At 38.4% G+C, this 230,686-nt stretch carries 219 protein-coding genes, 1 tRNA gene and 1 other RNA gene (2 of these 221 cut by a window edge); 140 read left to right on the top strand and 81 right to left on the bottom strand.

Translation table 11 applies throughout. The features are described 5' to 3' along the window. The 9 genes from MWU56_RS07300 to MWU56_RS07260 all read left to right on the top strand — a co-directional run. Positions 1-705 carry the 3' portion of a C10 family peptidase gene (locus tag MWU56_RS07300; protein WP_247043341.1) on the top strand. It extends 2,148 nt beyond the left edge of the window, so only the last 705 of its 2,853 coding nucleotides appear in the window; its start codon lies beyond the left edge, outside the window; its stop codon occupies positions 703-705. A 5-nt stretch (positions 706-710) separates the two neighbouring features. After that, on the top strand, positions 711-1,421 hold the full coding sequence (locus MWU56_RS07295; RefSeq protein ID WP_247043339.1) for a hypothetical protein: 711 nt from the start codon (positions 711-713) through the stop codon (positions 1,419-1,421). Positions 1,422-1,483: 62 nt separating this feature from the next. Then, the gene (locus MWU56_RS07290) at positions 1,484-3,943 is read left to right on the top strand and encodes a C10 family peptidase (protein ID WP_247043337.1); all 2,460 of its coding nucleotides are present in this window, start codon (positions 1,484-1,486) and stop codon (positions 3,941-3,943) included. Positions 3,944-5,553: 1,610 nt separating this feature from the next. Continuing rightward, complete coding sequence (locus tag MWU56_RS07285) at positions 5,554-5,691, top strand: hypothetical protein (RefSeq protein WP_247043335.1); 138 nt, start codon at positions 5,554-5,556, stop codon at positions 5,689-5,691. A gap of 11 nt (positions 5,692-5,702) precedes the next feature. Further along, positions 5,703-6,113, top strand: coding sequence for a single-stranded DNA-binding protein (locus MWU56_RS07280; RefSeq protein ID WP_247043333.1), 411 nt, complete (start codon positions 5,703-5,705; stop codon positions 6,111-6,113). A gap of 87 nt (positions 6,114-6,200) precedes the next feature. Further along, positions 6,201-6,650, top strand: a complete 450-nt coding sequence (locus tag MWU56_RS07275) for a JAB domain-containing protein (RefSeq protein WP_247043332.1) — start codon at positions 6,201-6,203, stop codon at positions 6,648-6,650. Between the two features lie 379 nt (positions 6,651-7,029). Next, entirely contained in the window at positions 7,030-7,425 is a 396-nt protein-coding gene (locus MWU56_RS07270; protein ID WP_247043331.1) for a BfmA/BtgA family mobilization protein, read from the top strand. Positions 7,426-7,431: 6 nt separating this feature from the next. After that, complete coding sequence (gene mobB / locus MWU56_RS07265; protein ID WP_247043330.1) at positions 7,432-8,460, top strand: MobB family relaxase; 1,029 nt, start codon at positions 7,432-7,434, stop codon at positions 8,458-8,460. After that, positions 8,457-9,905: a type IV secretory system conjugative DNA transfer family protein gene (locus MWU56_RS07260; RefSeq protein ID WP_247043329.1), complete on the top strand. Its 1,449-nt coding sequence runs from the start codon at positions 8,457-8,459 to the stop codon at positions 9,903-9,905. Before mobB ends, MWU56_RS07260 begins: the two co-directional genes overlap by 4 nt. Before the next feature lie 219 nt (positions 9,906-10,124). On the opposite strand, the gene rsgA is transcribed toward MWU56_RS07260, so the two are convergent. Further along, positions 10,125-11,192 (bottom strand): ribosome small subunit-dependent GTPase A, encoded by a 1,068-nt coding sequence (gene rsgA / locus MWU56_RS07255; protein ID WP_247043328.1) that lies wholly within the window; start codon positions 11,190-11,192, stop codon positions 10,125-10,127. A gap of 414 nt (positions 11,193-11,606) precedes the next feature. Here rsgA and MWU56_RS07250 point away from each other — a divergent pair, with 414 nt between their 5' ends. The 32 genes from MWU56_RS07250 (at position 11,607) to MWU56_RS07095 (ending at position 44,580) form a co-directional block, all read left to right on the top strand. Next, the gene (locus MWU56_RS07250; protein WP_247043327.1) at positions 11,607-12,026 is read left to right on the top strand and encodes an HYC_CC_PP family protein; all 420 of its coding nucleotides are present in this window, start codon (positions 11,607-11,609) and stop codon (positions 12,024-12,026) included. A 119-nt stretch (positions 12,027-12,145) separates the two neighbouring features. Then, positions 12,146-15,895, top strand: coding sequence for an efflux RND transporter permease subunit (locus tag MWU56_RS07245; RefSeq protein ID WP_247043326.1), 3,750 nt, complete (start codon positions 12,146-12,148; stop codon positions 15,893-15,895). After that, on the top strand, positions 15,892-17,109 hold the full coding sequence (locus tag MWU56_RS07240) for a TolC family protein (protein ID WP_247043324.1): 1,218 nt from the start codon (positions 15,892-15,894) through the stop codon (positions 17,107-17,109). The genes MWU56_RS07245 and MWU56_RS07240 overlap by 4 nt, the downstream gene beginning before the upstream one ends. Before the next feature lie 28 nt (positions 17,110-17,137). Then, positions 17,138-17,728 (top strand): DUF3347 domain-containing protein, encoded by a 591-nt coding sequence (locus MWU56_RS07235; RefSeq protein WP_247043323.1) that lies wholly within the window; start codon positions 17,138-17,140, stop codon positions 17,726-17,728. Continuing rightward, positions 17,729-18,184 (top strand): heme-binding domain-containing protein, encoded by a 456-nt coding sequence (locus MWU56_RS07230; protein WP_247043322.1) that lies wholly within the window; start codon positions 17,729-17,731, stop codon positions 18,182-18,184. It begins immediately after the preceding gene. A 70-nt stretch (positions 18,185-18,254) separates the two neighbouring features. Beyond that, the gene (locus tag MWU56_RS07225) at positions 18,255-18,812 is read left to right on the top strand and encodes a helix-turn-helix domain-containing protein (RefSeq protein WP_247043321.1); all 558 of its coding nucleotides are present in this window, start codon (positions 18,255-18,257) and stop codon (positions 18,810-18,812) included. Between the two features lie 76 nt (positions 18,813-18,888). Further along, positions 18,889-19,623, top strand: coding sequence for a heavy-metal-associated domain-containing protein (locus tag MWU56_RS07220; RefSeq protein ID WP_247043320.1), 735 nt, complete (start codon positions 18,889-18,891; stop codon positions 19,621-19,623). Between the two features lie 3 nt (positions 19,624-19,626). Beyond that, positions 19,627-19,815 (top strand): hypothetical protein, encoded by a 189-nt coding sequence (locus MWU56_RS07215; protein WP_247043319.1) that lies wholly within the window; start codon positions 19,627-19,629, stop codon positions 19,813-19,815. Between the two features lie 2 nt (positions 19,816-19,817). Beyond that, complete coding sequence (locus MWU56_RS07210) at positions 19,818-20,090, top strand: DUF5676 family membrane protein (protein WP_247043318.1); 273 nt, start codon at positions 19,818-19,820, stop codon at positions 20,088-20,090. A 1-nt stretch (position 20,091) separates the two neighbouring features. Further along, the gene (locus MWU56_RS07205) at positions 20,092-20,925 is read left to right on the top strand and encodes a universal stress protein (RefSeq protein WP_247043317.1); all 834 of its coding nucleotides are present in this window, start codon (positions 20,092-20,094) and stop codon (positions 20,923-20,925) included. A gap of 1 nt (position 20,926) precedes the next feature. Beyond that, positions 20,927-21,766 carry an ATP cone domain-containing protein gene (locus MWU56_RS07200; RefSeq protein ID WP_247043316.1) on the top strand — a complete coding sequence of 280 codons (840 nt, stop codon included), beginning with the start codon at positions 20,927-20,929 and terminating at the stop codon, positions 21,764-21,766. Between the two features lie 4 nt (positions 21,767-21,770). After that, complete coding sequence (locus MWU56_RS07195) at positions 21,771-22,313, top strand: AAA family ATPase (RefSeq protein ID WP_224834823.1); 543 nt, start codon at positions 21,771-21,773, stop codon at positions 22,311-22,313. A 10-nt stretch (positions 22,314-22,323) separates the two neighbouring features. Then, complete coding sequence (locus tag MWU56_RS07190) at positions 22,324-24,390, top strand: copper-translocating P-type ATPase (RefSeq protein ID WP_247043313.1); 2,067 nt, start codon at positions 22,324-22,326, stop codon at positions 24,388-24,390. Between the two features lies 1 nt (position 24,391). Beyond that, positions 24,392-25,108, top strand: coding sequence for a PepSY domain-containing protein (locus MWU56_RS07185; RefSeq protein ID WP_247043312.1), 717 nt, complete (start codon positions 24,392-24,394; stop codon positions 25,106-25,108). Next, the gene (locus MWU56_RS07180; protein ID WP_224834826.1) at positions 25,105-26,877 is read left to right on the top strand and encodes an efflux RND transporter periplasmic adaptor subunit; all 1,773 of its coding nucleotides are present in this window, start codon (positions 25,105-25,107) and stop codon (positions 26,875-26,877) included. The genes MWU56_RS07185 and MWU56_RS07180 overlap by 4 nt, the downstream gene beginning before the upstream one ends. 54 nt (positions 26,878-26,931) lie before the next feature. Further along, positions 26,932-27,246: a DUF6660 family protein gene (locus MWU56_RS07175; protein WP_317236517.1), complete on the top strand. Its 315-nt coding sequence runs from the start codon at positions 26,932-26,934 to the stop codon at positions 27,244-27,246. A 123-nt stretch (positions 27,247-27,369) separates the two neighbouring features. Continuing rightward, positions 27,370-31,809 carry a CusA/CzcA family heavy metal efflux RND transporter gene (locus MWU56_RS07170; RefSeq protein WP_247043310.1) on the top strand — a complete coding sequence of 1,480 codons (4,440 nt, stop codon included), beginning with the start codon at positions 27,370-27,372 and terminating at the stop codon, positions 31,807-31,809. A 13-nt stretch (positions 31,810-31,822) separates the two neighbouring features. Further along, positions 31,823-33,064 (top strand): efflux RND transporter periplasmic adaptor subunit, encoded by a 1,242-nt coding sequence (locus tag MWU56_RS07165; RefSeq protein ID WP_247043309.1) that lies wholly within the window; start codon positions 31,823-31,825, stop codon positions 33,062-33,064. Between the two features lie 190 nt (positions 33,065-33,254). Further along, the gene (locus MWU56_RS07160) at positions 33,255-33,671 is read left to right on the top strand and encodes a Fur family transcriptional regulator (protein ID WP_159612761.1); all 417 of its coding nucleotides are present in this window, start codon (positions 33,255-33,257) and stop codon (positions 33,669-33,671) included. Positions 33,672-33,685: 14 nt separating this feature from the next. Continuing rightward, a complete protein-coding gene (locus MWU56_RS07155) occupies positions 33,686-35,677 on the top strand; it encodes a heavy metal translocating P-type ATPase (RefSeq protein WP_247043719.1) in 1,992 nt (663 codons plus the stop codon). Positions 35,678-35,837: 160 nt separating this feature from the next. After that, the gene (locus tag MWU56_RS07150) at positions 35,838-36,680 is read left to right on the top strand and encodes an RteC domain-containing protein (RefSeq protein WP_247043308.1); all 843 of its coding nucleotides are present in this window, start codon (positions 35,838-35,840) and stop codon (positions 36,678-36,680) included. A gap of 275 nt (positions 36,681-36,955) precedes the next feature. Continuing rightward, positions 36,956-37,234 carry a helix-turn-helix domain-containing protein gene (locus MWU56_RS07145; protein WP_224834830.1) on the top strand — a complete coding sequence of 93 codons (279 nt, stop codon included), beginning with the start codon at positions 36,956-36,958 and terminating at the stop codon, positions 37,232-37,234. Between the two features lie 8 nt (positions 37,235-37,242). Continuing rightward, positions 37,243-37,773: a hypothetical protein gene (locus MWU56_RS07140; RefSeq protein ID WP_247043307.1), complete on the top strand. Its 531-nt coding sequence runs from the start codon at positions 37,243-37,245 to the stop codon at positions 37,771-37,773. Continuing rightward, positions 37,770-38,432 carry an ATPase gene (locus MWU56_RS07135; RefSeq protein ID WP_247043305.1) on the top strand — a complete coding sequence of 221 codons (663 nt, stop codon included), beginning with the start codon at positions 37,770-37,772 and terminating at the stop codon, positions 38,430-38,432. The genes MWU56_RS07140 and MWU56_RS07135 overlap by 4 nt, the downstream gene beginning before the upstream one ends. Before the next feature lie 136 nt (positions 38,433-38,568). After that, a complete protein-coding gene (locus tag MWU56_RS07130; protein ID WP_247043303.1) occupies positions 38,569-39,657 on the top strand; it encodes an AAA family ATPase in 1,089 nt (362 codons plus the stop codon). A 1-nt stretch (position 39,658) separates the two neighbouring features. Further along, the gene (locus MWU56_RS07125; protein WP_247043301.1) at positions 39,659-40,348 is read left to right on the top strand and encodes a hypothetical protein; all 690 of its coding nucleotides are present in this window, start codon (positions 39,659-39,661) and stop codon (positions 40,346-40,348) included. 42 nt (positions 40,349-40,390) lie between these two features. After that, positions 40,391-42,010 carry a S8 family peptidase gene (locus tag MWU56_RS07120; protein ID WP_317236528.1) on the top strand — a complete coding sequence of 540 codons (1,620 nt, stop codon included), beginning with the start codon at positions 40,391-40,393 and terminating at the stop codon, positions 42,008-42,010. Positions 42,011-42,025: 15 nt separating this feature from the next. Further along, the gene (locus tag MWU56_RS07115; protein WP_247043299.1) at positions 42,026-42,286 is read left to right on the top strand and encodes a hypothetical protein; all 261 of its coding nucleotides are present in this window, start codon (positions 42,026-42,028) and stop codon (positions 42,284-42,286) included. Then, positions 42,283-42,537 carry a hypothetical protein gene (locus MWU56_RS07110; protein ID WP_247043298.1) on the top strand — a complete coding sequence of 85 codons (255 nt, stop codon included), beginning with the start codon at positions 42,283-42,285 and terminating at the stop codon, positions 42,535-42,537. The genes MWU56_RS07115 and MWU56_RS07110 overlap by 4 nt, the downstream gene beginning before the upstream one ends. A 51-nt stretch (positions 42,538-42,588) precedes the next feature. Continuing rightward, positions 42,589-42,993: a hypothetical protein gene (locus tag MWU56_RS07105; protein ID WP_247043297.1), complete on the top strand. Its 405-nt coding sequence runs from the start codon at positions 42,589-42,591 to the stop codon at positions 42,991-42,993. A 16-nt stretch (positions 42,994-43,009) separates the two neighbouring features. Next, on the top strand, positions 43,010-43,693 hold the full coding sequence (locus MWU56_RS07100) for a DUF4138 domain-containing protein (protein WP_247043296.1): 684 nt from the start codon (positions 43,010-43,012) through the stop codon (positions 43,691-43,693). 92 nt (positions 43,694-43,785) lie between these two features. Further along, a complete protein-coding gene (locus MWU56_RS07095) occupies positions 43,786-44,580 on the top strand; it encodes a cation transporter (RefSeq protein ID WP_247043295.1) in 795 nt (264 codons plus the stop codon). Positions 44,581-44,659: 79 nt separating this feature from the next. On the opposite strand, the gene MWU56_RS07090 is transcribed toward MWU56_RS07095, so the two are convergent. The 3 genes from MWU56_RS07090 to ssrA all read right to left on the bottom strand — a co-directional run bounded on the left by MWU56_RS07090 (position 44,660) and on the right by ssrA (position 48,085). Further along, on the bottom strand, positions 44,660-45,880 hold the full coding sequence (locus MWU56_RS07090; protein ID WP_247043294.1) for a site-specific integrase: 1,221 nt from the start codon (positions 45,878-45,880) through the stop codon (positions 44,660-44,662). Positions 45,881-46,198: 318 nt separating this feature from the next. Next, complete coding sequence (locus MWU56_RS07085) at positions 46,199-47,449, bottom strand: site-specific integrase (RefSeq protein WP_247043293.1); 1,251 nt, start codon at positions 47,447-47,449, stop codon at positions 46,199-46,201. Positions 47,450-47,684: 235 nt separating this feature from the next. Then, positions 47,685-48,085: a transfer-messenger RNA gene (gene ssrA, locus MWU56_RS07080) on the bottom strand. A gap of 242 nt (positions 48,086-48,327) precedes the next feature. Here ssrA and MWU56_RS07075 point away from each other — a divergent pair. The 4 genes from MWU56_RS07075 (at position 48,328) to MWU56_RS07060 (ending at position 51,735) form a co-directional block, all read left to right on the top strand. Then, positions 48,328-49,533, top strand: coding sequence for an NAD(P)-dependent oxidoreductase (locus MWU56_RS07075; protein ID WP_247043292.1), 1,206 nt, complete (start codon positions 48,328-48,330; stop codon positions 49,531-49,533). Between the two features lie 392 nt (positions 49,534-49,925). Further along, positions 49,926-50,381 carry a COG2426 family protein gene (locus MWU56_RS07070; protein WP_247043291.1) on the top strand — a complete coding sequence of 152 codons (456 nt, stop codon included), beginning with the start codon at positions 49,926-49,928 and terminating at the stop codon, positions 50,379-50,381. A gap of 102 nt (positions 50,382-50,483) precedes the next feature. Continuing rightward, positions 50,484-51,347, top strand: coding sequence for a DUF808 domain-containing protein (locus MWU56_RS07065; protein ID WP_247043289.1), 864 nt, complete (start codon positions 50,484-50,486; stop codon positions 51,345-51,347). 19 nt (positions 51,348-51,366) lie between these two features. After that, positions 51,367-51,735, top strand: a complete 369-nt coding sequence (locus MWU56_RS07060) for a DUF1801 domain-containing protein (RefSeq protein ID WP_247043287.1) — start codon at positions 51,367-51,369, stop codon at positions 51,733-51,735. 49 nt (positions 51,736-51,784) lie between these two features. Here MWU56_RS07060 and kdsA read toward each other — a convergent pair whose 3' ends face one another. Beyond that, a complete protein-coding gene (gene kdsA, locus MWU56_RS07055) occupies positions 51,785-52,603 on the bottom strand; it encodes a 3-deoxy-8-phosphooctulonate synthase (RefSeq protein ID WP_247043285.1) in 819 nt (272 codons plus the stop codon). A 73-nt stretch (positions 52,604-52,676) separates the two neighbouring features. Between kdsA and MWU56_RS07050 the strand changes: the two genes are divergently transcribed. The 4 genes from MWU56_RS07050 to MWU56_RS07035 all read left to right on the top strand — a co-directional run bounded on the left by MWU56_RS07050 (position 52,677) and on the right by MWU56_RS07035 (position 56,762). Further along, entirely contained in the window at positions 52,677-53,270 is a 594-nt protein-coding gene (locus MWU56_RS07050; RefSeq protein WP_247043283.1) for a hypothetical protein, read from the top strand. A 51-nt stretch (positions 53,271-53,321) separates the two neighbouring features. Further along, positions 53,322-53,879, top strand: coding sequence for a hypothetical protein (locus MWU56_RS07045; protein ID WP_247043281.1), 558 nt, complete (start codon positions 53,322-53,324; stop codon positions 53,877-53,879). 97 nt (positions 53,880-53,976) lie between these two features. Then, on the top strand, positions 53,977-55,776 hold the full coding sequence (gene typA, locus MWU56_RS07040; RefSeq protein ID WP_247043279.1) for a translational GTPase TypA: 1,800 nt from the start codon (positions 53,977-53,979) through the stop codon (positions 55,774-55,776). A gap of 89 nt (positions 55,777-55,865) precedes the next feature. Further along, on the top strand, positions 55,866-56,762 hold the full coding sequence (locus MWU56_RS07035; protein WP_247043278.1) for a hypothetical protein: 897 nt from the start codon (positions 55,866-55,868) through the stop codon (positions 56,760-56,762). A 29-nt stretch (positions 56,763-56,791) separates the two neighbouring features. On the opposite strand, the gene ppgK is transcribed toward MWU56_RS07035, so the two are convergent. From ppgK to MWU56_RS07015, 4 genes are all read right to left on the bottom strand, one after another. Next, complete coding sequence (ppgK, locus tag MWU56_RS07030) at positions 56,792-57,550, bottom strand: polyphosphate--glucose phosphotransferase (protein WP_247043277.1); 759 nt, start codon at positions 57,548-57,550, stop codon at positions 56,792-56,794. A gap of 86 nt (positions 57,551-57,636) precedes the next feature. Continuing rightward, positions 57,637-58,320: a cell division ATP-binding protein FtsE gene (locus MWU56_RS07025; RefSeq protein ID WP_247043276.1), complete on the bottom strand. Its 684-nt coding sequence runs from the start codon at positions 58,318-58,320 to the stop codon at positions 57,637-57,639. Between the two features lie 77 nt (positions 58,321-58,397). After that, positions 58,398-59,525, bottom strand: a complete 1,128-nt coding sequence (locus MWU56_RS07020) for a DUF3137 domain-containing protein (protein ID WP_247043275.1) — start codon at positions 59,523-59,525, stop codon at positions 58,398-58,400. Positions 59,526-59,534: 9 nt separating this feature from the next. Then, complete coding sequence (locus MWU56_RS07015; RefSeq protein WP_247043274.1) at positions 59,535-60,083, bottom strand: LemA family protein; 549 nt, start codon at positions 60,081-60,083, stop codon at positions 59,535-59,537. Positions 60,084-60,397: 314 nt separating this feature from the next. On the opposite strand from MWU56_RS07015, the gene MWU56_RS07010 reads away from it, so the two are divergent. From MWU56_RS07010 to MWU56_RS06995, 4 genes are all read left to right on the top strand, one after another. Next, positions 60,398-63,421 (top strand): tetratricopeptide repeat protein, encoded by a 3,024-nt coding sequence (locus tag MWU56_RS07010; protein WP_247043273.1) that lies wholly within the window; start codon positions 60,398-60,400, stop codon positions 63,419-63,421. Positions 63,422-63,433: 12 nt separating this feature from the next. Then, positions 63,434-65,188 carry a TonB-dependent receptor gene (locus tag MWU56_RS07005; protein ID WP_247043271.1) on the top strand — a complete coding sequence of 585 codons (1,755 nt, stop codon included), beginning with the start codon at positions 63,434-63,436 and terminating at the stop codon, positions 65,186-65,188. 101 nt (positions 65,189-65,289) lie between these two features. Further along, a complete protein-coding gene (locus MWU56_RS07000; RefSeq protein ID WP_247043269.1) occupies positions 65,290-66,369 on the top strand; it encodes an OmpA family protein in 1,080 nt (359 codons plus the stop codon). A 42-nt stretch (positions 66,370-66,411) separates the two neighbouring features. After that, on the top strand, positions 66,412-68,031 hold the full coding sequence (locus MWU56_RS06995) for an amidohydrolase (RefSeq protein ID WP_247043268.1): 1,620 nt from the start codon (positions 66,412-66,414) through the stop codon (positions 68,029-68,031). A gap of 86 nt (positions 68,032-68,117) precedes the next feature. Here MWU56_RS06995 and MWU56_RS06990 read toward each other — a convergent pair whose 3' ends face one another. Next, a complete protein-coding gene (locus tag MWU56_RS06990; protein ID WP_247043266.1) occupies positions 68,118-68,651 on the bottom strand; it encodes a DUF2911 domain-containing protein in 534 nt (177 codons plus the stop codon). A gap of 238 nt (positions 68,652-68,889) precedes the next feature. On the opposite strand from MWU56_RS06990, the gene asnB reads away from it, so the two are divergent. The 3 genes from asnB (at position 68,890) to MWU56_RS06975 (ending at position 73,841) form a co-directional block, all read left to right on the top strand. Continuing rightward, the gene (gene asnB, locus MWU56_RS06985; RefSeq protein WP_247043265.1) at positions 68,890-70,560 is read left to right on the top strand and encodes an asparagine synthase B; all 1,671 of its coding nucleotides are present in this window, start codon (positions 68,890-68,892) and stop codon (positions 70,558-70,560) included. A 256-nt stretch (positions 70,561-70,816) separates the two neighbouring features. Further along, a complete protein-coding gene (gene gyrB / locus MWU56_RS06980; RefSeq protein WP_247043264.1) occupies positions 70,817-72,757 on the top strand; it encodes a DNA topoisomerase (ATP-hydrolyzing) subunit B in 1,941 nt (646 codons plus the stop codon). Between the two features lie 73 nt (positions 72,758-72,830). Continuing rightward, positions 72,831-73,841, top strand: coding sequence for a DUF6588 family protein (locus tag MWU56_RS06975; protein ID WP_247043262.1), 1,011 nt, complete (start codon positions 72,831-72,833; stop codon positions 73,839-73,841). 81 nt (positions 73,842-73,922) lie between these two features. Here the strand turns inward: MWU56_RS06975 and MWU56_RS06970 are convergent, their stop codons facing one another. Further along, positions 73,923-74,294: a hypothetical protein gene (locus tag MWU56_RS06970; RefSeq protein ID WP_247043260.1), complete on the bottom strand. Its 372-nt coding sequence runs from the start codon at positions 74,292-74,294 to the stop codon at positions 73,923-73,925. 243 nt (positions 74,295-74,537) lie between these two features. Between MWU56_RS06970 and MWU56_RS06965 the strand changes: the two genes are divergently transcribed. Beyond that, entirely contained in the window at positions 74,538-75,464 is a 927-nt protein-coding gene (locus tag MWU56_RS06965; protein ID WP_247043258.1) for a malate dehydrogenase, read from the top strand. A gap of 225 nt (positions 75,465-75,689) precedes the next feature. Next, positions 75,690-78,656, top strand: coding sequence for a protein translocase subunit SecDF (secDF, locus tag MWU56_RS06960; protein WP_247043256.1), 2,967 nt, complete (start codon positions 75,690-75,692; stop codon positions 78,654-78,656). A gap of 59 nt (positions 78,657-78,715) precedes the next feature. Here secDF and MWU56_RS06955 read toward each other — a convergent pair whose 3' ends face one another. Beyond that, positions 78,716-80,179: a glycosyltransferase gene (locus tag MWU56_RS06955; protein ID WP_247043254.1), complete on the bottom strand. Its 1,464-nt coding sequence runs from the start codon at positions 80,177-80,179 to the stop codon at positions 78,716-78,718. 173 nt (positions 80,180-80,352) lie between these two features. Then, the gene (gene rho / locus MWU56_RS06950) at positions 80,353-81,975 is read right to left on the bottom strand and encodes a transcription termination factor Rho (RefSeq protein ID WP_247043252.1); all 1,623 of its coding nucleotides are present in this window, start codon (positions 81,973-81,975) and stop codon (positions 80,353-80,355) included. Positions 81,976-82,164: 189 nt separating this feature from the next. Here rho and MWU56_RS06945 point away from each other — a divergent pair, with 189 nt between their 5' ends. Further along, positions 82,165-82,575, top strand: coding sequence for a DUF4293 domain-containing protein (locus MWU56_RS06945; RefSeq protein WP_247043251.1), 411 nt, complete (start codon positions 82,165-82,167; stop codon positions 82,573-82,575). Positions 82,576-82,641: 66 nt separating this feature from the next. On the opposite strand, the gene MWU56_RS06940 is transcribed toward MWU56_RS06945, so the two are convergent. After that, positions 82,642-83,592 (bottom strand): MBL fold metallo-hydrolase, encoded by a 951-nt coding sequence (locus MWU56_RS06940; protein WP_247043250.1) that lies wholly within the window; start codon positions 83,590-83,592, stop codon positions 82,642-82,644. Between the two features lie 2 nt (positions 83,593-83,594). Then, complete coding sequence (locus tag MWU56_RS06935; protein ID WP_247043249.1) at positions 83,595-84,089, bottom strand: metallophosphoesterase family protein; 495 nt, start codon at positions 84,087-84,089, stop codon at positions 83,595-83,597. Positions 84,090-84,177: 88 nt separating this feature from the next. Here MWU56_RS06935 and truA point away from each other — a divergent pair, with 88 nt between their 5' ends. Together truA and MWU56_RS06925 are read left to right on the top strand one after the other, a co-directional pair. Continuing rightward, positions 84,178-84,933 carry a tRNA pseudouridine(38-40) synthase TruA gene (gene truA / locus MWU56_RS06930; protein WP_247043248.1) on the top strand — a complete coding sequence of 252 codons (756 nt, stop codon included), beginning with the start codon at positions 84,178-84,180 and terminating at the stop codon, positions 84,931-84,933. Further along, the gene (locus MWU56_RS06925; protein ID WP_247043247.1) at positions 84,917-86,689 is read left to right on the top strand and encodes an ABC transporter ATP-binding protein; all 1,773 of its coding nucleotides are present in this window, start codon (positions 84,917-84,919) and stop codon (positions 86,687-86,689) included. Before truA ends, MWU56_RS06925 begins: the two co-directional genes overlap by 17 nt. On the opposite strand, the gene MWU56_RS06920 is transcribed toward MWU56_RS06925, so the two are convergent. Genes MWU56_RS06920 through folP form a run of 3 tightly spaced genes read right to left on the bottom strand, consistent with a single transcriptional unit; the run spans position 86,690 to position 89,135 of the window. Next, positions 86,690-87,472: a DUF3667 domain-containing protein gene (locus tag MWU56_RS06920; RefSeq protein WP_247043246.1), complete on the bottom strand. Its 783-nt coding sequence runs from the start codon at positions 87,470-87,472 to the stop codon at positions 86,690-86,692. Further along, positions 87,469-88,257: a diadenylate cyclase CdaA gene (gene cdaA, locus MWU56_RS06915; protein WP_247043244.1), complete on the bottom strand. Its 789-nt coding sequence runs from the start codon at positions 88,255-88,257 to the stop codon at positions 87,469-87,471. The genes MWU56_RS06920 and cdaA overlap by 4 nt, the downstream gene beginning before the upstream one ends. Positions 88,258-88,301: 44 nt before the next feature. After that, positions 88,302-89,135: a dihydropteroate synthase gene (gene folP / locus MWU56_RS06910; RefSeq protein ID WP_247043242.1), complete on the bottom strand. Its 834-nt coding sequence runs from the start codon at positions 89,133-89,135 to the stop codon at positions 88,302-88,304. 94 nt (positions 89,136-89,229) lie between these two features. Here folP and MWU56_RS06905 point away from each other — a divergent pair, with 94 nt between their 5' ends. The 6 genes from MWU56_RS06905 (at position 89,230) to MWU56_RS06880 (ending at position 93,551) form a co-directional block, all read left to right on the top strand. Next, positions 89,230-89,772, top strand: a complete 543-nt coding sequence (locus tag MWU56_RS06905) for a DUF1599 domain-containing protein (protein WP_247043240.1) — start codon at positions 89,230-89,232, stop codon at positions 89,770-89,772. Next, positions 89,769-90,863 carry a BT_3928 family protein gene (locus MWU56_RS06900; RefSeq protein ID WP_247043238.1) on the top strand — a complete coding sequence of 365 codons (1,095 nt, stop codon included), beginning with the start codon at positions 89,769-89,771 and terminating at the stop codon, positions 90,861-90,863. Before MWU56_RS06905 ends, MWU56_RS06900 begins: the two co-directional genes overlap by 4 nt. 26 nt (positions 90,864-90,889) lie before the next feature. Beyond that, positions 90,890-91,639: a triose-phosphate isomerase gene (tpiA, locus tag MWU56_RS06895; RefSeq protein ID WP_247043236.1), complete on the top strand. Its 750-nt coding sequence runs from the start codon at positions 90,890-90,892 to the stop codon at positions 91,637-91,639. 12 nt (positions 91,640-91,651) lie between these two features. After that, positions 91,652-92,479 carry a 50S ribosomal protein L11 methyltransferase gene (prmA, locus tag MWU56_RS06890; RefSeq protein ID WP_247043234.1) on the top strand — a complete coding sequence of 276 codons (828 nt, stop codon included), beginning with the start codon at positions 91,652-91,654 and terminating at the stop codon, positions 92,477-92,479. Between the two features lie 22 nt (positions 92,480-92,501). Then, positions 92,502-92,777 (top strand): ATP-dependent Clp protease adaptor ClpS, encoded by a 276-nt coding sequence (locus MWU56_RS06885; RefSeq protein WP_247043233.1) that lies wholly within the window; start codon positions 92,502-92,504, stop codon positions 92,775-92,777. 171 nt (positions 92,778-92,948) lie between these two features. Then, positions 92,949-93,551: a hypothetical protein gene (locus MWU56_RS06880; RefSeq protein ID WP_247043232.1), complete on the top strand. Its 603-nt coding sequence runs from the start codon at positions 92,949-92,951 to the stop codon at positions 93,549-93,551. A gap of 39 nt (positions 93,552-93,590) precedes the next feature. Here MWU56_RS06880 and MWU56_RS06875 read toward each other — a convergent pair whose 3' ends face one another. Continuing rightward, complete coding sequence (locus MWU56_RS06875; protein ID WP_247043231.1) at positions 93,591-95,069, bottom strand: PLP-dependent aminotransferase family protein; 1,479 nt, start codon at positions 95,067-95,069, stop codon at positions 93,591-93,593. A gap of 312 nt (positions 95,070-95,381) precedes the next feature. On the opposite strand from MWU56_RS06875, the gene MWU56_RS06870 reads away from it, so the two are divergent. From MWU56_RS06870 to MWU56_RS06820, 11 genes are all read left to right on the top strand, one after another. Continuing rightward, a complete protein-coding gene (locus tag MWU56_RS06870) occupies positions 95,382-98,462 on the top strand; it encodes a SusC/RagA family TonB-linked outer membrane protein (RefSeq protein WP_247043230.1) in 3,081 nt (1,026 codons plus the stop codon). Between the two features lie 29 nt (positions 98,463-98,491). Further along, positions 98,492-100,087: a SusD/RagB family nutrient-binding outer membrane lipoprotein gene (locus MWU56_RS06865; RefSeq protein WP_247043229.1), complete on the top strand. Its 1,596-nt coding sequence runs from the start codon at positions 98,492-98,494 to the stop codon at positions 100,085-100,087. Between the two features lie 17 nt (positions 100,088-100,104). Next, complete coding sequence (locus tag MWU56_RS06860; protein ID WP_247043228.1) at positions 100,105-101,265, top strand: hypothetical protein; 1,161 nt, start codon at positions 100,105-100,107, stop codon at positions 101,263-101,265. Between the two features lie 129 nt (positions 101,266-101,394). Beyond that, positions 101,395-102,657 carry a fibronectin type III domain-containing protein gene (locus tag MWU56_RS06855; protein ID WP_247043227.1) on the top strand — a complete coding sequence of 421 codons (1,263 nt, stop codon included), beginning with the start codon at positions 101,395-101,397 and terminating at the stop codon, positions 102,655-102,657. A gap of 84 nt (positions 102,658-102,741) precedes the next feature. Beyond that, positions 102,742-104,298 carry an N-acyl-D-amino-acid deacylase family protein gene (locus tag MWU56_RS06850; RefSeq protein WP_247043225.1) on the top strand — a complete coding sequence of 519 codons (1,557 nt, stop codon included), beginning with the start codon at positions 102,742-102,744 and terminating at the stop codon, positions 104,296-104,298. A 467-nt stretch (positions 104,299-104,765) separates the two neighbouring features. Further along, positions 104,766-107,459 carry a TonB-dependent receptor domain-containing protein gene (locus tag MWU56_RS06845; RefSeq protein WP_247043223.1) on the top strand — a complete coding sequence of 898 codons (2,694 nt, stop codon included), beginning with the start codon at positions 104,766-104,768 and terminating at the stop codon, positions 107,457-107,459. Next, positions 107,459-108,787 (top strand): DUF4249 domain-containing protein, encoded by a 1,329-nt coding sequence (locus tag MWU56_RS06840; protein WP_247043221.1) that lies wholly within the window; start codon positions 107,459-107,461, stop codon positions 108,785-108,787. The genes MWU56_RS06845 and MWU56_RS06840 overlap by 1 nt, the downstream gene beginning before the upstream one ends. A gap of 11 nt (positions 108,788-108,798) precedes the next feature. Further along, on the top strand, positions 108,799-110,571 hold the full coding sequence (locus MWU56_RS06835) for a hypothetical protein (RefSeq protein ID WP_247043219.1): 1,773 nt from the start codon (positions 108,799-108,801) through the stop codon (positions 110,569-110,571). 47 nt (positions 110,572-110,618) lie between these two features. Beyond that, positions 110,619-111,062: a DsrE family protein gene (locus MWU56_RS06830; RefSeq protein ID WP_247043217.1), complete on the top strand. Its 444-nt coding sequence runs from the start codon at positions 110,619-110,621 to the stop codon at positions 111,060-111,062. 108 nt (positions 111,063-111,170) lie between these two features. Then, positions 111,171-111,539, top strand: a complete 369-nt coding sequence (locus MWU56_RS06825; RefSeq protein ID WP_247043215.1) for a hypothetical protein — start codon at positions 111,171-111,173, stop codon at positions 111,537-111,539. Between the two features lie 101 nt (positions 111,540-111,640). Beyond that, positions 111,641-112,132, top strand: a complete 492-nt coding sequence (locus tag MWU56_RS06820) for a hypothetical protein (protein WP_247043212.1) — start codon at positions 111,641-111,643, stop codon at positions 112,130-112,132. 195 nt (positions 112,133-112,327) lie between these two features. On the opposite strand, the gene MWU56_RS16540 is transcribed toward MWU56_RS06820, so the two are convergent. Both MWU56_RS16540 and MWU56_RS06815 read right to left on the bottom strand, forming a co-directional pair. After that, positions 112,328-112,450, bottom strand: a complete 123-nt coding sequence (locus tag MWU56_RS16540; protein ID WP_262917780.1) for a hypothetical protein — start codon at positions 112,448-112,450, stop codon at positions 112,328-112,330. A 70-nt stretch (positions 112,451-112,520) separates the two neighbouring features. After that, positions 112,521-113,240 (bottom strand): NUDIX hydrolase, encoded by a 720-nt coding sequence (locus tag MWU56_RS06815; protein WP_247043211.1) that lies wholly within the window; start codon positions 113,238-113,240, stop codon positions 112,521-112,523. Positions 113,241-113,426: 186 nt separating this feature from the next. Between MWU56_RS06815 and xylE the strand changes: the two genes are divergently transcribed. From xylE to xylA, 3 genes are read left to right on the top strand one after another with little or no spacing between them, the layout of a single operon-like run. Next, positions 113,427-115,004, top strand: coding sequence for a D-xylose transporter XylE (gene xylE, locus MWU56_RS06810; RefSeq protein ID WP_247043717.1), 1,578 nt, complete (start codon positions 113,427-113,429; stop codon positions 115,002-115,004). 16 nt (positions 115,005-115,020) lie between these two features. After that, positions 115,021-116,517: a xylulokinase gene (locus tag MWU56_RS06805; protein WP_247043210.1), complete on the top strand. Its 1,497-nt coding sequence runs from the start codon at positions 115,021-115,023 to the stop codon at positions 116,515-116,517. A 2-nt stretch (positions 116,518-116,519) separates the two neighbouring features. Then, entirely contained in the window at positions 116,520-117,839 is a 1,320-nt protein-coding gene (gene xylA / locus MWU56_RS06800; RefSeq protein ID WP_247043209.1) for a xylose isomerase, read from the top strand. A 246-nt stretch (positions 117,840-118,085) separates the two neighbouring features. Here xylA and MWU56_RS16615 read toward each other — a convergent pair whose 3' ends face one another. Both MWU56_RS16615 and MWU56_RS06790 read right to left on the bottom strand, forming a co-directional pair. Continuing rightward, positions 118,086-118,877: an aspartate dehydrogenase domain-containing protein gene (locus MWU56_RS16615; protein WP_247043208.1), complete on the bottom strand. Its 792-nt coding sequence runs from the start codon at positions 118,875-118,877 to the stop codon at positions 118,086-118,088. A 280-nt stretch (positions 118,878-119,157) separates the two neighbouring features. Continuing rightward, positions 119,158-119,231: transfer RNA gene (locus tag MWU56_RS06790), tRNA-Arg, on the bottom strand. A 63-nt stretch (positions 119,232-119,294) separates the two neighbouring features. Here MWU56_RS06790 and MWU56_RS06785 point away from each other — a divergent pair. Beyond that, positions 119,295-119,807, top strand: a complete 513-nt coding sequence (locus tag MWU56_RS06785; RefSeq protein ID WP_247043207.1) for an adenine phosphoribosyltransferase — start codon at positions 119,295-119,297, stop codon at positions 119,805-119,807. Here MWU56_RS06785 and MWU56_RS06780 read toward each other — a convergent pair. Together MWU56_RS06780 and MWU56_RS06775 are read right to left on the bottom strand one after the other, a co-directional pair. Then, positions 119,804-119,947 carry an SsrA-binding protein gene (locus tag MWU56_RS06780; RefSeq protein WP_247043205.1) on the bottom strand — a complete coding sequence of 48 codons (144 nt, stop codon included), beginning with the start codon at positions 119,945-119,947 and terminating at the stop codon, positions 119,804-119,806. The genes MWU56_RS06785 and MWU56_RS06780 overlap by 4 nt on opposite strands. Before the next feature lie 529 nt (positions 119,948-120,476). Then, positions 120,477-120,836, bottom strand: a complete 360-nt coding sequence (locus MWU56_RS06775; RefSeq protein ID WP_247043203.1) for a BlaI/MecI/CopY family transcriptional regulator — start codon at positions 120,834-120,836, stop codon at positions 120,477-120,479. A gap of 150 nt (positions 120,837-120,986) precedes the next feature. Here MWU56_RS06775 and MWU56_RS06770 point away from each other — a divergent pair, with 150 nt between their 5' ends. Then, positions 120,987-121,925, top strand: coding sequence for a calcium/sodium antiporter (locus MWU56_RS06770; RefSeq protein WP_247043716.1), 939 nt, complete (start codon positions 120,987-120,989; stop codon positions 121,923-121,925). Between the two features lie 61 nt (positions 121,926-121,986). On the opposite strand, the gene MWU56_RS06765 is transcribed toward MWU56_RS06770, so the two are convergent. After that, the gene (locus MWU56_RS06765) at positions 121,987-122,997 is read right to left on the bottom strand and encodes a glutamine synthetase beta-grasp domain-containing protein (protein ID WP_247043201.1); all 1,011 of its coding nucleotides are present in this window, start codon (positions 122,995-122,997) and stop codon (positions 121,987-121,989) included. Between the two features lie 211 nt (positions 122,998-123,208). Here MWU56_RS06765 and MWU56_RS06760 point away from each other — a divergent pair, with 211 nt between their 5' ends. The 9 genes from MWU56_RS06760 (at position 123,209) to pyrF (ending at position 132,330) form a co-directional block, all read left to right on the top strand. Beyond that, positions 123,209-125,395 (top strand): glutamine synthetase III, encoded by a 2,187-nt coding sequence (locus MWU56_RS06760; protein ID WP_247043199.1) that lies wholly within the window; start codon positions 123,209-123,211, stop codon positions 125,393-125,395. A gap of 79 nt (positions 125,396-125,474) precedes the next feature. Beyond that, positions 125,475-126,653 carry an AIR synthase related protein gene (locus tag MWU56_RS06755; protein WP_247043198.1) on the top strand — a complete coding sequence of 393 codons (1,179 nt, stop codon included), beginning with the start codon at positions 125,475-125,477 and terminating at the stop codon, positions 126,651-126,653. 47 nt (positions 126,654-126,700) lie between these two features. Next, positions 126,701-127,156, top strand: a complete 456-nt coding sequence (locus MWU56_RS06750; protein WP_247043197.1) for a ubiquinol-cytochrome c reductase iron-sulfur subunit — start codon at positions 126,701-126,703, stop codon at positions 127,154-127,156. A 19-nt stretch (positions 127,157-127,175) separates the two neighbouring features. Then, positions 127,176-127,613 carry a thioredoxin family protein gene (locus tag MWU56_RS06745; RefSeq protein WP_247043196.1) on the top strand — a complete coding sequence of 146 codons (438 nt, stop codon included), beginning with the start codon at positions 127,176-127,178 and terminating at the stop codon, positions 127,611-127,613. Next, a complete protein-coding gene (locus MWU56_RS06740; RefSeq protein WP_247043195.1) occupies positions 127,610-128,605 on the top strand; it encodes an FAD:protein FMN transferase in 996 nt (331 codons plus the stop codon). Before MWU56_RS06745 ends, MWU56_RS06740 begins: the two co-directional genes overlap by 4 nt. A 12-nt stretch (positions 128,606-128,617) precedes the next feature. Then, complete coding sequence (locus MWU56_RS06735; RefSeq protein ID WP_247043194.1) at positions 128,618-128,827, top strand: DUF4266 domain-containing protein; 210 nt, start codon at positions 128,618-128,620, stop codon at positions 128,825-128,827. 198 nt (positions 128,828-129,025) lie between these two features. Continuing rightward, the gene (locus MWU56_RS06730) at positions 129,026-130,321 is read left to right on the top strand and encodes a DUF3570 domain-containing protein (protein WP_410548929.1); all 1,296 of its coding nucleotides are present in this window, start codon (positions 129,026-129,028) and stop codon (positions 130,319-130,321) included. Positions 130,322-130,390: 69 nt separating this feature from the next. Beyond that, on the top strand, positions 130,391-131,467 hold the full coding sequence (gene prfA, locus MWU56_RS06725; protein WP_247043193.1) for a peptide chain release factor 1: 1,077 nt from the start codon (positions 130,391-130,393) through the stop codon (positions 131,465-131,467). 41 nt (positions 131,468-131,508) lie between these two features. Next, a complete protein-coding gene (gene pyrF, locus MWU56_RS06720; RefSeq protein ID WP_247043192.1) occupies positions 131,509-132,330 on the top strand; it encodes an orotidine-5'-phosphate decarboxylase in 822 nt (273 codons plus the stop codon). Between the two features lie 3 nt (positions 132,331-132,333). Here pyrF and MWU56_RS06715 read toward each other — a convergent pair whose 3' ends face one another. From MWU56_RS06715 to purU, 4 genes are all read right to left on the bottom strand, one after another. After that, entirely contained in the window at positions 132,334-132,600 is a 267-nt protein-coding gene (locus MWU56_RS06715) for a hypothetical protein (protein WP_247043190.1), read from the bottom strand. Between the two features lie 478 nt (positions 132,601-133,078). After that, positions 133,079-133,783 (bottom strand): DUF4197 domain-containing protein, encoded by a 705-nt coding sequence (locus MWU56_RS06710; protein ID WP_247043188.1) that lies wholly within the window; start codon positions 133,781-133,783, stop codon positions 133,079-133,081. 143 nt (positions 133,784-133,926) lie between these two features. Continuing rightward, positions 133,927-136,215 (bottom strand): glycoside hydrolase family 65 protein, encoded by a 2,289-nt coding sequence (locus MWU56_RS06705; RefSeq protein WP_247043187.1) that lies wholly within the window; start codon positions 136,213-136,215, stop codon positions 133,927-133,929. Positions 136,216-136,277: 62 nt separating this feature from the next. Then, positions 136,278-137,126: a formyltetrahydrofolate deformylase gene (purU, locus tag MWU56_RS06700; RefSeq protein WP_247043186.1), complete on the bottom strand. Its 849-nt coding sequence runs from the start codon at positions 137,124-137,126 to the stop codon at positions 136,278-136,280. Positions 137,127-137,268: 142 nt separating this feature from the next. Here purU and MWU56_RS06695 point away from each other — a divergent pair, with 142 nt between their 5' ends. Then, positions 137,269-140,727, top strand: coding sequence for a methylmalonyl-CoA mutase family protein (locus MWU56_RS06695; protein WP_247043185.1), 3,459 nt, complete (start codon positions 137,269-137,271; stop codon positions 140,725-140,727). A gap of 5 nt (positions 140,728-140,732) precedes the next feature. Here the strand turns inward: MWU56_RS06695 and MWU56_RS06690 are convergent, their stop codons facing one another. After that, positions 140,733-141,134, bottom strand: a complete 402-nt coding sequence (locus MWU56_RS06690; protein ID WP_247043183.1) for a hypothetical protein — start codon at positions 141,132-141,134, stop codon at positions 140,733-140,735. Positions 141,135-141,255: 121 nt separating this feature from the next. Between MWU56_RS06690 and MWU56_RS06685 the strand changes: the two genes are divergently transcribed. From MWU56_RS06685 to MWU56_RS06675, 3 genes are all read left to right on the top strand, one after another. Further along, positions 141,256-141,720: an Lrp/AsnC family transcriptional regulator gene (locus MWU56_RS06685; protein WP_247043180.1), complete on the top strand. Its 465-nt coding sequence runs from the start codon at positions 141,256-141,258 to the stop codon at positions 141,718-141,720. A gap of 137 nt (positions 141,721-141,857) precedes the next feature. Further along, the gene (locus tag MWU56_RS06680) at positions 141,858-143,192 is read left to right on the top strand and encodes an alpha/beta hydrolase (protein WP_247043179.1); all 1,335 of its coding nucleotides are present in this window, start codon (positions 141,858-141,860) and stop codon (positions 143,190-143,192) included. A gap of 62 nt (positions 143,193-143,254) precedes the next feature. Further along, positions 143,255-143,893, top strand: a complete 639-nt coding sequence (locus MWU56_RS06675; RefSeq protein ID WP_247043178.1) for a DUF1684 domain-containing protein — start codon at positions 143,255-143,257, stop codon at positions 143,891-143,893. Positions 143,894-143,948: 55 nt separating this feature from the next. On the opposite strand, the gene MWU56_RS06670 is transcribed toward MWU56_RS06675, so the two are convergent. The 5 genes from MWU56_RS06670 to MWU56_RS06650 form a co-directional block, all read right to left on the bottom strand. Beyond that, complete coding sequence (locus MWU56_RS06670; protein ID WP_247043177.1) at positions 143,949-145,007, bottom strand: outer membrane beta-barrel protein; 1,059 nt, start codon at positions 145,005-145,007, stop codon at positions 143,949-143,951. Positions 145,008-145,144: 137 nt separating this feature from the next. Continuing rightward, positions 145,145-146,425 (bottom strand): ammonium transporter, encoded by a 1,281-nt coding sequence (locus MWU56_RS06665; protein ID WP_247043176.1) that lies wholly within the window; start codon positions 146,423-146,425, stop codon positions 145,145-145,147. Positions 146,426-146,450: 25 nt separating this feature from the next. Then, a complete protein-coding gene (locus MWU56_RS06660) occupies positions 146,451-146,789 on the bottom strand; it encodes a P-II family nitrogen regulator (RefSeq protein WP_247043175.1) in 339 nt (112 codons plus the stop codon). Positions 146,790-147,056: 267 nt separating this feature from the next. Then, entirely contained in the window at positions 147,057-147,431 is a 375-nt protein-coding gene (crcB, locus tag MWU56_RS06655; RefSeq protein WP_247043174.1) for a fluoride efflux transporter CrcB, read from the bottom strand. A gap of 16 nt (positions 147,432-147,447) precedes the next feature. After that, a complete protein-coding gene (locus MWU56_RS06650) occupies positions 147,448-147,627 on the bottom strand; it encodes a hypothetical protein (RefSeq protein WP_247043172.1) in 180 nt (59 codons plus the stop codon). 345 nt (positions 147,628-147,972) lie between these two features. Between MWU56_RS06650 and MWU56_RS06640 the strand changes: the two genes are divergently transcribed. Next, entirely contained in the window at positions 147,973-148,359 is a 387-nt protein-coding gene (locus MWU56_RS06640; protein WP_247043169.1) for a nucleoside triphosphate pyrophosphohydrolase family protein, read from the top strand. A 27-nt stretch (positions 148,360-148,386) separates the two neighbouring features. Here MWU56_RS06640 and MWU56_RS06635 read toward each other — a convergent pair whose 3' ends face one another. Then, the gene (locus MWU56_RS06635) at positions 148,387-149,457 is read right to left on the bottom strand and encodes a branched-chain amino acid aminotransferase (protein WP_247043167.1); all 1,071 of its coding nucleotides are present in this window, start codon (positions 149,455-149,457) and stop codon (positions 148,387-148,389) included. 106 nt (positions 149,458-149,563) lie between these two features. Here MWU56_RS06635 and MWU56_RS06630 point away from each other — a divergent pair, with 106 nt between their 5' ends. From MWU56_RS06630 to MWU56_RS06585, 10 genes are all read left to right on the top strand, one after another. Next, positions 149,564-150,040, top strand: coding sequence for a DUF4920 domain-containing protein (locus tag MWU56_RS06630; RefSeq protein WP_247043165.1), 477 nt, complete (start codon positions 149,564-149,566; stop codon positions 150,038-150,040). Further along, the gene (gene mnmD, locus MWU56_RS06625; RefSeq protein WP_247043163.1) at positions 150,037-150,708 is read left to right on the top strand and encodes a tRNA (5-methylaminomethyl-2-thiouridine)(34)-methyltransferase MnmD; all 672 of its coding nucleotides are present in this window, start codon (positions 150,037-150,039) and stop codon (positions 150,706-150,708) included. Before MWU56_RS06630 ends, mnmD begins: the two co-directional genes overlap by 4 nt. Positions 150,709-150,831: 123 nt before the next feature. After that, complete coding sequence (locus MWU56_RS06620; RefSeq protein WP_247043160.1) at positions 150,832-151,779, top strand: TIGR01777 family oxidoreductase; 948 nt, start codon at positions 150,832-150,834, stop codon at positions 151,777-151,779. A 130-nt stretch (positions 151,780-151,909) separates the two neighbouring features. Next, on the top strand, positions 151,910-152,485 hold the full coding sequence (locus tag MWU56_RS06615; protein WP_247043158.1) for a nucleotide exchange factor GrpE: 576 nt from the start codon (positions 151,910-151,912) through the stop codon (positions 152,483-152,485). 6 nt (positions 152,486-152,491) lie between these two features. Next, complete coding sequence (dnaJ, locus tag MWU56_RS06610) at positions 152,492-153,613, top strand: molecular chaperone DnaJ (RefSeq protein ID WP_247043157.1); 1,122 nt, start codon at positions 152,492-152,494, stop codon at positions 153,611-153,613. A 180-nt stretch (positions 153,614-153,793) separates the two neighbouring features. Continuing rightward, the gene (locus MWU56_RS06605; RefSeq protein WP_247043155.1) at positions 153,794-154,732 is read left to right on the top strand and encodes an ABC transporter ATP-binding protein; all 939 of its coding nucleotides are present in this window, start codon (positions 153,794-153,796) and stop codon (positions 154,730-154,732) included. Next, positions 154,722-156,062, top strand: a complete 1,341-nt coding sequence (locus MWU56_RS06600; RefSeq protein ID WP_247043153.1) for an ABC transporter permease — start codon at positions 154,722-154,724, stop codon at positions 156,060-156,062. The genes MWU56_RS06605 and MWU56_RS06600 overlap by 11 nt, the downstream gene beginning before the upstream one ends. Before the next feature lie 6 nt (positions 156,063-156,068). Then, positions 156,069-156,956, top strand: coding sequence for a mechanosensitive ion channel family protein (locus MWU56_RS06595; protein ID WP_247043151.1), 888 nt, complete (start codon positions 156,069-156,071; stop codon positions 156,954-156,956). 6 nt (positions 156,957-156,962) lie between these two features. Then, positions 156,963-157,859, top strand: coding sequence for a DUF6268 family outer membrane beta-barrel protein (locus tag MWU56_RS06590; RefSeq protein WP_317236527.1), 897 nt, complete (start codon positions 156,963-156,965; stop codon positions 157,857-157,859). Between the two features lie 10 nt (positions 157,860-157,869). After that, entirely contained in the window at positions 157,870-159,033 is a 1,164-nt protein-coding gene (locus tag MWU56_RS06585; RefSeq protein WP_247043148.1) for a sigma-54-dependent transcriptional regulator, read from the top strand. A gap of 1 nt (position 159,034) precedes the next feature. Here MWU56_RS06585 and MWU56_RS06580 read toward each other — a convergent pair whose 3' ends face one another. Next, positions 159,035-159,745, bottom strand: coding sequence for a hypothetical protein (locus MWU56_RS06580; protein WP_247043147.1), 711 nt, complete (start codon positions 159,743-159,745; stop codon positions 159,035-159,037). A gap of 180 nt (positions 159,746-159,925) precedes the next feature. Here MWU56_RS06580 and MWU56_RS06575 point away from each other — a divergent pair, with 180 nt between their 5' ends. Beyond that, positions 159,926-160,810, top strand: coding sequence for a PPK2 family polyphosphate kinase (locus MWU56_RS06575; RefSeq protein WP_247043146.1), 885 nt, complete (start codon positions 159,926-159,928; stop codon positions 160,808-160,810). Further along, complete coding sequence (locus MWU56_RS06570) at positions 160,807-162,204, top strand: M20/M25/M40 family metallo-hydrolase (protein ID WP_247043145.1); 1,398 nt, start codon at positions 160,807-160,809, stop codon at positions 162,202-162,204. The genes MWU56_RS06575 and MWU56_RS06570 overlap by 4 nt, the downstream gene beginning before the upstream one ends. Before the next feature lie 84 nt (positions 162,205-162,288). Here MWU56_RS06570 and MWU56_RS16610 read toward each other — a convergent pair whose 3' ends face one another. The 4 genes from MWU56_RS16610 to nusB form a co-directional block, all read right to left on the bottom strand. Then, a complete protein-coding gene (locus MWU56_RS16610; protein WP_317236515.1) occupies positions 162,289-162,570 on the bottom strand; it encodes a hypothetical protein in 282 nt (93 codons plus the stop codon). Positions 162,571-163,001: 431 nt separating this feature from the next. Further along, entirely contained in the window at positions 163,002-163,292 is a 291-nt protein-coding gene (yajC, locus tag MWU56_RS06560; protein ID WP_247043144.1) for a preprotein translocase subunit YajC, read from the bottom strand. 13 nt (positions 163,293-163,305) lie between these two features. Beyond that, a complete protein-coding gene (locus MWU56_RS06555; RefSeq protein WP_247043143.1) occupies positions 163,306-163,782 on the bottom strand; it encodes a DUF1573 domain-containing protein in 477 nt (158 codons plus the stop codon). A 37-nt stretch (positions 163,783-163,819) separates the two neighbouring features. After that, on the bottom strand, positions 163,820-164,767 hold the full coding sequence (gene nusB / locus MWU56_RS06550; protein WP_247043141.1) for a transcription antitermination factor NusB: 948 nt from the start codon (positions 164,765-164,767) through the stop codon (positions 163,820-163,822). Positions 164,768-164,945: 178 nt separating this feature from the next. On the opposite strand from nusB, the gene MWU56_RS06545 reads away from it, so the two are divergent. The 4 genes from MWU56_RS06545 (at position 164,946) to MWU56_RS06530 (ending at position 168,355) form a co-directional block, all read left to right on the top strand. Beyond that, positions 164,946-166,700: an ABC transporter ATP-binding protein gene (locus tag MWU56_RS06545; RefSeq protein WP_247043139.1), complete on the top strand. Its 1,755-nt coding sequence runs from the start codon at positions 164,946-164,948 to the stop codon at positions 166,698-166,700. Positions 166,701-166,775: 75 nt separating this feature from the next. Next, positions 166,776-167,150, top strand: a complete 375-nt coding sequence (locus tag MWU56_RS06540) for a PUR family DNA/RNA-binding protein (RefSeq protein ID WP_247043137.1) — start codon at positions 166,776-166,778, stop codon at positions 167,148-167,150. A 92-nt stretch (positions 167,151-167,242) separates the two neighbouring features. Continuing rightward, entirely contained in the window at positions 167,243-167,803 is a 561-nt protein-coding gene (locus MWU56_RS06535; protein WP_247043136.1) for a thioredoxin family protein, read from the top strand. A 9-nt stretch (positions 167,804-167,812) separates the two neighbouring features. After that, the gene (locus MWU56_RS06530) at positions 167,813-168,355 is read left to right on the top strand and encodes a GNAT family N-acetyltransferase (RefSeq protein ID WP_247043135.1); all 543 of its coding nucleotides are present in this window, start codon (positions 167,813-167,815) and stop codon (positions 168,353-168,355) included. A gap of 1 nt (position 168,356) precedes the next feature. Here the strand turns inward: MWU56_RS06530 and MWU56_RS06525 are convergent, their stop codons facing one another. After that, a complete protein-coding gene (locus tag MWU56_RS06525) occupies positions 168,357-168,899 on the bottom strand; it encodes a YfiT family bacillithiol transferase (RefSeq protein WP_247043134.1) in 543 nt (180 codons plus the stop codon). A 147-nt stretch (positions 168,900-169,046) separates the two neighbouring features. Between MWU56_RS06525 and MWU56_RS06520 the strand changes: the two genes are divergently transcribed. Next, positions 169,047-169,685, top strand: coding sequence for a peroxiredoxin (locus MWU56_RS06520; protein ID WP_247043133.1), 639 nt, complete (start codon positions 169,047-169,049; stop codon positions 169,683-169,685). Between the two features lie 80 nt (positions 169,686-169,765). Continuing rightward, positions 169,766-169,960, top strand: a complete 195-nt coding sequence (locus tag MWU56_RS06515; protein WP_014034358.1) for a cold-shock protein — start codon at positions 169,766-169,768, stop codon at positions 169,958-169,960. 435 nt (positions 169,961-170,395) lie between these two features. Here the strand turns inward: MWU56_RS06515 and MWU56_RS06510 are convergent, their stop codons facing one another. The 6 genes from MWU56_RS06510 to pepT all read right to left on the bottom strand — a co-directional run bounded on the left by MWU56_RS06510 (position 170,396) and on the right by pepT (position 176,042). Then, a complete protein-coding gene (locus MWU56_RS06510; protein WP_247043132.1) occupies positions 170,396-171,328 on the bottom strand; it encodes a peptidylprolyl isomerase in 933 nt (310 codons plus the stop codon). Positions 171,329-171,687: 359 nt separating this feature from the next. Further along, entirely contained in the window at positions 171,688-172,284 is a 597-nt protein-coding gene (locus tag MWU56_RS06505; RefSeq protein WP_247043131.1) for a mobile mystery protein B, read from the bottom strand. Beyond that, positions 172,275-172,736, bottom strand: coding sequence for a mobile mystery protein A (locus MWU56_RS06500; protein WP_247043130.1), 462 nt, complete (start codon positions 172,734-172,736; stop codon positions 172,275-172,277). Before MWU56_RS06500 ends, MWU56_RS06505 begins: the two co-directional genes overlap by 10 nt. A gap of 387 nt (positions 172,737-173,123) precedes the next feature. After that, positions 173,124-174,065 carry a tetratricopeptide repeat protein gene (locus MWU56_RS06495; protein ID WP_247043129.1) on the bottom strand — a complete coding sequence of 314 codons (942 nt, stop codon included), beginning with the start codon at positions 174,063-174,065 and terminating at the stop codon, positions 173,124-173,126. A 154-nt stretch (positions 174,066-174,219) separates the two neighbouring features. After that, complete coding sequence (locus MWU56_RS06490; RefSeq protein WP_247043128.1) at positions 174,220-174,810, bottom strand: YdeI/OmpD-associated family protein; 591 nt, start codon at positions 174,808-174,810, stop codon at positions 174,220-174,222. 2 nt (positions 174,811-174,812) lie between these two features. Continuing rightward, positions 174,813-176,042: a peptidase T gene (gene pepT, locus MWU56_RS06485; RefSeq protein ID WP_247043127.1), complete on the bottom strand. Its 1,230-nt coding sequence runs from the start codon at positions 176,040-176,042 to the stop codon at positions 174,813-174,815. Between the two features lie 103 nt (positions 176,043-176,145). Here pepT and MWU56_RS06480 point away from each other — a divergent pair, with 103 nt between their 5' ends. Genes MWU56_RS06480 through MWU56_RS06465 form a run of 4 tightly spaced genes read left to right on the top strand, consistent with a single transcriptional unit; the run spans position 176,146 to position 179,211 of the window. Beyond that, positions 176,146-176,565 (top strand): hypothetical protein, encoded by a 420-nt coding sequence (locus MWU56_RS06480; RefSeq protein WP_247043126.1) that lies wholly within the window; start codon positions 176,146-176,148, stop codon positions 176,563-176,565. Between the two features lie 57 nt (positions 176,566-176,622). Beyond that, entirely contained in the window at positions 176,623-177,663 is a 1,041-nt protein-coding gene (locus MWU56_RS06475) for a quinone-dependent dihydroorotate dehydrogenase (protein WP_247043125.1), read from the top strand. A 6-nt stretch (positions 177,664-177,669) separates the two neighbouring features. Then, on the top strand, positions 177,670-178,326 hold the full coding sequence (locus tag MWU56_RS06470) for a LysE family translocator (protein WP_247043124.1): 657 nt from the start codon (positions 177,670-177,672) through the stop codon (positions 178,324-178,326). A gap of 21 nt (positions 178,327-178,347) precedes the next feature. After that, entirely contained in the window at positions 178,348-179,211 is an 864-nt protein-coding gene (locus MWU56_RS06465) for a hydroxymethylglutaryl-CoA lyase (RefSeq protein ID WP_247043123.1), read from the top strand. Positions 179,212-179,218: 7 nt separating this feature from the next. Here MWU56_RS06465 and MWU56_RS06460 read toward each other — a convergent pair whose 3' ends face one another. Then, positions 179,219-179,569: a DUF6686 family protein gene (locus tag MWU56_RS06460; RefSeq protein ID WP_247043121.1), complete on the bottom strand. Its 351-nt coding sequence runs from the start codon at positions 179,567-179,569 to the stop codon at positions 179,219-179,221. A 153-nt stretch (positions 179,570-179,722) separates the two neighbouring features. Here MWU56_RS06460 and guaB point away from each other — a divergent pair, with 153 nt between their 5' ends. Further along, positions 179,723-181,195 (top strand): IMP dehydrogenase, encoded by a 1,473-nt coding sequence (gene guaB, locus MWU56_RS06455; RefSeq protein ID WP_247043120.1) that lies wholly within the window; start codon positions 179,723-179,725, stop codon positions 181,193-181,195. A gap of 21 nt (positions 181,196-181,216) precedes the next feature. Here the strand turns inward: guaB and MWU56_RS06450 are convergent, their stop codons facing one another. Together MWU56_RS06450 and lysA are read right to left on the bottom strand one after the other, a co-directional pair. Continuing rightward, a complete protein-coding gene (locus tag MWU56_RS06450; RefSeq protein WP_247043118.1) occupies positions 181,217-181,738 on the bottom strand; it encodes a thioredoxin family protein in 522 nt (173 codons plus the stop codon). A 98-nt stretch (positions 181,739-181,836) separates the two neighbouring features. Further along, positions 181,837-183,075, bottom strand: a complete 1,239-nt coding sequence (gene lysA / locus MWU56_RS06445; protein ID WP_247043116.1) for a diaminopimelate decarboxylase — start codon at positions 183,073-183,075, stop codon at positions 181,837-181,839. A 161-nt stretch (positions 183,076-183,236) separates the two neighbouring features. Between lysA and MWU56_RS06440 the strand changes: the two genes are divergently transcribed. From MWU56_RS06440 to MWU56_RS06425, 4 genes are all read left to right on the top strand, one after another. Further along, the gene (locus tag MWU56_RS06440) at positions 183,237-183,875 is read left to right on the top strand and encodes an LON peptidase substrate-binding domain-containing protein (protein ID WP_247043114.1); all 639 of its coding nucleotides are present in this window, start codon (positions 183,237-183,239) and stop codon (positions 183,873-183,875) included. 120 nt (positions 183,876-183,995) lie between these two features. Then, positions 183,996-185,189, top strand: coding sequence for an ADP-forming succinate--CoA ligase subunit beta (gene sucC, locus MWU56_RS06435; RefSeq protein ID WP_247043113.1), 1,194 nt, complete (start codon positions 183,996-183,998; stop codon positions 185,187-185,189). Between the two features lie 465 nt (positions 185,190-185,654). Then, entirely contained in the window at positions 185,655-186,056 is a 402-nt protein-coding gene (locus tag MWU56_RS06430) for a TerB family tellurite resistance protein (protein WP_247043112.1), read from the top strand. A 115-nt stretch (positions 186,057-186,171) separates the two neighbouring features. Further along, positions 186,172-186,597, top strand: coding sequence for an Hsp20/alpha crystallin family protein (locus MWU56_RS06425; RefSeq protein ID WP_247043111.1), 426 nt, complete (start codon positions 186,172-186,174; stop codon positions 186,595-186,597). A 93-nt stretch (positions 186,598-186,690) separates the two neighbouring features. Here MWU56_RS06425 and uvrB read toward each other — a convergent pair whose 3' ends face one another. The 3 genes from uvrB to MWU56_RS06410 all read right to left on the bottom strand — a co-directional run bounded on the left by uvrB (position 186,691) and on the right by MWU56_RS06410 (position 190,487). Next, on the bottom strand, positions 186,691-188,679 hold the full coding sequence (gene uvrB / locus MWU56_RS06420) for an excinuclease ABC subunit UvrB (protein WP_247043110.1): 1,989 nt from the start codon (positions 188,677-188,679) through the stop codon (positions 186,691-186,693). Positions 188,680-188,745: 66 nt separating this feature from the next. Further along, a complete protein-coding gene (locus MWU56_RS06415; protein WP_247043109.1) occupies positions 188,746-189,579 on the bottom strand; it encodes an ABC transporter permease in 834 nt (277 codons plus the stop codon). 11 nt (positions 189,580-189,590) lie between these two features. Beyond that, complete coding sequence (locus MWU56_RS06410) at positions 189,591-190,487, bottom strand: ABC transporter ATP-binding protein (RefSeq protein WP_247043108.1); 897 nt, start codon at positions 190,485-190,487, stop codon at positions 189,591-189,593. Between the two features lie 78 nt (positions 190,488-190,565). Between MWU56_RS06410 and MWU56_RS06405 the strand changes: the two genes are divergently transcribed. Continuing rightward, complete coding sequence (locus MWU56_RS06405; RefSeq protein WP_247043106.1) at positions 190,566-191,642, top strand: hypothetical protein; 1,077 nt, start codon at positions 190,566-190,568, stop codon at positions 191,640-191,642. Here the strand turns inward: MWU56_RS06405 and MWU56_RS06400 are convergent. From MWU56_RS06400 to MWU56_RS06375, 6 genes are all read right to left on the bottom strand, one after another. Continuing rightward, complete coding sequence (locus tag MWU56_RS06400) at positions 191,639-192,697, bottom strand: nucleoid-associated protein (RefSeq protein ID WP_247043105.1); 1,059 nt, start codon at positions 192,695-192,697, stop codon at positions 191,639-191,641. The genes MWU56_RS06405 and MWU56_RS06400 overlap by 4 nt on opposite strands. Before the next feature lie 49 nt (positions 192,698-192,746). Next, positions 192,747-193,250 carry a plasmid pRiA4b ORF-3 family protein gene (locus MWU56_RS06395; RefSeq protein WP_247043104.1) on the bottom strand — a complete coding sequence of 168 codons (504 nt, stop codon included), beginning with the start codon at positions 193,248-193,250 and terminating at the stop codon, positions 192,747-192,749. 43 nt (positions 193,251-193,293) lie between these two features. Continuing rightward, positions 193,294-194,307: a COX15/CtaA family protein gene (locus MWU56_RS06390; protein ID WP_247043103.1), complete on the bottom strand. Its 1,014-nt coding sequence runs from the start codon at positions 194,305-194,307 to the stop codon at positions 193,294-193,296. After that, positions 194,304-195,734: a CCA tRNA nucleotidyltransferase gene (locus tag MWU56_RS06385; RefSeq protein ID WP_247043102.1), complete on the bottom strand. Its 1,431-nt coding sequence runs from the start codon at positions 195,732-195,734 to the stop codon at positions 194,304-194,306. The genes MWU56_RS06390 and MWU56_RS06385 overlap by 4 nt, the downstream gene beginning before the upstream one ends. 2 nt (positions 195,735-195,736) lie before the next feature. Then, positions 195,737-196,297 (bottom strand): L-threonylcarbamoyladenylate synthase, encoded by a 561-nt coding sequence (locus MWU56_RS06380; protein WP_247043101.1) that lies wholly within the window; start codon positions 196,295-196,297, stop codon positions 195,737-195,739. A gap of 265 nt (positions 196,298-196,562) precedes the next feature. Next, the gene (locus MWU56_RS06375; RefSeq protein ID WP_247043099.1) at positions 196,563-197,465 is read right to left on the bottom strand and encodes an ATP-grasp fold amidoligase family protein; all 903 of its coding nucleotides are present in this window, start codon (positions 197,463-197,465) and stop codon (positions 196,563-196,565) included. A gap of 59 nt (positions 197,466-197,524) precedes the next feature. On the opposite strand from MWU56_RS06375, the gene MWU56_RS06370 reads away from it, so the two are divergent. Then, the gene (locus MWU56_RS06370; protein WP_247043097.1) at positions 197,525-198,358 is read left to right on the top strand and encodes a glycosyltransferase family 2 protein; all 834 of its coding nucleotides are present in this window, start codon (positions 197,525-197,527) and stop codon (positions 198,356-198,358) included. Here MWU56_RS06370 and MWU56_RS06365 read toward each other — a convergent pair. After that, positions 198,340-199,143 carry a glycosyltransferase family 2 protein gene (locus MWU56_RS06365; RefSeq protein WP_247043095.1) on the bottom strand — a complete coding sequence of 268 codons (804 nt, stop codon included), beginning with the start codon at positions 199,141-199,143 and terminating at the stop codon, positions 198,340-198,342. The two genes, MWU56_RS06370 and MWU56_RS06365, sit on opposite strands and share 19 nt — an antisense overlap. Positions 199,144-199,409: 266 nt before the next feature. Continuing rightward, positions 199,410-200,225, bottom strand: a complete 816-nt coding sequence (locus MWU56_RS06360) for a 2,3,4,5-tetrahydropyridine-2,6-dicarboxylate N-succinyltransferase (protein ID WP_247043094.1) — start codon at positions 200,223-200,225, stop codon at positions 199,410-199,412. 99 nt (positions 200,226-200,324) lie between these two features. Between MWU56_RS06360 and ruvX the strand changes: the two genes are divergently transcribed. The 3 genes from ruvX to MWU56_RS06345 are packed head-to-tail and all read left to right on the top strand — an operon-like array spanning position 200,325 to position 201,832. Further along, positions 200,325-200,735 (top strand): Holliday junction resolvase RuvX, encoded by a 411-nt coding sequence (ruvX, locus tag MWU56_RS06355; RefSeq protein ID WP_247043093.1) that lies wholly within the window; start codon positions 200,325-200,327, stop codon positions 200,733-200,735. Between the two features lie 4 nt (positions 200,736-200,739). Beyond that, complete coding sequence (def, locus tag MWU56_RS06350; RefSeq protein ID WP_247043092.1) at positions 200,740-201,330, top strand: peptide deformylase; 591 nt, start codon at positions 200,740-200,742, stop codon at positions 201,328-201,330. A 55-nt stretch (positions 201,331-201,385) separates the two neighbouring features. Beyond that, complete coding sequence (locus MWU56_RS06345; protein ID WP_247043091.1) at positions 201,386-201,832, top strand: DUF5606 domain-containing protein; 447 nt, start codon at positions 201,386-201,388, stop codon at positions 201,830-201,832. Positions 201,833-201,835: 3 nt separating this feature from the next. Here MWU56_RS06345 and MWU56_RS06340 read toward each other — a convergent pair whose 3' ends face one another. Genes MWU56_RS06340 through bglX form a run of 3 tightly spaced genes read right to left on the bottom strand, consistent with a single transcriptional unit; the run spans position 201,836 to position 206,326 of the window. Next, on the bottom strand, positions 201,836-203,410 hold the full coding sequence (locus MWU56_RS06340) for a family 20 glycosylhydrolase (protein ID WP_247043090.1): 1,575 nt from the start codon (positions 203,408-203,410) through the stop codon (positions 201,836-201,838). Positions 203,411-203,422: 12 nt separating this feature from the next. Next, positions 203,423-204,061 (bottom strand): GDSL-type esterase/lipase family protein, encoded by a 639-nt coding sequence (locus MWU56_RS06335; protein ID WP_247043089.1) that lies wholly within the window; start codon positions 204,059-204,061, stop codon positions 203,423-203,425. 9 nt (positions 204,062-204,070) lie between these two features. Further along, positions 204,071-206,326 carry a beta-glucosidase BglX gene (bglX, locus tag MWU56_RS06330; RefSeq protein WP_410548922.1) on the bottom strand — a complete coding sequence of 752 codons (2,256 nt, stop codon included), beginning with the start codon at positions 206,324-206,326 and terminating at the stop codon, positions 204,071-204,073. 106 nt (positions 206,327-206,432) lie between these two features. Between bglX and mazG the strand changes: the two genes are divergently transcribed. The 5 genes from mazG to MWU56_RS06305 all read left to right on the top strand — a co-directional run bounded on the left by mazG (position 206,433) and on the right by MWU56_RS06305 (position 211,239). Further along, positions 206,433-207,206, top strand: a complete 774-nt coding sequence (gene mazG / locus MWU56_RS06325) for a nucleoside triphosphate pyrophosphohydrolase (RefSeq protein ID WP_247043086.1) — start codon at positions 206,433-206,435, stop codon at positions 207,204-207,206. Positions 207,207-207,287: 81 nt separating this feature from the next. Beyond that, positions 207,288-208,655: an MATE family efflux transporter gene (locus MWU56_RS06320; protein WP_247043084.1), complete on the top strand. Its 1,368-nt coding sequence runs from the start codon at positions 207,288-207,290 to the stop codon at positions 208,653-208,655. A gap of 132 nt (positions 208,656-208,787) precedes the next feature. Continuing rightward, positions 208,788-209,015, top strand: a complete 228-nt coding sequence (locus MWU56_RS06315; RefSeq protein ID WP_247043083.1) for a hypothetical protein — start codon at positions 208,788-208,790, stop codon at positions 209,013-209,015. Continuing rightward, on the top strand, positions 209,015-209,584 hold the full coding sequence (locus MWU56_RS06310) for a phosphatase PAP2 family protein (protein ID WP_247043080.1): 570 nt from the start codon (positions 209,015-209,017) through the stop codon (positions 209,582-209,584). Before MWU56_RS06315 ends, MWU56_RS06310 begins: the two co-directional genes overlap by 1 nt. Next, the gene (locus MWU56_RS06305; RefSeq protein WP_247043078.1) at positions 209,581-211,239 is read left to right on the top strand and encodes an ArnT family glycosyltransferase; all 1,659 of its coding nucleotides are present in this window, start codon (positions 209,581-209,583) and stop codon (positions 211,237-211,239) included. The genes MWU56_RS06310 and MWU56_RS06305 overlap by 4 nt, the downstream gene beginning before the upstream one ends. Here MWU56_RS06305 and MWU56_RS06300 read toward each other — a convergent pair. From MWU56_RS06300 to meaB, 3 genes are read right to left on the bottom strand one after another with little or no spacing between them, the layout of a single operon-like run. Continuing rightward, positions 211,236-212,108 carry a lysylphosphatidylglycerol synthase transmembrane domain-containing protein gene (locus MWU56_RS06300; RefSeq protein ID WP_247043076.1) on the bottom strand — a complete coding sequence of 291 codons (873 nt, stop codon included), beginning with the start codon at positions 212,106-212,108 and terminating at the stop codon, positions 211,236-211,238. The two genes, MWU56_RS06305 and MWU56_RS06300, sit on opposite strands and share 4 nt — an antisense overlap. Then, positions 212,089-213,051 (bottom strand): glycosyltransferase family 2 protein, encoded by a 963-nt coding sequence (locus MWU56_RS06295; RefSeq protein WP_247043074.1) that lies wholly within the window; start codon positions 213,049-213,051, stop codon positions 212,089-212,091. The genes MWU56_RS06300 and MWU56_RS06295 overlap by 20 nt, the downstream gene beginning before the upstream one ends. Before the next feature lie 35 nt (positions 213,052-213,086). Beyond that, positions 213,087-214,142: a methylmalonyl Co-A mutase-associated GTPase MeaB gene (gene meaB / locus MWU56_RS06290; RefSeq protein ID WP_247043073.1), complete on the bottom strand. Its 1,056-nt coding sequence runs from the start codon at positions 214,140-214,142 to the stop codon at positions 213,087-213,089. A gap of 197 nt (positions 214,143-214,339) precedes the next feature. On the opposite strand from meaB, the gene MWU56_RS06285 reads away from it, so the two are divergent. From MWU56_RS06285 to MWU56_RS06270, 4 genes are all read left to right on the top strand, one after another. After that, positions 214,340-214,765 (top strand): Ohr family peroxiredoxin, encoded by a 426-nt coding sequence (locus tag MWU56_RS06285; RefSeq protein ID WP_247043072.1) that lies wholly within the window; start codon positions 214,340-214,342, stop codon positions 214,763-214,765. A 205-nt stretch (positions 214,766-214,970) separates the two neighbouring features. Then, entirely contained in the window at positions 214,971-215,453 is a 483-nt protein-coding gene (locus MWU56_RS06280; protein ID WP_262917804.1) for an RNA polymerase sigma factor, read from the top strand. Further along, positions 215,443-216,045 (top strand): hypothetical protein, encoded by a 603-nt coding sequence (locus tag MWU56_RS06275; protein ID WP_247043071.1) that lies wholly within the window; start codon positions 215,443-215,445, stop codon positions 216,043-216,045. Before MWU56_RS06280 ends, MWU56_RS06275 begins: the two co-directional genes overlap by 11 nt. Then, a complete protein-coding gene (locus MWU56_RS06270; protein ID WP_247043070.1) occupies positions 216,017-217,477 on the top strand; it encodes a hypothetical protein in 1,461 nt (486 codons plus the stop codon). Before MWU56_RS06275 ends, MWU56_RS06270 begins: the two co-directional genes overlap by 29 nt. A gap of 92 nt (positions 217,478-217,569) precedes the next feature. Here MWU56_RS06270 and msrA read toward each other — a convergent pair whose 3' ends face one another. After that, a complete protein-coding gene (gene msrA / locus MWU56_RS06265; RefSeq protein WP_247043069.1) occupies positions 217,570-218,268 on the bottom strand; it encodes a peptide-methionine (S)-S-oxide reductase MsrA in 699 nt (232 codons plus the stop codon). 400 nt (positions 218,269-218,668) lie between these two features. On the opposite strand from msrA, the gene MWU56_RS06260 reads away from it, so the two are divergent. After that, entirely contained in the window at positions 218,669-218,905 is a 237-nt protein-coding gene (locus MWU56_RS06260) for a hypothetical protein (RefSeq protein WP_247043067.1), read from the top strand. Between the two features lie 167 nt (positions 218,906-219,072). Here MWU56_RS06260 and MWU56_RS06255 read toward each other — a convergent pair whose 3' ends face one another. The 8 genes from MWU56_RS06255 to MWU56_RS06220 form a co-directional block, all read right to left on the bottom strand. Next, on the bottom strand, positions 219,073-220,293 hold the full coding sequence (locus MWU56_RS06255) for a sensor histidine kinase (RefSeq protein WP_247043065.1): 1,221 nt from the start codon (positions 220,291-220,293) through the stop codon (positions 219,073-219,075). Between the two features lie 156 nt (positions 220,294-220,449). After that, entirely contained in the window at positions 220,450-223,812 is a 3,363-nt protein-coding gene (gene secA / locus MWU56_RS06250) for a preprotein translocase subunit SecA (RefSeq protein ID WP_247043063.1), read from the bottom strand. Between the two features lie 135 nt (positions 223,813-223,947). Continuing rightward, positions 223,948-224,172 (bottom strand): DUF2795 domain-containing protein, encoded by a 225-nt coding sequence (locus MWU56_RS06245; protein ID WP_013551418.1) that lies wholly within the window; start codon positions 224,170-224,172, stop codon positions 223,948-223,950. A gap of 125 nt (positions 224,173-224,297) precedes the next feature. Further along, positions 224,298-224,855: a cob(I)yrinic acid a,c-diamide adenosyltransferase gene (locus tag MWU56_RS06240; RefSeq protein WP_247043061.1), complete on the bottom strand. Its 558-nt coding sequence runs from the start codon at positions 224,853-224,855 to the stop codon at positions 224,298-224,300. 67 nt (positions 224,856-224,922) lie between these two features. Next, complete coding sequence (locus tag MWU56_RS06235; RefSeq protein WP_247043059.1) at positions 224,923-225,084, bottom strand: hypothetical protein; 162 nt, start codon at positions 225,082-225,084, stop codon at positions 224,923-224,925. A 17-nt stretch (positions 225,085-225,101) separates the two neighbouring features. Further along, positions 225,102-225,566: a hypothetical protein gene (locus MWU56_RS06230; RefSeq protein WP_247043057.1), complete on the bottom strand. Its 465-nt coding sequence runs from the start codon at positions 225,564-225,566 to the stop codon at positions 225,102-225,104. Positions 225,567-225,600: 34 nt separating this feature from the next. Continuing rightward, positions 225,601-227,472, bottom strand: coding sequence for a ribosomal protection-like ABC-F family protein (gene abc-f / locus MWU56_RS06225; protein ID WP_247043056.1), 1,872 nt, complete (start codon positions 227,470-227,472; stop codon positions 225,601-225,603). 21 nt (positions 227,473-227,493) lie between these two features. Then, on the bottom strand, positions 227,494-228,663 hold the full coding sequence (locus MWU56_RS06220) for a DUF4105 domain-containing protein (protein ID WP_247043054.1): 1,170 nt from the start codon (positions 228,661-228,663) through the stop codon (positions 227,494-227,496). Between the two features lie 101 nt (positions 228,664-228,764). Between MWU56_RS06220 and MWU56_RS06215 the strand changes: the two genes are divergently transcribed. Then, positions 228,765-229,490: a CDP-alcohol phosphatidyltransferase family protein gene (locus tag MWU56_RS06215; protein WP_247043052.1), complete on the top strand. Its 726-nt coding sequence runs from the start codon at positions 228,765-228,767 to the stop codon at positions 229,488-229,490. Between the two features lie 3 nt (positions 229,491-229,493). Here the strand turns inward: MWU56_RS06215 and lptB are convergent, their stop codons facing one another. The 3 genes in view from lptB to tatC are tightly spaced (at most 57 nt apart) and all read right to left on the bottom strand, a layout consistent with a single transcriptional unit that may run on beyond the window. Continuing rightward, the gene (lptB, locus tag MWU56_RS06210; protein ID WP_247043050.1) at positions 229,494-230,234 is read right to left on the bottom strand and encodes an LPS export ABC transporter ATP-binding protein; all 741 of its coding nucleotides are present in this window, start codon (positions 230,232-230,234) and stop codon (positions 229,494-229,496) included. Between the two features lie 57 nt (positions 230,235-230,291). Beyond that, positions 230,292-230,642: a carboxymuconolactone decarboxylase family protein gene (locus MWU56_RS06205; protein WP_247043048.1), complete on the bottom strand. Its 351-nt coding sequence runs from the start codon at positions 230,640-230,642 to the stop codon at positions 230,292-230,294. Continuing rightward, positions 230,632-230,686, bottom strand: partial view of a twin-arginine translocase subunit TatC gene (tatC, locus tag MWU56_RS06200; RefSeq protein ID WP_247043047.1) — the end only. It continues 788 nt past the right edge of the window; only the last 55 of its 843 coding nucleotides appear in the window; the start codon falls outside the window, past its right edge; it ends in the stop codon at positions 230,632-230,634. The genes MWU56_RS06205 and tatC overlap by 11 nt, the downstream gene beginning before the upstream one ends.

Genomic DNA, 230,686 nt, shown 5'->3' with positions numbered 1-230,686 from the left:
AACTTTTCTATTAGGACAACAGGAACATCCTGCGAAGGCTCAGCCAACGGCTCCGTCAGCATTACGGCATTGGAAACTCTTGATTACGAAGTTTCCTTCACAGGAGACGGAATGAACGAAACAGATGTTTTTTCCAATGAAATTTCTTTTAAGGGTTTGACTTCGGGAAACTATCAAATTTGTATAAATCCAACAGAATTTCCTTCCTACAGCCAATGTTTTGATATAACAGTTTCCGAACCTGAGTCACTAAATGTACAGGCAAAAACCGGATTGCAGCAAAAGGAAGTGAATTTGGCCCTGTCCGGTGGAAATATATATTACATCCAATTGAACGGTACTTTGTACACAACAACCCAGAGTTCCATTGATTTACCTTTGACAAAAGGGATAAACACATTAAAAGTTTCTACTGATAAAAATTGCCAAGGGGAATATTCCGAAGTTATCAATATCGGGGGCGATATTCTTGTCTATCCCAATCCGGTTTCGAACGGTATGATTCATTTGGTAATGGATAATCTTTTGGATAAACAAGTAGAGGTAAGTCTGCTCTCGTACTCTGGAAGCCAAGTAATGTATCTAAGTGCCAAGCCAATAAATGGCCAAGTAGATATTAATGTAAACGCATTGGCCAAGGGAACCTATATCCTTTACGTCAAAGCGAAGAATAAGTCTTATAGCCATAAGTTCATTAAAAACTGATTTCAATGCTCAAATACCTAACATTACTAATTGGCCTTTTTATCTTATTGGTTTCCTGTAGCGGTGGGGACGGAGAAAGTGAAGTTCCCGATCCGGTCATAGAAAATCCAGAAGCCGCTACCTTGGTATTTCCCTACGAGAATGAGGTCTGCCTTGAGGGCAACATCCTTTCTGAATTGGAAAGTGAGGTCACATTTGAATGGAATTCTTCTGACCATACAGACAGCTATACTCTTCACATTAAAAATTTGATAATTGGACAGACACAAACATTGAACACCAATGGTGTTTCCATTACTGCAAAACTCCAAAGGAATACCCCCTATTCCTGGCAGATAGAATCAAAAGCCGACGGGGTATCCGAGACAGCATGGAGTCCCCTTTGGAAATTTTACAATGCAGGGGAGGGGACAGAAACGTATGCTCCTTTTCCGGCCGAGGCCATCAATCCCAAAACCGGGGCCAATATAGACACTTCATCCGATTTGTTGACACTGTCCTGGAATGGAAATGACCTAGATGGCGATTTGATGGAATTTGATGTTTATTTTGATACCGTGACCCCTCCTGTCCATTTTGAAAATACTGTTGCCGAGAGTTCACTAAATGTTTCCATTTCTTCTGGCAATGGCACGATTTACTATTGGAAAATTGTAAGCCGTGATACTGAAAACAATACTTCGCATTCCGAAATCTTCCAATTTAAAGTGAACTAAAACCTAAAGAATGTGCCATGGTACACCAGAATACGAGTTAAATAACCAATCCTTTACCTATTATGAAAGCTAAACTATTTTTTCTTGCCCTCATTTTTATTGTTCCCTTCTGTGCACAGTCACAGATTAACAAAAATGAACTGTTTGAATACACCAATGGCTTCATTGAGATTCAGCAACTGAACAAAACAACGAATCTAGAACCTGCAGGGATACAGGAACTGCGTAACACCAATAACACACTTCTTGCCTATGTGGTGAGCTTGAAACCCAAAGGATTTGTTGTTTTTGCCCCTTCCAAAGACTTCTATCCTGTCATTTCTTTTTCAGATGAGTCCAATTTTCACTTTCAAGATTCACCGGATAATACACTGCTTGGTTTAATAAAAGGGGACATGGAAAATAGCATGGCATCCATGAACCGAAAATCAAATAAGGAACTTAGTAAAGAAAAGCTCAAAAACCGACTGGCCTGGGAACGATTAACGACTAAGAAGACCGTGGGCAAATCTCCGGACACTTATAGTGTTAGCACGTCAAGCCTTGTTCAGCACGGAAAGATACTGTCGAGTGTATGGGGAGGTGTCAATTGTTACGATCAGAACAGTTTGCCTGTTTATGTTGGTAATTATTATACGCCCAACCACTATTCCCCCGGTTGTGTGGCCACTTCCCTCAGCATGATTCTCCACTATTACGAGTGGCCAGAAACAGGAGTGGGTTCCCATACTAACTATGATAATCAGGGGAGTTCCCAAACCAGTTGGACCGCAAATTTTGGCAATGCCCAGTATGACTATGCAAACATGTTGGACGAATACATGTACCAACCCTCTTCCTTGGCCCAACAAAAAGCAATGGGATATATTTCATTCCATACCGCCACCGCATTGGACATGGATTATGAAGCGAGTGGATCCACAAGTCATATCAACCGGATTCCGGATGCAGCCGATTCCTATTTTAGATTTTCTGGTCATTATCAAACTCCCAGTTGGGCTAGTTTTTGGGACAGATTGAGGGAAAACATCGAAAACGAACATCCCGTACCTTTGGCCATATATGCCACAAACGGATCAGGGCATGCACCGGTATGTGATGGTTACCGTTATAATGAAGGAGACCCCGAAAGTGAGTATTATTATCACTTGAACATGGGCTGGTGGGGTACCAATAATGCTTGGTACAGGCTACAGAATTCCTTCAATGCAGGAGGTTATACCAGCGTTACGGGAGCTGTCTTTGATCTTCTTCCGGATCCAGTATTCACAGAGACTACATCATCAGGTCAAAAAACCTTTACACTGAACTGGAAAACCAGTAATCAATTAAATTGGGATGCTTTTGAGCTTCAAGAAAGTGTAAATGGAGGAAGCTTTACCACATTGGACAACAATATCACTTCCACCTCATATACTAGGACCGTAAGTTCTGGTGGGACATACACATACAGGGTAAGGGCGAAAACTGATGGAAATTATTATTTGAACAGTTATTCCGTAACCAAGGATGTTGAGGTCCCTTATGATATTACTTTTCTTGATTTTGATGGAAATGATTCCTTTTTTGTCTATGATAATTCCAACAATGACTTTGATGTTTCCAGCACATATACAATTGAAACTTGGGTGAAAGTAGATAGTAAGACGAGTAATACTTATCCGGTAATTATGGATAGAAAAACGGTTTTTTCCCTCTTTTTAATAGACGATACTAATGGGGATTATGCCATTAAATTTGCGGCAAGGGATGCTTCGGGCAATATTATTGCCAGTGTACAGTCCGATGCCTCTTCTGTGAACCTCACTTTTGATGAATGGGTCCATGTGGCGGTTACTAGAAGCGGCAATACGACCAAGCTATATTTGAACGGACAATTGACCGATACCTCTAACGATTCGGGCTTTGCCCTGACCGCATCAACAAATGCCTTGAACATTGGAGCTAGGTATTGGAATGGATACGAACGATATATTGATGGGAAAATAGACAAAATTAGGATTTCTGATATTGAACGGTTCAACACTAATTTTACACCAGATATTTTAGAAACCTATGTGGCCGACGCAAATACGAGAATATTGCTCGCCATGGATGAGGGAGCAGGGACAGATTTAACAGATGATGCAGGGAATTTCAATACCGTAACATTACGAAGCTCACCTAACCAACCCAATTGGATGTTCGAGGATTTTAACCAAATTGCTAGCAAACAGGCACTAACCATTAATGATGCCTCTCCATTGAAATTGCCTGAAAATGAAGATGTTTCAATGTCGATGGTGCAATACCCGAATCCTACTCAAAACCAAATCACATATATGATAGAGTCAGCTGTTGAACAAGAAAGTGAAATCGTAATTTATAATACTTCCGGAAGTATCGTTAAGCGTCAAAAGTCCAGTCTTATTTCTGGTAATAATTCATTGACCGTTGATATTTCATCATTGAGAGTAGGAATTTATTATACTAGAATACAGACTGCCGATACAACTTACAAATCGACTTTTATCAAAAAATAACAAGTTCTTCATATTATGAAATATGGGTGTTTTTAAAAAAAAGGATCAATAGTCAAGCTTTACTGTTTATAGTTAAATTTGACATCTACGAAGTTGGATTGCCTAAAGTGGTCTGTAATTCGGTTAATGAAAAAAGCATAGACAAAGAAATCTTAATGAAATCAAGGGTTGTGAGTAGAGGTTGGAATCCCTCGGCATCTCAGGATGGTCCTGTTGATATCGCCCACACTATGGAAGGTGTTGTCGCGTAAAGGGGGAGAACCTTGGTGTAGACAATGCGCACCGCGTTCTCCTCGATGGACTTGTCCTTCGGCTCGTAGCTGTTGCTCTTGGTAACGACGGACTTCAGGTTGTCGGTCACTAGGGTTCGGGGGACCCCGCCATAGAACCACAGTGCGTTCTCGATACATTGAATAAAGTCCTCTAGTTTTTGGCTTTTACAGGCCTCCTTGTAAGTATAATGGCTGATGCCCAGTAAGCGTAGGTATCCTTTGAGTTTATGAACCCTCGCATATTCATCCGTTATATGGAGCTTTTTGATCGTAAAACTGGTAAAGAACTTGTCTCTAGCCTGATAGCACAGTGCTTCACAGGGGAAGTCTCCTTGGTCCAACCACGGCACCAATACCTAAACTGGGAGAGCTTGAACCCGTTCGTACGCTTTGCATAATACTCTTCCTAGAGCAACCGGTGCGACCCCCCCCCATTATGTGGAGTTCCTTGTCCAATTAGGGAATGAACTGCTATTAGGTGCGTGGGCTTATGGTCCGTCTTGAAGAGCATCTGAACCTCCTCTAGGCTCATCACCTAGACCTGGCCATGTGCCGACCTGTAACATTTCAAGCACTCGATGTACTTGGCCACAGTTTTTCGGGAGATGCTAAGTTCATTGCTGATTTGTCGCTTACTGGCCCCCCTCGCCGTACAATTTGTAAATCCTTTTGCCCTTCGCATACCTATCCATTTGTTCGCCATGGTCTTTTTTACAAAAGAAGCCATCGCAACGCTCAAATAGAATCGATTTTGTTCGTGGCTCACTTTGATCCGCCAAAGGTGGTATACTATGCCCGTTTTTTTGCATACAGGATAAGAAATGAATCATTTTCAAGAGTGGAATGGGACACCTTAATTTACATTAAGCCCACAAATCTATTCAAGTAACATGTCGTTATCTGGACTTAGTTTTTAATTAATTGTTATGAATAACTTCCCTTTCTTTTAAAAAATTCTATGGAAGCCGACCAAGTCATTGACCTAAGTTGAGACTGAATTACTGGTTTACCTCTTGATCGAGGTGATGGATGGAAACTCCTGACATTGTATAATAACTTGGCTGGGTAAAATGAAGTTGTTACCCGGCCCGCCCAACATGTTATGCCTATGTTTTTGACCTGACTCCCATTTCTTTCGAATTTTCCGTTCTTGATTCCCTTGCCCAAGCCGTCCGTGCTTCCTTTTGATGGCAAAACAACAACCTCCAGCCTTGTGGGCGGCATAAAGCCGCTACGCTTTTTATACGCCCTTGTACAAGCCTGGAGGTTGTACCTCGATCAGCAACAAAAAGGATACGTGACGGCACTATGGGAAGTAAATCATTTAAAACAATAACGATGAAATCATACGAAAACAATAAAACGGGAGCACTTCAAAAGTTAAAAAGAAACAAAAAGGAAAACGCTCTGGATATAATAAGTAAATCAGTTTTCAACGCCCTGACGGATAGGGCTTCATATAATTCTAATCTTTAAATTTTTTAATCATGAGTACATTGAGAAACAAAGTCCAATTGATCGGGAATATCGGTAACGATCCCAAAATCTCCATTTTAGAGAGCGGTAGCAAAACGGTACGTTTTGCCTTGGCCACCAATGAGTATTACAAAAACGCCAAAGGGGAAAAGGTACAGTCCACCCAATGGCACAACGTGGTCGCCTGGGACAAAAGGGCGGAGGTCATCGAACAGTATGCCCACAAGGGCAAGGAAATCGCCATCGAGGGCAAACTGGTATCCCGAAGCTATACCAATGACATGGACGTCAAGGTCTATGTGACCGAAATCGTGGCCACCGAAATCTTGCTGCTGGGAGGCAAGGAAAGCGATGGAGATAAGCAAACGCCAAAGGGCAAAGATCCCAAAGCCAAGAAGCCCAAAACGGAAAAAACAGCCTAATGGCGTCAAACCTTAAAATGGAAGAGGGCGTACACCGTGGAAAGTCTCGCCCTCTTTTTTCATCATAACCCTTTAAAAGAAATTACAATGGGAACACAAGTTAATGAAATCAGCATACGCTACAAAGAACGCATACCAGCCCCCTTTTGGAAACAGATAAAATGCTCCAAGGATGCCACGGAACTGCTCTTCCAAACATGGAACAAAGATACCATCGCCGTACATGAATCCTTTAAGATCGTCCTGCTCAATAACAGTAACAAGGTCAAAGGCATCTATCAAATATCGCAGGGCGGAATCACAGGAACCTTGGTGGATCTGCGAATCCTCTTTGCCGTAGTGCTCAAGACCCTTTCCGTTGGGATTCTGCTCGCGCACAACCATCCCAGTGGAAAACTGCAGGCCAGCCAACCAGACAAGGATATCACCCAAAAAATCCAACGGGCCGCACAGCTCTTCGATGTCAAGGTCCTTGACCATATCATCCTAGCCCCCGACGGGAAATACTACAGTTTTGCCGATCAAGGCGTTTTGTAACCGAAGGGAGGTACACCTCAATTTCAGTAAAGGGAACTATATAGGTTCCCTTTTTATTTGAAGATATACAGCCCATCGGCGATTTTCTTGCATTTTTTCCAAAACCAAACTTTTCAACGTCTTAAAATTCCCATTTAGTGGTATTGTGGATGTCAAGGCCTATACCTTGGGATAGGTATGGCGCTTTCCCCGTGTGCGTGGGAAAACGGAATAGCAAGAGGGTAACACGCTGCGCGATGTTTCAACAAGCCTCTTGTTTTTAAAATACTGTAATACAGTGGTTTAAAAAATTATTTTAACTGAGATAATATTTGAAGTAGTGGTTTTTAGAGTAAAAAGGCGTTCAGCCCAATAAAACCAATGAATTTTTAAAGTAAAAATGGACAACGGATACGAAAAAGAACAATTTACCACTATCAGTTTTAAGGTATCGGTTGCGGATAAATTTCGAGTGTTCAGCAAGAAAATGGGTGCGTCCAATTCCATGACCTTACTTATGATGCTGGACTTTTTTGAGACAAATAACCTGTCCCCAAAAGAGTCAATTGGTCCAACTGTCCATACGCTTGAAAACCTCATTAAAAAACGGGTAAGTGCGGTCATTGCCATTCTAAGGGATATGGAAAAAAGTCAGACACGTCCCACCGTGGCCATGATGCAATCGTTGTTTCAGGAAGCAGAACCCAAAAACAAACCGCTGTTGGTCGAAAAGAACCGTGTTGAGGAAAAGAAAGTGAGATTTCAGGAAAAGAGAGACAATGACAATCAAATATAGGACAGCATGTACATAACCATTACACCGCAAAAGTTAGGCGGCTCATATTCACAGAGTGTCGCTGATTACGTAGACTATCTAGAAAAAGAAAATCAGGGTTTGGAACAACAGAACATGGAACATTTTTTCAATCAATATGGAGATGAGATATCAACCAAAGAAGTGGTCAAGGAAATTGATGGCAACACGGCAAAACTGAAAAAGACCGAACCCAAATATTATTCCGTAACCATAAGCCCGAGCAAATATGAACTCAAACAATTACAAAACAGCAGCAGCGATTTAAAAGCCTATACCCGCGAGGTGATGAAGGATTATGTGGCATCGTTCCATAGAGAAATCAATGGCAGACCCATTACCATTGATGATATAAAATACTATGCGAAGATTGAACACCAACGAAAGTTCAAGGGAACAGATTTTCAGGTAAAAGAGAACCAACCTTATGCCACCAAAATACTTCAGTTGAAGCAAGACATCCGAAGAATTGAAACAAGCAAAATGGATGGCGACATTTTAAAATTGAAATACAAAATCAGTCAACTGGAAAAAGAAGCTCCCCACAGGCAAAACGGAAAGCGGATAGTACAAGGCATGAAAAAAGAGGGTAACCAAAGCCATATCCATATCATTGTAAGCCGAAAGGATGCTTCCAATTCCGTGAGCTTGTCCCCTGGGAGCAAATACAAAGCTTCGGAAGTGGTCATGAACGGGAAAAATGTCAAAAGAGGTTTTGATAGGGATACGTTTTTTGCCAAGGCTGAAAAGACCTTTGACAAGCAATTCGGGTACAAACGGAACTATGCGGAAACCTATCAGGCTAAAAAGGATTTTATCAAAAATCCAAAACGCTATTTTTCGGTATTAATGGGATTACCTGCCAACGAAAAGGTAGCAGCTTTTAAAATCTTGGGCAAATCGGGAGTGCCCATGATGAACATTCCGACCAATAAGGCACAATTGGCCATTAGAGCTTTTAAAAGACTGAAAAGAGGGGTTGACGTTGCCCTAAAATCAAGCTCCATTGGTGTATGAACTGGTCATTGGCACATATCATTCTATATCTAGTAGTTCCGGTGGTATCCATATCCACTGTACTGTATGTGTTCCTGTACGGTGACCAAAATGATAGGGCAGATAAAAAATACCGGGTTCGCTTCAAGGTCAAATCGGGCAAGCTCAGGATTGACAATATCAAGCGTGGCGTATCCATAATAGGTTCGGCAGGGAGTGGAAAAACGGAAAGTGTGGTCTATAACTTTCTAAGACATTTCAGCAATCATGGATTCTGCGGTGTGATTCACGATTATAAACATTTTGAACTGACAGAGATTGCCTGTCCCTTGTTCAAAATTGCCAATATCCCATTTTACATTGTTTCGTTTGATACCATTTTTCATAGGGTAAATCCCATTGCTCCCCGTTATATGGAAAATGAGGAAAATGTCAATGAAGTGTCGAGGGTATTGATTGAAAACTTATTGGAGCAAAAAGAATCGGGCAATACAGGGACCACCAAGTTTTTTACCGATGCCGCAGAGGGTTTGGTCAGTGGATTGATTTGGAAACTTAAAACATCGTACCCTCAATACTGTACCTTGCCCCATTTAATTGCCATTTATCAACTTTTGGATACCGATAGCCTGATTGTTTTTTTGGAAAGTAACGTAACGGCAAGGGCCATGGCAGATGCCTTTATCAGCGGTAAGGATTCCGATAGACAGACCGCAGGGGTGAAAAGCACTCTGGCCAATGCCTTTAAAAAGATAAGTACACAACGTATTTTTATGGCATTATCGGCAGATGAAGTGCCTTTGGGTATCAATAGCCAGGAAAAACCAGGTGTTATCTCTGTAGTGAACAATCCCAAATACGAATCGGCTTATTCTCCCATTATAGCTACTATAGTCCATACGATAACCAAACAAATGAGTGTGCGAAATGCAAAGCCTTCATTTTTGATGATGGAAGAAGCACCTACCATTCGGTTATTGAACATGCACCGAATCCCGGCCACTTTACGAAGCTATGACATCGCTACGGTCTATGTCATGCAGGACAAAATCCAAAATGATATGATGTATGGAGATAAGGCCAGTAAGGCGATATTAAGCAATCTATCCTATCAGTTCTTTGGTAAGGTGAACGACCCCGACACCGCTAAATACTATGAACGTTTTTTTGAGCTCATAAAGCAGCCTACCAAAAGTATCAGTAAAAGTAGTGGGCTCAGTTTTGAAAGGCGAATCACCAAAGGGGAAAAAGAAGTTTCCAAACGTAGGGCAGATATTTTCTTCAGATTGAAACAGGGAGAGTTCATTGCATTCGCTGATGGTAAGGACAAAAAGATTCGGTTTAGGCTGCCGAATATTGAAAAAGCACTTCCGGAACAAAAGAAACTGTATTCAAATGAAGAGCTGCAGGAGAATTTTGAAAGGGTTTACAGGGAAGTACGCCAGATTTTTAAAAATTCAAATTGATAATTTGCTCGATAATCGAGATTTAAATGCTCCAAGGCTTGCCTTGAAATCAAAATTGGTTTTCAACGAATGCCTCTTTGACTTCCTCCGAGGTGTTTATTTTTATTAAATGATTGAATCAGAAGGCTTTATTTGTATAGGTAAGACTTGATCCGACACATCTATTTAGGGTTAAACTAACGTATCAATATTGCCAGATTAAGCCTTACCTATTAAAGCTTAGTATTTATTTGATTTTCTTAAATTTTTAAATTGCTTGACCATTTTTCCGAAATTTTTGTCCTTTTTGCGTTTTTCAGCAACAGTCGATTCAAAATGTTCTTTTTCCCGTTTCATTTTCAGATAGTTTTCATAGGACATTTCATCCACTTCTCCACTTTCAACAGCTGCCATAACAGCACAACCAATTTCCATGGTATGGGTGCAATCGTTGAATTTACAGTTTTTAGATAGCCCAACTATTTTGTCAAAGGTCTTTTCCAGTCCTTCGGCTGAATCTGCAATGCCCACTTCCCGTATTCCAGGATTGTCTATAATGATTCCACCGTTCTCAAGAACTATCAGTTCCCGGTGACTTGTAACATGCCGCCCTTTGTTCGTACTTGAACTAATGGTATTTGTTTTCATCAGTTGTTTGCCTAAAAGGTTGTTTAGAAGACTTGATTTTCCTACTCCCGATGAGCCCAATAAACAGTAAGTTTTACCTTTTAGTATATACTCTTTTAGTCTTTCAATCCCCTTTTTGGACGCATTGCTTATGGCAATTACCGGTACTTCCTTCAGCCTTTCTTGAACTTGGGACATCAAATCACTTAAAACGGAATCGTCTATCAAGTCAATTTTATTGAGAACGATAATCGGTTGTACATTGGATGTATTGCAGATTGTCAGATATCTTTCTATTCGATTGATATTAAAATCCCTATCAACAGCCTGAACGATAAAAGCAAAGTCAATATTGGTCGCTATGATTTGTTTTTCCCCTTGTTTGCCAACTGCTTGTCTTTCAATGATGGTCTTTCGATGGAAAATGGAATGGATAAGGACTTTACCATCATCATACTCGGAAACTGCGACCCAATCTCCCACAGCAGGAAAATCTTCACGGGTATTTGCGGTATATCTTAAATTTCCTGTGATTTCTGCATCGAACTCCCCTTTTTCTGTTTTAATAATATATCTTTCCTTATGCTCTGAAATAACCCTTCCGATTTCAAAGCCTTCTAGATTATGTTGGATTCTCATTTTTTCTATTCTGTCGTTATATCCGAAATGTTCTAATTTCATGTTCTGTGTATTTTAAATATTGTAAGCACTTACGGTATTCATGATTATTGAATACTAAAGCGTTCACAATTGATGTGTCTATTTGTAAAATGTAAGTAAGCGGAAATGCTTCAGGGGATTACCTGAAGTAAAGGATGGTGATAGTCAAAGAAGTTGACTATCTATTTTACAATCTCAGAATAAGATATTACAGATGTAATAGACATAAAACTTAATTGGAATACAAAATTAAAAAAATTCTCTTATAAAGTTCTAATTCATGCATAGTATTGGTTTGCCAATATCTGTATTCGAATAAAGAGCTAAGGAAGGATTTTGAAAAGGTTTATAAAGAAGCAAATTTGTAATATCTGAGATACAGTTAGTTATATTGCACAACCTGTGCATTATTAATTTTGTATCTTTGCATTAGAAATGAAGCAGATTTTCCATAAAATATTATCAGTTTTAATGGCTTTTGTAGTGTTGTTTACTACAATGTCTTTTACAATTGATATGCATTATTGTGGGGATTCTTTAGTAGATTTTTCGGTATTTACCAAAGCGGAAAGTTGTGGTATGGAAAAAGAACAACTAATAAAAAGTTGTGAAAATCCTGAAATGACCGAAAAAGATTGTTGCACCGACCAAAAGATAGTCAAGGAAGGAAAGGAAGACCTTAAGACCTCTTTCAACAAACTTACATTTGAGCAACAGACATTTGTTGCTTCATTCTTTTACACTTATATCAATCTTTTTGAGGGACTTGACGAAAACATCGTTCCTTTCAAAGACTACTCGCCCCCTTTCGTCGAACGGGACATCCAAATACTCTACGAGACGTATTTAATTTGATTTTTAGACAGTAAACTTTTCGCCCTGCTGTATTTCCGTTTTGGGCACGTTTTGTTGTGTTCGTTTTTCGGAATAACGTCAAAACCAACTTTTGTATAACTGTCTAATTATCATTCTATATGCTAAACAAAAGCATAAAATTTCTTATAGAGAACAAACTTGTTGCGGTATTAATACTTGTCCTTTTTATAGGTTGGGGAACTGTAAATGCACCTTTTAATTGGGATATTGGTTTTTTGCCAGCTAATCCTGTAGCTGTGGATGCCATTCCGGATATTGGCGAAAATCAGCAAATAGTTTTTACTAAATGGGATGGTCGTTCTCCACAAGACATAGAGGACCAAATCACTTACCCATTAACAACATCACTCTTAGGTATTCCAGGAGTAAAAACCATACGTAGTTCCTCTATGTTCGGCTTTTCCAGTATCTATATCATTTTTGAAGAAGATATAGAATTCTATTGGAGTAGAAGCCGTATTCTCGAAAAACTAAACTCATTACCAAGTGGATTATTGCCAGAAGGTGTTAACCCAGCTTTGGGGCCTGATGCTACTGGCTTGGGTCAAATATTTTGGTACACGCTTGAAGGTCGGGACGAAAATGGGAAGGTTACTGGCGGATGGGATTTACACGAATTACGAAGCATTCAAGACTACTACGTAAAATATGCTTTGTCGTCCGCAAGTGGAGTATCAGAAGTAGCATCTATAGGTGGTTATGTTCAGGAATACCAAGTGGACGTTAATCCAGAGTTAATGCGCCAATATAATATCGGATTACATCACGTTGTAAAAGCGGTAAAGGAAAGTAATAAGGATATTGGAGCCCAAACATTAGAAATAAACAAAGCTGAATACCTTGTTCGTGGCTTGGGTTATATTAAGTCTATTGGTGACATAGAAAACGCAGTCGTTGCATCCCAAGATTATACGGCAATCAAAATCAAAGACATAGGTAAAGTGTCTTTGGGTCCAGCAACTCGCAGGGGAATGTTAGACAAAGAAGGCGCGGAAGTAGTAGGCGCAGTTGTTGTAGCTCGGTATGGCGCAAACCCGATGGAAGTCATCAATAACGTAAAAGAAAAAATAAATGAGTTAAGTCCGGGGTTACCTTCAAAAGTATTGAGTGACGGAAGGACTTCGCAAGTAACTATTGTGCCTTTTTATGATAGAACTGAACTCATACAGGAAACACTAGGTACACTTAATGAAGCACTGACTTTAGAAATACTAATTACCATTTTGGTTATCATTATTATGGTATTTAATCTTCGAGCCTCTGTACTTATATCCGGACTCTTACCTGTCGCAGTTTTAATGGTATTTATTGCTATGAAACTCTTTGGAGTAGATGCCAATATTGTGGCTTTATCCGGTATAGCCATTGCTATAGGTACAATGGTAGATGTGGGTGTCATTCTTTCCGAAAACATAATAAGGCACTTAGATGAAAATGGTGAAAAACTGCCCATAAATTCAGTCGTATATAATGCCACTGCGGAAGTTTCTGGTGCAATCGTTACCGCAGTAATGACAACAATTATAAGTTTCATTCCTGTCTTTACAATGATTGGAGCTGAAGGTAAATTATTCAGACCTCTGGCATTTACTAAAACATTTGCACTAACAGCGTCAATTATCGTGGCACTGTTCTTAATTCCACCTTTTGCAGCATTCTTATTTAGAAAGAAAAGCCTAAAGAAACCATCAGGTTATATAATCAATGGTCTGTTAGTTGTCCTTGGAATCGTAGCCATAATTTTTGGTTCTTGGCTGGGATTAATACTTATTGCGTTTGGCGTTACTGCTTTTTTAAAATCACAGGACAGAATCACGGAACAACGTTCCAATCTATTAAACATCGGGATTTCTGCATTTGCTATAGTATTTCTGTTAGCAGAATATTGGCGACCACTAGGTGTTGATAGAAGCATCCTTTGGAACTTAATTTTTGTCGGATTGATTTGCTTCGGACTATTGGGTGCATTTACCTTATTCAGAAAACAATACACACGTATCTTAAAGTGGGCACTAGCCAATAAATTATTATTTCTATCAATACCAACACTTATTGTCATTGCTGGTTTTTTCATTATGAAAAATACAGGTAAGGAATTTATGCCATCATTAAATGAAGGTTCGTTCTTACTGATGCCAACCTCTATGCCCCATGCTGGAGTCGAAGAAAACAAACGTATCATGCAGCAATTGGATATGGCCGTTGCCAGTATTCCAGAAATCGAAACCGTAGTTGGTAAGTCAGGTAGAACAGAATCCGCACTAGACCCCGCACCTTTATCAATGTATGAAAATGTCATTCAGTATAAACCGGAATACATATTGAATGAAATGGGTAAGCGCCAGCGTTACAAAGTCAATGATGAAGGATTTTTTATTAGAACAGATGGCAATCTGGTTGAAAATCCAAATGTGGCCGTAGGTCCAGAAGAAGTCGAGAAAGCTCGAAAAGCTGGTAAAAAAGTTTTCATTACTGCTGATGAATCTTCAAGCAATTTAATTCCTGACGATGACGGTGAATTTTTTAGAAACTGGCGACCAGAAATAGAATCGCCTGATGATATTTGGAAGGAAATCGTAAGAGTAACCAAGCTACCCGGAGTTACTTCAGCACCTAAATTACAACCTATAGAAACTCGATTGGTAATGCTTCAAACAGGAATGCGTGCTCCAATGGGAATTAAAGTAAAAGGACAAGATTTAAAGCAAATCGAAGCCTTTGGAATTCAGTTGGAAACTGTTTTAAAGCAAGCTGAAGGTGTAAAAACAGAAGCTGTTTTTGCAGATAGGATAGTTGGAAAACCCTATCTGTTAATTGACATAGACAGAGAAAAACTGGCACGTTACGGTGTATCAATTGATGACGTTCAAAACGTGCTAAAAGTAGCAGTTGGCGGAATGGTATTAACTCAAACCGTTGAAGGTCGTGAACGCTATGGTGTTCGTGTACGCTATCCAAGAGAGCTTCGGGACAAACCAGATGATTTAAAGCAGATTTATGTTCCAGTTGAAAAAGGAAGCCCAGTTCCATTAAGTGAATTAGCAAACATACGTTATGAACAAGGCCCACAGGTTATTAAAAGTGAGGATACTTTTTTAGTGGGTTATGTACTGTTTGACAAATTAGATGGATTTGCAGAAGTAGATGTGGTAGAAAATGCCCAAGCTCTGATTCAAAAGAAAATTGATTCAGGGGAATTGGTAGTACCTAAAGGTATTAACTATCAATTTACTGGAACGTATGAAAACCAATTACGAGCAGAGGCCACCTTATCTGTGGTAGTACCATTGGCGCTGTTAATCATCTTCTTGATTTTGTATTTCCAATTCCGTTCGGTAGCCACATCATTAATGGTATTTACAGGTATTGCCGTAGCATTTGCAGGTGGTTTTGTAATGATTTGGTTATATGGTCAGGATTGGTTCTTAAACTTTAGCTTTTTTGGAGAAAACTTAAGAGACCTATTTCAAATGCATACCATTAATCTGAGTGTTGCCGTTTGGGTCGGTTTCATTGCCTTGTTTGGTATTGCTACCGATGATGGTGTAGTAATGGCAACTTATCTAACCCAAACATTTGATAGAAATACACCGGAAACTAAACAGGAAATAAGAGCATCCGTTGTGGAAGCCGGAGAAAAACGTATTCGTCCTTGTTTGATGACCACGGCGACCACCATTTTAGCATTACTACCAGTTTTAACATCTACAGGACGTGGAAGTGATATAATGATTCCTATGGCAATACCAAGTTTTGGCGGAATGGTTATCGCCTTAATCACCTTGTTCGTTGTTCCTGTTTTATACAGTTGGAAACACGAGGCTCAACTTAAAAAAGTAGCGAAATGAAGAAAATAATTTTAATAGGGATTGGGCTTTTGACATTTGGTTTTTCAAATGCACAACAATTGGGAACTCTAGTTGATGAAGCTCTGAAAAACAGTCCTGAAATTCAAAAGTTTGAATTGCAATATAACATTGTCTCCGAAAAAGTGAACGAAGTAAACACGATTCCAAATACTGAATTTGGAGTTGGTTATTTTGTCAGTGAACCCGAAACGAGAACAGGGGCTCAACGCTTTAAAGTATCGGCTAAACAAATGATGCCCTGGTTTGGTTCAATAACTGCCAGGGAAAACTATGTAAGCTCGTTGGCTGATGCCAAATACGAGGACATTGTTATTGCCAAAAGAAAATTAATCGCATCTGTATCGCAATCCTACTACAATTTGTACGCCAATAAAGCCAAACAAAAAGTTCTGGTTCAAAACATTGAATTGCTTGAAACTTATGAAACTATGGCGTTAACCTCTGTAGAAGTCGGTAAGGCTTCAGCAGTCGATGTATTGCGATTGCAAATGCGTCAAAACGAATTGGAACAGCTAAAAGAAGTATTGGTTCAACAATATTTGGCTGAACAAACAATGCTTAACAAGCTTTTAAATCGCGACAAAGATGTTGTTGTAAATGTAGTTGACGAATTAACAATTCCTCCCGAGACTACCTTAATTGATATTGAAAAATTATCCCTTCATCCAGAATTGATAAAATATGATAAACTCTACCAATCTGTTGAGCAATCAGAGCTATTGAATCAAAAGGAAAGCCTCCCTATGATTGGTTTCGGATTGGATTATGTCAATGTAGACAAACGGCCCAACATGGAGTTTAGTGATAACGGAAAGGATATTGTAATGCCAATGGTTTCAATATCGATTCCAATTTTCAACAAAAAATATAAATCTCAAACTAAACAGAACGAGTTTCAACAGCAGGAAATAATGGCTGAGAAACAACAGCGATTGAACAAATTGGAAACTGCTTTGGATAAAGCTGTGAAAGATAGAATCTCTTCAAGAATAAGCTACGAGACCCAATCAAAAAATTTGGAACAAGCCAATGATGCAGAGGAAATTTTAATTAAAAACTATGAAACAGGAACAATCGATTTTAATGACGTTCTGGACATTCAGGAACTGCAATTAAAATTTCAAATGAGCCAAATAGAGTCGGTGAAAACCTTCTATATACAGACAACAATCATCAACTATTTAAGTAACTAAAAACAAGTATAATTTAAAATTAATAACAATGAAAAAAGTAAGATTAACAACAATTATGATAATGGCATTTTTAAGCCTATCAGCAATGTCTTGTAAAGACACTAAAAAAGAAAACACCCACGATGATTCTTCGCATTCAGAGATGAATCATGATAAAATGAACACATCCAACAATATGATGGATTCTGATACACAAAATTCAGGTGCACAAAAAGTCTTGACAGATTATATGGCTCTTAAGAATGCTTTAGTAAATGACGATAATGCAAAGGCAAAAGAATTGGGCAATGCATTGGCTCAATCTTTAAAATCATTTGATGCATCTAGCTTTTCAAGTAAAGAAAAATCTGAATTAGAGGATATTGTGGAAGATGCCATAGAGCACGCAGAACACATAAGCGAAAGCGATATTAAACACCAACGCGAGCACTTTAAAGTTTTGAGCAAGGATGTAACCGATATGGTAGTTATCACCGGAACGCAAGTGAAACTGTACGAGCAATTTTGTCCGATGTATGATGGTGGTACAGCTTGGTTGAGTACAAAGGAAGAAGTACGCAATCCGTATTATGGAAGCCAGATGTTGAAATGCGGAAAGGTACAGCGAGAAATTAACTAAATGAAAATCGCAAAAATCATAGTGTTGATTTTATTGGTTGGATTTGTGGGCATACAAATTGTGCCCACAGACTTCAATCAAAGTGATACCGTGCCAAAAACTGACTTCTTGTTGGTAAACAACACTTCAGAGAATATAAGCACATTATTACAAGAGTCCTGCTATGATTGTCATAGTAATAACACACGATACCCTTGGTATAACAAAGTACAACCTGTTGCTTGGTTTCTAGAAAACCATATAAAGGACGGAAAGGAAGAATTGAATTTTAATGAATGGGACACATATACCAACCGAAGAAAAAACAGCAAACTAAAATCAATAATTAGTCAGATTAAAGATGATGAAATGCCACTAGCATCTTACACCTTAATTCACAAGGATGCTGAACTGTCTAAACCTGAAAAGACTTTAATTATTGACTATATAAATAACCTGAAAGAAAAATTAAAATAAAGCCCTGATATGGGAAGGAAATACTGGTTGGTTAATAGCCCTTCCCGTTTCAGGCACTATTAAAAGAAGTATGAAACAAACCCTCAACATAAAGAATATGGTATGCGACAGGTGTAAATCAACCGTATTACGCGAGTTGGAAGGATTGGGTTGCGACATAAAATCGGTTGAGCTTGGGCAAATTATTCTAAACGAAAAGACAGGCATTCAAACATTAGAATTGGAAAAGGTGCTGAACAAACATGGTTTTGAAATTATAAAGGATGAAACAGAAATTTTGATAGAGGAAATAAAGATTGCACTCATAAAAAAAATCGAAAATCAAGACAATACAAACCTATCTTCTTTTCTGACCAAAAGGTTTAATAAATCCTATTCGGCTTTAAGCAAACTGTTCAGTAAAACCGAAGGTATAACCATAGAAAAATATGAAATCAATTTAAAGATTGAAAAAGTAAAAGAACTGATACAATTGAGGCAGTTGAATTTTTCAGAAATAGCATATAGCCTGAACTATAATAACAGTAGTCATTTGGCAAGACAATTCAAAAATGTAACAGGAATGTCAATGACAGTATTTAAGAACCTGCAGAAATGGAACAGAAAACCCATAGATCAAATTGTGTAAGGAATTTCCAGAATTGTACAAATGAAGGTGGGTTGCTGAAATTAATTTTGTGTAATAATCATTAAAAAAATGAACAATGACACATACATATAACATAACAGGAATGACCTGCGGAGGCTGTAAAGCATCGGTAGAAAAATATTTAGGTAATGTGGATAATGTTACTAACGTTTCCGTTAATCTTGAAAAAGCCGAAGCTGAAGTAACAATGAGTAGCCACGTTGCTACGGAAGTCCTTAAAAAAACGTTACCGGAAAAATATACTCTTTCGGAAAAGGAAAATCAAAATGTTTCCCAGATAACATCCGAATCTATGGATGAAATAGGTCAAAAATCAAAACTGCAACAATTACAACCGTTATTGCTCATCCTTTTTTACATAGCAACTGCGAGTATTTTGTTGCATTATAAGAGTTGGGATGGTAATGCCGTAATGCTAGATTTTATGGGCCTGTTTTTTATTGTGTTCAGTTTCTTCAAGATGCTGGATTTGAAAAATTTCCCAGAATCCTTCAGAATGTATGACCCATTAGCAAAACGAGTTTCAATATATGGTTGGATATACCCATTCATTGAAACTGCTCTGGGGCTGATGTTCTTAATGCGATTTGAAATTGAAATTGCCCTTATAGCCACGCTTATAGTATTAAGTATCACAACGGTTGGTGTTACCAAAACGCTTTTGGATAAAAAATCCATTCGCTGTGCTTGTCTCGGAACGGCTTTAAAACTACCAATGACCGAAGCCACATTTATTGAAAATGCCATTATGATTGTGATGGCGATTATAATGTTGACCCAAATTATATAAAAGATGAAATCACATACACTTTGGATGATATTAGGTTGTGTACTTCCGTTGCTACTCATTTTTATCGCACCAAGTATAGGAATGGGCGAAAACATATCCTTGTTCATTTTTATAATTCTAATGTTCGGATGCCATCTGTTAATGCCGCATCACAAGCATAATCATGATAAAGAAAACAACAATAAACCATAATTATGAAAACAATCAACATCAAAAAAATTGGAATGGCCGCAGGCCTTACTGGAGCATTGCTTTATTTGGGTTGTATGGTGGTAATGTTTACGGTTGGCCGTGAAGGGTCTATAAAATTCTTCAATAGCCTACTGCACGGACTGGATGTATCGACCATAATTAGGATGGATATTCCATTATGGGAAGCTTGCCTGGGCATTGTTCAAATGTTCATTTTGGGTTGGTTAATTGGTGCCTGTATCGCATCACTTTATAATTGGCAAATTAAAAAATAGGATGAAAAATATATTAGTACCCACGGATTTTTCAGATAACTGCAATAAAGCAGCAAAACTAGCAATAGAGATGGCAGTACTTTTTAATGCAGAAATCCATTTTTTGCACCAAATAAGTACCGTAGTTAACTGGACAAAATTGACTAAAACCCAAGAGCAAAACTACCCTGATACCCTAGCAAAAATTGGCATAGCCAAGAGCAAGCTGAGAGCTTTGGACAAAGAAGCTGAAAGTAAAGGTTTGAAATCAAGAACGTTTTTGGAGTTTGTTTCAGATGAAGATGCAATTGTGGCACATTCCCACAATTTTAATCACGATTTTATTATTACCGGAAGTAAAGGTATACAAAGTGGGTTTTTAAAGAAATTGTTAGGAAGCAATGCACAAAAAATCATTCGGAAAGCACGAGTTCCAATTTTGGTTGTAAAGGAAGATACAGTAGCCTTTCCTTTTAAGGACATCGTATTTGTGTCTGATTTTAAGGAGGACATATCCAACGCCTTTATTGAGTTAAAAAGCATAGCCAAAAAGTGTAATGCCAAAATCCATTTGTTGAACATCAACACCACATCAGATTTTAATAGTGTTGAGAATGGATTACAACCAATCGAAGAGTTTTTAAAACACTTTCCAAAATTGGAAAACTATGCAATGCACGTCTATAACGAATCTACCATATTAGGCGGTATTGAGAAATTTGAAGGTTCAAATAATGTGGATTTAATAGCTATGTACACCCATAGCAGAAAAGGGCTTGCAAATATCTTTTCAAAGAGTATTGCTGAAAGTGTTACTAACCATTCAAAAAAACCTGTGATGACAGTTCATATTTAAAATGGAAAAGGCGATCAATATCATAAAGTATTCGGGCGAGGTTGAAGCATTCAATATAGAAAAGCTAAAACGTTCTTTGAGGCATTCCAAAGCGAGTGAACAACTTGTATTGGAAATCGCCGAAGAAGTACAGAAGCAACTAACGGAAGGAATGACTACCAAACGAATTTATGAAATTGCTTATGCGATTTTGAAACAGAAATCAAAATCAGGTTCTGCTCGATACAAACTCAAAAAAGCCATTATGGAATTTGGTCCAACTGGCTATCCTTTCGAGAAATATATTGGTAAAATCCTCGAATATGAGGGCTTCAATACAGATGTAGGTGTCGTTATGCAAGGGCATTGTGTAACCCACGAGGTAGATGTAACTGCTGTGAAAGCTAACGAACATTATTTAGTGGAATGTAAGTTCCATAGCGACCAAGGCAGGAACTGCAATGTGAAAATACCTCTTTACATACAGTCTAGGTTTAAGGATTTAGAAACCCAATGGTTAAAACAAAAAGACCATTCACTAAAATTTCATAAAGGCTGGGTTTATACTAATACTAGGTTCTCAGCCGATGCTATACAATTTGGTGAATGTGTTGGGCTTGGATTAGTCAGTTGGGACTATCCAGAACAAAACAGCCTTAGAAGTAAAATTGACCGTTCAAGATTGTACCCAGTAACGGCATTGCCCTCATTAAGTAAACAGGACAAACAAAATATTCTAAACAAGGGCATTGTACTGTGCAGGGAGATTTGCGATAATCCAGAACTAATAAATGATTTAGGAATAGCTACATCGAAAAAGAAAAGGATTTTAAAAGAAGCAAATGAACTATGTAATCACTAAAAGAATGAAGAATAACCAAATCATAGAAACCAACTGGTGTGTCATAACAGGAGGTCCAAGTACTGGCAAAACTACCACTATCAATATGCTTGCTGAACGAGGTTATGAAACCACTATTGAACACGCAAGGCATTACATAGACACAATGCGAGTAAAGGGACAAACGGTTGAAGAGCTTCGAAGCAATAAACGAGAGTTTCAGCTAGGTGTTTTAGATATGCAAATCGAGCAGGAAGCAGCGATAAACCCTAAAGATTTAGTTTTCCTAGACAGGGCAATCCCTGATGCCTTAGCATATTATAAATTTTTAGAGCTTGAAGTTGACGATATTCTTAAAGAGGCAATGCGCAAGGTGAATTACAAAAAAATTTTCATTTTGGATAAACTGCCTTTGGTTAATGATTACGCGAGATTGGAAAGTGAAAACGACCAAAACCAAATACACAACCTAATTACCGAAGTATATGAATCATTACCGTTTCCAGTAGCACACGTACCTGTATTACCACCGTCAGAACGAGTGGATTTTATATTGAACAGCATTTAAGACAATTAAAATGGAACATCACGAACACCACCAACATCACAACCACGAAAACCATTCAGGGCAAAAGGCAGAAATGGACCATAGTAAAAAGGGGCATTCTGGTCATAACTCCGCTCACGGTGAACACGGACACGACCATCATAAAATGATGATAGAAGATTTTAAACGGAGATTTTGGGTATCCACAATTTTAACCATACCTATTCTGCTATTATCACCAATGATACAGAAATGGTTGGGCGTAGATTGGAATTTCACGGGCAGTAATTATGTACTGTTTGCTTTGTCGAGCATTGTTTACTTCTACGGTGGATGGCCATTTTTAAAAGGTTTGGTAAGTGAGTTAAAGAAGAAGTCGGCAGGAATGATGACCCTTATTGCCGTAGCAATTTCAGCAGCATATTTTTATAGTGTAGCGGTTATTTTTGGATTCGAGGGCAAAACTTTTTTTTGGGAATTAGCAACACTTATCGATGTAATGCTGATTGGCCATTGGCTAGAAATGCGTTCCATTTTAGGAGCAAGTAAAGCCTTGGAAGCACTTGCGGCTTTAATGCCTAACGAAGCCAATTTGGTAGATGGAAACCAGACTCGTAAAGTAAAAATAAGTGAGTTAAACGAAGGTGATATCATTCTCATTAAACCAGGTGAGAAAGTTCCAGCAGACGGCGTAATAGTAGAAGGCAAAAGTGACCTTAATGAAAGTATGCTTACTGGTGAAAGTAAGCCTGTTAGTAAAAGTGTTGATGAAGAAGTAATTGGTGGTGCAATTAATGGCAACGGGGTCATTAAAGTAAAAGTAAAGGGGATTGGAGAGGAAACATATTTATCAAAAGTGATAAATATGGTTCAGACGGCTCAAAAGCAGAAGTCCAAAACACAACGTTTAGCAGATGTAGCAGCAAAATGGCTTACTGTAATTGCATTAGTATTAGGCTTTGGTACATTCTTTACGTGGTTGGCTTTGGGAGAAACAGTATCATTTGCCTTAGAACGTATGGTAACTGTTATGGTTATCTGTTGTCCACATGCTTTAGGGTTGGCAGTCCCTTTAGTAGCTGCAATATCCACTAGTATATCAGCAAAAAATGGACTACTGATTCGTAACAGAACAGCATTTGAGGCTTCTCGAAAAATATCAACCATTGTGTTCGACAAAACTGGAACACTTACAAAGGGTTCACACGAAGTAGTTCGCATTGTTCCATTGTCATCAGACTACGATAAAATAGAACTCTTAAAGTATGCGACTGCTGTTGAAAGCCCTTCCGAGCACCATATCTCCAAAGGATTAAGACGAAAAGCAAAAGAGGAAAATATTGAAATTCCATCAGTAACCGACTTCAAGTACAACGCGGGCGTTGGTGTTAGTGGAACGGTTAATGGAAAGAAAGTACAGGCTGGAGGTTATGTGCTAATGGAACAATTGAACAAGAATGTTGCGGAGGATAAAGACGAGGGTATTGAAACCAAAATATTTACCATAGTTGATGATGAAGTGATTGGCTTTGTAACCTTCGCAGATGAAATTAGGGAGAGCTCTTATGAGGCGATTAAAGTCCTTCAGAAAAATAATATCAAAGTCTCTTTGCTTACCGGAGACAATGAAAAAGTGGCTAAAGATGTCGCTGATAAATTAGGACTAGATGATTATATGGCAGAAGTACTGCCAGACCAGAAACAAGACAAAATAATACAATTGCAAGCAATGGATGAATTTGTGGCAATGACAGGCGACGGTGTAAACGATGCACCTGCTTTGGCACAAGCAGATGTTGGTATTGCCATTGGTTCTGGAACTGATGTAGCCGCCGAGACCGCTGATATTGTTTTAGTGGACAGCAATCCAAAAGACATTGCCAACTTGATATTATTTGGTAAAGCTACCTATCGTAAAATGGTTCAAAATCTGGTTTGGGCAACGGGCTACAATATTGTGGCTTTGCCCTTGGCAACGGGTTTCGTTCCTGGGCTAATGATAAGCCCAGCATTTGGTGCGGCTTTGATGAGTATCAGCACCATAATTTGTGCAATTAATGCACAAACATTAAAAGGAATTCTACAATCAAAAACATAATATGGTTAATAGAAAAACAGCTTTAAAAATTAGAAATGCGCATAGGTATTTGGGGCTCTTTTTAGGGGTTCAATTCCTGTTTTGGACTATTAGCGGCATGTATTTCAGTTGGACAAATATCGATGACATACACGGCGACCATTTTAAGAATCTGGACTATCAACCCCAAGCTTTCAATGATATGATAAGCCCGACACAACTTAATGTTTCCAACGGTATTAATACTATTGAGTTGAGAGATATTGACAATACACCTTACTATTGGGTAAATAAAGAACAATTATACAATGCCATAGATGGAAACCCAAAGAATAGCATAACAAAAGACGAAGCTCTTTATATCGCCAAAAACTATATGAAAAGTGATTTGGTAGTTGAAAATGTAGAGCAAATTAATGAGACCGGAAATCACCACGAGTATAGAGAAAAGTTATTGCCAGCTTATGTCATTTCATATAAAACAGACGAAGCTTTAAAAGCTTATGTATCTATTAAAGATGGGAAGTTTCAAACGGTAAGGCATCGCAGTTGGCGTTGGTTTGACTTTTTATGGATGACGCACACAATGGATTATGATGGTAGAGATAATTTCAACACTACCGTATTAAGGGCTTTCTCTCTTTTGGGATTGATCACGGTACTAAGCGGCTTCCTATTATGGTACACATCATCACCATCGGTTAGAAAATTATTAAAACGAAAAAAAACAAAGAAATGAAGAAATACACAATTTACATTGGATTAGTGGTTTTAGGATTACTGCTTGGGTGGTTACTATTTGGTAACTCGTCAAACAAGGAAGAAGAGCATAATCATAACGAAGTAGCAGAAACCAATCAAATGTGGACATGCTCGATGCATCCACAGATTATGCAACCTGAACCCGGTGATTGCCCTATCTGTGGGATGGATTTAATTCCTGCAGAAAGTGGCGCAGATGGATTATTGGCCGACCAATTCAAACTAACTGAAAACGCTCTGGCCTTGGCTGATGTACAAACTTCTATTATAGGTAATAGCGAAATAGACAATAATGTTATAAAACTATCAGGAAAAATAGTCGAAAACGAGGAATCCAATGCTGTACAAGTAAGTTATTTTTCGGGAAGGATTGAACGCCTATATGTGAGTTTTACAGGAGAAGAAATTCGTAAAGGACAATTATTGGCGAGCATTTATTCACCAGAATTGTATGCAGCGCAACAAGAGTTGATTACCGCAGCTTCACTTAAAGAATCGCAACCTAAATTATATGAGGCAGTTAGGAATAAATTAAAGTTATGGAAGTTATCAGAAAAACAAATCAATCAGATTGAAACTTCTGGTAAAGTAATAGAAAACTTTCCTGTATACGCTACAGTTTCTGGTACAGTTTCGGAAAAAATGGTGCAGCAAGGCGACTATATAAAACAAGGTCAACCACTATTAAAAATTGCGAAACTGAATACGGTTTGGGCAAATTTTGATGTCTATGAAAATCAGATTGATTTATTCAAAAAAGGACAGGAAGTGATAATTACTACCAATGCATATCCTAATAAAGAATTTAAAGGTAAGGTTTCATTTATAGACCCTGTATTAGATACACGTACAAGAACAGTAAAACTAAGGGTTGTGTTAAACAACACAAAGGATGAGCTTAAACCAGGAATGTTTGTTGAAGGTAACATTGAAGGTGTTTCTTCAATTAAAGAGGAATTACTTAGCATTCCATCAACAGCGGTCTTATGGACTGGAGAACGTTCGGTGGTATACATAAAGAGCAGCCTTAATGAACCTGTTTTTGAGATGCGCGAGGTAAAATTAGGGAACACGATAGGTGAAAATTATGAGGTGCTAAGTGGTTTGCAGAATGGTGACGAGATAGTAACTAATGGAACATTTACCATTGATGCAGCGGCTCAATTGCAGGGGAAAAAATCAATGATGAACAAGGAAGGAGGAAAAGTAGTGACTGGACATGAAGGACATCTGGGTATGCAAGAATCAACTTCAAGTGAAGACAGCAATCACTCTAAAATGAATGAGAGAATAAAGGTTTCAGAGGTTTTTCAAAATCAATTAAAAACTACTTTTGATAATTACTTAGTTGTAAAAGATGCATTGGTAAAAGACGATTCAAAAAAAGTAGTTGAAGGCGCGCAGCAACTACTCAATTCATTGAATCTGATTGATATGAAATTATTAAAAGACAACAATGCTCATAATCATTGGATGAAGCTGGAGAAAGAACTGAAATCTTCAACTAAATCCATTACAGAAGTTTCAAATATAGAGGAACAGAGGAGTCATTTTAAACATTTATCATCACACTTAGGTAGCGCGATTCAGTTATTTGGAGTCAACGAAAAGGTTTACAATCAATTTTGCCCAATGGCAGATAACAATAAAGGTGCTTATTGGCTGAGCAAAGAAGAAAAAGTATTAAACCCATACTTTGGTGATGCCATGTTGACCTGTGGTGAGGTGAAACAAGTAATAGAATGAAGTAACAATAATCTTTGCACAAGCTGTGCATTGTTAATTTTGTATTTTTGTATTGTGAAAATAGTGACACTCATATTATCATTTTATATTCTAGCACTTAACGTATTACCTTGTAGTGACACGAGTTTTCCTACCAATGACAGTCAAATGGAAATTGTTTTGGATGGCCATACTGACCATCCCGAAGATGGTACTTCGGACCTATGCAGTCCATTTTGCACATGCCACTGCTGTCATGCGCATACCATAGATTTTGGGATTCCAAATTTCAAACCATTAACACCTGAGATTTCTTTGGAACCCTGTATCCATTTTGATAATATTACCAAAGAATATACCCACTCTTTACTACAACCACCGCAAGTTTAATTCAGTTTTTAGGATAACTATATCCTTTTCAGACCTATACTGATAGGTCAATATTTTCATTTCGTTGATTTTGTCTCATGCAAACTTCGGCGAAAAGTTTAACTGAATTAATCTTTTTATTACATGATAAATAAAATCATTGTATTCTCCATCAATAATAAATTTATTGTTGGACTACTGACATTGGCTCTTATCATAACCGGTATTTGGTCCATGTCTACCGTAAATCTGGGGTCGGTGCCAGATATCACAAACAACCAGGTACAGGTCATCACCGTATCTGAAAACCTCGCTACCGAAGATATTGAACAATTCGTGACCTATCCCGTGGAACTGGCCATGGGCAACTTGCCCAATGTAACCGAAATCCGTTCCATTTCCCGTTTTGGACTTTCCGTAGTGACCATCGTATTCGATGATGACATGGGCATTTACAAACCCAGACAATTGGTACAGGAGAAGCTGAACGAGGTTAGGGAAAGCATCCCAGAAAAATTCGGGAACCCTTCCATGGGACCGATTACCACTGGATTAGGAGAAATATACCAATATACCATAAAACCAAAAAAGGGCTTTGAAAGCAAATACTCCCCTACCGACCTACGTACCATCCAGGATTGGATCGTAAAACGCCAAATGACACTCTTGGATGGTGTTGTGGAAGTCAACTCTTTTGGTGGCAACATAAAACAATACGAAATAGCCATAAACCCCGAAAAGCTAAATGCTATAGGTGTTTCCATATCCGAGGTATTTACCGCTTTGGAAAGGAACAATGTCAATACAGGAGGTGCCTATATTGAAAAAGGTAAAATGGCAAACTTCATCCGAGGGGAAGGACTCATAAGGTCTTTGGAGGATATCAAGGCCATCGCCATAAAAAATGAAAATGGACTCCCGATTACCATAGGAGATGCTACGGAAAAAGTACAATTTGGAAACCAAGTACGTTACGGAGCCTTTACCCAAGATGGTCGCGAAGCCGTTGGCGGAATGGTGTTGATGATGAAAGGAGCTAATCCAAATAAAGTGATTGCCAATGTCCAGGAAAGAATGCAAAACGTTGAAAAGTCTTTACCTGAAGGGTTGGAAATCAAACCCTTTTTGGATAGAAGCAATCTCATAGAACGAACCACCAGTACCGTAACACAAAACCTTTTGGAAGGTGCACTTATCGTCATTTTTGCCCTGGTCTTTTTATTGGGAAGTTTAAGGGGCGGATTGATAACCGCCACAACCATACCCCTATCGTTGCTCTTTGCTTTTATCTTGATGAAACAATTTGGTGTTTGGGCCAACTTAATGAGTTTGGGAGCTATCGATTTTGGAATCATTATAGACGGAGCTGTAATTATCATAGAAGGGACGGTTTATGAAATCCAAAAACGAATACGTTCCGGTAAGCTCAAATTCAATCAAGGTATTATGGATGAAGTCGCCTATGATGCGGGAAGCACCATGATGGGCTCTGCTTTTTTCGGCCAAATTATCATTCTAATCGTATTTGCGCCTATTCTTTTTTTAACAGGAGTTGAAGGAAAGATGTTCCGCCCTATGGCCTTTACTTTTGGATTTGCCATGATTGGGGCTATTTTCCTCTGCCTGACCTATGTTCCAATGATGTCCGCTTTATTTATGAAACCCGTTAAAAACAAAAACAATTGGTTCGGGAAATTTGAAAGTTGGCTGGAAAAAATCAGTGATAACATTATAGGAAGCATCCAAAAAGTCTATCTACCCCTTTTAAAAGGAGCATTAAAAGCAAAATCCTTAGTTGTAGGAGCAGCTATAGTTTTACTTCTTGTTTCAGGATTTGTGTTCTCAAGAATGGGAGGCGAATTTGTACCTCAATTGGACGAAGGAGACCTTGCCATGCAAGCACTGTTAAGATCGGGAACAGGATTAACAGAAGCTATCGATGTATCAAACAAAATAGAAAGTGTCCTTATCGAGAACTTTCCAGAAGTAAAGACAGCAGTTGCCAGAATTGGTGTTGCCGATATCCCTACCGACCCGATGCCGATGGATATTGCCGATATGTTCATCATCCTGGAAAAAGATATGAGTAAATGGACTTCGGCAAAATCAAAAGAAGAACTCATCGATAAAATCAAGGATAAACTAGATAGTGAACTTACAGGGGTAAACCTAGTATTTAGCCAACCTGTAGAACTGCGTTTTAACGAACTGCTAACAGGAGTACGGGAAGACGTTGCCGTTAAATTGTATGGCGAAGATTTAGAAGTCCTTTCCAAAAAGGCAGAAGAAATGGCGGCTATTATCCAAACCGTTCCAGGCGTGGGTGATGTCAATCCAGAGCGGACATCAGGCTTGCCACAGATGACCGTAAGGTACAATCGAAAAAAGATGGCACAGTACGGACTGGATATCGAGAAAGTAAACAATTATATAAGTGCCGCATTCGCTGGTGGTAATGCGGGGGTCATTTTTGAAGGGGAAAAACGCTTTGATATGGTTATCCGATTTGATGAGGAGCACCGCAAAAGCATCGAAAATTTACGCGCTTTATATGTCGATTTGCCCGATGACACCCAAGTTCCCATCAAGGAAGTAGCAGACATAAGCTATGTGCCAGGGCCCATGCAGATATCCCGCGACAATACTTTTCGTAGAACCTACGTAGGTATAAATACAAGAGGACGTGATGTGGAATCCGTTGTAACCGATATTCAACAGAAATTGGATGCTGAGTTGGACCTACCTCCAGGCTATTATATTACCTACGGAGGAGAGTTTGAAAACCTAGTACGTGCCAAAGAACGGTTGACCATCGTAGTACCCATAGCACTGTTTTTAATCTTTGTGCTCCTGTATTTTGCCCTAAAATCGTTTTCACAATCCATAATGATATACATCGCTATTCCATTGGCGGCCATCGGCGGCATATTTGCCCTGTGGTTACGGGACATGCCATTCAGTATTTCTGCAGGGGTAGGTTTTATAGTGCTATTTGGAGTTGCCGTTCTGAACGGATTGGTGCTTATAAATCGATTTAACTCCCTAAAGGAAGAAGGTGTAACAAGCATACGGGAAAGAATAGTAACAGGAACCAAAGAAAGAATACGACCAATTATGTTAACAGCAACTACAGATATTTTAGGTTTTATGCCGATGGCATTTTCATCATCGGCTGGTGCCGAAGTACAACGACCATTGGCAACCGTAGTTATTGGAGGGATGTTGACGGCGACTTTACTAACACTGATTGTACTTCCAATTTTATATACATTCATTGAAAAACGGGGAGAAAACAAAAGCAAAAAGAAGCTTTCTTCATTAAAACCAAGTGCTATAGCTACCGTTTTAATCATGGGATGCATATTGGGTTTTGCGATTCCAGCTTCTGCTCAAGAAGGTACATTGGAAAACAAAGTAATCCTACAGGATAGTTTGCCAACGATAAGCCTGGAAAAAGCCAAGAAAATGGCCATTGCCAATTACCCGAGTTTAAAAGCCGTAAAACTTGGAATTGAAGGAGAGAAAGCGATGCGAAAAACTGCCTTTGATTTTGGAAATACCCAAATATTTACTGGAAAGGAAGAAGAAGGCAATGGAGAAAATGGTGTGTCCAATACCATCGGGGTGCAACAGCAGGACATCAATGTGTTTGGGATCGTTCCCAAATTAAAGTTGCAAAAGGAACGTATCCATTTGGCGGAAAACCTAGTCAACCTAACTGCCCTAGAAGTGGAACGAGAGGTAAGCAGGGCTTGGGCAAATGTGTACACAAAACGGAAGACATATCTGGTCTATAATCGAATGGACTCCGTTTTTCAGGATATTGAGAGAGCAGCCAGAATCAGGTATGAAACCGAAGCTACTTCCAATTTAGAATATTTGGCAACATCTAATCAAGCCAATGAGGTCAAAATTCAAAAAGAACAGGCTTTTAGGGAATACAACAAAGCATTGCAACAGTTAAACCAATGGTTTGCCAGCGATACGTTGTACAGTGTACCAAATGTTTCATTGGAATCTTTAGAAGCTCCATTTGATTATAGATCGACATCCTTGGAAAACCATCCATTACTTCAAGCCTCAAAGCAGCAAATACAGGTAGCTAAGGCATTTACCAAGGTACAAAAATCCGAGTTCCTGCCAAAGTTTCAAGCACAATACGGCAGGCAGCAAATCAATGGACAATCAGGATTTTATCAATATCAAGTGGGTATACAAATTCCATTGTTTTTTGGTGCCAATTTAGGAAGAGCGCAAAAGGCAAAAATTGACAAAAAAATAGCAGAAGAGAATTTTTATACCGAAAAGCTAAAGGTAAAAACGGCCTATGAAAATATGTGTGAAGATTTTATAAAATGGCAGACTTCGTGGAGTTATTATAAAAACAAAGCACTTCCATTGGCCAAAGAACAGCAAAAAGGTACCATATTGGCCTTTAAGGAAGGAGCCATCGACTATGTAACTTTCTTACAGAATATAAGGGACGTCATTCGTATTGAAGTAAACGCTTGGGAAGCCTTCAACAGCTACTTGGACAGCCGTTACCAACTCGAATATTACCTGAAGAATCCAAATAAAAATTAAGACAAATAATAAGATGAAAACGCAAATAATAATGATTTTAATGCTGTCTCTAGTGCTTGCCCTTTTTATGGGCTGCAAAGAAGAAACAGAACAAGCGGTAGGGGAGGAAGCCTCAAAAACAGAAGAAACCCATGACCATAAAGAAGGAGAGGAATACGAAGAAAACGAAGAGAGTTCCGAAGAAGGCGAAGCAGTGCATTTATCCGAGCTAAAATTCAATAGCTTGGGCATTAAAGTAGGTGCTTTACCAACAAAATCGCTTTCAGGTGTGGTTAAAGCCAACGGACAATTGGAGGTGCCACCACAGTATGAAGCTACGGTAACTGCTATTTTGGGTGGTAACGTAAGCAGCATCAAAGTTATAGAAGGCGATAAAGTGCGTAAAGGACAGACCTTGGCATACCTTTCCCACCCCGACCTGTCCCAAATCCAGACCAATTATATAAAAACCTATAACAGGATGCAGTTTTTGGAAAAAGAATACGAACGCCAAAAACGATTATATGAAGAAAAGGTAGGTTCGGGAAAAACGTTTCAACAAACGGAGTCTGAATACCAATCGATTAAAGCAGAGGTAAAAGGCTATGAATCTCAGTTACGACAATTGAACATAAGTGCTTCAAAAATAAGGAACGGTGAAATTTACGAATATATTCCGGTAACAAGCCCTATTGCTGGTTATATAGAGAAAGTAAAAGTTCAAATGGGACAGTATGTAGCATCGCAAACCCCTATGTTTGAAATTGTGGATAATGAGCATATTCATGCGGATCTAATGGTTTTTGAAAAGGACATCCATAAGGTTAAAAAGGGACAGAAAATCTCTTTTACGTTAGAATCGGTTCCCAATAGCAACCTTACCGGTGAAATTTATTCCGTAGGAAAGCAATTTGAACAGAACCCCAAGGCCGTACACATACACGCAGAAATAGATAAAAAAGAAGATTTCCTTATCCCTGGAATGTATATCAATGGAAAAATAAGGACTGGTGAGGCACCGGTGACGGCCTTACCAGAAGATGCCATTATAGAAGAAGGTGGAAAACCGTTCATTTTTACAGCACAAAAACATTTGGAAGATGGTAAGGTTGAATGGGAGTTAAAACCTCTTGAAATCCGTACAGGAATAACTGAAGATGGCTGGGTGGAAATAAAACTATTGGAACCGCTTGTTGAGGATGTTCAAGTGGTATTCAACAATGCCTACTACTTAATATCGGAAATGCAAAAAAGCGAAACGTCGCATAGTCATTAATAAAATATAAAAATTGATTTTGATTGATTGGTTGGTAAGGGTCTGTTCGATTTCGTCCATAAGGAAGATAAAACGGCAGGCCCATTCAAAAAGCAATTCATGAAATAAGGAAAATGATAAAAATGAATTCACTAGCAAAATGAAATAAAATGCTAAGGATTATCAATCATTACTGGCAACACTTAATAAAATGGAACAAATTGTAAAAATACTAGAAGATAAAGGGGTTCGCCCTACTGCAATGCGATTATTGGTATATAAATTATTGGTGAATAGAGAAAATGCCATAAGCTTAGGCGAACTGGAAAAAGACTTTAAAACCTCTGAGCGAAGTACGCTCTATCGGACTATAAAAACATTTGAAGAAATTGGATTGGTACATTCGATAGAAGATGGCACTGGTATCATAAAATATGCTATTTGTGAAAATCATTCTACTTCTAAGGAAAATAATGACCTGCACCTACATTTTAGATGCAACACATGCCAAGAAACGGTATGCTTGACAGATTATAAAATCCCACAAATCAACCTTCCCAAAGGTTATATATCAGAAGATATGAACCTTACGGTAAAAGGCATTTGTGAAAAATGTAATATGGATTAAAACATTGAGATATGATGAATAAAAGCGAAAAACACCACAAAGAAGATGGTCACAACCATGACCACGGAGGTATTTTTGGAAAAAACACGGAGCTCTATTTTGCAATTTTAAGTGGTATTTGTTTAATCACAGGATATTTACTGGAAAAATATGGAAGTATTTCAAGTAATATTCCTTTTGGATTATATATTTCAGCTTACTTTTTTGGAGGGTATTTTACCTTAAAAGAAGCCATTACAAAAATCTCAAAAGGTGAGTTTGAAATTGATTTTTTAATGCTTGTGGCTGCGGCAGGCGCAGCTTATTTAGGAGAATGGGCAGAAGGTGCCTTATTGTTGTTCCTTTTTAGTTTGGGCCATGCCTTGGAAAATTATGCTATGGGAAAAGCAAAAAAATCCATTGCGGCCCTTACTGATTTAGCCCCTAAAACGGCATTGTTGAAAAAAGGAAAGAAAACTGAAGAAGTAGCCATCGAGACCTTAAAAATTGGAGATGTCATTGTTATTCGTCCTAACAGTAAAATTTCAGCAGATGGTATTATTGTTAGTGGATCAAGTAGCATAAATCAGGCACCTATTACGGGAGAGAGCGTTCCTGTAGATAAAAAGGCCATAGAAAATCCAGATATAAATTATGAGAACCATAACAATATCCCCGAAGAAAGCCTGGTGTTTTCAGGAACCATAAATGGAAACAATGTTTTAGAAGTAAAAGTCATTAAAGAAGCACAGGATTCTACTCTGAGCAGATTGGTAACCATGGTTCAAAATGCACAAGAGCAAAAGTCACCTACGCAATTGTTGACCGATAAATTCGAAAAAATCTTCGTGCCCTCGGTAATCCTGCTGGTCATCCTACTTAATTTTGCTTTTCTAATCATTGATGAAACTTGGAACGAAAGCTTATATCGTTCCTTAGCAGTTTTAGTCGCTGCAAGCCCTTGTGCATTGGCTATTTCAACACCATCGGCAGTACTAAGTGGTGTAGCTAGGGCAGCCCGTGGAGGGGTTTTGATAAAAGGGGGGCGACCGTTGGAAGATTTAGGCTCCTTAACTGCCTTGGCATTTGATAAAACGGGGACTCTTACCGAAGGGAAACCAAAACTGACCGATACCATTGGTTTTGGCGGCATCAAAAAAGAAGACTTACTAAAAGTAGCTATTGCCGTTGAGGAGCTGAGCGACCATCCATTAGCCAAAGCAGTAGTTAGAGATGGGAAAACGAAATTATCTCCAGATATGAATATCCCCAATGCGAGTAATACAGAAGCTATACAAGGGAAAGGCATCAAAGCAGAATATCAAGGCAAACACGTTTACATTGGCAATCTAGAGCTGTTTGATGATACAGACAATGGTGTTCCAAAAGAAGTGGCTGAAAAAGTACATTCATTGGAAGGAGAAGGAAAGACAACGATGTTGATAAAACTTGGAAATGAATTCATAGGCATATTGGGGCTAATGGATACGCCTAGAGAAAAAGCAAAAGAAACCTTAGTACAACTAAAGAAAATAGGCATCAAAAAAATGATTATGCTTACAGGCGACAACCAAAAAGTAGCAGATGCCGTAGCTCAAGAAATAGGATTGACTGAAGCTAGGGGAAGTTTACTCCCAGAAGAAAAAGTTGAGGCTATAAAGCAACTGGCTTTACAAGAAAAGAGGATAGCGATGATTGGTGACGGAGTAAACGACGCTCCTGCCATGGCGAACAGTACGGTAGGCATTGCCATGGGAGCTGCCGGTAGTGATGTGGCATTGGAAACTGCTGATATCGCATTAATGGCAGATAAATTGGAGGTTCTGCCTTTTGCCATTGGCTTAAGTAAAAGCTCCAAATCCATAATAAGGCAAAATTTATGGATAAGCCTTGGAATTGTAGCCCTACTTATACCATCTACGATTATGGGATGGGCAAGTATAGGAATTGCCGTAGCTATCCACGAAGGTTCAACCTTAATTGTAGTTATTAATGCGCTACGATTATTGACGTTTAAAAAAAGATAAAAGTAAACTACAGAAACCCATTGAATATTTGAGCCGTATTGGAGGTGACACAGAAAAGTCTTTAGCACATCAAAAGAAGGGTTTACTAAATGGTTTGCAACGGAGAAAAGGATCTTAATAAATCCATTTGTATCATTGAAATTCTAAAAAGTTTAAGAAATTGAAGTTTTATGAAGAAACAATTAAGAGGTTAAACACAGAACTCGATACTATTGAGTCTGGAATTGAAAATCCCCTTTTTATTGCTGAAAAAGGTATAAAACTAGTTAAAACTATATTATCGGAAGTTAGAACCGAGGTTTTGAGCCAGGGGTTCCAATCTCAGGTTGACGAAATCAACTTTTTCAAAAACATAAAACCATATATTTATAGCAAACTGATTTACTATGCAAAACTTTTCAACCTGGAAAGTAAACGTCCAAGAAGTAGTAGAAAAACACAAGTAAAATATTTTAATTCCCATATAGACAAACTACAGACTTTTTTCAATGAGAACTTAGATTTTTATCACTATTACAGAAGAGGGGCAACTTCATTCGACAAACATTATTTTTTAAGAAGTGAAGCAGATATTCGTCTTTTTCCTGAGAATTTCCACTTTTTTGAAGATGAACAGTTTTCAACAAGTCATGATGGTACCGTCGCAACAATTTTAGCCTACGACCTCCTTATTATCCATTTAAAGAGGGAAATTGACAAATTGGAAAATAATAGAAATCATTTCGGTGAAGGTATGTTGCACAAAAAAACGAGGCTTACCTGGACTGCCCATAAAATTTATTTGATAGAGTTGATATATGCCTTACATAGTACAGATGCTATTAATAACGGAACAGCTGACATCAAGGATATTGCATATTTTGTAGAACGAATTTTCAGAATTGATTTGGGTGACTATTATAGGGTATTTTTGGAAATAAGAATGCGAAAAAATGGTAGAACCAAGTTTTTGAACATCCTGAAGGAAGAATTGATGAAACGCATGGATGAAACCGATAATTAAACACCCAAGATAGTCTATCTTGGGTGTTTTGCTTTTCACAGAGCATCTCATTCTATTTATATGTTTTTGTAGTTATCATGGGCTCAACGAAAACCTAAATCCATCTAATATAACCTATTGAAAATGAGTAAAAAATAATACCCAAGACGCCATATCTTGTGAATAAAAATCACCAAACCCTATCAATTTTGTAAAACGAAAGTCAAATCAGTAGAGAGGCCATCAAATTAGGTGATAGTAAGGCGGTGGCCTCTTTTATTAAAATCGTTTTACAAATGGGAGCAACTATCATCACTACAGAAGACTTGATGGAATTCAAATTGGAATTACTCGAAGACATCAAGCAACTTTTACAAAACCAAAACGGGCAGCCTGCTAAAAAGTGGCTCAAATCTCCAGAGGTTAGAGAGCTTTTAGGCATCTCTCCAGGAACTTTGCAAAACCTGCGTATAAATGGCACATTGCCTTTTACCAAAATTGGTGGGGTTTTATACTACGACTATCAGGAAATTATGCAGGTTTTAGAACAAAACAGAATTCATAATAAATTCTGAACCTTGTTTTGAAAGACATCAATTATATCAAGCACCTCAATGGGGTGTTTGAGCAATTTTCCAAGGACAGTAGATTAAATCCAACCCATATCAGCTTGTATGTAGCCTTGTTCCAAATTTGGAACAACAATTTCTTTAAAGATGAATTCTACATCAACCGAGAAGAAGTCATGGGCTTTTCCAAAATAGGTTCTAAATCTACTTACCACCGTTGCATCAAAGAATTGAGCCATTGGAACTATTTGCTCTACACGCCATCTCACAATCCATTTAAAGGCAGCAGAATCAAGATGTACAATTTTGGGACAAGTACCGAACAAGCTCTGTACCCAAGCCGTACCAAAATGGAGACAAGTACTGGACAAGCATTGGTACCTATAAACAAACATATACAAACTATAGAAAACAGTAAAAACTTAAACAAACGGCAAATTTTAGAAAATTCAAATTCAGAAAATGAAGAAAACCATTTGGCAAGTATCCTATATCAGGACAACCTAAAGACCAGTTCGGATAAAAACTACAATGACCCTTTATGAGCAATCCAAAACCACATATCATTGTTGAAGGAGCTGTACAGTATTCTTTGGGTACCATGAGAGGCAATCAAATTTTGTATGATTTTGATAAAATGTTAATCTATCTGGATGCTAAAGGAAAGTTGCTTTTCGGGCAGAAATTTAAAATCTATAAAGAAGACCGTGATATTCTATACAGACTATGCCTATACTTTATCCAGGATAGAATTGCATGCAAAGAATTCGGGATTGATATCGACAAGGGGATTTTACTTTCTGGTCCTGTAGGCTGTGGTAAAACTTCTTTGATTCGATTATTAAAACACCTAGTACCGCATCGAAAGCCCTACGAAGTTGTACCCACCCGAAACATTGTCTTTGGATTTAATCATATCGGTTACAAGGCCATTGAAGATTATGGCAATACCCAATTTTTTTGCTTTGATGATTTAGGGGTCGAACCTATGGGTAGGCACTATGGCAAAGATTGTAATGTGATGGGAGAAATCCTATTATCTCGCCATGACTTATTTCTTAACAGGAACATTAAAACCCATGCCACTACCAACTTAAATGCTGCAGAATTGGAAGAGCTCTATGGGATTCGTGTTCGTAGCCGAATGCGACAGCTTTTTAATTTAGTTGCTTTTGATAAGGAGAGTAGGGATAAAAGGAAATAATCACGACAACTCCTTTATTATTAACGAATTTGCGTGTTATTATTACGTTTTGTTTTAAAAATATTACGTTTTTAGTATTTTTTATTACGATAATTAGTATATTTGTTACGAACATTGAAAATAATATTACATATATATGTATACAGAACTAATTAAAATAATTGAAGGAGGACTTAATAATGATGCTAAAAAAGTCGTGAGCTATTCTAGGCACTTAGCTAAAAAACTAAGAGAGGATGGTGCAGACAAACTCGCTGATAAAATTCTAAAAACTATAGATGGGTCTAGAGGCATTCCTGTATTTAAAGACCAGCTTTTTGACGCACCAGTAGATAATGATACCAGACTAAATATTGCTGACGTTTTATTACCTCAGGATATTAAGCTTGATTTCTCTATATCTGACACAATAAAAAACCCAATAGATAATTTCATATCATTGGTAAATTCTAAAAATGATATCAAAAGCAAGGGGTTACAAATCAATCTCTCAATGTTGTTATATGGCCCACCAGGTTGTGGTAAAACTACTTTAGCTAAACATATTGCAAAAGAATTAGACATTCCAATCGTTATTGCAAGATTTGATTCTTTAATATCGTCATTACTTGGTAGTACGGCTAAAAATATTAGAAAACTATTTGATTATGCAAAGAGTAAGCCTTGCATATTGTTTTTAGATGAATTTGACGCTATAGCCAAAGCCAGAGATGATAATCACGAAACTGGAGAATTAAAAAGAGTTATTAATAGTTTATTACAGAACATTGATGATTTCTTAGAAACAGGTATACTTATAGCTGCCACTAATCACGAACAGTTACTTGATAGTGCAGTATGGAGAAGGTTTGAAAAGATTGTTAACGTAAACAAACCTAATTCAGATGAAATCAGAAATCTTATAAGTAATTATTTCAGTAAAGTAAATTCTAAGATTGATATCGAAGACAAAAAATTTGATACACTTTCAGGGTACTTAAATGACCTTTCACATTCAGAGATAATTAAGATTGTTAACAGTGCTTACTATAATTCTATAATAAGTAAAAAGGAGTTTCAGTATGATGAAATATTCTCTGAATTTTTTAAATATAAAACCAATAATAGGTATACATCAGAAGAAATGATAACATTTTTAAATGAGAGTCATATACCTCAAAAACAAATAGCTACTTACTTAGACATTTCAATAAGACAAGTTCGTAACGCATTAATAGCAGAATAAGATGGCAAAGAAAAATTTACCTATAAAATTGTTTCAAAAGAGACGTATTGACGAGCGTCAAACTGAAGGTAGTGGTAGTTCTACACCACCAAAATGGGTATTGACTGGCGATGAACTTGAAGAAAGAGCAGAAATACTTCTTGAACCATTTTCAGGTATCGAAGGAGAATTTACTGCTAGACCATCATACAGGGATTTTATTCCAGTCACCCTTAAAGTTGACATTGATGATAATGCAATTGCAAAATCGCATCGAAAGGATGTTCAAAAACTGTTCAATGGTAGATTATCGAAAAATAATATAATCGGTTTTGTAGATTCTAATAGTGCCATAGTCAAGGTTGACAGTTTAGAAGAAAGTAATCAGATACAGCGAAACATCAGGAATTTTAATAGGAATGCAAAATCCGTTTCTGCAATTGAGTCTATTGAAATATTTAGACCTTATTTGGTAGCACCTAAAGAAGATGAAGCCTTAAAAATATCACTAATCGATTTTCTAAATTATGAGCTCAATAATTCCGTAAAGATGGCATTTAAAAAGTTCTGTCAAGAGTTGAATATTGAGGTTAAGGAAGCTTTTTATTCCTCTGGACTTATAATTTACAGAGCACAAAAAATAGATGAGGCCATTCTCGATAAGCTTAGTGAGTTCGAAGCATTAGAATCAATAACTTTTATGCCGAAGTAAAAGGTTGGTTTAGACACTCTTGATACGCAGTCAACTCTTGAAATCAAAAGACCAGATTCTAGAAGAGATTATCCAGTTGTAGGGGTTCTAGATACGGGAATAGCTAAAAACAGTTACCTAAATGCGTGGTTAGAAGATGACAACTTCTCTTCATATCCAGAAGAACTTATTGACCCTATGCATGGCACCTGTGTCTCAAGTATAATTTTATATGGTGACCAGTTAGAAAATGAAGGTGCTACTGGTAATACAGGTGTCAAATTATTTGATGCAACGGTTTTTCCTGATAAAAACAAGGAAATGATTTATGAAGATGAATTGGTTGAAAATATTAGAGAAGCAATAAAAACCAATAATCGTATAAAAATTTGGAATTTATCCCTCGGTACAGAAATCGATTCAGATATAAATCAATTTTCAGATTTCGGGATTGCATTAGATAACATCCAAGAATCTTATGATGTTATGATTTGCAAATCTGCAGGTAACTGTAAAAACTTCAAGGATGGTAGACCTAAAGGTAGAATTGCAAAATCTGCCGACTCAATTCGTTCTTTAGTTGTTGGGTCAGTTGCACAAAGTAAAAACGGGCACGATATTTCAGAGTTTTTACATCCTTCACCATTTACCCGTGTAGGCCCAGGGCCAGCAAATAGCATAAAGCCTGAACTAGTTACTATCGGTGGAAATGCAGGTGTTAATGGTAGCGGAATTGTTACTAATGGTGTTCAGGCAATCGACCCTGCTGGTAATATTGTAAAAATACCAGGTACAAGTTTTGCAACACCAAGGGTTACAGCACTTCTGTCCGAGTTAAATTTCAAAATCAACGAAGATTTTAATCCAACGTTGCTGAAAGCTTTGACCATCCACTCAGCAAAGTACCCCTCAGAACTTTCAATTCCTATCAATGAGAGAATCAACCAAATGGGGTTTGGGATTCCTACTTCAGCAGATGATATAATTTTTAATGACCCTCACGAAATTACCTTAATACTTCAAGAGAATATCGTTAAAGGTGAATTCATTGAAATACTTGAATTTCCCTTTCCTGAGAGCCTTGTCGATGAAGAAGGCTTTTTCTATGGTGATGTAAAAGTAACATTGGTAGCTCAGCCTGTACTTAGAGAAAAGCAAGGTGCAGAATATTGTCAATCAAACTTAGATGTAAAATTTGGCACCTATGAGAATATCAAAGATAGAGATATAACCAAAACGAACATTCTAAATGAGTTCGGTCCAGACGATGCTCAAAACGTTCTACGCGATTCAAATTATCGTGCTGCGTACAAAAGGGATACATCAAGTGAATATGCCAGAGAAAGAATGTTGCTTAACTATGGAAATAAATATCAGCCAGTAAAAAAGTATTCAGTAAACCTTAATGAAATGACATCATCCAACAAGGAGCACAATCTTAGGTCAGAAAGAAAATGGTATGCTAAAATTATTGGTACTTATCGTGATTTTGCAGAAACCTTAGCACAACAAGATGGGGAAATACTAAATCAAGATTTTACACTAATTGTTACTATCAGGGATAATAAAAGACAACATAACATTTATAATGAAGTTACACAGCTATTGGAAAATAGGAACTTTTTGCATTCCAACATCAAACTTAGGGAAGAAGTTCGTGTAGACATAAACAAGAAATCTTAAAAAATAAATTGAAGTATGACATTAATCGAATCCATACTTAGTATTTGTGGATTAATTGCCGTAGTTGCAGGCTTTATTTTCTGGCATAATAGTACTTTAAAAAAGGTTGAAGAAAAATTTGAGTCTAAAATTGATTTGCTAACATCCAAGTACCAGAATTTAAAAGACGAAATGAAGGATTTGAAGCATCGCGACGATTTGCAGCAAATGGCAATTAATGGAATTAAAGAACTGTGGCCTTTCATAAATGATAAAATCAAAAAATTAGACCAATGATGACAATGCACGAATACAGACGTTTGTCCGAGTTGGGCGACCGTATAAAAGCAAATTTAGCTAGTAAAAAAGAAAAGGATGAGTATATGAAACTTTTACATAAAAGCGGAAGTATATCTCAATCTCAATACGATGAATATCTAAATCAACAAGGAACAAAGCAAGGGGACGATTTAGTAGGGGCAGCTTTAGCTGTTGGAGCAATCTTTTTAATAGGTTATTTAATTAAGCAATTAGGAAGAAACGATTAATAAATGAGTACAGAAAGCAACATTTCATTAATAAGTGAAAAAGTAATTTAGATGGCTGGCGAGGCAAGTGTATTTCAAACAGGTGGAGGAGGTTTTAATTATGAAAATTATGTACAAGCATCATTTTTATTACAAATGATGATTAATGGAATAATACCATCATTCACCAATGGAAGTATTAATGAAATTGGATTTCAAAATAAAAATAAAGGGTATCAAACTGATGATTTATTCTTAAAGGTAGAAGAAGATAATATTACTAAAAGGATAGTTTCTCAAATAAAATATAATATTCCAATTTCATCAAAAAATGAAGTTTTTAATGAGGTAATTAAGGCCTTTTGGGAAGATTTTAATGACTCTAATCTTTTTGATAAACAGCACGATAAAATGTTTCTCATAAAATCTAGCCTAACCAATAATGATAAAAACAATATAGCTTATTTATGCCAATGATAAAAAGAATGTTGCCTTGTTTTTCCCGGAACCCATTCGCCAGGGTATTACTGGTGCATCCAATTTTGTTTTTACCTACAACAGAGAAAAAGAACAGTATTTTGGTTTGCTGCAAGCCACTCCGGGAACCGAAAGTAATCTTTTGACCGTTACCAAAAATGGTCAGGTCTATTCCTATATTTTAAAGTACAAAGAACAGCTGTCGAAACTGAACTACTTCATTTCATTAAAAGAAAGTATCGGTAGTGAACGACCTATAGTTTTAAAACAAGAACCAATTGTTCAGTCATCAGATAGGATAGACCATTTTAAAAAGTTCAGTAACTATTTGTTGAAATCAAATTCTGGTTCTATCGCAACCAAACGGAAAAAAGGTGTCAAATTACAGTTGCAAAAGATGGTTTATAACACTTCTGAAGTTTATCTGATTTTAGAAATCAAGAATAAATCTGAAATCGATTTTGAGGTGGATTATTTAAACATCTATCGGGTAAACGGAAACAAGAAACGTAAGGCCTCATATCAAAAACTATTGATACAAGCCGATTATATGCATGAAATGCCGAGTACTGTCAAAGTTAGGAAATCACACAGATTTATATATGTGCTACCCAAGTTTGTGTTAGGGGATAATGAAAAGTTGATGTTGGAATTGCATGAATTGAGAGGGAGTAGAAAAGTGATTATGAATACTAGATAATATAATTGTCTAACAACCCTTTTGTGCTAATTCAAGTATCTTTGTTATAAATATAACAATCTATGTTTGGTTTTTAAAGGCCAAGAAATCATATGCAAAAAACAATATTTGAAATTACCAAAATGGACTGTCCTTCTGAGGAAAATCTAATCCGAATGAAACTGGATGGAATTTCAAGTATTGCGAATCTGAACTTTGATATACCTAACCGCAAATTGACTGTATTCCATAATGGAGAAATCCAACAAATTGAACAATCGATTTACGAACTGAATCTAGGTGGTAAAAAAGTATCTACCGAAGATACTGACCAAACAGACTTTAAAGATAATACAGACCAAAAGAAACTACTATGGACTGTGCTTGGAATCAATTTTGCATTTTTCGTAATTGAAATGACAACAGGAGTGCTTTCAAAATCTATGGGACTCGTTGCCGATAGTTTGGATATGTTAGCTGATAGCTTTGTGTATGGCATTAGTTTGTTTGCAGTAGGTGGAACCCTGGTCAGAAAAAAAAGGATTGCAAAAATTGCTGGATATTTTCAAATAACACTGGCTATTATTGGTTTTATTGAAGTCTTAAGAAGGTTTTTTGGAACAGAGAGATTACCTGACTTCTCAACAATGATTATCGTTTCAATTTTTGCACTCATAGCAAATGGTATTTGTCTATACATTTTGCAGAAGTCAAAGAGTAAAGAAGAAGCGCACATGAAAGCAAGCATGATTTTTACCTCAAATGATGTCATTATTAATTTGGGTGTTATAACTGCTGGACTTCTGGTTAATTGGTTAAGTTCCAATAAACCTGATTTGATTATTGGAACCATAGTCTTTATTCTTGTAATTCAAGGCGCATTCAGGATATTGAAGCTAAGTAAATGATAAGCTAACTTCATAGAAATAGGCCATAATTAACCCCTCAATTAAAAACAGACTTAAAATATTTTTTGTGCTTTTCTTACTATGAAATTTGTTTTCTCAATACGTTCATATCCTCACTAATTTTTTGCTCAATTACTCTGGAATAAATCAGGGTTGTGACAATTTTGGTATGCCCTAATAACTTTGACACGGTTTCTATAGGAACACCATTGCTCAATGTTATGGTTGTAGCAAATGTGTGTCGTGCCATATGAAAAGTAAGGTTCTTTGATATTTTGCATTTATCAGCCACTTCCTTTAAATAGCTATTTAGCTTTTGATTCGAGATATGGGGCATCAACCCATTTCTGAATTCGGTTCTTGGGTGGTTTTTATATTTGTTTATCAAAGTTTCAACAACCGGTAATATTGGAATTTTAATTGGAATTCCAGTCTTTTTTCGCTCTGTCATTATCCAATGATTTCCATCAACACCACAAGAGATATTATCTGGAGTGAGTTTCATGATGTCTATATAAGACATCCCCGTATAACAACTAAAAACGAACAAGTCCTTGACCATCATGAGCCTTTCTATAGAAGATTGAAAACTTTCAATTTCTAGAAGTTCCGACTTGGTAAGAAATTCTCGTTCTTTCTTTTCCAATTTGGGTTTAAATTTCACAAAAGGGTCTCTCCCTATCCACTCCATATTATAAGCCAGAGTAATCATTTTTCTCAATCTTTGAATATGTTTCATAGCAGCATTATTGCCAATGGTTCCTTGTGAAGCTCTCGACCTATACGACCTTAAAAAGCTTTCAAAACCTAGTATAAAAGCATAATCTAAATTTTGAAGCTGGATATTGGAAGCTTTGTACTTTGCTTCTAAATAAGTGAAGACATACTTCTGGGTGGTTTTGTAATGTCCAATGGTACATTTTGCTAGTTTATACGCCATATTCTGATTGTGATAATCAAAAATATCACTGATATAAAAGTGTTTTTTATCCTCGCCTAAATATCTGGCCTTAATAAGTTCAGCAGTCAACATTTTGCCTTCCGATTTTAGGTCTCGGTAGCTTTGAATGATTTCTGCTTTTATTTCGTCAAGATGCAGATTTAATTCCCTGGCCTCTTTTCCGTTGCCTCTTACTTTTTGAGACTTGGCGTCCCAGGAATTCAAATTTACTTTTCGCTTAAGACTGATATTTACCTTTTTGCCATTGACAGTAATTCTTACGTAGATGTTTGATTGATTGTTTTGCGCTCTTTTGGCATAGACCCAAAAAAGGATTGAGAATGTTTGTGTAGTACGCATAGTTGTCGTCTTTACAATGTTGAACATTAATTGAGACGAAAGTCAAATCAACTATACAAGATGTTGTTGTAGTTCAAGGGGTGGACAATGTGTTGACGATTAAAAAAACACGTTGACGCTTTGTGAACATATAAATTTAAAAAAATCGTTTTTAAACTTACCTCTTAAAAACAACAAACCTCACTAAATCATATATTTAGCGAGGTTTTATTATAATTTGCTTTTTTTAAAAGCGGTCTGGACGGGACTCGAACCTGCGACCCCCTGCGTGACAGGCATAAATAATTCGTTAAAAAACTTGTCTTGGAAAATAACATGCTAAGTATTTGTCTTTTTTCCAAGTCTTTGTACTTGTTCATTTGCCAAGATACCTTTAAGGGTGGCCATATCTTCACTAACCTTTCTATCAATGATCTTGGCATAATGCTGGGTGGTCCTTAGATTTTTGTGACCTAACATTTGCCCTACTGTTTCTATCGGAACTCCATTGGAAAGAGTTACAGTGGTAGCGAAAGTATGTCTGGCTAAATGAGTGGTGAGATTCTTTTTGATGCCACAGAGGTCAGCAATTTCCTTAAGATAGGCGTTTGATTTCTGGTTGCTCAACACTGGCAATACACAATCCCCATTAACAATTTTGGGATGGTTTTGATATTTTTCGATAATGCCAAGGGCAGTTGGGAGTAGGGGAATGCCCAACCTGGATTTGGTTTTGGTACGCTTGGATTTGATCCAAAGGCTTCCGTCAATATGTTTTACGATATTATCAGGATGTAGTTTTTGAACATCGATATACGAAAGCCCTGTGTAACAACAGAAAACAAACATATCCCGGACCACATTCAAACGTTCCCCATCAATTTCTTTGTCCACCAAAGTCTGTAGTTCCTCTTTGGATAGGAATTCTCGTTCCACCGTTTTGAATTGTACTTTGTAGTTGTAAAAAGGGTCTTTGCTAATCCACTCATGGGCCACCGCCATTCGGATGATCTTCTTGAAATTGTTGATGTATTTCAAAGCAGAGTTGTGATTACATTCTTTGGCTGTTTTTAGAAAGTATTCAAATCCTTTAATGAATTTTAAATTCACATCTCGGACCGGGATGTCTGATTTTTGGAATTCAGACTTAACAAACTCAGCTATGTGGTTTCTTGTAGTATAATATCTTTTGTATGTGCCCAGGGCGAATTCAATATCAATCAGTTTTTTCATTTGCTGGTTATGTTCATCGAAAAGTTCTAACAACATCTTGACCCTTTTATCATTGCCTAAAAATTTATCCTTTACATCATGTACTGTGAAAAATTCTCCTTCCTCTACTAATTCATGGTGAATTTTATTCACTTTATGGCGAACAGTGGCCATAAATCGACTTAATTCTTCTGCTTCAACTCCCTTTCCTTTCAATCTGTTCATTCTTGAGTCCCATTTTTCAGGGTCGATTTTTCTATGAAGGCTTATTACAGATCGTATGCCATTTACCGTTAATCTTAGGTATAGTCCAGCTTTTCCGTTCTTGTCGAGGCGTTTGTCTTTAAGGTAAAATAAGACCGCAAAGGAATTTGACATGTTTTGGGTATCGATTTATGTCAATAAAGGTATAAAAAATAACTCATTGAAGTTTTGTAAAATATTAAAAAAGAATAAATTACAGAGAAATCGATACCTTTTTTAATTTTTTAAAATGGGTATCGATTAGGTGTCTTTTGAATTGAATATATTTGAGTTTAAATAAAACTAAATAAAATAAAAAAACCTGTAAATCAGTAATTTACAGGTTTGTTGTTGTGTTTTAATGGTAATTTAGTGGAGCCGGAGGGATTCGAACCCTCGTCCAAACAAGCAATAACCATGCCTTCTACATGCTTAGTATCTGCTTAGTTTTCGATGTATACCTGACCAGATACGGCCTAATATACACTTATCTTCTTTAGGTTTTAGAGGTGACGCCAAAGCGAACGAACACCCTTGTGTTGACTTTTTTGGTGCTCCAAAACGAATCGCCGTCAACAAGGGCTATTCTGGAACATCTCGCTTCCCTACCTAGTAGGGACGAGGCAAATCTTACTATAATTCAGATTATGCGGCAAGAGCGTAATTGTTTTCGCCAATTAAAAAGTGTGAAACATGAGATTAACGAGCTATATCCCAGCGCTCGACATGCTTACATCGCCATTGGTCTTGCTGTCAAAACCAGTCGGCCCCTTTATGAAATGTCATTCCTGTGTTGGCAGGAACCTCTCATATTTTTATCAAAGAACTCCTTTAGGACGTTTCCCAAATCTTGTTGAACAAGCTTTAGGTCGGGTTATTGGCTCTACAACTGGGTAGTAGCCTTTATCCCTAACGAAGGTCGGCAAAGATAAACCATATCCATCAAACAATAAAAAGTTTGCTTACCCTACCTAATACCCTTATTTTGGTCAATAATTATACCAAGATTGTTTATGAAGTTCGGAATCATTAGGGAGCGTAAAAATCCACCCGATCGTAGGGTAGTATTGTCACCAAAGGAATGCCAAAATGTCCTTTTAAAATTCCCCAAAGCCCAAATTTTTGTGGAATCATCACCTATTCGGGTATTTTCGGATTGTGAGTATGCGGAAAAAGGACTGGAAATTGTGCAGGATGTAAATTCTTGCGAAGTGCTCCTTGGTGTAAAAGAGGTTCCTATAGACGCATTGGTTCCAAATAAAAAATACTTCTTTTTTTCCCATACCATAAAAAAACAACCTTATAATAGAGAACTCCTCAAGGCAATTTTGGATAAAAACATCGAACTGTATGATCATGAGGTTATTACCAATCCTAAAGGGGTTAGGCTAGTGGCTTTTGGTCGCTTTGCAGGTATTGTTGGTGCATATAATGGTTTTAGGGCCTACGGGTTAAAATACGGTTTGTTTCAACTGCCCAAAGCAGAGGACTTACTGGATCAAGAGGCTTTGATTTCAGAATTACACAAAATAAAACTTCCGAACATAAAAATATTGTTAACAGGGAAGGGCAGAGTGGGCAACGGCGCAAAGGAAATGCTCGACGCAATGGGATTGACAGAGGTCGATGTGGTTAAGTATTTATCGGATACATGTAACGAACCGGTATATTGTCAAATCGATGTATCTCAATACGTTAAGCGTAAAGATGAAGTTAAAGGAAGTAAAGCGGATTTTTTCCAAAACCCTGAAATGTACGAATCCAACTTTTTCCGCTTTGCCAAAGTAACCGATTTTTTTATAGCAGGTCACTTTTATGGTGATGGAGCCCCTTATTTGTACACTCGTAAAGATGCCAAACAACCCGATTTTAAAATAAAAACAGTAGCGGATATCAGCTGCGATATTGATGGTCCGGTTGCATCCACTATACGTTCATCTACTATTGCAGACCCCATTTATGGGTACGACCCTGTTTCCGAAACAGAAACTGATTTTAAAGATGAAAATGCCATTGCAGTAATGGCTGTGGATAATCTTCCGTGCGAACTTCCAAGAGATGCCAGTGTTGGTTTTGGAGAAGCATTTTCAAAATATGTGATTCCTTCTTTTTTTAATAATGATGCTGATGGATTATTGGATAGGGCCAGGATGACCCAAAACGGGAAACTAACACCATCGTATGCTTATCTTCAGGATTTTGTGGATGGTAATGAATAGGGACATTAACATATCTAATTTAGAATAGATGATATCGTTTTATATTTGATAGTAGCTAAATAGTAATGATAATCAATTGGAAGTTGGCTACAACTGATGCCTTAGTTTTAAATACCCTTTATTATACCTGAATACTGATTTGAACTGAGAATCAAATGGTTCTGGGTATCCAAATATTAGTGTGACATCTATTTTCTCGCTTTTCACTTTAGTATGGATTTGATTTGATTGTGCTTTTCATCTCAAGACAAACAATTTAAATTGTTTATTCGTTCCAATATTTTCAATGGCATCTACGTTCCTAAAATCACAATTAATATTTATTTAATTGTTAAAAAGGGTAAAGTACATAAAAATCCTCACTAATTTTGTGGGCTTAAAACCACGATGCATTGCACATTGATTTAATTATAGCGGCACTTTGGAGCCTTTCTCCTTTTGGAGAGGCTAAGGTGGGTATTCCCTATGGAATGTACCAAGGTGTGAACGAGTACTTGGTATTTATTGTATGTTTTGGGGCAAACGTATTGGTGTTCCCAATGATGATGTTCTTTTTGGAGTATATCAACCGTCATTTGACCAAATGGAGGTTCTATAAAAAATATGCCGTGTCTATTGGGCAGAGAGCCAAAAAAGGTTCGGGTAAAAAGATTCAGCGCTTTGGATTTTTGGGTATTGTACTGTTTGTTATGATTCCGTTGCCCGGCACCGGGGTTTATGCAGGTAGTATTGCCGCTTATCTTTTTAAAATGAAAAAAAGGAAGGCATTTGCCGCCAATACCCTTGGAATCTTCCTTTCCTCCGTAATAGTTTGGGTCGCTACTTTTATATCCATGGAAGGGGCATAGGTACATTTCTTGTTTTTTTAAATTTTTTCTTAAGGTTGTACAGTTGTATTTATTTATTTTGCTTGCAATTATTTATGTACTACTAACCTAAAAAAGAGTTATATGGCATCTGGTTTTTTTGCAATTTTAGACGATATTTCTGTACTGATGGATGACGTGGCGACCATGAGTAAGGTCGCTACCAAAAAAACAGCAGGGATATTAGGAGACGATTTAGCAGTTAATGCAGAAAAAGCCACTGGCTTCTTGGCCAGTAGGGAGATTCCCGTACTTTGGGCCATAACCAAAGGCTCATTCTTGAACAAATTGATTATTCTCCCCATCGCATTCTTGCTGAGCTCCTATTTACCTATGGCAATTACCATTATTTTGATTGCAGGAGGAGTCTATTTGGCCTACGAAGGTGCAGAGAAGGTGTATGAATATATTTTTCATCGCAATAAAGAAGAACCTAAAGTTGTCGTTGAAGTTGCTGAAGAAGAATTGCCTGAATTGGAAAAGAATAAGATAAAACAAGCCGTAGTCACCGATTTTATCCTTTCCATTGAGATTGTTATCATTGCGTTGAGTACGGTAGTAAACGAACCTTTAGCCACGAGGATTTTAGTGGTTACCGTGGTGTCTCTATTGGCAACAGTAGGTGTTTATGGTATCGTGGCACTTATTGTTAGGATGGATGATTATGGGTATCGACTGATCAATCTAAATGATAGAACAGATAGTTTTTCCGATAAGGTCGGTTTGGTATTGGTAAATGCGCTTCCTAAAATCATCAGAGGACTATCTATTGTTGGAACCATGGCATTGTTATTGGTTTCGGGAGGAATATTTAACCATAATATTGATTTTTTCCATCATTTGTTCCCAGGTCTTCCAAATATGTTGAAAGAATTCCTGCTAGGATTGACGATTGGTTTAGTTGCCGTTCTTTTATTGCATATGGTAAAAAAACTATTCAAACGTTAATGAGGAACAAGTTGATCGTATGAAACCAGCTGAAGATTACATTCTAAACCAAAAAGAACCTTTTAAAAGTATATTGATACAACTTCAGGTATTGGTAGAAACTACTGTTCCCGAGCTTAGGTTGGACTTCAAATATAGGTTGCCATTTTACTACCTAAACGATAAGCCATTTTGTTATTTCAACGCCTCTCATAAAAAAGGGTATGTGGATATGTGCCTGTGGAATTCGGCGCATTTGACAGTCCATTTGGATAAATTGATCACAGATGGGAGGAAAGTAATGAAATCCCTACGCTATTATAGTGTGGAGGATATTAATGGGAAGGTAGTTGTGGAGTTATTACAAGAAGCCGAATCTGTCAACCACAAAGGCTTTTATAAAAATTAGCTTTTAGTAGGAACATGTAGACTTTTTTAATGTTCGAGTTGTAATAATCTTAGAGTGAATTAACCGTCCTTCGGATGGCAGTTAAATCTGTCAATAATTTTTCCAATAAACTGATATCTAACATATTAGCCCCATCGCTTTTTGCGTTTGATGGATCAAAATGGGTTTCCATAAAAAGTCCATCAACACCTGCTGCAATGCCTGCTCGTGCCATGGTACCGATCAGTGCTGGTCTTCCGCCCGTAACCCCAGACGATTGATTGGGTTGTTGTAAGGAGTGGGTAACATCCAACACCACAGGGGCATATTGCTTCATGGTTGGGATACCACGGAAATCCACGATCATATCCTGGTAGCCGAACATGGTACCACGATCGGTGACCCAAACCTGCTCATTTCCAGAATCAGTTACCTTTTTCACGGCATGCTGCATACTTTCAGGACTCATAAACTGTCCTTTTTTCAAGTTCACAACCTTTCCGGTTTTAGCTGCAGCTACGACCAAGTCGGTTTGTCTAACTAAAAAAGCGGGAATTTGTAGTACATCCACATACTCGGCTGCCATGGAGGCGTCAGATATTTCGTGAATATCTGTTACTGTTGGAACGTTGAAGGTCTCCGATACTTTTTTCAAAATTTTCAATGCCTTTTCATCACCAATTCCAGTAAAAGAATCTATACGGCTACGATTTGCCTTTTTAAAACTTCCTTTAAAAACATAAGGGATTTGGAGCTTGTCCGTAATTGCGACCACCTTTTCTGCAATTTTCATGGCCATGTCCTCACCTTCAATGGCACAAGGGCCTGCCAACAAGAAAAAATTGTCGCTATCGGTATGTTTTATCTGAGGAATTTTGGTAATGTCCATTTCTTAAAATTTGCACAAATATAGTATTAAACGTCGGTATCCTTTTTAGATTTATCAAGATAAACCTTTAACCATGAAGTATAGGATTGTTTTGATAGTTCTTTGTTCGCTTCCAATAATCGCTAAAGCCCAATGGCAAGAAAAGGGAGGAACTTTTGATTTAGTCCATCTGGAACGACATCAATTTAAATTAAACTTATTTAGCCCTGGGTTTACGTATGAAATAGGACTTTTTAAGAACCAAAGTGTATCCACCAATCTGGGGTTGGCAACGGCAACCTACGAGGAGGGTTACGTATTTGGTTTAGCATCCAATAATCGATACCGATATTACCATAATTTTGATAGGAGGGAAGATTTGGGAAAGAACACCTCTGGTAATTCGGGCAATTACATTGCAGCTGCACAGGCCATTTTCTTTTCCCAATTGCGAATCTCCACGAATGTTGAGGGGCCAGATGATTTTAACCTTGGTTTTTTTGGGATGGTCTACGGTATTCAGCGTACCTACGAGAAAGGTTTCAATTTTAATCTTGAACTCGGTGCCGGTTATTATAAAGGCGATGGTATTCCCAATGGATATGGTCCATTGCTCAATTTTACTTTTGGGTGGGTGGCCACTAAAAGAAAGAAGAAAGATCCATATCTAGATAAATTAAGACCCTAAACATACTATTTTTGCGAAGTTGAGGTTATAATACTACCAAATTAACCTACAATGCGTCGCTTACTTCTTTTGACATTTTTGTTTACAGGATTTTTTATGAATGCTCAATATGGTAAAAATTGCGAAATCCGCCAGTTTAAACTCAACGCCTTCAATCCGGGAATCGAATATGAAATGGCTTTGGGCGTAAACAGCACTCTGGATATTCGTGTGGCTTATCAAGCAGCTTTGGAGCCTGCCAGTTCACAACCTTTGGAAGATTTTGATTTCTTCCCAGCCATAACGGTACAAAACCGATATTACCACAACTTAAATTCTAGAGAAAGACGAAGAAGATCCATTTATGGAAACTCTGGGAATTATATAGCTCCGACCGCAGCCATTTTTTCGCCTGGCGACAGGGTTGTCGAGGGACGCTTGGTCGATGGTATCCATGGTTACGGTGGATTGGTATACGGGATTCAACGTAGTTATGATTCCGGCTTTAGCTTTTCAATAGATGCAGGTGCCGGATATTATGTTGGTCCTTTTAAAGGCAATATTCAACCAGTGGTAAACCTAAGTATTGGTTGGATAATCAGTGAAAAGCGTTGGTGTGTTGGTCTGTAGATATGGAACTTGCAGTAAATCAATAAGATAAAAATAACATTTAGGTGCACCAACAAGAAAAAAATAGCAGTATCTTTGCGGCCTTAAAATTTAGGTTATGTCCAAAATTAAAAATATCGCAATCATTGCGCACGTAGACCACGGTAAGACTACTTTGGTTGATAAAATTATGTACCATTGCCAGTTGTTCCGTGAGAATGAGAACAAAGGCGACCTTATATTGGACAACAATGACCTGGAACGGGAACGGGGGATTACAATTGTTTCCAAAAACGTTTCTGTTGTTTACAAAGACACTAAAATCAATATTATAGATACTCCTGGTCACGCCGATTTTGGCGGAGAAGTGGAGCGTGTTCTAAACATGGCCGATGGGGTTTTATTATTGGTCGATGCTTTTGAAGGGCCAATGCCACAAACTCGTTTTGTACTGCAAAAGGCCATTGATCTTGGTTTAAAACCTTGTGTGGTAATAAATAAAGTAGATAAAGAGAACTGTACGCCAGAAGAGGTTCACGAAAAAGTTTTCGATTTAATGTTTGAATTGGGTGCAGAAGAATGGCAACTCGATTTCCCAACGGTTTATGGTTCCGCCAAGAATAACTGGATGGGAGAGGATTGGAAAGAGCCTACAGAAAATATTGAGCCATTACTGGATATGGTTATTGAGCATGTACCGGAATTTAAACCACAAGAAGGCACCACTCAAATGTTGATTACTTCATTGGACTTTTCTTCCTTTACAGGTAGAATCGCTATTGGACGATTGCAAAGAGGAAAGCTTCGTGAAGGACAGCAAGTTTCTTTGGTGAAAAGAGATGGTTCCATCGTTAAAACTAGAATCAAAGAGCTTTATACTTTTGAGGGTCTTGGACGTTTAAGAGTGGAAGAAGTTGTTGCAGGAGACATTTGTGCTATAGTTGGTATGGAAGGTTTTGAGATCGGTGATACCGTTGCCGATATTGAAAACCCAGAAAAATTAAAGACGATTGCCATTGATGAACCAACTATGAGCATGCTCTTCACCATTAACGATAGTCCGTTTTTTGGTAAAGATGGAAAATATGTTACTTCCAGGCATATAAAGGAACGTTTGGAAAAGGAATTGGAAAAAAACTTGGCTCTTCGTGTACAGGAAACCGATAGTGCTGATAAGTTTTTAGTTTACGGTCGTGGTGTTTTGCACCTTTCTGTACTGATTGAAACCATGAGAAGGGAAGGTTATGAACTTCAAATAGGTCAGCCACAAGTAATCATTAGAGAGATTGACGGTGTTAAATGCGAACCTGTTGAACAATTGACCATTGATTTGCCTGAAGAAGTATCCGGTAAAGCCGTGGAAATGGTATCCATTAGAAAAGGTGAGATGACCAGCATGGAAGCCAGAGGTTCCCGAATGGTGTGTGAATTCATAATCCCGTCAAGAGGAATTATAGGACTTAGAAATCAATTACTGACCGCTACAGCGGGTGAGGCCATTATGGCACATAGATTTCTAGAGTACCAACCTTTGAAAGGAGATATCGCCCAAAGATTGAATGGTTCATTGGTTTCCATGGAGAATGGAACGGCGATTCCATATTCCATTGATAAACTTCAGGATAGAGGTAAGTTTTTTATAGATCCGGGAGAGGATATTTATGAAGGGCAGGTAATTGGTGAGAATTCCCGTAGTGATGATATGACGGTGAATGTAACCAAAACAAAAAAATTGTCCAATGTTCGTTCTTCAGGAGCTGATGAGAAAGCTAAAATTGTACCGGCAATTAAGTTTTCATTAGAAGAAGCTTTAGAATACATTCAAAAAGATGAGTATGTGGAAGTTACTCCTAATCATCTTAGAATAAGGAAAATATATCTAAAAGAAGTAGATAGAAAAAGAAATAAAATAACTTAAAAGAAGCCCCATTGTAAAATGGGGCTTCTTTTTTGAAAGGTATTTTCACTTTCTCGACTATATTTAATTAAACCCTAATCCATCAAGCCATGAACAAGTCTTTTTTGATATTAGTTACGGCAATATTGATAATCTCATGTAAAGAACAGAAAAAGGAAAATGCCGAAGTGGAAGCCACGCAAGCAACTTCCGAAGAAGTTGAAAATACAATTTCAATTCCTGATGCATGGGTTGATAATCGGGTAAAAAAAGCTGAGGAACGCTTGACCCAAACAGAAGCAGGCAAAGTTGTGTGGGCATCCATGGAAGCACATGGAGGCTTGGATACTTGGTACAAAAATGGGTCTTTGGGCATGCGTTTCAACTATTCACCATTGGATGGTAAAGGGTCAAGGGATAGTTATGAAGTAGTAGATCCATGGAATAACAGGGTTGTACATACAAGTATGGAAGATTCAGAGGCCAAGTTTGGCTTTACTGGTGAAGAAACTTGGTTAAAGGCAAAGGATTCCACTGCATTTAATTATGATGTAAAATTTTGGGCCTTGACACCATTGTACCTTATGGGACATCCATTTGTAGAAGATGGAGAAGGAGTAAATCTTGAATTGCTTCCAGAAACGACCTATAAGGGAAAAAAGAACAAATTAGTGAAAGTTACATATGACCCGGGGACAGGTGATGCTCCAGATGATTATTACATCCTGCATTTTGACGCCGACACCTATTTACTAACAGCAACCCGGTACATAGTTTCTTATCCCGAATATTTTAAAGAAGGTGGGCACAACCCAGAAAAGTTTATGGAAGTGGGGGAATTGGTAAATGTGGATGGTATATTGTTGCCTAGTGAATTAAAAACACATTGGACGGTTGATGGAAAGCCAGGTGAGTACGTAACCAAAATTGAAATCACCGATTTAGAGTTTAAATCTGATTTGCCAACAGATTTCTTCGATATACCAGAGGGGGCAAAGAAATTATAATATCAAACAGCAAGTTTCGATAGAAATAATTAATGCAATTGACCGTGGTGCTGTTCTCGCAAGCATGCTACGGCTGCTCCAATAATACCGGCATGGTTCATGAGTTCGGCTTTAACGACCTTAGTTTCAATATCGATGTTGTGACTGAATTCACCCCATTTTTTTGAAGTTCCACCACCTACAATAATAAGGTCTGGGGAAACAATGAGCTCAACGTATTTTAAAAATTTATTAAAACGTTTGCTCCATTTTTCAAAGCTCAGCTCTTCTCTTTCTTTTGCAGAAGCAGCGGCCCATGTTTCTATTTTCTTATATTTTTTATATGGGATTTGGCCCAATTCAAAATTCGGGATCAACACGCCATTAAAAAATGCTCCGCTTCCAAGGCCGGTTCCAATGGTTACCATAATTACAAGTCCGTTTTCTCCTTTTCCAATGCCATAGTTCATTGAAGCATATCCGGCGGCGTCAGCATCGTTGAGTACTGTAAATTCATGTCCTGTATGTTTGGTGAACAGTTCATCAATATTTACCCCCACCCAACTTTTGTGTAAATTCCCGGGAGACATGCATACTCCATTTTTTACTATGGATGGAAATCCACAACCAACAGGGCCTTTATAATCAAAGTGTTCGACAATCTTGGCCACTACCTTGGCCATGTCTTTTGGTTTTTTTGATTTTGGGGTGGGAATTCGGAAACGTTCTGTTTGCATTTCCCCTGTTTCGGCGTTTACGAGAGCACCTTTAATGCCCGATCCGCCTATATCAATACCAAGAATATCCATAAATTGGAAGCGAAATTAGTTTGAACAAAGTAACAAAAACTTTTAGTGATCAAAGAATATATTGGAAATCAATATGCTATATGTGCTTATATCGCTTTTTGAATTACTTCAAAAACTTTACTGCCATCACATTTAAGTGTTTTGTGTGGATATTTCAAGATCAGTGCGTAATCGTGGGTGGCCATAATTATCGTCCGTCCATTTTGGTTAATATCTTGTAACACCTTCATAACTTCTACACTTGTCTGTGGGTCCAGGTTTCCAGTAGGTTCGTCGGCAAGGATGAGTTCAGGGTCATTGAGCAGCGCACGTGCAATGGCAATACGTTGTTGTTCTCCTCCAGATAGTTCGTGTGGAAATTTAAAACCTTTGGTCTTCATGCCCACTTTATCCAAGACCTCTTCGATTTTGTCGTCCATTTTTTTTAGATCGGTCCAGCCGGTTGCTTTAAGAACGAATCTAAGATTATTATTGATGTTTCTATCAGACAGAAGTTTGAAATCCTGAAAAACAATGCCCAGTTTTCTACGTAAAAACGGGATGTCCTTCTCTTTCAAAGTTTTTAGATCAAAACCCACGACCTCTCCAGTACCTTGTTTTAAGGGAAGGTCGGCATACAAGGTCTTCATATAACTACTTTTTCCACTACCGGTCTTTCCAATCACATAAACAAATTCACCTTTGTTAACTTCTAGATTTATATCGTTCAAAACGAGGTTTTCGTTCTGAAATATAGCTACGTCTTGCAACTTTACAATGGTCTCGGGCATAATATCACTATAATGGTTACACAAAAGTATTTGAAAATATGGTACACTGTATTAAAATGCACGCTTATTCCTAAAATTTAGCCCTTTTTGGTAATGGATTCCGATTTCCAAATTCTTGTGTTGAGGTTTAAATCCTCCACAATGTCAATGGCTGCACAAATATCCTCGTAGACTTTTTTGAACACGTTGGATGTCAATAAGTTTTCTTTCTTGTTTAAACATAAAAAGCCATGAGGCTGTCGAATCCCTAAATACATTTTTTTATTATTAAAGGATAACATAATGGGTTTGTTCATTGTTCTTTTTAAAAGAGTAATTCTTTTCATTAAGGAAGTAGATAATATATACCGAGCCTCCACTTGGTCTGTACTGTACACTACAAAATCACTTTCAAATTCAGTGTCTTCAAGGTGCACCAATTGACCTCTGGTGAAGTTTAAAGATTGAAAGTTTTTGGCCAAATAACCAACCCTTTTTTCCATTAAATCTGGTAATATTACGGTATGTCCGTTAAAATTTTTATTAAAATCCACCACGGCAAACATACCTACAAAATTACTCCCCAAATTTGCGATGGAATGATGTTTGGAGAACCAAGGCCTTATATAGTTGTAGGCCATATATAAATGGGGAAATAATGGAATATACATTAAAAAAGAACTTTGAATCCCTTGGTTGACAATGCTTACATCCCCTAAAGATATTGAGGTGTCGCCCACTTTACCTTTAAGAGTACCGTAATGAAGGTTGTAGGCACTCTGTTTATTCTGCTTTTTTCCGACTTGGAAATAGCTTGGAAGCAATTTGCTGTCCTCAATCTGCTGAGAGGAAATTTGTTTGAATGGCTGAAATTTGAATTCGGGTATCATTTTGTCCAAGGCAACTTTCATTATTTTTCTTTCCTGGACCTTGAACTTGTTTTTATAAGAATAGAAACCGATATAAAAAATGAAAAAAGGCAGCCAATAAAAAACAAGTGCGAATTGAATGAAACCATAATACCCTCCTTGCATCGTTTTTGCAGTCCACCTACTGAAAACAGAATTACTTACATAGGTGATTAACGGCAAAAATAAGACCCCCAAAATCAAAGCCATAACCATTATAGAAAAGGTTTTTTGAAAGAAAATCTGTTTTTTTCTAAGGTGTTCCGCTTTTACTAAAAGTGGATAGAGTTCATCTTGTATTTTTTGGAAATTGATCATTGAATTTCATTATTTAAAGGAGATTTTTGGCACGCTCTTTTCTTCCTCTTTTATTGTAAACAGTGCTCTTTGTGAATATCCCATTATACTGCCCATTATGTTGGAAGGGAACATTTCGATGGCATTATTGAAGGAATTCACCGCAGCGTTGTATGCCCTTCTTGCCGCAGATAGTTGTTCCTCGACTTCATTAAGGCTTGATTGGAGCAAAAGAAAGTTTTGGTTGGCCTTTAAGTCCGGGTATGCCTCGGCTCGTACCTGTAATTTTCCCAACATCATTCCCAATTGGGTTTCCAATTGGAAGCGTTCTTCGGGTTTGGTATTCTTTTCTAATAATTTCTCCCTGAGTTGGGTGAGTTCGGTCAAGGTTTCCCGCTCATGTTGGATCGAACCTGTTACGGTGTTAACAAGTTGGGGAACTAGATCAGTTCTTTTTTTTAGCATTACATCGATACTGCTGTATGCTTCTTCGGCCTTGTTTTTTTTACTGATCAAGTTGTTGTACAGGAATACGCAGAACAGTAGGGTAAGGGCAATAACAATGATAAAATATATCATCTCAACATTAATTAAATTAGACAATGGGACAAACCAGGGGATGTCCTTTTTTAAATTCTAAAGCCTAAAAAAGGCCTTTGTATGTTGAGGTTTAAAAGTGATTCTAAAGCGTCTAGGGAATAAAATTTCTTTTCTTTCGCTAATTTAGAATCTTGATTGCCGATGAGGTTTTTCGGCAGTTGGGTTAAAATTACCATTTCCTGCCAATAAATCAAGTGCAGGGTCGTAAATTTAGGCAAATGACAATTTTTAATATACTTTGGCCTTAATTTTGACGTTATGACTAAAGTCAATCGAGAACAGCGTAGAACACTATGAATCGAAAAAGCCTCCTTTCTATTCCCATTTTAATGGGAACTTTTTTTGTGCTTTCCGCACAAGAAACTAAAATATACACCCACGAAAACAAAGATTATCAAGACGCATTGGCGCTCTATAACAATGAGCAATATCAGGCGGCACAGAACATCTTTGAGGCTGTAAAGTCGACTACCAAAGATGGTGAAACCGAAGCCAATAGTGTGTATTATGCTGCCAATGCAGCCATTAGGTTGAATCAACGAGGAGCGGACAAGTTGATGGAAGACTTTGTGGAAAGGTATCCAACATCCACGAAGAGAAATTCAGCTTTTTTGGATGTGGCCGATTATTATTTTGAAACAGGAAAATACCCCTACGCTTTAAAATGGTACAAAAAGGTAGATGAAAATTCGATGCCCTATTCTGAGCGCGATCGTTTTAATTTTAATAACGGATACGCTCTGTATGCATCCAACCGTCCGCAGGAAGCCGAACGTTATTTGAATAAAGTCACCACTTCTCAAAAATATGGTTCGCAAGCCAAATATTATTTGGGTTACATAGCTTACGAGCAAGACGATTATAATTCTGCAAGTGCCCGTTTTGACCAGATTCAAGATCCTGAATTACTGGATGAAAAATTGACCTATTATCAGGCAGACCTCAATTTTAAATTGGGAAAGTTTGAAGAAGCCATTGCATTGGCAAAAAAACAGTTGCCAAAAAGCAGTCGTCAAGAAGTTTCGGAACTCAACAAGATCATTGGAGAGAGTTATTTCAACTTGGAACAATATGCAGAGGCGATTCCTTATTTAGAGGAATACAAGGGCAAGCGCGGTAAATGGAACAATACCGATTACTATTTATTGGGGTACAGCCATTATAAGTTGGGTGACTACGACAAAGCCATTCAGCAATTCAATAAAATTATTGGTGGAAGCAATGCGGTTTCCCAGAATGCCTACTATCACTTAGCCGAATGCTATTTAAAGTTGGATAAAAAACCGGAGGCATTGAATGCCTTTCGCAATGCTTCGCAGATGGAATTTAGTCCAGAGATTCAAAAAGATGCTTGGTTGAACTATGCCCGTTTGAGCTACGAGATCGGGAATGCCTATGAGCCCGTACCTCAGGTTTTGACCACCTATTTGGAAACTTATCCAAAAGATGAACATCAAAAGGAAATCCAAGAACTATTGGTAGACTCTTATATTACTTCAAGAAATTTTGAAGGTGCGATGCAGCTTTTGGAGGAGAACAAAAACTATGCAAGCAAGGAAACCTATCAAAAAGTAGCCTACTATCGAGGTATTGAACTTTTTATAGATGGCGATTATGAAGGTGCTTGGGAAAGATTGGATAAATCCCTGAAAAGTGCGGAAAATTCAAATTTTGAAGCTAGGGCATTATATTGGAAAGCAGAATCATCTTATAGATTGAACCGTTTTGAGGAAGCGTTAGTGGATTTTGTTCGTTTTCAAAATTCAACAGTGGCAAATACATTAGCTGAATATGGTCAATTGGACTACAATTTGGGATATACCTATTTTAAGCTGAAGGATTATAACAATGCCATTGCGTATTTTCAAAATGTGGTGAATTCCAATACTATTGATGAGCAACAAAAAAATGACGGTTACTTAAGGTTGGGCGATAGCTACTTTGTGAACAGTAGGTATCAATTGGCAAGAAATGCCTATGATGCCTCATCAAAGATGAATGGGCCAGAACGTGATTATGCTGCTTTCCAGAAAACACTGTCTGATGGATTTTTAGGCAATAATTCTGCAAAGATTGATGGTTTGAACGAATTTTTGACCCGATATCCAACTTCATCATTACGTGATGATGCTTTGTTTGAATTAGGGAACTCCTATATCAATAATAACCAAGAGAGTTTGGGTTTAAGGACTTACGATAGAATTGTTGATGAATACTCCAGTAGTAAGTTTGCCCCGCGCGGACTACTTCGGTCTGGTCTGGTGTATTATAATTCCAGCCGTAACGAGCAAGCCTTGAGCAAACTAAAAGAAGTAGTTCAAAAATATCCGAACACCCAAGAGGCCAAGCAAGCGGTCGCCACTGCTAAGTTGGTTTATGTGGACGAAGGCCGTGTGAGCGAATATGCAGCTTGGGCCAGAAATTTGGATTTTGTTGAAGTGACCGATACTGAACTGGACAATGCTAGTTTCGAATCTGCCGAAAGAAAGCAAATTGAAGGTAAAACAGCAATTGCCATGCGGGGGTACGAAGATTATCTGAAAGAATTTCCGAATGGACTGCATGCGGAAAGTGCCAATTTTGCCCTGGCGCAACTCTATTTTGCCAATGGAGAAAAAGATAAGGCCTTACCTAAATACAGGGCGGTTGCCGATGTCGGAAACGGGGAATATACCGAACAGGCCCTGACCCGTGTCTGTGAAATTTATGTGGAGAATCAAGATTTCGATAGTGCCATACCTTATTTAAAAAGGTTGGAGGACACCGCGGATATTTCGGAGAACCAAACCTTTGCACAATCCAATTTGATGAAAGGCTACTATGAAAGAAAAGAGTATTCACAGACCATAGCTTATGCGGAAAAAGTATTGAAAGCTCCTAAAATTGATGACCGGATTAAAAGTGATGCACAAATTATGATTGCTCGGTCCGCCATAGCCACTAACAATGAGGTTTTGGCAAAAACAGCCTATCAAGATGTGAGAAAGATTGCCTCTGGGGAGCTTGCGGCCGAAGCTTGGTATTACGATGCTTTTTATAAAAATAAAGAAGAGGCTTTTGAAGCATCCAACGAATCCGTTCAAAAATTGGCCAAGGATTATGCGGCCTATAAAGAATGGGCAGGGAAAGGCTTGGTCATCATGGCCAAGAATTTTTACAATTTGGGGGATGCTTTTCAGGCTACCTATATTTTGGAAAGTGTTATCTCCAATTTCTCGGAATTTGAGGAAATCGTTTCGAATGCAGAAAGTGAGCTGGCCACCATAAAAGCCAAAGAAGCTGAGAGCAATTCATCCGTAGACCCCAACGAAAACTAAACGAGACACAGCATGCAGAAGAGAACTTATTATATATTTTCATTACTTTTTTTGAGCCTTTGTGGTATGGTTATCGCCCAAGAAGAAGATAACATTGGTACAGAAACGGTGACGGTGGTAAAACCGTATTCCCCTACCGTTTCGGATGCCTTTAAAATTAAATCCTCACCGAGCTTAAACGATTCCATTGTACTTCAAAAAAAGAAAATCAATTACAGTATATTTTCTGTTCCCGTAGCTTCAACATTTACCCCGGCAAAGGGCAAGGCTTCGGGAGTTGAAAAAACACCGCCACCCACCTTGTACAATTCATATGCATCGGTTGGGTTGGGGAATTATAACAATGCTTTGGTTGATTTTTATACGAGCAGGGAATTTAATAGAGGAGAAGATTTGCTGGATTTCGGCCTAACACATAATTCTTCCCGTGGCGATTTGGATTCCACACCGTTGGAAACAGACTTTTATAATACCAAGTTAAAAGCATCCTATGCCAAAAAAGACCGCTATATGGATTGGGGCGCAGACATTGGTTTACAGCATCAACTATACAATTGGTATGGGATACAGAGCGATATGTTTACTGAAGAACAAATCAATGCCATGGATGAGCAGCAAAATTATTTCAATGCGGAGGCCAAAGCACATTTCAATATGGAGGATTCCTATTTTAAGAGTAGTAGTGTTTTGTTGAGACGCTTTTGGGATGCAACAAAATCTGCTGAGAACCGGGCGGTGATCAACCCAACTTTTGAACTGCCTGTTACCGAAGAATTGATAACGATATCCGCTAAGGTTGATTATGTCGGCGGTAATTTTAAAAATGGAACAATTACAGCATTGGAAAACGATGGAGATAAAAATTATAGCAACCTGCAAGCTGGAGTAACACCCAGTCTTTTGATTTTACGGGACGACCTAACCTTGAACTTGGGCGCCAATATTGTTTATGGACTTGATATGGAAAACAGCGAGAACAACTTTTATATTTATCCAGCTGTAACCGCATCGTACCGTGTTATGGATGAAAATGTGATTGCCTATGGAGGAATAGAAGGTGATTTGAAACAAAATTCCTATCATGATTTTGTAGGTGAGAACCCATACGTTTCGCCAACATTGGATATTGTTCCGACGGACCAGCAATATGAAGGGTATTTAGGTTTAAAAGGACAGTTGACGTCCAATGTGGGTTATAATTTTAAAGGGTCCTATATGGCGGAAAACCGTAAGCCCTTGTTCTACCAAAACATTTCCAATACTACAAGAACTGATGAAAAGAGTTATTATTACGGCAATTCCTTTCAGGTTTTTTATGATGATGTAAAGACATTGGGTGTGTTTGGTGAAATCAATGTGGATGTCAACCGTAACTTTTCGTTGGGTGTGAACGCGGAATTTTATGATTACGATACCGAAACGGATAATCCGGCATGGAACCTGCCATCCATTAAAGGGTCTTTGTTTATGGATTACCAAATAACGGATCAATGGTATATGGGAGCAAACCTATTTTATGTTGGTGAAAGAGATGCGTTGACATCTGTTGCTGTGACAAGCAGTGTGCCACCGACAATTTCATATGCCCCTATAACTCTAGATGCTTTTTTTGACGCCAACGCACATGTGGGGTACAGGTTTAATGAACAACTCTCTATTTTTGTGAAAGCTTCCAATATAGCCAACAACAACTACCAACGTTGGGCTAATTTTAGAGTGCAAGGTTTCCAAGCGTTAGCAGGTGTTTCCTATAAATTTGACTTCTAGTTTGTAGGATAATACGCAATAAAATAGCAAATATACCGTTCATTACTTTCTGTCAATCTGCTGATTTCACGTAGGTTGACCTTCCAAATTAATTGGAAATCATGAGAGTAAGATTTCAATACATATTGCTTTTGCTAGCTGTTTCATCTTCTTTCGGCCAGAACTTGGTAAAGAATGGGGGATTTGAAGATTTTGTTACATGTCCGGTTAAAATGAGTAATTTAAACAAAGATGCTGAGCATTGGAGCGCTCCAACATTGGGTACAACCGATTATTTTAACGAGTGCAGCCGAACTAAATTAGGAGTCCCCATGAATTTTAAAGGCAAGCAAGAACCTTATGAAGGTGCAGCCTATGCAGGACTTTACCTATATGCGCCTCAAAACTATCGTGAATATATTCAGGTGCCATTAAAAGAAACATTGGAAAAAGGAAGTCGATATCGATTGACCTTATTTTTAAGTCTTTCCGAAAAATCGGACGGTGCAGTAATGGATATGGGAACTGTCTTTTCGGAAAAACCACTTTCTGTACATACCAAAAGAACATTGTCCCAGCGAGAGTTAATGGCGGTTTCAACTCGAACCACACCTATTAAACAGTTTCCGGTTTCAGGATATTACCAGGATAAACAAAATTGGATGGAACTGAGTTTTGATATGGTGGCCAAAGGTTTTGAACAACACCTTATTTTAGGTAATTTTAAAAGTAATGTGGGTACTAACTATTTGAGTGTTAAAACGACCAAAAAGGGGGAAGGGTATGCTTATTATTATTTGGACGATATTTCATTGACCTATCTGGGGCCAGAATATAAAACCAATGAAATTTATGTGTTGGACCATGTGAATTTTAATTTTGATCGGTTCGATTTACAACCCAAAGCGGAGCAAAGTCTTCGCGATGTGTATGAATATTTAAAACAAAATCCAGATTTGAAAGTTGCTATTAGTGGGCATACAGATGATTTGGGTTCCAATGAGTACAACGATCTGCTTTCTCGTGAAAGAGCTGGTGTCGTAACACAATATTTGATTGATTTGGGGTTGGATAAACAAAGAATTACTTCCAAAGGTCTTGGGGACAGTAGACCGTTGGATACCACTCTAACGGATGAAGCCCGAAGAAAGAATCGTAGGGTTGAATTTGTAATGACGAAGTTTGAGGATGAAAATCCATAAACATGTCAATGCTTTTTCTATTTTTGATGTAAACCATTAAAAATGAAAACCTTTCTTTTAATTGCTACCGCCCTTCTAGTTTGTTCTTGCCAAACTAAAGAAGAGGTGGATTTTATTGTCACCAATGCCAACATCTATACCGTGGACGATGATTTTTCAAAAGCGTCCAGCCTAGCCATCAAAGATGGAAAATTTGTTGCTGTTGGTGATTCCGAGGAAATTTCCAAAAAATATAGTGCCGAAGAACAATTGGATGCTGGGGGCAAGACCATTGTGCCGGGCCTTATAGATGCCCATTGTCATTTTTATGGGTTGGGACAAAATCAACAAGTTGTGGATTTGGTCGGCACGGAAAGTTTTGAAGAAATATTGGAAAGAGTGGCCACCTTTCAAAAGGAACGCCCATCAGAGTTTATTTTGGGCCGTGGATGGGATCAGAATGATTGGGAAGTCAAGGAATTCCCTACCAAGGACAAATTGGATGAACTTTTTCCAGATACTCCCGTTGCCTTGGTGCGTATTGATGGCCATGCGTTACTTGTCAACCAAAAAGCATTGGATTTGGCAGACATTACTATCGATACGGAAACAGAAGGAGGTGAAATCGTAAAGGAAAATGGTGAGCTTACCGGTGTTCTGGTGGACAATCCTATGGATTTGGTTTACCGGGTAATGCCACCAGGTAGTTTGGAACAGGCAATACAGGCGCTTAAAGATGCGGAGAAGATTTCTTTGGATTACGGATTGACCACCGTAAACGATGCCGGTTTGTCCAGGGAAGTAATCGAATTGATTGATAGCCTGCAACAAGTTGGGGAGTTATCCATTAGGGTGTATGCCATGGTGTCCAGTTATCCCGAGAACTTGGATTACTTTTTGAACAAGGGAATCATTAAAACGGAAGGATTGAACGTTCGTTCCGTAAAAGTATATGGAGACGGGGCTTTGGGTTCAAGAGGAGCGGCTTTGAGGGCCCCCTACTCAGATAAGCCAGACCATTTTGGGGCGATGGTGACCCCGGTGGACCAGATTGAGGCCCTAGCGGAACGAATTGCAGCGTCAGACTATCAAATGAACACTCATGCCATAGGGGATTCTGCCAATATTGTAGTGCTCCGTGCCTACGAAAAAGTCTTGGAAGGTAAAACAGACCCTAGATGGAAGGTAGAACATGCGCAGATAATTTCACAATCCGATTTTGATTATTTTGAAAATGGTATTATCCCATCCATTCAGCCTACCCACGCCACAAGCGATATGTACTGGGCAGAGGATAGATTGGGTGAAGAACGTGTTAAAGGCGCTTATGCATATAAAGATTTGTTGGACAAAGCTGGAATGGTGGCTTTGGGTACAGACTTCCCAGTAGAACAAGTGAATCCATTTTTGACGTTCTATGCTGCTGTGGCCCGTCAAGATGTGGAACAATATCCCGAAGGAGGTTTTCAAATGGAAAATGCCCTGAGCAGGGAGGAAACCTTGAAGGGGATGACGATATGGGCGGCCTATTCCAATTTTGAAGAAGATGAAAAAGGAAGTATTGAGCCTGGTAAATTTGCGGATTTTGTGATTTTGAGCGATGATATTATGACCATGCCCGTTGAAGATATCCCCAATCTATCGGCAGAGCATGTTTTCTTGGGGGGTGTACAGAAAAAATAATGAAGATTTGCAGCTCTGCATTTTGGTAAAACAAAAAATAAAAAAAGCCCCAATTAGGGGCTTTCATTCTATAAAAAGTGATTTTTTTAATAGCTGATAGGTAAGGTTACTCTTGTAGTTCCCCAACCCAAAACCATGTTTCCATCGTCATCAAACGCAATGGAAAATGCTTCCAATGCTTCACTATCCGTAGAAACAGTGGCAGTAGCGCGTACCATATCTCCGTTGCTATCGTAGGAGTAAGCTCCCCATTGGTGTAAGTTACTATTCATAATTACTGTCCATTCGTTTTCACTAGGAATCGTGAAAAGCGAGTAGGAGCCAGCTTTGATGGTTTTGCCACCAATCTTTGCATCCTTGTAAAATGTAATTTCTGTAGTCTCGTTAGCTCCAGTTCTCCATACTTTGCCAGCTGGGGCAAGTTCAGCCAAGCTACGTCCCTTAAGCTGCGGACGGCTATAGATTACACGTGCCGCCTTGTCGGTTTCTTTTGAGCTTGCAGGGTAGTAAGCGATGTCCGCAGGACTCTTATCTAGTCCATTAAACTTTTGCGCCGTTGCTTCTGTGCTAAAAACCAAGCTGGTGGCAAACACTAAAAGTAATAATGTTAATTTTTTCATGATTGTGATTTAAGTTCTTTAAAGATAATTTAATAAAATGTTGTTCAAATATACAGACGAGAAAATTAAGCAACCTTACAATGCATTCGAATTAAAGATTAAAACAGATAAAATACTTACATATATTGGTTATATGTAAAATAATTGTTTGTAAATGTTATTAAAAACACATTTATACTTTTGTATTATAATCTTTATACGGACTTTTGTTTTGAAATTGTTATTAAATCTGTTTTTTATGTGTGGTATTGTTTGCGCATTTGATGTGAAAGAAAGTACAGAGGTACTTAGGCCCCAATTGTTGGAGATGTCGAAAAAAGTAAGACATCGCGGGCCAGATTGGAGTGGAATTTACTCTGACGATAAAGCCATTTTAGCTCACGAGAGATTGGCCATTGTTGATCCAGCTTCTGGAAAGCAGCCCTTGTTAAGCGCTGATGGTAAATTGGTTTTAGCTGCCAATGGTGAAATCTACAATCATCAGGAGTTAAGAAAACAATTTAATGGCACATATGATTTCCAAACACAATCCGACTGCGAGGTTATTTTGGCTCTATATCAAGAGAAAGGACCTGATTTTGTTGACGAAATGAATGGAATTTTCGGTTTTGCCATTTACGATTCGGAGAAAGATGAATATTTCATCGCCCGAGACCATATGGGAATTATTCCATTGTACATAGGCTGGGATAAAAATGGAACTTTTTACGTAGCTTCTGAATTGAAAGCACTTGAGGGTACCTGTTCCAAAATTCAACTTTTTCCTCCAGGACACTATATGCACAGTTCTGATGGTGAGTTCGTACAATGGTACAAACGTGATTGGATGGAATACGATGCGGTAAAGGATAATGAAACAAGTATAGAAAAAATTAAAGATGCATTGGAAGCTGCAGTACATCGTCAGCTAATGTCAGATGTGCCCTATGGCGTTCTACTTTCTGGCGGGTTGGATTCTTCAGTGACATCTGCAATAGCTAAAAAATATTCTCAAAAACGAATTGAGTCCGGAGATACCACGGATGCTTGGTGGCCACAATTGCACTCTTTTTCTGTTGGGCTGGAAGGCTCTCCCGATTTGATCGCTGCGCAAAAGGTTGCAGACCACATCGGTACAGTGCATCATGAGATACAATTTACCATCCAAGAAGGTTTGGATGCCATCAAAGATGTTATCTATAACTTGGAAACCTACGATATTACCACTATCAGGGCCTCTACGCCTATGTATCTTATGGCGAGAGTTATAAAATCCATGGGAATCAAGATGGTACTTTCCGGTGAAGGGGCAGATGAGCTTTTTGGTGGCTACCTATATTTTCATAAAGCGCCAAGTCCAAAAGAATTTCATGAGGAGACCGTAAGGAAACTGGATAAACTTCATATGTACGATTGCCTAAGAGCCAATAAGTCTTTGGCTGCATGGGGTATTGAAGGTAGGGTTCCTTTCTTGGATAAGGAGTTTATGGATGTGGCAATGAGCATTAACCCAAAAGATAAGATGATCAATGGGGAGCGTATGGAAAAATGGGTGGTGCGTAAAGCCTTTGAAGATTATTTGCCAGAAAGTGTGGTTTGGAGACAGAAAGAACAATTTTCCGATGGAGTGGGCTATAGCTGGATAGATACCTTGAAATCTATGGTGGAAGAAGAAGTTAGTGATGAGCAATTGGAAAATGCCCACTTTAAGTTTCCGATTCAGACACCAACATCGAAAGAAGAATATTATTACCGTTCAATTTTTGAAAGCCATTTCCCGTCAGATGCAGCGGCATTGTGTGTTCCTCAGGAGCCATCGGTAGCTTGTAGTACCAAGATTGCCTTGGAATGGGATGAAGCGTTTAAGAATATGAACGACCCATCTGGTAGGGCTGTGGCTAAGGTTCATACCGATGCATATATGAAATAACCCCCGATTTAACCAACCAAACGATATGAAGCAGTAAATTTTTAATGTTTCATTTTTTAATTAGTCCGAAAAGCCCCTTATCCAAGGGGCTTTTTAATTCTTTAATACCGTGTTAAGGGGGACTTTAAATAACATGCTGTTTTCCACAGGATTTGTTGATAACTTAAGCTCTTGGATAGGCTCTTTGGGGCTGTTTCCATGGGGTATTGATTATATTTGTAGGATTTGAATATTTGAGACAAACACTTAAAAATATATGAGCGAAGAAGCTAACAAGAAACAATACTCCGCGGATAGTATCCAGGCCCTCGAAGGGATGGAGCACGTGCGTATGAGACCTTCCATGTATATTGGAGATGTAGGGGTCAGAGGATTGCACCATTTGGTGTACGAAGTAGTGGACAACTCCATTGATGAGGCCATGGCCGGCCATTGTGATCGTATAGATGTGGTCATCAATGAAGATAACTCAATTACCACCCAGGACAACGGTAGGGGTATTCCTGTGGACCTTCATAAGAAAGAAGGAGTTTCTGCTTTGGAGGTTGTTATGACCAAGATTGGGGCAGGAGGTAAGTTCGATAAGGATTCCTATAAGGTTTCAGGTGGACTGCACGGAGTAGGTGTATCTTGTGTGAATGCTTTGTCATCCCATTTAAAAGCTACCGTTTATAGAGATGGGAAAATTTGGGAGCAGGAATATGAAAGAGGTAAAAGCCTTTACCCAGTTAAAAGCGTAGGTGAAAGTGATGAAAGGGGAACCATAGTAACCTTTGTTCCGGATACTACCATTTTTACCCAAACAATCGAATATAGTTACGAAACCCTTTCCAATAGAATGCGTGAGCTTTCCTATTTGAACAAGGGGATTACCATAACTCTTACGGATAAGCGAAACAAGGACGAAAAAGGAGAATTTATTTCCGAAACATTTCATTCAAAAGAAGGTCTAAAGGAATTTATCAAATTCTTGGACGGTACCCGTGAACCTTTGATTCAGAATGTAATATCCATGGAGGGGGAAAAGAACGGTATACCTGTTGAGGTGGCGATGGTCTACAATACAGGGTATACTGAAAACCTTCATTCTTATGTGAACAATATTAACACGCATGAGGGAGGTACTCATCTTTCTGGCTTTAGAAGAGGATTAACTTCTACCTTGAAGAAATATGCCGATAATTCGGGCATGTTGGACAAGTTGAAATTCGAAATATCAGGAGATGATTTTCGTGAGGGATTAACAGCCATAGTTTCCGTAAAAGTTGCAGAACCTCAATTTGAGGGTCAGACCAAGACCAAATTAGGAAACAGAGAGGTGACTAGTGCAGTGAGCCAGTCCGTATCTGAAATGCTTACCAATTATTTGGAGGAAAATCCGGATGATGCTAAGCAAATTGTGGAAAAAGTAAAACTTGCCGCACAGGCAAGGCATGCTGCTGCAAAGGCCCGTGAAATGGTTCAGCGTAAAAACCCAATGAGCGTAGGTGGGCTGCCCGGCAAACTTTCCGATTGTTCCGAACAAGATCCTACAAAATGTGAGGTTTTCTTGGTAGAGGGAGATTCTGCAGGGGGAACGGCCAAACAGGGAAGGGATAGGAACTTCCAAGCCATTCTTCCGTTGAGAGGTAAAATTCTTAATGTTGAGAAGGCCATGCAGCATAAGGTTTTTGAAAACGAAGAAATCAAGAATATTTACACCGCTTTAGGTGTTACCATAGGTACCGAGGAAGATAGCAAGGCCTTGAACCTCGATAAATTGCGTTACCATAAAGTAGTCATCATGTGTGATGCGGATGTTGATGGTAGCCATATCGAAACATTGATCCTGACTTTTTTCTTCCGTTATATGAGAGAATTGATAGAAGGAGGACACGTTTATATTGCAACGCCACCATTGTATTTAGTGAAAAAAGGTGCTAAAAAGCGATATGCATGGAACGATAAGGAACGGGATGCTATTATGAGTGAGATGAATGGAGGGGTAAGCATACAGCGTTATAAAGGTCTTGGGGAGATGAATGCAGAGCAACTTTGGGATACCACTATGAATCCTGAGTTTAGAACATTGCGACAAGTTACCATAGACAATGCAACCGAATCAGACCGTATATTCTCTATGTTAATGGGGGACGAGGTACCTCCAAGACGTGAATTTATAGAGAAAAATGCCGTCTATGCGAATATAGATGTATAGATATAGCGCATTTCACAACAAAAACTCGTCCCACAAGGGCGAGTTTTTTAGTTTTGGGCAAAACTTCAATATTATGAAAAAAGTAATTTTAGGTTTCGCTCTGGTTTTTGTGACCGTGGGAAAAGCCCAAGACCTGAACGATATCTTGGTGTCGGGTGTAGAAGATGCCGAACAATTTGCAAATTCTTACTTGTCGCCTGTTTCCGAGGGTATAATCTATAGTATGTCCAATGGATGGTACAATACGGCAGACGCCAAACCCTTGGGTGGATTTGAAATTTCCATTATCGGAAATATGACCGGGTTTAAAAACAAAGAGGATAAAAAAGCATTCTTACTTGATCCTGCAGATTATAAAAACTTGGATTTTGTGAACAATCCAGGTCAGGCAAGAAATGTAGCCACAGCCTTAGGTGATATTGAAGGAGTGAATGTATTTGTTGAGGATGAAAGTGGTTTGTTTCGTGAAGAATTTGAACTCCCAACCGGTTTATCTGCCGAAAACCTGAACTTTATACCATCTGGTTACATTCAGGCGAGTGTAGGATTGATCAAGGGATTGGAAGTAAAAGCTCGATTTTTACCTAAGATTAAATTTGATGACGACGCTAAAATCCAACTTTTTGGAGCAGGACTACAATATGATTTCACAAAGATGTTGCCTGCCGATAAGTTATTGCCAGTTGCGATTTCGGCGGTAATTGGGTATACCAATTTGAACGGTGATTATGATTTCACGGAATCATCTACTATTGATGGTAGTGATCAACGTATAGAAGCATCTTTCAAAACATGGAACTTTAGTGCGGTGGTATCCACAAAAAATATTCCTATTATTAACTTTTATGGAGGTGTTGGGTACATCACAGGTAAATCCAATATAGATATGCTCGGTACCTACGAAGCCAACGGACCATTCTTTTCGGAGACAGTGGTAGATCCGTTCTCCGTTTCAAAAAATGCAAGTGGGGTTTCCGCTAATTTGGGTACAAAATTGAAATTGGGCTTCTTTAGGCTTAATGCAGAATATAATATTTCAGAATTCAGTACTTTCACTTTTGGTGTTAACTTTGGATTTAGGTAGAAAAAGAATCAAGCTATCCAACCAATAATAAAGAAGGCCCCGTTTCCGGGGCCTCCTATTTTCATATATGTAGTCTTCTGGTCATTCCCTGGTGGCGAAGACCGAGCCATTCTCCAAGGTTAATACTTCAGGTTCTTTGGCGCTTTCCAAGCTAACGGTGATGTCGTTTACTTGTGGGTCACCATATATAATAGAATAGGTTCCGTTTTCTTCGGACCATTTAAAATCGGTATAAAAAATTAATTTGGAATTGGAATAGCGCTGGTACCTGCCAAGGTAAACATCGTTGAATACCCATTCCTCACGAGTGGGATTTGTTCCTTTGTCTAGAATACCGGAGGATTCGGTTTTAGCCCAGATGCCCAATACAGGGTCATGATTATCGGGTACACGCGTACAGTTGCTTATGGCTATAATGCCAACAATAGACAACAATGAAAAGAGCTTTTTCATAGGTCAAGTAGGTTAAAATGATTTTGGGATTATTAGAACGTAAGTTTGTAGGAATCTATTGCATAAAAAACTTAAAATCTTTGCTTTTTATTTTTAATTCCGATGAAAATACATTTTGGCATTATTGGTAATTGAATATTAACTGTGCCATTTTGATAGATTAGGCCACTAAAACTGCCAAAAGTCAGCATTTTTTTGAGTCAAATACCGTATTTTTGACAACTAAAATTTAAATTTAATCAGATGAAAGTTACCGTAGTTGGAGCAGGCGCAGTTGGAGCAAGCTGTGCTGAATACATAGCAATGAAAAATTTTGCGTCAGAAGTTGTTTTATTGGATATCAAAGAAGGTTATGCCGAAGGTAAAGCCATGGATTTAATGCAAACAGCCTCCTTGAACGGTTTTGACACCAAAATATCAGGAAGCACTAGCGATTATAGTAAAACCGCCAATAGTGATATCGCTGTGATAACATCTGGTATACCGCGTAAACCAGGTATGACACGCGAAGAATTGATAGGAATCAATGCAGGTATTGTAAAAACTGTAGCAACCAGCCTTTTAGAACATTCACCGAACGTTACCATTATTGTGGTGAGCAATCCTATGGATACCATGACCTATTTGGTGCACAAGGCTACAGGATTGCCAAAGAACAAAATCATTGGTATGGGTGGAGCGTTGGACAGTGCTCGCTTTAAGTATAGATTAGCACAAGCTTTGGAGGCCCCAATATCTGACGTTGATGGTATGGTGATTGGTGGGCACAGCGATAAAGGTATGGTTCCGTTAATAGGACATGCAACCAGGAATAGTATTAAGGTATCCGAATTTTTGTCAGATGACAAAATGCAATGGGTAGTGGAAGAAACCAAAGTAGGTGGAGCTACCTTAACAGGTTTGTTGGGAACCAGTGCTTGGTATGCTCCCGGAGCGGCCGTTTCTGGTTTAGTTCAGGCTATTGCTTGCGACCAAAAGAAAATGTTCCCATGTTCAGCCCTTTTGGAAGGAGAGTATGATTTGGACGATATATGTATCGGAGTGCCGGTAATCTTAGGTAAGAACGGAATCGAGAAAATTGTTGACATAGAATTGTCAGATGCTGAAAAAGCCAAAATGCAGGAAAGTGCAGCTGGTGTTAAAAAAACCAACGGATTGTTAGAGATTTAAGCTCTAATAAACAGTAACCAACTAAAATGTCATTTCGGATGTAACTAACAAGGAATTGTCCATTCGTTTGAATGGGGATTTTTAAGTTTATTCGGAATGACATTTTCATTTTAACAGCGTAACGGTCAAGTGGAATTGCAATTACATCAATTTCTATTGTCAAATCTTATGGGAAATGATATATTTGCACGCTGTTTAAGAAAACTTCTATAAAATTAACAATCAATGCAGAATAAAGGACTTATAAGGCTTTTCGCAATCCTTTTTGGCTTGGTGAGCATCTATCAATTATCCTTTACTTTTATTACAAGTAAATTGGAGAAAGATGCTAAAGCGTACGCAGTTAGCCAAATTTCAGAAGCTGAAGAAGATTATGTTGCAAAGCGTGAAGCTTTAGAAGCATCGTATTTGGACTCCATTAGTGATAACACTGTTTTGGGTTTCACAAGTTATGACGATGCCAAGACAAAAGAGTTGAATAAAGGATTGGACCTTAAAGGAGGTATCAATGTTACCTTGCAGATTTCCGTAAAGGACATCTTGAAAGGATTGGCCGATAATACCAAAAATCCCATTTTCAACAAGGCTTTGGCCGATGCCGATGTAGCATCAACAAATAGTGATGACACTTATTTGGAGTTGTTCTTTGATGCATTTGACAATATTAAGGGAGATACCCAACTGGCATCACCAGATATTTTTGCCAATAAAGGTCTTAGTGACGATATCAATTTTCAAATGACGGATGATGAGGTAAAACCTATTATCAGAAGAAAAATTGATGAATCTATAGTTTCTGCATTTGAAGTTCTCAGAGAACGTATCGATGGTTTTGGTGTAACTCAGCCCAATATACAAAGAGAAGGAAATTCTGGTAGGATATTAGTGGAACTTCCAGGAGCCAGGGATATTGCACGTGCCCAAGAACTTTTGTCCAGTACGGCACAATTGGAATTTTGGGAAACATATCCTCAGAGCAACCAAAGCATTGGAACCTTTTTGGTAAACGCCAACGAGCGTTTAAAAGTGATATTGGAACCGGAAGTGTCCGAAGAAGAAGTGTCTAAACCAGAATCAGAAATTGACTCCTTGCTTTCCGATGTTGCCCAAGACTCATTGGATATGACACTTGAAACCAATCCGATTTTAGGCAAATTGATTCCAGCCGATCCCGGTAGCCATGCTATTGCGCGGGCCATGGTTTCTGATACTGCCGAAATTGGCAGTTATTTGAGAATGCCGGAAATCAAACGATTATTGCCAAACGACATTCAGTTTACCAAATTTCTTTGGGAAAGACCGTCCCAAGATATGGAGATAGTTGATTTATATGCATTAAAATCAAATAGAGAAGGTACTCCAAGAATTAGTGGTGACGTGGTCTCCGATGCACAGGATACCTTCGATCAATTTAACAAACCGGCCGTTAGCATGACGATGAACACTCGTGGTGCAAAAGAATGGGAAGAATTGACAGGAGATGCCTATAGTAACCAAACGGGAATAGCCATTGTTCTGGATAATAAAGTATATACAGCACCTGGAGTTTCCTCAGGTCCTATTTCTGGAGGACGTTCCGAGATTACTGGTACGTTTACCGTAAATGAAACCAAGGATATTGCCAATGTGTTGCGTGCAGGTAAATTACCCGCATCGGCAGATATAATTCAATCGGAAGTGGTTGGCCCATCATTGGGGCAAGAGGCTATCGATAGTGGATTTATGTCCTTTATGATCGCTATGTCTTTTGTACTTGTTTGGATGATCTTCTATTATGGGAGAGCAGGGGTTTTTGCAGACATTGCACTGGTATTCAATATTCTTTTGATTTTTGGAGTTTTGACCAGCTTGGGAGCTGTATTAACACTGCCCGGTATTGCAGGTATTGTATTGACAATTGGTATGTCGGTAGATGCCAATGTACTTATTTTTGAAAGGGTTAAAGAAGAGTTGGCTCGTGGAAAAGGAAAAGCACAGGCCATTGCAGATGGTTTTGGAAACGCTTTGTCCTCGATTTTGGATGCCAACATTACCACAGGATTAACGGCAATCATTTTATTTGTATTTGGCTCAGGGCCAATCAAAGGTTTTGCCACTACGTTGATGATTGGTATTGTAACATCTCTGTTTACTGCAATTTTTGTGGCCAGGCTTATGATTGAAGCCTATACCAGTAAAAAAGGACGTCGATTGGATTTCAGTACAGCAATTACAAAGAACTTGTTTACTAATTTGAATATCGATTTCTTATCCAAGCGTAAAATAGCATACATTGTCTCTATAATCTTGGTATCAATCAGTATGTTCTCGTTGTTTACCAATGGGCTGCAACAAGGAGTTGATTTTATTGGAGGACGTTCCTTCCAGATACGCTTTGAGAAAGCTGTTAGTCCATCGGAAATTGCTTCTGAATTAAATACTGTTTTTGGTAGTGGAACTAATGTAAAAACTTTTGGAGACGCTAATCAAATTAAGGTGACGACTCCTTATAAGGTTGACGAGGAAAGTGTGGAAGTAGATACTGAAATACAAAATAAACTGTATACTACGTTGCAAAATTATCTGCCGGATGGAACAACTTTTGAAGAGTTTACTGTTGGTGCCTCGGATAAAACAATAGGTATATTACAATCTGTAAAAGTAGGGCCTACCATTGCAGATGATATTAAGAAAAACGCTTTCTTGGCGATTATAGGTTCATTGGCCGTGGTATTCTTATACATTTTATTGCGTTTTAGAAAATGGCAGTTCTCATTGGGTGCAGTAGTTGCGGTTTTCCACGATGTTATGATCGTGTTGGGTATTTTCTCTTTAACAGGAAGTGTAATGCCTTTCAATATGGAAATAGACCAAGCTTTTATAGCAGCTATTCTTACGGTAATAGGTTATTCCCTGAACGATACTGTGGTAGTATTCGACCGTATTCGTGAAGTTACTGGACTAAAAGGTTGGAAAGGTGGAGAGCATATCAATTTGGCATTGAACAGTACTTTGAGCCGAACATTGAACACCTCGCTTACTACATTGATTGTGTTGCTGTCAATCTTCATATTTGGAGGTGAAAGTTTAAGAGGATTTATGTTTGCAATGATCGTTGGGGTTGTTGTTGGTACGTATTCATCCGTATTTATTGCAACGCCAGTCATGTTTGATTCATTAAAGAATAAAATTGCTTCTGCTACAGAAGAATAATATATTATAAAATACTTTTTGTAATAAAGGCCCTATTTATAGGGCCTTTATTTATAACGTTAAATTTTATTCTTTGATAGGACTTCGAGCCAAGAGATCAATTGGCTAAAAAGTGTAAAGTTCTGTATAACCCTTAACTGACCGTTAAACCCCCATTTGTCCCTTTCCTTGGGATGGTTGAGCATATATACCAAGGTTTTGGATAAACTTTCTATATCTGTTGGGTCTGGGTTTATTTGTCCAGTTTTATTATGGATAGCCTGAAATTTAAGCCCGGCAGCATTGGAGACTAATACAGGCTTTCTTTTCCACATGGCCTCTGTGGCCGTTAGCCCAAACCCTTCTTGGATGGAATTTTGCACAATAATGCTCGATGTTCGTTGAAGCGCATTTACAATCAGGGCATTCTCTTTCGGATTATCTAGCGGCAGTAATAAAATAGCAATGTCATTTTGGAGGTGCCGGTCAATTTCCATATATGTTTTTACCAGTTCTTTTAAAACTTCCTTACCTTCTGGGTCATCAGATACAAAGGCGGGGTCTGGCCCCCCTAAAACGAGAAGTGTCATTTCTATTCTTTTGTACTCAAGACTTTCTGGATCACCATTTTTCCGGTTGTCCAATTTCATTTTTATAAAGGCCTCCATCAGTTCCTTAAAACCTTTAAGTCTGTCCCATCGAGAGATTTCCGTCACTATAGGACGGTAGATTAAATCTAGATTTTCTCCAGCATCCAATACATCAAAAGAACCATCGGGCATAACTTTTCTGACCAAATGGTTATAGCGATTGTAAAGAATGGCCTTATGGTCGTCCAAAATACCGGATTGATATAGGATTCCAATGCATTTATGTAGTTGGAGCTCACGATTTTTGTGGCTTAGAGGGTCAATGGCCGGTGGAATAATGGATGTCCTTTTTTGTAATGATTTTGGGACATAGGCGGGTAAGCTAAACACAAAATGGTCGTAATCCTTTGTGTATGGCTCCAAAAATTCCCAAACGGCATTGGTAACGTCGGTATCATCCTCCAAACCAATATGGCATCTCCAAATAATGGAAACCTTTTTTTCTTTTTTGATCATGGCGGCCAAAGGCATTGGCTGTGGGTCGTGGACCACTACGATATCACCATCATTTATGAGTTCCAGTGCTTTTGGAAGGTTATTTCGATTGACTTCTTCATAAATTTTACGATCATCCTCAGTAAAAATCCCATTGCCACTTCCATGTATGGCATTGTGGATACGTTTGGTTAAATTAAAAAAGGCTTCTTTTTTTGCTTCGATGACCAACCATTCTATGGAGATGTCTAGTTCTCGTAAAATACGCATTTGGCTTGGAAGCATTTCTGCTACACCTCCACCTATAGCTGTAGAGTTGATCATCCAGATAGTTCGTCCTTTTAGGTTTTCAACCGGCTCTTGGGCTTGTTCCAAAAAATCCAGAACAGAAGAATAAAGGGATCCATACGCTTTGTAGTCCACAAGTTTGGCACCTGGCTTTACATTAATTTTTTGCATGTGCGGGAATAGTTAAGAATTGAATTCCTTTTAAGATAGCAAAAAAATGACTGGGTTATATAACTTTATACACAACAAAAAACCAGAGAAGCTAGCTCCTCTGGTTTAATTTTAATTATTTAAGAACTGTCAACCTATTTTAGGACGACTCATAGTATAAGAAAACAGCTAACTTACTGACTCATGGTAAGTAAAAACTCTTCGTTGTTCTTTGACTGCTTTATCCGTTGATCCATAAACTCCATAGCTTCGACTGGATTCATATCAGCAAGATATTTGCGCATGATCCACATACGTTGAATGGTGTTTTCGTCCAGCAAAAGATCATCTCTTCGCGTAGAGCTGGAAATAAGGTCGATGGCAGGGAAAATCCTTCTATTGGATATTCTTCTGTCCAACTGTAGTTCCATGTTACCGGTACCCTTGAATTCTTCAAAGATAACTTCGTCCATTTTTGAACCAGTTTCTGTTAAGGCAGTAGCGATAATGGAAAGAGATCCACCATTTTCAATATTACGTGCGGCACCAAAAAAACGTTTTGGCTTGTGCAGTGCGTTGGCATCTACACCACCACTCAGTACTTTACCGGATGCAGGCTGAACCGTATTGTAGGCACGGGCCAATCGGGTAATGGAATCCAAAAGGATTACAACATCATGACCACATTCCACCAAACGTTTTGCCTTTTCCAGAACTATATTGGCTACTCTTACATGCTCGGTGGCCTCTTTATCAAAAGTTGAAGCTACAACCTCGCCACGCACATTGCGTTGCATGTCGGTAACTTCTTCAGGTCTTTCGTCGATCAACAAAATTATTTGATAAACCTCCGGATGGTTTGCTGCAATAGCGTTGGCAATATCCTTCAACAACATGGTCTTTCCCGTTTTGGGCTGAGAAACAATCATTCCTCTTTGTCCTTTCCCGATGGGGCAGAACAGGTCCATGATTCTTGTGGAAATAGTGCTTTGCTTTTCTGCTAATTTGAATTTTTCCTTTGGAAATAATGGCGTAAGGTGTTCAAAAGCTACCCTATCTCGAACCACTTGTGGGTCCAATCCATTAATCTTGTTCACTTTAATTAAAGGAAAATATTTTTCACCTTCTTTAGGAGGTCTAATATTACCCAAAATAGTGTCACCGGATTTAAGCCCGAACAGTCTTATTTGCGATTGGGAAACGTAAATATCGTCGGGAGATGAAAGATAGTTGTAATCGGAAGATCTTAAGAAACCGTAACCATCTTGCATAATATCCAACACGCCTTCACTTGCAATAATGCTATCGAACTCATATTCAGGTTCTTTGTACCTGTTTCTTAGGTCCTTGTCAAAATTGTTGTTCTTTTTATCGTGGGTTGGTTTGTTGTGCTGAGGGTTTCTCCTGTTATTTTGGTTCTTTTGAGGGGTGTTGCTGTGGGGCCTATTATCTTGAGACTTGTTGTCTTGTGGCTTGCTCTCCCTTTTTTGAGGTTTTCCTTGCGGTTTGTTGTCCTCTTTTTTGCTTCTGGGCTCCCTTTTTTGAGGTGCTTTTTTAGGAGTATCAGTGTCGGCACTTTTTGTCTCCGTAGCTTTTGGACGTGGGGTTCTAGCTTTTCTGGGTTTTGGCGCAGGCTTTTCGTCTGTGGTTTCCGCAACCGTTTCTGCAACGGCTTTTGGATTGGAAGCCTGAAGATCCAAAATTTGGTATACTAGGTCTAATTTTTTTAATGATTTGAATTTGGGAACATTAAGACCCTTTGCAATTTCTTGCAACTCAGGAAGCTTTTTAGCTTTTAGATCTGAAATCTCGAACATTAAGTATTGAAATAAGTTAAACTTGTGTGATTCTAAATATGAAGTAAAGTTATTTGGATGCTACTGGATTAAAGGATTCCAAGGTAGGTACTTTATAATAACTGGACAATATTACGAATTATTTTTCAAGAATAAGGCTTAATTTCTCAAAAAGACACCTATTTTTGCTTTTCGAAATTGATTTGCACAATGATTCAGCGAATACAGACGTTTTTTTTATTGTTGGTGGGCCTTATTTCGGGTGTGCTTCCATTTTTTCTGAATTTATGGGTAGAGGTAGGTGGCAAGGAGGTATTTGCTCAAGACCAAGTTGTATTGAGCCTTGCATTTTATGTGGTAACTGTACTCGCCGTAATTTCAATAGTTATGTACAAAAAAAGACAAAATCAATTTGTGGTAAACAGATTGAATATGATATTGAACCTTTTTTTACTAGGATTTTTCGTTTATCGATCACTAAGCTTATCCGGAGGAACTGGAGTTTCTGAGAAGGGTATTGGGATGCTGATTCCTGTATTTTCTATCGTTTTTCTGGTCCTGGCCAACAGGGCTATCAAAAAGGATGAAGATCTTGTAAAATCTGTTGATCGCTTACGTTGAACCTAACATCTTAGTAGTATTAGTGCGAAAAAACCCCGGCTTTGGCCGGGGTTTTTACTTTTAAATTTATAAGCTAAACCGCTCGTTAAATTCTGCGATGTTAAATCCTTTTGACAGAACTTCTTGATACTTACTGCTTTTTTTGTTCAAAAGCGCATTTGTATGATTAAAGTGTATAAAATGAATCTTGGATTTGTCAACTTTTGAAAGATTTTCAAAAAGTTCCATGCTTTCTACTACAAAAGGATGAGGGATTTCACCAATATCTCTGGTATTGATTTCAGGCCCATCAAAAAATGTGGCATCCAAGAATGCGAAATCAACCGTTTGGATTTCTTTTACAATATCTTTTTCCCATTTGGACCATTTGTCGATATCGGGTATAAATAGTGCTGATTTGTTCGGTCCAATGATTTTATAGCCAACAGTTTCTGAATACTCATCCCTATGCGGTACCTTAAATGGAACTACGGTGAGGTTTGGGGTAAGCGTTGTTTTTACTTCATTTTGCAGTGGCTGGATTGCAATATTGTTTAAACGAACAAGTTGTTCCCATGGTCCATTAGTTTCCAAGAACAATTTCATTCCGGGCATAGCATAAATAGGAATGTTTTTCCCTCCAAAGGCCTCTCTTCCAAAATACATCAAACCTGTATAATGACCAATATGGGCGTGTGTGAGGAAAATACCATTAGGTGTTTCATTCGTGTTTTGTGCATGCTCTTTCAATAGTTTTAGCTGGGAAGTCATGTCGGGTGTGGCTTCAAAAAGATAGCTCCTATTGTTTGTGTGGTCAATCACCCCCAATGATACCACTTTGCGATTTGGTTCGGGATTATGGAACAATTCCGCACAACAAGATTTTTGGCACCCTATATGGGGACTTCCTCCATCTTGCACAGTACCCAATACATATAATGATACAGTGCTTTGTTCTGGTTGGTTGGTGGCATCGTCCTTCTTGGAAGAAGTACATGATCCTAAAAGGATTGCCAATACAATCAAACAGTTTTTCATAATTATCTTTTTCCTAATTCAATAACTTCAAGGTCAGTGATTTTATCCCCGTTTATCGAAAAACGAAGCATGGTCCGTATTTGGTGAAAACCATGCTTGCCACACGCCCCTGGGTTCATGTGCAGCAGATTGAGTTTTTTGTCGTGCATAACTTTTAAAATATGGGAATGTCCACAAATAAAAAGTTTGGGTGGATTGCTCTTTATTTCCTCCCTGATTTTTACATTATATCTGTTTGGATAGCCACCAATGTGCGTTATCCAAACGTCCACACCCTCGCACATAAATCGATTGTTTTCCGGGAATTCCTTTTGTATAATGTGATCATCAATATTTCCGTGAACCCCGCGAACAGGTTTTAACGCTTCCAATTGATCTGTTACAGAGAGATTTCCAATATCCCCTGCATGCCATATTTCATCAGCCATCGCAGCATATTTTAGAATAGTTTTGTCCATATGGCCATGGGTATCGGAAAGCAACAGAATTTTGGTCATTTCGCTAAAAATATGCTAAAAGCTTAGGCTTGGATTTATGTTGATTGGGATTGAATTATCTTTATCGATCTAAAATTAAGGCATTCTATTGAGATATTTTATCCAATTTTCTTATTTCGGGAAAGCATATCACGGATGGCAGAAACAACCCAACGCCATAACCGTGCAGGAGGTATTGCAGAATGCACTGTCCACACTATTGCGACAGAAAGTCGAAGTTGTAGGAGCAGGCAGAACGGATGCTGGGGTGCATGCAAGGGAAATGTTTGCACATTTTGACTTTGTTGAAATCGAAGATTCTGTGCAATTGAAAGATAGACTCAATGCATTTCTGCCGGTAGATATAGCCGTACAGAAAATCACTAAAGTTAAGCATGATGCACATGCAAGGTTTGATGCCTTGGAACGCACCTACGAATATTGGTTGGTAAAGGAAAAGGACCCTTTTCTTTTTGATTATGCACATTTTGTGAAACATCCTGTGGAATTGGATGCTATGAACCAATCCGCCAACTTGCTGTCCGAATACACCGATTTTGAATGTTTTTCAAAATCCAATACAGATGTTAAGACATTTAATTGTGATGTGCGGCAAGCCCATTGGAGAAAAGATGAGAAAAAATTGGTGTTCACTATCACAGCAGATCGTTTTTTAAGAAATATGGTTCGTGCCGTAGTAGGCACATTATTGGAAGTGGGTATGGGCAAAATGTCTCCCAATGATATCCATAAAGTTATTGCCAGTAAGGATAGAAGTAAGGCAGGAGTCTCCGTCCCTGCAAAAGGATTATATTTGACCAAGGTTTCATATCCAGAAGAAATTTTTGATGAGCAAAAAAGATGAAATAGGAAAAGCGTTTGATTTTAGATTGTTCAAGCGGGTTTTTTCGCGGACCAGGCCCTACAGGGGTATTTTTTGGTTGGTAGCTATAGTTGCTATTTTGTCTGCAGCATTTGCCATTGGCATACCCTTACTGGTAAAAACCATTATAAACGAATCTTTGGAGAACCGGGATGCAGGAGAACTGCTCCAAAATGTGTTGTTTATGATGGCTTTCTTGCTCGGTCAGGTAACCACCCAATTGTTGTTCAACTACTACGCAAACCTTTTAGGGGAATCAGTAATCAAAGATATCCGAATCAATCTTTTTGAAAAGATGACCAGTTTTAAAATGACCTACTTTGATAATTCCTCGATTGGTGTGCTGGTGACAAGGGCGGTTGCGGATATGCAGCGAATTGGTGAGATTTTTAGTCAAGGCTTTTTTATGATAGTTGCCGATGCCTTAAAAATGCTGTCCGCAGCAATTATTATGGTGATTATCAATTGGAAATTGGCCTTGATTGTATTTGCTATCCTGCCTATTATTTTAATTGCAACCCGTTTATTCCAACAAGCCATGAAAGTGGCTTTTGTTGAAGTGCGTGCCCAAGTGTCCAACCTTAATTCGTTCGTACAGGAACGAATTGCCGGAATGAAAATCGTGCAACTTTTCAATCGTGAGGAAATTGAAAAGGAAAAGTTCCGTGTCATCAATGAAAAGCACCAAAATGCATGGTTGAAAACGGTATGGTATAACTCTATATTTTTCCCAATAGCTGAAATTTCCAACTCCATAGGTATAGGATTGGTGGTGTATTTTGGGGTGATTCAGAATATAGAGAATGTTGGATTGGACAACAAAGGAGCCATTGTAGCCTTCTTTTTCTTGATGGATCTGTTGTTCCGACCACTTCGTCAGATTGCCGATAAGTTTAATACGCTGCAGATGGGTATGGTAGCAGCCAACCGTGTATTCAAAATTTTGGACACAGATAGCCATATTGATGATAATGGAAAAGTTGAGAAACAATCCGTTAAAGGAAATATTGAATTTAAAGATGTTCATTTTGGTTATGTGCCGGATGAGGAAGTGCTCCATGGTATATCATTTAAGGTGAATGCGGGAGAAACGGTTGCCATAGTAGGTGCCACTGGAGCGGGAAAATCAACTATTATCAATCTACTCAATAGATTTTATGAAATCAATTCAGGAAAAATACTGGTGGATGATGTGTGTTTGGATGATTATACTTTAAAATCACTCCGTTCGCATATTGCCGTTGTACTGCAAGATGTTTTCCTATTTGCAGATACCATTGCAAACAACATTTCACTACGTGATGAATCCGTTACCACAGCGCAAATCGAAGCTGCTGCCAAACAGATAGGTGTACACGAATTTATTTCAAGTCTGCCGGGAGAATATCAATATAATGTAAAAGAGCGTGGCACTATGCTTTCGAGTGGACAACGCCAATTAATTGCCTTTTTGCGAGCTTATGTGAGCAATCCAAGTATATTGGTTTTGGACGAGGCCACCTCATCGGTGGATACCTATTCGGAACAGCTGATTCAACAGGCTACGGACAAGATTACCGAAGGCAGAACCTCCATTATTATTGCCCACCGCTTGGCAACCATTAAAAAAGCCGATAAGATCATTGTAATGGACGCCGGTAAAATCATTGAAACCGGAACCCACAAGGAACTTTTGGAAAAAGGCGGGTACTATAATGACCTCTACAATGCCCAGTTCTTGGCGGAGGAAGTGGCTTGATCAGTTTTGTGGTGAAGGCAATAAATCTTCAATTCTTATTTCTCCTATCAATAGCATTATGACAGGTGTCAATATTGAGGTGAATAAATAAAGAACTGCCAAAATAAAATAGAACAGGAACAATCTGGATATTAGAGCAATACCATTTGAGCTTGATATTCTTATTATAACGTAAGATACATAAACGATCATAGCCAGAGAAGCGACCAATGAATAGTTTATATAATGTTCTGGAATAAATAGAAGTACTAAAATTGAGGGAATAAAGCTAAAAAGACTGAAATGGGCAAGAGTGTACATGAATATTATGATCCGCTCTGCAAAATTGTATTTCTTTTTATCAAAACATAACCAGCTGGATATGGCTATTAAAGGGATGTAAATCATGAAAATCAAAGCTTGATAGTCCAAGATAAAGCCCATCAGTTTTTCTTGATAAACGGTTTGGGCACCTGTTTCGAAAATATCAAACTCCATAAAATCTATGGACTTTGCCATCAGAAATACAACTATACCAGAAAGGGTTAATGCAATTCCAATATAGCTAATGGGATTCAGGTATTTTCTACGGACACCTTGCAAGTACCCCTCTATTACCACTTCAGGTTTGCTGAACAAATGAATAAAGGTCTTTATGAAAGTATTGTCGAGATTAAAATATCCTTCTAAGAAATCGTCCCATAGATTTTTAGAGGTAATTCTATTGCGAATCATTTTTGCGCCACAAGCTGGACAATAAAGGAAATCTGTTCGTAGTCTTGCGTCACAATTTTTACAATTCATTGTTCCAAATCCTTTTTAATACGCTTAATCAGTTCTTCTGTTCCCTTAAAAGGAACGAACTCACCATTTTTAATAAAAGATATGGACCCTGTTTCTTCGCTTACAACCAAACAGAGTGCATCGGTTTTTTCTGTGATGCCTACGGCCGCTCTATGCCGTAATCCAAAACGAAGCGGAATATTACGGTCGTTGGAAACAGGTAAGATTACTCTAGTTGCTGTAATATAGTTATCCTGAATAACGATGGCACCATCATGCAAGGGACTGTTTTTAAAAAAAATACTTTCTAAAATGGGCTGGTTGATCTTTACGTTCATCGCATCACCAGTGGATTTTACAAAATCCAATGAATTGTTTCGTTCGATAACAATTAGGGCACCTGTTTTAGAAGTACCCATACGTTCACATGCACCAATTATTGCATCGACGTTGGTACTTGTTAAAATGACCTCCTGCTTTAAAAATTTAAAATGTTTGAAAATGTTTCGTTTGGAGGCAAAATTCGTAGAACCTATCATCAACAAAAACTTCCGTATTTCCTGTTGAAACACTATGATTAAGGCAATCAGCCCAATGTTCATAAAACCACCGACCATACTGCTGATCATCTGCATTTGAAGAAGTTCGGTTAGCTTCCATAGCGCCCATACAATCACAATGCCAATAAAGATATTAATAGCTACTGTGCCTTTGACCAATTTGTAAATGTAGTATAGAAGTGCGGCTACAAGGACTATGTCGATGATATCTGTAACCTTAAATTCGAGAAAATTAAAAAAATCCAACCGCAGTGTTTTTGTAAAATTAGCAAAATTAAGAGAACATCAAATTAGAGCGCGTTTTCTTTTAAGGCTCCCACAAGTTTAATGCATTCTGAAGCTTCCCTAACATCGTGGGCCCGAACTATGTTTGCGCCTTTTAAAAGAGCGACAGTATGTAAGACCGTTGTTCCGTTCAGTGCTTCTTTTGGCGATGCATCCAACATTTTATATACCATTGATTTTCTGCTTAAACCTACTAAAATGGGTAAACCAAAGGTTTGGAACATATCCAAGTGATTTAAGAGTGTATAATTTTGTGCAGTAGTTTTGGCAAACCCAAAGCCAGGGTCAATAATTAAATCGTTAATTTTTTGAGAAGTGGCCTTTTGTATTTTTTCGGAAAAATAGGACCTTAGATCAGTTATTAGATTGTCGTACGTGGCTTTTTTCTGCATGGATTGCGGTGTACCTTTCATATGCATCATAATATAGGGTACCTGATGCTTCGCGGCAGTAGCAAACATTTCATCATCCAGATTCCCTGCGGAAATATCGTTGATCATCGCGGCACCATGTTCTATACTTTTAGAAGCCACTTTACCACGGAAAGTGTCCACGGAGATCAAAGTGTCTGGAAATTTTTTCAGTATAAGATTGATTACAGGAATCATCCTTGCCAATTCTTCATCTTCGGAAACATGCTCTGCACCTGGCCTGGAACTGTAGGCTCCCATGTCTATAAAAGTGGCGCCATGGTCGAGCATATATTCAACTTGGTTAAGTATGGAACGTTCCTCCTTATACTTTCCTCCATCAAAAAAAGAGTCTGGGGTAAGGTTAAGAATGCCCATTACTTTAGGCGATGTTAGGTCAACGAGTTCACCTTTGCAGTTTATGGTCATAAAAAATATCTGCTTTGTTGGGTTTCATTATCTTTGGCAAAGTGCTTTGTGCACAATCAAGTTGGACGAAATTTACGCAAATTAGCAACAATACATGCAGCATACTTCCCAACAATACGACGAGGTGATACAAACTTGCCGGGAATTGTTTTTAAAAAAAGCAAAGGATTATGGAACCGCTTGGCGAATTCTGCGGTTACCTTCATTAACGGATCAGATTTTTATTAAGGCACAGCGCATTCGAGGTCTTCAGCAAAACGCGATTAGGAAAATCGATGAAGACGAGCGTTCCGAGTTTATCGGTATTATAAACTATTCCATTATGGCGCTTGTCCAGATCAAAAAAGGAATCGTGGAGCAACCCGATATTGATATTGAGGAAGCAATCGAACTCTATGATAAGGAAGTGGCCAATACAAAAAAATTAATGGAAGACAAAAACCATGATTATGGTGAAGCGTGGAGAGATATGCGTGTAAGTTCTTTAACGGATTTAATTTTACAAAAGTTGTTGCGTGTAAAACAGATTGAGGACAATCAAGGAGCTACATTGGTTAGTGAAGGGGTAGATGCCAACTATCAGGATATGGTTAATTATGCGGTTTTTGCATTGATTCATTTAAACGAAGAAAAATGAAATATTTGGTCTGGATATCAAGAATTGTGGTTGGGGTACTGTTCATTATCAGTGGCCTGATAAAGTTGAACGACCCTTTGGGTTTTTCCTTTAAATTGGAAGAGTATTTTAGTCCTAGCGTACTGGATTTACCGTTCTTAATGCCATTGGCATTGGGAATCTCTGTTTTTGTAGTGATTGTAGAGGTAATTCTCGGTGTGTTGCTGCTTGTAGGTTTTAAACCAAAATTTACGGTTTGGAGTCTTCTGCTCATGATAATCTTCTTTACCTTTCTTACTTTTTATTCGGCCTATTTTAACAAAGTAACCGATTGTGGATGTTTTGGAGATGCTATTAAATTAACGCCATGGGAATCCTTTACTAAAGATGTTATCCTATTGGTATTTATTTTGATATTGTTCTTCGGTAAAAAATTTATAGTTCCATTATTTTCATCCAAGACCAATTGGATTATTGGTGCAACAGCGCTATTGGCCAGTATTCTGTTTGCTAACCACGTTTTGGCACATCTACCTTCCGTAGATTTTAGACCCTATAAAATTGAAGCCAATATCCAAGAAGGAATGTCCGTGCCCGATGATGCTCCACAGCCTATTTATGAGTATCAATGGCGATTTAAAGTAAATGGAAAGGAAGAAATTCATGTTACCGAAGGAGATTATCCTACGGTAGATGGAGAATTTATCGATGTGGAAACAACGCAGATTCAAGCAGGATACGAACCACCTATACATGATTTTACCATTGAGCAAGAAGGACAAGATTATGCAGCAGAACTTTTGGAAGAGGATAAATTGGTGATGGTGATAGCTTACGACTTGGCAAAGAGTAATTACGAAGCTTTTGAGGAAGTGGCCAAAGTGGCAAAAGAAGCAAAAGAAAAAGGATATAAGGTAATAGGAATGTCGGCATCGAGTAGTACTATGGCCAACAAGTTGATCGATACCTATGGATTGGATTTTGAGTTTTATTTTACCGACGAAACCACATTAAAAACCATAGTACGTTCCAATCCAGGTATTTTGGTGCTTAGCAAAGGTACTATAAAGCAAAAAGTCCATTATAACGATTTTAACGAACTTACTTTTTAAACATAACAATAAGAAAACCAAATAACATGAGAACAAAGATTGTGGCCGGAAACTGGAAGATGAACAAGGACCTACAAGAAACTGAGCAATTGTTGACCGAACTTTCGGCCAAACTACCAGATACCGATGCCGATGTTATCGTAGCACCCACATTCGTAAATCTACAAGCGGCAAAAAAAGCACTTCAAGATTCCACCATGCAAGTTGCTGCGCAAAATATGCACTTTGCTGAAAATGGTGCATATACAGGTGAGATTTCTGCAGACATGTTACTTAGTTTAGGTGTGGATATTGTAATTCTAGGACACTCGGAACGACGCTCACATTTTGGTGAGGATGATGCGTTATTGGCCAAAAAAGTAAATACAGCGATTGAAAAGGATATGAAAGTTATATTCTGTTTCGGTGAAGAATTGGAGGATAGAAAATCAGACAATCACTTTGCCGTGGTAGAAAGCCAGTTAAAAAATGCCCTATTTGATTTAGATGCAAGCGCATGGAGCAAAATTATACTTGCTTATGAACCGGTCTGGGCGATTGGTACGGGTGAAACGGCCAGTCCAGAACAGGCACAGGAAATGCACGCATTCATTAGAAAAACACTGGCAGACGGATTTAGTTCATCCATTGCCGAAGGTGTTTCCATTCTCTACGGAGGAAGTGTGAAACCAGCCAATGCTGCGGAAATATTTTCAAAACCTGATGTGGATGGTGGTTTGATCGGGGGAGCTTCTTTGGTCGCTACAGATTTCACGGACATTATCAAGGCAATTTAAATAGCCATTTTCATGGTTTACCTCGAATACGATTTTAAGATAGCTCCGCTCCAACCCGCAACCGATATTTTAATTGCGGAGTTGGGGGAATTGGGTTTTGAAAGTTTTGTGGAAAATGAAACAGGGCTATTGGCCTATATCTTAAAATCTGAATGGCAAGAAAATGGGTTGAAAGACTTATTTGTGTTTCAAGATCCAAACATTGAGATAGTTTGGTCGAGTAAGGAAATTGAGCAACAGAATTGGAATGCGGAGTGGGAGAAAAATTTTCACCCTATTAAGGTCGGGGACAGGTGTATGGTTCGTGCACCTTTTCACGCTGCAGTTGAGGTGGATTTCGATATCGTTATTGAGCCTAAAATGAGTTTTGGAACCGGGCACCACGAAACCACACATATGATGTTACAGCATATTTTAGATAATGACTTTTCTGGAAAGTCGGTATTGGATATGGGGTGTGGAACTGGAGTATTGGCCATTTTAGCTAAGAAAAAAGGAGCCGGGGACGTTGATGCCATCGATATTGATGAATGGTGCTTTTTAAATACCCAAGAAAATATTGAACGCAATGCATGCGACGATATAAAAGCATACCAAGCCGATAGTGGTTTGCTTGAAGGAAAACAGTACGATGTTATATTGGCAAATATCAATAGGAATATTCTTTTGGAAGACATACCTATCTATGCCAAAAGTCTAAAAAAAGGAGGCTCACTATTTTTAAGTGGCTTTTATTTTGATGATTTGGATGCAATTTCCTCAAAATGTGCCATCTATGGTTTGGAATTTGAAAAAAATTTAGAGAAGAACAGTTGGGTTTCAGCAAAATATGTAAATTAGAAAGACGTAAACTCCAATAAACATGGGCACCAAAGAAAAAGAGCTGGAAGATGTCCTTCTGGATGAAGAGACGGTAAAGGAACACGAAATAGTGTTGTTCAATGATGATGTTAATACCTTTGATCATGTCATAGAAACCCTTATAAAGGTGTGTGAGCATACACCCGAACAAGCGGAACAGTGCTCTTTGATAGTGCATTATAATGGAAAATGTACGGTTAAGACAGGTGAGTATGTTGTCTTAAAACCTAAATGTAGTAAACTTTTACAGGCAGGTTTGAGTGCAGAGATTGTTTAGAACCAGTTAATAATTAATGACTTATGTCTTAACAGACGCTTGGTTTTATTAATATCTAAAATGAAAACTTCATAAATACTTTACTTTTATTCATAAGTATTGATCATCCCAATTCATTAATTTTAACCGAAATAAACCAAAATTCAATCCGCTAACCATCCATTCTAAAAAATGAGCGAATTTTTTAAGGCCGAACTGAAAGATCGTTTTTTAGATTATGCACTTGACCGCAACGATTATTTTCAAATCCAGACCCTTTACGATGAATTTTTAAGACCCAATTATGATTTGGAATATGTCCAAAAATTGGTAAAGGAGATTCTAGAATACGACCCGGAACTTATAGATGTTATGGGCGGCAATGGTCTGGATATTTTTATGTTGTCATCTACGCCCAAAGCGGTAGGTTTTTTGGATGAAGGAGGATTTATGAACCTCTATGTAAAAGAGGAAGAAAAGTGGGATGTTTTTTTAGGTCAAATGTCCAACGCTCCCAAATTAACAAAGGAAGAACGAAAGTTGCTCAAGAAAAGCGGTTCCGATTCTAAACTTGAAAAAAGGTTGCTTATTGGTCTTATTTCTGCTGTGGTGATAAGCTTTTTGTTTACTGTTGTGGCCATTTTCAAAGAAACACTTTTAGAGCCGGATTATGTTCCCGCCGATGAGTTTGAACGTAAAATAAATCAATTAAAGGAACAGTATATCCTGGAGAACGAGAAACTGGAAAATGAATTGATAGAATTAAATCGTGTGTTAGACTCCTTAAAAAAATAATGCAGATTTTATTGATTTGATGGGCCAATTGCTGTTTGATCATCCTTTAAGTTGCTCCATAATTTCACTCATTTTCAAAATGGTTTCCTTAATCTGTTTTGGATTGACGGAACAGAACCCCATGACCAAACCATTTACATTGTTGGGAAGAATATAATAATTGCTCAATGCATGTACCTTAATATTATGCTCTGCGAATTTTTGTTCTAGATAAATATCCTGCATATTGACCTTATTGTGCGCAATAAGATGGAGTCCTTCACTTGAAGTGTCTAAGGAAAAGAAATCACTCATTGTGTTATTGAAATGATGAACAAAAAAATCTTTTCTTTCTTTAGCCGTATCAATAACCTTTCTTAAATGTTTGTTCAAATAATCTTTTTCGATGAACGCACTCATGGCCTTTTGGTTTTGTCGAGATACAAACCTGCTGGATTGTTGATAGAGTGCACTTACCGGTCCCACAAGCTGCTGTGGTAAGATCATATAGCCCAATCGTAAGGATGGATGAATCAGTTTGTTGAATGTGCCCAAATAAATCACCCTTTCCTGAGTGTCCATGCCATAAAGTGAACCCAGCGGTTTTTCCCAATTACTGAACTCATGATTGTAATCATCCTCGATAATAAAAGTCTCATTTTTTACAGCCCATTTTAGCAATTGGTAACGTCTCTGCATACTCATTTTAATCCCAGTTGGATATTGACAAGAAGGTGTGGTGTAAACAAACTTGGGTTTATGGCAGGTTATTTTACTTAAATTAAGTCCTTCAGAATCTACTTGGGCAGCATGAATTTTGACCTCCAAACTTTTAAATAATTTGTATGCCATAGGATAAGTCGGGTTTTCGACCACGATGTTATCATGGGCTTCCAGCAGAATATTGGAAACTAAATAAAGGGAGTGCAACGATCCCGTTGTAATAATAATTTGATCGGGATGGCAATGCACGTTTCTATATACTTTTAAGTAATGAGCCAGATTTTTTCGAAGACATTCCAGTCCTATGGTGTTACAGTAGGATAATTCAGAAGGAGTAATTCTTTTCCAGTAATCATCAATAAGCTTTTTCCATATTTGAACAGGGAAAATATCCAATGGTGGAAGCCCTGGTCTAAACGCCACCCCTTTTGTAGAATCTCCTTCTAGCCATGTTGCATTTTCGGAAAAAGCTTTGCCTTTTTGAGAAAGTGTGGGGTAACCTCCCTTTTTTTCAATAGCGGAAATGTTGAGTTTAATCTTCTTGTTTTTAGGAGCCCTCACAAAATATCCAGAACCTTTTTTGGCAGTAATGTAATTTTCTACAAGTAGAAGATCTATAGCTTTTAATACGGTGCTTCTGGATATACCAAGATCATTTGCCAAAACCCGCGAGGGCGGGAGTTGGTAACCGGTCTCCAAGGATCGGTTCAATATAGCTTTTTTGAACGCTGTATAGAGGTTGACATAAATTTGAGGTTGTTTTACATCCAAAAAAAAGCCATTTCGTGCTAAAAGGCCTTTAATGTTAAAATGCATAATTGGTATGCGGTATCTGATAAGATTGGTATGCCCAAGGTAGAAGTTTATCTATTAATTTTCAGTTTTTTAACAAAAAGTTCACAATGCATATCCCAAATCTTGCCCACAGAACTTTCTTATACCATCATATCCATTTCCTTAATTATGAGGATGGACATGAATGGTCGGAGATAAGTTTTTTGCACCGTATAGTAATAAGATGCCTATTTATTGGCCCCAATGTTTTAGTGCCGATAATTGGAACAAGTTATCGTTTCACTGTTCACCGCTCCCAGACCTTACCCTTCACAAACCTAAACCAGATTGCCCATGCTTAAGAACCAATTTATGTGCCTGTGGTCGTTTTTGTTATTATCAATAACGATCAATGCCCAGCGGCAAGTTACCGGAAATGTAAGTGATCAGGCTGGTCCATTACCAGGGGTCAGTATATTGCTTAAAGGAACATCAATAGGGACGATAACAGATTTCGATGGAAACTATACTATCTCACTGGGTGAGGCGAATGGAGTTTTGCAATATAGCTATGTAGGCTACCATAGCAGAGAAATCGTTGTGGGACAGCAAACAGCAATCAATGTCGTGTTGGAAGAAAACACAGAGCTTTTAGATGAAGTGGTTGTAACTGCACAAGGGATTAAAAAATCCAAAAAGGCATTGGGGTACGCCATTGCCAATGTAAGCCCTGAAGAAGTGGAAAATCGTCCTGAAGCCGATCTTGCCCGTACGTTGCAAGGAAAAGTCGCAGGAGTGTCAATAACTCCGGCAGATGGTCAAACAGGCTCTTCGTCAAGTATTCGTATTCGTGGAAATATATCGTTGACGGGCTCCAATGCTCCGTTAATTGTGGTAAACAATGTTCCCTTTAATGGGTTGCTTCGGGACATAGACCCCAACGATATCGAAAATGTCAGTATCCTTAAAGGTTTCAATGCGGCAGTGCTTTATGGTAGCGAAGGACGAAATGGTGTAATTCTTATACAGACCAAGAGTGGTTCCGCTACCCTAGGTGAAGCCCGCACGACTGTCTCTTATTCAACCACGGTTTATACCAATACCGTTTCCCAGTTGCCGGAATTTCAAAACACTTATTCGAATGGACTGGAAGGGGTTCAGTTTGACTCGACGATTTTCTCAAATTTCGGACCTGCTTTTTCCGAATTGGAGGAAGTGGCTCATCCTTATGCAGCTTTGGGGGATGTTTTCCCGGAGTATGCCGATAAAATGATTCAAATAGAGGCGAAACCGGATAATGTAAAGAATATTTTCAATATGGGAATAGGAACCAGTCATTCCTTTACGTTTGCAACTTCTAAGGAAAAAGTAGGGTTCAATTTATCAACTGGTTATACAGATGAAAAAGGGATAATAGCAAATAACGACCTCAAACGTTTTAATTTAAGCATAGGGGGCAAGGCCAAACTTGGTGAGAAATTGGATATTTCAGCTAACATAGGTTACTCTACTAGAAAAGTAAACCTTATTAACGATGAGGATATATTCAGTTTAATTTTTTACATCCCCAGATGGATTGACCTTACCGAATTGCCTTATCAAAACCCGTTGACAGGAGAGTCCGTGTATTATAGAAATGATACCAACCCGCTTTGGATGTTGCATAATTCTGGAAATTATGATGATAAGGTACGAGTGTTTGGAAATGTGACCGGAGATTATGAGTTGTCAAAAGCATTAAAAATAACCTACAGAGCAGGTTTTGACAGTGAGAACTATACTGGTTTTGATTATTCTAATAAAGGGGGCTACGATGATGATAGCTATGGATATGGTTATTTAAATATTGGAGATAGTAAAGAGGTTGTGGTGAACCAAACGATATTATTGGGTTTTAGTGAGGAATTGATAAAAAATCTTAGTCTAGATGCACAATTGGGTGTTAACAGTCAAATTACCCGATATACAAGCAACTCTTCAAATTCAGATGGCCAAATTGTGTATGGATTTCTCCGACCGAGCAATTATACAGCTACCGAATCTAGCTATACCCGTAGCGATGAAAATTTAGCAGGTGCTTTTACCCAATTGCAATTTGCATACAAAAACTATCTGTATACAACGTTTTCTGGACGTAATGATTGGGGAAGTACGGTAGAACGTGATAACCGCTCTCTTTTTTATCCAGGTGGTTCTGTTTCTTTTATTCCAACATCCGCGATCAATTTTGGCGGTAACATACTAAATTATTTAAAATTACGAGGGGCTTATGCCACCTCATCCGGCTATCCTTCACCTTACAGAACAAGGAGCACCTTAATCATAGATCCACTAAGATTTGCCGCACCCGATGGTTCCTACCCGGTAACCAATAGGTATAGTACACGGTATGCCAACCTTAACTTAAAACCCGAACTGCACAAAGAACTGGAACTGGGGATTGAGGCGAAGTTCTTTAATAATCGGGTTTCCTTGGAAACTTCGGTATACAAGCGAGTTTCGGAAGATCAGATTGTAGAATCACCAGTAGCGCCATCCACAGGTTATGACGATCAATACATTAACCTAGGAAGGATAGATAGTGAAGGTATAGAAGTGGATTTGGGTGTGGACATTTTTCGGGGAGATAAATTTCGGTGGAATCTTAGAAACATACTTACCGCCAATGAGTCCCTTGTCAGGGAAACCACCCCCACGGGAGCAGATATCAATATTACCGAAGATCGATTCGCTGTTGAAGGAGAGCCGTTCGGCGTTATAAAGGGTGATTATGCTTTACGTGATGAAGACGGAAACCTATTAATTAGTGGTAATGGCGGTGGTACAAGGGTAGGTGAGGTCATTAATAGTACAGATATAGGGCTTCCTACCAAAGTAATAGGTGACCCAAACCCAGATTGGAGGCTTACCACCATAAATAGTATTGGAATTGGAAACTTTACTATAAGTGCTCAAATGGAATATCGTCATGGGGGAGAAATTTATTCATATGCAGTAAAAAACATGCTGGAAAGAGGCGTAGCCAAGGAAACTGAAAACAGAGAAGGGTCTTTTGTGATTCCTGGATTCTTGGCTGATGATCAAACAGGGGAACCTTTGCTCGATGGAAATGGAAATCAAATTCCCAATACTATACAATTGAACGGAGGTAGGATAGGCTATTCCAACTATTATAATCCCAATGACTTGGCCATGTGGGATACATCCATTTTTCGATTAAGGGAGATTGCATTGGGGTATACCCTAAAACCGAAATCCATTGATCGTCTTCCATTTAAAAGAATGGACCTGAAATTGTCGGGTAGAAATTTATGGTACAGAGCACCCAATTTTCCAAAATATGTGAATTACGACCCAGAAAGTGATGGACTTGAAGGAGATAGCACCGTGCCCTCTACCAAACGATTTGCATTTAGTGTGTCGGTAACATTCTAACTCGATCTTAATAAAAAATGATGCGAAAAATGATGCGAAAAATTAAAATAATGGTAATTCTCCCTTTAGTAGTATTGGGTTGTGAAGTCTCTGATTTTGATCTACAGGACAATCCCAATTATCTGACCCCCGAGAGTGCAGACCCAGAATACCTTTTAAATGAAATGCAGTATCAATTTCAATACTTCATGGGTCGTATGATCTTAAATACAGATGATGTAATGCGTTACGAGGCAATGACAGATACATATGGTGATGTAGTATCGGTTAGTGTACTGGATAATGAGTGGGAAAGCTATTTTGAAACATTGAACAATTCAAGGACGATAGAAACATTGGCACAAGAAGATGAAAGTTTATTGTTTCATAATGCAATTAATAAATTGCTCATGGGCTATCTCACCATAACTATGGTGGATTATGTAGGGGCAATGCCCTATTCAGAAGCCGTAACACCTTCGGAATATCCCAATCCAGGTATAGACAGTGGGCCTGAAATATACAAACAAGTATTAGCAGATATCGATCAAGCTATTGTAGATATTGAATCATCCAATTTTAATTTTTCCACAGACCTTTTTTATGATAGTGACAAGGAAAAATGGATAGCTTTAGCAAACTCCTTAAAACTTAAAATTCTAGTTCAAACACGATTGGCAAGTTCCGAAATCGGAGTTTCTGATGTTGTTTTGGCAATTAATGAGCTGTTGGAAAAAGATTTGATAAATTCCGAAAGCGAAGATTTTCAATACACCTATTCCACAGTGGTTGAACCAGAAAGTAGACATCTCTATTTCCAAAGAGGATATGTTGGTGATTTTGGACAATACATGGGCAACTATTTTATGTTTATGTTGAAGGATTCCAAGAGTGTACAAGATCCTCGACTTCGTTATTACCTGTATCGTCAATCAGATACTGATCCTTTTAGCATGGTACCATACTCGACATGTCCTCAAGAATCCAATGTGGATTACTGTTATGTTGGTGACTATTATATAGGATTGGATCATGGAGAAAATAGAATTGGGCATGGTGGTAATCTTGATAGAACTGTATATGGTATTTATCCGGGAGGTGGGACATTCGATGAAAATCAATTCAATGAAGCTCCCAGCACTTCAACCCATTTGGATGGTGCAGGAATTTTGCCCTTGCTTACATCTTCTTTTGTGAAGTTTCTTAGGGCGGAAGCTGCATTGATGCTTAAGACAAATGAAGATCCCGAAAAACTCTTGGAGGAAGCTATAAGAGACTCAATGAACAAAGTACTTGGTTTTGGCAGTGTCAGTTCGGATTTTGAAGCAACGGCGCAAGATGTGGACGATTATATTGCTGAAGTACTGTTCAGCTTTAATAATGTGGCTACAGATGAACAAAGACTGGATATTGTCATCACCGAATATTATTTGGCAGCATATGGAAATTCGTTGGAAGCCTACAATGCATACAGGCGAACCGGCTATCCATCCAATATACAGGTGCCCATAGATAACGATAACCCTACTTTTCCCAGAAGCTTCCCATATTCGGCCGATGCGGTGGAAATCAATTCCTCATTGTTCCAAAAACAGAATACCGATAAGGTTTTTTGGGATACCAATCCTGAGGGTTTTATTAAATAACAGGAAAACATGGCATTATGAAAAGAATACAATTGATTTTAGGAATAGTGTTGATTATAGGGTGTGCCCAAGATAACAATACACTGGAAGATATTACATTCAAGGGAGGCTACGTTGTATTTTCTGAAGCTCCAAATCTTAGTTTTAATATATTAAAACTAGATACAGAAGTTTTTACGGCGACCATCCAAGATCCGAATGAAAATGCAAGTAGTTATACACTTAGTGCAGTGTACGAAGACGGAGAGGCTGTTGCTGAAAATTTGTTGGAAGTTAAAAACTTTCCCTATGCAATGGAACTAAACATTGGTGATCTACTTAAGGCAATGGGGATAGCAGAAGAGGATGTTGAATTGACTGATAGGATAACACTTGTTGCCACAGTAGTTACTCCAACAGGAACTTTTAATGGGATGTCTCCAAATTATGATTTTAATTACATAAACCAAGGAGGAAGTACCACGAACCGTTTAAAACAATTGGGGCATAACAATGCCATGGAGTTTACTATGGGATTTTTTCAGCCTCCAGGTAAAAAAATCAGGGGAACCTCTTTTGAAGAGCCTCTTGTAGGAAGTGAAGAAGATGTTTACAATAGAAATGGAGCAAATGATGAAACACTTGATCTTGTTAATGGCGTGGCCCCACCCTATGTGGATTATACTTCGAAAGGAACAGGGTCTGATGATGAGCTCGGCTTTAATTCAGAATATGTGGCGATATCCAATATAAGTGCCAGTAGTATTGGATTTGTAGAAGAACGTATTGGTGTCATGTCTTTGTTTGAAGATTATGAAGAATATCCCGATGGTGTGCAGGGCTTTCATTCAGAAGATGCCGATGGGGCTATTAGAATCACATTCGATACAGTGGAGGTTCCGGAAGGTCAGAACAATTCTGGTGTTTCTTTTGAGGTTTATTTCGGTGATACCAGTTGGGAAGCATTGGATGGCATACATGCCTATGCAAATATCACTACTGATAATGGTGACGAGGTTCTTGAACTAATACAAATTTACGATGACGATATAGAGGCAGTGGCAGGACAATGGATGGAGGTTAACAGTGGTTTTCAAAAAGGAATTCGCTCCTATCAGTTGGTTATTCAAATACAATCTGGAGCTACAGCGGAGTCATTTGATTTAGATAATGTGATTGTATACGAAGCAGAAGAATAAGGTTGGCAACCAATAAATGAATCAATTTTATCAAGTTTTAAAAAAAGAAAATCTATGGATACAATGGTGAACAGAAATTTTAATGTCCATGTTATAACAATATTTTGGATCGTCTTATTGGTTTTAATAATGTTTTCCTGCTCATCGGAAAGTGATGGAGAAAAGGTAGCGGTTCCTGACACAGAGTCCCCAACGACCCCATCAGGTTTAAAAGCTGACAATATTACCCAAAACTCTTTGTATTTATATTGGGATTCGGCACTTGATAATGTTAAGGTCAAAAATTATTCGCTATACCAAAACAACGAGTTTTTGGTTGGATCGGGAAAGCCCTCTTACTTTTTGGAAAACCTTGTGCCTGGTACGGAATATACTTACCAAGTAATGGCCACCGATGCCGCAGGTAATTCTTCAGAATTGAGTAACCCCTTGAATGTTGCCACCATGGACCCACTTGAGGCCGAACTGCAATACGACTCAGGAAACCTAGAAGACTATTTGGGCAATCTATTGGATATGGTTCCAGGAATATCAGCCAATAAATATAAGGTTCCCACAGAAACAGATTTGAAACAATGGGATTTGATCATCGATGCCATTTTGGATGAAGATATAACCGAGGCGGTACACCAAGCTGTATATCTGAACTATCAAATTGTTGAATTTACAGATACATACGCAACACCCAACCAGGTTTATTTTGTGTTAAAAGAATACGATGTCCGATTAAATTATTGGGGCACCTATGTTTTTAGTAAAACTCCAAAAAGAAAGGATTTAGTATTGGGGGCACCCCATGTATTACATGATCAAAAAACAGGATATCAAGCAGCATTTGCCTTTAGAAGAAATGTTGCAAAAGCCTTATTTCTAAGTGGAGCACATCGCTGCGATAGAGATGAATCATCTTCCTGTGATGGCACCACAAGATCGTGTAGTACCAATTATGCCCCTTATCGTATTTCAGATGTGCCCCATAATGTAAATTCAATGTTTCAAAAAACAACGGAAAACCTTTATAATTCATTACCCAACAGTGTTTTTGTTCAACTTCATGGATTTGGAAAAGAACCCACAGACCCCTATGTGATAATGAGCAATGGAACAAACAAAACACCGGTCAAGGATTATGTGGTGATGATTAAGGATGCCCTGTTGGAAGAGGATAATACGCTTACCTTTAAAATTCCACATATAAATACCAATTGGACCCGCTATGCTGCAATGGACAATACTCAAGGTAGATATATAAATGGTTCTTCTGACCCATGTAGTGTTCCTGCTACTTATACAACTGGAAGATTTGTGCACATAGAACAGGAACGATCTAAACTTCGTGAGAATGAAACAGGATGGCTTAAAGTTAGCAATGCATTGGGCAAAGTTTTTTAAAAGTTTGTTTCTTGCTTGGCTATATCCACAATTTTGTCTAGGTTTCCCCATAACTTAGGTTTACTTAATTAATTGAATACAAGGATGAAGCGTAGAATTTATTTCAGATGTAGCACCATGTTTATACTGCTTTTGGCAGCTTGTACAAAACAGAAAGTTGACGCTGATATCTTAATAAAAAATGGAACCGTTTATACAGGGGAGGGCACTATTCCCAAATCCGTCAGTATTGCAGTAAAAGATGATAAAATCATTTACATTGGAAAAGCCAATGCAGTGGAAATTACCGCACCTAAAACAATAGATGCCAAAGGTCTGGTGGTTTCTCCTGGTTTTATAGATCCACATACCCATGCTACAAAAGATTTAAGCAACCCTGAATTGTCAGACAATAAACCTTTTCTATACCAGGGAATTACAACGGTAACCGTAGGTAATGATGGTAGTAGCCCGTACCCTTTAATGAAATATCGTGACAAGTGCGAAGAACATGGGGTTGGAACCAACGTAGTGCTTTTAGTGGGACATGGAACCATTCGTAGAATGGCAATTGGGAATACCGACATTAAGGCCACTAGTACAGAAATTGAAAAAATGCAAAACCTTATCCAGACCGAAATGGATGCTGGTGCTTTTGGAATGTCAACAGGCTTGTTCTACGCCCCTGGAAGCTTTTCCGATACTGAGGAAATCATTGCTTTGGCCAAAGTAGTAGCAAAGAATAATGGTATTTATGACACACATATGCGAGATGAAAGTACGTATTCCGTGGGTCTAATTCCAGCGATTAAGGAAACCATCGAAATTGGGAAAAAAGCCCAATTGCCTGTTCATATATCACATATAAAATGTTTAGGCGTTGATGTTTGGAAACAAAGTGATTCCATTATTACTATTATTGAAAATGCTCGAAAAAAAGGTATTGATATTACAGCAAATCAATATCCGTATGAAGCATCTGCAACAGGCTTGCAATCTGCCGTTGTACCCCGTTGGGCGGAGAGTGGTGGTAAAGATTCTCTGTATATACGTTACCGAGATGATGGGTTGAGAATTCAAATACTGGAAGAAACTCAAAATAACATCACTCGAAGAGGAGGTCCCAATACCTTGCTGATTGTACAATCTCCCAACAAGGATTATGAAGGAAAGAATCTGTTGGAGATTTCGAAAACCTTGAATTTAAAGCCTGAAGAAACAGTATTCAAGATTCTAGAGGAAGGTTATATGAAAATAGCTTCCTTCAATATGAATCCATACGATATTGCAAATTTTATGGATGAGCCATGGGTGGTTACCGGGTCTGATGGCGGTTCGGGGCATCCAAGAAAATATGGGACCTTTCCTAAAAAATATCATAGATATGTAAAACAGGACAGTGTATTGGATTTAGGTTCCTTTATAAACCAAAGTGCCTCGGTTACCGCGGATATTCTTCGAATTCCTAAGCGTGGTAAATTGTTGGAAGGTTATTTTGCTGATATTATCATTTTTGACCCAAATACATTTCAGGATAAAGCCACCTACAACGATGCGTTTCAATTGGCAGTAGGAGTAGAATACAGTATAATCAATGGTAAAATTTCTATTGATGAAGGGGAATATACTGGAGTAAGAAATGGCTTGGTATTAAGAAAGTAAAACTCCATTCTTCGTTTGCACTTTTTTCCTTGTTGCCTAGTGTCCAACCTATTTCATTTCTGGATGAACTATAATTGATGAAATTATCTTGTCCCATCAATATAATAACCATGGTCTCCACGAGCGATGTTAAAATGCTTTTGATGCTGATAACGTAAAGAAATATTAATTGTGACCATACAAATTTTCCATCGGTTTGGTGAAAAATTTTTTCAATGTATGTTCGGGAGTGCATTACCAAACGTATGTGAGTTAGGTGTAAAATGGGCCTAGTTGTTTGATATTCTGTCCGTTATTTCATAAATGAGTGATGAATTAGTTTTTTTGGTTATATTGCTGTAAGCTAATTCAATTAACCATTGACTATCTTCTCCAAGGAACATACGTTGTTTAAAAACACGGTGAGTTTACTGATACTACTTTTCATGGTTCAGTTTACTTTTTCACAAAATAGCTCCATAACAATCGTGGGCAAAACCAAAAGCGCCACGGATTTCTTCAAGGAACTGGAGGGAAAATCCAATTACTCATTTTTATACCTTGATGATTCGGTTCAAAGTTTAGAGATAAAAGAAGATTTTAAAGATGCATCGATTGTGGAAATTTTGGAAACCGTTCTTTCCGACACCCAATTAAATTTTTACATACTTGAAGAAGAAAAACGAGTGTTTTTGTTGCAAAACACAATAATATACGATGAACTTCCCTCCAGTTTTTATCAAACAATAGATACTGTTGGGAGTACCGCAGTAGTCCAAGAACAAAGAAATATTCCTCCTCCTATATTTTATACCGAAGAAGTCTCTCAAACACCACAAAAACTTACCTTGATAAGGATAGGAAAGGCCGACGAACAGAATTTAAAATCTACATACCTGCTATCTGGAAGAATTACAAATGCCCAGACAGGGAGTCCAATTCCAGATTTGGCCATTAGAGTCCGTGGCAGTAGTCGTATTGCAGTGACCAACGAACAGGGAGGGTATGAAATTGAATTGCCGGCAGGTTACAATCTAATCCTTACCAGTGCCATGGGAGTTCAAGATGCTGAGCGAGAAGTGATAATGTACAACGATGGAAGTTTAAATCTACAGTTACAAGAGAGTTTGGAGCAGCTACAGGAAGTAGTAGTAGAGGCCGATGCGGTCAGTAATGTAGTGGAAGCTGTGTCGGGCAGTGAGGAAATAACCTCAGAAGAGTCCAAGGACATACCTTTAGTGCTCGGGGAGCGAAATATTTTGGAAGTAGCCAAAGCCTTACCGGGAATTTCATCGGCGGGGGAGGGTGCAACGGGACTCAATGTACGTGGTGGAAAAACAGACCAAAATTTGGTGTTATTGGATGATGCGGTTATTTATAACCCAACACATTTTTTTGGGATTTTTCAAGCATTGAACCCATTTACCACGGATAAAGTAAATATTTATAAAGGTGCGCCGCCAATGGAATTTGGAGGACGACTTTCATCCGTACTCGATATTGAAACCAAAAACGGGGCTACGGATAAAATATCAGGCGAGGGATCCATAGGTCCTGTTACGGGAAATATAGCATTGGAGTTTCCAATCAAAAAGGATACTTCATCTTTAATTCTTGGAGCTCGTGGAGCGTATGCCGATTGGATTTTAAGATCGTTGGACGAGGAATCTTTGAACAATAGCGAAGCTTCGTTTTTTGATGGTATCGTCAAATATCACCATCGATTCAATGAGAACAGTGAAATACGGGCGACTGCTTATTACAGCAGGGATAACTTTAGTATTACCACCGATTCACTCTACAACTACAGTAATAGGTTGGGTTCTATACGTTGGGCCCATAAGTTGGGCAATAAAAGCACGGGAGTGCTCACAGCAAGCAATAGCAATTATAATTTTGGAATTGACTATGATGACGAAGGCAATAGTGATTTTGAACTTGACTATACCATAAACGAATCAGAGTTGAGGTATAGGCTCCGTACTCGTTTAAATGATGCCCATACTTTAGACTATGGTGTTTCTGGAAAATATTATGCTGTAGACCCGGGAAGCATTGAGCCCATGGGTAATGATTCCAATGTGGCACCGGTTACTATAGATCGGGAGCAAGCGCTAGAAGGTGCTCTTTTTATAGGTGATGAGTTCAAGGTGTCGGATAAACTATTGCTCAATGTGGGAGCCCGATATGCTTTTTATGGGGCAATGGGCAGTGCTACCCAGAACGTCTACCAAGATGGGGCGCCGCGCAGCGGGACGACTGTACAAGATACCATTAGCTATGACAGTGGCGAATTTATAAAAACCTATGGTGGACCAGAGGCACGAGTTGCTGTGAGGTATTTGCTTACCCCCGATTTTTCGGTAAAGGCAAGTTTCAATAATTCCTATCAATTTATCCATACACTTTCCAACAATACAACCGTATCGCCGATAGATACTTGGAAGCTTTCAGATTTGAACATTAGGCCTCAAAAAGGATATCAAGGTACTTTAGGGCTCTTCAAAAATTTTAATGATAATATGTATGAGCTGAGTTTGGAGGGATATTATAAAATGATGGATGATGTGCTCGACTTTAAAACCGGAGCGGATTTGTTGCTCAATGAAAATGTGGAGACCGAAGTGCTTCAGGGAGAGGGTAAAGCCTATGGTGTTGAGTTTTTGTTGAAGAAAAATAAGGGCAACCTTAATGGGTGGCTCAGTTATACCTATTCCCGTTCACTTTATAAATTTGATGGCGACACCAGTGCGGAACGTATCAACAATGGAGAGTTTTTCCCATCCAACTTTGATAAACCCCACGACCTAAGTGTGATAGCCAATTATAAGTTTACAAGACGCTATAGTATTTCTGCCAATCTTGTATATCAAACGGGCAGGCCCATCACCTATCCTGTGGGAACCTTTAGATTCAACAATGCAGACTATGTAACCTTTAGCGATAGGAATAAATTCCGTATACCGGATTATTATCGTTTGGATTTGGGAATCAATATCGAAGGAAACCATAAAAAGAACAAACTGGCCCATAGTTTTATTACCATTCAGGTGTACAATGTATTGGGAAGAAATAATCCATACTCTGTCTTTTTTGTAACAGATGATGGAGAGGTAAAAGCGTTAAAGAGTTCCATTTTTGGGATTCCAATTCCATCCATAACCTATAACTTCAAATTTTGATGAATCCATTTAAATATACATATCGATTCATTTTAGGCCTTATGTTATTTGTAACCTTGGGAGCATGCTTGGATGAGCTGGAAATAGAAACACTCAATGAAGATGAGCAATCGGCTGCATTGGTCGTAGAAGCTGTGTTAACAGATGAGGTAATTACCCAAAAAGTATATTTGAGCAGAAGTAGTAACCGTTTAGATCTTGAAACAGATACAATTTATAACCCTTATATTCCCCTTGGTAGCCAACCTACTGATTCTGTTGATATGGAAACTGCAGCCACAGTACGTGTTGTTGGGGATAACGGTACGGAATACCAGTTCACTGAAAGTGAGGATGGAATATACCACTCCAATCAGCAGTTTGCCCTGGAAATGGGTGTTGGGTACACTTTGGAAATAGAAACCAAAAATGGAAATACATATGCATCTGACCCATTGAGCGTGCAAGGAGAGTCGCAATTGACCAACGTGTACGCGGAAAGAGCCACAAGCGACAGTGGAGAAGAAGGGGTAGCCATTTATGTAGATAGCAGTCCTGTTCAAGGCAACACACAGTTTTATCGCTATACGTTTGAAGAAACGTATAAAATTGTCTCACCTTATTGGGTGGCCGACGAATTTGTACTGTCCGATTATGACCCCTGTGCCGTTCCAGTTCCTACCTATAATCTAGAAATCTTACCAAAAGAGGTGCAAAATCGCGTATGCTACAATACTGTTGTTTCTAGTAGTATAGAGCAATTAAGTACGGCAGGAAATCCCAATAGCAATGTATCCAAACACATGGTTCGTTTTATTGGCAAGGACAATTTTATTATTTCGGAACGATATAGTATTTTGGTACAACAACAAGTGCAGTCCGCAGATGCCTACTCTTTTTTCGAAACTCTAAAGAGCTTTTCACAATCGGACAATATATTCTCACAGATACAACCAGGAGCCATTTACGCCAATGTACACAGAACAGATGGAACCGGTGAGAATGTATTGGGTTACGTTGAAGCCGTGGGAGTGTCAGACCAACGGTTATTTTTTAATTTTGAAGATATTTTTCCAGAAGAAGAATTGCCCCCATTTCCATTTAATTGTAATTTCCAGTCTACCCCAGAATCCCACCCATCATATTGTAACCCTGAAAGTGGAGGAAGCAAATGCCCACAGTCAGTAATAGAACGGGTAAGCCAGGGGCTTATCTCTTACTATTCAGCATATGACGAAGGACTGGTTCCTTTGGCCAGTTGCCCAGGTCCTTATGTGTTCGTGCCAAGGATATGTGGAGACTGTACCCTTTTGGGAAGTAATATAGAACCGGACTTTTGGGTTGAATGAATATATAGCTTATGAAAAAACAATGGATATTATTTTTCATTCTTGGAGCGTTGGCCTTAACAGCTAGGGGACAGTATGTTATAGGTAGTACGGATGAGTTGCAAAACCTAAAAAGTTTGCCTCAAGAAAAAGTTTATGTGCACCATACCGGTCCCATCGTGTTTACGGGAGAGTATTTACACTATGCATTTTATTGTTTTAATGCACAAAACAACCGTACAAGCAACATTAGTTTTGTTGGTTATGTGGCATTGGTGAATCAATCGGGGGAGTATGTGGATGAGCAAAAAATAAGGTTGAACAAAGGGAAATCACAAGGTGATTTTTTTATAGATACGGATGTCCCTTCGGGAAGGTATAAATTACTTGGATACACCCAATGGATGAAAAACAATGGGCTAGAACAAATTTTTCAGGATGATATTGTGGTCATTAATCCATATCAAGTAGACCAATCACAACTGTTGTCGGATAATTCGGAAGAAAGGAAAGTATTATTAGAAGAAATAAGCTCACCCATCGATTCTTCCGTGGTGCAAATCAAAATGGAACAGAAGGTTTTTGGTACGAGGGAGAAGGTCGACTTTAGTCTAAAAAATTATAAGGCGCAGTTGGGTTACGGAAACTATACCCTAAAAGTCCAAAAGAAAGAAGAAATGAAAGTTCTTCCCGCTGTAAACGCCATTTCTTATACAGATCGGTATTTGAATGTAAAAACGGTGTTAAACAAAACTATTGGTGATAGTCTTTTTCTGCCAGAACAGCGAGGAGAGTTATTGTTTGGAACGGTTACCAATGGAGTGGGTGACCCCGTTCCAGATATTAAAATGGTCGTGTCTATTCCAGGTGAAGAGTTTTTGTTGAAATTTGCGACAACAGATAACAATGGGAATTTTTATACTTACTTAAGAAAGGATTATAAGGAAGGTCGGGCGATAATGCAAGCTATTGAAAGCACAGAGGATATGGAGGTTGATTTGGGCGAGATTCCGAAACTTAATACATCCGAGCTAAGGTTCAATCCGTTTTATTTAGAACCAACATATTCCGATGTAATAAAACAACGTAGTATACACAACCAATTGGAAAATCAATTTTTTCAAGTGAAGCCGGATTCTATTCTTTTGGGAACACCAATAGATCCTTTTGATGGAGGGATGCCCGAAACAATAATCCTTGACGATTTCACCCGATTTTCAACCTTTGAAGAAACTTTGGTGGAGTTGCTCAACTTTGCTGGATATAGAAATAATCCAAATGGTGCCGATTATATCCGTATAGCCCAAGATTTTGAGACATATGACGAGGAAGCCAATACTTTTCCGGCCATTGTTTTGGTTGATGGTGTATACATTCCTGATCATGAAAGCATAAAGGACTTTGATGCTAGACAAATAGAGTCCATAAGTCTAGTGCGTGATCAGTTTAGAATGGCAGGCAAAGATTACCAAGGCATGTTGACGGTTAAAACAAAAGATGAAGATTTCTTTGAAAGCTATGTTCCTGAAAACGGAATCAACGTGAGTATTCAGAAAACCTTACCACCAAAGCATTATTATAAACAACGCTATGCCGTTGAGAATATGCAACATAATCGAATACCCGATTATAGAAGGATTTTGTTTTGGGAGCCTCATGTTGAAGTTGCAGATGATGAACTTCAATTTGAGTTCTACACCTCCGATCTTACAGGAGAATTTGAGATAGTTTTGGATGGTTTTACAACGTATGGAAAACCAATATCAATTTATAAGACTATTATTATAAAAGAAGAGAGCCAATAGTTGTATCTTTAAACCATAAATATTTGTAGAAATAAATCAATTAAACCATGAAGAGAATATTTCAAACATTGGTCATTTTCATTGCTGTGATCACTTTAAGCAACCAGAGTGTATTTGGACAAGCCAAATTAGATGCTGAAACGGTCAATGATTTAAATAAAAAGGGGCAATATGCCATTGGGGTCAGTGACGAACGTCATTTTAAAGGCGCCCTTAGTATGTATGATTTTCTTGTGGAAAATGGAGTAGAGATAAGCGATTATGAAATCGTTGTTAAAGGAAAAGTAGTGAGTGATTTGGTCAAGGGATCAGAATTGGAGACCTATTTTCAAAAATATAAAAACAAGGTTCGGGTGAGTGTGTGTAGTGTAGCCATGAAAAAGCGAGATGTTTCTGCAGACGACCTATTCGATGGATTGGAGCCAGTACCAACATATTCGATTCGAATACTCCAACTTCAGGCCAATGATTATAATACCTTGATTTATTAATACGTCAGTTTTTAATTTTTCCGTAGGTATGTTTACCTATCTGTTCTAAGGCCAAATTTTGGCAAAACACGTATTTTTGCAGTTCATTTAGTATAGAGTGAGGATAACTTGGTAACCCAAAGAAAAACATATGTTTTTGTTGCTGTGTTGGCGGTATACGCCTGGGCCATGGCTTTGGGGTATTCTTCACTTCATTTTGTTCAGGATTTACATAAGCCATTAAGCCAACATTGGCACCAACTGGATGATTTAACAAATACGTTTCATCACACAGTACCCACTACACATTTTGATTATACAGCGGATACCGATGAGAGTAGCCATTACCCTACCATAGATAATCACATCGCTGTAGGTCATAGTAGGGATGTACACTTAACAGTGGGCGATATACAAATGGGCGCATCAAAAGCGCCAATTGACCTTATCAATAAAAATAAGGCAGCTCTTCTTTACCCTTTCCATTTCTTCTTTTAATTTTTTGTTGATGTAGTACGGACATTATAAATGTCTTAAGCACAATTACAATAACCCACCATTCCGTGTAGGGTTACATATCGTATTTTAAAATTTATTGAATGGAATTAGGAACAATTATAATTGGGCTTTTAATTATAGCCCTCTGCGCATTGCCATTTATATTTATGGCAAGAGGTAGAAAAAGAAAACAAAAAGAACTTTTGGACAACTTAAAAAACATTGCAGAATCTAATAATACGGATATCGGAACTTTTGATTTCGGTCCTGGATTCGTCATTGGTTTGTCCAGTGCTAAAAACTATGTTTTGTTCTACAAGAAAAAAAAGGAACAGCATATAGAAATGTGTATACCCATAAACACATTGCGAAAATGCGAAGTGAAGGAAGCGAAGCAAAGCGTAGCAGCTCAAAAAGGGAAGGAGGAAATCATAAATAAACTGGAACTCGTTTGCTATTCCAATGCGAGTTCCAACTCAAATAGTTTTGAGTTTTATAATGCTGATGATTTTTTACAACTGAATGGGGAACTACAGCTTGCAAAAAAATGGGAGAACATGGTCAAGGAAGCCATGGAATTATATAGATCCTAAATCACTGATTAATTGTTGTTTCGATAAGCCTCAAGTATGTCTTGGGGCTTATTGGCTTGTATAAGCGTACAAATGATTGCATTAAAAAAAACCGATACACTTAAAAATACCCCTGGATACGTAAAACGTTGTAATTTTTTAATTACGAAAAGTAGTTTCTTATTTTATCGCTATACTTAAGTGTTGGTTGAATTATTAATAGGTTCTCCTTAAGTCTGTACGGTAGTATTGCGCAATAAGTGAAATGGGTTGTGGCTGTGCCATTGTATCCACCAAGGCTCTTTTAAAATCAAATGAATAGGATTTGGGTCGGAGCATACAGGAAGTTTATACCTTAAAGGAACAACACGGTACTTTAGAAGTATGTATATAATACAAGTAAAGTGTACTAAAATTCAAAATTAAATCCTTTCTTGGTTAACTGCTTATACACTTGATTATCAAACTTATATAATTTTGCAGCCCTGTGGGACACATCTTTTTCTTTTTCATTTAAATCTACCAGCAATTTCATTCTTAAAAACTTACGCCTAAAATTGGGTTTGTCCATTTCAACACCTAAAATAGCTTCGTAGAGTTTCATGAGCTGAAGCAGTGTAAATTTCTCAGGAAGTAAATTGAATCCTATTGGAGCTTGTCTAACGCGTCGTTGCAATTGCTGAAGGCTATATTGTAATATTTCATCGTGATCATAGATTAAATTTGGAGTGTCGGATACCTTGAACCATTGTGCTTCTGAAGCGGTGAATCCTGCTTTTACATTATATTTTTCTCGATTAATCAAGGCATAATAACCAATGGTAATAATTCGACCCATGGGAAAACGATCGGGATTGCCAAAGGCTTTCAATTGCTCAAGAAATATGTTTTCAAGTCCCGTTAGTTCTTGCAGAAGCCTGTTCGCGGCCTTGTCGATTCCCTCTTCTTTTTTTATCCACCCTCCGGGAAGCCCCCACTCTCCTTTCCTAATTCCTACTGCGTGTTTTATCAATAAAACTTCCAGATGGGCATTTTGAAACCCAAAAATCACACAATCAATAGTAATGGAACTAATAACCGAAGTGTTTTCTACTTCCCCAGTTTCATCATTAATTATGGCTTTTTTCATAGTTAAGTTTAATTGAATAGTTTTAGTGATGGGTTCTTATTTTTAATCGAGTTATTTTGCTTATAAAGTAATAAAAACTTTGATTTATTGCTAAAATAGAAATTATTGGTTAAACTTGTAGTCATATTAACTATAAGTTGTTGTGATAAGGTGGATACTACAAAAATAAGTCAAAACACCGTTTATATGGTGACCGCGGTTGCCAGTTTGGGAGGTTTGCTCTTCGGTTATGATACGGCAGTTATTTCTGGTGCGGTCGGTGCGCTTGAAAACTATTTTATTACTTCTTTGATAAATAATGATGCTATTGCCGTAAGTACCATTTTTCAGTTTAAACTAATCATCAGTTTATGTATTCTGGGAGTAGGGATTTTGTTTAGTTCATTTATTCTTAAATTCTTTAGAAAGTCAAAAGCCTATGCAATCATTGGAATTATATTAGTGCTTGGTGGCGCAATCTATTATTTTCAGTTTTTGTCGTTACCGGGAGTTCTAACAGAAAATTTACGTAATTCTATCCTCGGCTTTATGATCAGTAGTGCCTTGGTTGGATGTATAATTGGGGCTGCTATGGGAGATAAAGCTGCCAATTCGATAGGAAGAAGGAATGGTTTAATTCTTGCCGCTATCTTGTTTTTACTTTCTGCCTGTGGTTCTGCATATCCTGAGCCGTTGAATATTTTTCAAGCCAATACACTGACCTCTTTTATAATCTACAGAATAATTGGTGGTATAGGAGTAGGACTTGCAAGCATGTTGGCACCTCTTTATATCGCCGAAATGGCACCTGCACACATTCGGGGGAAGTTGGTTTCTTGTAATCAGTTAGCCATTGTTTCGGGAATGCTAGCCGTATATTTTGTGAATTATTTTATTGTCAGCGGCAAAACAGAAGATTGGATAAACACTGAAGGATGGCGATATATGTTTCTTTCTGAAGGGATACCCGCCGTATTATTTCTGCTTTTTTTGTTTTTGGTTCCCAAAACGCCACGATATCAAACCATGAAAGGAAATGAAAGCGATGCTATAAAAGTATTGACAAAAATGAATGGCCCAGTAAAAGCAGGTCAAATTTTGCAGGAAATTAAAGCGTCATTCAGCAAAACCGGGGCAAATTGGCTTTCTTTTGGTTGGACCATTGTAATCATAGGAATATTACTTTCTGTTTTTCAACAATTTGTTGGAATCAATGTAGTGCTTTACTATGCTCCAGAGATTTTTAAAGGCATGGGAATGGAAACAGATGCCTCTTTGTTGCAAACGATAATTGTAGGGGCTATAAATATGATTTTTACGGTGCTAGCCATCCTTACGGTGGATAATTTTGGGAGAAAAAAATTGATGATGATTGGAAGTGCCTTTTTAGCCATTAGCATGATTGGTCTTGGATTCACTTTTTACTTTCAAGTAACTGGATTGCTGGCCCTCTTGTTAATGTTACTTTATATAGCAGCGTTTGCAATGTCTTGGGGACCTGTGACCTGGGTTTTGTTATCCGAAATATTTCCAAATAAAATAAAAGGCGTGATGGCTGTAGCTGTAGCCGTTCAATGGCTTGCCAACCTAGCGGTGTCATGGACCTTTCCTATGATGAACAACAATGAAAGCCTGGTAGCAACTTTTAATCATGGGTTTACCTATTGGATATATGGGATAATGGCAATTATTTCTGGAATTTTCATTTGGAAATTCGTTCCTGAAACCAAGGAGAAAACATTGGAGGAAATGGAATTATTATGGAGTTCGAAAGATAGATTATAACAATATTGGTAGAAGTATGTATTTCTTAGGGATTGATTTAGGAAGTTCTTCAGTAAAACTTTCGGTTTTTGATGCAGAAAAAGGAGAGGTGAAATGCTCACAAATGCTTCCCAAATCTGAAATGGAAATAAGCGCGCCAAAATTTGGCTGGGCGGAACAGGATCCTGAAAAATGGTGGAAATATGTCAAAGAGGGTATTGGATTAATATCCAAAAAACACCATCTGGACCTTAAGAAAATCAAAGCAATAGGCATTGCTTATCAAATGCACGGTCTTGTACTTACAGATGCAAAACTTAATGCTATTAGGCCTTCCATCATATGGTGTGATAGTAGGGCAGTTGAAATAGGCAACGCAGCGTACAAATTACTTGGGGCGGAAAACTGCCAGCAACAAATTCTCGGAAGTCCTGGTAATTTCACCGCTTCAAAACTAAAGTGGGTTAAAACAAATGAGCCTCAAATATATGCGCAAGCAAAGTACATGATGCTTCCAGGGGATTTTATAGCTGCCAAACTTTCAGGAGTTGCACAAACAACCACTTCGGGCTTGTCAGAAGCTGCTCTTTGGGACTTTCCAAAAGGAGAACTTGCCAGCGAAGTCCTTGAAACAATGGGGCTTTCCAAAGAAATGATTCCGGATATCGTTGGAAATTTTGGACATCAAGCAAAAATTGATTCCACAATTGCTGATGAACTGGGATTGCATCACGAAACTCTGATAACGTATCGCGCTGGCGATCAACCCAACAATGCCTTTTCATTAAATGTATTAAATCCCGGTGAAATTGCTACAACAGCTGGAACTTCCGCAGTGGTATATTCGGTAAGTGATCAGGATATTTATGATACCAAAAGTCGCATCAATACCTTTTTGCACATAAACAATACCATAGAACAAAAAAGAAATGGATTGATGCTTTGTGTTAATGGCTCAGGAATTCTTTATCAATGGCTTCGGAAACTTATTTCAGTAGGAAATAAAGAACCGATTTCTTATGAGTTGCTGAATGCGCAGGCAGCCAAAGTAAAACCCGGAAGTGAAGATCTGTTATTTTTTCCTTTTGGGAATGGAGTGGAACGAATCTTTAATAATAAAAAAGCAAACTCAGGCATAGAAAACCTTAATTTCAATGTCCATCAACCGGCACATGTAATAAGGTCGGCCTGTGAAGGTATCGTTTTTGCGATGAATTATGGTTTTGATGTTATGAAGTCTCTGGGCGCATCTGGCGATGTGGTAAGAGCCGGTAATGCAAACCTGTTCCTAAGCCCCGTATTTAGAGAAATATTTTGTAACACTACCGGTAGCACATTGGAACTGTACAATACTTCGGGTGCTGAAGGAGCAGCTAGGGGAGCTGCCTATGGATATGGGTTTTATGATCAAATTAAAGATGCTTTTGGAGGACTTAAATGTATCGAAACCATTGAACCTACCAAGGAACTCACTTTAGTATACAAAGAAATCTACGAAAACTGGAAACAACATATCAAAATAGAAGAAAGCTAGTCATGAAATCGGAAAATAAATATTTTAAGAATATACAAAAGGTAGAATTTGAAGATAAGGATAGTAAAAATCCTTTAGCCTTTAAATGGTATGATGAAAATAGGGTTGTGGCAGGGAAAAGCCTGAAGGAACATTTGCGTTTTGCAACTGCCTACTGGCATACGTTTAATAATACCGGAGCGGACCCGTTCGGACCTGGAACGGAAACATTTGTCTGGGATGAAAGCGAAGACCCAATCCAGAGAGCGAAAGCTAAAATGGATGCTGCTTTTGAATTTATGTCCAAACTTGGAATACCATATTATTGTTTTCATGATGTAGATGTGGTGGATGAAGCTCCAACTTTAGGAGCGTTTGAAAAGCGCATTCAGACCATGGTGGAATACGCCAAGGAAAAACAACAAGAGAGCGGGATCAAATTATTGTGGGGAACTTCCAATCTTTTTAGCAATAAAAGATATATGAACGGGGCGGCCACGAACCCAAATTTTGAAGTGTTGGCCTATGCTGGTGGTCAAGCAAAAATAGCATTGGATGCTACAATGGCTTTAGGTGGTGAAAATTATGTTTTCTGGGGCGGTCGGGAAGGCTATATGAGTCTTCTAAATACCGATATGAAAAGAGAGCAAGAGCATTTGGCCCGTTTTTTACATATGTGTAAAGACTATGCTAGAAAACAGGGTTTTGAAGGAACTTTTCTTATTGAGCCAAAACCAATGGAACCCATGAAACATCAGTATGATTACGATGCGGCTACATCCTTGGCTTTTATTGAAAAATACGGACTGCAAGACGATTTTAAACTAAATCTTGAAGTGAACCATGCGACTTTGGCAGGACATACATTTCAACATGAATTGCAGGTTGCCATTGATGCCGGAATGTTGGGTAGTATCGATGCAAACCGTGGTGATTATCAGAATGGTTGGGATACTGACCAATTCCCCATTAATCTTTATGAAATAACCCAAGCAATGCTAATAATCCTACAGGGTGGTGGAATCCAGGGGGGAGGAATTAATTTTGATGCGAAGGTTAGAAGAAACTCTACTGATTTGGAAGATAAATTTATTGCCCATATTTCTGGGATGGATGTTTTTGCGAGGGGATTGATTTGTGCAAATGAAATCCTTGAAAATTCAGATTATATTCAAATGAGAAAAAGTCGATATGCTTCTTATGATGCTGATAATGGCAAGAAATTTGAAAAAGGAGAGCTCTTCCTGGAAGATTTGAGTAAGATAGCTAAAGAAATAGGGGAACCAGCACAGCTGAGTGGAAAACAGGAGCTTTACGAACAGATAATTGCTAATTCCTACTAAAATTATTCAATTATATCTGGGGCAAGAAGGAACAGAATCTTTTTATCAACGTCACTAGACTTATTATTTTTGCCCCATTCAAAACTTACTGTAATTCATAGAGGGTATCCCTATTAGACGAATAATCATATAGGATAGTTTACTTTGAACTGACTCGGTACTATGTCCGCCCAATCAAACCCTCTAGGATAACCGTAATATTGAATCGTGGGCATCTAACTATATATAATACAGATAATTAAATGTTTAGTTAATTTTAATAGTGGAATTCATATTTCTAAGTATGCTAACTACACTTTTAACTGCTAAAAAACTTGTCTTCGGATTATTTGGACTTGGTTTGTTCTCGGTACGTGTATAAATTTTACCGAAACCGCCTTCACAAGTTATCTCATGCATATTACTGGTGGCGTTGGGGTCTGCAACTATTTTAATTGTTAAATTATCACATTTCGATGCAAAATAGATACTTGCAGCAACATTAATATTTTTGGGAAATAAATTTACAGCCTCACTTACATCACCTTCCCAAATAGTCTGAGGCGATTTGATCGATGATAGATCAATTATTGAATTATCAAAAAACGGTGCCCCATCTAAACCTTTAGGATGTTTGGTCGTCTTTAGAGTAATCGAAGTAATTTCATCATTCACAGCCTTTATTGCGTCCAGTCCGGCAATAGCTCCTACGGGAATGATCACTTCACATTTTTTAAAGGTGTTCAAAACGGCTTTGTTTTGATAAAGACCGCCGGTACTAATAACAATTAACTTCATTCCAGTTCGGTCTATTTCCTTAAATTTCAATAGTTGAGATACGACATCTTTGTTTGCACATTCAATAATGATATCAACATCCTCAATGATATCTGAAGTAATTTCTGTTATAAATTGTGTAGGTTGGTTTTTAAAATCAATAGCCTCTTTATCAATTTCTTTTCTAACAACTACATATTTCAATTCGAAACAAGACTCATCAATAATCCATTTCGCTAGATATTTACCAATATTTCCAAAACCTATTATCGCTATTTTCACTGGGGTTATTTTAGTATGATTTGATTATAATAATTTATAAAATTATAACAAAATTTTTGATTGAGGATGCGTGGTGCATAGTGATATCATCGGTAATCTTTTCAAGATTCTTACCAAATCTGTTAACCTAATTACAGACTTTTAAATCGACCTTAATCCTAGTTAAACTATAAATCCAGTAACATAACCATAATTTTCGCTCGCGTTCATTCGAAAACAAAAAAAACCTTGCAGAATAAAATGACTGCAAGGTTTTCGTAATTTTGGTTAGACAACCTAGTGACCGCGGCAGGATTCAAACCTGCAACCTTCTGAGCCGTAATCAGATGCGCTATTCAGTTGCGCCACGCGGCCTTATTTAAGGGCTGCAAATATATTTCTTTTTACCTTTACCGCAAAACCTAGCATACAAAAATAATGGATTTTGCACCTTACATTCGTGATATTGAGGACTTCCCTAAACCAGGGGTGGTTTTTAAGGATATAACACCATTGTTAAAAGATCCTATTGCTTTACAAAAAGCAAGTGAAGCATTATTGGATTTTACCGCTAATATGCAGATTGATAAAGTTGTGGGGGTGGATAGCCGCGGATTTATTTTTGCGCCAATGCTGGCAGAAAAATTGGGAGCAGGTTTCGTAACAGTTCGTAAATCCGGCAAACTCCCATATCACACGATTTCAGAATCTTATAATTTGGAATACGGTACAGAAACCTTGGAAATACACTCAGATGCCATAGAAAAAGGCGATAAAGTCTTGGTGCACGATGATGTTTTGGCTACTGGAGGCACGGCTCAAGCGGTTTGTAAATTGGTTGAAAAACTAGGTGGGGAAGTAGTTCAGTGCAACTTTTTAATTGAACTAACATTTTTGAAAGGTGCAGAAATATTGAAAGACTACCCTAAAAAAGTCCTGCTTCAGTATTAATCCAGTGAATTTTTAGTAACAAAGTATCTCCATCCAATTATAGCTAGTTGGAACTTAGATGCTTTGGCTAGGTCCAAACCTTTCTTGGTATAGGACGGAAGCAGAACTTTATTGATTTTTGCCAAAACCTTGAAAAACATAGCATTGTATTAATTATAGCAAATATAGCTAAAGCTATTAACTGCTGAATGTTAACACTACAAGGATTAATGGGTATTTTATAGGAAAATAAGGGTTAAGAGTTGTACTAAGAGTGTGATGAAAAATTTTACGATTGCGATCATTTTTTGATTGGTTTAAGTTTAATAAAACAATGATTTCATTATCATGTTTTTCGAATATATAATGATAAAAGTCATGTTTCCAAGTAATTAGGTTAAAATCTATAGTATTGAATACGAGATTGTATCTTTTTAAATGAATAGCATCTGCAATTGTAAGGGTATGCCTTGTAAAAATTAATGATTTGTTATGTTCGATAAGTGTTCACTAATAAAATGTTAGGATTGTAGGGCTATTTTGAACTAATTTTTCTGAACCAAGGGAGGTTTCGTTTAAAAATAAACGATTTTTGATGTTCTCGTTGGGATTTGTAAATAAGAACACCTACATAAAGCAGTGCTAAGAATTGTTTGAAAAATGGAGGAAGACTATCTCGGAAAGGGTCGGTTAGTTTTTATTTTTAATTTGGTCAATAATCTCTTTTAGTTCGGTAATGGAAATTTTGCCTTTATGGGCATAATGGGAAACTAAATTTTTAAAAGAGTTCTTATAATAGTATTCAATGGCGGCGTTCACATATTTTTTTCGATATTGTTCTTTGCTTACCACAGGAAAGTAACGATAGGTGTTTCCGAACGACTTATAATCTACAAACCCCTTTTCCTGAAGGTTTCTTACAATTGTGGAAAGTGTGTTATAATGGGGCTTTTTGCCCTCTATTCTCTCAAGTATCTCTTTTACAAAAGCTATTTTTAGCTCCCAGAGGATTTTCATGACTTCCTCTTCTCTGTTGGTCAGTTTTTGCATATTATAATAATAGTTTTCCAAACATAACACTAATTTTATAGTTGTGCTACTATAAAATTAGTTAGCAAACTAAAACTGTAGTTTTATTTTTTAGATTAACGTTCTTTAGTGAATAAATCTTCCATTATCTTTGTGAAGAAAACTATCTATTTGGGAAATCTACTTTTTATTGTTTTGGGTCTTGTTCTGCTAATTGCAGGAGGTAATTGGTTGTTAAAGTCTGCGGTTGCATTATCCTTGCGATTGTTCATACCTAAAATTGTTATTGGTATGACGGTCGTTTCTTTTGCTACCTCGGCTCCAGAACTTATAGTGAGCATTAAAGCTGCATTGGATGGTTTTCCGGACCTGTCCTTAGGTAATGTGGTAGGCTCAAATATTGCCAATTTGGGATTGGTTCTGGCCATTACCGTAATTATGGGCAGTATAAAGGTGAGGAAAAGCTTTTATACCACGGACTGGCCTGTAATGATTGTAGCCTCATTAATGTTCTTTGGTTTTATTTACTTTGATGGAGAGCTACAGCGATATGAGGGAATTATTCTAGTTTCATTCCTATTTGTGTTTTTGGTCTACCTGCTTAGGTTCCAAAAAACAGCCGTTGTGGACGAAATGCCGGAGGATGATATTCCTTTGCCCTTATATAAAATTGTCCTCTTCTTGGGACTTGGCGGCATTGCTCTTTGGGGAGGGTCTGAGTTGCTTATTAATGGAGCGGTAGGGCTTGCGTCCTCATTCGGAGTAAGTGACCGAATTATTGCTATAACCATTGTGTCCGTAGGAACAAGTGTGCCAGAATTGGCAGCTTCTGTGATTGCTGTGATTAAAAAGGAAAAAGCGATTTCTCTTGGAAACTTGATTGGTTCCAACATTTTTAATTTGTTGGCTGTATTGGGAATAACTTCTATAATTACACCAATTACAGTTATGGATGATGGATTATTATCCAGTGATATTTTTTGGATGCTGGGTATTTCGTTCTTGATTTTTCCGTTGGTGTTTTTTCCAAAAGGATTACGTTTAGGTTGGAGAGATGGATTGGTGCTTCTAGCCTTTTATGGTATTTTTATCTATATGACCATAAAATAAAAACCGCCCCCTTTGAGAGGGACGGTTTTATTATATAATCAACAACTAATATATTCCTATTCTAAACGTCGGCAGATTTTACCGTTTTAATGATTCTAGCCGCAACTTGGTAAGGATCAGCATTGGAAGCCGGTCTTCTGTCTTCCAACCAACCTTTCCAACCTTTTTCAACGGTCATGATCGGAATTCTAATGGAAGCACCTCTATCGGAAATACCGTAACTGAAATCTGAAATCGAAGCAGTTTCATGCAGACCTGTCAATCGTTCATCATTGTACTCACCGTAAACGTCGATATGCTCATTGGTTACTGGGCGGAAAGCCTCACATACTTTTTCATAAGTTTCTTTGGATCCACAAGTTCTCAACAAGGTATTGGAAAAGTTGGCATGCATTCCAGAACCGTTCCAATCTCCCTTAACAGGTTTTGGATGGTACTCAATGTAGTAACCGTAACTCTCAGTCAATCTTTGTAGCAAGTAACGTGCAACCCAGATTTCATCGCCAGCTTTTTTAGCTCCTTTGGCGAACAATTGGAACTCCCATTGTCCGGCAGCAACTTCTTGATTGATACCTTCAAAATTAAGTCCTGCATCTAAACATAGGTCAGCGTGCTCCTCAACAAGGTCTCTTCCCCAAGTGTTTCTTCCACCAACGGAACAATAATAAAGACCTTGAGGACCAGGATAACCACCAACAGGGAATCCTAATGGTAGTCCTGTCATAGTATCCATAATAAAATATTCCTGCTCAAATCCAAACCAGAAATCATCATCTTCATCATCAATTGTAGCTCTGGAGTTGCTTAAATGGGTGGTTCCATCAGCATTTAAAACTTCGGTCATTACCAAATAACCATCTCTTCTTGCAGGATCAGGATAAATGGCAACAGGCTTTAATAAGCAGTCAGACGACCCACCTTCGGCTTGTTTGGTAGATGAACCATCGAAAGACCACATCGGACAATCTTCCAGTTTACCACTAAAATCTTCTTCTACTCTAGTCTTACTTCTAATGTTGGCCGTTGGCTCGTAACCATCCAACCATAAATACTCTAATTTAGATTTGCTCATAATTCCGGTAGTTAATCGTTCTCAATTTTATGATGAGCAAAAATAGTTTTTTCATTTAACTATCAATGTTTTATGGGGTTAAAATCACAATTTTGACTTTATTATTTATATTACCCCTATTTTTATATGGGTTGACTGAAAAAAAAGTATTTTTTGTGGTATTTATTATTAAATTCTTAATTGTAGATTTGAAAATTAAAAATAATTGAATATGCCGAAGACAAGATTTCAAGCATTGGCCGAGAGCCGAAACAGGGTGCATGCCAATATCGATGAAACAGGGAAGAGGTCCGAACTGTTCGGGAAAAATGTTTTCAATGAAGATAAAATGCTTCAATTCTTGACAGCAGAAGCATATGATAAAGTAAAATCAGCTATTTTTCAAGGAACAAAAATAGATCGTAAAATAGCCGATCAAGTGGCCGAAGGGATGAAGGCATGGGCACTTTCCATGGGGGCTACACATTATACACATTGGTTTCAACCTTTGACCGGGGCCACTGCCGAAAAGCATGATGCATTTTTTGATATTCTTCCCAATGGTAAAGCCATGGAAAAATTTGGAGGGGCCCAGTTGGTTCAACAGGAACCCGATGCATCCAGTTTTCCCAGCGGCGGAATAAGAAACACTTTTGAGGCTAGGGGATATACGGCTTGGGATCCAACTTCTCCAGCTTTTATCTACAAAACAACACTCTGTATACCTACTATATTCGTTGCCTACACAGGGGAAGCCCTGGATAATAAAGCTCCTTTGTTGAGAGCATTGCAAGCCGTAGATCAAGCAGCAACATCCGTAGCCCAATATTTTGATAAAAATGTAAAAAAGGTTCATGCAACGCTGGGCTGGGAGCAGGAGTATTTTTTAATCGATAAATCATTGGTTAATTCCCGATTAGATCTTTCCGTTACAGGTCGGACTTTGGTAGGGAATTTTTCTGCCAAGGGACAGCAATTGGACGATCACTATTTTGGTGTGATACCGGCAAGGGTCCTAGGCTTTATGAGCGAACTTGAAAAAGAATGCACCAAACTGGGAATTCCAGTAAAAACACGACATAATGAAGTGGCCCCGAACCAATTTGAGCTTGCGCCGGTTTTTGAAGAAGCCAACCTCTCCGTTGACCACAATTTATTGTTGATGGATGTAATGGAGGAAACTGCCGACAAATATAAATTTTCGGTACTCTTCCACGAAAAGCCATTTGCCGGTGTCAACGGATCAGGGAAACATAATAATTGGTCGCTGAGTACCGATACAGGCGTGAATCTGCTAAGCCCGGGCACTACGCCCATGAAGAATCTCCAGTTTCTCACATTCTTCGTAAATACCATCAAAGCGGTGGATACGTATGAGGAATTGTTAAGAGCTTCCATTACCTCGGCAAGTAATGATCATAGATTGGGTGCCAATGAAGCTCCCCCACCTATTATATCCATTTTTATCGGGAAGCAATTAAGTGATGTACTGGACGAATTGGAGGGTGTTTCTAAAGGGAAGTTGTCACCACAGGAAAAAACCGAACTCAAATTAAATGTAGTCGGTAAAATTCCTGAAATACTATTGGACAATACGGATAGGAACCGGACATCGCCCTTTGCGTTCACTGGAAATAAGTTTGAGATGAGAGGAGTTGGGGCCAAGACGAATTGTGCCAAGCCAATGACCATGCTCAATACAATAATGGCAAAGCAGCTTACCGATTTTAAAAAAGAAGTCGATGCCTTGATCGATAAGAAAAAGCTGAAAAAGGACGAAGCAGTTTTCAATGTATTGAGGGAATATATCAAAACGTCAAAGCGCATCCGTTTCGAAGGAGATGGCTACGGTGTTGAATGGCAGGAAGAAGCCCGAAGAAGAAAACTTAGCTACAATAAAAATACCCCCGAAGCACTACAGGTAATCACATCAAAAGAGAGTTTTGAACTTTTCAAACAGATGGATGTGATGAGCGAAGTGGAACTTAAAGCACATAAAGAAGTAGAATTGGGAGCCTACATATTCCATATTCAGATAGAAGGACGTGTGCTGGGAGAAATGGTGTACAACCATATTATTCCTGCTGCAGTAAAATATCAAAATGTGCTATTGGAAAATATTCATGGGTTAAAAGAGGTGTATGGAGCTGCCCATAAAAAAGTAGCAGAAAGCCAATTAAATATCTTGGAGCAAATTGGGGAGCACATTGTAGAGATTAAAAAGCTAACCGATGAAATGGCAGATGCTCGCAAACGAGCCAATGGTATGTCCGTCGTAGATAAAAAGGCTCAGGCTTATTGCAATAATGTAAGACCTTATTTTGAAAAGATCCGGGAACATTCCGATAAATTGGAGAAATTGATTGCCGATGAATTTTGGCCGTTTACCAAATACCGCGAAATGTTGTTTTCCAAATAGAAAATATACCATCAACGAAAAGACGGAAAGCGTATCAATAAATTGAAGCCTTTCCGTTATTTTTGCCCAAACCATTCATATGTCATCGGATACCAGTAAAAGATATGCCCAACGAGGTGTTTCGGCCTCCAAAGAAGATGTGCACAACGCCATCAAGAATATTGATAAAGGATTGTTTCCCCAAGCGTTCTGTAAAATTGTTCCCGATTATTTAACAGGTAGTAAAGACCATTGTTTGGTAATGCATGCCGACGGTGCAGGAACCAAATCCTCTTTGGCATACATGTACTGGAAAGAAACGGGAGATATTTCGGTTTGGAAAGGTATTGCCCAAGATGCACTTATTATGAACGTGGACGATTTAATTTGTGTAGGTGCTACCGATAACATCATGCTCTCATCAACCATCGGGCGTAACAAAAACCTGATTCCGGGTGAGGTGATCTCGGCCATTATAAATGGTACAGAAGAACTCATTTCCGATTTGGACAAACATGGTATCACTATTCGTTCCACAGGAGGTGAGACCGCAGATGTTGGCGATTTGGTCCGTACCATTATCGTTGATTCCACGGTAACCGCTCGAATGGAGCGAAAAAAGGTGATCGACAATGCCAATATCCAAGCAGGGGATGTGATTGTTGGGTTGGCTTCCTTTGGAAAAGCGAGTTACGAAACAGAATATAATGGTGGAATGGGGAGTAATGGATTAACCTCTGCCAGACACGATGTATTCTCCAAGTACCTAGCGGAAAAATATCCCGACAGTTTTGATGCATCGGTTCCAGAAGAATTGGTATATTCTGGAAATATAAAATTAACTGATCAAGTGCCCGATTCACCCCTTGATGCAGGTAAATTAGTGCTTTCTCCAACAAGGACATACGCTCCCATCATTAAAAAAGTATTGGAACAATATACTTCCAAAGACATACACGGTATGGTGCATTGCAGTGGGGGAGCACAGACCAAGATTCTTCATTTTGTGGAAAACCTGCATATCATTAAAAATAATTTGTTTTCAATTCCGCCTTTGTTCAAATTGATTCAAGAACAATCCGGTACCGATTGGAAAGAAATGTATCAAGTTTTTAATTGTGGACACCGTATGGAATTATATGTGAATGAGGAGGTTGCAGAGGAAATCATGGCTATTTCCAATAGTTTTGACGTGGACGCCCAAATCATAGGTCGTGTGGAAGCTGCAGAAACGAAGAAATTGACCATTCAGAGCCAGTATGGTAAGTTTGAATATTAGCATACGATTTACTCGGAAATAGCGTTCTTATTTATAAACCTCACGCTATGGAAAGAAAAGAGTTCTTAAGAAGTTTGGGAGCAGGTGCAGCCTTTGCTCTTACATTTCCCTGTTTACAAGGATGTTCCAAGGATGGAGAGTTGGAAACTTTTCCAGTATCTCAAGGAATCGATTTTACTATAGATTTAAATTCTCAAGAAGCGGCCCCATTGGATGATAATGGAGGGTTTATATCAGTTAAGTCTTCTCAAAATCTTAAATATTTGGATGTTGTTATAGCTAGAAACCTAGAAGGAAATCTTATTGCAGCCAGTAAAATTTGTAGTCATCAAGGAACTGAGGAAATAAGGTTTATCACAGAAGATGGAGGTGTATTTCATTGTTCGACCCATCAATCAAGATTTGCTCAGGATGGAACATCTCTCAATTTGAGTACTACAAGTAACCCATTAAAAATATTTAATACAGAACTCGACGGTTCTATATTAAGGGTATATGAATAGTTTTTGAGTCCCAAATTTTATGAAATATATAATCTACATTGTGTTATTTGCATGTGCCGGTATGCTACAGGCCCAAGAATGGCAAGAAAATTTTGATGATGCACTTTCCAAGGCAGCTGTTGAGGACAAGCCGATTATACTGGTCTTTTCAGGATCGGATTGGTGCGCACCCTGTATCCGGTTAAAAAAACACATATTCGATAGCGAGGAGTTCAAAGCTTATGCTTCTGAGCATTATGTAATGTACTACGCCGATTTTCCCCGAAAAAAGAAAAATCAACTACCTCAGGATAAATTAAATGTGAACAAATCTTTGGCAGAAAAGTATAACCCAAAAGGTTATTTTCCCTTGGTTGTGGTTATGGATAGCGATAAACAAGTGTTGGGTACTACCGGTTTTGTGGCACGCACCAAACCTGAGAAATATATAAAGACGCTTAACAAGTTCCTTAAATGAAAGTGTTCACGGCTCTTTTGTGCGGTTTTTTTTGTTTGCTTTCCTACGGGCAAGCAAGACAGGATTATGTAACTGTAAAAAAAGAGCTAAAACTAATGGGGACTCGCTTTGAGATTACCGTGGTGGCCCTCAACGAGGAAATAGGATATATAAATATAGATGAGGCCGTATCGGAAATTGAACGTATTGAAAGGATTATATCATCTTGGAATAAAGATTCAGAAACATCTTTGATCAATATAAATGCAGGTATCAAACCTGTGAGGGTGAGCAAAGAATTGTTCGACCTGATCGAGCGATCCATCAAAATATCTGAAATTACGGATGGTGCTTTTGACATTACCTATGCCTCCATGGATGAGATTTGGAAATTTGACGGTACCATGGATAAAGTCCCCACCGAGGATGAGATAAATAAGTCCGTTTCAAAAGTCGGTTATCAAAAAATTCAGATGGATAAGCTTAATCAAACCGTGTTTTTACCTGAAAAGGGTATGCATATTGGATTTGGTGCCATAGGAAAAGGGTACGCTGCGGATAAGGCCAAAGAACTACTGGTATCCAAAGATGTCCGAGGCGGAATCATCAATGCCTCTGGAGACCTTACCACTTGGGGAACCAAAGTAACGGGTGAAAAATGGTTGGTCGGAATTGCCAACCCACTGAGCAAGGATAAAGTGTTTGGCTGGTTGCCCGTTATTGAGTCTTCTGTTGCAACATCGGGTAATTATGAAAAATATATTGTGCTAGATGGGGAAAAATATTCTCACATTATCGATCCTCGAACTGGTTTTCCCATTAAAGGGATACATAGCGTTTCAATTTTTGCTAAACAAGCTGAATTATGTGATGCCTTGGCTACTGCAGTTTTTATTATGGGTAGGGATGTTGGCCTTCATATGATCAATCAAATTAATGGAGTTGAGGCTGTTGTGGTAGATGGGGAAAATAAAGTTCATCGAAGTTCGGGCATAGTGTTCGATATGAATTAGTACATTTAAAGTATGGAAAAAGCGTTTTATTTGTTGCTGCTTTTGATTTTTTCGAGTTCGTGTGTGGCCGTGCGTGAGTACGACAAGGTTTACCTGAACGATGAGGAGATGCAATTGAGTGCAAGGGCGGATGAGCGGTTCGAGACCAATTTCCATATTTACAGAGAAGCTTCTGCTGGTGCCAATGGTGGCAAAACAGGGGGCGGATGTGGATGTAATTGAATGAGAACTTCAAATGATTAATTTAAAAAAAATGTTTGTCCAGATTTTGCCATAAACAAAATTTTCGTCAACCTGAACTTGTTTCAGGTTCTCATTTGGCTTTTGATAACTAGGGTAATGAGATTCCGAAATAAATTCGGAATGACGTACAAAAGGAGATTATTACAGATAGCGAGTATTCAATATTTAAAAAACCTCATGACCCAGTTGTCCAAGTCCTCAAAATCATGCCTCGTAATATTGTTTTTTATGGCGATGTTCATTGGATGGAGTCAGCAAGGTGACACCTCATATAAACAAAGGGTATTGGAAACAAGCGAAGTTGATTTACTCTTCAGTTATTATAACCAAGATGGACAGAACGCCGCGGTAACGGGTGGTGAAGGTACTGAGGAATTGACCGATGCTACCTCGAGCTTGGTTATACGAATGCCCATGAACGAAGATGATATATTGACAATTGATGTTGGTCTATCCGCTTATACTTCGGCTTCATCAAGTAATGTAAATCCTTTGGATGGTGGTCTTAATGTCACACCTTTTGACGCTTCCTCAGGTGAATCGAGAAAAGATTTACTCGTGTATATCAACCCCAGTTACCAACATAGTTCCAATGATCGTAACTCAATATGGAGTGCCAATGCCTATTTTTCATCCGAGTATGATTATTTTTCGATTGGTGTTGGAGGTAGTTATACCAAATTGTTCAACGAAAAGAATACAGAAATCACCCTGAGCGGTAATGTGTTTTTGGATAAATGGAACTCACAGTACCCGATTGAATTGACAGATGGTTTTTTTGACAGCAGAGCTACTGGAAATGGTACTTATAATCCAATTTTTTCAGAATTTGAGGACGAAAAACGAAATTCCTATTCCCTTTCGCTAAGCTTTTCACAGATTTTGAGCACAAAAATGCAAGGCGCCCTTTTCATGGATGTAGTTTCCCAGAACGGATTGTTGAGCACTCCGTTCCAACGGGTATATTTCTCGGATTTTGAAGATTTTTATATTGATGATTTTCAGTTGGCGGACAATGTGGAGCAATTACCGGATAATCGATTTAAAATTCCTGTTGGCGGTCGTCTGAATTATTATTTAAATGATTTGGTGGTGTTGCGTTCGTACTATCGTTTTTATTGGGACGATTGGGGAATAAGTTCGCATACGGCCAGTTTGGAAGTTCCATTCAAACTTACCGATAAGTTTACCTTGTACCCAACTTACCGATACTATACCCAAACTGCGGCCGACTACTTCTACCCAAAAGAGCAGGCACTGTCCACGTATGATTTCTATACTTCCGACTATGATCTTTCAGGGTATAACGCCCATCAATATGGGATAGGGGTGCAGTACAAGGATATTTTCACCAGTACCAGTCTGCTTAATTTTGGGTTGAAAACCATCAACCTCCGTTTTAGTCAATATGACCGTAGTGATGGCCTCAATGCGTTCATTGTTACCTTGGGAACTACTTTTGTTGGTAACTGACCACATTGGGCAGTAAAATAATCCAACTAAAAAATCGTAAATTCGCATTCCTATTAGGTGGATTGATTTATGCTAGACAAACTCAACATAGTAAAACAGCGTTTTGATGAGGTATCGGACCTTATCATTCAGCCCGACATTATATCGGACCAAAAACGCTACGTAAAGCTGAACAAGGAGTACAAAGATTTAAAGTTGCTCAGCGATAAACGCGACGAATACATCACCCTTACCAATAATATCCAAGAAGCAGAAGAAATTATTTCCGATGGCAGTGATGCTGAAATGTTGGAAATGGCGAAAATGCAATTGGATGAGGCAAAGAGTGCCTTGCCCAAGTTGGAAGAAGAAATAAAATACCTGTTGATTCCCAAAGATCCAGAGGATGAAAAGAATGTGGTGATGGAAATCAGAGCAGGAACCGGAGGTGATGAAGCCAGTATTTTTGCCGGCGACCTATTCCGTATGTATACCAAATATTGTGAATCCAAAGGTTGGAAGACCAATGTTATTGATTTAAGTGATGGAACCAGTGGTGGATTCAAGGAAATCCATTTTGAAGTAAACGGCGATGATGTGTACGGAACACTTAAGTTTGAAGCGGGAGTACATCGCGTACAACGTGTGCCACAAACAGAGACACAGGGTAGGGTGCACACAAGTGCTGCTACCGTAATGGTAATTCCCGAAGCAGAAGAATTTGATGTTCAGATAGACCCAAAGGATGTTCGTATAGATTATTTCTGTTCATCAGGACCTGGTGGACAATCGGTGAATACGACATATTCAGCAGTGCGTTTGACCCACGAACCTACAGGTATTGTAGCGCAATGTCAAGATGAAAAATCCCAGCACAAAAACAAGGATAAGGCATTTAAAGTGCTTCGTTCACGTTTGTACGATATGGAACTCGCCAAAAAACAGGCGGAAGATGCTGCTAAACGTAATTCACAAGTAAGTAGTGGTGACCGTTCTGCCAAAATCCGTACATACAACTATCCACAAGGCAGGGTTACCGACCACAGAATAGGTCTGACTCTCTATGATTTACAGAACATTATCAATGGAGATGTCCAAAAAATAATTGATGAGTTGATGTTGGTGGAAAACACTGAAAAACTTAAAGAAGCGTCGGAGATATTTTAATCTTTTAAACTAACTTCCAGTACGATCGAGAGCATTTCAACATGAAGATAGAAGATTTAATTGCCCAAATACATCAAAAAAAATCGTTTCTCTGTGTTGGTCTCGACACAGATTTGGATAAAATTCCAGAACATCTTCTAAAAGAAGAAGATCCCATTTTTGCTTTCAACAAAGCCATTATCGATGCAACACATTCCTATTGTGTGGCCTACAAGCCTAATATTGCATTTTATGAAGCATACGGTATACAAGGTTGGAAAGCCTTGGAGCGTACCATGGAGTATTTGAATGCAAATTATCCAGAAATGTTTACGATTGCCGATGCCAAACGGGGTGATATTGGAAATACATCCACGCGTTATGCCAAGGCTTTCTTTGAGACTATGGATTTTGATTCAATCACGATTGCTCCCTATATGGGCAAGGACTCAGTAGAACCCTTTTTAGAGTTTGAGGATAGGCATACGATTTTATTGGTGTTGACTTCAAACAAAGGAGCTTTTGATTTTCAGACCAAAAGTGTGGATGGACAGGAATTATATAAAGAAGTATTGTCCATATCAAAAACCTATAAAGGGTCGGAAAGATTAATGTATGTTGTGGGAGCCACAAAGGCTACTTATCTTCAGGATATCCGAAAAATTGTTCCTGAAAGTTTTTTATTGGTTCCAGGTGTAGGTGCGCAAGGAGGAAGTTTGCAGGAAGTTTGCAAATACGGAATCACCAAAGATGTAGGTTTGTTGGTGAACTCCTCAAGAGGTATTTTGTATGCCTCAACAGGTTCGGATTTTGATGAAACCGCAGCGAAAAAGGCACACGAAATCCAGCAGGAAATGGAACTGGAGCTGGCAAAACTTACGTAATGCTTAAGCTAAGCTCTCTAAAACCTTTTTGATGCTTTGCGCTTTTCTTTTAAAGAATTCACCTAACTGATTATCTTTTCCCGAAACATTGGCAGCTTTTTCCATAAAGTTGTTGTGCATTACTTCCAAAACTGATGCTGCTTGACTTAAACCGGTGATTGGTGTAACTGCCCCAACTTTGCAATACTGATTATTCATAGCTTTCAAATATTTTATAACAAAGATACGTTCAAAAAGATCTGATGGATTACGGGATATGGTGGTATACATCTAGAAATGAGGTAATTTATCTAAAATTTAACGTATGACCGTGGTTTTAGCTAACTACATACATTTTATTCTGAATAAACCTGAAACTATCTTTTAGTTGGTTGTGCTTATAAATAGATGTGTTTCTTCTCTTAAAACCATGTTTTGTTTTCATACATAGTTAGGGCTATTTTGTAGAAATGGGGATAGTGCAAATAAAAATGGTTTGTTCTACAATCATTGTGCATTTGACTTTTGGATGGAAGCATGCGGGAGGGTGATTTTTGTAAAGTTCAGAAACAAAAAAAACCGGTGAAATTCACCGGTTTTAAACTAACTAACTCAAAAAAATGCTAACTCAGATAACTTGTACAAAAATCAAGTTTAACCTTCAGGTCAAGGTTAATTTAACTTTAGGATTTTGTTATAATTATTCTTGATTATTGAGTTTATAACGCTCTCGTTTATAGGTTATTGTGTTTTTGCTAAAAAATTATGATTAATCTTGAAGAGCAAACACCTTTTTTAACAAATCTGTTGATCTTGATGAGACTTTATTCCTAATTTCCTGTTCTTCTACAGCAATCATGGTAAATACACCTTCTAATGCTTGGTCGGTTGTATAATCTGTTAAATCAGGATTTACATTATTGGTCAAGGGCAAGTTGTTGTACTTGGTAATGATATTGCTCCATATTTTGTCTGCTCCTACTTTTTCAAAAGAGCTTTTGATCACAGGGTTGAACTTATTATATAATTGTGTTTTGGTTGCCTGCTCCAAATATTGTGTGGCAGCATTGTTATTGCCCAACAAAATTTGTTTGGCATCATTAAAAGTAATTCCCTTAACGGCATCAACAAAAATGGGGGTAGCTTCCGCAACAGCATCTTCAGCAGCACGATTGATTATTTTCAAACCTTCGTCCGCCAAACTTGATAATCCAATATCACGAAGGGTCTTGTCTACCTTTTGTAATTCTTCGGGCAGCATAATTTTAACAAGTTCGTTACTGTAAAACCCATTTTCGCTGGTTAATTTCTCAACTTGTTTTTCTATACCCAAATTCAAGGCTTCACGCAAGCCTTGTGCAATTTGGTCATTTCCTATTGCAGTAGTTCCCTGGGGTAATTGGTCTACAACTTGTTGTAATTCTGCACATCCTACAAGTTGCAATGCTAAAACGCATAGCAGTAATCTTTTCATTGATAAAATTTTTAATTTGTGGCGAAAATAATTCTAATACCTAATTAATAGGGGGATTTTACAGACTTTTAGATGAAATCGATTCAATTTTACTGCCCAAATCACTAACTCACTTCCTTTTACGGTGTTATTAGACTTTTTTATTAAGCGGATAATGTCATAGGGCTATCATTTACAAAAATTTCTAAAACTTCACCCTTATCAATGTCGAATTTTGGACCATCTTTTGTAACCGTAATTTTGATCACACGATTTCTAAAATTGATTTTAAAGGAATACATTTCCCATTGGTCGGGAATATGAGGTGAAAAGGAAAGCTTTCCATCTTTTATCCGCATACCGCCAAAACCTTCCACAATACTCATCCAGGTTCCTGCCATGGAGGTAATGTGCAACCCTTCTTCCACCTCTTTGTTATAATCGTCCAAATCTAAGCGAGAGGTCCTCAAATAAAAAGTATAGGCTTGGTCCATGCGGTTCAATTTTGCTGCTTGTATGGCATGCACACATGGCGAAAGTGATGATTCGTGAACCGTATAGGACTCATAAAAATCAAAATGTTTTTCCAATTCCTCATTGGTAAAATGGTCTTCAAAAAAGTAAAAGCCCTGTAACGTATCTGCTTGTTTTATGTATGGTGAACGAAGGATTCGATCCCAGCTCCAATGTTGGTTGATAGGTCGTTCTTTTGGATCAAGATCCACCACACGAACCAAATCTTTGTCCAAAAAACCATCTTGTTGTAAATAAATTCCGTGCGCTTCGGAATAAGGGAAGTACATTTGGTCGGCCACCTTTTTCCATAAGCCTGTTTCGTCGTTGGTCAACTTAGTTTTCTCTAAAACTCTCTTATAATCGTTTGGATGTTCCTGTTGCACGTACTCCAATTGCTCCAATGTGTAATCCAAACACCATTTAGCAATGTAATTGGTGTACCAATTGTTGTTTACATTGTTTTCATATTCGTTGGGCCCAGTTACTCCCAACATTACATATTTGTTTTGATGGGCGGACCAATTGACTCTTTGTTGCCAAAAACGGGCGATTCCAATAAGAACTTCCAATCCCATTTCTGGAATGTAAGTGTAGTCCTGGGTATATCGGGTATAATTGAAAATGGCATATGCAATAGCACCGTTTCTATGGATTTCCTCAAAAGTGATTTCCCATTCGTTGTGGCATTCTTCACCGTTCATGGTAACCATAGGGTAGAGCGCGGCTCCATTTTTAAAACCGAGCTTTCCGGCGTTCTCAATGGCCTTCTCTAAATGGTTATAGCGATACTTGAGTAATTTTCGAGCTATTTCCTGATTTTTGGTTGCCATATAAAAAGGAATACAATAAGCCTCGGTGTCCCAATACGTGCTTCCTCCATATTTTTCACCAGTGAACCCTTTAGGGCCAATATTCAAACGGGAATCTGTACCGGTGTAAGTTTGGTTCAATTGGAAAATATTGAACCGGATGCCTTGTTGGGCTTTCACGTCGCCTTCTATGGTAATGTCGCTCATTTCCCAGATGGACGCCCACGCTTTTTTCTGTTCTTCCAGTAATGCATCAAATCCAATCGAAGACACTTGGTCCAGTGTGGTGTTCGCAGCTTCTATTAATTTATTGGCATCATGATTTCTATCAACGGTATACCCACCATATTTAATCAAGCTGACCTTTTCTCCTTTTTTGGCTTTTCGAGCAAATTCAAAACCAATGGTAAGTTCTTCTTTACTTTGGGCGCTAGGTTTCTCTACCAAAGCATCCTCATGAATCAAATAGGCTTGCATAAAAGTACACACATTAAAATGTGTTTTCATGGTATGCGATTCTATAAATGCCCTGTTTTTATCTGATTCAACTTTGGTCGTGTTCCAAAATTTATCATCCCAGTTACTGTCTTCATTGGTGATGCCTGCGTCAATGTATGGTTTAAAAAGTATCTCTGCATCAGCATTTAGTGGAGTGACCTCAAATTTGATTGCTCCAACTTCATCATGGGACAGGCTCAAAAATCGCGTAGCTGTAACTTCTATTTCAATATTATTGGGTGTGGTGGCTCTAAAGTTTCTGCGGTACCACCCTTCTTTCATATTAAGTTCCCTCTTAAAATTTTTGATGTTGGTGCAAGTGGCCAAATCCAAGGGTGTACCGTCGATGCTTACATCAATACCAATCCAATTTGGGGCGTTCAGTACCTTGGCAAAGTATTCTGGATAGCCATTTTTCCACCACCCCACACGGGTTTTATCAGGATAGTAAACTCCGGCGATATAGCTGCCTTGAAAAGTTGCCCCCGAATATGATTCTTCAAAATTGGCGCGCTGCCCCATAGCTCCGTTTCCTATACTGAAAAGGCTCTCGGAAGATTTAACACGTTCCTTGTCAAATCCTTCTTCAATAATGCTCCACGGGTTGGGTTGTATATAGTCTTGATTCATTTTAGGATCGATATTTTAATGGCATGTTCATACCTATTGATTATAAGATACATAATCTTTAATTATGAAAAAATCACGGTTTTATTATTATATACCATGGTTTTGCGTGCTACGTGAAGCTGTACGGCTCTGGACAACACAATTCGTTCCAAATCTCTTCCTTTTGCAATAAAATCTTTTACCGAATGTGTGTGCGAAACTGTAGTGACATCTTGCTCAATAATGGGGCCGGCATCCAAATCCTCAGTGACATAATGGCTAGTGGCACCAATAATTTTAACCCCTCGTTCAAAAGCAGCATGATAGGGCTTGGCTCCAGCAAAAGCAGGCAAAAATGAATGGTGGATATTGATGATTTTCTGTGGATAAATGTCTATCAGTTTAGGTGATACTATTTGCATATATCTGGCCAATACTATAAAATCTACATCGTACTTTTTTAATAATTCCAGTTGCTTGTTTTCAGCCTCAATTCTATTTTGTTTGGTTACGGGAATATGGAAATAAGGTATGCCAAATTGTTCTGCAACATATTCAAGGTCCATATGGTTGCTCAAAATAAAAGGAATTTCGACTGATAGCTCCCCTGAATTATATCGACTCAATAAATCGTACAGACAATGATTGTACTTTGAAACAAAAATGGCCATTTTAGGTTTATATTCATCAGTGTATGCATCCCATGTCATATTAAAACCAGTAGCCAACTCTTTTTTAAAACCCTTTTTAAAGGTGGATAGGTCAATAGTTTCCTCGAACTCACTTTTCAAACGCATAAAAAATACACCGGCCTGTTTATCCACATGTTGATCAAGGTATACAACATTTCCTTTTTGTTGATGGATAAAAGTGGTTACGGAGCGAATAATTCCCGATTGATCCGGGCAATTTATAACAATGGTCAGGTTCATGGAGTGGGTTTGAGCGGGTAAAATTATGATATTCAAAAAAGGAAGCCCAAACTTTTATTATTTTTTGTATAATCTTAATCAAAATTAATTTTTCATTGCCTTTTTCGTAAATTGCATTGCAAATTTTCACCTTTTATTGCAGATGGAACAAAAAAAGCCCTATCAGCCCAAACATAAAATTCGAATTGTAACTGCAGCTTCGTTGTTCGATGGTCACGATGCAGCCATTAATATTATGAGAAGAATTATCCAGGCCACGGGTGTGGAAGTAATTCATTTGGGTCATGATAGGAGTGTAGCCGAGGTTGTTGACTGTGCCATTCAAGAGGATGCGAATGCAATTGCAATCACCTCCTACCAAGGTGGGCACAACGAGTATTTTAGGTATATGTTCGATTTGCTTAGGGAAAGAGGAGCGGAACAGATCAAGATTTTTGGCGGTGGAGGCGGTGTAATCCTTCCAGCGGAAATAAAAGAACTGATGGATTACGGTATTGAACGAATATATTCTCCGGACGATGGCCGTGAAATGGGGCTACAAGGCATGATCAATGATTTAGTGGAGCGTTGCGATGCAGCTGTCCCGGATTTAAACCTTGCGAAAGGAAAATCTGTGGAGAACGAATTGGAAGAAAAACATGCCAATACCTTGGCAAGATTGATTTCCTTGGCGGAGAACCGGCACGAGGAATTCGAAAAATATCAATCATCGATTCAAAAAAGACAGGGTAATGTACCTGTTTTGGGAATTACGGGAACCGGAGGAGCAGGAAAATCCAGTTTAGTGGATGAACTGGTCCGTAGGTTTTTGCTGGACTTTCCGGATAAGCACATCGGGATAATTTCCGTTGATCCATCAAAAAGAAAAACTGGCGGTGCGCTCTTGGGAGATAGAATCCGAATGAACGCCATTAATAATGATAGGGTATATATGCGTTCCTTGGCCACACGCCAATCCAATTTGGCCTTGTCCAAGTATGTTTCCGAAGCTGTTGAAGTGCTAAAGGCCGCTAAATATGACTTGATTGTTCTGGAAACTTCTGGAATTGGGCAGTCCGACACTGAAATATTGGAGCATAGCGATGTGTCTCTTTATGTGATGACGCCCGAATTTGGTGCCGCTACACAATTGGAGAAAATTGATATGTTGGATTTTGCCGATATCGTTGCCATAAATAAGTTTGATAAACGGGGAGCACTCGATGCGCTACGCGATGTTAAAAAGCAATATGCTCGTAATCACGGGTTATGGCATGCCAAGGAAGATGAACTGCCTGTTTTTGGAACTATTGCTTCCCAGTTTAACGACCCAGGGATGAACAATCTTTATAAAATGGTGATGGACACCCTTGTGAAAAAAGCGGATTCCGGTTTAAATTCCACCGTTGAGGTGACCCAGGTAATGGCAGAAAAAATTTATGTAATTCCACCATCTCGAACACGCTATCTTTCGGAAATAGCTGAAAGTAACAGGGATTATGATACAAATGCCAAGAAACAAGCGGCGGTGGCGCAAAAGCTTTATGGAATCTTTTTAACGTTGGCCTCTGTATTGGGAATAGATCAAGAAAAAGCGGAGGATTTGCTTTTGGACAAATCTGGAATAGATGAGGATGCACTTGAATCAAATATTACAAACGATGACTCCAAAGAATTGACGAATCTGCTCATCAAAGAGTTCGATAGGGTAAAAATGCACTTAAACCCACATCATTGGGAAACTATCTTAACATGGAGAGAAAAAGTAAATCGATATAAGACTGATACCTATTCCTTTAAGGTCCGAGATAAAGAAGTAAAGATAAAAACCCATACCGAATCGTTGTCGCACAGTCAGATACCTAAAGTGGCACTGCCCAAATACAAAGCTTGGGGCGATATTTTACAATGGATCTTGCAGGAAAATGTTCCTGGGGAATTTCCATATACCGCTGGTCTGTATCCATTCAAAAGAGAAGGGGAGGACCCAACTCGTATGTTTGCGGGTGAAGGTGGTCCAGAACGCACAAACCGACGTTTCCACTACGTGAGCATGGATATGCCAGCGAAGCGTTTATCGACTGCTTTTGACTCCGTAACATTGTACGGGAACGACCCAGACCATCGCCCGGATATCTATGGAAAAATAGGGAACGCAGGGGTTTCCATTTGTTGTTTGGACGATGCCAAAAAGTTATATTCCGGTTTTGATTTAAGTAGTCCGATGACCTCAGTTAGCATGACCATAAATGGTCCTGCACCAATGCTTCTGGCCTTTTTTATGAATGCTGCCATTGACCAAAACTGCGAAAAATATATCAAAGAAAATGGTCTGGAGAAAGAAGTTGTAAATAAAATCAAAACCATTTTTAATGATAAGGGCATAGAGCAACCGCAATATTACGGTGAGCTTCCTGAAGGAAACAATGGACTGGGTTTGATGCTTTTAGGGATTACTGGCGACCAAGTACTACCGATAAAAGTGTACGAGGAAATAAAAGCAAATACCCTTAACCAAGTTCGCGGAACAGTACAAGCCGATATCTTAAAAGAAGACCAAGCACAGAATACTTGTATTTTTTCTACCGAGTTTGCACTTAGGTTAATGGGTGATGTGCAGGAGTATTTTATAGAACAACAAGTGCGTAATTTTTATTCTGTATCCATATCGGGCTATCATATTGCCGAGGCTGGGGCCAATCCTATTACACAATTGGCTTTTACGCTTTCCAATGGATTTACCTATGTGGAATATTATTTGAGTCGAGGCATGGATATCAACAAATTTGGTCCCAACCTCTCATTTTTCTTTTCTAACGGAGTGGACCCGGAATATGCGGTTATTGGTCGAGTAGCTCGACGTATCTGGTCAAAAGCCTTAAAAGAAAAATATGGTGCAAACCCACGGGCACAGATGTTGAAATATCATATCCAAACTTCGGGAAGAAGTCTGCATGCCCAAGAAATTGATTTTAACGATATCCGAACCACGCTACAAGCATTGTATGCGATTTACGATAATTGTAACTCACTGCACACCAATGCTTATGATGAGGCTATTACCACACCGACCGAGGAATCGGTGCGTAGGGCTATGGCTATCCAGTTGATCATCAATAAAGAACTGGGGTTGGCTAAAAATGAAAACCCGATACAAGGGTCATTCATAATTGAAGAGTTGACCGATTTGGTAGAAGAGGCGGTTTTAATGGAGTTTGATAGAATTACGGAACGTGGTGGTGTGCTAGGCGCAATGGAAACCATGTATCAGCGGTCTAAAATTCAAGAGGAAAGTCTTCATTATGAAACTCTCAAACATTCAGGGGAGTATCCTATAATTGGTGTGAATACATTTTTGAGTTCCAAAGGATCACCTACAATTCTTCCTGCGGAAGTGATTCGAGCTACCGAAAGTGAAAAAGAAAATCAAATAAAAACATTGAGGAATCTTCATAATAGAGAAGAGCGAAAAGCTAAAGAACAGTTGAGTGAGCTGCAGCAGGCAGCTACGAACAATACAAACGTTTTTGAGAAATTAATGGAGGCTTCCAAGTATTGCTCGTTAGGCCAAATTACGGAAGCATTGTTCCAAGTAGGAGGGCAATACCGTAGAAATATGTAGGTATGCTAATCGTTTTTGTGGTTCAAGGATTTTCTCCATTTTTTAAAGGAAACCCTGAAAATTCTAATCTCTTTACGAAGGAGATTAAGATATTCTTTTTCTTTGACACCGTCCCTTTCAAGTCCATTGCAATAAGCTAAAATGTTACGGGTCATAATATTTACGTAGGAAAGGCTCCTCATTCGAGAGTTATGGCAATTGCTAAGAGCCGCTTGTTCCACTTCTTTAGTGATTAGGTCTGCATCAACCAATAATGATTTGGAAATATCGTCTCGAAAAGAATCAATTTTACGAAAGGACAGTATTTCCCTGTTTTGTGTAAAATAAGCCGCAACAGCTTCGCTCATGTCGCGTAGCGCCAAAGATTTACGATATACACCTAAAGAGTTAAGAGAATTTCTCTCCATTTTTAACAGCAATTTTCTATTATAAAATTACGCACGAAATAAATTTTTTTACTTTTGTTAATAAGGTTAACATTCGATTTTACTTTTAAAAACAAAAAAATATCGATAAATTACTTTTAATATGAAGATAGATGACTTGAATTGGCAAATATTGAATCATTTGCAGCATAATGCAAGGGAATCTTTTGCCAATATTGGTAGAAAAATTGGCTTAACACCGCCAGCTGTGGCAGAGCGTGTAAAAAAGATGGAAGACCTTGGAATTATTGAGCATTATGGTACGGATATTTCCTATGTTGAGGCAGGTTATCAGTTAAAGGCCATTATTATGCTTCGTGCCTTTATGGGGAAACTCAAACCATTTCTGGATAAGGTCAAAACTTTTCAGGAAGTGGTTAATTGTTACAGAATTACAGGTAACGAGAATATTATAATGGAGGTTGTACTTCGAGATCAATCCCATTTGGAAAAGTTCATCGATGAACTTATTGTGTACGGTGAATGTAGAACCCATATTGTACTTTCCAGTGTTGTTGGCAATGCACCTATCAAAAAAAGCAAGGTAGGTAAATGGCCAATGGAATAATTTGATGATTACCCAGTAAACTTTGGCTAGATTTTTGATTAAATTCAATTATGAGAAAAAGATATTTGTTACCGCTTCTGACTATTTTCTGTACAATTTCAGTCTTTTCCCAACAAATAGTTTTAAAAAAAGGAGAGATGGTCGAAGACCTATCGGTAAATGATTCAACCGAAAATACCTATTCCATTTACGTTCCCAAACAATTTTCAATGGACAAAAAATGGCCATTGCTCATGGTCTTTGATGCCGAGGGAAAAGAGAAAAGTGCGCTTTCTATGTTTGTAATGGCAGCTGAGAATGAAGGGTATGTTTTGGTTGCACCTAAATTGGTTGATAGTGTTTCTTTGACCAAGAATATGGTGATGACCAGTAACACCATACAAAAAATCACCAGTATGTTGCCAATTCATGGAGACCGTATTTATGTGGCAGGAGAAGACTCAGGAGGGCAGTTTGCTAGCCTAGTTCCAGTGCTGGTTAAAGGTGTGAACGGTGTCATGTCAATTGGGGCCTCTTTAGCCAATAGTGAACTCCTTAATATGAAGCGATCCTTTCATTTTGTGGGTATCGTAAACAAGGAAAACTATAATTACCCTTTTATGCTTGCCGATGCCAAACTATTGGATAAATATAAGTTCCCTAATCAGGTTTTAATTTATGATGGGAATGGCGAATGGCCCGGGGTCTCATATATTCAAAAGGGCATGCAAATATTTACTTTGGATGCCATGGGGAGAAAATGGATTTCAAAAGATTCAACTTATATAGAAAAGGTATATTTAGAAGATCTGAAAAAGGTGAACCAATTAAAAAGTATTGGAGACTTGCTATGGGCTGAGCACCATATGACCCAAATGATGTCCATGTACGGAGCCTTGAAAAATATGGACTCTCTTAGGTCGGTACAGAAGGACTTGAGAAAGAGCAAAGAATACAAAGCAATGAAAAGGGCGGAGAATGCTGCATTTTTAAAAGAATCCATGCTCAAGGAAGATTACCAATATTATATGGAAGAGGATATTTACACTTATAATTTTAATAATCTAGGTTGGTGGATTTATCAAATGGGAGAAATAAACAAGTTCATTTCAGGTTCAAAGCCTTTTGAAATTCAAATGGGCCATCGATTAAATGGTTTTGTGAACGCAATGGCCGAGGATTATGTTAGTATGGTGCTTTCGGAAGAGGTGATTGACGAGGATGCCTTGGCATTTTTATATATGCTGAAAACTATTTTAGAGCCGGATAATTATGAGTTTTACTTGAAAACCATTTCCCTAAGTGCTAAAAATGATGATTTTGGCACCTCATTATTTTATTTGGAAGAACTGTTGAAAAAGGGCTTCAAGGATAAGGAAAAACTTTATGCACTTGAAGACACCGCATTGCTTCGGATAACACCTGAGTTTAATGAAATCGTTTCAAAATATTTTAATAATGCACGATACGATATCAAAATGGATGAAAATTGATTGGTAATCAAGATATAATCCCTTCCCAGTTTTAAGCTGTATTTTTGTACAAATTTCTCAAAATGAAATATGCTATTTTACTTTCGGCATTATTTTTAATGGCCTGTGGTCAAGGTAAAAAGTACCATGACCAAGAAGAAGTGGCCAACGCAGATTCCGACTTGGTGGCAGATATACTTAAATATCAAAAGCGGCAGAACGAAAGTTTCAAAGATCCTGATACATCACCGTTGCCTGATAAGTATAGAAAAGATTTTGAAGGGCTCGACTTTTTCGAGCCGGACACTACTTTTGTGGTGAAAGCTAGGTTTGAGCGCACTCCCGATGCGAAACCATTTTTTATGCCTTCAACTACGGACCTGCAGACTCAGGAAGTGGTTTACGGAATAGCGCATTTCACTCTAAATGAAACTAAATATCAATTGGAGGTGTACCAGAGTCTAGACTTGATTGAAGAAGAAGAGTTTGTAGATTATTTATTTTTACCTTTTCTGGATAATACCAACGGGGTAGAAACTTATGGTGGAGGTCGTTATATTGATTTATCCATTCCAGAAGGCGAAACTTTGATCATTGATTTCAATAAGGCATATAACCCTTACTGTGTATACAATAAAAAGTATTCCTGCCCTCTAGTGCCAAGGCAAAATTATTTGAGAACTAATGTGAGAGCAGGAATGAAAAATTTTATAATGGATTAAAAAAAGCCTTGAACTTATTCGAACAAGGCTTTTCATATTATTATTTCTAGGTTGGTTAGAAAGAATAAATGGCCGCGAACAACACAGAGGCCAAACTAGATGTTGGGGCCAAATCAGTGTCGATAAACGCATCTTCTGCAGAGCTATCCAATCTAATTTCTGGCTTAAGAATCAAATTTCCAATGGTAGCACTTCCTGTTAAAGTCAGGGCCAAAACGCTTCCATCACCATCAGCATCAGAACCAATGCTTGCAGAATCACCGAAGAAGTCACCTGTCATAAAGTATTCACCTCTAAGTCCTAGGCTAAAAGTATCAGAAACTGCATATTGCGGATACAAAGCAGCGCCGGTAAAAGAACCGCCATTGTCTTCTGCACTAAAATGAGCAGCGTTTATGCCCAAAAAGAATTCGTCGGAAAGATCAAATCCACCAGTATAGTCAACTTCAAAACCACCTTGACTGTACAAGAAGTTCAAGAATTGTCCGGAATATCCCAATTGAGCACCAACAGCATAATCTCCAGTTGGATTGAACTCGGTCAAATCCGTTGGGTTCATAACAGCAACCATGGCCGACCAATCGTTACCTAAATCAAAATCAGCCTTTAAACCTGTGTGGCTAAATGGTCCATAAGAAAATAAGTAAGAAGTACTGTAGTTAAAGTTAGCAGCTGGAGAAATTACCTCATACCCTAGAAACGTATTAAAGTTACCAAATGTAAGGGTGACATCTTCACTAACACTCCAATAAACGTACAGCTGATTAACAATATTACCGGTGGACGAGTACATAGGTGATGCGAAAATGGCATCTGTACCACGTGGTCCAAAAACCAAATCGGCTACGAAACCGACTTTCTCACCCTCGTAAGCGGCTATTACATTTGCCATACCCAAAGAGAATCCGGGAAGGTTGGCAAAAGATGATCCTGGGGCTATAGCCTCTTCATCGTTAGGGGCGGTTATATTTGCACGGTAATAAGCATCTACGGTTCCGCTAATGCTAAACTTTGGAGCTGTATCTTCATCTTGCGCAGAAACGGAAAATGTTAGCATTGAAATTATGGCGATGGTCAAAAATTTTCCGAAATTTGTATTCATAATCGTTTTCATATCATAATCATTTTAAGTTGCCCTTTTTGCGAAGGACAGTTAGTTGTTTAATTGTGAGTTTGATTGAAAAGGTTATTCAACGGAGCGTTTGGCAGAACGCTCCGTTTCCTTTTTCAGTATTTAATGTGAGTTTGGGACTATTTGTCCTGAGTTATATGTTCTGGATATGCTTCCACACCATGTTCGTGTATGTCCAAACCATCGGTTTCTTCCTCTTCAGAAACACGCAGTCCAATAGTCTTCTTTAAAATGAAAAGGACTATAAAGGAGGCAACAGCTGCCCAAATAATGTAGGCCAACGATCCATAGGTCTGAACCCATAGAAGTTTTCCGCTACCGCCGTACAATAATCCACCGTCTAGTGCAAATATTCCGATAAGTACAGTTCCCAAGAAACCACATACTCCATGAACGGATATGGCACCTACCGGGTCGTCTATCTTAAGTTTTTTATCTATAAACTCAATGGATAATACTACTACAAATCCACATAATAAACCAATGACAAGAGCTCCCCATGCGTTTACTGAACCACATCCAGCGGTAATACCTACTAAACCAGCCAAAGCCCCGTTCAGGGTCATGGAAATATCTGCCTTACCGTATCTGGCCCAAGTAAAGAAAAGTGCGGCAATGGCACCAATGGCGGCAGCAAGGTTAGTGTTTATGATAACGGCGGTAGCTCCAATGGTATCGTCTCCTCCCCAAGCTAATTGAGAGCCACCGTTAAAGCCAAACCATCCTAGCCAAAGAATCAATACACCCAAAGCTCCAAAAGCCATGTTGTGACCTGGTATTGCTTGCGCTTTTCCATCTACGTATTTGCCAATTCTTGGTCCTACCAAAATAGCGGCCACCAATGCGGCGGAGCCACCTACGGCGTGCACTACCGATGAACCTGCAAAATCAACAAAGCCTGCAGTGTTTAACCATGCGTCATCATCAAACGGCCAGTACCAGCTACCTGATATAGGATAAATCAAAGTTGTGAGTATAGCGGAGAAAATCAAATATGTTGAGAATTTGGTTCTTCCAGCAATAGCTCCAGATACAATGGTTGCAGCAGTAGCACAAAACACTGTTTGGAAAAACAGGTTGTACCAATCATCTGCACTAAAAAAGAAATACCCTTGATCCGTTGGACTTGATCTGAAAAATCCTCCACCGACTAAGTCACTACCATACATAATGCCATATCCTACGGCCCAAAACATAATGGAGCCAACTGCTAAATCCATTACGTTCTTCATTATAATATTACCACTGTTCTTACTTCGGGTAAATCCTATTTCCACTAGTGTAAAACCGGCCTGCATAAAAAACACTAAAATAGCGGCTATGGTAATCCACAGTGCTGCCATATCACCGTTAATGGCTTCAATGGCTTTTTCTATCGCTTCTTGTTCTTGTACAATCATAATCTAAGTTTTTTGGCTATTAATGTTAGTTGATTCCTGCGCTACCGCTTTCTTTGGTTCTGATCCTGTACCCCTCGATAATGTCGGAGATGAAAATTTTTCCATCGCCCACACTGCCTGTACTGGCCGTGTCCAATAAAACGTTTACGGTTTTTTCCAGAAAGTCATCGCTAACAACGATAACCAAATACCTTCGCTGTATATCGCTAGTGCTATACGACACCCCACGATAAACATGTCCTTGTTTTTCATTTCCAACTCCAGTTACATCCCAGTAACTAAAGAAATTGACCTCAATTTGATGTAGTGCTTTTTTCACCTCATCAAATTTGGATTTTCTAATAATTGCCTCGACTTTTTTCATAATAAATAGTTAATTTATGAGCCAAATATATAAGAATTAGTCATATGTGGTTATAAATTAGGGGGTTGTGAAGCAATATTTATGAGTATAAAAAAAATACCCCTAAAATTTTAGGGGTATTGAATTATAAATGATGTTTTATTGGTTATTTGTTGATTTTATTTCATTGATAGGTGGATTTTATTTAAATCTTTTCAAAAAAAAGACTTAAACAATATGATTATATAGTTTTTTAACAAAATTTAACTAAAAAAACGCAATCTATAACTATTGGAAGTACTTAGCTAACCATAATCCAAAAATGACTGCTAAAACTCCTATAACAATGCTGGAGGTCATGTAAATAGCTAAATTGAGAAGATCTCCATTTTTTAAAAAAGAGTGTTTTTCAAATGCAAATGCGGAAAATGTGGTGAACCCTCCACAAAAACCTGTAGCTAAGAATAACGTGCTGTTGTAAGAGAGCAAATTGCCTTTTGCGGAAATACCTAAAAAAAGACCAATTAACAAACATCCGACGATGTTCACAATAAAGGTACCTAGGAAGAAATTTTGAAAAAGCGGGTTTAAAGGTTTGGTTATTATATAACGTAGGACGCTTCCAAATCCTCCACCCAAAAAAACAAGTAAGGCCTGTTTCATGCCTTAAAGGTACAAACTAAACAGCTTCTTTGTATTCGGTTTGAACCGCTTCGTGGGGTAGTATTTTGGTGGAAGTAATTTCCGATAACTTTTTAATCGGTTTTAATAATCTTTCTTTAGCGCCATTAACACTGAAAATCAACAAAATGGCGTTGATTGTAAGAAGAACGAAAAGTATGCTAAAAAATACGGTCATCTAGGTTGGGTGCTAAATTAAAGTTATACAAAAGTATGAGTTTTCCTATAAAAACGAAATTGAGCACCTTCTATTGTTGTGAAAAGAAGGATTTTTGTGGTATATACAATTTAGCTGTTAATTTTTAAGGAAGTATTTGATAAAGAAGAGGATAACTATAAACATCAAAAAGAAAAAGAGAACCCAAGCAGTGCCTTTGTAATTTTTTTTGTGCAGTTTTTTATCCTTTCGATAAGATAAAGTGATGAACACTGCAAAGACGATGAAAAATAGCGTGGCAAAAATTATCTGTCCCGTACTGAACATATTTTATATTTTTATGCAAAGCTAAATCAAATAAGTGTAATGGAAAGTAAAATAAAAGCCGTGGAAGTTTTCCACAATTCTTTTGGTTTGGGCGTTTCACATAGGCCCGTAGCAAACCTTGGAAAGGAAAAAAACAATCTTCGTTTTAATTTGATGGATGAAGAGAACCGAGAATATTTAGAGGCAGCCAACGAAAATGATTTGGTTGAAGTGGCAGATGCCTTGGGGGATATGCTTTATATTTTGTGCGGAACCATATTGGAACACGGTATGCAATATAAGATAGAAGAGGTATTTGAAGAGATACAGCGTAGCAATATGAGTAAATTGGGGGCAGATGGAAAACCGATTTATCGTGAAGATGGGAAAGTATTGAAAGGCCCAAATTATTTTAAACCGGATATACAAACAATCATTGATAAATAAAAAAAAGACGCCGATCGGCGTCTTTTTTTATTGAACAAGTTCGTATCGCCATCCAAATTTATCTTCTGCACGATTATATTGAATATCGGTGATTCTTTTCTTTAATAACGCAGCATAACTGTTATCTAAGTCGGGTAGCTCATAATCCTTTCCATGATACCCAAAACCTGAAATAGGTGATATTACGGCAGCGGTACCGGCACCGAACATTTCTTTCAAGGATCCGTTTTCTGCCGCTTTTACCAATTCATGGACCGAAATTTTACGGACCTCAACATCAATGCCTTCATCTTTGGCGATATCCAGAATACTTTTTCTAGTGATTCCGTTCAATATACGGTCACTTGTTGGAGCGGTCATCAATGTATTGTTTATACGAACAAAAACATTCATGGCACCAGCTTCCTCGATGAATTCGTGTGTGTTGTCATCGGTCCAAATGACTTGTTGATATCCTTTTTCTGTCGCTAACTGCGTTGGGTAAAATTGCCCTGCGTAGTTGCCTCCGGCTTTTGCATAACCAACACCGCCGTTGGCAGCTCTGGAATAAGTTTCTTCTATCAACACTTTTACCTTGCCAGAAAAATATGCTCCCGATGGCGCGCAAGAGATAATAAATTTATATTCATCTGCTGGAGAGGCATGGAATCCGTTTCCTGAGGCAAAAACAAAAGGTCTAATATATAAGGAACTACCGGAATTTTGCGGTATCCAATCACTTTCTACTTTGATAAGTGCATTTAGTCCTTCCATAAAATAAGCTTCCGGTATTTCTGGAATTGCCAACCTTTGAGCAGATTTGTTCAATCGTTTACAGTTTTCCAAAGGTCTAAATAGCCACACTTTTCCATTTTCGTCCTTATAGGCTTTCATACCTTCAAAAATAGATTGGCCATAGTGGAAAATTTTGGCTGAAGGATCAAGGCAGATAGGTTGGTAAGGAACCACTTTTGGAGCACTCCATTTACCATCTTTATAATCACAGACCAACATGTGGTCGGTATAGACACTTCCAAACGAAAGGTTGTCAAAATCAACATCTTGGATTTTTGAGTATTTCGCCTTTTCTATAGTAATTTTGTTAGCAGCTGTTTCCATATCACTTACATTTATCGTGTTAAAATTAGCTATTTATTGTTAGTTTTGGACGTTTCACAAATCTAAATATTATACTTAATCTACATTTACTTAAATGTTATCAAAAATGAAAGTTTTTAACACAATTACCGCTTTATTTTTATTAGGAACGCTATTGGTTTCGTGCAAACAGGAAACCATTCAGGGGGATTATTTTGGACAAGAATTCCAAGTTTCCAGCAAAGCAGCAAAAACATCCGAACCTTTTGAACAAATCTCTGCTACAGATTCATTACAGACACAAATGATCGGTGAGATTAAGGAAGTTTGTCAGAATAAAGGATGCTGGATGAAGGTAAAACTGGCATCCGATGATGAGGTTTTTGTTCGTTTTAAAGATTATGCCTTTTTTGTGCCCAAAGATGCCGCAGGTAAAAAAGTTGTGATGAACGGTGCAGCTTTCTTGGAAGAAATGTCTGTGGAGGATCAAAGGCATTACGCAGAGGATGAAGGTGCTTCTGAGGATGAGCTGGCACAGATAACCGACCCCAAAAAAACACTTCGGTTCGAAGCTGATGGGGTGCTGATTGCAAACCAACCTTGAAGCGGAAAATTATTACAACTGGTGATGGTTCCAAAACCATTCAAATAGCTGATTGGGATGAACAGTACCATTCCAAACACGGAGCCGTCCAAGAGGCTTATCATGTTTTTATTGAACATGGTCTTCGTTTATTTCAAAATGAACACATAAAACTTTTGGAAATAGGGTTTGGTACAGGGCTCAATGCACTGATTACTTTATTGGAGGCCCCAAAACAACAGTTGAGCATTGACTATGTTGGTGTTGAAGCGTTTCCGGTTTCCATTGAGGAAGTCAAAGAATTGGACTATTGCACACAGTTGGGAGTCGAAGCTAAGGAATCCATATTCTTAAACATGCATAGAGTTGCATGGGAAGAAGCTGTATCCTTGACTTCTCAATTTTCGCTTCTAAAACAAAAAAAGGACTTCAAAGATATTGATCAGCAGAACCTTTTCAATCTTATTTATTTTGATGCTTTCGGGGCAAGGGTGCAACCCGAACTTTGGACCGAGAATATATTTTTAAAGATGTACCAGGTCTTAAAAGAAGGAGGGGTTTTGGTCACATATTCTGCAAAAGGAAGTGTACGAAGATCTATGCAAGCTGTTGGTTTTATTGTGGAAAGATTACCTGGACCTCCTGGCAAAAGAGAAATGCTGAGGGCTACAAAACCTAAAAATTACTAACTTTTTGTTAAGTTCAGCGATTCTGGTGCATAAAATGTTCTAAAGATCAAACAAATATGTTAAACCTAAATTAAGGCCTAATAAACAGTCGATTAAACCTATAAATTTGCATAAAATGATAGTATGAAGGTGTTGATAACAGGAGCTACGGGATTAGTTGGTAAGGCCATTGTAAAGGTGCTGCACCAAAAAGGTATTCCTATAAATTATTTAACCACGAGCAAAAAGAAGCTAACTTCCACAGAAGATTTTAATGGGTTCTATTGGGACCCAAAAAAGGAGGAAATAGACTTGGACTGTTTTGAAGACGTTCAGGCTATCATCAATTTGGCCGGAACAAGTATTGCAAAACGGTGGACACCAAATCATAGGAAAAAAGTGCTTTCTAGTCGAGTCAACAGCTTGCGAACCCTCAAGAAAGGTTTGGAGCAATCTAAAAATAAAGAAGTGGAATGCCTTATTTCCGCATCTGCCATAGGTGTTTACCCCGATTCCAAAAGCGAATATTATGATGAAAACACTACGCAGATAGATGATGGGTTCTTAGGAGAAGTGGTACAAAGATGGGAGGTCGAGGCAGATTCTTTTAAAAAATTGAATATAGAGGTAGCTAAGATTAGAATAGGCTTGGTGTTGTCCAATGATGGTGGGGCTCTACCCAAAATGTCTCTTCCTATAAAAAATTTTCTAGGTGCACCTTTGGGCAGTGGTGAGCAATGGCAATCATGGATTCATATTGCCGATTTGGCGCAAATGTTCGTATTCGCCGTAGAAAATAATCTCAAAGGAGTATATAATGGTGTAGCGCCGAATCCAGTTACTAATACCAAAATGACAAAAGAAGTGGCAAAGTTTATGGAACGACCATTATGGTTGCCAAATATACCAGCATTTCTTTTAAAAGTATTTTTGGGTAAAATGTCCACTTTGGTATTGGCAAGTCAGCGGGTAAGCAGTAAAAAAATTGAAGAAGAAGGCTTTTCCTTTCAATATGTAAATATTTGTCAAGCTTTGAAGGATCTGTTCACTCCACAGGAGGAAGAGAGTATTCCCGCATCGGTTGAAGCATAGTTAATTCATGACGCTTTTGATACATAGAAACCGCTAAGGCGGTTTTTTTTATGTTTTGCAATGACATTTTGACATTTTTGGACAATTGGCAGTACTTTTGCCACTTCATATCGGAATAAAACATTAGAACATGAGCAATAAAAGTAAGGTTGAGGAAATGGAGGACGAACCTACAAAAGGGCAAACCGAAGCTAGTACTGAGCTGAATGATGAAATTATAGAGGCCAATAATAGTAATGAACACGGGGAAAATTTTTCTGAAGAAGATAAACTGCGTGAGGATTTGGCCAAAGAGAAAGAAAAGTTTCTAAGGCTTTTTGCTGAGTTTGAAAACTATAAGCGAAGAACTTCCAAGGAACGTATGGATTTGTTTAAAACAGCGGGTCAAGAAATAATGTTGGCACTGCTTCCCATTATGGACGATTTTGACCGCGCGCTCAAGGAGCTTTCCAAATCCGAGGATAAGGAAATGTTCAAGGGAGTAGAACTTATAAGCAACAAATTCAAGGAAACCTTAAAGAACAAAGGGTTGGAGGAAGTGGAGGTCGCAGCTGGTGATGTTTTTGATGCTGAAGTACACGATGCCATTACTCAGATTCCTGCGCCTGACAAAAAAATGAAAGGAAAAATTATTGATGTAGTTGAAAAAGGTTTCAAACTAGGAGACCGCATCATTAGACACCCAAAAGTTGTTGTTGGAAACTAAAATTATATGAAGGAGGATTATTACGAAATATTAGGAATTTCCAAAGGAGCTTCAGCTGCAGAAATAAAAAAGGCTTATCGGAAAAAGGCCATCGAGTTTCACCCAGATAAAAACCCTGGCGACACCAAGGCGGAAGAAATGTTCAAAAAATCTGCCGAGGCCTATGAGGTCTTAGGAAATCCGGACAAAAAGGCGAAGTATGACCAATTTGGGCATGCTGCTTTTGATGGAAGTGGAGGATTTGGCGGCGGAGGTATGAACATGGACGATATCTTTAGCCAATTTGGAGATATTTTTGGCGGTGCTTTCGGCGGAGGCGGCGGATTCAGTGGATTTGGTGGATTTGGCGGCGGACAACGAAGGGTGAAAGGAAGCAACCTCCGTATCCGGGTCAAGTTAACGCTGGAGGAAGTGGCCAACGGTGTGGAGAAAAAAGTAAAGGTAAGACGTAAGCGACAAGCGGATGGTGTTACCTATAAAACTTGTCCCACCTGTAATGGTACTGGACAGATTACAAAAATCACCAACACCATATTGGGTAGAATGCAAACAGCTACAACCTGTACAACATGTGGCGGTGCAGGACAAGCCATAGATAAAAAACCATCCGGTGCAGATGCCCAAGGGTTAAAAGTGGATGAAGAAACAGTGTCCATAAAAATTCCACCAGGCGTAGAGGATGGCATGCAACTAAAGGTATCCGGTAAGGGTAACGATGCACCTGGAAACGGTATTGCAGGAGATTTGTTAGTAGCTATTGAAACGCTGGAGCATGATACGCTAAAAAGAGAGGGGGACAATCTTCATTACGATTTATACATAAGTATGTCGGAAGCTGTTCTTGGTAGTTCCAAAGAAATTGATGCCATTGGTGGAAAAGTCCGTATAAAGCTGGAGCAGGGTCTACAGTCCGGTAAGATTTTAAGACTTCGAGGTAAGGGTATAAACAGTTTGAACGGTTATGGCAGTGGAGATTTACTAGTACATGTTAACGTGTGGACCCCTAAACAATTGAATAAGGAACAGAAGGAGTTTTTTGAGCGTATGCAAGAAGATGAGAATTTTATCCCAAGACCAGAAAAATCAGATAAATCTTTTTTTGAGAAGGTAAAAGATATGTTCTCTTAAGATTTAAAACCTTCAGTTTAAAAAAAAACGTATATTTGAAACTGATGTTGGGTGACCAATATCTAATTTTCTTTTTCATAGCAATTTTTTTCCCATCCTTAAAGTTTTTGAGGGTGGGTTTTTGTTTTTATAGGAAATGCAGGTATTCTGCAAATACATATCTTTGAAAAAATAGTTTAGATGGATCATATCCTCGTTGCCAAAAATGTGACCAAAACTTATGGGAATTCTACTGCATTGCGCAACATATCGCTTCAAATTCCGAAGAATAGCATTTACGGACTTTTGGGTCCCAATGGGGCGGGTAAAACCACATTTATAAGAATCATCAATCAAATTACCCATCAAGATTCTGGTGAGATCATGCTCAATGGGGAGCCGCTGGCTCAGAAACATATTGCTTCCATAGGTTACTTGCCTGAGGAACGCGGACTGTATAAAGGTATGAAGGTAGGAGAGCAGGCACTCTATTTGGCGCAATTAAAGGGATTGTCCAAAAATGAAGCCAAAATTCGGCTTAAATACTGGTTTGACCGTTTGGATATTGGTGACTGGTGGGATAAAAAAATTCAAGAGCTTTCCAAAGGAATGGCCCAGAAAATCCAGTTTATAGTCACCGTGCTCCACGAACCTAAATTGTTGATCTTTGACGAGCCATTTAGCGGATTTGATCCAATAAATGCGAATATAATCAAGGATGAGATACTTCAGTTAAAAGAAAATGGTACATCCATTATATTCTCCACACATCGTATGGAATCAGTGGAAGAGCTTTGCGAATATATAGCGTTGATCCATAAGTCTGAAAAAATATTGGATGGTAAATTGTCGGATATTAAAAAAGCATATAAAAACAATGTTTTCAACGTTGGGCTCCAAGTAGAAAAAGATGCCAAAGAATTAATGCAGTCGATAACTCAGAAATTCAATGTTCTTTCTTCTGAAATTGATGTTGTGGAACATCAACTGAATTTTAAGGTACAGTTATCAACATCGCAAACAGGAAATGTATTATCGGAACTTTCTAAAATGGCGAACATTAATCGGTTCGAGGAAACCATACCATCGGCCAATGATATTTTTATTCAAACCGTAAATAACAAGGACAATGGCAAATAAACTTGGGTTGATCATCAAACGGGAATATTTGGCTAAGGTGCGCAATCGTTCCTTTATTGTAATGACCATTTTAAGCCCGCTTTTAATCGTTGGAATGATTGTGCTCATTGCATATTTGGCCAAGATAAATGATAATGGAACAAGGGTGATTTCAGTATTGAATGAAAGTGCTTTTTTTCAAGAGGAATTAAAGCCTTCAAAAAATATTTCCTATGTGCATTTTGATGATTTGACTCTGGAGCAAGCAAAGGATTCTACCAATTCTTTGGAATATTACGGATTACTCTATATTCCTAATGGAACCACAGTGGAAGAGGTGGCCAAAGCTACTTATCTTTTTGCTAAGGACAACCCAAACACCTCTGTGACCCAGGAGCTCGAGCTAATGTTCCAAAAGAAATTACGACAAGACCGTTTACAGAAGCTAGGGGTTTCTCCGAAACAATTCTCGAATATAGAAAACCCCTTCGAAATTAACCTTTCAACTTTTGCGGGAGAAAAGAGCATGAAGGGCATTAACGAGATAAAGGCTTTTATTGGAGGAGCATTTGGGTATGCTATTATGATGTTTATTATAATTTATGGCGGCTTTGTAATGCGGAGTGTGATTGAGGAGAAAACCAGTCGAATTATTGAGGTCATCATATCCTCTGTAAAACCATTTCAATTAATGCTGGGAAAAATCATAGGCAATTCATTAGCAGGAATTACTCAATTTACCATCTGGGTTGTTTCCGCTTCCGTATTGATGTTTTTTGCAGTTTTGATTTTTGGAATCGATCTTACTGCGCTTTCCAGCAATTCTGCTATGCCCCACAATACAATGGGTACAATGCCTCAATTAGGGACTATGGATAACGAAATGATGATGTATGCCAAAGAGATTTATGACATACCATGGGGCTTGCTTATATTTTCGTTCTTTATTTATTTTATTCTTGGGTATTTAATTTATAGCTCCATTTACGCAGCAATCGGAGCGGCAGTAGATAATGAAACAGATACACAGCAATTTATCTTCCCTATTATCTTACCTTTAATGTTGGCTATCTATGTAGGGTTCTTTTCTGTATTTAGTAACCCACATGGTCCCATTGCGGTTGGCTTTTCATTGTTTCCGTTAACGTCGCCCATTGTAATGCTGATGCGGTTACCTGGAGGAATAGGTGAGGGGGGAGTGCCTTTATGGCAATTTTTACTCTCCATTTTCCTTTTGATCATTACTTTTTTTGGTATTGTGTCATTGGCGGCCAAAATTTATAGGACAGGAATCCTAATGTATGGTAAAAAACCTACCTACAAAGAATTGATAAAATGGTTGCGATATTAGAATAATATGCAAGAAGGTACTGATGACATAAAAGAAATCATCCGAGATGATGTTTTGGGATCCATTAAGGAATTATTAAATCTAGGGTTCCATATTGGAGAAGGTGAAAAGTCGATTAACCTCACGATAGGTTTACTGCTGCTTTTAACATTTACAATTATAGCTACGAAATTTATACTTAGATGGCTACGCAACATCTTTACCAGAAGGATGAAGCAGGAAGATAAACAAAAATTCACCAGTGTTTTTAGGTTTTTAAACTATGTTATATACCTAATTGCCGTGTTGGTCACTTTAAGTGCCGCAGGAGTGGATATAACTTTGATTATTACCGCTTCCGCAGCATTGTTCGTTGGTTTGGGGCTGGCGTTGCAGGAGTTGTTTAAGGACGTACTAGGTGGCATTTTTATAATTGTGGACAAATCGTTGCAAGTGGGTGATGTGGTCGAAGTTGATGGTAAAGTGGGCAAGGTATTCGAAATTAAATTGCGAACAACACGAGCCTTAACCCGTGATGATAAAGTCCTCATTCTTCCCAATCATAAGTTTATCAGCGACATAGTTTATAATTATACCCAAAACCACAGGACAACACGGGAAAAAGTTAGTGTTGGCGTGGCGTATGGAAGTGATGTCGATCTAGTGACCAAGATCTTGGAAGATGTGGCCAACAACCAGCAACAAGTACTCAAAAACCCTAAACCATTCGTACTATTTGAGGACTTTGGAGATTCCGCATTGATTTTTTCCATATTTTTTTTTACCGACGATACTTTTAGGGATCCTAGAATAAAAAGCGAAATGCGCTACAAAATCAACGCCCAGTTTAAAGAGAACAACGTTAGCATACCGTTCCCACAGCGCGATATACATATTATTCAGCCAAAACAATAAGAAGCTATAAAAACCTCAGTTTACCATAAAACAATCTGGAAGTGGCTCACTTTCATTGTCGCACTTTGTTGCTGTAATTTAAGCGCACAGAGCACGGATATTTTTAGATTGGAATACCTTAATATCCCCGAAAATGAATCAGGCATTAAAACACAGCGATACAAAGCACTTGTTAATTTGCCAATAAAACTCAATGATAAAAAAGACTATTTGGTAGTAGGAACGGAGTATAATCGATTTGATATGGGGTATTCAGGAAATCTTCCTTTTGATAAAAAAGAAATGATAAGGTTCCATGTCATAGATTTTAATATAGGGTATATAAAAAAATGGAATGATAATTGGAACTTGGTTACAATTTTAACGCCAAGGTTGGCCTCAAATTTATTGGACGGTGTCACAAGGGACGATTTTTTTATGAATACCTCAGCAGTTTTTTGGAAGGAAAAATCTAAAGCTGACAAACCATTCAGATTGGTATTGGGACTTACGTATAACAGTACTACGGGAATACCGGTCCCATTGCCACTTATCCATTATTATAGAAGGTTTAGTCCAGATTGGTCGTTTGTGATTGGTGTGCCCAAATCCAATTTAAAATATCATATTAATAAAAAGCATAGTTTGGAGTTGGCACTGTTCTTGGATGGTTATTTTATGAACCTTCAGAATAATATTGAATTGAACAATGGTTTGATCGCATCCCGAATATCTTTCAGCTCTTTGGTTGGAACTTTGGGCTATCAGTACAATTTTTCCAAAACTGTTTCTTTTTTTGCACTTGCTGGAAGTACACTGGTTCAAGAAGGGAAGTTAAGGAATCGGGAAAGAGGTGAAGTATATTTGTTCAACAACGATTCAAATTTTTATATTCGAACAGGTTTCAAGATAGGAATTTTTTAAATTACAGAATATGTCAAAAATATTGGTGGTCGAGGATGAATCGGCAATTAGAAGGGTGTTGGTTAAAATACTGGCTGAAGAAAACGATGACTATAATGTAGTAGAGGCCGAGGATGGTAAAGCAGGAATAGATCTTATTAAGAAAGAAGATTTTGATTTAGTGCTTTGTGATATCAAAATGCCCAAAATGGATGGAGTAGAAGTTTTGGAGGCAGCCAAGAAAATTAAACCGGAAATTCCTTTTATCATGATATCCGGACATGGTGACCTAGATACCGCTGTTAACACAATGAGGTTAGGAGCATACGATTATATTTCCAAACCACCAGATTTAAATAGACTGCTAACCACTGTTCGTAACGCCCTGGATAGAAAAGAATTGGCAGTGGAGAACAAAGTTCTAAAGAAAAAAATTTCGAAGAACTATGAAATGATTGGGGAAAGCAAAGAGATTGGATCTATTAAGGATATGATTGAAAAAGTGTCCCCTACCGATGCAAGGGTTTTGATAACAGGCTATAATGGTACGGGAAAGGAACTTGTTGCCCATTGGATTCATCAAAAAAGTCCCCGCTCCTCTGCACCCTTTGTAGAGGTGAATTGCGCTGCAATTCCGTCCGAATTAATAGAAAGTGAATTATTCGGACATGTAAAAGGAGCGTTTACTTCTGCGGTAAAGGATAGAGCCGGTAAATTTGAGGCTGCGAACAAAGGAACCATATTTTTAGATGAAATAGGTGATATGAGTTTGTCTGCACAGGCTAAGGTTTTGCGAGCTTTACAAGAGAATAAAGTTAGCCGGGTAGGTTCCGATAAAGATATTAAAGTCGATGTTCGTGTGTTGGCCGCTACGAACAAGAATCTTAAAAAGGAAATTGAAGAAGGAAAATTTCGTGAAGATCTTTACCATCGCTTGGCCGTAATTTTGATCAAGGTTCCGGCACTCAACGATAGACGTGATGATATTCCTTTGTTGATAGAACATTTTTCAAAAAAGATAGCATCCGAACAAGGAATCGGGCAAAAAGATTTTTCCAAGAAAGCCATTGACCTGCTCAAAGGTTATGATTGGACAGGGAATGTTCGTGAACTCCGTAATGTTGTGGAACGTTTGATTATATTGGGAGGCAAGGAAGTATCCGAAGAGGATGTAAAATTATTTGCCAGTAAATAATCTATTTGCAGTCACCTAACCTATTTAGGGCTTCTTTGGCGAGGACTTTTACTCGCTGGTGATATTCTTTTTTATGTTGTGATAGTTGTGGGTTCATCAAAAGTAAACGGGATTCTTCATGAATATTGGAGATAAACCGTTGAGCATCTTTACAGTCCACATCCGAAACTACTTTATCCAATGAGGATTCAAAGCCCAATAAACATTGATGTACCTGTTTTTTTACTGTAGCTCCATGTGTCAATATCATTCCATCTTGGAAGTCTAGAACATCGGTGGTATTCATCACCAAAACATTGCTACCATATTCGCTGAATGTTTCTTGTTCAAACTCTTTTAAAACATTAAGGCCGATTATCGTATTCTCCAGTGCCTTATGTAATCCAATTTTGGATTTTGTCAATGAAGTTGCTTTAGTTGCTGATTTTAGATGGGAAAGCGTAGTTTCTAGACTTTCTACGGCTCCCTCACATCCACAATCCTTAAAGTTGTCCCTGGTTTTCTCAATACCGTTCAAAGCTTTATAAGCATGGTATTTGGCCATGTTTAAATCGTAGGTATGTACCGCTTTCTGTATTTTATTTTTAATATACTCTAGATTGGAGCTTGCATATTGACAAGCATTTGCGGGTGTGTTGAATGAAGCCATGAGCCATAGGCCTATCAAGCCAATGACAAAGACTATAAGTAGGATAATCTTTCTGCTTTTCATAACGCTTATTGATTTGGGACGCTGCGTCACTGATTAACATAAAGTTACATTTTCAATACTGGATAAAGCAAATAGATCGATTAAATAACCATCTTTGGGTATGATTGGTTAAAATATCGACGAAATGCATAATTAAAATCTTGGTTGAAGTAGTGGCGAAAAAGGATTATATTCATTCCTATGAAAAAAATTAAAACAGAAGAATATCGGGTTATTGATGATGTCAAGCTTTCCGAACTAAGCACACACGAAGATTTTAATGCATCAGATAAAGAGCTTAAAAAAAAACTTAAGGACGTTCGCAAGGACCTAGGCGAATTCCAAGACACACTCTACGCCCATGGTAAATATGGGGTGTTGGTTTGTTTGCAAGGAATAGATACTGCCGGAAAAGATAGTTTAATCAGGGAGGTGTTCAAGGATTTTAATGCAAGAGGAGTAGTGGTTCATAGTTTTAAGGTGCCCTCAACCAAGGAAAAAAAACACGATTACCTATGGAGGCATTATGTTGCGCTACCCGAAAGAGGAAAGTTTTCGGTATTCAATAGAACACATTATGAAAATGTATTGGTCACCAAGGTGCACCCCGAATATATATTGGGAGAGAATATCCCAAACATCAAAACCTTAGATGATATTGATGACCAGTTTTGGGAAAATCGCTATAGACAGATAAATGATTTTGAAAAACATATAAACGAAAACGGTGTAATCATATTCAAGTTTTTTCTACATCTGTCCAAAGAGGAACAGCGACAAAGGCTTTTGAGAAGGATACGATTGAAGAGGAAGAACTGGAAATTTTCCCCAGATGATCTGAAAGAGAGAAAACTCTGGGATAAATACGAAGTGTGTTATGAGGAAGCTTTGAGTAAGACATCCAAGGATCATGCGCCATGGTATGTGGTTCCAGCTGACAACAAGAAAGCCGCAAGGGTCATTGTGGCATCTATTATGTTGGAAGCGTTAAAAAAGTATAAAGATATAGACGAACCTGAGCTGGACGATGAAATAAAAGCTAATTTAGAAAACTTTAAACAACAACTGGAAAAAGAAACCATATGAGAACAGTCTTAGTTTTGGCCTTTTTGTTGGTCAGCACCCCTTTTTTCTCACAAACGGAAGATGAAAAGCAATTAAAAGCAATCTATGATACAGCATTGACAAATGGCAAGGCTTACGATTGGCTAAATTATCTGTCCAATCAAATAGGAGGTCGTCTATCTGGATCTGTACAGGCACAACAAGCGGTCGATTATACTAAAGAACAATTAGAGCAGTTAGGTTTGGACAAGGTATGGTTGCAGCCTGTTATGGTTCCAAAATGGGTAAGGGGAATCCCCGAATTTGCATATTTTGAGACAAAACCCGGGTTAACCACCAATGTGCCCATATGCGCGCTAGGAGGTTCTGTGGCAACGCCGGATGGTGGATTAAAAGCCAATGTTGTTGAGGTACAAGGGATAGAGGATCTGGAAAAATTGGGAAAGGATAAAATTTCAGGTAAAATAGTTTTTTACAATCGACCAATGGACCCAACAATAATCAATACATTCACTGCATATTCTGGTTGCGTGGACCAACGTTATTCCGGCGCATCCGAAGCGGCAAAATACGGAGCTTTGGGAGTTATTGTACGTTCAGTGAACCTTCGTTTGGATGATTATCCCCATACAGGTTCCATGGGGTATGGTGATACGCCAGTAAATCAGCGGATACCAGCGGCCGCTATTAGTACCAATGGTGCTGACCTCTTAAGTACAACCCTTAAACTAAACCCAGATGCTAAGTTTTATTTCAAACAAAACTGTAAACAGTTTGATGATGTGCAATCTTATAATGTAATTGGTCAAATAACAGGAAGTACACACCCCGATGAGATCATGGTCGTTGGTGGTCATTTGGATTCATGGGATTTGGGAGATGGATCACATGATGATGGTGCAGGATGTGTGCAAAGTATGGATGTATTGAGACTTTTAAAGGAAACTGGGTATAAACCTAAACGTACATTACGGGTAGTCTTGTTTATGAATGAAGAAAATGGATTGCGCGGTGGCAATAAATATGCAGAGGTGGCTCTTAAAAAGAATGAGCAGCACATTTTTGCTTTGGAAAGCGACTCCGGTGGATTTACCCCAAGGGGTTTTACTATTGATGCCGATGCCGCGAATCTAAAACAGATACAAGGATGGAAAGATTTATTTGAACCTTATTTGATACATATGTTTTACGAAGGGGGTAGTGGTGCGGACATAGGGCCATTAAAAACAGAGGGTATGGTTCTGGCAGGGCTGCGCCCGGATACCCAGCGTTATTTTGACCATCACCACGCTGAAAACGATACATTTGAACATGTAAACAAACGCGAGTTGGAGCTAGGTGCCGCCACCATGGCAAGCTTGGTTTATCTTATTGATAAATATGGAATCATTTCTACCAAAAAAATCAAAGGCTAAAATATGTAGGTATACAATTGAAAAGTCGTCCAGATGTAAGCTGGATGGCTTTTATTTTAAACCATTAAGCTTTCCTTCCCTTTTTCATTCGTTTTGGGCCATACCACAACCAAAATCCGGTGATGGTAAAACCAGTAAGGAAACACCCATAACCGAAGTATACACCAACTTTACATAATCACTCGTTCCAAGATAATCATCAACTATGGAACTATCATGCACGCCTTCTAAAAAATCAGATTTTCTTTGTCCAATGGAAAGCACTTTGCCGTTGGCCCCATCTAATTGGATTTCGTAATAAGAATCAACAAAAAGAAACTTCACAGATCTTTTTTCTTTTCTAAGGTCGATTTGGTCCAATTCCAAAGATAAATCAGAGGAGCTACTGAACTTAGCAAGGTATTGCAGGCAATGGTGTGTAAACCGTCAATGGGCAGCCATTTGTTGCCCTCTTGTATATCTGGGAGAATATAACCATTGGAATTTTTTTCCAATCCAAAATGAGTCCGGATACTGAGATAAAAAAAATAAATAAAAATGCTCCTGTAGTTCTGTGTACTTTTCGAAAAACTCGTAATAATTTGGCTTGCTTCTTCCTTTTGCCCATTTCTGTCTGGTAAAAAAGCCTAAATATCATCAAAATTTAGCAAAAAAATCATGACAGTACGTACCCTAAATTAATTGTTGAGGTCGTATTAAATATAATATTTAGAGTTTAAAAGTGGAATAAAAAGAACGTCCCTTGGTTTGGATAACCAAGGGACGTTCCTATTCTAAAATATATGTATTAAATATCTTTACTTCTTGTCGGCAGGAGGATTCAACTTTTTGCTCATTTCCATAGAAATAGCAGAGCGGTCAAATTTTAATCGTCCGGCCATGGTTTCGATAACACAGGAAAAATCCTTGTCGTTCAATTCCACGATTTTACCATGAAGACCACTTTTGGTAATGATCTTATCGCCTTTTTTCAACTCTGAAGCAAATTTCTTTTCATCCTTCTGACGTTTGACTTGAGGACGAATCATAAAAAAATACGCCACGGCAAAAATCAATATCAGAGGTAAAAATTGTCCTAGGTTTTCCATGTAGGTTTTTTAATTATTTAACAGGACCTGCTGGTACTGCTCCAGGTGCTTGAACAAATGCTTTGATCCTCAAAATTTCGCTACCTTTTGCTGTGTTTGCGTTTACGGTAATCGTTTTTGTGACCTGATTTTGACCGGCGCCGTTGAATTTAACCAACAACTCTCCAGTTTCCCCTGGTGCAATAGGATCTTTTGGAGGATTAGGTACCGTACAACCACAGCTACTTTTAGCATCCGTGATAATCAAAGGTGCGTTACCTGTATTGGTAAAGCTAAATACGGTTTCTTGTGGTGTTCCACGTTGGATAGTGCCAAAATCATGTTCCATTTTCTCGAAAGACATTACAGGAACCATTTTTGCTGCTTCATCTCTGTCCACCGCTGTTTCAACATTGTCGGCAACTATTTTTTTTGATGCGTTGTCCTTACATGATACGCCCGTTATGGCGACTACCATGATTAAACTTAAAATTGTCGATATTCTTTTCATGATTAAAATTGTTTTTCCAAAATTAAGGAATAATTGTTTATTGCAAGCCTCTTCCGATTTTTTGAAGCCTACCATCGGTTTGGTACTCCTTTACCAATTTGTCCAAAACCCCATTGATAAAAATGCTGCTCTTGGGGGTTGAGTATTCTTTGGCAATCTCTAAATATTCGTTCAATGTAACTTTTTCTGGTATTGATGGAAAGTTGAGCAACTCGCAAATGGCCATTTTTAGAATAATGGAATCTATCTCCGCAATACGGTCATTGTCCCAATTTGGTGTTTTTCCCTCGATTTCCTTCTCCCATTTGGAATCGTTGAGCAAGGTCTTGGTCAAAAGTTGGTTGGCAAAATCCATATCCTCTTGGTCGGTAAGAAGAGAGGGCAAGAAAAAACGATCTCCAGAATCTGGTTTGGCTTTTTTCAATCGTTTCACCAAAAATGTATTTACGATTGGAAAATCGTCCACCCAAGTTAGCTTATCATCCTCGAAGTAGTCATAGATTTTTTCGTTGGGTGCTATTATTTCCTTAAAAAGTTTAATAATCACATTCCGATCGTCTATGAAAGTATCCTCTCCATTGGACATGTATTCTTTGTAAACATCACTAGAAACAACAGCTTTATGAATGATTTTTATGTATTCATCGTTCATGTACCAGTTGTTCAGCTTTCGCTTGGAAAGTTCGTTTTTTAAAAGCTCATTATCCGCCAATTGCTTTAACAGCCGGTTCTTAACAAACTTTTCCGGATTGGGGTAGTTGTCTTCTTCGGTGGCCACATATTTTTTGGAAGCATGGCTTGTGTGTTTTTCGGCCAAACGATGGAGTTCGGCCAAAAGGCTTAAAATTAAAAGGTACAGAACGTACATGTTTTCTATACTGACGCGCAGAAACTTTTCTTGTTTTTGCAAAGAATCGTCTTTGGATTGTACCAATGCGTATATGCACTGCATTACTTTTACTCTGATGTGCCTTCGGGTAAGCATGTTTAAAGAACTTTTAAAGTCATTGTTTGGCTTTCACTCCGCAAAAGTAATCTTATATTTGAATCTTACCTACCAAAGTTGATTTCTTATAAATTTTATAACGTTTACTTTGTATAGTATGGTATATATTTGCCGGATTGTTCGTGGACATCGACACTAAAAACTGCCTTTCCTCGTTATGAAGGAGCTAAAACACCTAAATAAATACTTTAAAAAATATTGGCTCAAATTATTTTTGGGGGTTCTGATCACCATAATTGCGCGTGTATTTTCCCTGATTATGCCTTCATATGTGAACAAATCAATTCAGGCGGTCGAGGATTTTACCGCTAACATTATTTCCCTTTCCGATGCCAAGGGGCTGTTGCTTCAATACATTTTAATCATTGTTGGGGCAGCCATTCTTTCAGGTCTCTTTACTTTTTTAATGCGGCAAACCATTATCAATGTATCCCGTTACATAGAGTATGATCTTAAAAACGAGGTGTTCGACCACTATCAATCGCTCAGCCTCAATTTTTACAAAAAAAATAGGATAGGTGATTTAATGAACCGTATCAGTGAAGATGTGAATCAAGTACGTTTGTATGGCGGGCCAGCAATTATGTATGGTATACAAACCTTGACGCTTTTTGTGTGCCTAATTCCCCTGATGTTTATAAAAGCACCAACACTGGCAGCATATACTTTATTGCCATTGCCCATTTTATCGGTTTTAATTTATCAGATAAGTAAGATTATCCACCGTAGAAGTACCAAGGTCCAAGAATATTTGTCAACCCTTTCCACATTTACTCAAGAATCATTTTCAGGTATCTCTGTGATAAAGGCCTACAGCATTGAGCCTAGAATAAACTCAGAGTTACGAGGTTTGGCTCAGGAAGGTAAGGATACCAGTATGGCCTTGGCCAAAGTTAATGCATGGTTTTTTCCTTTGATGATCTTATTGATCGGGATAAGTAATGTCTTCGTTATCTACATCGGGGGACGCCAATATATTAATGGAGAAATCGAAACCATAGGGATCATTGCGGAATTTATTCTTTACGTTAACATGCTTACATGGCCCGTAGCTATCGTGGGCTGGCTAACATCGATTGTACAGCGGGCAGAAGCTTCGCAAAAACGTATAAACGAATTTTTAAAAGAAGAGCCATCAATCCAAAACAAAGTTTTGGAATATACACCGATCAAAGGAGCAATAGCGTTCAAAAATGTAACTTTTACGTACGAAGACACTAATATTACTGCATTACAAAATATTTCCTTTTCTGTAAACGCAGGAGAAACCGTTGCAATTATCGGAAAAACAGGCTCAGGTAAATCAACTATTTTGGATTTGGTTGCCCGGCTGTACGATACAACCTCTGGTGAGGTATTGATCGATGGGGTACCTATCCAAAATCTAAATTTGAACAGTTTGCGAAGTTCTATTGGTGCCGTACCCCAAGACGCCTTCTTGTTCTCCGACACTATTGAAAACAATATCCGTTTTGGTAAAGCGGATGCTACGCACGAGGAAATTGTAGAGGTTGCAAAAAAAGCAGTGGTACACAAAAACATTGAAGGATTTGCCAAAAAATACGATACCATTCTAGGCGAAAGAGGGATTACATTGAGTGGAGGTCAAAAACAAAGGGTCTCTATTGCCAGGGCACTTTTAAAGAACCCGAAGATCTATCTATTTGATGACTGCCTTTCCGCGGTGGATACGGAAACCGAAGAAGAAATCCTTAATAACTTAAAAAGAGTTTCGGAAAGTAAAACTACCCTCATCGTGAGCCACAGGGTTTCATCGGCCAAGAATGCGGACAAAATCATTGTTCTGGACAACGGAAACATCATCCAGCAGGGCACCCACGAAGAACTCAATAATATGGATGGTTATTATAAAGACCTTTATAAAAATCAACTTTCGGGCAAAGAATCATAAAAAAGTTGCTGAATTAGCTTTTTTTTTACATTTTTGATAACATAATTCAACATAGTACTAAATACACTATACCATATGGGCCAGAAAGATACCGTGGATCAGGAAGAGATTTATTCGAAAGTATTGAGAGCAGGAAGAAGAACCTACTTTTTCGATGTAAGGAGCACCAAGGCCGGAGATTATTATTTAACCATCACTGAAAGTAAAAAGTTTACGCATGATGATGGGTCGTTTCATTACAAGAAACACAAAATTTACCTTTATAAAGAGGATTTTAGTGATTTCCGAGAGATAATGGAAGAGATGATGGATTACATAATTGACGAAAAGGGAACCGAAGTCATCTCCGAACGCCACCAAAAAGATTTTAAAAAGGAGGAAGGAAGCTTTAGTGAAAATGGAAGCACCTCCGAGAGTAACTTTACCGATGTAAGTTTCGACGACATTTAAAAAGTAACCCGTTAAAAAAGTTAAACGACCTGTATTTTACAGGTCGTTTTTTATTTTTGCCTGTATCACTTAGTATCCAAAAATAAAACACAATGGCAAGAACCCCTAGCAATATGCTTTCCTTAGGCACCAAGGCACCAGACTTTGAACTGTTGGATACCGTTTCGGGCAAATTGCTTTCCATGGACAACATTAGAGGAGAAAAGGGAACCGTGGTGATGTTTATTTGCAACCATTGTCCATTTGTGATCCATGTAAATCCACAGATTGTTGCGTTGGCAAAGGAATATCAGGAAAAAGGAATAGCCTTTGTAGCCATTTCCAGCAACGATGTGGAACACTATCCGCAAGATGCTCCGCATTTAATGAGACTAAAAGCCAAAGAAGAAGGTTACAACTTTCCATACTTGTACGACCAAACCCAAAAAGTGGCAAAAGCATACGATGCAGCTTGCACCCCTGACTTCTACCTTTTTGATACCGATTTAACACTGGTGTACCGAGGACAACTCGATGATTCCAGACCAGAAAATGGTGTGCCACTTACTGGAAAAGACCTTAAAAATGCAATGGAAGCGATATTGAATGGTGAAAAAATTGACTCCAACCAAAAACCGAGTCTCGGATGTAATATCAAATGGATACCTTCTTAAGAAGCTTAGATGGAATCTGTTGTGCTCAATACAAATCTCAGGTTGGAACCGGCCACTGTGTCTAACCTTCAAAAATACTTGGCAGTAGGTATAAAGTCCTATTGTCAACACTATACCCATTTATGGAAAAACAATGATCCAACACCATATGTTTCCCATTGGTTTGCAGAAGAGGTTGTAAAAGAGGAATTACACGATCCCAATTCATTGAATTATATAATCAATCTGGATGGGGAGGCCATTGGAATATTGAAATTGCTCGTAAACAGCGGAATCGATGAAATATCGGACATTGATGCTTTAAAGGCAGAAAAAATTTACTTACTTCAAGAGCAATCGGGAAAGGGGATTGGCAAACAGTTACTTAAATTTACTGAAGACATGGCAAAAAGCCTGCAAAAGAAGGTGGTTTGGTTGGATGCCATGCAAAAGGGAAATCCCATTCAGTTTTATCAAAAAAACGGATATAGTATAAAACGGGAAAGTGAAGTGGTGCTACATCATGTAAAACCATCGGAAAAAGCCATGTGGATTTTAACAAAGCACATTTAGGTCACCAGCCTTTTCGCTTTATCAAATTTTTGATGTGGGTGTAGTGATGGGTGCCATGCCAAGCATAACGTCCAATGTTCTGTTCTAAAGTGGTCTCCTGGTTGCCATCAGGATGGATTAAACTCCGTTTTAAATCTTTTTCCGATAGACCTTTCAGTAAATAAACCAATTTGACATGCACTGCTTTTAAATGCTCCAACGACATTTGGATGGGTGCCGTCCGCGTATCAAAAAGTTCGGCCCAAGCTTTTTCATTGTAAGGTTTTATAATTGGGGTACTCTCGGTCAATGCCCATTTAAAACGAATATAACTGTTGTGGTGACTATCAGAAATGTGATGAACTAACTGACGGACAGTCCACCCGTCTGGGCGATAGGGGGTTTCCAATTGCTCATTGGAAAGTTCAGAGACCAAATCGGTTAAAGATTGTGGCAATTCTTCTAAAACAGAGATCCATCCGTTTATATCCTCGGTTGAAATGGTTTTCGGGGTATTAAATTTTCCGATCGGGTATCGTAGTTGTTCCAAAGCTTCTTTTTCCATTCATTAAAAATAATAACTTTACAATTGACTTCGCTATTTTAAAAACGGTATGTTTTAATACAGTTTTAACTGATTTATAATGTTTCGGTCAAATAATCCAGTAATTTTGTAGGGTACTAATTTTTTACATCTAAAATTCATAACTATATGGCAACTTTAAGATTAGGGGATACTGCTCCGGACTTTACAGCAGTTACTTCACAAGGAACACTTAATTTTTACGAATATCTTGGTGACGGTTGGGGCATCCTTTTTTCGCACCCGGCAGATTTCACTCCTGTTTGTACCACTGAATTGGGTACGGCGGCCAAGTTTAAGGATGAGTTTGACAAAAGAAATGTAAAGATGATGGCCCTAAGTGTTGATGGTGCCGCATCTCACATGGAATGGATCAAGGACATCAACGAAACTCAAAATACCGAGGTTAATTTTCCTATTGTCGCGGATGTGGAAAGAAAGGTCTCCGATCTTTACGATATGATTCACCCCAATGCTGACAATACACTTACGGTGCGTTCTGTATTTATTATCGATCCCGACAAAAAAATCAAACTTACTTTAACATATCCGGCTTCTACAGGACGTAATTTTTACGAATTATTACGAGTAATAGATTCATTGCAACTAACGGCCAACCACAAAGTGGCCACACCAGCAGATTGGCAAAATGGAGATAAAGTAGTGGTAAGCCCTGCAATACCTACTGAAGAGGCCAAAAAAATATTCACAAAAGGTGTGGAAGAAATTAAGCCATACCTGCGATTAACGCCCGATCCAACAGCGTAAAAAAAAATTATTATAAAAAAACTGATAATCAATAAATTAAACGTACATTTGCAACTCAATTAATTTTTTCAATTTATATTATGAGTAAAGGAACAGTAAAATTCTTCAATGATTCTAAAGGTTACGGATTTATCACTGAAGATGGTTCAAACACAGATCACTTCGTACACATTTCAGGTTTAATCGATGAAATTAGAGAAGGTGATGTTGTAGAATTCGAACTACAACAAGGTAAAAAAGGATTAAACGCCGTTAACGTTCAAGTTGCGGATTAAGTTATAACATACTTTTTTATATGTAAAGCCCGAGCAAAGCTCGGGCTTTTTTTTGTTCATTTTTTTGGAAATCTACGCAACCATTCTACTATTTGCTATCTAACTCTAAAAAGACACTGTTCCCCATAACCAGTAAATCCCTATAAATGGATACCTTTTTTGGAGTACTTTCGTTCCTGTTAATTGTTAATGCTTTGCTGTTGGTTTGGAGTGTTAACGGTTCCAAAAAATAATTTATCAATTTGACCATGGCAATAGGTAGGGTTTTTATCCGTTAGATTGTTACGGATTAAACACCTGTAACCATGACCACTTTTTTTAGTATACTTTCTGTTTTGCTTGCTGTTAATCTTTGTTTACTGTTCTTGAGTGTAAACAAGGCCAAATAAAAAAGCTCCCATTTAGGAAGCTTTTTAAATTCTTATGGCGGATATTTTATTTTACGTTCATCAATTCCACGTCAAAAATCAAAGTTGCATCTGGAGGAATAACTCCTCCTGCTCCTGCGCTGCCATAAGCCAAGTGCGACGGAACTACAAATCTGGCTTTATCACCAACTTGAAGTAGGCCTATACCCTCATCCCATCCTGGGATTACTTGTCCAACACCCAAAGCAAAATCGATAGGTTGTTTTCTCTTGTAGGAGGAGTCAAAAACTTGTCCATCAACCAAGGCTCCTTCGTAATGTACAGAAACCATTTTACCTTTTTCGGCTTTGGCACCACTTCCTTTTTGTATGATTTTGTAACGCAATCCACTATCCGTTTTCTCAAAACCGGCAGCCAATTTTTCCATTTCGGCCTCTGCTTGGGCTTTTTGTTCGGCAATACGTTTTTCTCTTGCGCCTTCAAAACCTCTAAAGGCTTCTATGGCGTTCCAATTTTTGGCTGTTTCACCAACCCTTACAATTTCCAATGTTGTGATGGCATCACCCTGTGCAATTGCGTCTACGATATCCTGACCTTCCACAACACGACCAAATACGGTGTGCTTATTGTCTAACCAAGGCGTGGCTACATGTGTAATAAAAAATTGGCTACCATTGGTTCCCGGGCCTGCGTTGGCCATTGAAAGTATTCCGGGGGTATCGTGCAGCAAATCTGGATGGAACTCATCATCAAACTTATAACCAGGATCGCCCGTTCCTGTTCCTGTTGGGCACCCGCCCTGAATCATAAAATCGGGAATTACCCTGTGGAATTTTAATCCATCGTAATAAGGTTTGCCTTGAGGTTTTACAGTGTTTTCCATGTTTCCCTCGGCCAGAGCAACAAAGTTGCCCACCGTTCCCGGTGTCTTATCGTATGTGAGATTTACAAGTATCTCACCTTTGGTGGTATTGAACTTTGCGTAGATTCCGTCTTGCATTTTATTTGATTAATAGATTATTAGAAACTAAATTCATGGATTTTTCCAAGGCTGCAAAGATACGGGTTTATGGTCAAGGTCAAAATCCAGTGTTGCATGGCAAAGGATGCACTTTTAAATAGAAAATTATCATTGAAAGTTTGAGATTAGAATGTAGAGGTAAATTTCAAATCCATCATTATGTCCTTCCAAAACTAACATTCAAAGCTATACCATCGAGTATTGGAATGAGAATGGATCACTATATACCATATAGGATTGACGCATTAAATGTATACGGTCGAAGTAACATTGATATGTTTCAAAAAATAATTTAAAATAGTTAAAGGAGATAATATTACTTTTAAAGTGTGAGGGTATTAGTTTCTTGCAAACTCAATTAACTCATTGAAATTACCATTATCAGCTTCTCTTAAGGCTTTTATGTATTGATTTCTTGTTTCGTTGGCTTTAACCATATTTGATTGATTCCAAGAAAATATTTCATTTCCAAATATTGATTCCATAATAATGTCCGCCATCATTCTAGAGTGTCTTCCATTACCATTTGGAAAACAATGTATGGATACTATACGGTGTTTAAACCTTATAGCTATTTCTTCAGGCGTAAAAGTTTTATTTTCTATCCAATATTTAGTGTCGTCAAGTAATTTTTTTAATTCACTCCCAATCTGCGTCCAATGAATTCCAATGTTTTTTTTAGTCTTTCTAAATTCACCTGCCCATTTCCAAACATCACTATACATTCTTTTGTGCAAGTTTTTAATAAACTTTTCGGTTAAAATGTTTTCAGACTTCAATTTTGTATGAATTGTCCATTCCACAGCTTTTTCAATGTTCAATTGCTCGAATTCATCCAGTTCTCCTTGAGTGGTAATTGACTTTATTTTGAGGCCTTCTTTTTCTTCTTCGTCCAAGGGTGTTTGGCCGTTTTTATATTTGAATTCTAATCCCATAATGATTTTCTCATCTCTCGTTTTATTTCATCGGCAAGTTCCTTTATAGTATTGGTTATTTTTTCATCTCCTATTCCTTGGTCTTCTAATTTCATATTTTGGTTGGTTCTTAAAACTATTTTTCTGGCCAGTTTTTCAGCCTTTAGGTTGACTAGGTTTTCAATGGTTCCATCTTTGGGAATAAAACCATAGACAAATTTCATATTCAAAGCATTACCAACATCCTTTAATTTATTGATGGTTATCTGACCGGTAGCTTCACGCTCCTCGATTTTTTGTATTGCCCCTTTGGTTAAGTTAAGTTTGGTAGCTAATTGGTCCCTCGTCATATTAAGAGTGGTTCTGATAGCATTTACCCATCCTTTTGGTGGGATCAGAACCGTATCTGCATCTTTGAAATTCGCCAATTTTTGGTCCAGTTGTTCTATGAGCAGCTTTTTCTTGTTTCTCATTTATCGAATTTTAATACATATTATTTGTATGTTTTGACTCAAAAGTATACAAATATGTATAAAAAAACAAATAAAAGAATACGTATATGTATTCTTAATAAATTAAAATCATACGTATCTGTATGATAAAATCTATGTGGAAACTTCTGTTTAGGTTTTAATTAGACCGCTAAGGATATAAATTCGTTTTGATCGTTGAAATAATTTTGCCAAGCGTCGTAGTTTGGTTGTCTCCTGTTTGGCATCGGTCAGGTATTTGTAGAATTCTTAGGGTGTCAACTTTTCAAAAACAGCTAAATTGAGGGGTGGGAGAAACTTATTTAAGTAGATGGGTTTTAAAATAAATCAATTGCTTGTGCAAAAGGGTTACTGGTGTTGTAGAAAGTTTTACTTGCAGTCTCCATCCATTGTATATTCCTTATATGGTTCATTTTCATAACGTCTCACTCCTCCGTGATGAGAACAAGTTCCTCGCCCGGATGAATAAGACATAGTTCCATCCCAACATCTTGCTATTTTTTTATAACGAGTTTTTGCTGTTATATTTCTTAAATTGTTACAAGCATCTCGATTTTCGTATTGAACACCTAATCTATAATATTTAATTGCTCGCTTTTTGTTTTTAATATTCTCATATGAAATCCCTAAATTATTATAATAAACTCCATTTGTTGTGTCTAATTCAATTGCTTTGGTATAGTATTTAATTGCATTTTTTGTATTCTGCTTATTTGAATAATATATCCCAATTTGATTAAATATCAATGGATTTGGAATACTATCGCAAAGTCTTATGTAACTATCTAAACCAGCAATAGTATCTCTTAAATCTAAATACTTATTGTGTGCGTTTAAGTGTGAATTAGTATAGTTTGTACTGTCTTTAGTAGAAAATGAAAATAAGCTTACTTTCAACAATTCTTTAGAGTAAACTGTGTCCTTTTGCGAAAGACTCCATTCGTGAAGTTCTATAATTTTGTTATACTTAACTGTGTCATTCTTAATTGAATTTAAGGCAATATTAAAATCTCGTTTAAATTGTATTGTATCTCCTTGATTCTTTTCAATTTTCCCTTTTAGAATGAAATAGTCCGAATTTATGTTTAAACTGTCAAGTTTAATACTTTCATTAACTAAACTTAAAGCTTTTTCGTAGTTTTTTGATTCAAACTCTATTTTTGCCTCATTATAATTTTCGTTAGCTTCATCATCTGGGAAAAAGATTACTGAAATTATAGCTATTAAAAACATTAAAGAAATAAAACCTAAAAGTGAGAATAAACATCCTTTCAAAATAAGTTTCCCTGTGGATTTATTTTTATTTTCCATCTAGATTATCTCAAATACACTCCAACTTCCACTATATAAATAAATTAGTTTGAAAAATTTATATCCAATAATAAAGGAAGTTGGCTAAAATATTCTCAATATTCAAGCACTAATTGACCAATACCCTATTTGAATTGACGGATTTTTAGAAACCCTACCGATAGGCATCATGCAGGCCAGTTCCTGTTATGATCATAGGAAGAATTTTTGCCAAGCGGCGGAGTTTGGTTTTCTCTTGTTTGGCATCGGTCAGGTGTTCACAGAATTCTTTTTGCTTATAGGGTGTCAGCTTTTCAAAAGCTGATTTTAGTGCGGCATCCTTGCTCAATTCGCATTGCAATAGTTCTGGTATGGCAATTTTTTTAGTTTTTTCCGCCTTTACTTCCAACCACTTTTTTTGGTTTTCCAAAGCCTCTTTCATGTAGGCCAACACACTTTTTGGGTCTATTTCGTCCAAACTTTGGAATTTCCAATGCCGCATACCTTTGGTTTTGCCTTCCTGTGCATTTTCCAATACTTTTTTTGGGTCTTTTAAAAACACTCCGTTAAAAAACCAAATTCCAAAATGGCTCTTGAACTTACAAATTCCAAAAACATTTTTACCATTGAGGATGTACACCGGAATGCTCCATTTAAAATCCTCTTCGGCTTCCGTTTTAAGTGCAATTCCCCTTAAGAGCGTAATTCCATCTTTAAACGGGTCTTCTTTTTTATAATAGGCGTCTAATTTTTCGGATTTGTCCACAACTACTTGATTTGACTTGCGGTAAGTTCGCAAATTTTTACGATAACCATCACAGCTTTCTCCATACTTTCCAAAGGAATATACTCATATTTGCCATGAAAATTATGTCCGCCAGCGAAGATATTGGGACAGGGCAGCCCCATAAAACTTAGTTGTGATCCATCCGTACCTCCCCGAATAGGTTTAATGATCGGTTCAATTTGAAGCGATTTCATGGCCTCCTCGGCAATTTCCACAATATGAAACACCGGTTCTACCTTTTCTCGCATATTTTTGTATTGGTCTTCAATGGTCAAGCTTATGAAATCTCCATATTTTTTATTGAGTTTGTCCTTGATGTCGTTCAATAGATCCTTTCTGGCCTCAAAATGTACTGCATCATGATCACGGATAATGAGCTCTATCTCTGCTTTTTCAATTTCACCCTTTATTTTGTGTACGTGGAAAAAACCTTCCCTGCCCGTGGTGTGTTCAGGGACTTCGCTGGGAGGTAGGTGAGTCATAAAATCGTTGGCGATTCCTATAGCATTAACCATTTTATTTTTGGCATAGCCGGGATGTACACTTTTTCCCGTTATGGTAACCGTGGCCTTGGCCGCATTAAAGTTTTCATATTCCAGTTCGCCCACTTGGCTGCCATCCATGGTGTAAGCCCATTCGGCACCAAATTTTTCCACATCGAACTTATGGGCGCCCCTACCTATTTCTTCGTCCGGTGTAAAGGCAATACGTATTTTTCCATGCTTGATCTCGGGGTGGTTTATCAAATACTCCATTGCAGTGATTATTTCTGTAATACCTGCTTTGTCATCCGCCCCCAACAAAGTTGTGCCGTCCGTAGTGATCAAGGTTTGGCCTTCGTAAGCTTTGAGGTCTTCAAAATAATCGGGAGATAAACTAATTTTTTTCAGTTGGTTTAGTACGATATCGTTCCCATCATAATTTTCAATGATCTGTGGCTTCACGTTTTTACCTGAAAAATCAGGTGACGTGTCAAAGTGTGAAACAAAACCGATGGTGGGTACCTTTTTGTCCAGATTGCTGGGTAAAGTGGCCATAATGTAGGCATTCTCGTCAATGGAGACCTCTTGCATGCCGATCTGGTGGAGTTCCAAGACCAATTTTTTAGCAAGGTCCCATTGTTTTTCTGTACTGGGTGTGGTTTTGGAATAGGGGTCGCTTTGGGTGTCAATCGTCACATATTCCAAAAATCTAGGTAATAATTTCTCCATGGTAAGTGTTGCGTTTTATCAAAAATAATGCTTATTCAAATGTAATTTTGCAAATCAAAGGCATTAATAAGTATCTTTCGTAAACCATTAACATCAACCTTAATTGAAAGCAATATTTTTTTATCTTTTTATGATATCCGGGTTTTACGGATTTTCCCAAATGGACTGTATTTTGGGAGTGGGAGGACGGGACAACGAGACGATTACCAAAGTTTTTGAGTTGACCGAAGAACAGCAGGAAAATCTGAAGAATTGGAGTGCTGAATTAAAAGTAAGAAACGAGATATTAAATGACAGAGCGAAATTTTTAATGAAAAAGAATGAAGAAAGTTCCCCAGAGGTATTGCTAACGGTTTCCAAACAATATAGTGCTATAATGGACAGCATGAAACAAAATATACGATTGATTGATAAACGATTGCTTACAAGCTTTAGCAGGATCCAATACGAACGCTATATAAAATTATGTAATCAATTAACGTTGCGTCCTATCCATATAAATAGGTCAGTTGACGAAAATTGATGGAATTGTCAATAACTGTTTTAAGACTTTTTATTTTTGTCCAAAATCCACTTTTGAATGTATAAAATCCTAATTCGCCCGGTACTTTTCTTGTTTGACCCAGAAGCCGTGCACCACTTTTCTTTTTTGGCTATTAAGTTTTTTTCGCGATTGGGGTTCGGTGGGCTTTTTAGGAAAGTATTTATCGTTAAAGACCCTAGATTGGAACGTGAGGTTTTTGGAGTGAAGTTTAAAAACCCAGTAGGGCTTGCTGCAGGATTTGATAAGGATGCCAAACTTTATAATGAGTTTTCTGATTTTGGTTTTGGATTTGTTGAAATAGGGACGGTAACACCCAAACCCCAATCTGGAAATCCTAAAAAACGATTGTTTCGTTTGCCCGAAGATAAAGCCGTCATCAATCGAATGGGATTTAATAATAAGGGTGTTTTTGAGGCAGCGGAACAGCTAAAGAAAAATCATCGAGTTATTATCGGAGGGAATATTGGTAAAAATAAAATAACCTCGAACAAAGAGGCCATCAAGGATTATTTAATTTGTTTTGAAGCCTTGTTTGAGCACGTGGATTATTTTGTGGTCAATGTGAGTTCTCCCAATACTCCAGGACTTCGTGAACTTCAGGATAGGGAGCCTTTGACCAAATTATTGAATAAGCTAAAAAGTCATAATAAAAAACTGGCGAAGAGTTCAATAAACAAAGAGAAACCGATCTTATTAAAAATAGCCCCAGATTTGACAGATGACCAACTGTTGGATATCATTGAAATTGTTGCGGATACGAATATAGATGGCGTAATTGCCACCAATACCACCATCGAACGAAATGGCTTAAAATCGCATTTGATCTTGTCCGAAGAAAAGGGAGGGCTCAGCGGTAAACCTTTGACCCATAGAAGTACAGAAGTAATTCGCTTTTTGTCTGAAAACAGTAAAAAAGCATTCCCGATTATTGGTGTTGGGGGAATCCACTCGCCCGAAGATGCTTTGGAGAAACTGGATGCGGGTGCCGATTTGGTACAACTTTATACAGGCTTTATATACGAAGGTCCGGGTCTTATCAAAAAAATCAATAAGTCCATTTTGGAAAAAATGGACTAACATTATATGCATAGTTTGTTTTTGGTTTCGGAGGTTGTCAATTACCCTATATTGATGGGGTTTTTGGTGTCTTCTATGGCTCTGGCCATTTCGCCGGGCCCTGATAACATTTTCGTGTTGACGCAAAGCATCAGCAATGGTACAAAATCGGGATTGGCAACGGTTTTTGGACTGGTTGCTGGGTGTTTGGTACATACATCGCTAATGGCTTTTGGTGTTTCAGAAGTTATAAAACGTAGTGATACGCTATTTTTTGCCATCAAACTGTTTGGTGCTATGTACCTAATGTATTTGGCGTATAAGGTATATCGTAGTGATGCTTCCATACTTTTGGATAATGAAAACAAACCATCCAAATCACCGTTAAAACTTTTTTGGACAGGATTTACAATGAATGTGCTCAACCCTAAGGTCGCCATATTCTTTTTAGCCTTTTTTCCTGGCTTTTTGTTCAGCAAAGAACTCAATACCGTTGTGCAATTCTATATTTTGGGATTCTTATTTATGTTTTCGGCTTTATTGGTTTTTGGTTCCATAGCTATGTTGGCTGGTGCAATATCCAGTTATTTGATTGCGCACAAAAAAACAGGTGTTTATTTAAAGTGGATGCAGATCGTTGTTTTTGTAGGGATTGCCGTTTATCTATTTTTATCGGATAAATAAGTGCTATTTTTACGGAAGCCTATGTCAAAAGTAAAACTCATAGAATGTCCTAGGGATGCCATGCAGGGGATCAAAACCTTTATTCCTACCGAAGAAAAGGTAAAGTATATTCAATCTTTGTTGGGCTGCGGGTTTGATACCATCGATTTTGGAAGTTTTGTATCACCAAAAGCTATACCCCAGATGAGGGATACTGCCGAGGTGTTGGCGCGCTTGGATTTATCCCGAACCCAAAGCAAACTCTTGGCCATAGTGGCCAATGTAAGGGGGGCTGAAGATGCCTGTGTGCATGAATCAATTGATTATTTGGGCTTTCCCTTTTCCATTTCGGAAAACTTTCAGATGCGGAATACGCACAAGACCATTGATCAGTCTGTAGAGACATTACAGCGAATTTTGGAGCTGGCCGATGCGAACGGTAAGGAGGTGGTTACATACATTTCGATGGGATTCGGAAATCCGTACGGAGACCCATGGAACATAGAAATAGTAGGAGAGTGGACCGAAAAACTAGCCGCAATGGGTGCTAGGATTCTTTCGTTATCAGATACTATTGGAAGTTCAACACCAGAGGTGATTAATTACCTGTTCTCCAATCTAATTCCGAAGTATTCGGAGATTGAATTTGGAGCCCATTTACATACAACTCCTTCCAAGTGGCACGAAAAAGTGGATGCGGCCTATAAAGCAGGTTGTCGGCGTTTTGACGGTGCCGTGCAGGGTTTTGGTGGGTGTCCCATGGCCAAGGATGAACTTACGGGCAACATGCCCACGGAAAAGATGCTTTCTTATTTTACCACGGAAAAAGCTGATTCCGGTGTCAATTGGATGGTTTTTGAAGCAGCTTTTAATAAGACAACCGAGTTGTTTTCAGTTTATCATTGAGAAGTGGTTAGTTTTTGATGAACGGATAAGCAATATCACTATATTTAAGAAATTTCATTTTTTGCCTTTCAAACCTGAGCAAGCCCAATAATTCGATTACCTCCTCCCTGTTTACCAAAATAATAAAATGCTTTTTACCTACCGATATAGGAATTTTGCGCTGTTGCGACCAATTTTCAAGATGTTTTTCCCAATAAGGGATATCTAATTGTTCAATGTATTCTTTAAGAGCTTCCAATTCCCATTCGTATAGCTCAAAACATAGATTGTTATAAACTAACTGAAATAATTTGGTGCTCTCGCAAAATGTTAACACCCCATTTTTTGATTGGCTCATTACATTTAAAAATCTGCACATATAAAAAAGATTGGGTCATAAAGATAATAATTATATAGAATGATTCTAAATAAAAAACAAATATTTACATTGGAGCAAAAAATGTAATATCCACCTCGGGTGATAATCAAATAAAATAGTGGTATATTTGCCCGCAATTAATCCGTAATTGCAATGGAAGCTCACCTGAACAAAATTGTTGGAGAAGGACTTACATATGATGATGTTCTTCTTGTTCCCGCTTACTCTGAAGTACTACCAAGAGAAGTCAATATTCAGTCAAAATTCACAAAGAACATTACCATAAATGTGCCCATAGTTTCTGCGGCCATGGACACGGTAACCGAATCCCGTATGGCGATTGCCATGGCGCAGGAGGGAGGTATTGGTGTTCTTCATAAAAACATGACCATTGAGCAGCAGGCAATCAAGGTTAGGAAGGTAAAACGTGCCGAAAGTGGTATGATTATGGATCCCGTTACACTTCCTTTGGAATCTACAGTGCGTGATGCAAAGGCAAATATGAGAGAGCATAGCATTGGTGGAATCCCAATTGTGGACGATAAAGACAAACTGATAGGCATTGTTACCAATCGTGACCTTCGTTTTGAGAAAAACGATGATAGACCCATTGCAGATGTGATGACTTCCGAAAATTTGGTTACGGTGGCCGAAGGCACTTCACTGCAACAAGCGGAAGTAATCCTTCAGGAAAATAAAATTGAAAAATTACCGGTAATCAACGATAAAGACGAACTTATTGGGCTGATTACGTTTAGAGATATCACCAAACTCACGCAAAAACCGATTGCCAATAAGGATCAATATGGACGCTTACGTGTTGCCGCGGCCATTGGAGTAACCGGAGATGCTGTTGAAAGGGCTGAAGCATTGGTGAAAGCCGGTGTTGATGCCATTATTATTGATACAGCACATGGTCACACCAAAGGTGTGGTGGATATATTGAAAAATGTCAAGAAATCGTTTCCAGAACTGGAAGTGGTTGTTGGTAATATTGCTACCGCTGAAGCAGCAAAATATTTGGCAGAGGCAGGGGCCGATGCCGTAAAAGTTGGGATTGGGCCAGGTTCCATTTGTACCACGCGTGTGGTAGCCGGAGTTGGTTTTCCACAGTTTTCCGCTGTTTTGGAAGTGTCCGCCGCACTAAAAGGTACGGGAGTTCCCGTTATTGCCGATGGTGGAATCCGTTACACTGGTGATATTCCCAAAGCATTAGCCGCTGGGGCAGATACCGTAATGCTGGGGTCGTTGCTGGCAGGTACAAAAGAATCTCCAGGGGAGACCATTATTTACGAAGGGCGTAAGTTTAAGTCCTACCGTGGAATGGGCTCCGTTGAAGCTATGAAAAAAGGTAGTAAGGACCGTTATTTCCAAGATGTTGAAGACGATATTAAAAAGTTGGTTCCAGAAGGTATTGTTGGTCGGGTACCATACAAAGGTGAATTGGTGGAAAGTATGCACCAATTTATAGGAGGACTACGTGCTGGTATGGGATATTGCGGAGCTAAGGATATTGAAACGCTGAAAAACAGCGCACGGTTTGTAAAAATCACCTCGAGCGGAATCCATGAAAGTCACCCACATAATGTGACAATTACCAAAGAAAGCCCGAATTATAGTAGGTAAAAATAAATTATACAGGGTGAATTATTTCCCTACATAATTTTCCCAATCCTTGTCCTTGTATATATTTTCACCAAAGTACTTGGCAATTTGCATAAACGGTTCCACTTGCTGATAGCCGGGAACAGGGGAGAGCATATTTAGTTGCTCGTCTAAAAAGACTACTGTTGGATAACTCATACGACCTTGCAAAAGAGCAGCTGCCAATTCGTGGTAGCCTCTTCGTCCAGAGGGTATGTACTTGAAGGTTTTTCCTTGATATGTAATTGGGTCTTTTCCTTCTGCATCCATTTTTACCATGTAGAAATTATCTTGCATGTATTTGCTGACATCTGGATGTTGAAATGTGTTCTTATCCATTTTTTTACACCATCCGCACCAATCCGTGTAAACATCGACAAAGATTTTTTTCGGCTGTGCATCCGTTTTGGAAAGTTCCACCGCCTCATTCCAGGATATCCAATTGATATCTTGTGCATTGATTTGGGTGTTAATGCTTATAAATACTATAAAAAGTAAGCTGATTTGGGTAAAAGTTGAACGCATAGTCTTAGGTTTTGATGTAAAGTCGTCATATCAATACAAAACTAACGAAAATTGTATCAAAAAAGTATGTGTTTTAACAATCAGGTGTGGTTTTACCGTTACTCTGCAATCTGTTTTTCACAGGTTTTAAAAAGTTCTTTGACATCTATCTGATTGTGTAGGATATCATCAAAAGTTTCCCTTTTTCTTATTAAATGAGCCTTTCCTTGGTGCCAAAGTACCTCGGCAGGGCGATACCTGGAGTTATAATTGCTGGCCATGGTAAAACAATAGGCACCCGCATTTTTAAAGCATAGTATGTCACCTTCAGATATTTCGTTGATTCTGCGATTGCTTCCAAATGTATCTGTTTCACAGATGTAGCCAACAACTGAATAATAACGCTCTTTACCTTTTGGATTGGATAAGTTTTCAATTTGATGGTTGGATCCGTACAACATTGGTCTTATCAAATGGTTGAATCCTGAATCGATACTAGCAAAAACAGTGGATGTAGTCTGTTTTACCACATTAACTTTTGCTAAAAAGCAACCAGCTTCACTTACCAAAAATTTACCGGGCTCAAACGCAAGTGTCAATTTTTTTCCATATTCTTTGCAGAACTCGTTGAATCTTTTGGTTAATTTTTTTCCCAATTCGTCCACGTTGGTCTGGATATCACCTTCTTTATAAGGCACTTTAAACCCGCTTCCAAAATCGATGAATTCCAGGTCTTTGAAATTTTTTGCTGTTTCAAATAGTATTTCGGAAGCGTACAGGAAAACATCAATATCTAAAATATCGCTTCCCGTGTGCATGTGTATTCCATTGATGTTCATATTGGTCAAGTCCACAATACGCAATAAATGTGGGATTTGATGAACGCTTATGCCAAACTTGGAGTCGATATGTCCCACAGAGATATTGGAGTTTCCCCCAGCCATCACATGTGGATTAATTCGGATACATACAGGTATATCGGGATGCTTGCTACCAAACTGCTCCAAAATGGAAAGATTATCAATATTCACTTGTACCCCAAGTGCAGCAGCTTCTTCAATTTCTTCCAAAGAAACCCCATTCGGTGTGAAAATAATGGATTCTGGCTTAAAACCTGCTAAAAGACCAAGCTTCACTTCTTGGATGGACACGGTATCCAACCCGCTGCCCAAACTGTTAAACAACCTTAGGATACTAATATTGGACAATGCTTTGGCCGCATAATTCAACTTAAGATTTGGAACACCTTTGAACGCATTGGTTAACTTTTTGTATTGTGATGTGATTTTATCGGCATCATATACATATAGTGGAGCGCCAAATTGTTCTGTTAATTGAAGTAGATTTTTGGAGTTCATGGGAAACAAATTTTTTGAGCAAAACTAGGTTTTGTCACCAATAAACACAAGTAATCTGAATAAATTCATCAAAATATAACAAGTTGTTTGATTTGTAACAAATAAATGATGAAGTATTGTCCCTTTTGTTTTTGGTTCGTATTTTTAAACAAATTGTAATAATGAAGCTACCTCTATTTCCACTACAATCTGTTTTTTTTCCTGGTGAGACCGTACCACTGCATATTTTTGAAGATCGGTATAAGCAATTGATTAACGATTGTAGAAAAGAAGCACTTACATTTGGTATACCGGTTTATATCAATGATACCATGTCCTACGGAACTGAGGTACAACTTGTAGAAGTGGTAAATAGTTATGAATCGGGAGAGATGGATGTGGTTTGTGTGGCTCGGCAGGTCTTTAGGGTGGTGCGTTTTCAAAAACAGCTGGATGGTAAGTTGTATGCGGGAGGGGAAGTTGAGTTTTTGGAGATGGAGAACGACGCCGATGATGGTTTAAGAAAACAAGTGCTTCAAAAAGTGGAAGCATTGTACGATATTATGGATGTACCTTTTACCAAAACATCTCCAAAGCATTTCAATAGTTATTCACTTGCCCATAAAATGGGGCTTTCATTTGAACAAGAATATGAGTTGCTGCTCATGACTCGTGAAACAGATCGGTTACATTTTATAAAAAATCATTTAGAGGCAACCACAAGTATTTTGACCGAGGTAAACCGAACCAAGGGAGTCATTGAAATGAACGGACATTTTAAGAATTTTGATCCTTTGGATTTTCAAGATTTCAAGTTATAAGGTATCGAACTTCCAAAAAACAGGATTTAATTCGTACATAATCAGTAATTATTCATTTAACATCTTCAATTTGTCCGTGGCGTTTTCTATTTTTGTCAGCAAACAAAAGTAAATTCACAGATGAATCTTCACGAATATCAAGGAAAAGAGATTTTAGCCAGTTTTGGCGTTAGAATCCAGCGAGGCATAGTAGCTCACAACGCTAAGGAAGCTGTAGATGCTGCAAAACAACTTACTCAAGAAACAGGGACCGGATGGCATGTAATCAAAGCTCAGGTACATGCAGGTGGTCGTGGTAAGGGCGGTGGAGTTAAGCTGGCCAAGAACTTGAAGGAAGTAGAAGAGCTGGCAAGTAGCATTATAGGGATGAACCTTGTTACTCCACAAACATCTGCTGAGGGAAAGAAAGTGCACCAAATTTTGGTTGCTGAAGATGTATACTATCCCGGTGATAGTGAAACCAGTGAGTTCTATATGTCTGTTCTACTAAACAGGGGAACAGGTAAAAACATGATAATGTATTCTACCGAGGGAGGTATGGATATTGAAGAAGTTGCTGAAAAAACACCACATTTGATTTTTACCGAAGAGGTTGACCCAGGATTGGGGCTTTTGCCTTTTCAAGCAAGAAGAATTGCTTTTAACCTAGGTTTGTCAGGTACTTCGTTCAAAGAAATGGTGAAATTCGTTATGTCTTTATATAAGGCTTACGTAGAGAGTGATTCCAGTCTTTTTGAAATCAACCCGGTCTTGAAGACTTCCGATGATAAAATAATGGCCGTTGATGCCAAAGTTACTATAGACGACAATGCATTATATAGAAGAAAGGCCTATGCAGAAATGCGTGATTTACGTGAAGAAAACCCAATAGAGGTAGAGGCGCGCGAGGTTGGTTTGAACTATGTAGACTTGGACGGTAATGTAGGCTGCATGGTTAACGGAGCAGGTTTGGCTATGGCTACTATGGACCTGATAAAAATGGCCGGAGGTGAACCAGCAAACTTTTTGGATGTTGGAGGAACTGCAGATGCCAAAAGGGTAGAAGAGGCTTTTAGAATAATCTTGAAAGATCCTAATGTAAAAGCAATCCTAATCAATATTTTTGGAGGTATTGTTCGTTGTGACCGTGTCGCCCAAGGTGTTGTGGATGCATACAAAAATATGGGAGATGCCATTCAAGTACCGATAATCGTAAGGTTGCAGGGTACCAATGCTGAACTGGCCAAGGAAATAATCGACAATTCTGGTTTGGCAGTACACTCTGCGGTACAATTTAAAGAAGCTGCAGATAAAGTTGAAGAAGTGTTGGGCTAGTCGTTCAATTAATATAATATAGAGAAAAGGGCAGCATTTTATTAATGCTGCCCTTTTCTATTGTTCAATGTTCAAAGCTATACAATTCTATATTGAGGATTATCATAACTAAATTCGACCTTCCTGTTGTACCTACTTTATCTTTAGTATTAATGTTAGTGTGCTATTTATTCATGGGTATAAGAAAATATAGACCCGATTTTGGCTGGTCCATATAGGCTAAACTTAGCGAAAGTGTAATACTTTTTTTCATGATTTTTGTAAGCCTGCTAAAACTACCAGAAAGTGCAATTAAAGCATGTGACTCTGGGAAAAGTTTATGAAATTCCAGTAAGAATTACCGTGTAATAAACGGGAATTGTTTGAGTTTAGTTGGAAAGGCCTTGAATTTCAGTGCTTTTTTATGCACTAAAACCCGTTGTTATGGAGTTATCTACTTAGGATTGCAAACCTAAACCATATTTTATGGGTACCCATAAGGAAAAATTAAGCATTCTTTCAGAAATGATTGCCTTTGCAAGGGTGGATCATACCTTAAAGCGCTCCGAATATGGGTTTTTACTAAAAGTTGCTCGTAGTTTGGGTGTAAGTAAGGCTGTGTTTGAAGGGTTGTTAAAAGAAAAATCCCCTAAAGTACGATTGAAAACACAAGCTGAACGTATTGTGCAGTTTCACCGACTTATTTTGCTTATGAACATTGATAATGAGCAGCATAAAAAAGAAATACATACACTTTACAATATTGGTCTAAAGATGGGGTTGCCCCCGGCGGCTATTAGTCAAGTCTTGGAGGTGATGAATCGCTACCCCGATAATATTGTTCCTCCCGATGTATTCATTAATATCTTCAAAGCATACTACAATTAATGTCAAAATGACATTTAATTCTGCTCAAAACATGTCATAACGACATGTTTTTTGTATTGGTATAGGTTTTGACTTATACAGGGTGATTTAAATGTTTAACTAAAATTGAATCGCTATGAGTATAGTTAAAAGAAATAACCTGTTTTTTCCATCCTTGATGAACGATTTTATGGGTCCTGATTGGTTCGGTGGCACAGAAAAGTGGAATGCTTCTGTCCCTGCTGTCAACATTAAGGATAACACTGATGCTTTTGAATTGGAACTTGCTGTTCCAGGGATGAAAAAAGATGATTTTACTGTGGAAGTTGATAATGATGTATTGACCATCTCCAGTGAAGTGGAAACTGAAAATGAAGAAAAAAGTGATAACTACACTAGAAAAGAGTTTTCATTTACTTCATTTAAAAGAGCTTTTACATTGCCAGAAACCGTAGACGGATCTAAAATTGATGCCAAATACGAAGATGGAATATTGACATTGAAATTGCCCAAAAAGCAAGAGGCATTGCCAAACCCAAAACGATTAATAGAGATAGGATAAGATATTAGAACACCAACTTTAGGTGTTTCATGATGGTTGGATTAGTTGGTTAGTTTGAGGCGCGCTCCAGTATTTACCGGAGCGCGTTTTTGTTTATTCTTTTTCTTGTAGCATTTTTATTTCGTCCCTTAGTTTGGCAGCTTCCATAAAATTGAGTTCTTTGGCCGCTTTTTCCATAGCTTTTCTTTTGTCCCTGATCATTTTTTCTTTTTGATTTTGTGTAAGATATTCAAGGTCTGGTTCTGCAGCACGTAATTCTTCTTTTTGAAAATGGTATGTAGAAACAGAATTTTTAGCCAGTGCACTATCTAAGCTTTTGTTCAGAGCTGTGGGGGTAATATTGTTTTCTTTGTTGTAAGACATTTGTTTGTCCCTTCTATAATTGGTCTCGTCGATTGTCTTTTGCATACTATCCGTAATCTTATCCGCGTACATAATAGCCTTTCCATTTAGATTTCGAGCTGCACGGCCCACTGTTTGGGTCAAAGATCGGTTACTACGCAAAAATCCTTCCTTGTCTGCATCTAAAATGGCCACCAGTGAAACCTCGGGTAAATCCAAGCCTTCCCTTAACAGGTTGACCCCGATGAGAACATCAAATAGGCCTTTGCGCAAATCCTGCATAATCTCCACCCGTTCCAATGTGTCCACATCACTATGAATATAACGGCAACGAATATCAATTCGGGTTAGGTATTTGGTGAGTTCTTCTGCCATACGTTTGGTAAGTGTAGTCACCAAGGTTCGCTCGTCCAGTTCTACGCGCTGTTGAATTTCTTCTACAAGATCATCAATTTGGTTTGCGCTGGGCTTTACTTCGATTACAGGGTCCAATAGCCCGGTCGGACGTATGATCTGTTCTACATACACACCTTCGCTCAACTCTAATTCATAATCGGCAGGGGTGGCACTTACATAAAGCACCTGATTTTGGAGTGCTTCAAACTCTTCAAATTTTAATGGGCGATTGTCCATTGCAGCGGGTAAACGAAAACCATATTCCACTAAGTTTTCTTTTCTAGAGCGGTCACCACCATACATGGCGTGTACTTGGGGAATGGTAACGTGACTTTCATCTATCACCATCAAATAATCATCTGGAAAATAATCTAGCAGACAAAAGGGCCTAGTTCCTGGTTTTCTACCATCCAAATACCTTGAATAATTCTCGATGCCTGAACAATAGCCCAGTTCTCGAATCATTTCCAAATCAAAATTGGTGCGTTCTTCCAAGCGTTTTGCTTCAAGTGGGCGGCCAATTTCCTTGAAATATTCTATTTGCTTCACTAGATCGTCCTGTATATCCTTAATTGCATTTTGCAATACGTCCGGAGAGGTAACAAACATGTTTGCAGGATAGATGTTCAAGCTGTCGTAAACTTCAATCACCTTGTTGTTGTAGGGGTCCAATGCCTCTATTTCTTCAATTTCATCCCCAAAAAAATGAATACGGAAAGCATGGTCCGCATATCCAGGGAAAACATCCACTACATCACCCTTCACCCTAAAGTTTCCGTTTCGGAAATCTGCGGTGGTACGGGCGTACAAGCTCTGTACCAATTGCTTTAAAAATTTGGTTCTTGAGATGACTTGATCCCGGTGAATGGTGATCACGTTTTTTTGAAACTCAACAGGGTTTCCAATGCCGTACAGACAAGAAACGGAAGCTACAACCAGCACATCGCGTCTTCCGGACAGGAGGGAAGAAGTGGCGCTCAAACGAAGTTTCTCAATGTCCTCGTTGATGGATAGGTCTTTTTCAATGTAAAGTCCGCTTGTTGGGATATAGGCCTCGGGCTGATAATAATCGTAGTAGGATACAAAATACTCCACTGCGTTGTTTGGAAAAAACTGTTTGAACTCAGAATACAGTTGCGCTGCTAAAGTCTTATTGTGGGCCAACACCAATGTTGGACGTTGTACTGATTCCACTACATTGGCCACGGTAAATGTTTTCCCAGAACCCGTTACTCCCAATAAAGTTTGGTGCGGCGTTTTACCTTCGATGCCCTCCACTAATTGCTTTATGGCCTGAGGTTGATCGCCCGTAGGTTTAAAATCTGAAACTACCTGAAATTTCATTCGATAAAAATACTAAAGGTAGACGCTATATAGAAACAAAGCTCAGGATATTCTCAACAATGGATACTACAAATCACGTTTTTTTAATAAAGCATAGGATAGATAGATAAAAATAGCCGTCCAAATAATAACGATCAGAAACTCATACCAATACACATGGTAATCGAACTTCATGCTCTCTCCAATTTGTTGTCCTATGTTCTGTACGGCAGATAGTCTGGTGAACGGTTCTTTAATGAGATTAGACATCGATTCCAAAGGAAAAAAGCGTTTAACATTTTTGGCAGCTTCCCAGCTCATAACTTTCCAACCCAATAATCCAAATAGAACCTGTTCCAATATCGTCCATAAAATAAGGAAACCAAGGGCAAAGGCAGAACGTTTTACCAAAATCCCCAAAAAGAGACAAAAAGAGAAAAACCCGACCAATTTAAAGAAGAATGCTGGTAGAAACTCCATATCGGAAAATATGATGGACACTTCATTGTAATCCGAATAGGCAATTCCTAGAACCAAAGAAACTACAAAAACGAAAATAGTGGATATTAGGGCAAACGAAATAACCGTGAGCACTTTAGAAAGGATAAATTCCTTTTTGGACAGCCCATCGATAAGATTTTGTTTTATGGTCTTGTTACTGTACTCGTTGGACATCATGGAAACGATCACGATGGCCAAAAAGAGTTTGAACAACGCTGTAACAAAAGTGTTAAAGTGCCAGATGTATGGAAAATTAAAAATGCCCTGGTCGGCCAAGTGGAATTGTACCGGCCCAATATCAAATTTTATGGCAGCGATGAGCGCTATTGAGGTCAAAAGCACAAAGTAGGAGATAATTAGCACCTTACTGGCCCTGTTGTTCCAAAGTTTTATAAATTCTATTTGTAAGAGACGTAACATTCGTTTTTTGATTAGTTGTTTTTGGTCAAGGTTAAAAATTGTTCTTCAAGACTCTCTTTTCGTTTTACGAGATGGGATAATACTATTCCTTTATCAAACAGCATTTTGTTCAAACTTTCTGCATCCATTTCCTCCTTGAGATAGGCCGTGAGGGTTCCGTTGAAGTTTTCCACTTTGCCAAAACTGGCATTTTTTTCCAGCAATTCTTGAAGCAAGTCAATATTCTGGGCCCTCAATTCAAAAAAACCGTGGCTTGCCAACATACTGTCCACTGGCCCGGAATATAAGTTCTCGCCTTTTCGTAGAATGATAACATGGGAACATACCTTTTCAACCTCGTCCAGCAAGTGGGATGCCAATAAAATGGTAGTGCCTTGGTTTGCTATTTTTATAATAATTTCACGTATTTGATGAATCCCTTGTGGGTCTAAGCCGTTGGTTGGCTCGTCCAAAATCAATATTTCTGGGTCATTCAATAAAGCAGAGGCAATGGCCATTCGCTGTTTCATACCCAAGGAGTAGGTTTTGAACTTACTGTTACGGCGATCCCATAACCCAACTAACTCGAGTTTCTCTTGAATCTTGGTTTCCGGAACATCCTTGATCTTACAGACCAACCTTAAATTTTGGATGGCGTTCATGTATGGATAAAAATTAGGGCGCTCAATTATGGCTCCAACTTTTTTGAGGGCGTCATGGGTAGATGTGTTGCCATCGAACCAACTAAAATTCCCAGAAGTTTCGTTAACAACGTTCAAAATAATACCTAGGGTAGTGGACTTGCCACTGCCGTTAGGTCCCAAAATACCATAGACGTTTCCTTTTTCAATTGTAAAGGAAAGGTCTTTAACGGCGGTGAGGTAACCAAATTTTTTCGTAAGATGGTTTACGGTCAGTATTGTTTCCAAGAGATGTTATCGTTTTTTGAATGGTTTATACTAACTTGACGATGTTTATCGCAAATTGTTACAAAATAATTGAATACAATGTCGGAAGAAAAATTGATGTCGAAAAAAAAGCCCGCTTATCCAATTACTAAGAAATTGGATGAATACCTGGAATATTACAACCGAAAAATAGAAATCCCCATCCATTATGAAGACCTCCTCCGATTTTCTGGCAGCGTGGCGGTTTATGATGCCAATGATGAAGATACCCTTTGGGTAAGGGTGTTTTATCCAGAGTTCGACCGGGATGAAATTGACCTTGCTTTAAAGCGCGTGTATTCAAGCTTTGTTTCTGATGGAAGTGATTCCATTTTTCCATATTTAAATGTGGATTATGTGGACTATTGCACATTTGGAAACTCAAAACCCTTTAGGGTCAAGGTTAGAAATATATTGAATGATAATTACACCTTGTTTTATATAAAAAAGACTGATGCATCTCGGGTTTATGGATTGGAACTGGAGCATATGTTATCCCCGTACAACCTAAATTTTATTATTTACCAGAATACCCTTATTGAAGAGCACATTGTTGGCATCCCAGGCGATGTTTTTATAAAAAAAAACCTGTCCGAATGTTCAGAGTTTGATAAAGCACAAATAGCCAAGGAATTTGTAAAGTTTAATGAAAGATGCATGATTCGGCTCTTGGGCGATATGCGTTCCTATAACTATGTTATTGTGCCTACGCATGATTTTGATAGCGTAGTTTATAAGATAAGGGCCATCGATTTTGATCAGCAATGCTATGAGGGTAAAATAAAGGTGTACCGCCCTCAATTTTTTAAGGAAAACAAAACCATGGTGGATTTGGTACAAAGCAAATTGACCATAGACTCCGTCAATCAATATATAGTAGAGGAGCGCTCCATTATTGCAAAGCGGATATTGAGTTGGGGACGGAGACTAAAACGACTTTTGGATGTATGCAAAGAAGATTCCATTGCACCACCTGAGAATATTGAACTGCTAAAAACCCAATTGCAGGAGCTTACGGGTGACATCAATTTTAGAGACAGCAAAAACATGGGGGAAATAATGACGTATGCTCTTGATTTTGTAAAGCGTAACTATGAGGATGTGAGTATGAAACAGATTATTGAAAAGAAGTTTTAGCTCTTCTGTTCTTTGTTGAAATACACCAGATAATAATACATCTGTTTTTCTTCGTCCCAACCTTTTTCCACAAACTTTTCCGCGGATTCAGGGTTGATGAAATCCATTTTAATTTGAATGTTCGTATCAAGGTTGATAACGTTCTTAATCTTTCTTCGAGCATCGCTAACGGCTTTGTTGGCGATATCGAAATTGGAAACATCCTCAATGCTGTATTTCGGCCCTTTTTCTACCTTATAGTGTTTAAACTCTGGAATTAACTCAGGGTTCTCCATTACATCGTTCAAAAATGAAGTCTCCTCAAAGTTGTCGTTTTTGGCAAAATGGTTCACCGCGCGGTTCATGAACATTACTTCCTGTTGTTTGTCTTCGGCAGGCAAAACCACGTCTTTAGCAAAGTTCTGGCAAAATTTCAAATAATTTTTGGTGTAGAAGTTTTCATCGGTCAACGGGGCAACTCCCAAAAAGTTTTCTAACCAATATTTTGCATCGTATCTGTTGCTATCCACAGATAACACCTTGTAGCCCTCTTCTTTGTCTACATTGAAAACGATACAACCCTTGTCCAACTTGTTGATATTAATCCCCTGTCGGATTAAAATCTCCAAATTTTGCTCTTTTTCTTCAAATTGAAGAAAATCATGTTTCAATTCACTTTTGAAAATCCCTACGGCCTCCGTTTTTTGATTGTTGATGACCATATCCGAAAAATGAACTACATACACCTCACCACTTTTAATGTGTGGATGGTTGGATTGTTCAAAAAGATGCGAGGTTATTTTTTTGGAAAGGACATGATTATCCGATGGGTTTTCGAAAATTCTAGTGACCGTGGTAAATACCTTATTGAACTCCAAATCTACCTCATGGTCAAACTTAAAATAGTTTTCTTCCTTCTCTCTGAATGGTTTGAAAAAGTACTCTTTTAAAAGGCCTGCCATTTCATCGTTGAGCGTAACAGGCTCTGCGGACAAAAAAGCAGATTCGTTTTTGCTTTTATTGCCAACGCGGTGCAGGGATATACTTTCAATTTGGGCGGAATATAGGTTTAGCATGATCAGGTAGCAGATTAACAATTATAATTTAATAAGGTCAAGAAAGGATTTAATTCCAGTTTTCATCAAAGTCCATATCGTCGTATCGATCTAGGAGGTCATCAAAATCACCCTCATCATCATCGGGTTTTGCTTCAAACTTTTTTTCTGGTGGAGCATCAGGTAGTTCTCCAAAAGTGAACAATATACTAGGATATGTCTTTCCATCTTCTTTATCAACTATATCGGCAAGTTCCACAAAAAAGGTCCACATGCTAAGAAAGTCGTAAACATAAATCAGCTTAGGATTCTTCTCGTTCATTACGTCATCTAACGAAGTTTCGTTCATCAACCGTACATCGGAACCGTTCTCACTCATATCAAAAAGAGCTATTTCCTCATCTTGGTTCCATTCTTCATCACAAGTGTAAAAAGAAGCCATTTCACTTCCTTCAAAACCAAAAGCTTGGGTTATGGCGTTGTGAAAATCTTCCAAATTACTTTGGTCTTCAATTTCAATATCACGAAAAATATCATCCTCAGCATCAAGTATTATCCTGATTTTATAAATCATCCATCAAATTTTAGAGTGGGCACAAAGGTACAATAATTAGACCTTATTTGGTGAACCTGTGCAAGGTAAACGTCATGGCTGCCAATAGAAAAAAGGCACCTATTTGATGCACGATTCCCAACCACAGTGGCACGGCGTAAATAAGTGTGAGCACCCCTAAAAGAAATTGCACAAAAACAAGTGCTAACAAAGAAAGCAAACCTTTCTCCTGTAGCCTTGTGGTTTGTAATTTTCTGGTTTTGTACCAAATGAATACAATAAAACCAACAACGATATAAGCCAAATATCTATGTATGAACTGTACCCCGCTTTTACCTTCATAAAAGTTTTTGATTAATGGTTGCTGTTCTATATATACGGTTTGATGAATTAGTTTTCCTTCATTCATCAATGGCCAGTGATTATGGATAAAACCTGCATCCAGACCTGCCACGAAAGCGCCCCAAATTATTTGCAGTAATAGCACAACTAGTCCTGCTCTAATAAGGTTACGTGTTTTTTTATGTATTTCTTTTTTGTTGGGGTAAATAAGGTCCAGCGCAACCCACATACTATACGCAAAGGTGATGAATGCGGTTGTTAAATGGGCGGCCAACCGATAGTGGGACACATCCGGTTGGTCCACTAGTCCACTTTTCACCATATACCATCCTAAAAAGCCTTGAAACCCACCCATAAAAAGTAAGATCAAACTTTTCTTTATCGTAGGCTTGTCCAGTTTTTTTGTGGCCAAAAAGTAAAGAAAAGGGATAATGAACACGATACCAATAAACCTACCGATTACCCTATGTAACCATTCCCAAAAATAAATATCCTTGAATTCTTCGATTCCAAAATGATAGTTCAGCTTTTGGTATTCGGGGTATTGTTTGTACAGATCAAAAGCTTCTTGCCACTCCTGTTCGTTCATCGGTGGAATGGTACCATGAATCAATTTATAGTCGGATATGGAAAGTCCTGAATGTGTAAGACGGGTTATTCCACCTACCAAAACCATTATAAAAATAAGCATACACCCTGTCAGTAACCAATAGACAACATATTTGTTCTTTTTCATTCGGAATGGACTTTTAAATTCATTTTTCTGCCTTTTTCCAACATAAAATTGTAGGCAGCTTCATATTCGTTTGGGATTTCACCTTCCAAAATAGCTTCTTTGATCGCGTCTTTAATAATTCCTATTTCTTTGGAGGGTTTAAGGTTGAAGGTTGTCATGATTTGCTCTCCGGAAACAGGAGGTTGAAAGTTTCGGACGTGGTCCCTTTCTTCAACCTCTACTATTTTTTGTCTGACTATCTTGAAATTATTCTTGTATTTTCTTTGCTTTCGAGGGTTTTTTGTGGTGATGTCTGCCTCACAGAGGGTCATAAGGTCTTCCACAAAATCACCTGCATCAAACACCAATCGTCTCACCGCTGAATCGGTTACGTGATCTTCGGACAGGATGATGGGACGAGAGCTCATCAAAACCATTTTTTGAACGAATTTCATTTTTTCGTTCAGTGGCATTCGAAGTCTTTTGAACAATCTATAAACCATTTTAGCGCCTACAAATTCATGGGCATGGAAAGTCCAGCCATTTTTTTTATGGAATTTTTTTGTAGGGGCTTTGCCTATATCATGTAATAGTGCTGCCCAACGTAACCAAAGGTTATCGGTGTTTTCCGCAATATTATCTACCACTTCCAAGGTGTGCCAAAAATTGTCTTTATGGCGTTGGCCCTCTTTTTCTTCAATGCCCTGGAGAGCAGTTAGCTCCGGTAAGATCAATGGAAGTAGCCCTGTTTGGTGCATTAACTTTAGACCAACGGATGGTTTGGAACTCAATAGGATTTTATGGAGTTCGTCTACAATACGTTCTTTAGATACAATTTTGATGCGGTCTTTGTTCTCGGTAATTGCTTGAAGAGACTTCAGCTCGATGGTGAAATTCAATTGCGTGGCAAAGCGAATGGCGCGCATCATCCGCAAGGGGTCGTCCGAATAAGTGATTCCAGGCTCTAAAGGAGTCCTTATAATCTGTTTATCTAAATCCGTCAATCCGTCAAAGGGATCCAGTAGTTTTCCAAAATCTCCGCTGTTTAAAGACAAGGCCATGGCATTTATGGTGAAATCCCGTCGATTTTGGTCATCTTCCAAGGTTCCGTCCTCCACAATCGGTTTTCGGCTATCGCGATTGTAGCTTTCTTTTCGGGCACCTACAAACTCAAGTTCCAACTCCTTGTGTTTGATCATGGCAGTACCAAAGTTTTTGAATACTGAAATTTCCGGTTTCCCCTTTAACTTAGATGCCACTTTTTTAGCCAATTCTATTCCACTGCCTATGGCTACTACGTCGATATCCTTTGGTATATTCCTTTTTAGGAAGTAATCACGAACAAATCCACCTATAACATAAGCGTCTACTCCGAGCTCATCCGAGGCCTCTCCAATAAGTTTAAAAATAGGGTGGTTTATTGCCTCTGTATGGAATTCCTTCATCATTATTACTCCCGGATAACCTTCACCTTTCCGTCGTTACTTAATTTAATGATGGAAGAAGGAGAAGGGTTTTTGTTTTCGTCCTGCAAATTTACCACATAGTCCACTCCTTTTAAAATTTCTTTGTCAATATCCTTGAATTGTTTGGGTGTTGGATTTCCAGAAATATTGGCAGAAGTGGATACGATCGGTTTCCTGAATTTATTGATGAGGTACTGGCAGAATTTATCGGAAGCAACCCTGATTGCTAGTGTGTTATCTGTAGCTATAAGGTTATGGGCAATGCTCGTGGGTTCATCAAATACAATTGTTGTGGGTTTTGTGGCGAGGTCCATAATATCGTATGCTACGTCTGGCACTTCTTTTACGTGGCGTTCCAACATAGCTTGGTTGGCCACCAAACAGATAAGTGCTCTAGAGTCTTCTCTTTTTTTTAACGCATATACTTTTTTGACCGCTTCCGGGTTTGTGGCGTCGCAACCAATGCCCCAGACTGTATCGGTAGGGTAGAGGATGAGGCCTCCTTCGTGCAGAATTTTATAGCAATTATTGATTTCTTCGATCATGATTATTAATTTTTTAGAATTAGACTGGTTAGGTTAAAAGAACTTTGAAGAGTCCTAGAGCGCTCATTTTTGTGAAGACAGTTTTTATAGACAATCTACATGTTGTCAAGAGTGAGGAATATACTCCCAAAGACGTGTGAGTAAGAAAGGCTGTTGATCGGAATTCATTTAATTTAGTTTTATAATTATGGGGAAACAGAAGTAGTAATAAGTTGTAATATTTACAAAGGTGGTTTCTTTTCAATTTTCATAAAAATCAATCAAACTATGGATACGTTGTAATATATTTTTGTCCGTCTGGGATGCTGGGAATAGTAAAATAGTCGCCAATGATTTTATTATACTCCTCTGGGATAAATTCCATTCTACCATCGGCAGGGTAAAATGTCATTTCTCCAAAGATGATGGTTTTATTTAAATTATAAAGATCAACTCGCACAAAGGGAAAGCCTTCGGCTAATTTTTTTACAACCGCTATCATTTCTTGGAAATTCTCAGGCTGCTCTACTTCCCCTTCAATACAACCGAATCTTTCTTGATAAACTGGTAATTTGTTCCAGTCCATGTCGTAGTATGCTCTAGAGTGCTCCGTTCCCCGATCAATATCTACGTGTAGCAGTTTTGGCTCACCATCAAAACAAAAAAATTTATAATCGTTAATATCTTCTTTTCCAATTTCCTCTAGATATTTTTCAACTATTAATCGAGGCTTTGCATATTTATAAGCCCATTCTAAACCGCCACGTTTATATTGATTTTTAGATAACCACTTGTACAATAGTAGCTTAGTCTTGGTCAGGTTTAATTGAGATTTATCATTTACCAAAATATTGAAATGATATCCGTGGGTAGCTTTAAGAACAAATTTATTGGGAAGTTCACTGAAGTTGATCATGTTGGGACGGTTGTAAACTCCAATCAATTCATTGAGATATTGCTCGCCAACTTTTTCCTTAACATAGTCTCTTACCTCATACTTATCTACCAACTGACTTAAAATTTTAGGTCGGTAATATAGTTTGTACCATTGTATTTTTTGATTGAAATCTACTGGGTTTTCCAAATTTAGCTTTTTGCCCGTGTAATATTCATAATAGGCTTTCATGAAAATGTCTTCGGGTAAAAACTTCATTTTTTTGATAAGTCCAAGTACTACTTTTCTTAACATTTAAGCTAAATTTGTTCAATAACAAAGATATACATTAAGACTATACTCTTTTTGCCAAGATGAGCCAAACAGAAATGGAATCACCTAGAATATCAGTAATTGTAAGTACCTATAATGCCGAGGAGTGGCTAAAAAAGGTGTTATGGGGATTTAATTGTCAAATTTTCAAGGACTTTGAAGTGGTCATTGCTGACGATGGTTCTGGACCTAAAACCAGAGAATTATTGGAGGAGATGTCCAAAGAGGTCTTTTACAACATTATCCATGTTTGGCAAGAGGACGATGGATTCCAAAAATCGAGAATTTTAAATAAAGCTGTTGAGGCATGTAATGCCGAGTATATTATAATGACGGATGGCGATTGCATTCCCAGGGAAGATTTTGTTGAGGTTCACTATATTAATAAGGAGCCAGGCTTTTTTATTTCTGGAGGATATTACATGCTTCCTATGAACATTTCAAAATTGATTTCTTTAAAAGATATTGAAAAACAACACTGTTTTAATATCCATTGGCTAAAGGAGAAAGGAGTCCCAAAAACGTTTAAAAACAATAAGCTCACAGCTAACGGGCTTGTGTCTAAATTATTGAATACGTTTACTCCGACTAATGCCAGTTGGAACGGGCATAATTCCTCTGGGTGGAAAAAGGATATATTAAATATAAATGGGTTTGATGAACGAATGCAATACGGTGGGCAGGATCGTGAATTGGGCGAACGATTATTTAATTTCGGTATAAAATCTAAACAACTGCGATACAGTGCGGTTTGTGTGCATTTAGATCATAAACGGGGGTATAAAACACCAGAGTCCATTGCTAAAAACCAAGCGATTCGGAAGGATACAAAATCTAGTAAGTCCGTGTGGACACACTATGGCATTACCAAATAGTAAGCGAGCTCATTCTTTTTTTCCAATCTCTTCAATTCTCTGAATCTCTCCAATACACCAAGAGCGTTAAGGTAGCAAATGACCCAACCTTTTTTACCATCCAAAAAGCCAAGACGGATAAAATAGTGGTTAAAGAATTTCCAGAATGGTTTTACCGTCATCAAAACGTAATTAAAGTACTTTTCTTTATAAAAGTCCTCTTTGGCTTTTAACTGACCATACTTGAGCATTTTCCCTTTGTAGTCCTCATAATCTTTATAGCAAAAATGAATGAGTTTCTCTTGAAGGATTCCTGACTTGCCATCGACAACCAAGGTTTCGTGCACAATTTTCCTGTCTGTAAAATGTGCTTTACTTTTTCTAAAAAGCCTGTGATTTTTATCGGTTTGCCAACCACTATAATTTAGTGGTTTATTTTGAAACATAAATCTTCTATAAAACCAATATGCTTCATGGGCATTTGGGCTGTTTATAGTCTCAATAATTTCTTCTTGGAGGCTTTTGGTAACCACTTCATCTGCATCTACAAAAAGCACCCAATCATTGGAGGATTGTTTTAACGTAAAAGACTTTTGTGCCGTAAAGTTCTCAAAAGGATTTTGAATCACTTTCACTTTTGGATGGTTTAAAAGATACTCGTATGTGCCATCGGTGCTATAAGAATCTACCACGATAATTTCATCAGCAAAAGAAACGGAATCGATACATTTTTCAATGTATCCCATTTCATTATAAGTAATAATAAGTGCTGATAATTTTTGCTTTGGGGTATGAAATACAGCCATAATTTATTGGTGTAGAGTTTTGGTATTTACAAATCTATAACAAAAAAAAAACGTAAAAATTGTTTAAATGTTTATTTTTCTTACAACAACCAACAATTAAATTTCCCTACCTACTTTTTGTTAAAATTCTAAATTTTAGTCTTGTTTGGTATATTATAGAGTCCAAAAAAGCAATTGGGTTGCTTCATTTTAATTAAAAAAAGCAACCCTATCCTATAAATTTTATTTGTACGGACTTCTCGACTAAAAAAGGAGAACTTTTACACTTATACTGCTACACTATGATCGCGAAGCGCATTGTTCAAAGAGGTTTTCTTGTCTGTACTTTCCTTTCGTTTTCCAATAATCAAGGCACAGGGTACCTGATAATCACCTGCTGGAAATTTTTTGGTATAACTTCCAGGGATCACAACGGACCTTGCAGGTACGCGACCCTTTATTTCAATGGGCTTGTTTCCTGTTACATCAATAATTTTAGTGGACGCGGTCAAAACCACATTGGCACCCAAAACAGCTTCTTTTTCCACACGTACTCCTTCTACAACAATGCACCTAGAGCCAATGAACGCGTTGTCTTCAATAATTACGGGTGCTGCTTGTAAGGGTTCCAAAACACCTCCAATACCTACACCACCACTTAAGTGTACGTTTTTACAGATTTGTGCACAACTACCCACTGTAGCCCATGTATCTACCATGCTCCCTTCATCCACGTATGCACCAATATTCACATAACTTGGCATTAAAATAGTGCCTTTGGAGATGTAGGCTCCGTGTCTTGCAACAGCATGCGGAACTACACGAACACCTTTTTCCTTGTAACCTTTCTTTAATGGAATTTTATCGTGATACTCAAAAATACCTGCTTCAAGAACCTCCATTTTCTGGATTGGAAAATATAGCACCACAGCCTTTTTCACCCATTCGTTTATTTGCCAGCCATCTTCAGTTGGTTCTGCACAACGCAATTCACCTAGGTCAATAAGGTCTATTACTTCACGAATAGCAACTTGGGTTTTCTCATCTTCCAATAACGCTCTATTGTCCCACGCTTTTTCAATTAGCGATCTTAATCCTGTCATTTTTCTTAAAGTTTTGACAAAGATAAGCCCCGGGACACAATTATAGCTCCATTTTTAAGGGCATAACATTTTTAAGGTTATTTTTGCCAAAAAGATATTTTGGCTAGAATTTTGGCTTTGGATTATGGAAAGGTGCGAACTGGTATAGCGGTTACGGATGAACTCCAGTTAATAGCATCAGGATTGTCCACCGTAGAGACCAAAAATTTATTGTCCTATTTGGGAGATTATATCCAAAAGGAAGCAGTAGAACTTTTTGTAGTGGGATTGCCCAAACAAATGGACAATACCGAATCTGAATCCGAAGTGCTGATCAAAGGATTTTTAAATAAGTTGAAAGCCAAGTTTCCATCTATTCCAGTGGAACGCCAAGATGAACGATTCACTTCTAAAATGGCAGTACAATCTATGCTGGACAGTGGAATGAAGAAAAAGAAAAGAAGGGATAAGGCCCTAGTTGATGAAATAAGTGCCACATTGATTTTGCAGGCATACCTAAATAGATTTTGATTTTATGATTTTACCCATAATAGCGTACGGAGATCCTGTATTGCGTAAAATGGCAAAGGATATTACGCCAGAATATCCAAAACTCGATGTGTTGATCACAAACATGTGGGAGACCATGTACAATGCCCATGGCGTTGGTTTGGCCGCACCACAAGTAGGCCTTCCTATACGCATGTTTATGGTGGATACCACTCCATTTTCAGATGATGAGGACTTGAGCAAGGAGGAACAAGAACAGCTCAATGGATTTAAAAAGGTATTTATAAATGCCAAAATTGACGAAGAAAGTGGAAAAGAATGGGATTTTAACGAAGGATGTTTGAGTATCCCTGATATCCGTGAAGATGTAAAACGTAAACCCGAAATCACCATTAGTTATTTGGATGAAGGTTTTAAACCACATACCGAAACTTATAATGGTCTTTTGGCAAGGGTTATTCAGCACGAATATGACCATATTCAGGGGATATTGTTCACCGATAAATTATCAACCTTAAAAAAGCGACTATTAAAAAGTCGATTGGAAAAGATTTCCAAAGGAAAAACCAATGTGGATTACAAAATGAGATTTCCCAATATTAAAAAAGGACGTTAAAAAAATCGCTATTGGCGATAAATACATATTTTTGCGCCCATAAATTACTATTTGAATGGCATTAGACAAGATTTTATCCATAGGAGGTAAACCAGGACTTTACAAATTATTGACCCAGACAAGAGGTGGCTTTGTTGGCGAATCCCTTTTGGATGGCAAACGTGTCACCGTTGGTATTAGAAGCAATGTAAGCGTGCTGTCTGAAATAGCCATTTACACCTTGGAAGAGGAAGTGCCGTTAAAAACGGTTTTCCAAAAAATTCAGGAAAAAGAGGACGGTAAAAAAACGTCAATCAGCCACAAGGCTGATAAAATCGAGTTGGAAGAATATTTTTTCGAAGTGCTACCCAACTATGATGAGGACAGGGTATACGCCAGCGACATTAAAAAGATTATCCAGTGGTACAATATCCTTCTAGATAATAACATTACCGCCTTTGTAGAAGAAGAAAAGAAGGCCGAAGAAGAACCTACTGTATCCACCTCCGAGGAGGAAGGATAAAATCTATTCTTTATTCCAATCCACTAATTTTGATGGGTAATAGTTGATTTGCATAGCTTCCAAATAAGGAACCTGTAAGGCAAGCCGCACTTTGTATTCGTCCCAATTAAGATGTTCACTTTGGGACCATCCCAATTCAGCATAACCTATTACCCTTGGAAAGGCCAAATATTCCAGTTCGGCGCTATTGCTTATGGTCTCCGACCAAAGAGGTGCCTCTATACCTAAAATATGTTCTTTTGAAAGCCCTTCTACGTAGGTTTCTGGATTCCATTGGTAACCCAAATCCACAGGAATAAAGCCCGCCCAATGCAGTCCATATTCCGAAATGGAATCGTATTGCATATCCAAATATGCCTTTTCTGCGGGCGAAATAATAATCTTGGAACCGTTTTTAGCAGCTTTAAGTGCATCTTTAGGTTCGCTCCAAAGTTGGGCAATGGCATTCGAACTAATATCCGCTTGCGCAATTTCGTTCCAACCGATCATTCTTTTACCGTGTTTTTGTACAATTTTTTCCACTTTCTCTACAAAATGGATATAATCACTTTTTTTGGTGACATGGCTTTCATCACCACCTATATGAAAATAAGGTCCGGGAGTCATGGCAGCAATCTCTCTAATCACATCATCCAGAAAGCTGTAAACTGTATCTTTTCTTGCATTAAATGTGCTAAAGCCAACACGAGTGCCGATATAGGGCTTTATCTCTTTTCCATTGCCATTTAAAAAGGGGTAGCTCACCGAAGCAGCATTGGTATGGCCGGGCATATCAATTTCAGGAACAATGGTAATGTGTCTTTCCGCTGCATAGTTTACCAAATCTTTATATTGTTCTTGAGTGTAAAAACCGCTCTTGCCGCCACCAACCTCGGTAACACCTCCAACCTCAGTGAGTTGGGGCCAAGATTTAATTTCGATACGCCACCCTTGGTCATCTGAAAGATGCAAGTGAAGGATGTTTATTTTATAATATGCTAAAGCATCAATATACTTTTTTACTTCTTCAACGGTAAAGAAATGTCGCGCTACGTCCAGCATAGTGCCACGGTATCCAAATTTTGGACCATCCAATATCTTGCCGGTTGGTATTACCCATATAGGAAAATCTGTAAGGGTATCGTTACTGCTTTCAGGAATAAGTTGACGAAGCGTCTGAACGCCTCTAAAAGCACCTGCAGCGGTTTTTGCATTCAAAAAAATGGAATCTTTTTTGATGTAGAGTTGATATGATTCTGAATTGTCCAGATCTACACTGTCCGATTGGTTAATATAAATCAGTCGTTCCAAGCGGCCTCCTGTGGAACTGTTGACACCAATATCCAGTCCAGTCTTGTTTTTGATGTGTTCCGATAAAAACTTGCCCACTTTCTCAAATTCTGAATCGACGGCAGATGTATAGATCACTGTATTTAAATCTAGGCCAAATGCGTTGCCCGTAGAAATTGTTTTGATCGGTTTGGGTATCAAGGGAGCTTTCGCTAGGTCGGTTTTAGGAAAATTAATCTCCTCTTTTTTGGTTTGGCAAGCTGCCAATGAGAGAATTGTTACGAACACCAATATTGATCTATAAATCACCTTTGCTTGATTTTAGTCCATATAATTTTTGATGACATCGTACCAGATGTCATAACCTTTTGTGTTCATGTGCAGGCCATCTTCGATGAATATGTCTTGTTTTACCTTTCTTTTGTCCAACATGGGGTACCATACATCCACATAATCAATTCCCTTGGTTTCGGATGCCAGTTTATGGAGTTTTCGATTCAAGCGTCGGTACTTCCCTCTAAATTTCCACCTGGAAATACTTGGTTTTGCGGAGATGAGCACAATCTCCATATCCGGTTTTTTTTGTTTTAACGTATCAAGGATATTTTCGGCAAGTTGCATGATTTTTTTAGGTTTTTTCTTGGCGAAGACATCGTTGTCTCCCTCATAAATAAAAACCTTTACAGGATTGTAGTTCAAAATCAATTCATCAAGATAATGTTCCAGATCAGAAAATTGAGAACCACCAAAACCTGTATTGAGAACTTGATGTTGTGGAAAACGCTCTTGAATATCATTCCAGAAACGTATACTTGAACTTCCCGTGAAAACTATAGTCTCTTTGGAGCTTTCCCAAAGAGAATCATTTCGTTGTTTTATCTGTTGCACTTCTTTTTCAAAGGGCAATTGTGCTTGTGCGGTAACTGAAAATATTAAAAAGAGGATAAAAAAATATCGCATTCTGTTTGTTTAGTTTTTAACAAAGTTGGCTTGGAGCCCTTTTTGTGAGTTAGTGCCTACAAGAATATCAAACTCACCAGGTTCCACTACAAAGTCATAATTATGGTTATAAAATCCCAATTCTTGGTTGGTTAGGGTAAAAATAACTTTTTTCGAGCTATTTGGAGCTACATTGATTTTTTGAAATCCTTTCAATTCCTTGACAGGTCTAGTTACGCTGGCAACCTTATCACGAATATAAAGTTGTATCACCTCTTCGCCTTGGATTTTTCCGGTATTGGTCACCGTAACGGAAACTTTTATGTTTTCTTGGTCGGAGGCGTCTATTTTTAAATCTGAATAGTCAAATGTAGTATAGCTCAAGCCATATCCAAATGGAAACAACGGCTCATTTTTTTCATCACTGTAATGGGACCAAAATACATTGGGCTGGGGGTCAGGTCGCCCTGTACTAAAATGGTTGTAGTAAATTGGGACCTGACCAACACTTCGCGGAAAGGTCATAGGAAGTTTTCCGCTCGGATTGTATTCCCCAAAAACGACATCTGCTATTGCATTGCCTGTTTGGGAGCCCAATTGCCATGTTTCCAATATGGTAGGAATGTTTTCGGCTTCCCAAGTTATGGCAAGCGGCCTGCCGTTCATCAGGACCAATACAACGTTCTGATTTACCTTGTATACTTCTTTCAACAATTCCAGTTGAAGTCCTGGCAGTCCTAATTGGGTCCGGCTTCGGCCTTCTCCACTTTGGAAACCATGCTCGCCCAATACCATGAGCACAACATCTGACTGTTTGGCAAGTTCCACGGCTTCGTCCATTCCAGCGGTATCGGTTTCATTTATTTGGACCTCGTTTAAAAAATCGGCATCCGAATTAAAAACTTTTGGACCTTTTGCATAGGTCATATTATCAGAATACTTTTTTAGCCCCTCCAAAACCGAAACAGCGGTGTTGTTGTCGGAGCCCAATCGCCAACTGCCCAATGGGCTGTTCTTGTCATCTGCTAATTCCCCGATCACTGCTATTTTTTGCTGATTTTTGCTGATGGGCAACAGATTATTTTCATTTTTCAAGAGTACGATGGATTTTTTGGCCATATCCAGTACTCCCGATTGGTGGTCATGGTGATAGAGTCTTTCCTTTTCCCGTTCCTCATTGCAATAACGATAGGGGTCATCAAAAAGGCCAAGCTCAAACTTAACGGTCAGGATACGCCTAACAGCATCATTTATTTTCTCATTGGATACTTTCCCTTCCTTTACGAGGCTTACCAAATGGGAAATATAAGCAGATGCTTCCATATCCATATCGGAACCTGCATTAGCGCCAAGTTCAGCGGCATGTTTCAAGTCTTTGGCGTAACCATGGGGAACAAGTTCGCCAATGGAGGCCCAATCGGAAATCACAAAACCATCAAAACCCCATTTATCTTTTAAAATATCCCGCTGAAGAAAAGCACTTCCAGTTACGGGAACTCCGTTCAAAATATTGAACCCGTTCATCACTGTGCGTACCTTGGCGTCCACCGCAGCCTTAAAAGGAGGTAGCACTGAGTTGTAAAGTGTGGATGTGCCAATGTCGGCAGTATTGTAATCCTTGCCCCCCTCCGCAAATCCGTATGCGGCAAAATGCTTGGCACAGGCGATAATGGTATTTTCTTCGGATAGATCACCGCCCTGAAAACCATTTACCCGGGCCTTGGCAATATGGGACCCCAAATAAGTGTCTTCACCGCCCCCTTCCATGACCCTTCCCCAACGGGCATCCCGTGAAATATCCACCATAGGGGCGAAAGTCCAGTTTATTCCCACTGCCGAGGCTTCGTCAGCAGCAATTTTTGCTGAATTTTCTATAGCTTCCATGTCCCAGCTGGCAGCTTCGGCCAGAGGAATAGGTGCCAAAGTTTTATAACCATGGATTACATCGAATCCAAAAATAAGTGGAATGCCCAAACGGGATTCTTCCACGACCAATTTTTGCAGTTCTCTTACGTTTTGAACTCCCGTAACATTCAACATGGAACCTACCCAACCTTTTTTTAGGTGCTCATACTTTGTAGAGGCATTCCCTTCTTCGGGCACAGGGCCTGTTACGTCCCAAAACCCATTATATTGGTTCATTTGCCCTACTTTTTCTTCAAGGGTCATTAATTTTAAAAGAGAGTCCACTTTTTGCGGAATGGTTAGGTTTTGTGCCATGATATTAGGATTGAACAATAAAAAAAGGAGAAGAAATATCGAAATAAAATAGTCTTTGGTTTTCATAGGAGAGGAGTGTTATATATGCCATTGAATCGACTATTAAAAATAACATAAAATTAGCTCATGCTCTAATCAAACGTCTTTGTATTTTTGATCAAAATTGATAAAAATGAATTCAAGATCGGAACAGTTGGCAGCCTTTGATCGCCTACTTACCATAATGGAAGAATTGCGAGAACAATGCCCGTGGGATAAAAAACAGACCATGGAGAGCCTTCGTCATTTGACCATCGAAGAAACCTATGAGCTGGGTGATGCCATTTTGGACAACGATCTTGAAGAAGTCAAAAAGGAATTGGGCGATATTTTGTTGCATATTGTGTTTTACGCCAAAATAGGTTCTGAGACACAAGATTTTGATATTGCCGATGTAGCGCATGGTATTTGTGAGAAATTGATCAATAGACACCCGCACATTTATGGGGATGTTAATGTAGAAAACGAAGAAGAAGTAAAACGGAATTGGGAAAACATCAAGCTAAAAGAAGGGAAAAAAAGTGTGCTTGAAGGTGTGCCCAATGGTTTGCCCGCCTTGGTGAAAGCCAATCGGATTCAAGATAAAGTAGCAGGTGTTGGTTTTGATTGGGAGAAACCAGAACAGGTTTTTGAGAAAGTTAAGGAAGAATTGGGTGAGCTTCAAGAAGAAGTGGAGGCTAATAATCCAGATAAAATGGAGTCTGAATTTGGGGATGTACTTTTTTCTATGGTAAACTATGCACGTTTCTTAAAAATAAACCCTGAGAATGCATTGGAACGAACCAATAAAAAATTCATCAAACGTTTTCAGTATTTAGAGAAAAAAGCCAAAGAATTAGGAAAGTCCATGAGTGACATGACCTTGGCCGAAATGGATGTATTTTGGGAAGAAGCCAAGCAGCATTAAAATTTATCCATAAGCCAACGTAAAGAAGTGCTAAAATGGTGTCAATCTAACTATATTTGCATCCCTTTTTAAGTATCCGCTGTGTTTCAAAATTATACCAAAGAGTTTGTCTATAACCTAAGGTTGTCCTATCCCGTTATTCTGGGTATGTTGGGACATACCTTCGTGGCTTTTGCCGACAATATTATGGTGGGACAATTGGGTACCGCCGAGTTGGCTGCCGTGTCTTTGGGAAACAGTTTTGTATTTATTGCCATGTCGCTTGGAATTGGATTTTCAACTGCAATCACACCTTTGGTTGCAGAAGCGGACGGGGCAAAGGATCAAGCATCGGGTAAAAGCGCCTTAAAACATGGTTTGGTATTATGTACCATATTGGGACTTTCACTATTTGGACTCATACAAGTTTGCAAACCTTTGATGCACCATATGAAACAACCACCAGAAGTGGTGGAGCTCGCATTACCCTATTTGGATTTGGTCGCTTTTTCGTTGGTGCCCTTGATTGTATTCCAGGCTTTTAAACAGTTTTCTGAAGGACTCTCACAAACCAAATATCCCATGTATGCGACAATTTTGGCCAATGTGGTGAACATCACACTGAACTATTTGTTGATTTTTGGCTCTTTTGGATTCCCCAAAATGGGAATTGTTGGTGCAGCGGTGGGCACTTTGGCATCCCGTGTCATCATGGTAGTGTTTATTTGGTTTTTATTGAAGCGTAAAAAGAAGTTTGAATCCTATGTAACCAACTTCAATTTTAGAAAGATTGAGAAGAAAGTGATGGATAAGATTATCAGTCTTGGTTTTCCGTCCGCATTGCAAATGTTTTTCGAGGTTGCCATTTTCACCGGAGCTGTTTGGTTAAGTGGTGTGCTTGGAAAAAATTCACAAGCTGCCAATCAAATAGCGTTGAACCTGAGCAGTATGACCTTTATGGTAGGTATGGGGCTGAGTGTAGCGGCCATGGTTAGGGTAGGGAACCAGAAAGGGCTTCGCGATTATAAGGAGTTAAAACGTATAGCAGAATCCATTTTTTTCTTGACATTTATTTTGGAGGTGGCGTTTGCTGCTATCTTTTTATTGGGAAGACATTGGTTTCCCACTATTTATTTAGATGTCGACGATATAGCCAACCAAGCAGATAATACGGAGGTAATCATTATTGCAGCGAAACTATTGTTGGTGGCAGCGTTTTTTCAGATTTCTGATGGACTTCAGGTGGTGGTTTTGGGGGCTTTGCGTGGTTTGCAAGATGTAAAGGTACCTACGTTGATCACATTTATTGCATACTGGTTGGTTGGTTTTCCGATCAGTTATTATCTGGGGCTTCATACACGTTTGGAGAGCACAGGGATTTGGATAGGATTGTTGGCTGGGCTTACCGTATCGGCCGTAATGTTGTATCTTCGATTTAACTTTTTGACCAAGAAAATGATTGAACAATAGTTTTGTCACCTTGAGCTCGTCTCAGGGTCTCATCATAAAAAGAAAAATTGAAATGAGATGTTGAAACCAGTTCAACATGACATAATAAAAATATAGATATTCGATTCCATTTTGGAATCAAAATAAGAGCACATGGAACTACCTAAATTTTTATTGGCAGATAACACGGATTATCCCGAGGCCATTTTTATTGTCCATACCGAATACCCACGGTTCATCATCAATCTGGAAAATGATGAAGTGGAGTGGATGGAAGAATTCTCCAAAGAAGATGAGGCAGATTTAACGGATGAAGCGGAGAGTTTGATTGAAGCGGCCACCGCTTTTTATGATCGCGAAGTATCCAGATACGATAAATAATGTTCGAACAGCTATTACAGTACGATAAAGAACTTTTTTTGTTCCTTAACGGATTGGGAACTGAAACTTGGGATGGTTTTTGGATGTTCATGACAACTACCAGAAATTCAGCGCCACTGTATTTCCTTTTACTTTATTTGTCCTACCGAACCTTTGGTTGGAAGGGAACTGGTATAATTTTAGTGTCTATCGCACTGCTGATAACTTGTACCGATCAGCTATCCAACTTTTTCAAGTATGGTGTGGGTCGACTTCGACCTTGTCATGACCCCGAAGTAAGTGGTGTAATGCGTTTGGTGAAAAGTTATTGTGGAGGGCAATTTGGGTATTTTTCTGCTCATGCGGCCAATTCATTTGGTCCTGCCATTTTCTTTACCGTTTTGTTTCGTAACAAGGTGAAATATATTTCTTGGCTGTTATTGCTTTGGGCATGTGTTGTGGCCTACAGTCGAATTTATATAGGAGTGCATTATCCCTTGGATGTGATCACCGGTGCTTTGGTAGGGTCGCTCTTCGGATGGTTATGGGCCAAGTTGGCTATATTTGTTTTTCAAAAAACAGGGGTATGATCTCAACCAGCAGATATTGGTTTTATATTGCGTTGGTATTGTTGGTTTACATCATTGGAATGTTTGCCACCTTGTTTGAGAACGATTCTGCCCAATTTGCTGTAATGGCGATGCGAATGGTTCAGGAGAACGACTTTTTGAGCCTATTTAAAGGCTCTGAAGAGTATCTGGACAAACCACACATGCATTATTGGTTGGCAGCACTTTCCTATAAAATTTTTGGCTTATACGATTGGGCTTACAGAATACCGGGTATTTTATCCACTTTATTGGGCGCCTACAGTTGCTACGGTCTTGGAAAATTGCTTTATAACAAAGATGTAGGGCGATTGTCTTCTTTGATTTTTATGACAGCCCAAACCATGGTCTTGGCCAATATCGACGTTCGTACCGATGCTGTCTTGACAGGGTTCACTATCTTTTCTATTTGGCAGTTGGCGACTTATATCGAAAAAAGCACCTTAAAAAGTATTGCCTTAGGTGCCTTTGGTGCAGGAATTGCTTTTTCCACCAAAGGACAAATAGCTTTGGTAGTTATAGGTATATCGATACTATGCCATTTGGCCTACACCCGAAAGTGGCAGCAATTGCTCAATTGGAAGGTTTTGGCTGCGATTATTGTCTTTGGATTAACGATTGCTCCCATGTTGTACGCCTATTACCATCAATTTGATTTGCATCCCGAGAAGGTGATTCGCGGTAAGGACAACCGAAGCGGAATCTTTTTTATTTTTTGGGAACAGAGTTTTGAACGCATGAGTGGTGAAGGGATGGGAAAGAACAGTAGTGATTTTTTCTTTTTCTTTCATACGTTTTTATGGGTGTTCTTGCCTTGGACAGTACTTGCCTTAATTGGATATTGGACCAGATTGAAAATGTTTTGGAAAATTAGGTTTGCATACAGAAGTGGATTGGAGTTTTTGACTTTTGGCGGAATTTCAATTTTGTTCCTGCTTATTAGTTTCGCCCAGTTCAAATTGCCTCATTACATGAATGTCCTTATGCCCCTGTACGCGATTTTGTCAGCCGCATTTTTGTATGTTTTACACCAACAGCAAAAATTGAAGCTTACAAAGATAGTCTTGGGAATCCAGTATTTTGTATTGGGTCTGGTAGTAATCTTCACACTTTTGGTGAGTTTCTATGTGTTCCGATTGGAACATTGGTACAGTTATCTGTTTTTGCTGCTCTCTCTAGCACTAGTGAGCTATTCTACACTAAAAAAAGAAACGGCCTATGCAAAGATTGTGACCGTGGCCATTTTTAGCTCCCTATTGTTGAACGGTTTTATGAATGCTCATTTTTATCCAAAATTATTGGAGTACCAAGGAGGTTCCAATATGGCAGAAAAAGTGAAGGAGAACAATATACAAGTGGATAAAATTTATAAGATAAACGAAAGGCACACCTGGGCGTTGGATTTTTATGATCGAGATCCTGTCAATATTATTTCCACATCTGATTTGAAAAATATGAAAGATGTTTGGGTGTATGCCACTGATAAAGAGCTGAAACTTTTAAAACAAGAAGGAATTGATTGGAATAATCAAATTACAGTGGACCAATTCCGGATTACACGACTACAAATCAAGTTTTTGAATCCCAACACTCGCCAGGAAAAATTAAACAAAATGCATTTGGTGCATTTGGATTAATCCGCTGATTTGAGTTGCGGCTTTTTAAAATGATAGATTACCCCGAAAAGGGAGGTGAGCGCCGTTATCAAAAAGAAGGTGAAGCTGATACCTATTGAAGTGCTTGCATCCAGTCCCAACCATTCGGCACCATATAAAAATGTTACTTCACGACTTCCAATTCCACCAATGGTCAAAGGAATAACGGACACGATGGATGATACCAAGAACACAAAAAGATACTCAATGATGTCCGATTCAACGGACAATGACTTCAGAATACATAGTACACATATAAGTTGGGCCAATTGAACCAGGGCCGAAAGCCCTACAGATTTCCAAAACACGGGTAGGGTAGAGGTGAAAAATATTTTGTTCATGAACCAAAAAGCAACAACACTCAATGGAATTATTACTATGATCAACCATTGAAAGCTTTGAAAAAATTGGTTTTTCGACCACAAGGCAAGTACGCAAGCATACACAAAGAGTAGTAACATTCCACTTAAACGGTCCAGCAATAAACTGGATACCACTTTTTTAGTCCCAGGCTGATATTCTTTTTGGACAACATAACCTTTATAGGCATCACCACCAATGCCCCCCGGCAAAAAAAGGTTATAGAACATACCCAATAAATACAACTTTAAATTCCCCAATTGCGAAATATTCGCCCCAATTTGATGAAAATATAAGTTTGTCCTAAATGCGGATAATACTTTGGACAACACAAAAATTAGTAGTGCCAGACCTATATATAATGGATCACTCTTTTTTAGGGTCTGGAACACATCTTTCAACTCTATTTTGGTGAAAATAAAGTAAATCAGTACTGCACTAACGATAAACTTTAGGGCAGTGATGCCCTTTTTACGCAGGTTTTCCGTCACCTATGGTAATTTTTTTGATGCGATATGGTCTTTTCTGTTGCGATTCATAATAAGTACGAATCAACAGTTCCATTACAATTCCGATGGTAAACAACTGGATGCCTCCTAAAATGAACATCATGCCAAATATTAAAAGAGGCCTTGTTCCTATATCTTGATCAAATCCTAGTTTAACTATCAATAAATACATATTAATGAGCACCCCTAGTATAATCAACAATACGCCAAAAATTCCAAAAAGGTGGATCGGACGCTGAAAATACTTGCGGATAAAAAGTAACAGCATCATATCTGCCACTACTTTAAAAACCCGTTCCAACCCATATTTGGAAACACCTGCATGTCTGGCATGGTGCTTCACCGGAACTTGCTTTATCTGTGCGCCTTCCAAATAGGCCAATAGTGTAATAAAACGGTGCATTTCACCATAGAGATTTAATCCCTTGGCTATATCTTTCGTAAATACTTTGAGTGCGCAACCGTTGTCTTTAATATCCAATTTGGTAACCCTTCGCACCAAAAAATTGGCAATTTTGGAAGGTATCTTTTTTACCAACGAGTCTTTTCTTTTTTGTCTTATTCCGGTGATTACGTCATACTCGCCTTCCACTGCTATTTCCAACATATGTGGAATGTCGGAGGGGTCGTTTTGGAGGTCTCCGTCCATGGTGATAATGTATTCACCTTCGGCATAATCTATTCCAGCAGCTAATGCCAAGCTCTGGCCATAGTTTTTTTTCAGTTCAATGAGGTGGACTCTTTTGTCGTCCATTTCCTTGACTTTGATTCGGGTTTTGTCGGTAGAAAAATCATCTACGTACACAATTTGATAGTTGTAACCTTCAAGGCTTTCATTGATTCTTTCGGTTAAAAGAACCACATTGTCCTCTTCGTTGTACAAAGGAACTACTATGGATAAAAGAGAATCGGTGACAGTGCTCATTCAGTATAAAATCTGTGCAAATTTATTGCTTTTATTTAAAGTTCCTTGGTAATCTTGTCCAATAGGATTTTGGCAGCGTAAAAGGGTGATATTTTATGTTCCTCGATAGCTGTCAATAATTTGGTCTGTTCTTTTTTAAAGGTCTGTTTTTGATGAAAAAATTGTTTGATGTACTCATCTACGGTCTGAAAGAACCAGTTTTTGTTTTGTAGCTTACGATTTTTCTCAAAAAAATCGTTCTTATTGGTGTGTTCTACAAAATTTTGAACTGTTTTCCATATTTCAAAAATGCCCGTATTTTCTGTTGCGGAGCACATCATCACTTTTGGTGTCCAGCCGTTGGCCTTTGGAGGGTAAAGGTGCAAAGCCCTAGAAAACTCGGTAACTGCAAGTTTGGCGTGTTCCAAATTGCTACCATCTGCTTTGTTGATGGCAATCGCATCTGCCATTTCCATAATACCCCTTTTAATGCCCTGGAGTTCGTCCCCAGCACCTGATAATTTCAGTAAAAGGAAAAAATCCACCATACTGTGCACGGCAATTTCGCTTTGGCCCACACCTACAGTTTCCACTAAAATCACATTATAGCCTGCTGCTTCGCAGAGGATAATGCTTTCACGGGTTTTCCGTGCCACCCCGCCCAAAGAGGTTCCTGATGGGGAGGGACGTATAAATGCATTGGGATCTTTGGCAAGGGTCTCCATGCGGGTTTTGTCTCCCAAAATACTTCCTTTGCTCAGCGAACTGGAAGGGTCCACGGCGAGAACGGCCACTTTGTTTCCTTGTTCTGTCAATGTTTTGCCCAAGGTTTCTATAAACGAGCTTTTTCCTACTCCCGGCACTCCGGTAATGCCCAGCCGAATACTTTTGTTGGGTCGGGTCAAACACTTTTCTATTATGGTGTTTGCGGTATCAAAATGGGTCGGTTTGGTGCTTTCCAATAAGGTAATGGCCTTGGCGAGCATGGCTTTGTTCCCATCAAAAATACCTTGGGCCAAATCTTCGGCGGAAATTTCTTTCTTTCTAAGGGATTTGATTTTGGAAATGGTATCCGGGTATATTTTGTTTTCTTCTGTCAAGGGCGATTTCATCTAAATCAACACGAATTTATAAAGATTTTACGGGTTTGCGTGAACTTCAAGAGTATATAGGGATTTTTTCATTTATCCATTTCACAAAAATTTAATATCTGTTATCAGGACTTCACGCTACAATTTGGTACCTTATTCGTTAAATGATCGGTTGCCATGCAGGTGCTGATTTTTAAGAACCTATAAACATTTAAAAGATGAAGACTATTTTTGAGGCAAAGGCCACTAATACAGGAGGTAGAGCAGGACATGTAAAGAGCGAGGATGGCGTCTTGGATTTTGATATCAGTATGCCGAATTCCAACGGAAAACCCGATCCGAAATCTACCAACCCAGAAGAACTTTTTGCTGCTGCATACTCCACTTGCTATGCTGGTGCGGTAGAAGCTGTTGCCCAAAGCCATGATGTGGATGATCTTGGAGATTTTAGTGTAACTGCTGTTGTGGCATTCAATAAAGAAGAGGATGGTTTCTTTTTGGAAGTGACCTTGGATACGTATTTGCCTACAGTGACTAAGGAAATGGGTGAAACCATAATTATGGAAGCTCACGAAATGTGCCCTTACAGTAAGGCTACGCGCGACAATATTACCGTCCATCTAAATCTATTAATGGACGAATAAATCACATAACTTTTTAATAATCAGCCCTGTTGAAATCATCAGCAGGGCTTTTTTTGTTAAAAATCAATTAAAAACAACCTAATTTGCAACGTTGCATTATTTGCATCGTCCTTACTACAGAACAACTAAAGAACCAGACATAGAACCAAGTGTGCTCCATATCGAGCTTGTAGAAAAGTGCAAGACGAACGACCGTCAGGCGCAAATGAAGCTGTACCATCAATATTGCGATGGCATGTTTTGTGTGGCTATGCGATTTCTTAAAAATGCGGATGATGCGGAAGATGTATTGCAGGAGTCTTTTATAAAAGCATTTCAGCGTATAGGGCAATTTAAGGGAGAGGTGACTTTTGGAGCATGGTTGAAACGAATCGTTGTGAATCGGTGTATTGATTTTTTAAAATCAAAAAATCAACAAACGGTAGAATTAAAGGAAAGTTATTTACATATGGCGGAGGATCATGATTGGTCGGTGGAGGAGGGGATTTCCATTGCACAGGTGAAGGAGGCCATTGAACAACTTCCACAAAAATATAGATATGTTGTGCAACTGTTCTTGGTTGAAGGGTATGATCATGCGGAGATCTCAGAAATTTTGGGCATAACGGAAACCGCATCCCGGACCCGCCTGTTAAGAGGAAAGGCACAATTGAAAGAAAAATTAAAAGATATGGCTTATGGCACGTGATCTTAGAGAACTGTTTGAAAAGGAAAGGGAGCAAAAACGCTTCAATATGAAGCAAGGGCATGAGGACCGCTTTTTTGCCAAGCTGGAGACTGAGCTGCCCAATGACCCTCCAAAGAGAAAGGTGTTCTCCCTTTGGATGCAGATTGCAGCATCTGTTGTGGTGGCTGTGGGTTTATCTATTTATTATTTCAATAGTAATGAAAGTGCCACAAACCCCAATGAAGAGGTAACAGTAGTGGACGGTAATCATTCGAACACTGAAGTTAAGGGTATTTCACTGGGAGATCTTTCGCCTGGTCTTAAAAAGATTGAGACCTATTATACAACTACTATTAATTTACAGTTGGCCGAATTGGCCGACGACTCTGTAAATAAGGAGCTAGTGGACAGTTATATGGAAAGGTTGGCAGAACTGAACAAGGAATATCACAGACTGAACCAAGAGTTGAACGAGTTAGGTCCCAATGATCAAACCATTAATGCTTTAATCAATAACCTACAGCTAAGGTTGCAGTTGTTGCAAAAGTTGAAAACAAAATTGAATCAATTAAAATCATCAAAAAATGAACAGGAATCATCAAATATTGTGTAGCGGATTGCTCCTGTTGCTGGTAGGGTTTACTTGCCAAGCACAGGAGAAGTCCAAAACCTACAAGGAGACCTTTAATGTGAACAAGGATACGGAATTGAACGTCAATACCAGTTATTCCGATATTGAATTCGAGACTTGGAACAAGGACCAAGTGGAGATTACCGCAGTGGTTGAACTGGAAGGAGTGGATGAAGCGGAGGCCGATGCTTATTTTGAAAGGGATCTGGTTAAAATTATGGGCAATAGCAGGGAAATCGAAGTGAGTACAGAAGGTGCTGGACCTAATTATACTTTCGATTTTCAAGGATTTAATATTGACATTCCTGAAATGCCTTCGGTCGCAGAAATTATTGCAAATGTGGAGATACCAGAAATGCCAGAGATTGTATTTCCAGAAATAGCAGCGATGCCCTCTGTACCTCCGATGCCTCCGCTTCCCCCAATTCAATTCGATTATGATGCCTATAAAAAGGATGGTGATAAGTACATGAAGGAATGGAAGAAGGAGTTTGATAAAACTTTTGATAAAGAATACAAGGAGCGTTTTGAGGAATGGGGGAAAGAGATGGAAAAAATGGCGGAAGAGCGCGAGGCCCATAGAGAGGAACTGCGTGGAGAACGGGAGAAAATGAGGGAGGAACGCGAAAAAGTGAGAGAAGAGATGCACGAAAGACTGCTGGAACAACGCGAAGAAATGCGCGCGCAAAGAGAAGAGTTACGAGCAGAGCAGGCAGAACTGAGAAAGGAACTTCGTGAGGAGGCCCGAACGATCCACGGAAGCCCAAATGTGTTCTACTTCTCCTCCGATGGTCAGCATAAAGAGTATAAAGTCAAAAAACGAATCATTATTAAAATGCCCAAATACATGAAACTTAATATGAATGTGAGGCATGGCAAGGTAAAGCTTGCAGAAAATACCAAGAACATCAATGCAAGCTTATCTTATGCAAGCTTGCTTGCCTCTACTATTGATGGTGCCACTACGGACATTCGGGTTTCCTACTCGCCCGTGACGGTCCAAAACTGGAATTACGGAAAGCTTAGTGTAGATTATTCCGATAACATTAATTTAAAAGAGGTAAAGGAATTAAACCTGAATTCGGTATCATCCAATGTGGTTATAGGCCGTTTGGCCGGCAAGGTTGCTGTTGTGAATGATTTTGGGGCATTGAGTATTGATGAAGTCTCCAATACCTTCAACACCATTGATATTTCTATGGAAAATGGAGAGTTGAATTGCAAATTGCCAGAAACTCCCTATGTGATTTCAGTATATGAAACCACTTCCGACTTTACATATCCCAAGGCATTAAAACTGGTATCGACCAAAAAAAATGGTGCCAATGTCCATACCGGCTATCATATTGATAAGAATGAGGGTAAAACCATCACTATCAATTCCAAATATAGCGAGGTGGTTCTAAAGGACTGATTTTGATACTGTCCCAAAGAACCACTTCAATTCATTCTGCACAACACATTCTTCCTACAAGGATGGACCTACCTTACCTTCCACTATTTTATTTAATGTACATTATCCTTTAGATAGGACTTAAAGTTCTTTTTAAAACGATTTAATCTGGGAATGGAAACATTTCTAATATAACTGTTATTTGGATTTCGCTTTTCATAATCCTGATGATATTCTTCCGCCTTATAAAACTTTTCAAAGGATTGTACCTCTGTGACAACGGGTCTGTCACCGTAAACATTTTCATCTTCCAGTTTGTCTATGTAGTCCTGTATGACCTTTTTTTCTACATCGGTCTTATAAAAAGCAATGGAACGGTATTGTGCGCCACGGTCCGGTCCTTGTTTGTTGAGTGTAGTGGGGTCGTGTGAGCCAAAAAACACTGCCACCAATTGGGGAAACGATATAACATTTGGATCATAATATACAGCAACAGCTTCCGCGTGATCGGTTTTGCCATAAGACACTTCTTCGTAGGTAGGATTTTTTTCCGAACCTCCTGAATATCCTGAATACACTTCCTTAACTCCTTTTACACTTTCAAAAATCGCTTCAACGCACCAAAAGCATCCACTGGCAAAGTAGGCGATGTTGTATTCTTGAAGTTGATCGGACATTGGTTCGTTGTCGTCCCAACTATTTCTTATCTGCTCCTTTTGAGCGATATCTTCTTTATCCGATTTGTTTTTGGATTGGCAACTAATGGATGCCAACAAGAGCAGTATTATAAATGGAATTTTCACAACTTTCATTTTTAGTTTATTCTTTGGTTGTAATAAGATACCAACAATTACTTGGATGGGCGTTAAAAATTGTTAATCGTTCATTTCTTGTTCAAGAACCTGTTTTCGTCAGATTGATTAATGAATCTTTAAAGTAGTTGTTTTTTCCTACAATAATTAATAAAACATAATCTTTTTCCTACAAATAAATGTTTGATGTTCAGTTACTTATATCTGTCCTACATGATGAATGATCGATGAAATGCAGCTTCGTTCGGTATCATGTTTTAGACCTTTAAAACACTCATCGACGATAAAAAACACTTTACCCGAAAAAAAAATATTCACCGACATAAAAGTGTCATTGAGCGATAGAAATCTATTTGAACCTGTCATCCAAGGTAATTTTACATCGTAAAGAAACAACAACATGAAGACAATATTCACCATCATCGCAATCACTTTTTTCGGAACTATGGGTTTTGCCCAAAATGTCTCTAATGATAATAAAGTGGATACTATTACTGAAAGTATTGAGTTAAATGTAGAAATTAACAATACAATCAGAAAGGACAGGAAAATGGTAAGATTGTACAAGTTTAAAAACTCTAGAATCAAAAAGGAGCTTTCTTTTAGAACAAAAAAGAACAAAGCTAAATTAGCTTAATTATAATGTTGGGATTTATAATTCCTTTTGTGTTGTTTCTTGGCACTTCGTTTATTTTGGCAAGTATTGCCTTTTATTTTAGAGAAAGAAAGTCTTAGAAGTTTAAGTTTATATTGGAATAGATTGGGTCGGTTTTAACCGGCCTTTCTTTTTTGTAACAGATGTACCTATTGATCTATCGAGTTGAACTGCTCAATGACCTCTTGAAACTCAATAGTATAGTATGTACCTTTTTTAGCGTAATCCCTTGTAATGGAACCTCTAAGTTGACGAGTCAAATTGTAAATTAGTTTTAGCCCTAGGGAATTGGATGTTTTAGGGTTTATTTCCTCAGAATATCCGATACCGTTATCACCTAAGTACATTCTATATCTATTAGCACTGATTTTGTCAACGGAGACATGGATTTCACCATCACTAATTTCAGCAATACCGTATTTTAAAGCATTTGTTATGGTTTCATTGATGATTAATCCTAACGGAATTACCGTATCGATACTAAGCTTGTAATTTTTAATGTCCAGGTTCACTTTTACATCGTTACCACTTCCTTTAACCGATCGAACCAAATAATCACAAAGTTCCTGTACGTAAGGTTCAAGTTCTATTTTTGACAGGTAATCATCTCGCTTGTACAACATCTCATGTACCATGGCCATGGAGACCACACGGTTTTGACTACTTTTGATAATGCTACTGATTTTGCTATCATCGATTGCTCTAGACTGCAAGCTTAAAAGACTGGAAACGGTCTGTAAGTTGTTTTTTACTCGATGATGTACTTCTTTTAGCAGTGTTTCCTTTTCTTCGATGCGTTCCTGTATCTCGTTACGGGAATTATACAATCTATGGTGCGCCCGCAATAAATTCTTGCCAAAAACTCCACCCAAGAGATATACCGCAAAAACGGTACTTAAATAAGCAAACCAGCTTCTAGATTCCAAGGGAACTGTATTTTCAGAAATTCTAAAATTTCCCGTATCATAAAGAAAGAGTAGGGTTAGCACGGCCAAATTTACAATGAGGTACAGTTGTCCAAAAACTTTTGTGGTAACATAACCTGCAAAAACAATTATGGCGAGCACAAAGATAAAAGGGCTTTGAATCCCACCACTGTATAAGGTAATGATTATAGCTCCTATCATTGAAAAGATAGAAGTCAAGTTGTAGGTGAGCAGTAATCTTTTATGTTGCTGATATAATATTGTGTTCACCAGATTTAACAGTGCATAACCTAAAAAAGTATAGACTATTGTTCCTTGTATATCCAAAAAGAAAAAGCAGACCAATCCAAAAATGGCAGCAAAGAAGGATGAATTGTAATTTACCTTAAGTATCAAATCAATCTTATCTTTTAATCTATATGTATCCTTATTAGGAATCTTCATATGCTGCACGTGAATGTTACGCTATCGCATATAAGTTGATATGGAGCGATAGTGTAGCTTAATGGGGTGTTTAAGCTGTAAATCTAATTATGTTTTTGATATAAAAAAAGTGACAGCTTTAATAACTGTCACTTTATAAGAAATTTAGAGAATGTTTTAATCATTGATTAAGACCCATTCTCCTTTGTCTATCAAGGGTTCCGCTTGCTTGTATTTCACGGTCTTGCTCTCTCCGGACATTACATTTTTAATGGTTACTTTTTCGTTTCTACCAATTTTAGGTTTTTCACGCACAATTGTTTCGGTCACTTGTGGTCTTTGGCCTTGCGTTTGTCCAGCAGCTCTGTTCTGAGCGGCCAATTCATCGCTGTTTGGAATTTCTTCTTTTGTAGTCTGAAGCTTTTCCTTTGGTCTACGAACGTTACGGGCTTCTTGGATTTGAGCGGTGTTCTCCGAAGGTAACTCACCTTTGAACAAGAAGGATATTACTTCTTTGTTTACCTTATCCATCATCTCCTTGAAAAGTTCAAATGCTTCGAACTTATAGATCAACAATGGGTCTTTTTGTTCGTGGACCGCTAGCTGAACGGACTGTTTTAATTCGTCCATTTTACGCAAGTGCGTTTTCCAAGAATCATCAATGATAGCCAGGGCAATGTTCTTTTCAAAATCCGTAATCAACTGTTTTCCATTACTGTTGTAGGCTTTCTCCAAGTTGGTTACCACGTTCAGTGATTTGATGCCATCCGTGAAAGGAACCACAATACGTTCAAACTTGTTGGCCTCATCCTCGTATACCTTTTTGATTACCTGGAACGCTACCGTGGCGCTACTCTCCATTTTTTTCTTATAGAAATCGTAAGCCTCTTGATAAACGGTATTCGCGATTTCCTGAAAGCTCATTTTCTTGAATTCCTCTTCATTTATTGGTGATGTAATTGAGAAATATTTAATAAGCTCGAACTCAAAGTTCTTATAATCGTCAGCCATTTTATTGGTTTCCGCAATGGCTTCAGAAGTGTCATAAATCATATTGGCTATGTCCACCTTTAGACGTTCTCCTTGCAAAGCATGTCTTCTTCTTTTGTAGATTACCTCACGTTGGGCATTCATTACATCATCATATTCCAGCAAACGCTTACGGATACCAAAGTTGTTTTCCTCTACTTTCTTCTGCGCACGTTCAATGGATTTGGTCATCATGGAGTGCTGAATCACTTCACCATCTTCCAATCCCATGCGGTCCATCATTTTGGCTACACGGTCCGACCCGAACAAACGCATCAGGTTATCTTCCAAAGAAACATAGAACTGGGAGCTACCTGGATCTCCCTGACGCCCAGAACGACCTCTCAGCTGTCTGTCCACACGTCTGGAATCATGACGCTCTGTACCTACAATGGCCAAACCACCGGCCTCTTTTACTTCTGGGGATAATTTAATATCGGTACCCCTACCGGCCATGTTGGTGGCAATGGTTACAACCCCACCCTTACCTGCTTCAGCTACAATATCGGCCTCTTTTTTATGAAGTTTTGCATTCAGTACATTGTGCGGAACGTTGCGTACGCTCAATAATTTTGATAACAACTCCGAGATTTCAACAGATGTGGTACCGATCAATATGGGTCTTCCTGCTTGCGACATTTTGGTGACCTCATTTATGATGGCATTATATTTTTCACGTTTGGTCTTATAGATCAAATCTTGTCGATCGTCACGGGCAATGGGTCTATTGGTTGGAATTTCCATAACATCCAACTTATAGATTTCCCAAAATTCTCCTGCCTCTGTAACTGCTGTTCCCGTCATTCCGGACAGCTTATTGTACATTCTAAAGTAATTTTGCAAGGTGACGGTAGCAAAAGTCTGTGTCATGGCCTCGATTTTCACGTTCTCCTTGGCCTCAATGGCTTGGTGAAGTCCGTCCGAGTACCTGCGCCCGTCCATGATACGTCCTGTCTGTTCATCAACAATCATCACCTTGTTGTCCATTACCACATATTCCACATCTTTTTCAAAAAGGGTATATGCTTTTAATAACTGTGTCATGGTATGGATACGCTCACTCTTTATGGCAAAATCCTTAAAGAGTCCTTCTTTTAGCTCGGCTTCTTTTTCAATATCCAGATCTTGGTTCTCGATTTTGGCTATCTCATTACCAATGTCGGGCATTACAAAAAACTCTTTGTCTTGATCTGTTGAGATATGATCTACTCCCTTGTCCGTAAGTTCAATTTGATTGTTTTTTTCATCAATCACAAACAATAGGTCCTCATCCACTTTGGGCATTTCCCTATTATTGTCCTGCATGTAGAAGTTTTCGGTTTTCTGTAGCAGTTGTTTAACACCTTCTTCACTTAAAAACTTAATGAGGGCTTTGTTTTTTGGTAATCCACGATGTACGCGCAACAGTAAAAAACCACCTTCTTTGGTATTCCCTTCTTTGATGAGTTTTTTAGCTTCGGCCAATACACCTGTTAAATGCTGGCGTTGCTTTTGAACAATATCGGATACTTGAGGTTTAAGCTCATTGAACTCGTGGCGGTCCCCTTCGGGAACCGGACCGGATATGATCAATGGTGTTCGGGCGTCATCAATAAGAACTGAATCGACCTCATCCACAATAGCGTAGTGTTGCGGACGCTGTACCAGGTCATCCGGTGTGTGCGCCATATTGTCGCGCAAGTAGTCAAAACCAAATTCATTATTGGTTCCGTAGGTGATATCGGCATTGTAGGCAGCTCTTCTTCCATCGGAATTGGGCCTGTGCTTGTCTATACAATCCACAGAAAGGCCATGGAACTCAAAAATCGGTGCCATCCAAGTACTATCCCTTTTAGCGAGATAATCGTTAACAGTTACCAAGTGGGCTCCTTTGCCTACCAATGCATTTAAGTAGAGAGGGAGGGTGGCCACCAATGTTTTACCTTCACCTGTTTGCATTTCTGCAATTTTACCTTGGTGCAGTGCAATACCACCAATAAGCTGAACATCGTAGTGTACCATGTCCCATGTAACTTCTTTACCGGCGGCATCCCAAGAGTTCTGCCAAACAGCTTTGTCGTTTTCTAAAGTTACATAGTCTTTGTCTCCGGAAAGTACTCTATCAAATTCGCTGGCTGTAACCGTTAGCGTTTCGTTGTTCGCAAATCGCTTGGCAGTTTCCTTGACCACGGCAAAGGCTTCAGGAAGTATATCATTAAGTGTTTTTTCTGAAATCGTATAAGCTTCTTCATTTAGCTTGTCAATTTCTGAATAGATTTCTTCGTTACGATCTATGTCACTCGAATTTTCAACTTCTTCTTTTAGTTTGGCAATTTTATTGTTGATTTCTTTGCAGTCCTCTGCAATTCTCGCTTTAAAATCAGTGGTTTTTTGTCTTAGTTCATCATGTGATAATCCTTCCAGTTTTTGCTCAAAGGATTTTATCTCATTCACTAAAGGTTGTAAGGATTTTACATCCTTCTGCGATTTATCACCTACAAATACCTTAATTACGGAATTAATAAAACTCATGAAATATTTTTTCTTTTGATTGTCAAAAGCTGTTCCATTGATAGGATTACAATGAAATTCTTTTGCTAGGCTGTCAAAATTACATAAAAAAAAGCCTCAAATGAGACTTTTTAACGTGGTTTGTTTTTTTTGAATTCAATATTCATCCTCATTCCAGAGGTAGTCTTCTTCGGTGGGATAATCCGGCCAAATTTCTTCAATGGACTCGTATATCTCGCCCCCTTCTTCTTCCATCGATTGTAAATTTTCTACAACTTCCAACGGCGCTCCTGTTCGAATAGCATAATCTATCAGTTCGTCTTTGGTTGCTGGCCAAGGTGCATCACTTAAATATGAAGCTAATTCTAAAGTCCAGTACATAGTAACGGTTTGATTATAAATTTTTTGCAAAAATAATTTTTAAACTCAATCTGCCAAGTAAAAACATGATTATTTAAAAAATATTTTATTGTTGACAAAACATTTGGGATAAAAAACAGAATTTATCAGTCCAACTTCTCAGGAATCCACTTAACCTCCTGAGCATTTAAATCTTTGGACAATTTACGTGCCAGAATAAATAAATAATCTGAGAGGCGATTAATATAGGATAGCACATTGTCCGGTACAGGCTCATTTTCATGAAGATAGGAAATCATCCGTTCTCCACGTCGACAAACTGTTCTTGCAATATGACAGTATGACACGGTAGTATGTCCACCAGGAAGGATAAAATGTGTCATTTCTGGAAGGTTTTCATTCATTTTGTCGATTTCAAGCTCCAAAAACTCAATATCTGACGTGCTTATCCGTGGTATTTTTAATCTTTTATCCTTTTTGGGTTCTGTAGCCAAGATGGAACCTACTGTAAAGAGTTTTTCTTGTATTGCAATAAGAGTGTTTTGGGAATGTTTGTCCATTTTTTGATCTCGCAAAAGACCTAGATGAGAGTTGAGCTCGTCAATGGTCCCATAACTTTCAATCCGAATGTGGTGTTTGGGCACTCGTTTACCTGTGAATAAGGCCGTAGCACCTTTATCTCCCGTTTTTGTGTATATCTTCATTGTTTATCGTGGTCAGTGGTCCATGGCAGCAGTCAATAGACTCTATAAGTGAATTATAGTTTGTAGATTATGGTCGCTCTTTCTTGTCATGTTGGCGTTTTCCCTCCATAAACCTGCGCGACTTTCTACGTTTTGTCGCTTTTCTGTTTCTGAATAAAATAATCAGATAGATAAGCCCCAAAACGGCAAGTACATACCATATTGTGTTATTTGTTAATACACTTTCCATAAGCTAAAATTACCGTTTTAAATTCGAATCGTGAAATGTTCTTTAACTTGTTCGCTTCTTATAAAGATAAGGCCACAATGGTACATATCAATACTTACAGTAATGCTTGCTAGAGCGATCAACTGCTGCCATTGTTCCAATCTTTCCTCATTTTGATAGATTGACTGGATCAAAATAAGACTATCGTTGTGGAATTTTCCTTCGGATAGCATTTTTTGAAAAGATGGAGCGTTCAACTCCTCAACAAAAAGCATATCGATGTCAGTATCATTGAATTCAATTTTGGGATAGTGTTGTTTAACCAATTTCGCGATGGATTTATTAGTTATAGAGATGTTTTCAATATTGAAATAAGCTATGCTCTTGAGCAGTACATTGATACTTTTGTTCTTGTGGAGCCTTTTTTTAGAATAGAGACATTGGGTCACAAATTTATATATGAAGGGAGAGTGCACACCATGTTCATTGGTGGACTTAATCAAAAAAAACAGGTATGAAACAGCTCCAAACCACATTTTACTCTTCTAACATGGAAGAAAGTTCAAACCAACGCTCTGTTTTTTGTTCGATGGCATCCGTTACTTCCTTAAGTTCTATGGATAGGTTGGCTATTACATCGCCATCCAATTCTGGGTCGGTGAATTTGTTTTGAAGTGTCAGTTTTTCTGCTTCTAGTCTTTGTATGGTCTTTTCCAGCTGTTTGTATTCCTTTTGTTCAGCATAAGAAAGTTTGTTACCGCCGGTGTCCCGCCAATTGTTTTTTGTTTTTTCTGAAGAAAGAGTCTTGTTTTCTCTTTCTTCTAATACTTTACTGTCTTCGTATATTCTATAATCGGAATAGTTGCCTGGAAAATTTTCCACAACTCCATTTCCTCTAAAAACGAATAAATGGTCCACAATTTTGTCCATAAAATAACGGTCGTGGGAAACCACGATCAAACAGCCGGGAAAATCCAGTAGAAAACTCTCCAGTACATTTAAAGTAACAATATCCAAATCGTTAGTGGGTTCATCCAGGATAAGAAAATTGGGATTTTGGATAAGAACTGTACACAAGTACAACCGTTTCCGTTCTCCTCCACTCAATTTCTCGACAAAATCGTATTGCTTTTTTCGGTCAAAGAGAAAACGTTCCAATAATTGTTGAGCAGAGATTTGTCGGCCTTTTTTTAAGGGAATATAATCTCCAAATTCGCGGATGACATCAATGACTTTTTGGCCTTTTTTATCAGGAATCCCCTTTTGTGTATAGTAACCAAACTTTAAGGTGTCACCAACCACGACTTTACCGCCTTCAACCGCTTCTTGTTGGGTTATAATGTTCAGGAAAGTGGATTTTCCTGTTCCGTTTTTCCCAATGATGCCCACACGTTCACCTTTGGTGAAGTTATAATCAAACTTATCTAAAATTACCTTGTCCCCATAGGCTTTGGAAATATTGTGAAGTTCTAAAATTTTACTTCCCAAACGCTCCATGTTGAGTTCCAATTGAACTTCGTGTTCATTTCGCCGTTGATGGGCACGCGTTTTTATTTCGGCAAAATCATCGATCCTGGACTTGGATTTTGTAGTACGGGCCTTTGGTTGTCTCCGCATCCATTCCAATTCCTTTTTATACAACATTTTAGATTTTTGTTGCTCTACGGCCTCACGTTCCATGCGGGAATCCTTTTCATTTAAGTAGTAGGAATAATTGCCTTTATATGTATACAATTGGTTGTTGTCCAATTCTAATATTTCGTTGCATACCCTATCCAAAAAATAACGATCATGGGTCACCATGAACAAAGTTATGTTCTCTTTGGCAAAATAAGCCTCGAGCCATTCTATCATTTCAAGGTCCAAATGGTTGGTCGGTTCATCCAGAATCAATAAATCTGGTTTGTTGAGCAAGGCATTTGCTAGGGCCAAGCGCTTTTTTTGTCCGCCAGATAGCGTTGCAACCTTTGCGTCGAGTTTGGTAAGCTGTAGTTGGAAAAGAATCTGTTTGTACTGTGTCTCAAAGTCCCAAGCATCCAGCCGTTCCATGGCTTCAAAAGATTTTTGGTATTGTTCCGTGTCCTCTGGATTGTCAACGGCTTTTTCGTAGGCAGCGATTACCTTCAGGATTTCATTATCGGTAGTGAAAATGGTTTCCTCAATGGTTAAATTTGGATTCAAGTCCGGTTCCTGCTCCAAAAATGAGATTTTGATGCCCTTCCGCGTTGTTACTTGCCCAGTTTCCGAGGTATCCTTCCCGGACATAATATTTAGGATGGAGGTTTTTCCACTTCCGTTCTTGGCTATGAGCGCAATCTTTTGATCCTTGTTTATTCCAAAGGAGATATCAGAGAATAGAACCAGTTCCCCGTACGATTTTGATATATTTTCAACCGTTAATAAATTCATAGGTATTGTTTGTGGACCAACCTACAATTTGGAATACTTGATTATATACAGGTATCGGATGGCCAAGGTCAAAAGTAGTGGAATCAACACAGGAGAAAAAATCTGAACCCCAATTATCCATACCAAAATCATAATGGCGATCAATCCTAACGCAGACCATAGATATTTTGGCACCCATTTGGGGACTTTATCTTGAAACACAAGTGTAAAAGCGGCTAGAATATTGATAGGGAAGGCCCATAAAATGTTATAATTATAAGGAGTTGAGGTATGGTCCGCCGCAACCCATAGTAAAAATAAAAAGGTTCCTGCCAATCCAGTTATAAACAAAAGTGAAAAGTCCAACCAACGGCTACGCGCTTTGTGCTTAAAATCAAAATAAGTAATGATTCCGGTAAAAGCCATAAGCAACATAAACCAAAACAATGGAGAAAGTGGGAAATAGCCGTTTTTGGTATGTTCGCTATAGTCTAAAATAGTACGTTCACGTTTTACCAAAGGTTTACCGTTCAAGGTTGTGTGGCGGAGTTGCTCCATCGTATAATAGGGTAAAAACATATGTTCTTGCACGGTAGCCTTTCTATCTACGGGAGAGCCAAATGCCAAATCAATTCCAAACATAGCCCAAGTATTCACATCCATAAACTGACGTACCAACTGGCGGAAAGTATATTGTTTATCGAGATAGGAGCCATCAATAACAATATCCTTACCAAATTGATTTTTTAAAATATCCCCTGTAATACTTGAACAGTTGTTTAAAAGTGGATCGTATAGGTAATCTCGATTTTCAGGTAAATAATTTTGTTCAAAAAAAGCAAGTAATTGGTTGCGCTGGCTTAGGTTTAGGTCTAAAATTTGTTCTTTCACCCACCTTTTCTCCAACTCGTATTCGTAGAGAAACATTTCAATATTTTTACGGGACAGGGAATAAATCATTTTTCCCTTGGTGAAATTCAAGTAGAAATTAGGCTGATTAAAATCGAAGGTTCCATAGTTGTAGACAATATCAATCCCAAGTGTTGGTTCCTGTACCCGAAAAGCAGTATGTCCAAAAGCAGAGTACAACTCATCACCTGTTGCGCAAGTAATCAAACTTATTGTCGAATCTTCGGTAAGTTGGGGGGCTTGGGAAAAAAGAAATTTCCCGATTACAAAGAAAAATAATAAAAGAAGGCCCTTTTGCTTCATTCTGAATTTTATGAACGCAAATATCTGAATAAAAATGACTCCTTCGTTCCAATAAAGGAAACAGTTTATTTTTTACCTTATTTTTACGAAAATCTTGATATATGAAATCCTATATACCCAATCTATTAACCATGCTGAATGTTCTAAGCGGCTGCATTGCCACCGTATTTGCGGTGCTCAATCATTTGGAATGGGCAGCTCTTTTTGTGCTCATAGGGATTTTCTTTGATTTTTTTGATGGTTTGGCGGCACGTGCGTTAAACGTGCAGAGTGAGATAGGAATTCAGTTGGATTCATTGGCCGACGTAATAACCAGTGGACTTGTGCCAGGAGTGGTTATGTTTCAGCTATTGAGTATGGCGGAACGGGGTGGATGGAACCTTGGGTTTATTGGTCACGATACCGAACTTACCTTTTTACCCTTTGTAGGGTTCGCAATTACGATGGCATCCGCCTACCGATTGGCCAAGTTTAATGTAGATGAGGATCAAGTATCATCTTTTATTGGACTGCCCACGCCTGCAAATGCACTTTTGATTCTCTCTTTGCCCATGATTCTTTTGTATCATAACAATGAAATGTTGAACAACATTATCCTTAACCCTTGGTTTTTGGTGATTTTAACTGTTTTATGCTCTTATTTATTAAACTCTCCTATCAGATTGTTTGCTTTAAAGTTCAAAAACTGGAAGTTTAAAGATAATGGTGTACGCTATCTTTTTATCATTGGAAGTTTGGTACTGCTTATTACACTGCGCTTTTTAGCGATACCTGTGATAATACTGTTCTATGTTTTAGCGTCGCTGTTAGTGCCCTCGGACAAGTAAGTTTTAGAAATCCAATTTCTTTTTCCGTAACTCAAAGTTTTGCCCTAGGTAAACTTTTCTTACCATTTCATCCATGGCCAATTCTTCTGGAACCCCCGCTTTAAGGATGCCACCTTCGAACATGAGGTAAGAGCGTTCTGTAATGGCCAATGTTTCCTGTACGTTATGGTCGGTAATCAAAATACCTATATTCTTGTTCTTTAATTGGGCGACAATGCGCTGTATATCTTCTACTGCAACGGGATCTACTCCAGCAAAAGGTTCATCCAACAGAATAAATTTAGGATCGGTGGCCAAGGCACGCGCAATTTCGGTACGGCGACGTTCTCCACCAGATAATAGATCTCCACGACTTTTACGTATATGGCCTAGGCCAAATTCGTCAATCAGGGACTCCATCTTCATGTGTTGTTCTTTTTTGCTCAAATTAGTGAGCTGCAATACACTGAGGATATTTTTTTCTATACTTAGTTTTCGAAAAACTGAGGCTTCTTGAGCCAAATAGCCAATGCCGTTTTGGGCTCTTTTGTACATAGGAAAACTGGTGATGTTCATATCATCCAAGTATATGTTACCACCATTGGGCTTAATCAAACCGACAATCATGTAGAACGAAGTGGTTTTACCTGCTCCGTTTGGACCTAAAAGCCCAACAATTTCACCTTGGTTTACTTCTAAGGAAATGCCCTTAACAACTTTTCGGCCACGGTAGGCCTTCATTATATTTTCTGCGCGTAGCTTCATAGGAACTTGCCAAAACTAAACATATTCTTTTTGTGGCGCATGGTCTTTTGGTTTTTTTTAAGCTTCGCTTTTTTCCAAATCTTCCCAATATTCATGCGCGCGGCGAAGATGTGGTATCACAATGGTTCCACCGACCAAGGTGGCTATACCCAAGGTTTCCATGACTTCTTCTTTTTTGGCTCCGGCTTTTTTGGAACTTTCCAAATGGTATTTTACACAATCGTCGCATCGGAGCACAGCAGATGCGACCAGTCCTAAAAGTTCCTTGGTCTTCACATCCAAGGCACCTTCCATAAAAGCGTTGGTATCCAGATTGAAAATGCGTTTGATGAGCTTGTTGTTCTCGGCAAGAAGCTTATCGTTCATTCTTGTTCGATAGGCATTGAATTCTTCTACTTTATTCGGCATTATTTCTAGCTTTCTCTTTTTTAGCTTCTTTTTTAACTACCATT

The organism is Allomuricauda sp. F6463D, from assembly GCF_023015965.1.
GTDB lineage: Bacteria > Bacteroidota > Bacteroidia > Flavobacteriales > Flavobacteriaceae > Flagellimonas.
This window is presented reverse-complemented; position numbering and strand designations above follow the sequence as displayed.

Coding starts and splice junctions, on each gene's coding strand:
- MWU56_RS06730 (WP_410548929.1), top strand. CDS start 129,026: ATGACCCAGTTGTCCAAGTCCTCAAAATCATGCCTCGTAATATTGTTT.
- MWU56_RS07210 (WP_247043318.1), top strand. CDS start 19,818: ATGAAAACAATCAACATCAAAAAAATTGGAATGGCCGCAGGCCTTACT.
- msrA (WP_247043069.1), bottom strand. CDS start 218,268: ATGAAAGTTGTGAAAATTCCATTTATAATACTGCTCTTGTTGGCATCC.
- MWU56_RS06505 (WP_247043131.1), bottom strand. CDS start 172,284: ATGGGATTAGAATTCAAATATAAAAACGGCCAAACACCCTTGGACGAA.
- MWU56_RS06245 (WP_013551418.1), bottom strand. CDS start 224,172: ATGTACTGGACTTTAGAATTAGCTTCATATTTAAGTGATGCACCTTGG.
- MWU56_RS06275 (WP_247043071.1), top strand. CDS start 215,443: ATGGCACGTGATCTTAGAGAACTGTTTGAAAAGGAAAGGGAGCAAAAA.
- MWU56_RS06430 (WP_247043112.1), top strand. CDS start 185,655: ATGGGTACCCATAAGGAAAAATTAAGCATTCTTTCAGAAATGATTGCC.
- MWU56_RS06640 (WP_247043169.1), top strand. CDS start 147,973: ATGGAAAGTAAAATAAAAGCCGTGGAAGTTTTCCACAATTCTTTTGGT.
- MWU56_RS07010 (WP_247043273.1), top strand. CDS start 60,398: ATGAATCGAAAAAGCCTCCTTTCTATTCCCATTTTAATGGGAACTTTT.
- MWU56_RS06750 (WP_247043197.1), top strand. CDS start 126,701: ATGGAAAGAAAAGAGTTCTTAAGAAGTTTGGGAGCAGGTGCAGCCTTT.
- MWU56_RS06440 (WP_247043114.1), top strand. CDS start 183,237: ATGAAGCTACCTCTATTTCCACTACAATCTGTTTTTTTTCCTGGTGAG.
- MWU56_RS06900 (WP_247043238.1), top strand. CDS start 89,769: ATGAAATATTTGGTCTGGATATCAAGAATTGTGGTTGGGGTACTGTTC.
- MWU56_RS06815 (WP_247043211.1), bottom strand. CDS start 113,240: ATGAAAAAAGCCATAATTAATGATGAAACTGGGGAAGTAGAAAACACT.
- MWU56_RS06925 (WP_247043247.1), top strand. CDS start 84,917: ATGAGCAAAAAAGATGAAATAGGAAAAGCGTTTGATTTTAGATTGTTC.
- kdsA (WP_247043285.1), bottom strand. CDS start 52,603: ATGGACATTACCAAAATTCCTCAGATAAAACATACCGATAGCGACAAT.
- MWU56_RS16540 (WP_262917780.1), bottom strand. CDS start 112,450: ATGCTCCGACCCAAATCCTATTCATTTGATTTTAAAAGAGCCTTGGTG.
- MWU56_RS07025 (WP_247043276.1), bottom strand. CDS start 58,320: ATGCCCGAGACCATTGTAAAGTTGCAAGACGTAGCTATATTTCAGAAC.
- MWU56_RS07205 (WP_247043317.1), top strand. CDS start 20,092: ATGAAAAATATATTAGTACCCACGGATTTTTCAGATAACTGCAATAAA.
- MWU56_RS06545 (WP_247043139.1), top strand. CDS start 164,946: ATGAAGGAGCTAAAACACCTAAATAAATACTTTAAAAAATATTGGCTC.
- MWU56_RS06955 (WP_247043254.1), bottom strand. CDS start 80,179: ATGCAAAAAATTAATGTAAAGCCAGGTGCCAAACTTGTGGACTACAAA.
- MWU56_RS07045 (WP_247043281.1), top strand. CDS start 53,322: ATGCGTCGCTTACTTCTTTTGACATTTTTGTTTACAGGATTTTTTATG.
- MWU56_RS06540 (WP_247043137.1), top strand. CDS start 166,776: ATGGGCCAGAAAGATACCGTGGATCAGGAAGAGATTTATTCGAAAGTA.
- MWU56_RS06385 (WP_247043102.1), bottom strand. CDS start 195,734: ATGATGAAGGAATTCCATACAGAGGCAATAAACCACCCTATTTTTAAA.
- MWU56_RS07270 (WP_247043331.1), top strand. CDS start 7,030: ATGGACAACGGATACGAAAAAGAACAATTTACCACTATCAGTTTTAAG.
- MWU56_RS06585 (WP_247043148.1), top strand. CDS start 157,870: ATGTCAAAAATATTGGTGGTCGAGGATGAATCGGCAATTAGAAGGGTG.
- MWU56_RS06415 (WP_247043109.1), bottom strand. CDS start 189,579: ATGTTACGTCTCTTACAAATAGAATTTATAAAACTTTGGAACAACAGG.
- guaB (WP_247043120.1), top strand. CDS start 179,723: ATGGAAGCTCACCTGAACAAAATTGTTGGAGAAGGACTTACATATGAT.
- MWU56_RS06315 (WP_247043083.1), top strand. CDS start 208,788: ATGGAACTACCTAAATTTTTATTGGCAGATAACACGGATTATCCCGAG.
- MWU56_RS06215 (WP_247043052.1), top strand. CDS start 228,765: ATGAAATCCTATATACCCAATCTATTAACCATGCTGAATGTTCTAAGC.
- MWU56_RS06860 (WP_247043228.1), top strand. CDS start 100,105: ATGAAAAGAATACAATTGATTTTAGGAATAGTGTTGATTATAGGGTGT.
- MWU56_RS07240 (WP_247043324.1), top strand. CDS start 15,892: ATGAAGAAAATAATTTTAATAGGGATTGGGCTTTTGACATTTGGTTTT.
- typA (WP_247043279.1), top strand. CDS start 53,977: ATGTCCAAAATTAAAAATATCGCAATCATTGCGCACGTAGACCACGGT.
- MWU56_RS07035 (WP_247043278.1), top strand. CDS start 55,866: ATGAACAAGTCTTTTTTGATATTAGTTACGGCAATATTGATAATCTCA.
- MWU56_RS06865 (WP_247043229.1), top strand. CDS start 98,492: ATGATGCGAAAAATTAAAATAATGGTAATTCTCCCTTTAGTAGTATTG.
- MWU56_RS06495 (WP_247043129.1), bottom strand. CDS start 174,065: ATGGAAAATAAAAATAAATCCACAGGGAAACTTATTTTGAAAGGATGT.
- xylA (WP_247043209.1), top strand. CDS start 116,520: ATGAAATCGGAAAATAAATATTTTAAGAATATACAAAAGGTAGAATTT.
- MWU56_RS06475 (WP_247043125.1), top strand. CDS start 176,623: ATGTATAAAATCCTAATTCGCCCGGTACTTTTCTTGTTTGACCCAGAA.
- mazG (WP_247043086.1), top strand. CDS start 206,433: ATGAATTCAAGATCGGAACAGTTGGCAGCCTTTGATCGCCTACTTACC.
- MWU56_RS07110 (WP_247043298.1), top strand. CDS start 42,283: ATGATGACAATGCACGAATACAGACGTTTGTCCGAGTTGGGCGACCGT.
- MWU56_RS06360 (WP_247043094.1), bottom strand. CDS start 200,225: ATGACAGGATTAAGATCGCTAATTGAAAAAGCGTGGGACAATAGAGCG.
- MWU56_RS06520 (WP_247043133.1), top strand. CDS start 169,047: ATGGCAACTTTAAGATTAGGGGATACTGCTCCGGACTTTACAGCAGTT.
- MWU56_RS06460 (WP_247043121.1), bottom strand. CDS start 179,569: ATGTGCAGATTTTTAAATGTAATGAGCCAATCAAAAAATGGGGTGTTA.
- MWU56_RS06690 (WP_247043183.1), bottom strand. CDS start 141,134: ATGGAGAGAAATTCTCTTAACTCTTTAGGTGTATATCGTAAATCTTTG.
- prmA (WP_247043234.1), top strand. CDS start 91,652: ATGGTTTACCTCGAATACGATTTTAAGATAGCTCCGCTCCAACCCGCA.
- MWU56_RS06940 (WP_247043250.1), bottom strand. CDS start 83,592: ATGAAAAACTGTTTGATTGTATTGGCAATCCTTTTAGGATCATGTACT.
- MWU56_RS06765 (WP_247043201.1), bottom strand. CDS start 122,997: ATGAGCAAATCTAAATTAGAGTATTTATGGTTGGATGGTTACGAGCCA.
- MWU56_RS07230 (WP_247043322.1), top strand. CDS start 17,729: ATGAAAATCGCAAAAATCATAGTGTTGATTTTATTGGTTGGATTTGTG.
- MWU56_RS06970 (WP_247043260.1), bottom strand. CDS start 74,294: ATGAAAAAGCTCTTTTCATTGTTGTCTATTGTTGGCATTATAGCCATA.
- MWU56_RS06310 (WP_247043080.1), top strand. CDS start 209,015: ATGTTCGAACAGCTATTACAGTACGATAAAGAACTTTTTTTGTTCCTT.
- MWU56_RS07215 (WP_247043319.1), top strand. CDS start 19,627: ATGAAATCACATACACTTTGGATGATATTAGGTTGTGTACTTCCGTTG.
- MWU56_RS07020 (WP_247043275.1), bottom strand. CDS start 59,525: ATGATCAATTTCCAAAAAATACAAGATGAACTCTATCCACTTTTAGTA.
- MWU56_RS07060 (WP_247043287.1), top strand. CDS start 51,367: ATGAAACCAGCTGAAGATTACATTCTAAACCAAAAAGAACCTTTTAAA.
- MWU56_RS06555 (WP_247043143.1), bottom strand. CDS start 163,782: ATGAAAAGAATATCGACAATTTTAAGTTTAATCATGGTAGTCGCCATA.
- MWU56_RS06995 (WP_247043268.1), top strand. CDS start 66,412: ATGAAAACCTTTCTTTTAATTGCTACCGCCCTTCTAGTTTGTTCTTGC.
- MWU56_RS07065 (WP_247043289.1), top strand. CDS start 50,484: ATGGCATCTGGTTTTTTTGCAATTTTAGACGATATTTCTGTACTGATG.
- MWU56_RS06370 (WP_247043097.1), top strand. CDS start 197,525: ATGAGCCAAACAGAAATGGAATCACCTAGAATATCAGTAATTGTAAGT.
- MWU56_RS07170 (WP_247043310.1), top strand. CDS start 27,370: ATGATAAATAAAATCATTGTATTCTCCATCAATAATAAATTTATTGTT.
- def (WP_247043092.1), top strand. CDS start 200,740: ATGATTTTACCCATAATAGCGTACGGAGATCCTGTATTGCGTAAAATG.
- uvrB (WP_247043110.1), bottom strand. CDS start 188,679: ATGAAATTTCAGGTAGTTTCAGATTTTAAACCTACGGGCGATCAACCT.
- MWU56_RS07130 (WP_247043303.1), top strand. CDS start 38,569: ATGTATACAGAACTAATTAAAATAATTGAAGGAGGACTTAATAATGAT.
- MWU56_RS06705 (WP_247043187.1), bottom strand. CDS start 136,215: ATGAATCAAGACTATATACAACCCAACCCGTGGAGCATTATTGAAGAA.
- MWU56_RS06470 (WP_247043124.1), top strand. CDS start 177,670: ATGCATAGTTTGTTTTTGGTTTCGGAGGTTGTCAATTACCCTATATTG.
- MWU56_RS06670 (WP_247043177.1), bottom strand. CDS start 145,007: ATGAAAACGATTATGAATACAAATTTCGGAAAATTTTTGACCATCGCC.
- MWU56_RS06695 (WP_247043185.1), top strand. CDS start 137,269: ATGGAACAAAAAAAGCCCTATCAGCCCAAACATAAAATTCGAATTGTA.
- MWU56_RS06935 (WP_247043249.1), bottom strand. CDS start 84,089: ATGACCAAAATTCTGTTGCTTTCCGATACCCATGGCCATATGGACAAA.
- MWU56_RS06305 (WP_247043078.1), top strand. CDS start 209,581: ATGATCTCAACCAGCAGATATTGGTTTTATATTGCGTTGGTATTGTTG.
- mobB (WP_247043330.1), top strand. CDS start 7,432: ATGTACATAACCATTACACCGCAAAAGTTAGGCGGCTCATATTCACAG.
- MWU56_RS06500 (WP_247043130.1), bottom strand. CDS start 172,736: ATGAGAAACAAGAAAAAGCTGCTCATAGAACAACTGGACCAAAAATTG.
- MWU56_RS06710 (WP_247043188.1), bottom strand. CDS start 133,783: ATGAAAAGATTACTGCTATGCGTTTTAGCATTGCAACTTGTAGGATGT.
- MWU56_RS06880 (WP_247043232.1), top strand. CDS start 92,949: ATGAGCGAATTTTTTAAGGCCGAACTGAAAGATCGTTTTTTAGATTAT.
- MWU56_RS06760 (WP_247043199.1), top strand. CDS start 123,209: ATGCCGAAGACAAGATTTCAAGCATTGGCCGAGAGCCGAAACAGGGTG.
- MWU56_RS07200 (WP_247043316.1), top strand. CDS start 20,927: ATGGAAAAGGCGATCAATATCATAAAGTATTCGGGCGAGGTTGAAGCA.
- MWU56_RS06235 (WP_247043059.1), bottom strand. CDS start 225,084: ATGGAAAGTGTATTAACAAATAACACAATATGGTATGTACTTGCCGTT.
- asnB (WP_247043265.1), top strand. CDS start 68,890: ATGTGTGGTATTGTTTGCGCATTTGATGTGAAAGAAAGTACAGAGGTA.
- MWU56_RS06945 (WP_247043251.1), top strand. CDS start 82,165: ATGATTCAGCGAATACAGACGTTTTTTTTATTGTTGGTGGGCCTTATT.
- MWU56_RS06425 (WP_247043111.1), top strand. CDS start 186,172: ATGAGTATAGTTAAAAGAAATAACCTGTTTTTTCCATCCTTGATGAAC.
- MWU56_RS06525 (WP_247043134.1), bottom strand. CDS start 168,899: ATGGAAAAAGAAGCTTTGGAACAACTACGATACCCGATCGGAAAATTT.
- MWU56_RS06965 (WP_247043258.1), top strand. CDS start 74,538: ATGAAAGTTACCGTAGTTGGAGCAGGCGCAGTTGGAGCAAGCTGTGCT.
- MWU56_RS06405 (WP_247043106.1), top strand. CDS start 190,566: ATGTCGGAAGAAAAATTGATGTCGAAAAAAAAGCCCGCTTATCCAATT.
- tpiA (WP_247043236.1), top strand. CDS start 90,890: ATGAGAACAAAGATTGTGGCCGGAAACTGGAAGATGAACAAGGACCTA.
- MWU56_RS06675 (WP_247043178.1), top strand. CDS start 143,255: ATGAAATATGCTATTTTACTTTCGGCATTATTTTTAATGGCCTGTGGT.
- MWU56_RS07015 (WP_247043274.1), bottom strand. CDS start 60,083: ATGATATATTTTATCATTGTTATTGCCCTTACCCTACTGTTCTGCGTA.
- MWU56_RS07000 (WP_247043269.1), top strand. CDS start 65,290: ATGAGAGTAAGATTTCAATACATATTGCTTTTGCTAGCTGTTTCATCT.
- MWU56_RS07245 (WP_247043326.1), top strand. CDS start 12,146: ATGCTAAACAAAAGCATAAAATTTCTTATAGAGAACAAACTTGTTGCG.
- MWU56_RS06635 (WP_247043167.1), bottom strand. CDS start 149,457: ATGGAAACAGCTGCTAACAAAATTACTATAGAAAAGGCGAAATACTCA.
- ppgK (WP_247043277.1), bottom strand. CDS start 57,550: ATGGATATTCTTGGTATTGATATAGGCGGATCGGGCATTAAAGGTGCT.
- MWU56_RS07260 (WP_247043329.1), top strand. CDS start 8,457: ATGAACTGGTCATTGGCACATATCATTCTATATCTAGTAGTTCCGGTG.
- MWU56_RS06240 (WP_247043061.1), bottom strand. CDS start 224,855: ATGAAGATATACACAAAAACGGGAGATAAAGGTGCTACGGCCTTATTC.
- MWU56_RS07005 (WP_247043271.1), top strand. CDS start 63,434: ATGCAGAAGAGAACTTATTATATATTTTCATTACTTTTTTTGAGCCTT.
- MWU56_RS06380 (WP_247043101.1), bottom strand. CDS start 196,297: ATGATCGAAGAAATCAATAATTGCTATAAAATTCTGCACGAAGGAGGC.
- MWU56_RS07220 (WP_247043320.1), top strand. CDS start 18,889: ATGACACATACATATAACATAACAGGAATGACCTGCGGAGGCTGTAAA.
- MWU56_RS06665 (WP_247043176.1), bottom strand. CDS start 146,425: ATGATTGTACAAGAACAAGAAGCGATAGAAAAAGCCATTGAAGCCATT.
- MWU56_RS07285 (WP_247043335.1), top strand. CDS start 5,554: ATGAAATCATACGAAAACAATAAAACGGGAGCACTTCAAAAGTTAAAA.
- MWU56_RS07095 (WP_247043295.1), top strand. CDS start 43,786: ATGCAAAAAACAATATTTGAAATTACCAAAATGGACTGTCCTTCTGAG.
- MWU56_RS06685 (WP_247043180.1), top strand. CDS start 141,256: ATGAAGATAGATGACTTGAATTGGCAAATATTGAATCATTTGCAGCAT.
- MWU56_RS06345 (WP_247043091.1), top strand. CDS start 201,386: ATGGCATTAGACAAGATTTTATCCATAGGAGGTAAACCAGGACTTTAC.
- MWU56_RS07180 (WP_224834826.1), top strand. CDS start 25,105: ATGAAGAAATACACAATTTACATTGGATTAGTGGTTTTAGGATTACTG.
- MWU56_RS07075 (WP_247043292.1), top strand. CDS start 48,328: ATGAAGTTCGGAATCATTAGGGAGCGTAAAAATCCACCCGATCGTAGG.
- MWU56_RS06255 (WP_247043065.1), bottom strand. CDS start 220,293: ATGAAGATTCCTAATAAGGATACATATAGATTAAAAGATAAGATTGAT.
- MWU56_RS06365 (WP_247043095.1), bottom strand. CDS start 199,143: ATGGCTGTATTTCATACCCCAAAGCAAAAATTATCAGCACTTATTATT.
- bglX (WP_410548922.1), bottom strand. CDS start 206,326: ATGAAAACCAAAGACTATTTTATTTCGATATTTCTTCTCCTTTTTTTA.
- MWU56_RS06740 (WP_247043195.1), top strand. CDS start 127,610: ATGAAAGTGTTCACGGCTCTTTTGTGCGGTTTTTTTTGTTTGCTTTCC.
- MWU56_RS07195 (WP_224834823.1), top strand. CDS start 21,771: ATGAAGAATAACCAAATCATAGAAACCAACTGGTGTGTCATAACAGGA.
- MWU56_RS06295 (WP_247043074.1), bottom strand. CDS start 213,051: ATGAGCACTGTCACCGATTCTCTTTTATCCATAGTAGTTCCTTTGTAC.
- MWU56_RS07250 (WP_247043327.1), top strand. CDS start 11,607: ATGAAGCAGATTTTCCATAAAATATTATCAGTTTTAATGGCTTTTGTA.
- MWU56_RS07105 (WP_247043297.1), top strand. CDS start 42,589: ATGGCTGGCGAGGCAAGTGTATTTCAAACAGGTGGAGGAGGTTTTAAT.
- MWU56_RS06515 (WP_014034358.1), top strand. CDS start 169,766: ATGAGTAAAGGAACAGTAAAATTCTTCAATGATTCTAAAGGTTACGGA.
- MWU56_RS07135 (WP_247043305.1), top strand. CDS start 37,770: ATGAGCAATCCAAAACCACATATCATTGTTGAAGGAGCTGTACAGTAT.
- MWU56_RS06595 (WP_247043151.1), top strand. CDS start 156,069: ATGCAAGAAGGTACTGATGACATAAAAGAAATCATCCGAGATGATGTT.
- MWU56_RS06280 (WP_262917804.1), top strand. CDS start 214,971: ATGAAGCTGTACCATCAATATTGCGATGGCATGTTTTGTGTGGCTATG.
- MWU56_RS06870 (WP_247043230.1), top strand. CDS start 95,382: ATGCTTAAGAACCAATTTATGTGCCTGTGGTCGTTTTTGTTATTATCA.
- MWU56_RS07185 (WP_247043312.1), top strand. CDS start 24,392: ATGGTTAATAGAAAAACAGCTTTAAAAATTAGAAATGCGCATAGGTAT.
- MWU56_RS06875 (WP_247043231.1), bottom strand. CDS start 95,069: ATGCATTTTAACATTAAAGGCCTTTTAGCACGAAATGGCTTTTTTTTG.
- MWU56_RS06465 (WP_247043123.1), top strand. CDS start 178,348: ATGTCAAAAGTAAAACTCATAGAATGTCCTAGGGATGCCATGCAGGGG.
- MWU56_RS06835 (WP_247043219.1), top strand. CDS start 108,799: ATGAAAAAACAATGGATATTATTTTTCATTCTTGGAGCGTTGGCCTTA.
- MWU56_RS06775 (WP_247043203.1), bottom strand. CDS start 120,836: ATGCAAAAACTGACCAACAGAGAAGAGGAAGTCATGAAAATCCTCTGG.
- MWU56_RS06755 (WP_247043198.1), top strand. CDS start 125,475: ATGTCATCGGATACCAGTAAAAGATATGCCCAACGAGGTGTTTCGGCC.
- MWU56_RS06270 (WP_247043070.1), top strand. CDS start 216,017: ATGAACAGGAATCATCAAATATTGTGTAGCGGATTGCTCCTGTTGCTG.
- MWU56_RS07225 (WP_247043321.1), top strand. CDS start 18,255: ATGAAACAAACCCTCAACATAAAGAATATGGTATGCGACAGGTGTAAA.
- MWU56_RS06260 (WP_247043067.1), top strand. CDS start 218,669: ATGAAGACAATATTCACCATCATCGCAATCACTTTTTTCGGAACTATG.
- MWU56_RS06905 (WP_247043240.1), top strand. CDS start 89,230: ATGCAGCATACTTCCCAACAATACGACGAGGTGATACAAACTTGCCGG.
- MWU56_RS06600 (WP_247043153.1), top strand. CDS start 154,722: ATGGCAAATAAACTTGGGTTGATCATCAAACGGGAATATTTGGCTAAG.
- MWU56_RS06650 (WP_247043172.1), bottom strand. CDS start 147,627: ATGACCGTATTTTTTAGCATACTTTTCGTTCTTCTTACAATCAACGCC.
- MWU56_RS06820 (WP_247043212.1), top strand. CDS start 111,641: ATGGAATTAGGAACAATTATAATTGGGCTTTTAATTATAGCCCTCTGC.
- lysA (WP_247043116.1), bottom strand. CDS start 183,075: ATGAACTCCAAAAATCTACTTCAATTAACAGAACAATTTGGCGCTCCA.
- MWU56_RS06395 (WP_247043104.1), bottom strand. CDS start 193,250: ATGATTTATAAAATCAGGATAATACTTGATGCTGAGGATGATATTTTT.
- nusB (WP_247043141.1), bottom strand. CDS start 164,767: ATGCTTACCCGAAGGCACATCAGAGTAAAAGTAATGCAGTGCATATAC.
- folP (WP_247043242.1), bottom strand. CDS start 89,135: ATGACCATAAACTGCAAAGGTGAACTCGTTGACCTAACATCGCCTAAA.
- dnaJ (WP_247043157.1), top strand. CDS start 152,492: ATGAAGGAGGATTATTACGAAATATTAGGAATTTCCAAAGGAGCTTCA.
- MWU56_RS06785 (WP_247043207.1), top strand. CDS start 119,295: ATGGATTTTGCACCTTACATTCGTGATATTGAGGACTTCCCTAAACCA.
- yajC (WP_247043144.1), bottom strand. CDS start 163,292: ATGGAAAACCTAGGACAATTTTTACCTCTGATATTGATTTTTGCCGTG.
- MWU56_RS06530 (WP_247043135.1), top strand. CDS start 167,813: ATGGAATCTGTTGTGCTCAATACAAATCTCAGGTTGGAACCGGCCACT.
- MWU56_RS06735 (WP_247043194.1), top strand. CDS start 128,618: ATGGAAAAAGCGTTTTATTTGTTGCTGCTTTTGATTTTTTCGAGTTCG.
- prfA (WP_247043193.1), top strand. CDS start 130,391: ATGCTAGACAAACTCAACATAGTAAAACAGCGTTTTGATGAGGTATCG.
- MWU56_RS06780 (WP_247043205.1), bottom strand. CDS start 119,947: ATGTTTTTCAAGGTTTTGGCAAAAATCAATAAAGTTCTGCTTCCGTCC.
- meaB (WP_247043073.1), bottom strand. CDS start 214,142: ATGAAATCGCCCTTGACAGAAGAAAACAAAATATACCCGGATACCATT.
- MWU56_RS06285 (WP_247043072.1), top strand. CDS start 214,340: ATGAAGACTATTTTTGAGGCAAAGGCCACTAATACAGGAGGTAGAGCA.
- MWU56_RS06605 (WP_247043155.1), top strand. CDS start 153,794: ATGGATCATATCCTCGTTGCCAAAAATGTGACCAAAACTTATGGGAAT.
- MWU56_RS06745 (WP_247043196.1), top strand. CDS start 127,176: ATGAAATATATAATCTACATTGTGTTATTTGCATGTGCCGGTATGCTA.
- pepT (WP_247043127.1), bottom strand. CDS start 176,042: ATGGAGAAATTATTACCTAGATTTTTGGAATATGTGACGATTGACACC.
- secDF (WP_247043256.1), top strand. CDS start 75,690: ATGCAGAATAAAGGACTTATAAGGCTTTTCGCAATCCTTTTTGGCTTG.
- MWU56_RS06510 (WP_247043132.1), bottom strand. CDS start 171,328: ATGCAAGACGGAATCTACGCAAAGTTCAATACCACCAAAGGTGAGATA.
- MWU56_RS07115 (WP_247043299.1), top strand. CDS start 42,026: ATGACATTAATCGAATCCATACTTAGTATTTGTGGATTAATTGCCGTA.
- MWU56_RS06850 (WP_247043225.1), top strand. CDS start 102,742: ATGAAGCGTAGAATTTATTTCAGATGTAGCACCATGTTTATACTGCTT.
- MWU56_RS06620 (WP_247043160.1), top strand. CDS start 150,832: ATGAAGGTGTTGATAACAGGAGCTACGGGATTAGTTGGTAAGGCCATT.
- MWU56_RS06205 (WP_247043048.1), bottom strand. CDS start 230,642: ATGCCGAATAAAGTAGAAGAATTCAATGCCTATCGAACAAGAATGAAC.
- abc-f (WP_247043056.1), bottom strand. CDS start 227,472: ATGAATTTATTAACGGTTGAAAATATATCAAAATCGTACGGGGAACTG.
- crcB (WP_247043174.1), bottom strand. CDS start 147,431: ATGAAACAGGCCTTACTTGTTTTTTTGGGTGGAGGATTTGGAAGCGTC.
- MWU56_RS06570 (WP_247043145.1), top strand. CDS start 160,807: ATGAGAACAGTCTTAGTTTTGGCCTTTTTGTTGGTCAGCACCCCTTTT.
- MWU56_RS07125 (WP_247043301.1), top strand. CDS start 39,659: ATGGCAAAGAAAAATTTACCTATAAAATTGTTTCAAAAGAGACGTATT.
- MWU56_RS06580 (WP_247043147.1), bottom strand. CDS start 159,745: ATGAAAAGCAGAAAGATTATCCTACTTATAGTCTTTGTCATTGGCTTG.
- MWU56_RS06990 (WP_247043266.1), bottom strand. CDS start 68,651: ATGAAAAAATTAACATTATTACTTTTAGTGTTTGCCACCAGCTTGGTT.
- MWU56_RS06715 (WP_247043190.1), bottom strand. CDS start 132,600: ATGTATACCACCATATCCCGTAATCCATCAGATCTTTTTGAACGTATC.
- MWU56_RS06575 (WP_247043146.1), top strand. CDS start 159,926: ATGAAAAAAATTAAAACAGAAGAATATCGGGTTATTGATGATGTCAAG.
- MWU56_RS07160 (WP_159612761.1), top strand. CDS start 33,255: ATGGAACAAATTGTAAAAATACTAGAAGATAAAGGGGTTCGCCCTACT.
- gyrB (WP_247043264.1), top strand. CDS start 70,817: ATGAGCGAAGAAGCTAACAAGAAACAATACTCCGCGGATAGTATCCAG.
- MWU56_RS07190 (WP_247043313.1), top strand. CDS start 22,324: ATGGAACATCACGAACACCACCAACATCACAACCACGAAAACCATTCA.
- MWU56_RS06400 (WP_247043105.1), bottom strand. CDS start 192,697: ATGCTAAACCTATATTCCGCCCAAATTGAAAGTATATCCCTGCACCGC.
- pyrF (WP_247043192.1), top strand. CDS start 131,509: ATGAAGATAGAAGATTTAATTGCCCAAATACATCAAAAAAAATCGTTT.
- MWU56_RS07280 (WP_247043333.1), top strand. CDS start 5,703: ATGAGTACATTGAGAAACAAAGTCCAATTGATCGGGAATATCGGTAAC.
- MWU56_RS06830 (WP_247043217.1), top strand. CDS start 110,619: ATGAAGAGAATATTTCAAACATTGGTCATTTTCATTGCTGTGATCACT.
- MWU56_RS06615 (WP_247043158.1), top strand. CDS start 151,910: ATGAGCAATAAAAGTAAGGTTGAGGAAATGGAGGACGAACCTACAAAA.
- MWU56_RS06390 (WP_247043103.1), bottom strand. CDS start 194,307: ATGAAAAAGAACAAATATGTTGTCTATTGGTTACTGACAGGGTGTATG.
- rsgA (WP_247043328.1), bottom strand. CDS start 11,192: ATGAAATTAGAACATTTCGGATATAACGACAGAATAGAAAAAATGAGA.
- MWU56_RS06920 (WP_247043246.1), bottom strand. CDS start 87,472: ATGAATTGTAAAAATTGTGACGCAAGACTACGAACAGATTTCCTTTAT.
- MWU56_RS06630 (WP_247043165.1), top strand. CDS start 149,564: ATGAAAGTTTTTAACACAATTACCGCTTTATTTTTATTAGGAACGCTA.
- rho (WP_247043252.1), bottom strand. CDS start 81,975: ATGTTCGAGATTTCAGATCTAAAAGCTAAAAAGCTTCCTGAGTTGCAA.
- MWU56_RS06855 (WP_247043227.1), top strand. CDS start 101,395: ATGTTTTCCTGCTCATCGGAAAGTGATGGAGAAAAGGTAGCGGTTCCT.
- lptB (WP_247043050.1), bottom strand. CDS start 230,234: ATGAAGCTACGCGCAGAAAATATAATGAAGGCCTACCGTGGCCGAAAA.
- MWU56_RS07290 (WP_247043337.1), top strand. CDS start 1,484: ATGAAAGCTAAACTATTTTTTCTTGCCCTCATTTTTATTGTTCCCTTC.
- MWU56_RS06660 (WP_247043175.1), bottom strand. CDS start 146,789: ATGAAAAAAGTCGAGGCAATTATTAGAAAATCCAAATTTGATGAGGTG.
- purU (WP_247043186.1), bottom strand. CDS start 137,126: ATGAACCTGACCATTGTTATAAATTGCCCGGATCAATCGGGAATTATT.
- MWU56_RS06535 (WP_247043136.1), top strand. CDS start 167,243: ATGGCAAGAACCCCTAGCAATATGCTTTCCTTAGGCACCAAGGCACCA.
- MWU56_RS07145 (WP_224834830.1), top strand. CDS start 36,956: ATGGGAGCAACTATCATCACTACAGAAGACTTGATGGAATTCAAATTG.
- secA (WP_247043063.1), bottom strand. CDS start 223,812: ATGAGTTTTATTAATTCCGTAATTAAGGTATTTGTAGGTGATAAATCG.
- sucC (WP_247043113.1), top strand. CDS start 183,996: ATGAATCTTCACGAATATCAAGGAAAAGAGATTTTAGCCAGTTTTGGC.
- MWU56_RS06220 (WP_247043054.1), bottom strand. CDS start 228,663: ATGAAGCAAAAGGGCCTTCTTTTATTATTTTTCTTTGTAATCGGGAAA.
- MWU56_RS06885 (WP_247043233.1), top strand. CDS start 92,502: ATGGGCACCAAAGAAAAAGAGCTGGAAGATGTCCTTCTGGATGAAGAG.
- MWU56_RS07295 (WP_247043339.1), top strand. CDS start 711: ATGCTCAAATACCTAACATTACTAATTGGCCTTTTTATCTTATTGGTT.
- MWU56_RS06805 (WP_247043210.1), top strand. CDS start 115,021: ATGTATTTCTTAGGGATTGATTTAGGAAGTTCTTCAGTAAAACTTTCG.
- MWU56_RS06335 (WP_247043089.1), bottom strand. CDS start 204,061: ATGCGATATTTTTTTATCCTCTTTTTAATATTTTCAGTTACCGCACAA.
- MWU56_RS06450 (WP_247043118.1), bottom strand. CDS start 181,738: ATGCGTTCAACTTTTACCCAAATCAGCTTACTTTTTATAGTATTTATA.
- MWU56_RS07155 (WP_247043719.1), top strand. CDS start 33,686: ATGAATAAAAGCGAAAAACACCACAAAGAAGATGGTCACAACCATGAC.
- MWU56_RS07090 (WP_247043294.1), bottom strand. CDS start 45,880: ATGCGTACTACACAAACATTCTCAATCCTTTTTTGGGTCTATGCCAAA.
- MWU56_RS07050 (WP_247043283.1), top strand. CDS start 52,677: ATGAAGTATAGGATTGTTTTGATAGTTCTTTGTTCGCTTCCAATAATC.
- MWU56_RS07275 (WP_247043332.1), top strand. CDS start 6,201: ATGGGAACACAAGTTAATGAAATCAGCATACGCTACAAAGAACGCATA.
- MWU56_RS07165 (WP_247043309.1), top strand. CDS start 31,823: ATGAAAACGCAAATAATAATGATTTTAATGCTGTCTCTAGTGCTTGCC.
- MWU56_RS06975 (WP_247043262.1), top strand. CDS start 72,831: ATGAAAAAAGTAATTTTAGGTTTCGCTCTGGTTTTTGTGACCGTGGGA.
- MWU56_RS06375 (WP_247043099.1), bottom strand. CDS start 197,465: ATGTTAAGAAAAGTAGTACTTGGACTTATCAAAAAAATGAAGTTTTTA.
- xylE (WP_247043717.1), top strand. CDS start 113,427: ATGGTGACCGCGGTTGCCAGTTTGGGAGGTTTGCTCTTCGGTTATGAT.
- MWU56_RS07085 (WP_247043293.1), bottom strand. CDS start 47,449: ATGTCAAATTCCTTTGCGGTCTTATTTTACCTTAAAGACAAACGCCTC.
- MWU56_RS06680 (WP_247043179.1), top strand. CDS start 141,858: ATGGTCGAAGACCTATCGGTAAATGATTCAACCGAAAATACCTATTCC.
- MWU56_RS07235 (WP_247043323.1), top strand. CDS start 17,138: ATGAAAAAAGTAAGATTAACAACAATTATGATAATGGCATTTTTAAGC.
- MWU56_RS06840 (WP_247043221.1), top strand. CDS start 107,459: ATGAATCCATTTAAATATACATATCGATTCATTTTAGGCCTTATGTTA.